Origin of the sequence: Paenibacillus sp. FSL W7-1332, from assembly GCF_037969785.1 — a bacterium.
GTDB lineage: Bacteria > Bacillota > Bacilli > Paenibacillales > Paenibacillaceae > Paenibacillus_AQ.
The window spans coordinates 6,385,001-6,615,686 of record NZ_CP150209.1; the positions used below are offsets into that span (position 1 = coordinate 6,385,001).

The following is a 230,686-nucleotide window of genomic DNA, read 5'->3' on the forward strand; positions in this document are numbered from 1 at the left end:
TCCGGATGAATTCCCCGCTCGATCAGTTCAAGCTGCCCCCAATGATGCAGACCTTCTAATAGAGTATGGTAAGCATCCAGGCCCCGCTCTTCCTTCAAGAGCATCTTGGCATCCATATACTTTTGTAAGAAGTGGGCAAATCCAATAAACAATTTTTGCTCCCGGAACGGTTCAGCAAACCTGAGGAAATCACGGCGCAGATTGGACAGGCGATCTTGGTCGTCTTTTATGATATCTCCTTCTAGGAAGCATTTGATCAATACTTTATGTGTGCCGCTCAGGAGTTCCCGATGCAAATCGTCCAGCCCGATGCTTATCACCTGGCAGCGTTCCCCGCCTACAATAGAATGCTGGATGGGAGGCTCATCAGGTGTTCCGTCATACACGACAACAATATTGACCTCAAAATCGTAAACAAGCAATCCTTGCTGCCTTTTGTCCGAATTACGGTATGCTATCGCCCCTACAGCATCCTCATCAACCGTATTTCCATAGTAAAAAGAAAAGTTGGTTAATTCCACGTTTCCCTCCATACATTCCTTGGCGAATTTCAGCCATTTCAGTTATAATGTAATTCTACATGTCCATGTAAGTTCCTTCTTTTAGGAGATAAGATCTTATGAAGGCGATAAACGAATATATAAGATTTCATTTCTCGGTCACGTTATTTCATAAACAACTATTTGAATGACAGGAGTTTTCGAGCCATGATCTTTAAGAACGCAAAAATCAACGCCTTCCGCACTTGGGGATTGCTGCTGACGATGCTGGGTATGGGCCTTATGGTGCTTGGTACAGCCGGAATCGTATTCTTCGGCCAAGCAGGCAAAATATTTGCCGGAATCGGATTGGTGTTTGGCCTGATTATGATGCTGGGGAGTCTCGGCATTTACTTTTGGGCGGGTATGCTATCCACGAGTGCGGTCCAAATTCAGTGTCCGGAATGCAATAAATTGACCAAGATGTTGGGTAAAACCGACCGCTGCATGTTCTGCCATACGATTTTGACACTGGATCCAAGTCAGGCCAACATCACAGCAGAAGAGCTTGAAGCCCAGCAGACCAGATCCTAAAGTGATTTGCAGAAACTTGCTATCTCAATAGGATTTGCAACCTGTAAGACGATTAAACATAAAGAACCCGGTTATCCTCGTGATAACCGGGTTCTTTATTATGATATGAAAATAAGTCCTACTAATCTTTATTCATGTATCGTCTTCAGAACATGCCAGGTTTCCGGAATGGCAAAACTTCGGTTCCACGAAGCAATGCCGCCAAGCTTCAGCTTTTTGGCCATATTCACTCGGGATTGCAGAGAAGTGCCGTCCTCCATCCATATTTTCTTGATGGATTCTCCCTCCGTGAATTGGACATAATTCTGTCCTGTACCGGCATCAAGCGTACCTTTCACCTTCTGTTCCTTAAGCAAGGCCTGCAGCTTCTCCATTCCAATCGCTTTGGAGGACACCTTCGTCTCTCCCGCTTCGCTTGTTTCCGTCCAGACCCGTGTATATAGCGGTACGCCCAACACCAGCTTGGATGACGGTACCGCGTCCTCTTCCATGATTCGCCTTACCGACTGCTCGGCCCATGGCAGCGAGGATACGGATCCCGCTTTCGGACTCGCGGCCCAGTGCTCGTCATAAGCCATCACCATCATGTAATCAACCGTCTCTCCGAGTCGTTTCCGATCGAGAAAGAGCGACCACATCTCGCTGTTCGATTTTGGCGTAACATCAATGGAAACGATAAGCCCTCTGGCTTTGGCCAGCGGCTTCATCTCCCTCACGAACTGAACGACATGATCCTTATCTTTGGTATGAACATTTTCAAAGTCGATATTGATTCCGTCGAGTTTATATTGTTTGGCATAAGCCAGCATCTGCTTGATAATATGCGATCTTCTATCAAAAGTAGACAGCGCCTCGGTTGTCATATCCGGATCGAAGCTGTTGTCCATCAGACCCCAAACCTCCATGTTCCTGTTATGGGCCCAGCTTACATACTGCTTAACGGCTTTAGATTTGACCGTGCCTTCACCATCCACAATGCTAAACCAGGTCGGGCTGACCACATTGACACCGGGCAGTTCGCCAATGCTATCCGTGCTTGGATTTTTGTTATAAACAGCTTCCCATGCCAGATTGACCGACTTGTTCTTCCATTCCAGCTCTGCCCGCGAAGGAGTCTGCGCAAGCATCGGAATTTCCTTTACGTCCCCAAGTTTAACCTGCTCTTTAGGAACATATCCCGTATACCCGTTATCTGCCTGAACGAATAACCGCCCCTCTTCTTCAAGCCATACGCGAAGCCGCTCACCGGCCGGCATGTCAAATACAATCGGAGACTTCTTCTCCCCGCTCTCACGTAGAGCCACGGTTTCCTCAGGATTACCGGGTGCTGCTTCGGCAAGCTGAATCGAATCCCCCGCACGCATCAGAATAATGGCGCCTGTCGCCGAGTCCTCGTGAACACTCACGCCATAATGCTGTTTGAGCGGCTTAATCGGAACATAGGCAATGCCGTCAATCAGCTTAGGTGCGTAGGGAATGGTAACCGCCTTGCCATTCAGCTCGCCCTTCGTGCTCTCCATCTTCATGCGTAATACGGATTCCGAAGTCGTTACAAGGACGGATTCTGTTTCTTCCTCATAACGAATGTTGGCATCCACGCTCTCCTGAATAACCGTTATCGGCAGCAGCAGCTCTTCGCCGGAGCCCCGGGCAGGCTGTTCCTTTAGCTCTCCCTGAACAAAAATCGGCTTGTCCATTCCACGCCAATCCGGCACGGTATAGGTCTGGTTCGGAAATAATGTGGTGACAACCCACCAAGCGCCAGCCGCGACCAACAACAACCCCAGAAAGAAAGAGCCCCCTCTCGTGCGCCTCTTCTTTCCCCGATATCTTCTTCTTTCCAAACTACTCCCCCATTTCACTCTCGCTCATTACTAACTCCTTGACGCCAAATAGCGCCCTTAAAAATAAAAACGTGTGGAATGGTTCATTCCGCACGTTTATTTATAACAACCGGCGTCTATTGGCAGGACTTGCAGAGCCCATACAGCTCCATTCGTAGTCCCTTTACTTCAAACCCGGTGCTTTTCTCCGCTTGTATTCCAACATCTTCAAGGGACGGATAGCTGAAATCTTCAATTTTACCGCAACTCTGGCATATGACATGATGATGGTCCGATACGTTAGCGTCGAAACGACTCGAGTTGTCCCCGTACGTCAGCTCTCGCACCATGCCGGCTTCAATAAACATTTTTAGATTGTTGTATACTGTGGCTACGCTCATACTAGGAAAATTAGGTTCCAGAGCCCGATAAATATCATCCGCTGTCGGATGGCCCATAGATTCCACCAGATACGTTAAAATTGCATGACGTTGCGGCGTGATACGGACACCGGTCGTTTTCAGTTGTTCCAGCGCATGCTGTACGGAAGTTCCCATGGTTGCCCACCGCCTTCAAGTTTTAACTGGGGTTACAAAACTTATATCGTTCTTAGCCTTCATTGTACGGCGTTTCTTGGATTGTTGTCAATCCGGGAGAGGCGTCCACCCCCCGCTGTTCCGGCCTTCCTCCTGTTCCGGATAGCTTCGGTAGATGTTCAGATTGCTGTTTCCCTCTATATGAATGGAATGTTCGCCTGTACCGGATTCGCCGGAAATGGTTTTCTGTTCAATCAGAAGATTGGGCAGCGTCGTCAGAATGCTGCCGTAGCTAATCGTCCCTTCAAGCTTGTAATCACCCTCGAGCGGAACGTGAAGATTCATCTCTCCAACCGCACTATACACATTCCAATCGCCACCAATACGGGTTGAACGTATAGCCACTCCACCATTGAGGGATTCAGCGCTTAATTGCGACTCTACCCCGCTGATCAGAATGTTGCCGTTTCTCGTCTGAACCCGGATATGATCGGTCGTTCGCTTTACCGTCATATTCCCCACTTGCGTGGTCAAATCCGTTTCGCCCGTAATGTCGACAGCCAGCATATTCCCCCGGTTAGTGGACATTTTAATATGACCGGTAACGCCGCGCGCCGTAATATCGCCATTTAAGGTCTTGCCCGTAACATTTCCATAAATCCGATCCATCGTAATCGGTCCATTACCGCTCTCCAGCAAAATATTCTCAATCGCTTCCACGCGGTTTAAGGTTATGGCTCCGTTCATCGTCCGTATCTCAAAATTGAATCGTCGATCATCCGGAACCGCGATGTTCACATTCATACGGGGCTGCCGTTTGCCCGATTCTCCATAGGCCTTCCCCTTGGACCGAATCGTAATCGTCTTGCCTTCCCCCACTTCGATCGTCGACTGCTCGGCGATCGCTTCGGCTAAACCGGGCTGCTCCTGATCGACCCATACTTCCGTCTCCACCTTGATATCGTCTACATCCAGTCGTGTGATGGAGATGTCCCCGTTTAAGTGATCGACGATGATTTTCTCGGTTTCAAGCTCAACGGGAATCTCCAATATCGGCTTCTCGAACCGGTTACCTTCAGCTTCGCTGTAATCCACTCCCGCTGCCGTCAAATTCAGGCTCACCCGATTCCAGAGATGGAGAAAATGCTCCTGCTGGGAAATGACGAATACGGAGGCCGTAACAGCCACTGCCAGCAGAATCCCCCTCAAGTCAGGCCGAAACCGAAATTCTTTGCGTCTGCCCAAGAGACGCGACAGCGTGTACCTGACTATATATTCAACGCCGAACAGGATAAACAACAACGGCCACCAGCGCTGGAGCATAAATATATAATCCGTGCCTCTCCACTCGTCCAACAGCAATAATATGCCCGTGCATACAAGCAGCAAGGCGGCTGTATATCGTCCCACTCTAATTTTATGTTTCATCCGTCTCCTCCCCTCATCGGTTATCACCGTACCACTGTATGCGTTACAAGGATTTGCCCTTGTCTCTTCGGTGGCGGAGAGCTTCCCGGATCCCCGCCCATATCCCGATAACGATCAGCATGATAGCAGAGGCTTCCGCACCATAATCGCGGATTCCTGCCTGCAGCCAAGGCGGCTTCTGGTGAAACAAAATGAGCAGCGTCCCGGTAACAACCAACATGAGGCCAAAAGCGATTCCCCGCTCACCCCGGAACGGATGATTCCGTCCTGATCCGTCCTCGGAAGCAGCAGCCGCTGCCTCACCGCGTCTTTTTCGGGAAATAATATATTCCGCTGCCTGCAGCACGTCATACACGTTATAAAAATACCCCACCGGTATCAGAAGACCCAGAACGACAAGCAGCGGTACATTGATCTGCATTCCAATGGAAGAAAAATATAAAAGCGCCGATATGTCCAGCAGCAGCAACATTATAAATGTAATCCCCTTACGGTACATACCGAGGTACACATGACCCAGACCCGGAATGAGAGCGGCTAATAGAAGTGCATATAATTTCCGCTTTTTTCGCTGCAGCCCCGGGTGTCGCTTAACCTGGACCTGATGCCGTTTCTTCTTGCTGACTTGGGTTTGTGGTTCGGGTGTTAAATTCATAACCTTCTCGCCTCCTTCCAAACATCCTGGGACAGGCGCTGTTTTACGATGTTTTTCTTTGATAGTACCCCAACAAGGAGCTGAAGTAACTGGCAAAAAACTGGATAGACCGTCCGCAGAAAGCTGGCAAACCTACAAAAAAACGGCACCGCCGGTGGCTCAGCAGTAGCCGTTTGTTATGCTTCATTCCTATCCTATTCAGCCGTTACCATCGTTACATGGCCGATTCCCCGCAACTGCCGGGTGATCTCCATCGGTTCGAATTTGCGATCGGTCAAGACCTGCAGCGAGATTTCGAGCCCTAATACCGCAGGCTGCAGCTCCCCGTATGCCGCACCGCTTCGTTCGTTAACGATAAGCTTCTTGATCACGAATTCCTGTTCCTCCAGAACAGCGGATATGTCATCCAAAATATTCGGCGTATTTGCTGCGTGGACAGTAATCAGATGCAGTTTGCTGCCGCGGATGTAACGCTGCTCCAGCTTATTGAAGACAACCAGATTAAGAAGAATTAGCACCGTCGATACGATAGAGGCAAAATAAAAGCCGGCCCCAATCGCTAACCCCACGGCCCCCACAACCCAGATGGACGCAGCAGTGGTTAGTCCGGTAATGGATTTACCTGTAAACAGAATGGTACCGGCACCCAAGAAACCGATCCCTGTAATGACGGCCGTTGCCAAGCGCGCTGGATCAATCCGAACGTTAATCTCGTCTACAAAATCGGAGAAACCGTAAATGGATAACAGCATAATAAGCGTAGAACCCAAACATACCAATATATGCGTGCGCAGTCCTGCAGCATGGTTCGAACGTTCCCGTTCAAAACCGATCAAGCCGCCAAGCAGCATAGCCAGCAGCAATCTTAATAAAATGGATACATTATCTATCACCCAAGGATTATTCAAAAGAACGATACTCCCCTCACGTCTGCTTCAGTCGCTTATGCTTTATCATTCATTGTATATGAAGATGGAACTCGGTCAATTCCACACCCGGAGCAACCTCAAAAGCGTGATTTTTAACAAACCCGAATTTCTCATACAAGGTTACCGCAGGCGTATTGCGCGTCCCTGTTGAGACCACGAACATGGGCGCCTCCTTATAGGATTCCAACACGTGGCGAATTAATGTCCCCGCGATCCCTTTGCGAAAATGACCCGGATGGACCATCATTCGTGATATGGTGACCTGCTCCTGTTCCGGCTCGACTGCGATTGCTCCGATAAGATCTCCTTCTTCATTAATATAACCAAAAAAGGTTTCCCCGCTCGAACGGATCGTATCGAAGGTATCCTGCAGCGGAGGGATTTCCGAGAATCCGATTAATTCAGCTTCCAAAGGGTACGCCATGTGCTGCAGACTCCATATCTGCTGGACGGTATCCCTATCCTCCAAAGATAATGCTCTTATCATATATTCATCCCCTGACCAAGTTATTATAAGAAAAGCGTCTATCGACGTGCTCTCAAAAGAAGAAAGACCGCGTTTAGCGGAAGTTTTTCTTGCGATATCAGGCAGCAGACCCTCCGAAAGTTTATACTTTCCGATATCTTAAAAAGGAACTTGCCCCTGATGCGGGGCAAGCTCCCATTACCTAAAAAACAATTCGAAGAACATGACGGATACACGTTGATTATCCGTTCAGCACCTCAACCAGCAGTTTGTTGGCCAGCGCAGGATTGGCTTTTCCCTTGCTCTCTTTCATCACTTGACCCACCAGGAAGCCGATCGCTTTCTGTTTACCTGCTTTGTAGTCCTCCACGGATTGCGGATTGTTTGCAACCACCTGCTCGACAATGCTCTTGATCGCACCTTCATCGCTGATTTGGACAAGGCCCTTCTCCTCAACGATTTGCGCAGGCAGCTTGCCGCTCTCCAGCATCTCTTTGAAGACGGTTTTGGCGATTTTGCTGCTGATGGTTCCCTTCTCGATCAATCCGATCATCTCGCCCAGGCCCTGGCCCGTGATCTTCACTTCAGACAGCTCCAGATTGTTCGAATTCAAATAACCCAGCAAATCTCCCATGATCCAGTTCGATACGGATTTAGCATCCTTCGTATAGTTCAAGCTGTCCTCGAAGAAGTCGGCGAGCAGCTTGGACGACGTGATGACCGCGGCATCATAATCCGGCAATCCATACTCCGATGCATAACGTGCCTTACGGGCATCCGGAAGCTCCGGAATCGTCGCACGAACGGCCTCTTTCCACTCTTCGCTAATATGCACCGATACCAAATCCGGGTCCGGGAAATAACGGTAGTCGTGCGCCTGCTCCTTCCCGCGCATGGAGAAGGTTTTTGCCTGCGCTTCGTCCCAGCGGCGGGTTTCCTGTACGATCACGCCGCCCTCATCGAGAATTTCCGTTTGCCGGTACTGCTCATATTCCAAGCCGCGCTGTACGCCGCGGAAGGAGTTCATATTCTTCAGCTCGGCCTTCGTGCCGAGTTCCTTCTGTCCCCATGGACGAAGACTGATGTTAGCGTCGCAGCGAAGCGACCCTTCTTCCATCTTCACGTCCGATACGTCGCAGTATTGCATAATCGCACGCATTTTCTCCAGATAAGCTTTGGCTTCCTCCGGCGTTGAGATCTCAGGCTCAGACACGATCTCAACCAGCGGCGTTCCAACGCGGTTAAAGTCAACCAGCGAGGCATAACCGCCATCCACGTGCGTGAGTTTACCTGCATCCTCCTCCAGATGAAGCCGGGTAATCCCGATTCGCTTCGTCTTTCCGTCCACCTCAATATCGATCCAGCCGTTCTCACCGATCGGCTGATCGTACTGGGAAATCTGGTATGCTTTCGGGGAATCCGGGTAGAAGTAATTCTTGCGGTCAAATTTGCTGACATCGCCGATGGTGCAGTTCAGCGCCATCGCAGCCTTCATGGCATATTCCACAGCCTGGCGGTTTAATACGGGCAGCACGCCGGGATGGCCAAGACAGATGGGACATGTATGTGTGTTCGGCGGGGCTCCAAACGCAGTGGAGCAGCCGCAAAATATTTTGGAATTCGTATGCAGCTCTACGTGCACTTCCAATCCGATAACCGTTTCATATTTTGATGTAGACATCGATTGTTTCCCTCCTTCTCTGCCGCCGGTTTACAGTTCAGGCCGCCGTTTGTGGTGTTCAGTATTTTGCTCATAGGCATGCGCGACGCGCAGTACGGTCGACTCATCAAAGGCTTTGCCGATGATTTGCATACCTACAGGCAGTCCGTCCGCGAATCCGCAAGGAATACTGACTGCCGGCACACCTGCCAAGCTGACAGGAATCGTCAGGATATCATTCAAATACATCGTCAGCGGATCGTCGACCTGAGCTCCGAGCTTGAAAGCCGTAGTCGGAGCCGTAGGTCCGATGATGACATCATATTGCTCGAATACTTTATCGAAGTCCTGCTTGATAAGTGTACGGGCTTTCTGTGCCTTCAAATAATAGGCGTCGTAATAACCCGAGCTAAGCGCATAGGTACCCAGCATGATGCGGCGTTTCACCTCATCGCCGAAGCCTTGGCTGCGGGACTCATGATACAAGTCGATCAGGCTGCCTGCATTGTCGGAACGAACGCCATAGCGCACGCCGTCAAAGCGGGCCAGGTTCGACGAGGCTTCCGAAGAAGCGAGCAAATAATATGTTGCTACCGCATAGTCGGTATGCGGGAGGGAAACTTCATCCCAGGTAGCGCCCATCGCTTCGAGCACCTTCAGTGCGTTCAGGACAGTTTCCTTCACTTCAGCGTCAACGCCCTCGCCCAGGTATTCCTTAGGCACAGCAATGCGAAGACCGGTAACGTCTCCGGATAATGCGCTCAGATAGTCGGGCACGTCCACTTTGGCAGATGTCGAATCCATCGGATCGTAACCGGCAATGGCTTGCAGGACATAAGCGGAATCTTCCACATTTTTCGTCAAAGGCCCGATCTGATCCAGCGATGATGCAAAGGCAACAAGGCCGAAACGGGATACGAGGCCATAGGTTGGCTTCAGTCCCACGACACCGCAATAAGAGGCAGGCTGCCTGATGGAGCCGCCTGTATCCGACCCCAACGCAAAGTAGGCTTCACCTGCAGCTACGGCCGCAGCCGAGCCGCCGCTTGACCCGCCGGGTACCCGCTCTAAATCCCATGGGTTGCGCACGGGATAGAAGCTGGAATTCTCATTGGAGCCTCCCATTGCAAACTCGTCCATGTTCAGCTTGCCGATTGTCACCGTATCCGCTGCACGCAATTTACCGACAACCGTTGCATCATAAACCGGCGTGAAATTGGACAAAAACTGACTAGCGCATGTGGTGCGAAGTCCTTCTGTCACGATATTATCCTTGATTCCGACAGGAAGCCCGAACAACAGTCCACGCGTTCCCTCTGAAGCCAGCCTCTCATCCAAAGCCTTGGCGGATGAACGAGCGCCTTCTTCGTCCAAAGTAATAAATGCCTTCACCCGATCCTCACGTTCGGAAATACGGGTAAAAGCTTGGTCAACCAGATCGGTTACGGAAAGCTCCTTATTCTGCAGCTTATTATGTATCTCCGTTAACTTGTAATCAAACAGACTCAAGTGTGTATCCTCCCTTCAGGCTATTCCAAAACAGCAGGTACTTTAATTTGATCGTCTTCTTCATCCGGTGCGTTAAGCAGCACCTTCTCAATAGGTAAACTCTCGCGCACCTCGTCTTCTCTCATGACATTGCTGAGATGAAGCACGTGTGTAGTCGGCTCAACACCTTCTGTATCCAATTCATTTAACTTCTCGGCATATTGTAAAATCGCATTCAGTTGGCCGGTAAACATCTGCTCTTCTTCAGGCGTCAAATTCAAACGGGCCAACTTCGCTACATGCTGAACATCCTTATCGGTAATGCTCATGGCTTTACATCCTCCTTCATGCCCCTATCCAGTTAAAGGGGTAAAGTCTGTCACGACAACTTTTCTCATTATATTGTAGAAGCATGCAAGATTCAATCCAAACAGCTTGAAGCTTGCTGCTTCGAAGTTACTTTTCCATTCCATCAAAAAAAGAGTCGGCCTCAGCCGACTCTTCTAAATCCAAGCACGAAGATTCACTTGTTTGATGAAATCCGCCTGGGATATTGCTTCCTTGGTTTCTTCTTCCTCTTCAACACTTTCCAACTCGCCGTTCATCACTTGATGAAACAGCTTCTCATTATATGTCGACAGGGCGAAATCGATGAGCGCTTCCCGCTCGACCCGCTCAGCTTCCTGCTTCAACACGATTGATTCCAGCTCGACATCATCTGCCGGAACAAAAAAATTACGGTTGAGGCTCGGAATCCGAATGACGTAATCGAACGCATTGTCCGGATTTCGGTCATAAGCGATGATATAACCGTATTGACCGATTGGAAGATTCTGCTCAAAGGCGTCCGCAACGATTGTAATCTTTTCCCCTAAACGCAGCATCGTCTACCTCCTGAGTGTCTATCCTTTTTTAAGAGATAAGAAAATATAAACTTCAGAGGTTTATCATCCTTATCTCGCAAGAAAAACTTCCGCTAAATACGGTCTCTCTTCCGATAACGTACGTCGATGACGTTTTTCTTGTCTTCATAGTCTACTAAAAAAAGATAGAGATGTCCATGTGATTCAGATAAAACCTGAATCTCCCATGAAAACTAGGATTGCGGGGACAGCGGACTCCTTCTAAGCAGCCTCGCGGCAACGATAATCGACACCGCCATAATCAGCATGGCAACGAGTACCGGTGACCACGCGCTGCTCCCTGCGCCAAGAATTCGCTCAGCGGCCATGCTGCTTAAACGGCCCGGACTCCATAGAACGCGGGAGGGCAGCAAACCGGATAAGAGCGAAAGTACACCGGCAACTGCCAAGCTGATGAAGGCCGCAGCCGGCCCGCGAAGGACGGCACCGAGGGGCAGCACAAGCGTTACGATCCAGGCCAGCCATACAGCATATAAGCCCCCGCCGCTGGTAACCGATCCCCATTCCAAAGGACCGATGAGCTGATACGTGTAATATGCAGCACCGCCAAGTCCAATCGCAAAAGAAACGACCAGCAGCGTCATCAAGGCGGCCCATTTGGCAGACATCATGGGGATCGTGGATACCGAGCGGGCGAGAACAAGCTCAGCCGTGCCGGTGGCTCGCTCCCCTGCTACCGTGTTCATTCCCGCCAGCACAAGCACCAGCAGGCCGATGGTGCTGAATTGGCTCAAGGTTGATGCCATGACATTCTCGGCGGACGGGACGGTAAATAATGCCGCCGCTTCCGGGGGCAATTCCCCGGCCATGGTCAGGATATCCGGCAAATAATAGGTGGAAACCGGCTGCATAATGCCAAGAAGCAGAAAGACTGCAGGTACCCAAATCCATTTATAGGTCCGGCTTGCCTCGAGCATTTCTTTTTGATAATAAATCCAGAACGACTTCATGAGCCCACCACCTTCATAAACATATCCTCGAGCGAAGACGTGCCTGCTTCAAAACGAAGCAGCTCGATTTCGTCATCGGCAAGCTCCTTGATTAAAGCAGCCCGCGCAAGATCCATATCCGTCACCATCAGCTTGGCGCCGCGTTTGCCGAGTTCGATCTCATGCACATAAGGACGGTTCACAAGACTGTCGAGCCAAGCAACCTCCCGCTCCCCCGGTTCAACCTCAATCGATAGGACCGGCTGGCGATATTTCGTGCGAAGTTCGCTAAGCGCGCCTTTCTCCGCAATTTCCCCGTCTACCATCAGTACCATGTCATCGCAGATTTCCTCCGCATCGTGAAGCACATGGGTTGAGAACAGAACGGTGACTTCCCCGCGCAAGCGGCCCAGCAGGTCCATAACCTCACGACGCCCGATCGGATCAAGCGCCGATACCGGCTCGTCCAGCATGATCAGCTCAGGCTTATGCACCAGCGCTTGAGCAATGCCAAGCCGCTGCTTCATTCCGCCGGAGTAACCGGATATTCGGCGTTTGGCTGCCTGCTCCAGGCCAACCATTTCAATGACTTCCCGACTTCGCTTATTAGCCTCTCGTCCGGATATTCCCGACAGCTTGGCGCTGAAAGACAAGTACTCCATGCCCGACATCCAGCTGTAAAACTTCGGATACTGAGGCAAGTAACCGGTCCGTTGACGCCAGCCGTTCGTTTGCGTATCGGCTGAACCATATCGGATCTCACCCCGGGTTGGAGGTATTAATCCAGCCAGCATCCGCAGTGTAGTTGTTTTGCCGGCACCATTAGGACCAAGCAGGGCCGTGCAGCTTCCTCGCTGCAATTCAAATGAAATGCCCTTAACCGGCGTGATGCTTCCTATGCTTTTGGTCAATTCATGAATGCTTAAAATTTTTTCCGTCAAGCTTCTCTCCTCCCCGCAACAAAATAAGCAACGCTGCCAAGAAGGTTACCCAGCAGTATAATCAACACCCATACCCATCTCGGTCCACGTATGTTTGCCGGCTCTGCCCGAAACAAAGATATCAGCCCCGTTACTGCGAGAATGGCTTGCAGCGCAAGAATCGGCCAGATCAATCCCCAATTAATTTCCATAATAATCCCCCATGTTCCGTATATAATGAAGAAACTTAAGACTTGCGGTCATCTTTGTGGATGACGAATATCCAGTAAAAGAGCAGCGGCAGCGGCATTGTCGTAGACCCCCATATCCCCCAGAACCAAGCCATCTTGCCAAGCCCCCGCTTCCTCGCATCCAAGAAAAGCCATGTCCCTTGAATCAGCACAAGCACAACGGCAAGGATGATCACTCCCAGCGGGCTCTCGTTAACTTCATTCATCAGATCCCCTTCTTTCCGGCAGATCTCAGACTCTTGGAAAAAACAAGAACGGAAATCCCGGCAACCATGCCGAACCCGTGAATAAACAGAAGGATCTTCGGCGCCGCCAAGGCAGCCATCAATCCGCCACCAACGATAAAGAGTGAAATCAGAAGAAAGAGCAGCAATTCGTATTTCATCCGCCGCCGCTTGCGCTCCAAGGTATGAACGGCCAGCGTATGCAATCCTTCCAGGGATGGGGATGGCGCATCCTCAAACAATTGATCCACCCGCTCCATTTCTTTGGTAAATCCTTCAATCCATATTTCGTCCTCATGCTCAGGTCCTTTGACCATCGTCACCCATCTCCTTTCGCAGCTGTTTGATACCGTAGGCTGTTCGTGATTTCACCGTTCCTTCGGGAATACCGAGCATCGTTCCGATTTCATCATAGCTATAGCCGTAATAATGCTTCAGCAGGATGGCAATCCGGTGATCCTCAGATAAGCGGGATAATCCATTCAGCATATCCGTCCAATCTTCTCCCCGCCGCTCCATCTGCCAGCGCATCCGCCTTGCCGACTGAACCGCCTCCTGCTCCAGCCATTTCTTCTCCCGTTTCTTACGCCGGGTGCTATCGATGAACAACCGGGTAGCAATGGTAATCATCCAGGAGGAGAAGGACGAAGTCCCGTTATAACGGTTCATATTCTCCATGCATCGAACAATGGTATCCTGTGCAGTATCCTCTGCAACCATCGGGTCCATCGTCACTTTTAGCAAATATTTATAAAGAAAGGAATAATGCTGCTTGAACAGCAGCGCCATAGCCGCTGCATCTCCTAATTGCGCTTGTTGTATCAAGCCCTCTTCATCAGGGATCATGAAAAAATCATCACCTTCTTTCGCATTCCAACCGTAATACGATTAACAACAGCCAATCGTTCAAATGGAGTTTTATATTTATCCTGTACCGAATGATATCAATTATTAAAACCTATCATGACGGTAAGAAATTCATCGATATCTGTAAAAAACTCAAAAAAAAGCAGCCGACTAAAAATCGGCTGCCCTCTCCAATAGAAAGAATCCATTCAGTTCATGATGAGGGTGTCATGTTCGCATGTCGATCTATTGATTAAATCGTATAACCTGCAGCCGATGATGCCATGGCTGCTGCGCGATCCCTTCATCCTTCACCAGCCTGTCCCAGACAACTGAGGATATTTCCGTCTGAATCTGCCGGTGGAACTCCGGTTGACGATCAATCGCTTCGCTTCTTGTAACACTCCCGTTCAACAGCGATAGATGATCTTTCCTCACTGGCGCTTCCCCCTAATCACGTCCATGCCAAAAAACTCCCCATAAAATAAAAGAACGCAAACCGGGATGAATTCCACAGTCTGCGTGCTTCGCATGGGTAACAATTAATTAACCGTATTGTATCAATGTTGTCCAGGTTTGTCCAGACAAAGTTTCCCGATTTATGTCGGAAGCTATCTTATCGTCTGGCAGGAACGTAAGGATTCCGCTGCTTTTCATAACCGATGGTTGTTCGAGGACCATGGCCGGAATACACAACGACCTCATCCGGGAAGGTATACAGCGTATTTTGAATGGAATCAATCAAATCACGTTCACGGCCTCCAGGAAGGTCCGTTCGCCCAACCCCGAGACGGAACAGCACATCGCCGGAAAACAGATCATTTCCACACTTAAAGCTTACACTTCCGGGGGAATGTCCCGGTGTATGAAAGACGCTGAAGGTATGTCCGATGAGCTGCAGCTCAAGTCCATCCGCCAAATCGTACTCAGCCGGCTCGGTGGACAACGGTTCCGTTACCTGCGGCCACATCATCGAGCCGTTAAGCTTCGGATTGGACAGCCATTCACTCTCCAGGGTGTGCAGGTAAACAGGACAGCCCTTCAGCTTGCGGATCTCCTCAACGCCCCCCATGTGGTCGAAATGCGCATGGGTCAGCAGGATCGCTTCAATCTCCAAATCGGCTATTCGCTTCACAAGCGGCCCCGGGTTCATGCCAGGATCGATAATGATCGCTTTGCCTTCTACAGGCCCTGTCAGTAAATATGCATTCGTCTGAAGCGGTCCTAAATTAAAGGTCTCAATATGAAGTGTCATGATTAGAACCCTGACATCAGTTCACGCAATTCCTTAATGATGGCAGCGTGGAACTCATACCCTTCCCCGTAGGCTTGAATAATGCTTTGCCGCGTGACCGCAAGGTTGTCCTGATAGTCCGATGCTTCACGATCCGGATTGTTCTGCTTGAACTCAATCATAAACTTCTGAACATGCGCCGGACGCGGTCCCCACGTGCCGAGAACATGTCCCCCGGTATCCGAAATAATAACAACCGGAATGGAACGGGCACCCATGGTCAGGAACTGATCCATGACGTCCAGATTCTCTTCCATAATCAGCACTTCCGTCTCAATTCCCGCGGTCTCCATCGCGCGAAATACGACAGGGATATTGCGCGCAACATCGCCGCACCAATCCGCTGCCAGAATGAGGACCCGCAGATCATCCCTGAAATTGAGGCTTTCAAAAAACTCTTTATCCTCTTCATTCTCCCAGACAAACTGTTCATATCCTGCCTTGAACGTCTCCTGGTTCTTCTGCATGCCGTCCATAAATTGCTGTGGAGATATGCCTGTCCCCAAATGATTTGCCATATTCATACTCATTCGTTATTTCGACCTCGCCTTCGATGATTTTATCCATTTTATCAGAAAATAAAGAATCATGACGGCCAATGCCCCCAGCAGAATTTCCTGCACGTACGGACCTGCCTTCTCGTCAATATGCTCCCATTGATCGCCTAGAAGCAATCCGAGGTATAAGAATAATGCCGTCCATGGAATAACGGCTAGGGTGGTCAGCAGCGTAAACCTTCCCACAGGCATCTTGGATATGCCTGCCGGTATGGAAATCGCATGCCGTACCACCGGTACAAACCGTGCCGTAAATATAACGCCGGTACCATACTTGCCGAACCATTCTTCAGCGTAATCGATATGCTTCTTCTTAATCAATATGTACTTCCCGTACTTCTCCAAAAAGGGCCTGCCTCCGTAACGGCCGATCCAATAGATAAACAACTGTGCGAGCACGCCGCCAACGGTCCCAAAAATCATGGCTCCGATAAAGTTAACTTCACCTAGGGATACCAGATAACCGCCATAGGCAAGTACAATCTCGCTTGGAATGACCTCCACCATTAAACCTATCATGATTCCAAAATAGCCCAGCTGCTGGATCCATTCAAACAATCGGCCTACAGCCTCGTATAAGAATTCCACGCTTGTCCCCCGCTTTCTTCCTGCGTTGATTTCTTATACTAGCCTATTCTAACACAGCTCAGGACATGCCTTCTACTGCGCCCAATTATAGGCGGCACAGTGACTTTCGCCCGTTTCGGGACATATGGTGAAGCAAAGGAGTGAGTTACGCATGCATTCTCCCCATGCCAAACAACCGGGCAGCAAGCCCCCCTCCCCGCGCGGTATACGGCGGGCCTGCAGCAAAGAATTATACCGCACGACCAAACGTCTCAAGCTGTACCTTCCTCCGGAATCCTTGAAGCAAGGCGAAGAATTGTATTACCGGAAGGTGATAGGCAATTTGATCTGGATCCACGAAAACTACAGCAATAAGAAGCTTTTGTGCGACTGGTGGGAAAAGGAAGTCTGCGGCGAACTGGCCGAGCTATGGGAGGTTCCGGAACGTCAGTTGGCCTCGGCCTTCCGGGATGCCTTCGGCGGATAACATTGCCCTTCCTTGTACTAGCAACTATCCTGAACGGGCAGGCACGCGATAAGCTGCTATAGATTGCGACACACGATTCAAGTTAGCGGCGGGCGGGGATATCTGCCTGTTCAGGCTGCCTTGCCGCATGCTTTCGTGCTCCTCCCCCATTCAACGTTTTTTCCAATCGGGTGGTTTGCCTTACCGCAAGTATAGACAGATCGAATTCCCGGTCATTCCGATGAGAATCCATCTCACGAAGATTTGCCGCAAGGGAACGATAGCGCTTCAAGATATTTAACCCGGTCCGGGCCGCTTCAACCGCTCTGACGGATTCTCCTGCCGTCCGGTGCCAATCTGCGAGGGAAGCCAGCTTCAGCACGGCTCGGGTTTGTTTGACATCATTGAACCGATCCCGATTGATGGCCGCTAGATACCAAGCTGCCGCCTCTTCCGATTGGCCTCGGAGCGAGTAAGCCTCTGCCAGCTTCCAGCTCAGCTCCGGGTGATTCGGTGCATACACCAAACTTCGCTTCAGCAGCGGGATTCGCTGGCTTGGGGGAAGCCAATCCGCCAGGCTCAATGTTGCCTCCGTGTTGGCGGGGTTCCACTTTAACGAGGATTGAAGGAGCGCTGTTTGCGCTCCGGGCGGTTCCGAAGCGGCCCATCGCTCTTTGACCTCGCTGATGCCCAGCGCAGCAGCGAGAAGAACCCAGACCGCGAGCAGAATGATCGCCGTAACCCGGAGCAGTGACAGCGACTGTAACGGCGGATATTCCCGCTTCGTTTTATAAACAGCTAGCCGCTTCCTCCCTATTTTGAACCGTTTGCGTCTTTGAGTTGTATGAGGTCCGTTTTGCACTTCCCGACCAGAAGGAGTCGTAGCGAAGCCCATTACCGTAAGCCACAACAGCAGCAGCCATACCAGCCCAAAGCTCCAGTCAAAATCCACAGCCGCGTGCACGATCAGCACGAGGACAGCGGGCATGAGCCGAGAGCTCACAGCAATAAGCCTTGCCACCATAAAGCTAACCAGAACAAGGACAAGCAGCAGCCCGATCACTCCCGTATTCAGCAGGATATCCATATATCCGCTGTGCACCTCGGCACCCACGTAGGGCTGGGACTGCATGGCAAGGTAGGACTGCCGCCACGTCTCCCCTCCACGTCCCAGCCACAGCGACGACCGGGCCAGCTGCCACGCGTCGCTGTATAGGAGGCGGCGCGCGCTCAGCGTTGCCGCGCCGCCGAGGGTCCGATCCTGCACCTGATGCAGGATCACCGCTCCGGCTGCGGCAGCCAGCAGCGCCGCAGCTCCCAGGGCCCCTGGCGCGGCATACCGCCGCCGCGGGCCCCCGCTGTGCCGCCAGCGGCACAGCAGCTGGCCGGCGAGGACACCGCCGGCCCAAAGCCCGGCCAGCCACAGCAGGCCGGGCAGCACGGCTGGAGCCAGCTTGGCATCAGCCAGCTGGCGGTACAGCAGCGCCGCGCTCGCCAATGGCGCGGCGGCAGCCACCAGGAGCGGCGCGAAGGCACGCCGCTCCTTAGCGAAGCCGGCCGCGCACGCGAGTGCGGCCGCGAGCCAGGCGCCGCGCGACTCCGTCAGGAGCAGCGCGGCAGTGTAGGGCAGCAGCGGCAGCAGGGCAGCCGCTGCGCGGAGCGTGCCCGTCCGGGACCGCAGGACGGGCGGCAGCGCGAACAGCCGCTCCAGCAGGAAGGCGGCCATCACGGCCCCGAACGTGTTCGGGTACTGAAGCAGGCCGCCAAGCCTCGCGCCGGACGCGCTGATGTTCACATCCGCCGTATGATAGATCCCATACGGCAGCTCCAAAAGCCCATACACGGCAAGCAAAGCGCTGCCGCACAGCACAGCGCCCAACAGATGCCAGCCTATTTGCATCAAACGTAAGCCGTCACCTGTACGGCTTATACGCCAGGCAACAGCTGTAAAAGAGGCATAACTTCCCCACAGGATGATCTCCTTCATCGTGCCTTCCAGTGAGAGCGGTCGCCCGATCCCATGAAGCACATACATGAGAATCATTCCGCAGATGCACCCCAATACCACTCGCAACCCTTTATCTAAATTAACCAAGCCAGAAGATATCATGCCAGTGCCAGGAATTCCCCGGCCTTGGATTCCATCATGCCGTTTAGCTGCCATCATAAGCAGCAGAAGCATCCCAAACCCTGCTCCGACCCCATAGACATCCCCGTCAAAAAACATTCCGCTCCGGATACCTGCCACAAAGACAAGTGCAATCAGCATCATCCCGCAAATACGATGCAGGGTCCTCCATGCCATGAACCAGCGCCCCCGTTCCGATGCATAACCATTCCCCCGGCTGCTCCTTGCAAGGCATCCGTCCTTCGTGGCCAAACCATCTATTAGCATTGTGGGCAAGGACATACGTTGTTATTCTTGAAGCAGCGTCGGGGAACTCATCAGCGCTATAAGGCCGCTTGCCCCCCGAAGTTTATACTTTCTGACTATCTAAAAAAGCGATGAAAATGCAGTCGCACTTTCATCGCTTTTTCCGGAATCGGCATGATGTATTTTACGTATCCGGCAGCAAGTCCTTGCACGCCCGTTCAAGATATGGAGAGGCGCTTAAAAAATCGCGGAACGCGGTATATTCCTGCCACAGCTTATCCCGATCTCCCGCAGAACCGCTAACCGCCCGGATCAATATATTCTTCGGAGTATGTTCCATATCAATAAACTCCAGCAGCTGCGTCTTGTAACCCATCAGATCGAGGAGCTTGGCTCGAATGGCGTCCGTGGCAAGGGCCGAGAAGCGTTCCTTCAATATACCGTGGGACAGCAGCGGCTCCATAACGGGGCTTTGGACTTGGGAGAACAGCTCATGCTGGCAGCAAGGCACCGACAGAATGACTGAAGCGCCCCAACGAACCGCTTTTTCCAGTGCAGCGTCTGTTGCCGTATCGCATGCATGCAGCGTGACCACCATATCCACCTGCTCCAGTTCGTCATATTCCGCAATGTCCCCGACAAGAAACTGCAATTGGGTGTAGTTCAGTTTTTTCGCCAGCATACTGCAGTGTTCGATGACATCCGCCTTGAGATCCAAACCGACAATATTCAGCTTTCTGCGCGCGGTTACCGCCAAATAGTGATATAAAGCGAAGGTCAGATAGGATTTGCCGCAGCCAAAATCAACGATCGTCAGTGGACGGTCCTCCGGCAGGTGGGGAAGCACATCCTCAACCATCTCCAAAAATCGGTTGATCTGTTTGAACTTATCGTATCGGCGGGCAAATACTTTGCCCTCTTCACTCATGATGCCGAGTTCCACCAGAAACGGAACAGGCTCTCCCTCTTCAAGGATATATGTCTTTTTCCGGTTATGGGACAAATCCGTTTTTGTCTTGGAGGGGGATTTGGTCAGAATCGAAACCTTGTATTTCTTCGAGATTAGAACCTGATAGTCCGCTTCCGGCGTATACATCATCGCTTGCCGGAATACATTCTCGAACATGTCAACCAGCACGGCCTCCGCCTCATCGGCCGGCACGTTCTGATGGGTGACTTTGGTTCCGGAATAATAGGCAAACTGATAGTGCAGCTTGTTCTTGAGCTCTACGGGCTTAACCGTTACTTTACTGTAGGTCATGCCTTCCCGCTTGCGGAGCTGGCTTAGCGTAGCTGTGATCAATGATCCTTCTTCCATGATGTTGTGAATCAATTTTCTTAATGCATCCAAAAGGTACATCTCGCTTTCTTTATATGATAGACAGGTTAATCCCGCTTAGGTCAACGACTTGTCGCCGTTCACCGCTTCATGCGGAAAACGACGCTTAAGCTCATCCATTCCTTCGTGGACTTCCTCCAGCGGAAGCCCGCCCTTCGCCAAATCCTCAGGCAGCTTCAGCTGCAATCTTTGATAGAACTGCACAGCTTCGCCATATTCCATCTTGCCATTATCCAGCAGTTGGTAGAGGATGTTCTCCGCTTCTGCGTACATCCCCTGCTGCTCCATATACGCATAGTAATCCCGCATCGCTGTTTCTGGCCATGCATACGACCTTAAACGTTCTCTCACCATACCGATCCGTTCCGTCAACCCGATCAGCTTCAAATCCGCTCCTTGCAGGGCCGACTTCAAATATAGCTGAAAGACCTTGGTATAGAGCATAACGGCTTCTTCTTCACGCTCCAGCTCAAGCAGCAGGGACGCTTCCTCTTCCATTAGCCTGGCGGCGCTTTGCAGCTTGTCCGCTTCCAGATAACCGTGACTGCGAAATAGCTGCTCAATATCGGCAGCGGACAATGAGCGAAGCAGCTCTGAATTCAACCGGAACTGTCGTTTGAAGAGCTCATCCAGCTCCCATAGCGCTTCTGTGTGCTTGCGCTCCTGCTTAAGCGAAAACACCTTGGCAATCATCTGTGTCATATCCTCAATTAGCCGCACGAGATAATCCCTGCGAAACATACGCGCACCCCCAACCTGCATCCATGTCAGATGCAGCGTATTCCTGATCTTCATCTTTACTATACTGCGTTCAACTGCCAAGAAACCAAGAAGGAATGCCGGGGCAGCCTTTAGCGAATCATCCTTTACAAGGGAGAAATTTGCCGGTTCAAACTCAAGCCGGATCACGATTAAATTGTAGGCTATCCGGGGCCAGAATTCCAGTTCCCGACCTCCCCCTCCCATTCTCGCTCTACTTCGGCCGGCCAAGCATACGAGGTATGGCGCGTCTGGGCACAAAATAAATGAACGGATATCCCGCTAGGGGGTATCCGTTCATTATAAACTATTGAAAGATTCTCATGCGTTATTCATTCGTAAGCCGTCCCATGAAAGAAGTGATGACCTCGCCGAGCTTCTCCGGCGTCTCCATCATACTCATATGTCCTGCGCCCTCGATTACATATTGAGTCACGTTGTCATGGTCTGTCGTAAAGGTACGCTCTGCCGGAATCAATCCGTCCTTCTCCCCTGCTACCAGCAGGATAGGCAGCGTGGACGCGGAGAGCACATCGCGTCGGTCCGGACGCTCACGCATCGCCAGCGCCGCTCCGATTGCTCCCTGAGGTGGCGTTAGATAGCCTATCTCCTTCGCCCGCTGAATACATTCCGGTTTGTTATCCTTCGTATCCGGAGCGAATAAGCCGGGCACCAATCCGTCAACAAAAGCCGTAATGCCCTCCCCTTGGATGGTGCTGACCGCCTGCACCCTCTTCTCCTTCGCTTCGTCCGAATCCGGGTAGCCTGTGGAATGAATCAGGCCAAAGGCGTTCAAACGAGAAGCGTAACGCTGGGCAAAGGAGAGCGTGATATATCCTCCAAGGGAATGACCGAGTAACGCTGCCTTCGGAATGTCGAGCTCATCCATCAATAGCAGTACATCGTCTGCCATCTGTTCAATGGTATACGATCCCATCGGTGCATCAGACCGCCCGTGACCACGGAGATCCGGTACAATGACTCTGAAGCCTTGAAGAAATGGCAGTACCTGTTCCCAGTAGGCGGAGCTTCCACAGAAACCGTGAAGCAGAATGATCGGCTCACCTTGTCCCTGATCAACATAACAAATCGTGCTGCCGTTGCATTGTACTTTTTCCATAGCGATACCCTTCTTTCTATTCAGCGGATGCCATGTGATAGACACCCATTATTTTATAAAGAATGATCTATTATTAAACAAAAACAACCCCGGCTGAAACGCCATGTCTTACGCCCTAAGGCCAAAGGCAATAGCGGCTTGCTTCGCTATCTGCTCCGCCATCCCCATGACTTGGTATAAGGACGTCACTTGAAGAGTCCAATACGGCTTCGGTCCATGGACGTTCACAACCGCTGCCACGCTATAATCCCCCACTGCCGGAAGCCTCCCGCCGACGGACTGGGCAGGCGTCAGTGGACCCTCGCATGTAAAGAAATATCCGACTGACGAGGATTGTCCCAAGCATGCATCAATGGCAATAATCGACTTATCCTCAGGTATGCCTTGAAGTCTTGCCTCAAGATTAAAAGCGTCACACGGTTCGGGCAGCGTCCCGATCACATGCGGGAAACCGTATTCCGAGAGCCGGCTTCCTGTTAGCGGTCCGAGTGCATCTCCTGTGGAACGGTCAGTGCCAATACATAAAAATACGATGCTATCCAGCGCATGCCGCTGCGAAATCGTCCGAAAAAAATCCGCCAGTTCATGCCCCGACATTTTAGCTTTTACAGCCTGTACGCCTGGCGTCTTGCCGGCTTGTTCGCTCATGACGGACCTCCTCCTTGATTACATCGCTTAAAACCTTGCTTTTTACAGCCTAAAAAACCTTTTTTTCCTGATTTTAACCTATCTCTGTCTCCGATGGCAAAAACATTGGTCGAGCCGCACGGTAACATGGTACAATACAGGGATGAAAATCGTAAATCCGCCTATGAGAGGATGGTGTTAATCCATGGATTTGAGTGAAAAATCACAAGCTAATGTCGAGTATATGATTGAACAGATTAAAACCAAGCTTCGGATGGCTACAGGTGCTGCCATGCAAGCATCCGCCTTCTCGGTTAACCAATATGATGATATTTATGATTTGTACGATATGGTCATGAATAAGCAAAACCTGAGTATATCGGAAGTGGAAGCAGTTGTATCGGAGCTCGGGCAGCTGCGCGGGAACCAGTAGATCATCATCAGCCCTTTTATAGCAAAGCCCCCGGAACTTCGCTGATCCAAGCGATGTTCCGGGGGCTTTGCTGTCCTTCTCTACGGCATATCGATCATCACCACTTCCGAGATCCCCTTACTTGAGTTCCCTCGAAATGTCAGCTCATGACGCCGCTGTATCCTGGCGGCATCACCCGCAGTAATATCAAACTTGCCGTCTTCCGACGATATTTCGACTTGACCGCTAATGACGTACAGGTGCATTCTCCGATCCCCTGCCAGGCTGTACGTCAGTTCTTGTCCTGTCTCCAGTATGGTACTGTATATCACAACATCCAGCGATTGGGGCAAGCTGGATTCACCATGGCCCGACCCGATGATCGGAAGCATCTGGTTCAACCGCTCTTCCTGTGTAAAATCGCTTTGATGGTGACTGGTCTCAAGGTCCGGCTCCGCAGGTAGAAACCACATTTCCAGGTAGCGTACGTCCTCGGACGAGGCATTTTTCTCTGCATGGTACACGCCAGTGCCTGTATTCACGACATGAATCGAACCGGGAGTCAGCTCGATTTCTTTCCCTGTATCATCTTCATACGTTAACGAGCCTTCCAGCACCAAATGGACAATGATCAAATCATGATGAAACCTTCGATCAAAACCCTCCATCGGTTTAAGCATATATTCATTATGCGCCAGTAAGCTTCCAAAATGCTCGTTATGCGGATCCGTATAATCCTCGAATGAAAAGCTGAATTCACTATGAATACCGTCTTTATGGGTAGTATGTCTTTCCGCTGCCGTCATGATCTTAATCATGGCCGGTCACCTCCGCCTTTTTTACTAATCAATACCCCGGCGGTTTCCGGTCTAATCAGTCATGCTTAAGCACCGTTCAGCATAAACGCGGTTTCCACCCTGCCTACTTTCAGGCCCTCATCGTTGCATAAATCTTTGGGATACGCGGATTTCAAGCGGTCGATGGTTATTTTGTTGCTATACCCGATTTGCTCCAATATGGACTCCGCTACCCAGCCCCATTCTTCTTCTGATCCATCTGAAATTTTGAACGAAATGCCGAGCCGCTCCTTCTTCAGACCTAAGCAGTACACGCCTTTAAATCCTCCTTTGGCCACAATATTATCGTCTTCCAAGAGAAGGGTGTCCACCTTTTGATTTCCTGCCACCATATAGGGAGATGCGTGCATGGCCTCCGTGATTCGGATGACCGCCCTTTTTGTTGGCTCATCCTCGATAAGGTCCGGGGATGCAAGCTTCATATAGGCTGTAGCCAAAGCGCGAAGCGGCATGGCGAATACCGGCAGGCCGCAACCGTCCGTTCCCAATCGGATATCAGAGGGAGCCAGTCCCGACAAATAGGAGACCGTCTTAAGGATCTCCTGCTGCAGTGGATGTTCCGGCTGATCGTATCCGAGCAGCGGGTACCCTTTCATCTGACAATAGGCCAACATGCCATAATGCTTCCCGGAGCAATTATGGAACCATTTGCTCTTGTTTCTCTGGTCTCGCAGAAGAGCCTCTTTATTTTTCTCATCCAGCGGCCAGCTCGATGCGCAAACCATGTAAGCTTCACTAATATTGACCTTGCGGGCAAAGCCTTCCAATACTTCGGTATGAGCCGGCTCCGCCCGATGCGAAGCCGTCATGATCGCGATTTCCTTATCCGTCAGCCCATAATGGTCAGCAAGCCCGCCACGGATGGAGGGGATTGCCTGCATCGGCTTGGCCGAAGAACGCGTAAATGCGACATATTCCGGATCTCCCGCGTATGCCTGTATGCTTCCTTGTTCATTAACAATACATATATGTCCATTGTGGACGCACTCCAATATGTCCGCCCGATATTCCTTCACTAATACAGTATCCATGTTAAATAACTCCTTCTATAACCGTCTGTGACCGTATTCCTGCCTTAAAAACCTGTGTATATCTGGTACCTATAATCCTCGATAATTCGGGGATTGTTGCAAATCTGTATTCAGTATAGTACAAAAATCTGCAAATAACAGCAGGCGATCATTCCGTAGGGGACGGACACTTCATTTTATCTCCCGTTTAACGTTGTCCTGTTTCACGATGTGGCCTTAGGTTTAATTACGAGATAAGCAAGCCCACTCGAAAAACATTGCTCTTTAAAAAGGAGGCGATCGTATGTGGGGAATCATCATCAGCATCGTAATGGCAATCATCATCGGGATCATCGGGGATGCGCTGGCTGGTCATGAAATGCCGGGCGGAATTATCGGGTCCATGATCGCTGGTTTCGTAGGCGCATGGCTCGGACCATGGCTCTTCGGAGCATGGGGGCCTGTCATCGGCGGATTTGCCATTGTGCCCGCTATCATCGGTACAGCTATCTTCGTATTCTTGCTCGGTCTTGCTGCCAAGCTATTTAGACGTACAGCCTGATTCTCGTGTCTATATTCTTTTTATATTAACTAAAAGGAGTGAAAGTTATGAATCACACAGAACAAGAACATCCAGTACAAAGCGGTTCCACATTTTTCAAAGGTGCTTTCATCGGCGCCCTGGTCGGAGCGGCGGCAGCTCTGTTGTTCGCTCCAAAGCCAGGCCGCGAACTGCGCGGGGATTTGTCCGAGAAACTGAGCGTGGTAACGGATAAAACGAAGGAAGTTGCTTACACCGTAGGCGATAAAGCTTCTGAGCTTGCAAAAACCGTGGGCACCAAAGCCTCCGATGTGATGGCCACCGTGAATGAAGGCCGCCAAAGCATTATGTCCAGCGTCAAGGAAGCATCGGCAGACGTGTCCAGCGAGGTTTCAAATGCTTCCAAAGACGTAAAGGATAAAGCGATGGACACCTCTTCCGATGTCAGCCGTGAAATGAAATCGACAACGAATGTTTAATTCGTGAGGTCACGAATAGCCAGCTGACACAGCTGGCTATTTTTGTGCCAGATCGTGACAGTCAGCTTGTAAAGCATCATATGGATTGATAAGTGAAATGAAACGGCGTTTCTGCCTGGAAAGCGGGGATATCTTATGAGTAAAGCGAACCCATATCATAGCGGCTCCAGCTTCTCGACCCGGAGCGGCGATCGTTCGAGACAACGCGATGAGCCACGAAAGGAATCCGAAATAAGCAAGGAAAGACGCTCCCGGGAAGCGGATGATATCCAGGAGCATCCCTTTGAACTGCGTCACGAAGTGAAGAAACTAAACACCCGTCTGGACAAAATTGCCACCACACTGGAGAAATCCGAAATGAAGGACATGATCGAGAATTACATGAATCCCAAGAAACGCATCATTGCCAACCTCACAGCCGGACTATCCCGGGGACTTGGCTTAACCCTTGGCACGGCACTTGTGCTGGGTCTTCTGGGTTACATTCTCAGCTTCTTTGTCAACGTACCGATGATCGGGGATTTCATCTCGGATTTGCAAGGATATATTGATCAATCCCGATCCTAGTGTATCTTTAACGCATGCAAACGCCCGGTGCCTATAATGGTCACCGGGCGTTGTGATCATTGTTGCCGCCATTCATGGATCACCATTATGCCTCAAAGATTTTTATTGCTGGACTTTACTTGAAGCAGGTCTCCCGTCCATCCCTTCGCACGCATCCAAAGATACATGCCTCCCGTCCACAGTAGGGTAAAACCGCTGATTACCGTAAATCCCCAGAACGTCTTAATGGCGGGCAAATTTTCAAAGTTCATCCCCCAGATGGCTCCGACCACGGTTGCGGGTGTGAGCACAACCGTAAAAATCGTCAGTGTCTTCATAATTTCATTGCCGCGGAACGCGGAGATTGCATCGTCTATCGAAACCAGCGTATCGATTTCGCGCTCATAATGATGAATCAGCTTCTCCATTCTTTCCACTCGATGTAGGAGCTGTTGAAACGAGCGACTGCTATCCAGCTCGCCATGATACCCTTCTTTTGCTGCAGCGATCAGCTCCTGAAAAGGAATAAACAAATTGCTCCACTCCAACAGCTCAAACCGGGACGTTAGAATGCTGTCCATTAAGGACTTCCGGTTGCGCGTACGCATATCACTTTCGACAAGACGCAGGTTATGCTCGAATTGATCCATTCCCGCATGGTAATAATGCAAAATGGTCCGAGCCAGCACAAACATGCCGTCGACGGGCTTATGGCATTGATGAAGCATGGAAGCTCTTTCGGACTTAGCCATCATGCTCCGGGTATGGTCATCCAAATTGATGGTGATCAGCACTTGGTCGTCCGTATAGAAATAGAACTGTTCCGACTTGTAATGATCGGCATCATCCGTAACCTTATAAAGCATGGTTCCCATAATAACCGGCTCCACCCCATCCTTGAATCGGACGGATAAGTAGTTTCGTTCCTTTAACGTCGACGCCTGATCGAACCATTCGGCTGTATAAGGATAGCGCGTCCGAAGTTCACCGATCCAGGAGGATTGCCAGTTATCCGTTCGAACATCGTACCACTTCCATCCCCCTGCAAAAGAATAAATATCCTGACCTTCCATCCTATCCGGCCCCAGCATGTTTTACTGACACTCCCTTCTGTAAATACAAATCGCAAGGTTTCAAAAAGGCACGCTTTCCCGTAATGAGGAAGCGTGCCTTATGTTGCTATACGTCTGTTACTGTTACTACGAGGCTTGTCCATATCAGTAAGAAGAATTAGACATGATCTGCTTCAGTTTTTCCGTTGCACGCTTCTGTATACGTGAGACACTCATTTGCGACACGCCTAACCTCTGAGCGATAGCTCTCTGGGACTGTCCCTCCTGAAATGCCAGCAATAGCACCTTCTGCTCTTGCTCCTTCAACTGGCTCATCGCCTGCTGAAGATCCATGCGCTTCTCAACGGAATCAAAATCATTCACATCCGAACTGATTAGCTCTCCAAGCGTCGCTCCGGTTTCTTCCTGGGATAAAGGGGAATCCAATGATACATAATGATAGCATTCACGTCCGGCCAACACTTCGACCGTTTCCTCAACGGAAAGATCCAAGTAGGATGCGATCTCATTCACATCGGGAGATCTCTCCAGCTTCACCATTAATTCATCTATCGCCTGCTGAACCAAGGCACCCTTTTCCTTGATCCGCCTTGGCACTTGAATGTACCATGATTTATCGCGGAGAAAGTTTTTCATATGACCGATCATGCTTTTCATGGCATAGGGCTCAAACGGAATCCCCAGGCTGATGTCATATTGCTGCAGAAGACGAATTAATGCCATTTGGCCAACCTGATACAAATCCTCGTACAGGTCGGGCCGATTCCGGGCAATCTTGCCTGCCGCCATTTTGACCATCGGTTCATATTTCTTAATCAGCACCGTTGCGATATCGTTATCTTTCGTTTGCTGATATTGTTCAATTAAATGAACTGCTTCATCTCTGGACTCTTGGGGAGTCGCTTTATCACTCATACGGGCTCCTCGCTTCTTGCGAGACGCTTCGTCAGCGTGACCTCGGTTCCCTTTCCAGCCTGGTTTGTCACGCTTACCTCATCCATAAGCGCCTCCATCAGGTAGAAGCCTAGTCCTCCGATTTGGACCTCGCTGAGATCTTTATCATGAAGTGTACGGTTGCCAACCGCTCCCATACTGTCGAAACTCTCCCCTTCGTCTCGGACCGTGATGGATAGCGAATCGCTGGTCACTTGAAATAAAACCTCTACCATTCCGCCTTCCTGACTATAAGCATACAAGACCGAGTTATTACAGGCCTCCGACACCGCAACCTTCATATCTTCAATCTCTTCATAGGAAAAGCCCATCTTAGAAGCTATTCCATACAGATTCAGTCTTACAATATCCACGTATTCAGCACTGGCAGGCAAATTAAGCGTTACTCTTTGAACATCTGAATTCATTCTTTTCGATCCTTTCCTATTGGGAATTCTTCTTACGACTGAAAGAACTTCGCAATACCCGTCATATCGAACAGCTTTTGAATTTGCGGCGGAACTTCCTCGACTGCAAAGCGTGCTTCCATGCCATGTCTGGCTTTCAGTATCGACAGAAGAATACCAATACCCGTACTATCAATATATGTCATGTCCTTCATGTTGACGATCAAGTCTACTTCGGAATTGCCGACAAGAGGCTCCATCACTAATCGAAAATCAGGAGCGACGGACAGATCAAGTTCACCGCTCAGAAATACCGTGCATACGCCCTCGTTCATCTGGGTCTTAGCATTGAACTTATCATTCGTTTTTGTATTCATAGACACTCTCTCCCAATCATTTGTTTTCCCTTTACATAACCCGTTATCTGGCTTGTTGAAACAGGTTAAAGAGGGTTATGGGCACGCTAATATATGGAAATCGGTTTCTGTACTAACCGTTGATGATGCGAACAGGGCTTGCGGGCATATCCCATCCTTCCGGTTCTACCGGTACATACCGGGATATCAGGTGCTTCACACAGCTGATTTTTACCGGCTTGCTGATATATTCATTCATACCCGCGTCAAAGCAGCGCTTCTGAATCCCGTCCATCACATTCGCCGTCATCGCAACCAGAACGGGAGCCTCAGCTTCCGGCTTCATCTGGCGGATCAGTCGCGCCGCCTCAAGACCATCCATTACAGGCATCTGCAAATCCATGAAGATCATGTCGTAGACTTTAGGACCTGCAACCATCTCAACTGCCTGTCTGCCGTCCTCCGCCATATCCGCTTTCATTCCCATCTTTTCCAGCATACTGTCCATCAGTTTTCGATTAATCGGATGATCGTCCACAATCAGGATGTTCGGTTGCCTCTCCCCATGCACACGATATTTTGCCGAACGCTCCTCTTCCCGGAGTCGTTGATGCTCTTCCTCATGTGTATGAACGCAGATCGTAAATACGAAAGTGGCTCCCTTGCCTTCCTTGGACTCCACCGCGATCTCTCCGCCCATCATCTGTACGAGCGATTTACAGATTGCCAGCCCCAGTCCTGTTCCACCGTACCGCCTTGTCATTGAGGAATCCAACTGAGAGAACGGCTTGAACAAGCGATCGATTTTTTCGGATGAGATACCAATTCCCGTATCTCTCACAGTGAATTCAAGGGTTAATCGGTCTTCTTCAGCTTGGGCAAGCGAGACAACCAAATACACACCACCCTCATTGGTAAACTTCACGGCATTGGATACCAGATTCACCAATACTTGACGAAGGCGTCCCATATCCCCGAATACGATTGCAGGAATTTGATCCTCAATGTAATACGTGAGCTCCAGATTCTTCTTGGAGGCTTCTCCGGAGAACAAACCAAACACTTCCTGAACGCAGGACTTGAGATCAAACGGATATTCCTCCAGCTCCATTTTGCCTGATTCCATCTTGGAGAAATCCAGAATGTCATTAATGATGTTAACCAAGGCATCCGCACTGTTTCGGATAATGGCTGCATATTCCCGCTGCTCATCCTGAAGATCGCTGTCCATCAGCAAATCAATCATCCCGATGACGCCATTCATCGGCGTACGGATCTCATGACTCATCATCGCCAGAAATTCCGTTTTGGCTTTGGCGGCAATCTCCGCTTCTTCCTTGGCCAGCACAAGCTCTTGATTAATTTTTTCAAGCTCCTGGGTCTTCTGATGCAATTGCATGGACTGAATCTTCAGCCTGTTATTGGTCCGGTACATATCGACAAAACCCTCGATCTTGGATTTCAAGATTTGAGGGATAAAGGGTTTAACCATATAGTCGATTGCTCCTGCGGAATATCCTGCAAAAAGATGCTCCGCGTCCTTGCTGTTTGCAGAAATGAATATAATCGGAATATCCTTCGTCTTGTCTCTCGCCTTGATCAGCCTTGCTGTTTCGATACCGTCCATGCCGGGCATTTGTACATCAAGAACAATCACGGCAAAATCATACTTCAAGAGATATCGTAAAGCCTCTTCCCCCGAAGTAGCTTTTATTAGCGTGTATTGTTCGCTGTCCAGAACAGCTTCGAGCGCAAGTAAGTTTTCAGGGCGGTCATCTACCAACAGAATATGAATCGGTTCGTGAAACCCCATGAGATCCTCCTACAAAACTCTATTTAATCTTCCGGTATATTTTCTCCACCCGGTCCAGCGTCTCATAAGCTTCACTATAATTCGTAAAGTGTATGGACTCTTTAGAACCCAGTACGAGAATACCAAAATGGCTTAGACTCTCGTGAAATAATCCGTGTACGTGATCCCTCAGCTGATCATTAAAATAAATCATGACATTCCGGCAAAAAATCACATTAAACTCGTTAAAGGAACGGTCTGTTGCCAGATTATGCTCGGCAAATATCATGTTTTTCTTCAAAAACGGTTGGAAAATAACCGAATTGTACTTCGCTGTATAATATTCGGAGAACGAGCGGGTACCGCCCGCCTCCATATAATTCTTGGTATATTGCTTCATGCGTTTGATGTCGAATACGCCTTCCTTGGCCTGCTGGAGCGAACGCGAATTCATGTCCGTCGCATAAATCCGGGACTTCTCATACAATCCCTCTTCATGAAGCAAAATGGCCATGGAATACACTTCTTCTCCGGTCGAACAGCCTGCATGCCAAATCCGTATATAAGGATACGTACGAAGCAATGGAACTACAGACTGCCTGAATGTCAGGAATAGCTTCGGATCCCTGAACATTTCCGTAACCGGAATCGATAGATTATATATAAGCCGCTCAAAACAAGAACGGTCGTGAAGCACTTTATCCTGTAGGGCTGATATGGTGGACACGCCCTCGGCATGAACATGATGCCAGATTCTCCGCCTCAATGAGGGAATGGCGTAATTGCGAAAATCGTAACCATAGAATCGATGAATACCTTCCAAAAGAAGCTCAATCTCGATCTGTTCCAGCTCACGTTCGCTTTCCTCTGTCAACAACAGTTGTTCTGATTCCATATGGTCACTAGATGACATCACGCTTGCACCGCTTTCCCCGTGTTTATTTGCTACTTGTACTTTACCCACAAAAGCGGCTTACGAATACAACCAAACCCTCATAAGCGAAAGAAGTTGCTCCGTTTGTATCGGTTTCTTCATATAATCGGAAGCTCCCGCTTCAATACATTTTGCACGATCCTCTTTCATGGCTTTGGCTGTCAGGGCAATAATCGGCAGTTTCTCGAATTCCGGCATTTCGCGTAAACGTCGCATCGCCTCATATCCGTCCATCTCCGGCATCATCATATCCATTAACACCAGATCAAATTCCGGATGATCCTGAAGCAGCTCAATGGCTTCCTTGCCGTTTTCCGCAAAGGTGACTTCCATATTGTAGCCCTCCAGCACGCTGGAGAGAGCAAACACGTTGCGGATATCATCGTCCACCAGCAGAATCTTCTTGCCTTCAAACAGCTCTTCCTTATTGTGCAGCTTCTGCAGGATTTTGCGTTTATCTTCCGGCAAATCAGCCTCGACCCGATGGAGGAACAGCGTCGTTTCATCCAGAAGCCGCTCTGGCGATTTCACGTCTTTGATGATGATCGACTCCGCATATTTGCGAAGCTGCATCTCTTCCTTCGAATCAAGATCCTTGCCTGTATAAATAATGATCGGCAGATCCACCAGGTTCTCGTCATCGCGGATCTGATCCAGCAGCTCAAAGCCTGTCATGTCCGTTAGCATCAGATCAAGCACCATACAATCATAGCGCTGTTTGCGAAGCTCACTGAGCGCTTCGGCGCCTGTGGATGCCGCCGTAATCGATACATCGTCATGACCAATCAGTTCAATGATCGAATTCCGCTGAATGTCGTCATCCTCAACAATCAGGAGATGTTTCATCGATTTTTCCGCATAGGATTCGATATGCGTAAACGCGTCCTCCAGCGCTTCTCTCGATGACGGCTTCTTCAAGTAAGCGATCGCACCCATCATTAATCCTTGCTTCACTTCATCCACGACGGAAATGACATGCACTGGAATGTGGCGCGTAACCGCAGAGCTCTTCAGTTCGCCCATGACAGACCAGCCGTCAATAACCGGAAGCTGGATATCCAGGATAATGGCATCCGGTTTGTACGACTTGGCCATCTCCAGACCGATATCCCCCTGCAATGCAACCAAGGCCTTGAAGCCGCGGCCTCTGGCCATATCCAGAAGAATTCTGGCAAACTTCACATCATCCTCAATGATAAGCAAGACTTTATCTGTCGGTCCGAGCTGATTGCGATCGTCATCCACCTGTATGGATGGCTGAACCTCTTTTGTAATCATCTTCGCTTTCGGTACGATCAGATTACTCTCCGTTGGGGCCTCAATTGCTGCAGCTGCTTCCTGATTACTCTCTACCAAATCCGGATGGCTGGATGGCAGGAAGAGCGTAAAGCAGCTTCCCTTACCTTCTTCCGATTCAACCAGAATGCCCCCGCCCAGCAGACGGGAAAGCTCGCGGCTGATAGATAAACCAAGCCCGGTTCCCCCGTATTTACGACTGGTTGTGCCGTCTACCTGCTGGAAGGCTTCAAAGATCAGATCCGTTTTATCCGCCGGGATACCGATTCCGGTATCTCTGACAGCAAAGGCCACATAATCCGCTTCGGCATTCAGGTAAAGCGGAAGCTTCTCCTTGTCGGCCTTTTCCACATGCAGCTCGACGGAGCCGCTATTGGTAAACTTGAAGGCATTCGACAACAGATTGCGAAGAATTTGCTTCACGCGATGGCTGTCCGTGACAATGCTCTGCGGAATATCTTCACTGATATGCACACCCAGGTCAATATGCTTGCGTGATGCCACGGCGGCAAAGTTCTGCTCCACGAAGGCTTCAATATCCGGAAGCTGAACGTCCTCATAATGGATCTCCATCTTCCCGGCATCCACTTTGGACAGATCTAGAATCTCATCGATCATTTTGAGCAGATCGGAGCCCGACATGTATATGGTCTGTGCATATTCAATCTGTTTATTGCTCAGATTTCCATCCTTATTCTCCGACAACAGCTGTGATAAAATCAGCAGACTGTTAAGCGGGGTCCGCAGCTCGTGAGACATATTAGCCATGAATTCCGACTTATACTTCGTTGTAATGGAAAGCTGCTTCGCTTGCTGCTCAAGCTGCATTCTCGCCTTCTCGATCTCATCGTTCTTCTCTTCCACTTCCTGCACCTGTTCCTCAAGCGCACGCGTCTTGGCAACAAGCTCGGTATTGTAATGCTCCAACTCTTCCTGCTGGCGCTGCAGCAAGTCCTCGGAACGCTTGAGGGCATTAGTTTGCTCCTCCAGATTTTCGTTGGTGCGGCGAAGCTCTTCTTGCTGGGTCTGCAGCTCTTCCGATTGAACCTGAAGTTCTTCGGTCATGGCCTGCGATTCGCGCAGCAGCTGCTCTACCCGCAGACGGCCTGTAATATTGTTCAGAATGATGCCAAGCGATTGACTCAGCTGAGATAAAAGCTGCTCCTGCAGTGATGTTGTTTCTTCAAAGGCTGCCAACTCAACAACACCCAACACTTCATTCTCAAACAGAATCGGATAGATCACGACGGATACCGGCTTCGATGATCCCCAAGCGGATTCCACATTCATGAAATCTTCCGGCGCGCTTTTCAGCACGATCGGTTTCTTGTCGAGCGCAGCTTGACCTACAAGCCCTTCCCCGATCATGAAGGAAATCTTCGGCTCTTCGCCGCCTTCATGGGCGTAAGAACCTTTCATCTCCAACTTATTCGGATGTTTGTCTTCTTGACGAATATAGATAGCTCCATAATGAGCACCCAAAATCGGCGTAAATTCGCTGATAAACCGCTGACCGACTTCCTCCAAGGAATTGATCCCCTCCAGCAGCTCCGTGATTCTGGCCATATTCGAGTTGAGCCAGGACTGATCACGCTGGGCCTGGAGATAGGTTTCCTCGATGCGCTGCTTCTCGATAATATCTTCGGACAGGTCTTTAAATACCCGGGCCACATCGCCAAACTCATCCTTGGACGTAACTTTAATACGACGGATCGCCTTCAATCTGCCTTCTCCAAAGCTCTTCAACATCATGGAGACTACGTTGATGCCCCGGGTAATGCTTGGAAGAATCCATAGAATGACCAGCATTCCTAATAACAAACCGCCAGCCATGAGATAGATAAACATTTGGACAGAGCGGTCATATGCTGCTTTCGCTGCTGTTATATCATCATTGATCTTCTGGTTCTCGTAGCTGCTAAGCTCGTTCAAACTCATCAGCATCTCTTCCTGGACAGATTGTCCGGTCGAATTACGAAGCAGGTTAGCTTCCGTTGCGTTGCTCTTTGCCAGCAGCTCCAGTGTCTTATTTTGATAAACGATATATTGATTCACCGCACGCTCAATCCGGACTAACAATTGCTGCTCTTCCGCAGCATTTGCACTTTCTTTGATCGCTTGAAAATACGTTTGAGCTCGTGCTGTCATCGTTTCCAGTTCCTGTTCGGACACAGCAAAAGTAGACTGGTCATTGCTCAAGATCATGTTCGTAAGCTCTCGTGCCATATCGTTGACTTCTCCGCGCATTGCGCTGGAGTTTCGTACCTTTTGGTAGCGATCCTGATAGATCTGGTTCAATTGGTCGTTCATATAACTGATTCGGTCATAACCAATCAAGGTCAGAACCAGCATGAGCGCCAACAAAGTCGTAAAACCAATGACTAACTTGCTCCTAAGCTTCATTGATTGGTTTCCTCTCCTTTTTTAAGAGATATCCAAACCAGGCATTTATCGTCCTCTCGCTCCTGCGATGGATCATCCACAAAATATTGCTTCTTCATCTCATCTTCTCTCCAATGATGAGGGCCTCCCAAATGCTCCTTCAGATAATCCAGCTTCTCGTCATGACCGCCCTCCACCAGTTCGAGCAGGCCGTCCGTATACATAACCAAATGTCCTTCGCCTTCATATTGAAAGCTTCTTGGCTCCATGTCTTCGATCCGGTCAAACAATCCCACCGGGCAGCAGCCTTGATCCAGGGTCATCACATCCCCGCTCTCCTGAAAGAAGAGAGCCGGCGGATGCCCTGCGTTGACGTAGTCCACCCGCTTTAAACGGGTATCCACAACAAGATAGATCGCTGTAAAATAGTACTGTATCAGCTGTTCGCCGAGGTTTAACTGATTGAACCTGCGGTTCAATTCCTGAACCACCTTCTCCGGTTCGACATAAGTCGTCACCGTGTCCTTCAGAACCGAAGCGATGAACATACAAAATAGGGACGAAGTAATCCCGTGTCCCATCATATCCAGCAGAATCACGCCATAACGACCATCACCAAGCGGGTACCATGCGTACAAATCTCCCGCAAGCTCCGCCGAGGGCTGGTACAGCGCATGAATTTCAAGCTGATCATCTTCAATTGGTAAGCTCAATACGGCATTCTGTACCATGGCCGCAAGCTTCAATTCAGCCTGGACCCGCTGTTCTCTCTCAATATGCCAGTCTTTCTCATGCTTCAACCGGAGCGCCAGGCGTATGCGTGCCATCAGCTCTACCTTGTTGATCGGTTTCGTTACGTAATCGGCGGCACCGGCATCCAGCGCTTCGGCCAGCTTCTTGGAATCCCCAACGGCGGTAACCATAATGATCGGTATATCTTTCAAATGTTCGTACTGCTGAACTATACGGCATGCTTCTATTCCATCCATCTCGGGCATCATCATATCAAGCAGGATCAGATCGATGTCCGATCTCCGGGGATGGAGTTCTTGGCTGCGATCGCCGATCCCCAAATGCTCCAGCATTTCCAGGGCTGAAGATGCAGATAGAGTGTTCTGGTAATTTTCCTTTTTTAAGATTTCTCGGATAATAATGACGTTAGTCGGATTGTCATCTACGATTAATATTCTCATTGCCCTCTCCCTTAACGTTTCGGATTATACGATAGAAATCCTTTTCCTACTATTATACTATAATAGTCCTCTAATCAATTGCCATAGAAAAAGGTTCTAAATCTTGAATCTTCCACTTTTACTAGGTATATGGAACATTCTTTTAAAACATAGATAAGGAATGAGACGTCTATGGTCTCATTCCTTATCTATGTTTTAAGTCCTATAACGCCTACCATCGATGCTGTCATAAAGCTGAACTTCGTTGCTATATCATCAATCTTTTTTAGCGATAACAAGTACTTTCCCTAGATCCAGCTGTTTCTCATAGAATCCAGCCTCGGCCTCCGTGAAGCCAAGCGATACGATTTTGGCGCGGAGCTCATCGCCGCGGGACCGGAACAAATTCGCAAAGGCGTCAAACACGCCTTCTTCCTTGATGCCTACGTTATTCGCATCGGATGCATCCACGATCCGGCTTGTCTTATCCGAATCATGAGCCAATACATAAATCCGATCCTGATCGTAACCGGACTGCCGCAGGTTCTGCACCTCCTGAACCGCTTGTGTACCATTCTCAACGACTTTGGCATATGACTTCGTATTGGTAAATTCCATTGTGAAAACCTCCCCTAATAGTGTAAAACCTCGATTTAGGTTATAGTCCATTTGTTATTAACCTTATTTCTTAAGGTTGAAACAAATTCAGTCGCTATAATCGAAAAATAAATCAATCCCTGCAATTTCGCCGGAGTCCCGGTCAATAAATACCTTAAGCGCTTGATGGTTCTCAAGGTACACATCCCCGTCCTCCGCTTTGAAATACGGCTTACCCAGTGATGCCCTAATTTGATCGGTTGTCATACCAATACGCTGGTCTTCAACCTGAAAGGATACGGCAGAGGGCTTCACACGAACATATTCCGTGTAGCCGTTGCGGACCCCAATCTCCATATCTTTGTAATCCAGCTTGGTAATTCCGGTCAGCTCTTCATGCTCAATTCGAGCCGGCGTTCCCAGCTTCCGAATGACATCGTGCTTGTTATCCGTTAGCGAAATCCCGTTTAAAGTTCCATAGCTCTCCGTAGAGTTGTCGCTGGTTTGTGCTTGTCCAACATCCGAAGCGGCATGAATTATAGGCGGTGGCGACATCCCGGCAGAAGGCTGCGGCTCTGCCACAGCACCCCCACCTCCGGAGTAAATCAAAAGCCCTACCATCAACAGTGCGACATTCCACATGCGACCTCCTCCTTTCTTCAGCTGTCGGAGCTATACCCGGGTTTAGCTTTCTTACGTTTATCTGGCTTTTTGGCGACGGAAGCTGTTCCACAGACCAACCGCTGTATCCACGTAGGCTAACCAGTTCCGACCGCGTGACTTTTCTTGCGCTTCCGTGTTCTGATATACCGCATCATAGGACTGGAACGTACGATCCTGAGCCGTCAAAGGCACTTCCATACGGGCAGGCTGCTCTTTCTTCTGCTCCATCCGGGATTGCTTAAAGCGGCTAACCATGCCGGAGGATACCTGCTTCACCGCATAGGTGACCTCGCTTAAAGCTTCTCCCAGATTCTTGACGGTATCCAGTACCGGATCGATCTGTCTCATCTTATGCTGAACGTCCACCGTAATATCGTTCGTATTCCGGATGGTCTGCTTCACTTCATAAGTCAATTCGTCCACCGTCTTTTGAACATCCTGAAGGGTTTCGGTTACCTTTTCGAGCGATTGTGTCGCAGCCTTTAATGTCTTGATTAAAAAGAAAACCAGAACCGCAAATGCTACGGCAATAATGGCAACACTGATTTGGGTTAGCATGCGTTGTCCCTCACTTTCAAGTATGTTGGTTTCGGATACGCAATAGTTACCCTATCCCCCAGTCCACGAAACAAAGAGATCCCTGCCAATAATGCCATTGTCCTACAGCTTGTTTCATCCCCTGCCACCCCGGTTAAAGAACACTACGAAGGGCGCTGTTGGCAACGGCTAATCGGCTCCCTACCGAGCTTCAAATTGGATATGTGCCGCTTCTTGGAGCATCATGAGACTACATGCCTATGTCCAATAAAATCGATGAAGAAAGCAGGGTGAATAGGATGTTAAAATGGTCCGTAATTTTTCTAGTTGTTGCACTGATTGCAGGGATCTTTGGCTTCTTCGGCATCGTTGAGGCTGCAGCCAGCATTGCGAAGGTGCTGTTCTTCATCTTCGTTGTCCTGTTTGTGATCTCTCTCTTTACCGGACGCAGACGAAGTATGTGACGCTGTCGCATACTAAAGCCCATGCATTGAATATACACATAGGAAATGAAAAAAAGGGTGTCCTCCGTTTGATCAACGGTTAGGACACCCTTTTTTGCGCTGCGCAAAATCGGATCAGATTATACGTTCGTTGCTGCAGCCTCCTGATTTCCTGCGGTTTTCGGCTCTTCCGCCGGCTTGGTCTTCTTGATAAAGAAAGCCAGGATGAAGGAAGCGACGCTGATCCATGTCGCAATAACAAAGGCATAGTTAATGCCATAAATGGTTGCTTCATTCCCCAGCTTAAGCAGGTCGGTCTGATTCTTCGGATCAAATAGCCCCGATTGCATCAGAGCTTCCCCTTTGCTCTCTGCCTGGGTGGACATGACGGTAACTAGAATTGCCGTTCCGATTGAGCCGGAAACCATGCGCAGTGTATTGGACATGGCCGTACCATGAGCGTTCAAGCTCCGTGGGAGCTGATTAAGCCCCGCCGTCTGGATCGGCATCATGAGCATCGACATCCCGAACATCCGGGCCGTATAGATGATCATCATGTGGCTGTAGGACATGGTTTCGGTCAAATTACTGAACTCCCACGTCGTAATGACCGTAATCGCCAGACCGATAACAGCCAGCCATCTTGCGCCTACCTTATCGAAGATCGCCCCCGTGATCGGTGACATGATCCCCATCAGAATAGCGCCGGGAAGCATAAGAAGGCCTGATTCCACCGGCGTGAATCCACGAATCTGCTGCAGATAAATGGGAAGCAGAATCATGCCGGCATACATCGCCATCGTGACAATGACATTGATAAGCGTGGTCAACGTAAACATATTGTATTTGAATATTCGGAATTCCAGCATCGGATTGTCGGTCTTCATCTCCCGCCAAACAAACAGGATAAGGGCAATCGCTCCGACCACCAGGGTCGTAACAACCGGCGTGCTGGACCAACCGTCATTCCCGGCATCACTGAAGCCGTACAGCAAACCGCCAAAGCCCAGGGTGGACAAAATGATGGCGATCATGTCCAGCTTCGGCCGGCTGACCTCGGTCACATTTTTCAGGAAGAATACCCCGATTAGCGTAGCAATGATCGAGAAAGGCAGGATCATGTAGAACAGGACACGCCAATCGTAGTGCTCCACAATATATCCGGAAAGCGTAGGTCCGATGGCAGGAGCAAATATCATGGCAATCCCCATCATTCCCATTGCCTTCCCGCGATTCTCAATAGGGAATATGTTCAGAAATACAACGGTCATAAGCGGCATCAAAATACCTGCACCGGCAGCCTGAACGAGGCGTCCGGTAAGCAGTAACGCGAAGTTGGGGCTGACCGCGCACAGCAAGGTGCCTATCGTAAACAGCGTCATCGCACTAATGAACAGCTGCCTTGTCGAGAAACGCGCGATCAGATAAGCGGTAACGGGAATTAAGACCCCGTTCACCAGCATAAAGCCAGTGGTCAGCCACTGGGCTACGGTCGGTTTAATGTTCAAATTCTCCATGATGCTCGGCAGAGCAACATTCATCAATGTCTGGTTAAGAATGGCGACAAAAGCGCCAATCATAAGTGCAGCAATGATAGGTCCTTTCTTAACAGGCTCGCCGGGGCGAGCAATGGTATGGGTACTCATGTGCAGCCTTCACTCTCTTTCTAAGTAAAATCATACATTTAGCATGTTTGTTCTATGTGGACATCTGACCTTGGATGTGCTCAACATTCGTCAAAATTTTACGGTACAGGACACTCAACTGCTTAACCTCTTCGTCCGTTAGAAAGCCATATAACAAATCGCTTAACTCGGCACGTTTATTGGCCAGCTGCTCGATCAGATTACTCCCGAGCGGCGTAATCTCCAAATGAATGACCCTTCGGTCGGCTGTATCCCTTGTTCGGCGCGCGAATCCGCCCTCGATCAATTTATCGGATATGCCCGTAACCGCCCCGCATGTCACATGAATGGAATCGGCCAAGTCCGACAATCTCAATGCTCCCTGTTCGTGAAGCATCTCCAAGGCGGTATACTGCGTTCTGCCTAGTTTAGGAAACCCTTCCTTCTGCCACTCATGGTGCACAGTTCGAACCATCTTCTTAAATAGCATCTCCAACTCCAGAATTTCATTCCGCATGGACATGTATTTTTTACACTCCTTTAAAAGGTCCAGCACTTCTTCAATAGAGACCAACCTACTTCGTCTCTATATACTTTAGTACTAAAACATTTATTTCTAAACAATTACTGATTATAGTGGGGGATAATTATAGTGTCAATGTTTACATATATATTTTTTTCATAGTTTTTTTCTGAAAATAACGACTTTTCTCTTGAAAAACACAAAAAAGACCCAGACTTGGTGTCCTTGTCTGAGTCTTTAGCCGATTCCCTTGCTTTACTTAAACAGCGACGGAATGGACATCCAATCCATCGTAAAGTTCAATTCCAAGCCGTCGGACAGAAACTTCACATTTTTCACAGTTACCAGATCCGGTAAATAGTCCTTGAGCGAAATTTGTATCGGCTCCAGCTGGAACATATTCAAAGGGATCTGGGCTCCCCGGATCGTTGTTGATTCATGCGTCAGGTGAAGATAGCTTCCCTCGGCAGACATCTGAAAACGCAGCACTGCACCAAAGGGAAGAATCCCCCATTGCCCATTCATATGGGCTGTCATCGTGGTGCCATTCATCACGAAATCGGCACCTGTAATATCGACGCCCAAGTCATGGGTGCTCATATATTTTACCATGTTCTTCTTGCTGAGTTCCCCGACTTCTTCCGTGCTCAGCAGCATGCGGGTATCCCGATTTGACACCATGGTCATCAACTTGTCCTTGAAATCAACGGAGCGGTAGCGCATATCCAGAGATTGCGTAGGATAAACAAACCAGACCAACGCACCGACAATCACAAGCAGAAGGACAAATATACCCAGCAGGAAACGTCCGGCTCTTTTTTTTCGACGTACCATCCAAAGCCCCTCCTCCCATAGGATATCCCTGCGGCAACAAGGCTTTTCCCATCTCCAAAGTATATAGGAATCCTTAAAACTTGTCACGAATTGCGAAATGTAACCAATTTTCTTGATTCAAAACATCCAAATCGTGGTTATTACGATAGTGTGTTAAAATAGCGAGATAAAATCATACTTCGGTCCCAAGGAGGAATTATTCCATGAAAAAAACTCTAAGCATTACTGCAGCCCTAGCACTCACCCTGTCTCTGACCGCCGTAGCAAGCGCAGACCCGATTAACGGGACGGTATCCGAAACTTCTGGGACGGTAACTGAAACTTCAGGACCGGCTCCAATCTCGACGACAGACCCTATTATCAAACCGGAAGAAGTCGTGTTGGTGCCTACACCTATGATCGAGATTGCGGAAAGAACTTACTTCTATAACGCTCCAAACGGCGAAAAGCTTGGTGCCTTGGCTCCGCAAAAAATCGACACAACCGGTAATCGAACAGGTGTCGTGCTTGGCGGGGAATGGGTTGAAGTTTATACATGGCTCGGTAAAGCTTGGATTTATGTAAAGTAATCAGGTATGACTGCCGGACTTCATGATCCTTCATGTCTCCTTGCAGGTTAAATGGCAGGTCAAGATGAACTTGGCCTGCCATTTGTATTCGTACCGATCGATTTTCCCTAGGACGATTCCTTAGGCTCCACGTGAATATGGACGCTCATAATATTGTGAATCCTCTCCATCTGTTCTTCGATACGGTCACTGATCTGATGCCCCTCCAGAACAGTGATATCCGGGTCCACCTCGATGACAACATCCACCAGCACATGATTGCCGTGAATTCGGGCCTTCATGTCCTTAATCCCCTCGACGCCGGGCGTACGGGCAATCGTACTGCGCAAGTCCGACAAACGATTTTCATCAAAACCGTCCGTCAGACTATAGGTGCAATCCCTGAATATATCCCAAGCCGTTTTGCAAATAATGACACCAACCGCTACCGCCGCTACGGTATCCAGCCAGGGCAGGCCGAATTGTGCGCCAATAATACCTACAGCTGCTCCCACACTGACGAGTGCATCCGATAAATTATCCTTGGCTGCGGCCATAAGTGCCTGGTTATCGATTCGCCGTGCGAGATTCCGGTTGTACCGGTATACGCCAAGCATCGCAACGGCACACACACCGGCTACGCCGGCAGACCATAAATTCGGGATTTCCTTGGAACCTTCAAAAAATGAACGAACGGCTTCAACCAGCACTTGGATACCAACGACCGCCATGATAAATGAAGCAACCAAAGCCGCAATCGTCTCCGCCCTTAAGTGTCCGTACGCATGATCGGAATCCGGCGGTTTCTGGGAAATTCGCAGTCCGATCAATACGGCGAGCGATGCCACGATATCCGTCAGGTTGTTAAAACCGTCGGCAAGCAAAGCACTGGATGCAAATAAGTATCCACAAAATATTTTAAACGAGGACAACACGAGGTAGGCGGCAATGCTGATCCAGGCCCCGCGTTCCCCCTGCTTGATGTTATCATAGGCATTCACTTTATAACGTCTCTCCTTTGCTTGTCTTTCGCTGCCGTCAAGCGATATCCATCATTATCCATATTTAATCCTAGCAAAGGTCATTCGTGTGGGTCTAGAGAAACATAATTGCTTCGGTCAAAGAACCATGGACGTAGAAAATGGTATTAATCATTGTTACCCTTGCCGGGCGATTTAAAAACGAATAAAATGAGGACAAGCGAACACGAAGAGGAGGGTGATACTATGCCCGAGAATAATGAATCACGTAAAGTGAATTTAGCCGATGCAATCCGGCAAAAGCTGGAACAGAAAAAACAGCAGAATGCGTCCGCGAATAAGCCCGGACAATTCCAAGCCGGTTCAGCGCAAAAAATGAAAAGCCAAAACAACAAAAAACCAAACAACCAGCGTCGTCGTACCGGCGGTTCGTAGAAGAGCCCGTTTCGTGCATAACGCAAAAAATGCTGCACCTCCCATACTTGGAAGGTGCAGCATTTTTTAATAGATCGGCGAGGTGAAAGCTCACGCCCTCATTCTTCGCCATATCCTATTTTCTTAAGCTTCAACCGGGTACATGCTATCGCGAAGTCCCTTGATCTCTTCACTCTCAAGATACTCGTCATAACTCATGCTGCGGTCGATGATGCCATTAGGCGTAATCTCGATAATTCGGTTGGCAATCGTCTGAATGAACTGATGGTCATGCGAGGTGAATAGAATCGTTCCGTCGAAATCGATCAGGCCATTGTTGAGTGCCGTAATGGATTCGAGATCCAAGTGGTTCGTCGGCTCATCGAAGATCAGCACGTTCGCGCCGTTCAGCATCATTTTGGCCAGCATGCAGCGAACCTTCTCGCCCCCGGACAGTACGCTTGCTTTCTTCAGCGCTTCCTCGCCCGAGAACAGCATGCGGCCAAGGAATCCGCGCAAGAATGTCTCATCTTGATCCTTGGAATATTGGCGCAGCCATTCCACGAGGTTGATATCAACACCGTCAAAATAGGCAGAGTTGTCTTTTGGGAAATACGCCTGGGTTGTTGTTACCCCCCAGCTGTATTCACCGGCATCCGCCTCGGTTTCACCGGTTATGATCTGGAACAGCGTCGTTTTCGGCATCCCATTCGGACCAACAAACGCGATTTTGTCGCCTTTGTTTACAACAAAGCTGACATTATCCAGCACTTTTTCTCCATCCATCGACTTGGTGATCCCATCAATCGTAAGCAGCTGCTTGCCCGCCTCGCGTTCAGGTTTGAAATGAAGAAACGGATATTTACGGTTCGAAGGACGAAGATCCTCCAACGTAATTTTGTCGAGCTGTTTCTTACGGGAAGTCGCCTGCTTCGATTTGGAAGCATTCGCCGAGAAGCGCTGAATAAATGCCTGCAATTCCTTGATCTTCTCTTCCTTCTTCTTGTTGGCATCCCGCTGAAGTTCAAGCGCCAGCTTGCTGGATTCATACCAGAAGTCGTAGTTGCCGACATACAGCTGAATTTTACCGAAATCGATATCCGCAATATGCGTACACACCTTGTTCAGGAAGTGACGGTCATGGGATACCACAATAACGGTGCCTTCATAATCCATAAGGAAGTTCTCAAGCCACTGAATCGATTCCAAGTCCAAGTGGTTGGTAGGCTCATCCAGCAGCAGGTTATGCGGACGGCCAAACAAGGCCTGCGCCAAGAGAACGCGTACCTTCTCGTTACCGCTCAGCTCAGACATCTTCTTATCGTGCAGCTCACGTGGAATGCCGAGACCGATCAGGAGCGCTGCCGCATCCGGCTCTGCATCCCATCCGTTCAGCTCTGCGAATTCGCCTTCCAGCTCACCCGCACGCATGCCGTCTTCTTCGGAGAAATCGGATTTCGCATACAGCGCATCCTTCTCTTTCATGATGTTGTACAGCCGGGCATGACCCATTATAACCGTCTCCAGGACGGGATACTGATCGTATTCATAGTGGTTCTGCTTCAGAACCGCCATCCGCTCATTCGGTGTCATATGAACCTCGCCTTGGTTCGGTTCAATCTCACCGGAGAGGATTTTCAGAAATGTAGACTTACCCGCCCCGTTGGCGCCGATGAGACCGTAGCAGTTGCCCGGGGTGAATTTTATATTGACATCTTCAAATAGTGCTCGTTTGCCATAGCGGAGCGTTACGCCGCTTGTACTGATCATTAAGCATTACCATCCTTTATCACTATTGGTTTCAGCACATTATAGCATAAGTACGACGGTTATCGAAGCTTCTGGATGATATAAAACGGTTTTAAACAAATATCACCTCCTGCATGCACCTTTTTCTCTAGTACACGAATGCCGACGATTGAGGCCTCTTTTTCTAGTTTAATAGAAAAAGAGGCTTTTCTATTAATGAAAGAAACCAATCGGATCAGTTCCCCTCTCATACTGCTGCCGCAAGAGCGGTTGGCATTCTGCCAAAACGCTAAACGTTTAGAAGCAACTGAAAATGGGCCCGTAAGGTTATGAAAAACCTTTCGGGCCTCTTTTGGCAGTCTATGGTGTATGGTGCATGTAATCCGAATCGCTTGCACATTTCGGTTATGATGTCACGCTTCTTCGCTCAGGCTGAACCTTAAAGGTTTCTCCGTACTTTAATACGCGAATTCGCTCCTTGGCGATCCCCAGCCGCTCACGTTCCGCTTCCATTCGATCCAGCGCTTCTCTGGCCGTATCGTCTGCCAGCTTGAAGGTGCCGTAATGCATCGGAATCATCGTCTCGGCCTTCACATCCTGGAACGCCTGCAGTGCCTCTTCCGGATTGACGTGCTGCGACGTCATGAACCATTCCGGCTCATATGCCCCGATGGGCATCAGCGCAAGGTGAATGTTGAAGCGTTCTCCGATCAGCTTAAAGCCCTCGAAATAACCGCTGTCTCCGGCAAAATACAAATTCGGCGGAAGCAGGCGGGTACCATCCTCCGATACAGGTTCGTTATTGCATGATGATTCATCGGAAGAAGCCGAATCCACCTTCGCATCCTGCAGGACAGGCTCCATCACGAACCCTCCCCAATGGGATGTATTCGTGTCAAACGGCGTGCGCCGAGTCCAATGCTGTGTCGGCACGAAGGAGAATTTCACGCCCTTGATGGTCGTGGATTCCCACCACTGCAGTTCAATCACGCGGCGAAAGCCTTTGTTGATCATTTTGCGACGCAGACCAACGGGTACAATGATCGTGGTGTCCGCACGGTACAGCTTACGGATCGAGGCAACATGCATATGGTCATAATGGGAATGCGAGATCAGAATGACATCGATCGGAGGGATCTCATGAATGGGAAGCCCAGGTTCTCCAAGACGCTTATTAAATCCCATTCTCCGCGCCCATACGGGATCAGTCACGATGTTCAAGCCTTCATATTGGATGAAGAACGTAGCGTGCCCGATCCAGGTAACGGAGGTTTCGTGCCGGTTGCTATGCAAATACTGAAGATCCGGCGTCAGGTTCGGAATGCAGTAAGAATAATCCTTCTTCTTCTGACGACGTTCGTCGCGCCACTGCTTGAATTGTTTAAGTGTTTTATCCGTGCTGACGTTATCGATATTGTTATAGCGAATTTTTGGCATGCAGCCTCCTCCTTCCATTACCCTGTATTTTACCCCGTATTGACCTCTCCGCTCAACTTTGCGCTTGTTGTTCTTTTTACACCGAACGTTTCGTGGCGAAACAACCCGGAATTGCCTTTATCCAGAATCAATCCGATGGATCCTTATACTTGACGACGTAGATCGCCATAAAGGCTACAGCAGCCAGTACGGTGAGCAGCGGTGCTATGAAAATGGCGAAGTCCTCCACTTGCCTCACCCCTTCTTCGCGGATTTGCCGCGAATGTAGTTTGCATCGAACAGAAACAATCGCATCAGCAGGATCAGGGAAGGAACCAATACGCAGAAACCCAGGATAAATGCGGTAATCAATGCGATCGCCATCGTATCGTTGGTTATGCTCTCATGAATATGGATGTAATCATAGAGAATATACGGCAGATGCGAGCGTCCATACCCGTACCAAGCAAAGGCAAATTGGAGCATGACCATAATAAAAGCGATGCCGAGCCGGATTCGCTTCCATACGAGGTACACCGCAATGACAAAGCAGATGAACGACGCGATAAACATCCATGCGATATCCAGCATCTGCCCAAAATGCACCGGATTCTGATGGTTAATCTGGAAAAACGCGAACACCGAAGCCAGGATCGTCGGAGCGCTCCATCCCAGCGCATAACCCCGGACCACGCCGAACGCTACCTCATCCCCCGCACGATGCGCGTAATAGGACAGGAACATCGCCGAGATGTACAGAACGCTCACAAGCGCAAGCAGGATGACCGACCACGTGTACGGATTCGTGAAGAACGTATACCAATGAAGCTCTACCTTCCCGTTGTCCATATAGATAATGCCGCCTTCCGAGATGGCCAATATCGTCGACAACGCTGCAGGGATGAGCAGTCCCGTGGCCCCGTAGAGCCCCATATACACGATATTGTTCCCGGTCTGGCTGCCATACGTGTGATAGGCGTAGTAAGCGCCGCGGATCGCCAGCAGCACAAGGGCCAAGCTGCCCGGCACAAGCAAGGCGGTGCCATAATAATACGCAGCATCCGGAAAAAATCCGACAAGTCCGACCACAAAAAAGATCAGGAATACGTTGGTTACTTCCCAGACGGGAGATAAATACCGCTGGATGATGTTATGAATCTTGTTCTCGTGTCCGGTGAGCACGCTGTAATAGCTGAAAAATCCGGCACCAAAATCAATCGAGGCCACCAGCAAATAGCCAAACAGAAATGTCCACAGCACGGTTATTGCCACCATTGCATAGCTCATTTGCGGTCTCCCCCTTCGATTTCGAGTCCCAGTAGCCGGATTTCCTCTTCCGCGCTTTTATTCCGGAACAATTGGCTTAACACGCGAATCGCGGATACGGATAGCACCAGATACAGGATTATAAACAGCACCAGCATCCAGCCGACGCTTGTTGAAGTGGTTGCCGCATCCGATACCTTCATGTATCCCCGCACAATCCACGGCTGCCTTCCGATCTCGGCAAGGAACCAGCCCAGCCATATGGCTGACATCGATAGAGGCCCCAAAGCCAATATACTGAGCAGCAGCCATTTTGGATAAGGCCTTTTGCCAGGAAGTTTCTTTCGGAACATATACAGGAGCGGAATCAGTACGATCACGGCGCCGCTGGTCACCTTTAGATCGAAAAAATAATGCACCGACATCGGCGGTCTCTCATTCTCCGGAAACTCATTCAGTCCAATGACCTCCGTGCTGGGACTGTTTCCCGCCAATATGCTTAGCGCATACGGAATCTTCAATGCATACTTAATCTCGTTATTCTCATCCAGAAAGCCGCCGTAAATGAGCGGGGCTTGCCTCATCGTTTCAAAATGCCACTCGGCCGCCGCCAGCTTCTCGGGCTGGTATTTAGCCAGAAATTTGCCGGAGAAATCTCCAATCATCACGGTGGCCACAGCAAAAACAAAGGTCGACACGACGGTGAGCTTCAGCGCTTTCTTAAAGTAGATGTGCTTGCTTCCCCGCAAAATACTGAAGGCGGCTATGCTGGCAAGCGCAGCGGCACTGGTCGTAAACGCTGACGCCAGTACATGGCTCACCTTGGTCGGCGTCGCCGGATTGAACATGGCCACGAACGGATTCACATTCGTAAATACCCCATCCACCAGCTCGAAGCCCTGAGGCTGATTCATAAACGCATTCATGCTCGTGATAAAAAACGCTGACGCGGAGGAGCCGATCGCCACGGGAATAAGCAGCAGCAGATGGGTCCATTTATTTTTGAATCGATCCCATGTATAAAGATAAATGCCTAAAAAGATCGCCTCCACAAAAAAAGCAAAGGTTTCCATGAACAGCGGCAGCGCAATGGCTTTACCAGCGACGCGCATAAAGGTGGGCCATAACAAGCTGAGCTGCAGGCCGATGGCGGTACCTGTCACGACGCCGACGGCCACCGTAATCACATATCCCCGCGCCCATCGCCGGGCAAGCAGCGTATAATGGTTGTCCCCTGTCCGAATCCCCCTCCATTCCGCCAGAGCCAGCATAATCGGAATCCCAACGCCGATGGTTGCCAGAACAATATGCACAAACAGGGTCAAGCCGGTCAGGATCCGGCTCATCAGTACGGGATCCAGTGAAGACATCAGGTTCACTCCTCGGTTTCGTTATCCAAAATGTTCCATATATCGCAGATACCCTTTTACGGCGCCATAAAGCATAATGGCCGCAACAATAAAGCATAGAATCGCAAGCTTTCGCTCCTGCTTCCTGTGCATCCGTTAGCCTAGCCTCCTTTAAGTATTTCAGTCCATCTGCAAGAGTGCGGCCATCTAACATGTGATTCTTTGAAAACCCAAATGCTTTACAATCCCATCATTATCAGTTTTACAAACCTTTCCTCTTTTTATCCAAAGTCCGGTCATTTTGTTTGAATCCTTGCCATGATGTTTTTTCCGGCATGGAAAAGAGGTACAATAAGAGGATAAGGAGGCGAGATAAACCCATGAAAATTACATTTATTGAACCAACCCCGAGCCCGAACTCCATGATGCTTCGACTTGACGAAACGCTGGAGCCCGGGATTCGAAGAACATATACACTGGATAACGAACGGTCTGCTCCCCCCTGGATCAGGCAGCTGCTCCATATCCCGGGCGTAAAGAGCGTTTTTCATACCCTTGATTTCATCGCGCTCGACCGCAAAGGCAACGCCGATTGGCCTTCCATTCTGGGCGCCGTTCAGGAAATATTCGGTCAGGAGGGGCTTGCCGCCGGACTCCAAGAGAATGCGGAAGATTTTGCTTTTGGTGAGGCTCAAGTGTTCGTCCAGTATTTTCGAAATATACCGATGCAAATCCGTGTCAAAAGCGGGAATCAGGAAGAACGCATCGGTCTGTCGGAGCGCTTCGCCAAAGCGGTGGCCGCCGTCGGAACCACAACACTCATCAAGGAGCGCAAGCTCAAGGAGTACGGCGTGCGCTACGGCCAGCTGGAAGGCATCGCCCGTGACGTAGAGCAGGAGCTTGAAGCTGCCTTCCCGCAGGAGCGCCTCGATAAAGTCGTTGCCCAAGCGATTGCCCACGGCGCCAGCGACGAGGATTTCGTCGAGCAGCGCCGGAAGCTGACAGACGAGGAAACCGAAGCCGCGCTGCAGGATGAGGACTGGCGCGTCCGTTATGCCGCGCTGGATGCACTGGAGCCAACGGAGAAACACATTCCGCTTCTCCGCCAAGCCCTTCGGGATCCGAAGATGCAGATCCGCCGGCTCGTCGTTGTGTACTTGGGCGATCTGCGCACCCCTGAAGCGATGGAACTCCTGTATGAAGCCATGCGCGACGAAACACCGGCCGTTCGCCGTACCGCAGGCGATACACTGTCCGATATCGGCGATGCTGCCGCTACCCCGGTCATGATCGAATCGCTCAAAGACAGCAGCAAGATCGTACGCTGGCGTGCAGCCCGCTTCCTGTATGAAGTAGGCACCGAGGAAGCTCGCTCCGCTCTGGAGGAGGCTGCCAATGATCCGGAATTCGAGGTTAGTCTGCAGGCACGAATGGCACTGGAGCGCATCGAATCCGGCGAAGAAGCAGCCGGAACCGTATGGCAGCAAATGGCCAAACGGAATCAATCGTAATTGCATCTTCGGAACTGCCTTAGAACCGTAAAATTTAACCATTGCTTCTTACATGGAATGTGATTTATACTAGGACTCTCTTGTTAGAATTGAATATACAGATAGCCTCATCATTCCAAGATGAGGTAGAGGTTGCAGACATGATCAGTAGTTGTGCCGAGGCGAAGAGAAGCCGGTGAAGCACAGTGAAAGGCATGAATGCCGAAGTGCAGGGTATACTCTTGTATCCTGTGCTGGGGCCGTTGTCGAAAGAAACGGAACTGTCACGGGGATTTCCCCGTGTTGTGCTATCTTCATGGAGGGTATGATGCGGATACGATAATGACCGCAGGTATAGGACCTGCGGTCTTTTTGTTCTAACAGGGTATATTTTAAATATCATTTCTTAATGTATAGAAGGAGTGTTCGATCTTGAATCGCAAAAAAGCACCGGCTGCTTCGCTCAAGCAGAGCTTTAAAGCCCGTCATATGACAATGATCGCCCTTGGCGGATCGATCGGTACCGGCCTCTTCCTGGCAAGCGGAACGGCCATCGCCTCTGCCGGCCCAGGCGGAGCGCTTATCGCCTATGCCGCGGTTGGCCTCATGGTTTACTTTCTGATGACCAGCCTCGGCGAACTCGCTACGTATCTTCCGGATTCCGGCTCATTCAGCACCTACGCCTCCCGGTTTGTCAGCCCCGCCTTCGGATTTGCCGTCGGCTGGAATTTCTGGTACAACTGGGCCGTTACCATCGCCGCCGAACTCGCAGCGGCGACGGTTATTATTAAATTCTGGTTCCCGGACAGCCCGTCATTTCTGTGGAGTCTTCTGTTCCTGGCGATTATGTTCGGCTTAAACTTTCTATCTGCCAAAGGATACGGCGAATCGGAATATTGGTTTGCTATCATTAAGGTGGCAACCGTCATTATCTTCCTCATCATCGGAGTCATGATGATCTTCGGTATTCTTGGCGGTGAAGCCGTGGGATTCACTAACTTTAGTCTCGGCGACGGGCCGGTACACGGCGGGTTCTTCGCGCTGGTCGGTGTGTTTATGGCTGCAGGCTTCTCCTTCCAGGGAACCGAGCTGATCGGGGTCGCGGCCGGCGAGAGCGAAAATCCGAGAAAACACGTCCCTAAAGCCATCCGTCAGGTGTTCTGGCGCATCCTGATCTTCTATATTTTCGCTATTTTTGTCATCGGCATGCTGATCCCTTACACCCATCCGAGCTTGCTTCAATCCGGGGTCGACAATATCGGTGTCAGCCCATTCACCTTGGTGTTTGAGAAAGCCGGCCTTGCGTTTGCGGCTTCCGTAATGAATGCGGTCATTCTCAGCTCCGTGCTGTCGGCAGGAAACTCGGGGATGTATGCCTCAACCCGTGTCCTATATGCCATGGCGAAGCAAGGAATGGCTCCGAGATGGCTGAGCCGGCTGAACAGCCGCGGCGTACCGGTTGCGGCTCTAATCGTAACCTCTGCCGTAGGCATGCTGGCCTTCCTGGCCTCCTTCTTCGGCGATGGCGTAGTCTACGTGTGGCTTCTGAATGCCTCCGGAATGTGCGGATTCATTAACTGGCTGGCCATTGCCGTGAGTCATTATCGCTTCCGCAAAGCTTATGTCGCCCAAGGTAAAGACCTGAAGGAGCTGCCGTTCCGTGCACACTGGTTCCCCTTCGGTCCCATCTTCGCCTTCCTGCTCTGTCTTGTTGCCATTATCGGTCAAGGCAATTTCAGCGGGGAGATCGATTGGTTAACGATCATTGCCACTTATGTCAGCATTCCGTTGTTCCTCTCCATCTGGTTCGGCTACCGCTTGATTAAGAAGAGCCGCATCGTACCATTGGACGAGTGCGATTTGAGCACGAACGTTAAATAAGTTAAACCGGACATACCAAAAGCAGCTTCCCTCCCATACTTGGGAACGGAAGCTGCTTTTTTGGGATACGGACACATTACCAAATGATCTGCACTCTAAGATCACCTGTGTTCTCAAACGCATGATGATAATATTTGATAGAGCCGAGATTGCTCTTCATCTGCACTTGCTGGAGCACATTTACAAGCTCTCGCTCGCTGCCGTCAAACCTGAACACCAGCTTCCGGCTGCCTTCAGCCTTAGCAGCTTTAACCAGTGGTTGGAGCTGTGTGTAGGAGCTGACGATGGAACGGGCATCATAGAGCTGATATTCCAAATCCCGCTTCAATTGTTCGTATACTTCAGCTCTCGAACGATCCTTCGCAGCTAGCCCGGCCAGCGTGTTGCGGTAAAGCGTGCTCGCCTTCGGATAGGATTTCACCCAGGTATGATCGCGGCCCATCTGTTCATCCGTCCGGAGATAGTACGTATAGGATACCTCGTTGTCGCGATCCGGCACGGGATCGTTCCACGTCGTGTCCAGATGGTACCATTTGCCGTCCAGAAGAACCAGATTCCAAGCATGAAGCTGGCCCTTTGGATTATCGGAGGCATAAGCCGTGCCCTCTACGATTTTGTTCTGGATCCCTGCTCCCTTCAGCAGTTTATGCGTTAACAGGGAATAGCCCTGGCATACCGTGCTTCCGGTGTAGAGTCCGTCATAGGCCGTATATTTCGTAAGCGTGGTATCATACTTCAAGTTCCGGACAACCCAATCGTGGATGGCTTTCACCTTCTCATGATCATTCATACCCGGCTTGATGATTCGCTTCAAAATGCTGTCGGCATTCTGGTTCACGTAGTTCGTCTGCTCCGCAGTCTCGCGGTAACTCAACCGAACGGTAACATTGGCGGAACTGGATGTCCCACGATAGTCGTAGCTATAGCTAGCGATGGTGTAGTGAATATAAGGATCACTGGCCATCGCCTGATCAAGTGCATCTTTAAGCTGCGATTTCAGCGATTGGGTCTCTCCCTGGTAAACAAAACGCACCGTCGATTGCCTGTCGCTCATCGCTGTCAGCAGCTTCTGTTGAATCCCATCGACCGACTTCACGACCGCTTTGTTGGAGGTGGCATAGACATCACTGAGATTAGCTGGTTCAGGTACTGCTGCAACGGTTACCGCCAAAGACCCTATGAACAGTAATTTAACGATTGTTCCTCGGCTTCGTTTCATCGGTACACCCGCCCTTCATCTTCCTCATCCGTATGCACCATTATTGTAACACATAACATCAGGGCTTATGGGTTCTAGTTTTGTCGACAGGGCACGAATATCAAATGCTACCAATAAAATGAGGACAGGAAAGAATCGCTGCGTCCCGCCAGCTTCGACATGCGGACCAGTACCTCCGCAGCTTCCGCTCGCGTCACCTCACGCTCCGGCAAGAACTTGCCATCGACCGCCGGGAGAAGCCCCAGCTTGAGGGCGATCAGGGCTGCGCCTTTGTTAGTAATGGAGTCGGCATCCGATATTCCCTGCACATCGGTTGGCAGGATAAAGGCTTTGGACAGCTTCTCGTAATTCAGAATACGGGTCAGCGAGCTTGCCAATTCATCCCTTGTCAGCTTGCGGTCCAGCTGCAGCGTGCTGTCCGGATCATAAGGAATCCAGTTCTGCCCGATCAGCACCTGAATGGCCTGATAATACGGATGATCCGGCTGCAGACCCGCGTATGGATCCATGGTAGATCTTCCATACACCTGCTCGTAGGACGGACTCACCGAAGCCGCCACCAGCTGATACCATTCGCCAAGGGTAATTTGGCGATCCGGGTATACCTTTCCGTCCTTGTCCGGAACCAACACCCGATATTTCACCAGCTCCTTGAGAGCCGCTTCCGCATCATGCCCCGCCGCATCGGTAACCGCCGGAATATCCTTGCGGCTCATTTCAGGCGTAATATCGCGCCATTCTCCGTTCTTGGCATCAAGCGGTACCGCAATGCCGCCATAAGCCGCCTTTTTGTGTGTCGGATAATAAATCAGCTTAATGAACGGCTTCATAATCTCACTACCGTTCGTTGCGTAACCGCCGTAGTAACCGTACTTCAGCTTCAGCTCAATTTCTTCCAGATACTTAGCTTTTGCCTGCTCCGCACTGACGGCCGGCTTTGCATCCGTTGGCAGCTTGGACAGGACAGCTTCGGAATTCACACTAAAGCCCTGGATTTGCCCGTCGGCCTCAATCGTGAGGTTCAGGGAATCGCCCATGACGCGAATATTACCGATATAGCGTTGAAATGAAAATTGATAGTTAAGGGTTTTAGTGTCTTTGCCCATTTTATCAACGGATGTCAGCTTCCATTCCTCGGCAGCATTCGGCACCAGCCTGCTTACCGTCTCGAATGCGAGATCCTGCGCAGCCTGCTGCGAAATCGGGCTCTTCACTTCTGGAGCACCGGTCCGGTCAAAACGATATCGGTTGTAGGAGTAGATTTGTCCGGTCTTGGCGTCCACCTCTGCGGATACCATCTCTCCTCCGCCCATGGCGGAAAGATGGTTCTCGCCCCATCTTATATTCCACGTCTTGATCTCATTATTGTTCCATCTGGTACCCAGCGACTTGGATTCTGTCTTCAAGCCGGTCGGGAGTTTGATCTGCGATTCCACCCATCTGGCTGCTGCATCTCCGCCAGCGAATGGAGCCGTGATTGGCTTGAAGATCTCTTTGGACGCCGGAATCGTGCCGTTCTCAATCGAGGTGAACTCACTTTCTTCCCCAGTAAAACTAATGAACTTGCCTGTATTGGCATCCATTGAATTCGCTGATTGATCATTAGGTATGTAACCTAAGAAATAATTGCCTTTGGCGTTGTTATATAAATGATCAGGTACATAAGCCAAGGAGACCTGGAACTGATCCTCAAACAATTTACGAATGGAGGCCTCATTCAATTTCGGTGTGGATGATGGAAACTCTTCATTGACTTGATTGCGGGAATAGTTAATGGTATTGCCCTGTCCGTCCAGCGTGATCGAAATGCTGTTCACATCCGATTCAATTCCGTTCACCGAGGTCTGGAAATAAAAATCAAACCGCGGCGGACTGAACAGCGCCGTCTGCATCCCGAGATAAGCCTCATTCTCCTTAAGCTCGCTGGCCTTCAGATCCGATACATGGCTGCCGATCCATTTCAGCGCCTTCTCCTTGGCTGCTCCACGGGTTATCACCGGTTTGTCGCTACCTTGGTTCAACAAGGAACGAGGGATATAAATGTTAATAAGTTCACCCGTGACCGCATTGACCTGGGCATTGAAGCCGGAGCTTGAGTTCCCTTTAGTCAACACCATTTGCAGATCCCAAGCAAGCGCGCTCGATCTCATGCCATCATTCTGCAAGAACTGCACATTCGATACATTCACGTTCTTTAGCTCCGGGAAAGCCTTCTTGATGATGTCTTCCGCCTGCTTGGACGAAATTTTTGCACCCTTCGGTATTTCGTTATCCGTTACGCTTTCCGAACTGGCGTTATCGCTGCTAGTCACGGCAGTTACCGTATCAGATACAGCGACTCCGCTGCCCGGAACGGAATTGTCTCCCCATACCGGCTGCGCCAAACATAACATAGCCGTAGCCGTAACCGCACACACGGTCTTTTTTACCCTTACCTTCTTCTTACCTGATGGATTCAACTTGATTCGCTCCCTTCCATTACTTGAACCTAACCATGCCTTACTTACACATGATGATATCCTTAACAAGTGACTGTACACGGCAGCAATGACATAACCAAGCTACCTAAATAATACCATAACTTGTCTATATATTCCTTATGTAGCAAGCTTCCAAAACATAACCAACATGTATAAGGATGAACGAAGTGTAACTATTTCGATCCCGCTTCTTACGAAGGGGAACACCCTATTGAACACACGCTAGCCAAGCTGGGCAGCTTCAACAAAAGCCGCGGTACGACGCCTGATCTCCTCCATATTTCCGGACGCGAGCGCATCCTTCGGGAGCAGCGCGCTGCCTAAACCTACCGCAACTGCACCTGCATTAAAATAATCCGCAAGATTATCCAGCGTAACGCCGCCCGTGGCAAGCAGCGGAATGTGACTTAGCGGGCCCTGAAGCTCCCGGATAAATGACAAGCCCAGGCTGGCCATGGGAAACAGCTTCACGATCTCGGCGCCGGCTGCGTACGCCGCAACGATCTCCGTCGGCGTCATCGCCCCAGGCCATACATCAATTCCTTGCTCCAAAGCATATTCGATAACGGAAAGATCCGTGTTCGGCGAGATCAGAAATTGCGCTCCGGCGGAGACCGCCTCCTTCGCCATCTCCACATCAAGCACGGTTCCCGCCCCTATATATACGGCGCCATCATACCGAGTACGCCAACCCTGGATCATATGTAAAGCGTCTTTCGTATTCATCGTCACTTCCATGAACCGAATTCCGCCTTGGGTCAACCCTTCTCCTACGAAGTCCGCCTGTTCTCTCGTAATGCCCCGCACGATGGCAACGATTTTCTCGCGTTTGAGCTCAGGTGTCAGTTTCATTGTCTTCCCCCCATTTCTATTTACACTTCCGGCACGTTCCTAAATCGCATGGCTGCAATTTCAACCTGCTTCAAGTATATGCGGTCCACCGCGTTCACGCAAAAAAAGCAGGCCGGGAAACCTGTATTCCCGACCTGCTCTTCTATAGGGTTATCCCCCGGAATTCGGACAGCTCAGCGCCTAGTTCACGCGTTGCTCCATATACGCTTTGATAGAGTCCAAACAATTGGTCATAAGCTTGAACTGCCTGCGGATTGGGAGAATACGAGCGTGCCGGCCGCAAAAACGCCTTGGCGCAGTCCTGAAGGCTTGGGAACCAGCCGCAGCCGTAGGCTGCGAGCATCGCCGCGCCCATAGCCGGGCCCTGTTCACTTTCCAGCTTCACGATTTCAGCGTTGAACACGTCCGCCTGCATTTGCAGCCACGTTTCGTTCTTGGCGCCGCCCCCGATGGAAATGACGCGGTCGATCCGCTTGCCGGATGAGCGAAGGATATCGATGGATTCACGGAGAGAGAACGTGATTCCCTCGAGTACCGAACGTGCAAAGTGAGGCAGCTTATGTCCCGCGTCCATTCCGATAAAACTGCCGCGAATGGTAGCATCCGGATGCGGCGTGCGTTCACCAACGATATACGGCGTGAACAGCAGACCTCCGCTGCCAACCGGGATGCTTCCGATATCGCTTAACAGCGCGTCAAAGGAGACATCCGGCGCAAAGGTATCCTTGAACCAGGTCAGGCTGTATCCCGCAGCCAGGGTCACGCCCATGATATAGTAAGCATCTTTCTCGCCATGATTAAAGAAATGGACCTTGCCTTCAAAATCCACCTCGCGACGCTCCTCATAGGAGAGTACCACGCCCGATGTACCAATGCTGCACATCGTCTGCCCTTCTTCGAGAATACCTGCGCCGATGGCGCCGCAGGCGTTGTCCGCACCGCCAGCAAATACCTTCGTATTTGGCAGCAGAGCGGCTTGCTCGGCGATCTCAGGGAGCAAGGTGCCGCACTGATCGAAGGATTCGACCAGCGGCGGGCATAGGGTGTGCGGCAGCTGGAAGGCATCCAAAATGTCGATGCTCCAAGACTTGCCCGCCACATCCAGCAGCAGCGTTCCGGCTGCATCGGAATAGTCCATTGCGTATTGCCCGGTCAGGCGGAAACGCACATAATCCTTAGGCAGCAGGAACAAGGCAGCCTGTTCGAGCAGCTCCGGTTCAAACTCCTGCACCCATAGAATCTTGGGTAGAGTGAACCCTTCCAGCGCGCGATTGCGTGCAATCCCTAGCAGCTTCTCCTGCAGAGTCTCCTTGATTCGACGGCATTGCACCGTTGTGCGCGTGTCATTCCATAGGATGGCCGGCCGCAGCACTGCACCCTCACCGTCTACCAAGACAAGACCATGCATCTGGCCGGAGAAACTTAACCCCTCAACCTCGGATGGGTCAATGTTGTTTCTGCTCATTAATTCCCGTAACGACAATACCGTTTTGTCGACCCAATCCTCCGGTCGCTGCTCGCTGTAACCCGGCTTCGGCTGGCTCAGCGGATACGACTCCGAATGCTCGGCGACAACCTTGCCGCTTGGGTCCACCAGCACGGTCTTCACAGCACTGGTCCCCAAATCAACTCCGATAACGTAACTCATCTATATCCTCCTTCGTCTCCTCATGAACCGAACATGAAAACATCGTTGGCACTTCCCCCGGCGCACGATGCGTGATCCGAGGTATGCTTGGATGGCTGTCGACCATAGCTCGCTATAGTTTCCTGATTGAAATAAGTACACCGGCTTCCCTGGAGGGAGCCGGTGAAGGTTTGGATTTCATGGTACAAGCGCTAAAGAGAGTATCGATTAATTTGCAAGAATGTACTGATTCAGAATCGCTTTCAGCATTTCTTGACGTCCGGATTCGTTCTTGCGCGGGGACTCGTTGTTCAGGGCGTACTCTGCAAGGGAAGCCAGTGTAGCCTTGCCGGATACGACGTCTGCGCCGATGCCTTCGTTAAAGCTGCTGTAGCGCTTCGCGATGAAGTCCTCGAATACGCGGTCTTCGATCAGCTTCGCTGCCACTTTCAAGCCTTTTGCGTAAGTGTCCATACCCGCAATGTGCGCATGGAACAAATCTTCCGGCTCGAAGGACGGGCGGCGAACCTTCGCATCGAAGTTCACGCCGCCGCGGCCGAGACCGCCGTTCATCAGCACTTCGTACAGCGTCAATGTCGCATCGTAGATGTTAACCGGGAATTCGTCCGTATCCCATCCGATGAGCATATCGCCTTGGTTCGCATCGAGGGAACCGAGCATGCCGTTGATGCGTGCTACGCGAAGCTCGTGTTCAAAGGTATGACCGGCGAGCGTGGCATGGTTGGCTTCGAGGTTCAGTTTAAAGTGCTTGTCGAGGCCGTACTTCTGCAGGAATGCAATTGTTGTAGCCGCATCAAAGTCATATTGGTGCTTGGTTGGCTCCTTCGGTTTAGGCTCGATCAGGAATTGGGCGTCAAAGCCGATTTCCTTCGCATAATCAACCGCCATATGGAACAGGCGTGCCAGGTTATCCAGTTCAAGGCCCATATCCGTGTTGAGCAGGGTCTCATAACCTTCGCGGCCTCCCCAGAACACGTAGTTCTCTGCGCCGAGGCGTTTGCCGACTTCAAGGCCTTTCTTCACTTGGGCTGCCGCATGAGCGTATACGTCCGCGTTGCATGTAGTGCCCGCACCATGCATGAAGCGTGGGTTCGTGAACATGTTCGCCGTGTTCCAGAGCAATTTCTTGCCAGTGGATTTCATGTGGTCTTCAATCGAATCCACGATCGTATCGATGTTGCTGTAGAACTCGCGCAGGCTGCTGCCCTCAGGCGCAATGTCCACATCGTGGAAGCAGAAATACGGAAGATTCATTTTCTCCATGAACTCAAAGCCTGCCTCAACGCGTGCTTTGGCGAGGTCCATGCCGGAGTAGTTGCCCCAAGGGCGAACCGCAGTGTCAGCGCCGAACGGATCCGAACCGCCTGCAGTCAATGTATGCCAGTAAGCCATGGCGAAACGGAGATGCTCTTCCATCGTTTTGCCGGCTACTACTTCTGTCGGATTATAAAATTTAAAAGCATAAGGGTTGGTTGATTGGCTGCCTTCGTACTCGACTTTGCTAATGTTGTTAAAATAGGCCATGAATAAATCCTCCTATACCTTGTTAAGGTGTGGTTAACGCTTACAAGGTTATCCTAACACAGGATTTCTACTTTGTCTATTGGTTAAACAAAGTTATTGCTTTACAACTTTTTCAAATCCGGTGACACCTGCTTTTAGGACTATTTCTACAAAAGATCAACACATCTCTGTTTAGCTCACTGCCTAGAATTCCTGCAATTTCATATTTAAATGTTATGACGATGGAAACCACCGAACAAAAGATTAACGCGCACCCGGGCAGCGTTACGGGCTGTTGCAATTTCCGGACTTTGCCCCTAGACTATGAGCATATCAAGTCTCCAAAACTTATCATGATCAGGAAGCAAGACTAAAAGGATGAATACACATGGCGAATATTACCGGTGACCAGGCTCTGGTCAAAAAAATAAATACTTCGATTATCCTCGATACGATACGTCAGCACGCCCCTGTCTCCCGAGCGAAAGTCTCCAAGCTAACCGGACTGAACAAGGCTACCGTCTCCAATCTCGTACAGGAGTTGTGCAGCAACCACCTGGTCCAGGAGATCGGACCCGGCGAATCCAGCGGCGGCAGGAAGCCGCAGCTGCTGCTGTTTAACGGACAAGCCGGTTATGCCGTCGGCGTTGAGCTGCGCGTCAAGCAAATGACCGCCGTGCTTACAGATCTGGAAGGCAAGATCCTTGCCGAAGAAGATACCGCCCTTGTAGGGCATGACGTGGAATCGGTGACGCGGCTGATGGTTGGTCTGATTCATGGCCTGATGCGGCAGACCCCTCCCTCCCCGTACGGGATCATCGGGATCGGCGTAGGCGTCCCTGGAATGGTGGACGGTGACGGCACCGTCCTCTTCGCTCCCAACCTGGGATGGGACATGGTGCCGCTGCAGAAGCAGCTAGAGGACGAGCTCGGACTTCCCGTAACCATCGACAATGAAGCAAACGCGGGTGCCCAGGGCGAGCTGCGCTTCGGAGCTGGCCGGGACGCCCGCCATCTCCTCTATATCAGTGCCGGCAGCGGTATCGGCTCCGGCATCATCATCAATGGCGAGCTCTATAAGGGGGCCCGCGGATACGCCGGCGAGAGCGGCCATATGTCCATCGATGCCGATGGACTGGAATGCACCTGCGGCAACCGCGGCTGCTGGGAGCTGTATGCCTCGGAGAAATCCTACGACAGCAAAGGCGCCGCTCTCCCGTCCAGGCGGACATCCGAGCTGATTCACCACGCAGAGCGAGGCCATGAGGAGACTATCCGGCATTTTGAAGAGCTTGGACGTTATCTCGGTATCGGCGTTACCAATCTTGTCAACGGATTCAATCCGCAATCGGTCATTATCGGCGGTCCGCTGTCCGACGCACGGGCTTGGATTGAGGATACGCTGCGACAGGTCGTTGCCCAGCGCACGCTTCCTTACCACCGTGAGCTGATGGAGATTCGGTTTGCCGAGCTGGGCAGCCGCTCCACCCTGATCGGCGCGGCTTACTCCGCCATCTCGCAGTTTCTGGGGCCAGTGCGAGTCTCCATGCCGATTCATTAAAATTGACGATATTTTGTCGTAATTAACACCCTGCATATTAAGGAAAATCCCGCGATTTTCCGCTATAATTAATCTCGTCCTGCAATTTAAATCACGCTTCTCCTCGTGGAGATACCGTGTGATCGTTATACTAAAGGGAGAGGAAACGCTCAAATGACCTATGTAAGCACTGCGGAAATATCGGCGGAAATGTTTGTGACCGTATTGCTGTGTCTCCTAGTTATCGCACCTTTGTTCAGTCTCGCCATCATGCGTTTTTTTCAAGGCAAGAAAAAAGCCGGCTTCATTCTCCTCGGCTCCGGCGTGGCATCTTACGTCGTATTCCAGATCATCATGACTCTGTTTTTTGGCAAGTGAACACGATCTGAGCGGACGTCGGCAGCATATCTCGGCAACAAAAAAAAGCTCCTTCCCGGAAATCGGGAAAGGAGCTTTTTATCATAAGCAAGCAATAGGCTTGCCAGAATGCTGATTAGATTACGCTTCGGGGTTCAACGCTTTGTTGAACTGGAGCTTATTCATGCCAAGAATGCGGTGCTCGCCGATGATCGTGAGCGGTACTGCGCGAACGCCCATATCCCATACTTGCTGCGCGAATTCGTCGTTTTGCTCGATGTTGCGCTCTTCAAATTCGATGCCTTGATCGGACAAGAAGCCTTTTACTTGTTTGCAGTGCGGGCAGTTGTTCGAAGTATATACAATCACATTTTCCATGGTTGATCAGTCTCCTCTACTCATGATTAGGCTCTGATTAAAGCCCGTTCGATCTCTATCTATCAGTTTACAACACAACAGCGTTGTGTTCCAAGCTCTCGATATATTTCTCCGCATCCATAGCTGCCATACAGCCGCTTCCTGCCGCGGTGATCGCTTGTCTGTAACGGGTATCCTGCACGTCGCCGCAAGCAAATACCCCTTGGATATTCGTCTCGGATGTTCCCGGGGTCGTTACGATATAACCGTTCGGATCCGTTGTAATGTTTCCGCCGAGGAAACCAGTGTTCGGATGATGACCGATCGCCACGAATACGCCGCTGACTGTAATCGTCTCCTCTTCGCCAGTTTCATTATTGAGTACTTTGATCCCTTTGACGCCTGTCTCGTCCGCGATGACTTCCTGCGGCGTGCGGTTCAGGGCCCATTCGATTTTCTCGTTAGCGCGGGCGCGGTCCTGCATGATTTTCGATGCACGAAGCTCCTCCCGACGGTGTACCAGTGTTACTTTGGATGCAAAGCGGGTCAGGAAGTTCGCTTCCTCCAGCGCGGAATCGCCGCCGCCGACAACAACGATCTCTTTTCCGCGGAAGAAGAATCCGTCGCATGTTGCGCAGGTACTTACACCGCGTCCTACATTATCCTGTTCTCCAGGAATGCCGAGATATTTGGCCGTTGCGCCCGTAGAGATAATCAACGTTTCGGCAACTACCTCACCCATACCGTCTACGTCCAGCTTGAACGGACGCTCTCCGAATTCCACGCTGTTCACCCAGCCTGTACGAAATTCTGCGCCAAAACGTTCAGCCTGCTGACGCATATTGTCCATCAGCTCAGGACCCATGATGCCTTCGGGAAAGCCCGGAAAATTCTCAACTTCGGTTGTGGTGGTCAGCTGTCCGCCAGGTTGCGGACCTTCAATGACGAGCGGGCTCAGGTTTGCGCGAGCCAGATAGATTGCAGCCGTAAGGCCGGCAGGGCCTGTGCCTATAATAACGGATTTGTACATATCGTTTCCCTCCTATATATGGAACGCTTAATTATAATCATTATAAATTAATATTAATTATGGTTATATCGGAGCCGTCTGTCAATATGTCACATCACACCCCCTCCGAAAATATTGTTAATCCATTCTTCATAATTCGAAATGTAATCCAATATTTTGGGGAAATGAACTTCTTTCTCCCAAGAAGGCGGCGATCTTTTGGGCCCGGAAGCGTTTACTTCGCAAACAATCGTACGCGGAGAGAGGGTTATATGAATTTAAGGGCACCACAAGACTCCCCCGCTCATTTAACGAAAGGAAGATGAATGTTTGATGAAAAAAAGGACAACCCTTGGCAGCGAGTCCTTGCATGTCGAACCTAGCAGCGTAGGGAGAAATCGAGATCGTCCACGGCCATTGAGAGCCAACAAACAAGAATCCCCTTCTTCTCACGAACGAAAAGAAGGGGACTTTTAACACAAGATACAGATTCGATTAACGGTTAGTGCGCAGCAGACGAAGCCCGTTCAGTATAACCAGAATGGTGCTTCCTTCGTGACCGATGACGCCCAGCGGCAGCGCCACGCCTTGAATGAAATTGGCTGCAATCAGCGTCAAAATCACGGTGATGGCAAAGATCATATTTTGCTTCACGATACGCTGTACCCGGCGTGCAACCTTGACGGTGCCGGCAATTTCATCGATATTGTCATTCATAAGCACCGCATCCGCTACCTCCAGCGCCGTTCCGCTTCCCGAAACGCCCATGCCGATGCCGACGGTCGCAGTAGCCAGTGCCGGTGCATCGTTCACTCCGTCCCCAACCATGACCACATGGCCGTAACGGGCCCGAAGCTCCTTAATATGTGTAACTTTATCTTCCGGCAGCAAATCGGAGAACACCATGTCTACGCCGCTCTGCTTCGCAATCACGTCGGCCGTCGCCTTGCGGTCCCCCGTCAGCATTGCTACCTTGATGCCCAGTTGCTGCAGCCGTTTAACGGCCATTGCCGCTTGAGGCCGGACCGCATCCTGCAGAGCGATCATGCCCGCGATACGGTCTCCCTTCAGAATAACGGAAACCGTCTTGCCTTCGGATTCCAGCATGTTCCGGATGGACAGCCAGTGCTGGCGATTCTCTTCAAGCGCGCTCAACTCCTTTTGCGCGGAAGCTGCACCGGAATGCTGATCAATAGTCGGATGATCCAAAATATCGCTTTTCCCTATTTTCCAAGTGATTCCTTCCACTTCCGCCTGCATACCCCATCCAGTTATGGACTGTCCGTTCTCTACCTGCTGCAGCGCGGCCCCCTCTTTCTCAGCCGATTGGACAATCGCCAAGGCCAGAGGATGCTTCGACATTCTTTCGATAGAAGCACTGATGCCAAGCAGTTCATGCCGATCCCACCCTTCGCCAGCGATAAAATCCGTAACTACCGGCGTACCGAGCGTCAAGGTACCTGTCTTATCAAAAGCAACAACCGCCGTGCGTGCCATATTCTCGATATGGGCGCCGCCCTTGAACAATACGCCTTTTCTGGCGCGATTGGAAATCGCCGACAGCATCGCAGGCATGATGGAGGATACCAGCGCACAAGGGGAGGCAACTACGAGAAACACCATCGCTTTATAGAAGGTCGTATCCCAATCCCATCCCAGAACGGGAGTAGCCAGAACAATCAGCGCCACGGTCGCAATGACAACGACACGGGCATAAATCGATTCGAACCGCTTGATGAACCGCTGCGATTCCGGTACTTCGTTCTCCGCTTCTTCCACCAGCTTGATAATCTTGGCAAACAACGTGGATTCCGCCGACTGGGTAACCTCAATGTACAATACGCCTTCCCCGTTTAAGGTGCCTGTGAACACTTCATCGCCTACGGACTTATCGACCGGTACGGATTCCCCGGTAATCGAAGCCTGGTTGACGGAGGAGCTGCCGCGATAAATTTTGCCGTCTGCCGGAATAAGCTCGCCCGGCTTTACCAGAATCAGATCGCCGATCTCCAGCTTGTTGATGGATACCGATACCATCTCTCCCTTCTCAATGCGAAGGGCCGTTTCCGGCTGCAGCTCCATCAAGGACGAGATATCCTTGCGGCTTCTCTCCATGGTATAACTCTCAAGCGCGCCGCTGAGGGCAAAGATGAAGATCAGCATCGCGCCTTCATTCCAGTACCCGATCGCTGCAGCTCCCATAGCAGCAGCAATCATCAGCAGATTCACATCCAGATCGCGCTCCTTCAGAAGGGTCTCCACACCTTCTTTCGCTTTCACCCATCCGCCGACGGCATAGGATATCACATACAACACAACGGAGAGCGGCTCAGACCATTGGCTGGTCAGCCAAGCGATCAGCATCAACAGGCCGCTGCCCAGCGCAGCCACGACCTCCGCGTTGCTCAGCAGACTGCGTATATCCCACTTCCCAGGCTGCCGCGGCTCACGAGGATCAGCTCCATTTTCTATTGTCGATATGCGTCCAGTCGTCGTTTGACTTTGTATCCATTGCATAACCAATCACCTTCCTAGTTGAGAATGAGATCCATTATTACTACCCTTAAAATGACACATGCTGCCCCGGCTTCGCCGGAGCAGCATGCTAAATGAGAATGAGAATCATTTTTGAACTTATACAATTTATTTTCCTTCGTACAACTTTATAAGTATCATACTCACTTCATCCTCATTTGTAAACCATATTTTTCACATTTTTTAAATACTGAAGAGTACCTATTGGCGTCCCCTGTTATTGAAGATGAACCTCTATACGTAAAAAAAGCCCTTGCGTTCTCTCCGCAAGGACTTCTCTTTAATCCTTCACCTAGTTTGTTAAGCGCTCACATTCCATCACTCGACAATCGTCGAACATCTGCGGCGCATCTCCAGCCTCGCACCGGTTATTCGAATGGCTGCAATCTCTGAGGACTGACAGCACACCTCGTGTATGCCCTGTCGGTAAACCATCCGCAAATCCGTGGTAGCCACCCCATTGATCCGGAGCGTTAATTGCGGCTTCGTTCGCTTAATTCGATGGATCATCTCGGAGAAAGCCGTGACCCTGTGCCCTGCCTCATCCGACGATCCGGAATTCTCCGTCCCCTCCGAGTCGAATACAATCACATCGGCCAAACGGGCAATTTCCGCTGCCGTCGCTGGATTCATCCCTTCTCTGAGAAGCGCCCCATAACGAATACGCACAAAACGTCTTTGATCCATAAGGGTCTGCTCTGCCACTTCTTCGATAAAATTATGAATCGATATAAAGTCATCCGCGTGTGCCGGACGTACAGCCAGGAGCTCTAATTGGCAATCCACGCCTTCCTCGCTGCACTGCTCCATAGCCCGGAACAAGGACTCCAGCTGAGCATCCTGCGCTTCACGCAACTCCATCGTGTTGGAAAGCCGGGCATCGTGCAGCAAGCTGACCGCACACCTAGCTCCAGCCGCCGCCTGAAACACCGATACCCAATAGGTCATCCACAGCATGATAAGTCTCCGCCTCAACAGGACGCTCTTCTCTGCGCTCCGCGAATTCAACCACGCCGTGTAAACCTCCTGCAGCAGGCCATGCTGCACAGCATCCTCCCCGCGTATCAGCCCGATTCCCTGAGCACCTTGACTGATATCTCGTGCAATGGATTCAGGGTCTGCGGATCGGCTCATGACTTTCAGTCTTCGGTTCCTGTCACTCCACCCCAGCAGTCGGGTCAAGGAAGGTCTGTCCGTGCCGTTATGCCGAATCCCGGAAACCCTGAGGGCTTCTTCAATATCGTCAGGCGATGCCAATAACAGCAATACCTCCTCATGGGTGACTCCTCCTGCCATTGCAAAATGCTTCAGCAGATCCGTCTCGGGAGAAATCTCGTTTGCCCCAATCTCTTCAACTCCGATGAACTCTTGATCTTCAAATCGACGCTCTCCCAATTCACTGCGTGCTCCCCATTGCCTTTCCGTCATGGTTATCCTTCTACTCCCTTTCACCTTGAATTGGATAAACGCCTCCTTACAGATTATTATGAAACATTTGGAAATATACAGCCCACGGAATAAACACCGGCTGAAAAATAACAAGACGGAACAAACCAAGCACCCTGCTCTCCTTATACCGGATAACTGCGCAAGGGTGCGGATGCCTGACTCTATCTGTTTATCCTCATTTCAAGGACTGGATAAAACCTATACAATGGAGGAATGAATCCATCCCGGAAAAAGGAGAGTAGCACATGAGAACCGATTATGACCATTGGGAACCAATCAGCGTATCGGATGCCGCTGGAATTTTTGCTGAAATCCCTGCTCGTTGGTATATCGCCGGAGGTTGGGCTTTGGATTTATATTTGGGGGAGCAGACCAGGGAACACGGCGATATCGATATCCTGATCCTGCGCGAAGAGCAGGCCGCCATTTACGCGGCATTAGCCAAAGAATGGACGCTGTACAAAGCGGATCAAGGAACCTTATCCCTCTGGGAGGAAGGCGAATATTTGCACTCGGTTGGCGATGTATGGGTAAGCCGGAATGAGGAAGCCCCCTTCTCATTCCAGATCATGCTGGTGGAGGTCGAACTGGACAGCTGGGTTTATCGCAGAGAACCATCCGTTCGAAGACCGCTCCAAGATATATCCTTAATAACAGACCAAGGAATTCCTTATCTAAAACCAGAGATACAGCTCCTGTATAAAGGAGGAAGCAAGAACATCCGTGAAAAAGACGAACGGGATTTCAGGAAGGTCCTGCCTTTCCTCGATCGACAGGCTGCAGGGTGGCTTGCCCAAGCGCTGCGGACGCAGTTTCCATCGGGTCATCCATGGCTCGACAGCATGGATACAACCCCGTAGCGGCCTTGCGACAACAAAAAAGAGCACCTTCCTCCATATACAGGAAAGTGCTCTGAGATTTATTTGAAATCCATCAGTCAGCCTTTACTCCTGACTTGCCGCGATAGCTTGACCCAGATCATACAGGATATCATCGATAGACTCGGTCCCGATCGACAGACGCAGCAATTCCGGATTTACGCCCGCTGTAAGCTGTTCGTCTTCCGTCAGCTGCTGATGCGTCGTGCTCGCCGGATGAATGATAAGCGACTTGGAATCCCCGACGTTGGCCAAGTGGGAGAACAGCTTCACATTCTCGATCACCTTCTGACCTGCCGCTGCCCCGCCTTTGATGCCGAAGGTCAGGATAGCGCCTTGTCCTTTCGGCAGGTACTTCTTCGCCAACTCATACGAAGGGTGACTCGGCAGCCCTGCATAGCTCACCCATTCCACCGCCTCATGACTCTCCAAGTACTGGGCAACCTTCAGCGCATTCTCGCTATGGCGCTCCACCCGGAGATGCAGCGTTTCCAGTCCCTGCAGCAGCAGCCAGGAATTGAACGGGGACAGCGATGCGCCGATATCCCGCAGCAGCTGCACGCGCGCTTTGATGATATAAGCGATCGGGCCTACTGCCTCTGTATATACAACGCCATGATAGCTTGGATCCGGCTGCGTCAATCCTGGGAACTTGTCATTAGCCGTCCAGTCGAATTTACCGCTATCGACAATGACCCCGCCGATGGAGGTACCGTGGCCGCCGATGAATTTGGTCGCGGAATGAACGACGATATCCGCTCCATATTCAATCGGGCGCAGCAGATACGGGCTAGGGAACGTATTGTCGACGATAAGCGGAATACCGCTCTCGTGCGCGATGGCCGCAACGGCTTCCACATCCAGCACATTCCCCTGCGGATTGCCGATCGTTTCGGCAAACACGGCCTTCGTTTTGTCATTGATCGCTTTACGGAAATTCTCAGGATCCGTGGAATCCACGAAATGCACCTTGATCCCCAGCTTCGCGAGCGTATTGGAAAATAAATTATAAGTACCGCCATACAAACTCGAGGAAGAAACAATTTCATCACCTGCGCCTGCAATGTTCAGAATGGAGAAGGTGATGGCTGCCTGCCCGGAAGATGTCGCCAGTGCGCCGGCACCGCCCTCGAGCGCTGCAATCCGCTTCTCAAACACATCCGTGGTCGGGTTCATAATACGCGTGTAGATGTTGCCGAATTCTTTAAGCGCAAACAGATTCGCCGCATGTTCGCTGTCTTTGAACCCGTAGGAAGTCGTCTGATACAGAGGGACAGCGCGGGATAATGTGGTCGGATCAAGCTCCTGACCGGCATGAACCGCTAAGGTTTCAATGGAAAATTGGCGTTCTTCTGACATGGGTGTTTCCTCCCTTTTCTTCATATGGAAAGTATGATGATTTCATAATTTCTCCCATTCTCTCATACTTTCTCTCGTTTGAAAAGAGAGATAACCCACTAAATTTATCGGAATATTTATTATACATTCTTCTGCATGCACCCGTAAGTCCCCTTACTCCTTGTCCTCCTTATACACTCTACCCCATCCATATCCGGCTTCCGGGGACGTATCCTCCGGCATGCCCGGCAAGATTAAACCGCCGTCTATACGGAGGTTGATGCCGGTAATGTAGGATGCTGCATCCGAGCAGAGCCAGGCAATCGCTTCCCCGATGTCCGACGGCGTGCCGAGCCTTCCCAGCGGAATCTTTCTGCCAAGCGGCTCGTCCTCTGCCGATTGGTCCGGCTTGTGAACGGTTGCCCCCGGTGCCACGCAGTTTACGCGGATGCCATGTGGAGCCCACTCAAGCGCCAGGGATTGTGCGGCACGTATAAGCGCTGCCTTCATGCCGCCGTAAATGCTGTCCTTGGGATAGGCTCTCTCTCCCCGTGAAGACGTGATGAAGATGATATTGCCCGGAATTCCCTGGGCGATCATCTCCCGAACAGCATATTTGCTAAGCAGCATCGGCGCTCGAAAATCGAGATGAACCGTCATGTCCAGCGCGTCCTCTTCAATCTCCGTGAGCTCGTCATATAGGCCGATCCCCGCATTGTTCACCAACAGATCGATCCGGCCAAACTCCTCTATCGTCTTTCGTATCGTATTCTCCGCTTCACTGCGAACGGTCAGATCGCTTTGGATAATAAGAGGCGTCTTGCCATAGATATGGCAAATATCCTCTGCCATGTCCAATATTCCATCTTTACTCGAATTGTAGGTCATCGCCAGCCGATATCCTTTTTCAGCCAGAACCTTGGCAATCCCTCGTCCGATACCGGCGCCTGCACCCGTTACCAGAGCCACCTTCTCCATTCCTTGATTACTTACGGTTCCCATTCAACTCGCTCCCTTCTCCATCATTCATGCATGCCACGATTACGCCGCTGTTCAGCGAATACGCGCACCGTGCCTACCCTTCCTTACCCTGTTCTGAAACGGATGATTGGCTTTCGATAGATAAAGTCGGCATGACGCGTTCATATTGTAAATATTTGAATCCATGCCGAGCTTTAATACGTAGTGTATATTAATATGGCTTTCCATATACGATAAACCAAAGGAGCGTGTACGAATGAGTTCTGAGATGTGGATTATTGCGAGCGTTCTGGTCGCCGCATTCCTGATCATGATTCCCGTACAGTACCGGTATATTGCAGCGTTAAAGGAAGATCCCCGAAGGCAAGGTGTCGATCAGGAAACGTATTACAATAAGATGTCGTTTCAAGAAGAACAGCTCCACTACAATACGCAGGTCTTGTTTTTACCTTCCACCATGGTTGCTTCGTGGATATATAATTGGAGGCATAAGAGCGGAAAAATGACCAAGTAAGCGGCTTTAAACGGATGAAAACGCAAAAATCATCGCCCGAATGAAGGCGATGATTTTTCATGATCCAAGCTATACTCAGCCGCGTCTGGCTAAGGCGTTCATATGTAGGAAAAAGGTATCCTCCAGCGTAGGCGCCTTCTCCACAAATTCGGGACCCGGCTGCTTTTTCCCCATCAGCCTTACTCTCATGTGATGTTCCGTCATTTGAAAATGAATCAGCAGCTCCTGCGGTATCCGCTCGAAGGCTTCCAGATCGATCTCGCCTTCCCAGACGCTGGAGGCCACATTCAGCTTCCACTGGGTCGGTGAACCGATATACCGGATGCGACCGCGGTGTATCCATATCACGGTATCCGCCGCCTCTTCCCATTCGTTCAGCTCGTGGGCGGCCACGATCACCATTCTGCCTCTGGCGTACTTGGTCAGGTACGTGATAAGGAATTTGCGTTCCTCGGCGTCCATACCGTTTAACGGCTCATCGAGGAATAGAAAAGAAGGAGAAGCCAGCAGCGCCTGTACGACGGCAATGCGCCGCTGCACCCCTTGCGACAAATTCTTGACCTTGCTCTTGCGAAAAGGCTCCAGCCGAAAGTCCGCCATCAGCCTGTCAATGGCCTCCGGGTTATAGACGCCCTTTAATTCCGCCATATAGGTCAGCAGCTTGCCGACCTTCATATCTCCATACAGCTCGATATCCGCCGGGACATAACCGATTTGGCTGCGGATTAGCGGCAAATGATCCCCTGCCCTGCGCCCGCTGTACAAGATCTCGCCTGCATCGGGCGCCTGCAGCGTGGTCAGCAGCTCGATTAGGGTGGTTTTTCCGGCGCCGTTCGCCCCGACGATGAGGTTCAGGCCGGATTGAATCTCCGCTTTGTCGATTTCAAGCCGGTACGTACCCGCCTGTCGTTCCAGTCCTTCCAGCCTAATCATTGGCCATTCTCCAGGCTCCGTTCAGCTTCAAACTGCGTCCGTAGGAAGAGACGAGCAGAATCACTCCGATAACAAGCAATGCCATGTCCGTCATCATTTTACCGCTCATCGAAACGCCGTGATCCACGATTTGTCCTTGAATCACGATCCACATGCCGTAGACCAGGACGGCCGAGATCAGTGAGACGACCATGCCTTTGCGAAACAGCATATACATCGCAGCTCCTCCCGTCACCAGCAGAATCCCCATCCACTCCAGGATAAAGGGTCCGAATAAAAAGCGGGAGGTTTCCGCCTGGATGGATCGCAGCCCGAGCGCGAGGGTACTCAGCAAGGCCATTCCGATGACGATACCGGTCACTAGCAGCAGGCGGGTATACAACACAAGAGCCGGCGGGTATGGGGTCAAGGTCTCCACGGCCCGCATCCCTTTATCCCAGGTTCGGCTGCTGAACAGCATCGATACAATCAGCAGCAGCGGGGTAATCAACGGAAAAATGCCGCCGGGCAATCCGGCAAACTGATCCAATGGATACTCCGGATCGATCAGCAGAACCAACATGCAGAATACCGCGCCTGCTGTGAGCAGAATGGATCTTTGATTCAATCGGATCTGGCTCCGGAGAATCTGTTTTAATGAGGGCGGGTCGACCTGCGGATTAAAATCCAGCTTGGGGGACTCGGGCTCAATCCTGAGCTGATTGAACTCTCCCTGAAGAGACGCAATGAGCTGCGCCGTCTCATCCGGTGACGGCGATGGAAGAGCAGCGCGTCTAAGCGGGCCGCGAAGCTCGTCTTCGAGTCTTCTCAATTCATTATCGAATGGATGATCCATGGAGATACACCTCACTTTCTTTTACTTTGCTCTGCGAATCCGGCTCTTCCGACTTGGAGCGGTTCCGTACCTGTTCCTGGGGACTCCTCTCCCGCGTCCTTCGGGACGAATGAACGGGTACCAAATCGGAATGCTCCATGGACAATGTTTTCTTCAGCTTTCTCAAGCCGTTATATAAATGCGTTTTCACCGTGCTTAAGGGGAGGTCGACCAGGTCGGCGATTTCCTGCAGCTTCAGATCATGAAAGAATCGAAGAGATATGACTTCCTGTTGTATATCGGGCAGGCTCTCCAGAGATGCTGCAATCTCAAGCGAGGTTTCCTGCCTTTCCACGAGTTCCTCCGCGCCGGGTGCAGGGTCGTATGCATCCGGCATCTCCTCACCCGCCAGACCTTCCGACCTGTAGGATGCGCTTTTCCAATAATCCTTGCACATATTCAGAGCCACGCGATAAAGCCAGGAGCGAACATGTTCCAGCGTGCCGTGCTGCTTCAGATGCCGAATGAGCCGGATAAACGTTTCCTGAACGATATCCTGGGCTTTTTGCCTGTCGGCCAGCCTCTGGGTCGTATAACTGAGCAGCGGACCATGGTACCTCGTCACCAGCATTTCAAAAGCTTCCTGGTCGCCGGCAGCCATGCGTTCGGACAGTTGCTGATCGGAAATCATGCCTTCCCCCCCCCTTTCTATGTGCATTCTAATCTTCCCATTATATCTATTTCTCAATTATAACCGACCGTGTGCATGTGCATAGTCGTCATTATTTGACATTCAACATGGCATCCCATTTCTGCTGCCACTCTTTGTACGTAATCGGGCTCTCCGGATTTAAGTACGAATTCCGTTCGGTGCTCGGGAGCATCAGCCCTTGCTGGTAAAAATGAACCAGCAGCTCTTTGACCCGCTCCCCTCTGCCTTCTTCCAACGCCCTTCTGACTTGCTGAGCCATACTTATCCCTATTTTGTTTTGAGGATCATCGCCGTCCCCATTCCGGTAAAGGAGCTGCTGTACCGATCTAAGGCTTCCATAATCCTCTCTCAGCTGTTTATCGCTAAGCCCTTTCTCTTCCACATAATACACATACCAGAAAAGACTGCTGATCTTTCCGCGCACATCTCGTTCCGGATGTTCAAAATAATAATTAAGCCCATCCTGGTTGCCAAACAGAATCGAGTTCATCCATTCGCCCGACAAGTTTGAGTAGTTATATGTGTACTGGTTCGAGGACAGAATCAGACGATGGTCCACCCGGGGATAATCAAAACCTTGACCTAAATATAAGATCTTGTCGACGTTGCTGTTGAACGCGGGTACCCACTTGGAGAAATAGTCATATTTTTTTTGCATATCCCGAAGCATCAACACGGATGCCTTCTCCAAATATGGCGTTGTCACGATGGTAATCGGGAGATCATTCCGGCGGATTTCCTTCCAGAACCGACCTCCGTACAGGGAGATGTTCTGCTCGATCCCCCTATCCTCAAACCGCTGGTAGCCGGGCCTCCGTTCCAGCTCCTGCATCCCCGTATACAAGGGAACCGGATACCCTTCCACCTCCAGCTTCATCTCACCGAAAGAATAACGCATCCGGCCAAATTCCCAGCCCAAATAAACATATTTCGGAGGACGGTCTTCGTTATCACTCTTTAAATATACATGCTGATGACCCGGAAGCGGATACCACGCGATAAATCCATCCAGTTTAACTTCGGGACCCACACTGTAAACCGAAAATTCCTCACGGGAGTACCCGGACATAAAATCCATGACCTTGCCTCTATATTCCAGCTCGGCTTGAATGTCGCCTCTCTTGGCATCGCCGACCATCCTAACCGATAGCCGATCTCCCTGTCTGCGATAAGGAGCGTCAATACCTTGAAGTTGGACACGCTCAAGCTTGAACATCCGGTTCAGGGTTAACGGAAGCTGCCTCATGCCCGATAATTCGGAGGCGGGTATCGTTAGCTTTGCCATCACGCGAAGTTCATCGTTTGGCAGCCGCTTCAGTTTGATATCATAAGAAGAAACATGATAAAAGGATCCAGCTTCAGGATCATCGATATAAGAAACCGTAGGGTCTTCAAGCTTCGCATCAATTTGGGCATATCGTTCCGCCCATAGCGTGCCGTAAGGTACCGCTGCAGCTGCCGTCAATACGACAGCCCCGAGCACCGCGAGCCATCCCGCTTTCAGCAGCATCGTAGGGCGTTTGCGGTTTAACAAGAACAAACACACCGTTAGCAGCAGGAACGTGAAGGCAAGCACGAACCACCGGGAACTCATTAAATCTTCGCCAAACAGGTCGTACCCCCAATTCTCATATTCAAACCGATTGGATTGAAGGAAGAATTGATTGAGGTGAAACACTTGGGCCGGCATCCATCTTAATTCGCTGATAATATAAATTTCCATGAAAAACGTTCCGAACATCCATGCACAGAAACCAATCAAATAAACGATCCGATTCGGAATGCTTGCCCCGAGAAGCATGGCGAGCGCGAGTGTCACCATGTAGGAAACCTCATACTGGACAGCAAATTGCATGGTATGCATCATCGCAATATGACCGGCGATTCCTTGGCTAACCGACAGGATATAAAATATAACCGACGTCGACAATGTGAACAGGGAAAAGTACAACAAACTGACCACATATTTCGACGACAACAAGGTAAAGAAAGATACAGGCAAGCTGTGATTCCATTCAAAGGATCGACGGCGGACATCCCGGCGAATGGACAAGATGCCAATTAACATAGCCGGACCCAGGGTCATCGTATGACCCAGCATGTGGAAGGAGTAAGCCGCCGTGTACAGATTATGGTTCGGCCCGTTGCCGCTCGCCGCCTGCAGCATCATAATGATGAACAGAATCGCATAGATGATCGGAAGCGAGGCAAACAAAGGATTGCCGAACAAAAGCCGAAGCTCAAGAAGACTGTGCCTCCACCATTTATGCATGGCGATCCCTCCGCAGCAGGCTCAGATACCCATCCTCCAGAGTCGGATCCGCGGGAAACGCCCCTGCAACCGGAGGCGCTTGGCCGATAAACCGGCAGAGAACGCCTTCCGGGACGGTTCGGGTAGACACGACGGACATGGGATCAATCAAGGCAAATTCATCCGGACTCATCACCGCTTCCCATACTTGTCCCTTCCCGCAAGCCTGCAGTTCAGTCAGGCTGCCATTCATGGCCAACCTCCCCTTGTTCATGACTGCGATACGACGACAGTTGCTCTCGATATCGGCGACGATATGGGTGGATAACAGGACTGTCCGGTCGATGCTAAAGCGGGTTAACACATTCCGGAACCTGACACGCTCCTGGGGATCCAGCCCGGATGTCGGTTCGTCAACGATCAAGATATCAGGCGATCCCAATAATGCTTGGGCAATACCCAACCGCTGCTTCATTCCCCCGGAATAAGTGCGAACTTTTTTATCAGCCTTTCCCTGGAGATTCACCATCTCGAGCAGCCTGGAGATTTCCTTCTGCCTGGCACTCCGTTCCGTGATCCCTTTCATAGCGGCCACATAATCCAGATAATCTCGGCCGGTCAGCTGCGGATAAATGTGAAAATGCTGGGGTAAATACCCGATCATCTGCCGGATCTCCTCCGGCCGTCCAATCGATATCCCGTTCACTCTTACCTGCCCGGAAGTCGGCGTCAATAAGGTTGCCAGAATGCGCATCAGCGTGGTTTTGCCGGCGCCGTTGGGGCCTAGCAGACCCGTCATACCTTTATCCAATTGTAGAGAAACATCCAAGAGCGCCCAAGCGCCCTTGCGATAGGTTTTTGATAGATGCTCAATGGTAATCATTCTAGAATCCTTTCACCATTAACGATTATGGCATAAGCCGCGCGGTTTACGTTACTTGGAACGAACCATCGTCTCAAAAAGTTTGGCATTTCCAATCTTTTGACGCCAATTCATATATAAGGTACAAAAAAGCCCGTGATCCTTAAAGCGGATTGCGGGCATGATCTATATTCACCTAACGTCAGGCTCTTATTCAGTTATTATAACATGCAAAGATGGGGTTCATCCGTAAACCTTCAGGCCGTAAATATTTCATGTCCCGAAAGATTAACGGGATGGATCATTCACAGGCTTATTTCACCGATCATTACCGATGAGCCTCATATTGGTTGGCACGACTGATCGCCTGGATCGATTGGATGTCCTGCGGCGATAACTCTTCTCTTTTTCCCGCCGCCAAGTTATGCCGCAGCTGTTCAAGCGAGCTTGCACCAGGGATGGTGCAGGCAACTGCGGCATGGGCCAAAGCATAACGAATAGCCAGATGGGAAAGATCCGTGTCACCGCCAACCTCTTCAAGCTCCTTGAGTACAGCGAGCAGCTCATTTTTGCTGTAATCCAGATAGCCCTTCTCGGCTTTGGCTTGTCCACGGTCCGTTAAGATGCCGCGGGCAACGGGTCCCCGTGCAATGACGGATATTCCGTTCTCAGCAAGCAGGTCGAGCACCGCTTCCTCCGGTCGCCGGTCCAGAATGCTGTACTGGCTCATGACGCTGACGATATTGGATTTCGCAACATACTCGCGGATGACGTTCGGCCGGATGGACGAAATGCCATAGTATCGAATCCACCCTTCCCGCTTCAGCTCTTCAAAAGCTTCAATCGTCTCGTCAATAGGATCATCTAACGTCCCCCCATGAAGCTGATACAGATCGATATAATCCGTACCCAATCTGCGGAGGCTGTCCTTAACGGCGGATTTGATGTATTCCTTGGAAGGATCCCATACCCAGCCTTCCTGTCCCGGTACACGACGGTTGCCGACTTTGGTAGCGATGATCACATCCTCGCGCCGGCCTTGAACCGCTTGGCCTACCAGTTCCTCGTTACGGCCTTCGTCGTACAGATCCGCTGTGTCCAGAAAATTCACGCCCCGGTCCAGCGCTTCATGGATAAGCTTCACGGCTTGTCCCTCATCCGTACCCAGTGACATACAGCCCAGCCCGATTTCGCTTACATACAATTCCGAAGATCCCAGCTGATTGGTTCTCATGCTTGATCCCCTCCTCTTCCCTATAATGAATAAGGTTCTACTTCTTTACTTACCCTAAAATATCGATCCAGATCTTCACGGCCGTAACCGCAATGAGAAGTGCCAAGGCGTATCGCAGCAGTCGGACATTCATCTTGCGACTGATGATGGCGCCGAAGGGGGCACCCATCAAGCTTCCAGCAACCGCGAACAAGGACGGCCAGATCGGAATGTCGCCAGAGGCGATTTTGCCGACAACGCCCCCGACCGCGGACAGAAAGACGATCGCGAGTGATGATGCGATGGTGATCCGCGTCGGTATCTTAAGGATCGTCAGCATGATGGGGATCAGGATAAAGGCGCCTCCAGCGCCGACAATCCCCGCAATACCGCCAACGATAAAGGCGGCTCCCATTGCAATCCCCGAGTGATAAGTCACCTCGCTAACCGACCTGTTTTCCATGGTTGCCCGGGTCGGCACAATCATCAATAACACGGCGATAACCGCCAGAAAACCGTAGATCACGTTAATCGTACCGCTGGTCATCAGCATCGAGGACAGACTCCCGATCAGACTGCCAACCAAGGTACTGATCCCCATCTGAATGACCAATGGCTTGTGAAAGTACGACTCACCGCCGCGCGAACTCATCCGGTTGGTGATCATGCCTGACAATGAGGCGAAAAATACCTGCAGCATGCTGATGGACGCCACTTCCTTGGAGGTAAAGGCCTCCAGTCCAAACCAGGAAGGAACGTAAAGCAGCAAGGGAAAGTTAATGATCGCTCCGCCAATTCCCAGCAGTCCTGAGAAAAAAGAACCGATGATACCTATAAAGATCATGACTACAAGCTGCACTATCAAGGTGATCGATCTCCAATTCAATTTAATATCGTGACGGCGCACATTGCTATTGAATGTGCCCCGTTGTTGATTTATAATAAACCCAAGTATTTATATCGGAAATAAAGGAGGTGTATGGTGACCATGTTGAATAAGCTGAAATTCCTTTTTCAGGACCGTTGCCCCGACTGCGAGCAGAAGCTGATTTCCAGGCAGGAAGACATGGCTACGATCAAGCATTGCCCGGATCACCACTACACCGAAGAAATATATAATCAGCTGGGAGTTACGATTGTCTATCATCCCAGCAAAGATAACAGTTAAACTTGGTTTAAACTCTTATTAGCAATTACGGGCAGAAGTCTTTGCGCTTTATTCCTTTCCCTCTGCCCATTCCCGTCCGGCCATCCTGACGAGAAGCAGAACCGCGATCTCGGCAATCATCACAACGAGCGAGCATACAAAAATCACAGGGATCATATCGCCTGAATCCAGATTTAAGATGAACGGGTAGGCGATAAGCCAAAGCAGCTGCGCTGCCATAAACAAGTGCCCACGGAAGCGCGCCTTATGATCCAATCCGGATTCGGCGTCTGTGAAATTGGCTTGGATGCCTCGGCAGATTCCGAAAATCAATACCATATGCAAGCAGACGGCAGGCAGTTGAATCAGCAGCCCCTTCACCGATTGCATAGGCACGCTCCCTGTCCCCACCTCAGGAAACCAGAATAATGAAAGAACCGACCAGATCAGCAGCAGCCAGGCTGACAGATGACCTGCCCTAAAATATCCGTTTAATGCCTGAAGCCGCCATAATCCCGAAGCCATCAGCAGGTATCCCAGCATGTCCGGCAATACATCCACAAATTCGATCTTAAGGTCGACCAGTACAAAGAGCAGCCCCCACACGATGCGATAACAAGTGCTCCTCATGACCCCTTCCTGCTTTCCCGGACAAATTTCGCCATTTCTTGTTCCGTCGGACTTGGTTGATAAGGAATCAGCGTGTCTTCATAACATCTCCGCCCGCGTTCCTCTATAAAGGTGCTTCTCAATATCAACTGATATACCTGCATACTCTTCTTAAGCGATGGCATATCAAATTGATGGCTGATTCTAATGGAATCCCCTTTATTAATCTTAAGTGGAAGCTGAATCTCGTCGATAGGTTCACCTCTTAACTCGATGTGCGCTTCCGAAGGCTGCGACTGGTAACTAGTACCCGGTATTAGTCCGGAAATGTCGGCATGGATTCGAAGATCCCCCTCTTCTGCGATATCCAGCAATTTAGAAGAGAACGCCGTTAACTGAAGGTTCCGCTTCACGACGGCAGATTCGTAGCCCGAGTTATCGGAAGAGGATCCGCCGGACGTCCACGATACCGGATGTTGTTCTTCCTGATCATATACGCCAGGCCATATGTAAATCTCCCCGATATCCACTTGTTCCGAGGTTCCATCGGAATATAGGGCGGTAATCTCTCGAACGAGAACCGGTTCCTTAAGCTGCTCTTCTTCTGGGGCTTCTTCCTCAGGAGCGGGTTTATTCAAGTTCACCATCATTTTGCCTAAGTATTGCCTCTGATACTCTGCATATTTGGGGTATGGCGTTACGATCTGTTCGGGATAACCTTCGATCCGGATGGAGCTTAACGTCTTGTCTGATCGTTTGTCCTCTACATAATACAAGTCAAATACGCTGCCTCCCCCTTCCCTCGTCTCCACATGATGCTCAAGGAATACGGTTCTTCCCAGTTGGTTGGCTTCATAATACCAGACATTCCCGACCCAGCTGCAGGCTACGAACAGGATGGCGAGAACATAATACCATTTCTTGCTCATGGCCCCTCCTTATGTATCATGCGATTGTTCCATATTATTTAACTATATTAACACGTAAATAGATGAAGAGGGTTTGATCAGCGTTAATTTTCATATGCTTCTGGCGGAGAAAGCCCATGAATTTGAAATAAGGTTACGCCATCATGGACAGACTAGTTGAAGCCACCCTAAAATCAAGGAAGGTGTTCATGATGAATCCATCGATCGAAGAGGTCACCCATTGGCTTCAATCCAAAAGCAATCACACTCTGCACATATCCAAGCAAGAAGAGAAGGATCAGGATCAGATTAAAATACAGCTGGAGCGTTTTGAACACCAGCAGCATCAAGAGCAGTCCATCGACGGTTATGGAGACCGCCATGCGCTCCTGCTGCACGGCCCCGGCGTTGTCATCACGGCCGGCCATGAAGCGCCCCTGCCAAGTGATGCCTTCGTCATTGGACTGGACGGGTTAACGGCTGCGGACATCCAGGACCATCAAGTGGTGCTCACTACGGATCGGAGTACCTATTCCATCACGACAACCTAAAGAGCAGCCGGAATGAAACAGCAAGAACCGCCAGAGTTGTTGAGCTCTGACGGTTCTTTTGGCTTTATTTGCTTATTCTGAATCTATACTATACATAACGCTTGCGCTCGGGGCGCGTTTGGCCCCCCTTGGCTTGAGTCAACAGCTTACACTCGCTCGAATCTCCACATGAAGCTCTGGAAATCGCCATGCATCGCGGGAATGGCCAATCCGGCGTTCATCAGTCGGTCCCCGCCGTAGATGTTCCCATCCTCCACGCACCGATAATCCCCTTCCGGATCCAGCCCTGCCGTGCGCAGCCACACAATCGGCTCATTCGCCTCGCTTAAGATGCGGAAGTAATACAGCACCGCTTCCGAGCGATCCTCGGAGACGATGGTCCAGGCTGCTTCGTTCCCTTCGAACGGATTCCGAAGGCGATAGAAATCCCCGAACTGCACCAGATGCCGAATCTCCTTGTACAGTTTCACCTGCTCGCGGACCTCTTCCTTTTCCTGCTCACTGAAGGCCGTCAGGTCAAGCTCATATCCGAAATTGCCCGACATCGCTGCATGGCCTCTCGTACGCAGCGAAGTATTCCGAAACACCTGATGATTCGGAACGGCGGACACATGGGCTCCCATGGAGCTTAGAGGATACACAAGGCTCGTTCCGTATTGAATCTTCAATCGGCTGACGGCATCGGAGTTATCGCTTGTCCACGTCTGCGGCATGTAATACAGCATCCCCGGATCATAACGTCCGCCGCCGCCGGAGCAGCTCTCAAACAAAATATGCGGGAACTCGGTCGTCAGCTGCTCCATCACCCGATACAACCCCAGCATATAACGATGGGCCGTTTCCCGCTGGCGCTCAGGCGGCAGCGCAGCCGATCCGATTTCCGTCATATTCCGGTTCATGTCCCACTTCACATAGGTAATCGGCGCACTTTGCAGGATGCTCCGAACCATATCGGCCACCGCATCGCCTACTTCCTCACGGGAGAAGTCCAGGATCAGCTGCTGTCTTCCTTCCGTTCGCCGGCGTCCCTCCACATGCAGGCACCAGTCCGGATGCTGACGGTACAGATCGCTATCCGGCGAAATCATCTCCGGCTCAAACCACAAGCCGAACTGCATATCCAGATTGCGGACCCGCTTCACGAGATCCTCCAGGCCCTCCGGCAGCTTGTTCTTGTCAACGACCCAATCCCCAAGGGAAGTCGTATCATCATTTCGCTTGCCGAACCATCCGTCATCCAGCACGAACAGCTCGATACCGAGATCCCTTCCGGCGCTGGCGATCTGCTCGATTTTATCCGCATTAAAGTTAAAGTAGGTCGCTTCCCAGTTGTTAACCAGCACCGGGCGCGTGGCATCCCGGAATTGCCCCCGGCTCAGCCTTGTACGGTACATCTTATGATAGCGTCTGGACATGCCGCCGAGGCCCTCCGCCGAGAAGACCATTACCGCTTCCGGCGTCTGGAACGATTGTCCCGGCTCCAGCAGCCAGGAAAAATCGAATGGATTCAATCCCATCGTGACCCGGGCTGTTTCGTATTGATCCACCTCAACCTGCGCGGAGAAGCTGCCGCTGTATACAAGGCTGAAGCCGTACACCTCACCGTGCTCTTCGCCGGCGCCTTCGGACAGCAGCGCAAGGAACGGATTATGGTTATGGCTGCTTGAACCCCTGCGGCTCTCAATTCCCTGCATGCCGGGAGATAATCTCCTGCGCTGCACATGGCGCTCTCTCGCCCATGCCCCATGAAGATGCAAAAGATCATAACGGCTATGATTCATATCCACGCTGGCGCTCATGGCCCGCAGCAGGGTGATGTTCTCCTTGCTGTCATTACGGAAGGACACGGAACGCGTGATGGCGTCGAACGCATTCATGACCGTATAAGACAAATAAATCGTCAAGCCGCTTGCCCGATCAAAAAGTTCCAGCTCCAGCGTATCCGCCTCGGCATCCTGTTCCGTGTATACGGCAGGCAAGCCTTCCAGCTTCGGTTTGCCGCTGTATATCCGGTGACGGACATATTCCGCTTCGGTGACCGTAGTCCCGTTTGCCAGCTGTACCTGATACGCAGGCTGCCGGAAATCGCCGCTGCCGTAGCCCGGATATTCCTGAGGCAAGCTGTCCAGGGAAAAGGAAGCATCCTCGCGAAACGGCGTTGGCGAAAAGGATGCTCTTCCCCGGCGTTCCAGCAAATTGCCGACGCGGTTATCGCGAATCCGGCGCCCCCAATAGGCATGCGCCGGATAAACGCCCCGCACAAGCTCAATCACGTAACTTGACCGATCGCTTTGGAGATGGAACACTCCCAGATCTTCATGAAAATGTATACTCACTGCTTTTTGCCCCCTAACAAGGTCCGAGTTAAATCTCCATGGTCCTTCTTAAGACCTTACGGCGGCCGTCCTTTCCAGAATCATGACGTCCCTTCCCGGAATCGTGACATGGCCTGAAATCTGCCGGCTGCCCAGGAGATCGAATTGATTGGCAGAACCTGCATCAAACGTCATCTCTTCGGCATTGTGGTTCATGATGAACAAGTAGGAGTTCCCATCCTTCACCCGCTCTACCACCTCTACTCCGGCTGGTGTTTCCAGCAGCGGCTTCACGCCCTGTTCTTCGCACAGATTGGCGAGAAATCCCTGCAGGAACTGCGAATCCGGACTGCTCGCCACATAATAGGCCTGACCTTCGCCAAAGACATTCTTCGTGAGAACAGGCGTGCCTTTATAGAAGTCCGATCCGTACTCCGCCAGAACCTCCGCTGTCTCCGCATGGATGACGTCACACAAAATTCCACATGGATAACTTCCACGCAGCGACCCCCAATCCTGCTTCATGTTGATCTGATTTTGCTGCCCGGGAAGCAGGGCATCGATCTCCTCGGCCCAGATGCCAGTCACCTTGCGCAGCTCGCCGGGATGACCTCCCAGGGTCACCAGATCGTTCTCATTGACGATGCCGCTGAAGAAGGTCGTCACAAAGGTTCCGCCCCTGGACACAAACCGCTCCACGCGCTGGGCAACGCCAGGCTTAACCATATACATCACCGGGGCAATGACCACATCGTACTTGCTCAGGTCCTCCTCAACGCTGATGATATCCGTCTGGATATTCAGCTGATACAGCGCATCATAATACTTATGAACCTCATCCACGTAGTTCAGCGCTTTGGAAGGTCCGCTTGACAGCTCCAGCGCCCAACGATTCTCCCAATCATACATAATCGCTACCTTGGCGTCCGAACGGGAGTCGAGCAGCTTGTCTCCGAGCTGCTGCAGCTCTTGCCCCAGCTCCGCACATTCCCGGAAGACCCGGGTATGCTCATGTCCGACGTGCTCGATCAATGCGCCATGGAATTTCTCGCATGCCCCGACGGAACGGCGGAGCTGGAAGAACATGACCGTATCCGCGCCATGCGCTACGGCCTGATAACTCCACAGCCTCATTACGCCGGGACGCTTAGCGGAATTGTAGGGCGACCAGTTCTGAACGCTCGGAGTCTGCTCCATCAGCATGAACGGCTGTCCGCTTTTCAGCCCGCGCATCAGATTATGCGCCATCGCCGTAAAGCTTACCGGCGTATCGATCGCGGGATAATTGTCCCAGGATACCACATCCATGTACTTCGCCCACTCGAAGTAATCCAGCTCCGGATAAAAACCCATCAGATTAGTCGTGACCGGAATATCCGGCGTAATTTTCTTCAGCTCATCTCGTTCCAGTCGGTAACATTGCAGCAGGCTGTCGGACTGGAAACGGCGGTAATCCAGCGATATCCCTTGGAAGAAGGTTCGGTTTCCGGCGAATTCCTCGCTGAGCGCATTCGGTACCACAATCTCGTCCCACTCGTAAAAGGTATGGCCCCAGAAGCCGGTATTCCATGCGGCATTCAGCTTGTCGAGCGACCCGTAGCGCTCTTTCAGCCAGACGCGGAACTGCAACTCGCAGTTGTCGCAATAACAATACCCGCCGTACTCATTCGAGACGTGCCAGATGACCAGTGCCGGATGATCTTTGTAGCGCTCAGCCAGCTTACGCGCCATCAGCACCGAATATTTGCGATATGTCGGGCTGTTCGGACATGAATTATGGCGACCGCCGAATTTGCGTTTGCGCCCGTCGTAGTCAACACGCAGGATGTCCGGGTATTTCTTGGCCATCCAGGCCGGATGCGCCCCCGTGCTTGTTGCCAAGCAGACATGAACCTGCTCCTCTGCCAAGCGGTCCATAATTTCGTCAAGCCACGTGAAATCATAGCTGTCCTCATCGCGCTGCGTTTTAGCCCAGGAGAATACATTGAGGGTCGCCACGTCAACACCGGCCAGTTCGAACATGCGCAGGTCCTCTTCCATCGTTGCCTTATCCCATTGCTCGGGATTATAGTCCCCGCCATACCATATCTTGGGAAAACGTTGATTAATCATCAAATTGCCTCCTTCATCGTTCTTCTAGTTAGGAAAATCGTAACGATCGACGTGATTTGAATCTTAAAGAAAAGAGGCACCATCCCAAGTCTTGTCGGACAGGGATCATACCTCTTATGATGATTCGCTAACTCGGGTTAGAGTGCTGCTCCTTACTTTTTCAGACTATCCCAGGATGTCTGCATATCCTCAAGCATCTTGTTCGCATCGGATTTGCCGGCGAAGAAGGCCTGCATCGCACCGGAGAATTCCTGTGCTACACCGTCAGGGAACTTCGCGGATTGTCTTGGCAGTACTTTTCCAGCCTGCACATACTCCCACACAGCGGAGCCGAGATCACCCATATCCTCAGGCGTTGCTTCGATGGTTTTCAAGGCCGGAATGAATTTGAATTTTTTGACGATGTACTCTTTACCGATATCGGATGTGACAAACCAGTTCAGGAAGATCTTCGCTTCTTCCTTCGACGCGGAATCCTTGTTGATGACCAGGTTCGCAGGTACGCCTACGTTCAGCTTGTCATTCAGCTCCGCATTGTCGCCAAGCGGCATCGGCAGGTAGCCAAGATTCAGGTCCGGATTGATGGCATCAATCTCGGTTTGGGCCCAGTTGCCGTTCTGCATCATGGCTGTTTTGCCGGTAGCCAGCAGGGAAATGGCCGTATTGTAATCGGTGGTCAGCGGGTTTTTGTTCCCGTGATCCAGTGTCAGCTGCATCAGCTTGGCCCACTCTTCGAACTTCGCATTGCCCGCGAATTTTTGCGTTCCGTCGTTCAAGCCCTGGATAAAGGCATTCGGATCCTCCTGCTGGGCAAACGCCGGGTTAATGCCTTGGTTACCGATCAACCACCATTCCTGATAAGCATTAGCAAAAGGTGTTATGCCTGCCGCTTCCAGCTTCTTCGCGGCATCTTCCAGTTGGGCATAGGTTTTAGGAAGCTCGGTAATGCCCGCCTGCTCAAACAAATCTTTATTGTAGATGTAACCCCATCCTTCAAGGTTCATCGGCATGCCGTATACTTTACCGTCTTTGGTCATCGGCTCTTTCGCCATGTCCACCAGATCGTTCACCCAAGGCTGATCGGACAGATCCTCCAGGCGGTCAATCCACATCTCCATCTCGGCGTCGCCGCCATTGGAGAAAATATCAGGCGCATCGTTGGATGCAAACTTCGTTTTCAGAGCAGCACCATAGTCGGCACCTCCGCCCACGGTTTGAATATCCAGCTTGATGTTCGGATACTCCTTCTCGAATTCAACCTTGAGTTCATTCAAGCCGTCTACGATCTCGGTTTTGAATTGGAAAATCTTAACGGTCTTCACTTCGCCGGAAGCTCCATCTGAGCTTCCGCCCTGGCCTTCCTCCGACTTGCCGCCGCAGGCCGCAAGCAGCAGCGAGAAAGCCAGCAGCATCACGAGTGATAATTTCATTTTGTTCATCTTTACTACCCCCTAGAATTGTTTATATATAAAGATGGAATAACCGATTTGGGAGAAGCCAGGCTGCCTTTACCCCTTAACGGAGCCGGCAGCAACGCCTTCAACAATGTACTTCTGTAACGACAGGAAGAAGATGATGATCGGCGTAATGCCCAGCACGAGCGCCGGCAGCGCCATATCCCATTGCTTCGAATACTGCCCGAAGAAGGCAAAGGTCGCAAGCGGAATCGTCCGCAGTTCCGGACTTTGCAGAATCAAGGACGGCAGCAGGTAATCGTTCCAGACCCACAGACAGTTCAAGATGATGACCGTCACCATCATAGGTTTCAGCATCGGCAAAACGATCCGGGCAAATACTCTGAACGGAGAAGCTCCGTCGACCGTGGCGGCTTCTTCGATTTCAAGCGGAATGCCTTTCACGAATCCGTGGAACAGGAAGACCGACAACGGGATGCCGAGCCCCAGATAACTGAGAATCAAGCCCACGATACTGTTGTTAACGCCCAGGAAGTTAATGACCTGCAGCAATGGAATCATAATGGATTGGAACGGAATGACCATGGCCGATACGAACAGCATGAACACGATTTGATTGAATCTCGTATTGGACCGAACCATTCGGTAAGCCGCCATCGCACTCAGCATGGCGATGATTAAATTACTGATAACCGTAATGATGACGGAATTCGCGAATGCTTCCGGGAAGCGGGTCATTTCCCAAGCCTTGCTGTAGTTGTCAAAATGAAAGGCGGTTGGCCAGTTGGCCGCGTCGACCATAATATCGCCCAGCGATTTGACCGAGTTCACCAGCAGGAAGTAAAAGGGCGCCAGGAAGATCAGCGCAATAATGACCATCACAATCTGCAATACGATCGTGGAAGCCGACATAGGAGGTTTCTTCGATCTCATTTAAGCTTCAACCTCCTTCTGCTTCGTTAATCGGACTTGAATGAGCGTGATGACGGCAACGACCAGGAAGAAGATCAGGGACTTGGCCGTCCCGAGTCCATACCGGTTGTTCAGGAATGCCTCATTGTACACGTTCATGGCCAGTGACTCCGTGGAGCGGTATGGCCCGCCCTTCGTGAGGGACAGGTTCAGGTCGAACATTTTGAATGACCAGGATATCGCCAGGAATAAACATACGGTGACCGCCGGCATGATAAGCGGAACGATGATGCTCTTAAGCACTTGAAACCGGTTCGCTCCATCAATCTCGGCAGCTTCCATGACTTCCTTGGACACATTCGTAATGGACGCGATGTAGATGACCATCAGATAGCCTGACGATTGCCATACAAAGACCATGACAATGCCCCAGAAGCCGGTCACTTCGTCTCCCAGCCACGGAAGATTAAAGAACGGAATCCCCGTAGCCTCGCCAACGGTGGCAAAGCCCTTTATGAAGATAAACTGCCAGATGAAGCCCAGCAGCAATCCGCCGATCACGTTCGGCATGAAGAAGATCGTCCGCAGCCAGTTGCGCGCCCTAATATTTTTCGTTAAGAAGTAGGCCAGGAAAAAACCGACCAGATTCGTTAGAAGCACGCCAACGATCGTAAACTTGGTGGTAAACCAGAAGGACTGTGCGAATGCGCTGTCATTTGTGAAAATCTGTTTGAAATTGTCCAGCCCGACCCATTCGACATTCCCCGAGACACCATTCCAGTTGGTAAACGAGTAATACATCCCCATCACAAATGGGATAATGATCGTAATACCGAAAAACAGCAGCGCGGGTCCGATATAAACCAACTGCTGCGTCAAGGCAGCCGTTCTCTTGCTGTTCATGTAAATCCCCCTCCGCTTGTCCTATCGTTTCTCTATCCATTTCTCTATGATTTAATTATGCTAAGATGAAGACCCTGGGACTACCACAGGATGTGAACTAAATGGTATAGAAAATTGATCGGCGGTGAATTTATTGAACTGGAATTGGAACAGCATTCGCACAAAATTGATTACCTTTATGATCATGGCCACCATCATTCCGACCACCATCTCCATGATCATCAGCTATGTCATGACCACCAACTCGCTCAAGGAACGGGCCGTTGTTGAAAATATGAACCTCCTCTATCAGGGACGGTTGAATTTGGAGAGCTATTTAGAAGACATGAACCGTAATTCCCTTACGGTTTATTCGGATCCGGATTTTTTCCGCAGCCTTTATTATAGTCATGAGAACATCAATGCCAGCGGCAGGCAGTCCGCCACGCTGCAGTCCATTCAAAAAGCCATCAGCGGCTCCAGACAGGTCTACCTTTATGTCGACGGCAAAAGAGAGGCCACATTGTTCGCCCAGGATATCGCCAGAAAAACAAGTGACGTCAACCTCTATCCCGAAATTCCCGATCTTAGCAACGATACGGTGGTCTTGCAGCCGCCCCATCCCCTGCACACGTATGGCTTTCAGTTAGCTTATCCCTACGAGGCCGATAAACAAGTATTCACGATGTACCGGGTCATAGAACGCGTCCCTTCTACCGAGCGATTAGGCATTCTCGCCATCGATCTGGATATGAACTTCCTGAGCTGGATCAGCAATCAGCTGTTCCAGCCCGAACATGAGCAGCTTTATATTACGAATGAAGCCGGCTATATCATGTATGCCGGCCATGACGAGAGGCTTGGACAGCAGATTCAAACGGAATGGTACGACACCATCAAGCAGTCCGGCAAGAAGGAAGGCCATTTTGAGTATAACAACAAAATCTATCTGTATAACAATATCAAGACGTCGATCAGCGACTGGACGATGATTAAGGAGATTCCTTCCTCCTATATTCTGAGCAGCGCGGACAAAGCAGCCTTCGTCAATATTTTGCTGATCGGCGTATCCCTTATTCTCATCATCGCTGCCACGATCTGGATTTCGGTCTATGTTACGGCGCCGATCCGGGAATTGGTGGGCCTTATGAGCCAAGTCAAAAGCGGACGAATGAGCGTGGATATCTCCTCTAACCGCAAAGACGAAATCGGAACCCTCCACCGCAGGTTCGGCAGCATGATGGATACGATCAACAACCTCATCTTGCAGGAATACAAGCTGAAGCTGGCGAACCGGACCAACCAGCTCCGGGCGCTGCAGGCTCAGGTGAACCCGCATTTTATGAACAATGCACTGCAAACCATCGGCACCCTTGCGCTTGAGCATGGCATGAAGAGGATTTACTCCCTGATCTCCGCTCTTGCCCGGATGATGAGATACAGCATGTACAATACGGACAAGCCGGTCACGCTGGCCACGGAGCTCGATCATATCAAGGATTACGCGGAGCTGCAGAAGGAACGATTTGAGAATCAGTTCGACTTCCGTTACGATGTGGATGAGTCGACTTTGCAGGTGTTGATCCCGAAAATGCTGGTTCAGCCGCTGATCGAGAACTTTTTCAAGCATGGCATGAACCCCTTGGCGGAAAACAATTACATCGCGTTAAAAAGTAAGCGCCTGTCGGCCTCCATCGTGCAGATCACGGTTGAGGACAACGGAAACGGAATGCAGGATGAGCCGTTTCAAACCCTGCAGGAGCAATTGCTTCGGATGGAAGAGATGGATCTGGAACAGCTTCAGGTTCATTCCGAAATGGAAACGGAAGACAGCAGCGGGATCGGACTCATCAACATCATGACAAGGCTGAGACTGTATTATCGCGGAAAATCCAAGTTCAGCATCGAAAACAACAAGCCGCATGGCTTTCGAGTTGTACTGACTATAAATGTGGAAGGTGAAACGGATGAAGGCATTGATCGTAGATGACGAGTCTCGCGTGCGTAAAGCCATACGACTGCTGGTCCAATGGGAGACGCACGGGATTACCGATATTGAGGAAGCCGCCAATGGCCTTGAGGCGATGGAGCTGATTCCGGCGTTCCGACCGAGCCTCGTGCTCATGGATATGCTGATGCCGCTCAAAAACGGCGTGGATCTCATGGAATGGATTCATAAAAATTACCCGGATATTAAATTCATTGTTATCAGCGGGCATGACGACTTCGAATTCGTACGCAACACCATCTGGTACAGCGGCACGGATTATATCCTGAAGCCCATAGAGGAAACCGTTATCAACCAAGCGGTAGCCAAGGCGACTGCCGCCTGGAAAGCCGAGGAACGGGAGCGCCTTGCGGCGCGGCAGCAGCATGTTCAGGTGAACGAGTACCGGCCGGTCTATTCCGAGAAGCTGTTATCCAGCCTTATCGATGACAAAAGCGCCCATTCCCAGGTGGTCCATCGCCTCAAGGATGAAGGCATCGTACCGGAGCATGCGCAGACGATACGTCTGGCCGTCATGCAAATGGACAAGTCTGACCACGCGCTTTATAGCCGCTTTGGCCATCATCAGGACTTGCTTATGTTTGCCCTGCTCAATATTTGCAATGAATTTCTGCAAAAGGACCGGATCGGGATCGCTTTCCGTCACTTTGGTTCACCTCACCAGCTGGTTATTTTGCTGTGGGATCAGCTTGCCACACTTGCCACGCTGCTACAAGAGATCAACAACGGGATGCACCGCACCTTGTCGCGCCACATGCATTTTGGCGTGAGTCCCGACGGTCAATACCCGGCAGACATTCCGGAATTGTATGCCCGAAGCTCGTCCGCCCTGCATCAGCGCGATTTAACGGTGCTTAATCACTTTATCCATGATACAGAGGAGCAGCGCCGATCGGGGGTTGACCATCATAGAGGCTTGCAGTTCAGCGGATTTGAGGATACCTGGAAGCTCGCCATACTTAGCGGCCAGCCCGCTCCCATAACCGAAGCCGTAGAGTCATTCATCGCAGCTATTCGGAAAAGCGGCGTTCTCACGCCGGAACTTCTGGAGCGCTGGGACCGCGATATCGAAAGATTCGCCAATCACGTCATTCATGAAACGGCTAACCCGTCGTCTGAAGCTTTGTTGAAATTGTACAAAGAGGAAAGCGCCACCATCGAGCGGCCAAGCCCCGACAAGTATGTGTGCTCGCTGTCCGAGTGGCAGCAGTATTGGATTGAATTAATGAGCCTGCTGGCCTCGGCTGTCCAGTCTCAGAAGCAAACGGGTCAGGACCTGATCCATGACATTACGGCGTTTATCGAGCAAAATTATCAGAACGATGTCTCGCTGTATGATATTGCAAATCGATTTCACGTAAGCCGTGAGTACATTTCCCGCAAATTCAAGCAAAGGCACGGCATTAACATCCCGGAACATCTGAACCGCATCCGCATCTCCAAGGCCAAAATCCTGCTGCAAAACCCGGGCTTGAAAATGGCAGCGATTTCCGAAATGATCGGCTTCAAGAACGAGAAATATTTCAGTCTTGTCTTTAAGAAGCAAGAGGGCATTTCGCCGAAGGAATTCCGCAAGCTGCATGAGCAGGAAGCATAGACTGGGCAGCGGTTTGCCGCTAAAGGCAAGCAGTCTGAGTTGGGCATATAAAATAAAGCAGAGAGAGCATGGGAATCCCCCGCTTTCTCTGCTTTTTTATGTGAACCCTTAGATTAATGCCTTCGCAGTTAATGCCTTCGCAGAAACTTCATGCACTCCTTCTACCCCTGCTGCTTCTCCAAGATCATGACTCCGCGTGCCGGCACTTCGCAGGAATCTCGATGCTCCTCTCCTGTCAGCAGGTCAACGTAGGTCTCCCCTGCCAATGGCACGAGTTTGCTCTCCGGCATGTGATTAAGTACAAAGGTGAACTCCACGCCCTCCTTCACGCGTTTTGTCACCTCAACGCCTTCCGGAGCCTTCAGGACAGGCTCAATGCCATGGTCATTGCATATCGTTTGCATCAGGTCCTTCAGGAATTTAGGCTCCGGACTTGTGGCCACATACCAGGCCTTCCCCTGCCCGAAGGAATTCACGGTTAACGATGGCATCCCCTGATAGTAATCGGAGCCGTATTCGGCAACGACTTCCGCTCCTTCAGCATGGATCACGTCGCATAGAATGCCGCAGTCGTAGGTGCCCTCCAGTTGTCCCTTCCGGCCTCGCAGCACCATCTGATTCTGCTGGCCCGGAAGCAGCGCATCAATCTCCTCGGCCCAAACTCCCATCACCTTGCGCAGCTCGCCCGGATAACCGCCCAGCGTCACCAGATCATTCTCGTTCACGATCCCGCTAAAGAAGGTCGTCACAAAGGTTCCGCCTCGCGATACAAAGGCCTCAACGCGCTCTGCAAATCCCTGCTTTGCCATATACATCACAGGCGCGATGACAACGTCATACTTCCGGAAGTCCTCTTCCACGCTGATCATATCGGTCTGAATATGCAGCTGGTGCAGAGCATCATAATATTTATGGACCTCATTCACGTAATTAAGGGCAACGGTCGGACCGCTCGACAGGTCAATGCCCCATCGATTCTCCCAATCGTAGATGATCGCGACTTTGGCGTCGGAACGGGCATCCAGGATTCGGTCCCCCAGCTGCTGCAGCTCCTTGCCCAGCTCCGCGCACTCGCGGAATACGCGGGTATGTTCATGTCCTACATGTTCGATGACCGCTCCGTGATATTTCTCGCAGGCTCCGATCGAACGGCGCAGCTGGAAGAACATCACCGTATCCGCGCCATGGGCGACCGCTTGGTAGCTCCACAACCGCATAACCCCAGGTCGCTTGGCCGAGTTGTACGGCTGCCAGTTCTGGACGCTCGGCGTCTGCTCCATGAGCATAAAAGGCTGTCCTCCCTTAAGTCCCCGCATCAAGGCATGCGCCATGGCCGTATAGCTATATGGCGTATCCAGAGACGGGTAGTTGTCCCAGGATACAACATCCATCTCTTTGGCCCATTTGAAGTAATCCAGCTCGGGATAGAAGCCCATCAGATTCGTGGTCACCGGAATATCTGGTGTGATTCGCTTCAATTCATCCCGCTCCAGCTTATAGCAGTCCAGCAGGCTGTCCGACTGGAAACGGCGGTAATCCAGGGATATGCCTTGGAAATTGGTTCGATTACCGGACCACTCCTCGCTTAATGCGTTAGGTACGACAATGTCTTCCCAGTCGTAGAAGGTATGTCCCCAGAAGCGGGTATTCCATGCCTTGTTCACGGCATCCAGCGTGCCGTAGCGCTGCTCGAGCCAAGTCCGGAATGCCGCGGCGCAATTATCGCAGTAACAGTATCCGCCGTATTCGTTCGATACGTGCCAGATCAGGACGGCAGGATGATCCTTATAACGTTCCGCCAGCTTGCCGGCCATGATTTTGGCGTATTTACGGTAAGTGGGGCTGTTTGGGCAGGAGTTATGGCGACCTCCGAATTTGCGTTTACGTCCCTCGTAGTCGACGCGCAGCACATCCGGGTATTTACGGGCCATCCAAGCCGGATGGGCCCCTGTGCTGGTTGCCAGACAGATATATACCCCGTTCCGGTACAGCCGTTCGATCGTCTCGTCCAGCCAGGCAAAATCGTACGTATCCTCATTCGGCTGACTCAAAGCCCAGGAGAATACATTGATGGTGGCCACATCGATGCCCGCCAGCTTAAACATGCGGTCATCTTCCTTCCACGCTTCTGCATCCCATTGCTCGGGGTTATAATCGCCGCCATACCACATTTTGGGTAATTTTTCGTTAATCATTTAGGGTTCAGCTCCTTTAGCTTCTTAATTCCGAATCCAGTTCGCCATCAACAAAGCGTTCTACGTTGTACGATCAATCGTGTTCGCGGCTGCCTTCGAAAGTCGCTGGCGTGATCAGGTATATCGCCCCGCTGACCGTTTCAAATGAGCCCTGCTCATCCATCGTCACCGCACTTCCGTCTTCCCTTTTAACGGCGAGAGGCACGGAACAGCTAATTCTACAGACTCGGCCATGCGTAGAGATTACGCGCGCAGACGTTAGGATGCCTTCGCTCCATTCCATGTCCACAATAAACCCGCCGCGAGCCTTTAATCCTCTTACGGATCCTGCTGCCCACGCTTTCGGCAGTGCCGGCAGCAGCTGAATAGTGCCCAAGTGGCTCTGGAGCAGCATTTCCACAAGTCCGGCCGTGCCTCCAAAATTCGCATCGATCTGGAAGGGAGGATGGTCTCCAAACAGATTAGGATGCATGGAACGGGAAATCAGCGTCCGGACGTAATCATACGCCTTGTCTGGCTGCTGTAGCCGGGCAAACAGGTTGATCAGCCATACGCAGCTCCACCCCGTATGCCCTCCTCCATGGTCGATCCGCGACATCAGCGTACGATAAGCGGCTTCCGCAAGCTGCGGCGTATCCTGAAGGGTAATGTCGGAGCCGGGGTACAGCCCATACAAATGCGATACGTGCCGATGTCCGGGCTCCGCTTCCGGGTAAGGCTCGCTCCATTCCATGAGTTTGCCCTCGGCATCAATGGCGTAAGGCAGCAGCCTCGCTGCCGCTGCCCTCCACTCCTCCCGCAGCTCAGCATCCTGGTCCAGCAGCTGCGATGCTTCAATACAATTCTGGAATATATCCCGGATGATGGCCATGTCCATAGTGGAGCCTGCCGACACGCTGCAAGGCAGGCCTTCCTCGGTAAGGAACTGATTCTCGGGCGATGTCGACGGGCTGGTCACGAGATGCCCCTTCCCGTCTTCAATAAGCCAATCCAGGCAAAACAATGCCGCATCCCTCATCAGCGGATAAGCCGTTTCTCGCAAGTATTCAAGATTCGGCTGGAATTGGTAATGCTCCCATAGATGCCGGCACAGCCATGCGCCGCCCATTGGCCAGAAAGCCCACATGGCCCTGCCATCGCTCGGGCTGGCCATTCGCCATAGATCCACGTTATGGTGGGCAGCCCATCCACGGGCGCCGTAATGAATTTTCGCCGTCCGGGCACCGCTTACGCTAAGCTCCCTGATCATCTGGATCAGCGGCTCATGACACTCGCTCAGATGCGTCGTCTCTGCGGGCCAGTAGTTCATCTCCGTATTGATATTCGTTGTATAATCGCTGTTCCATGGCGGCTGTACATGCGGATTCCATATGCCCTGCAGATGTGCTGGCTGTGTACCTGGCCGAGAGCTGGCAATGAGCAAATACCTTCCGAATTGAAACATCAGCGCCTCTAGAGCAGCATCCTCCCGTCCTTCCCGGTACGCTTCCATCCGCTCATCGGTGGCTAAAGCTTCTATGGAACGTCCATTCTCTGAACGGCCAAGCTGAAGGTCCACGCGTCTGAACAAGGCTTGATGGTCTTGGACATGCCGTGAGCGCAATTCTTCAAAGCCACGCCCCATCGCGTCCTGAAGCCTTCTCCTGCATATACCGGACGGATCGGTTCCTCCAGAACCCGGAGAGCGATCGAAGCCTTCAAAATTCGTGGCAGCCGCAATCAGCAGCGTGACCGAGCCTGCGCCGTGAATACGTATACCGCTGTCATCCACCGTAACCTGCCCGCTATCCGTTAAGGCCAGCAGCCTCATTTCATACCGTATGCCAAGCCCGTCTTCATAGAGCACCGCCCCGGGGTGATCACCTCTGTAATTCTCAGCGATATGGGTGGGAGCGTGTCCATACAACACCAAGGATCCGTCTTCTGCGCTGCAGGTACCATGCTGCAGCGGTGAACGAAGCCCGATCTCCAATTGGATGGTTCCAGCGTTCGTGGTCGTATAACGAATAACCGCTACCTGATCAGGCGCACTGATGAATACTTCCCTGCTGAAGCGACCATCGGAGCCACCGGCTCGAAAGTGAGTGGATGCAATTCCTGTATCCAAATCCAGTTCGCGCCTATAGTCCGTCCAATCATCCCCAACACCGCTCTGTCTGATAACCAAATCTCCTAAAGGTAAAAAGGACTCCGTGCTTCTGCCGACCATCTTGCCCTCAATCAACTGTTCGGCTTCGGCATACTTTCCGGACGCAATCAGCTCTCTTGCCGATGCCAAATGCCGGAGAGCCTCATAATTATTCGTGTCCCGGGGAAACCCGGACCAAAGTGTATCTTCATTCCATTGAATGCGTTCTTCCTGTACGCCCCCGAACACCATGGCGCCAAGACGGCCGTTTCCAAGCGGAAGCGCTTCTTCCCACTTGGCCGCGGGCTTCCGATACCACAATGTTGAGGCCTGCTGCTGTACTGAATTCAGTGTAATCCCCCCCTTATTCCAATTTGATAAAGGTCTTCTCGAAAAACACCTTAAATCCTTCATCTTAGGTTGTATTTATTCGAATAACTTAAGGCCCGCCGCTAGCAGCAACTGCCTTGAATAGCGGTAAAAGGGGCCGCATACAGCCGGCCCCTTCTATTCGCCTCTATCTTAATTATTCCAGAGTTCCACGCGTTCGCGTACCAATTGGGTGTATTCCTGCTCCATCTTCTCGGCGCCGGCATCATTCAGTTCTTTGATGAACTGATCATACAGCGCATCGAATTTCGCCGGATCGGCAAGAATGACTTCCGGAATCCGCTTCCGGGTAATCTCTTCCACCTTTTTGTACGTGATATTGATATTGGAGTCGCTCGGTACCGGAATGTTGTAAGCAACGCCCCACGGCTTCACTTCAAATTCTTCTTGTTTCGGCCACAGGTCTTTCCACATTTCCGCGCCGTACGCTTTCAGCGTTTCCTTCGCGGATGGCGTATAGTTCTCTATGATCGTCTCCGGGAAGTTCGTTGTGTAATAATTGTCCGTCGAATCCTTCACGCCGTCGCCGTAACGAGGGAACATGGCGTTGTACAAGCCGATTCCTGTTTCCTTGGTGAAGTTGGCGTTGTCATAGGTTTTGCGCTCTTGGACATCTTCCGGAATGACGCGCTTGCCGTCCACCACGTTGTAATGCTCGCCTTCGATTCCCCAATTCATCAAAACTTGCCCTTCTTCGGAAGCCAGATAATCCAGGAACTTGATGATTCGAACCGGATCCTTCGCGGATGTCGTAATGCCTACGCCCCATCCGGCGACGTAACCCGTGTCTTGGAATGTTGCATCCTTGGTCGATTCATCCAGTTGGATCGGGAATCTCGCATAGGTGCGGTTTTCCTTACCGGAAGATCTTAGCGCGTTGGTTGCATTGCCGAAGCCCCACTCCTGATCGATGACGCCAAGAACACGGCCAGAGGAGATTTTAGCTTCGTATTGGTCCGTCTTCTGCACGAACGTTTCTTTATCCAACAAGCCCTCGGCGTTCATATGATTCAGCCAGCGGAAGTATTCCTTCTCTTCCGGCCGCTTGTAATGAAGCTTCGCCTCGGTTGTTTCCGGGTCGATATAGTACTCGCCGTCATCCGATACGCCTGTCGCGATAAACGCCGGGTTTGTTACCGAGATCATGATTCTCCATCCGTCCGCATTCAACGTCAGCGGAATCGTCGGCTGGCCGTCAATGGTCGGGTGTTTCTCGGCATACTCTTTCAGTGCGTTCTCATAATCCTTCACCGTTTTCAGTTCAGGGTAACCGAGTTCTTTCAGCACTTCATGCTGGATCTGGAACGTGCCGCCAGCATCAAGGGCCTGATGGTCCACCGCTGCAAGTGTCGGGAGGACATAGATGGCCTCATCCTCATTGCTCCATTTCAGACGGCTCATATATTCTCCATACACCTTCTTGATATTCGGCGCATGCTCTTCGATCAGATCTGTCAGATCAATAAACGCTCCGGAATCCACAAACAGATTGGCGTCACCCTTGGCAAATACCAAGTCCGGATATTCCCCGCTCGCCACCATCAGCGGGAGCTTCTGATTGGAGCCGTCCACCGCGTATTCGGCCTGGATCGTAATGCCGGTTTTCTCGGTCAGCTTCTTGCCGACCGCATCCTGCATGTTGGCCCAGTTTGCATTGGAATCCGCGCTGTAATACGTCATGGTCATCGGCTCGAGCTTCTCTTCCTGCTGCGTATCGTTGCCGCTGCTTCCTTCTTCGCCGCCGTTTGCGCTATTGTTGCTGTCGCCGTTGCCGCATGCCGCCAGAACGAATGTGGCCATCATCATGATCGCGAGCAGCAGCGACAATCTCTTCTTATGTTTCATTGCTATACCCCCTAAATCGATTTTTGATCATCTATCGTATAACAGGACATGTTGCCTGCTGATACCATACTTGCGCTTAGCTTTTTACGGCTCCAAGCGTCATGCCTTTCACAAAATACCGCTGCAGGAACGGATAGACGAGCAATATGGGAACCGTAACCACAATCGTGATCGCCATTTTGATCGATTCCGGCGACACCTGCTTCACGATATCGGCCATGTTCTGCCCCGACATCATGCCGCTGGTTTGTCCCTGCGTGCTCTGAAGCACCTTCATCAGCTCGAATTGAAGCGTCGTGAGATGGGGTGCGTTGCCGTTATAGAGATACGTATCGAACCATGAGTTCCACTGCCCGACGGCCAGGAACAAGGCGATGGTAGCCAGTACGGGCTTACAGAGCGGAAGAATGATTTTGTAATAGATCGTGAAATCGTTGGCCCCGTCAAGCTTAGCCGATTCCTGCAGCGAATAAGGCAGGCTGTCGATGAAAGACCGGATAACGAATACGTTGAACGCGCTTACCATTCCCGGAATGATGTAGACCAGAAACGAATTCATCATGTTCAGGTCGCGGATCAGAATGAACACTGGAATCATTCCGCCGGAGAAGTACATCGTCAGCGCAAGAAAGGTCGACATGAACTTTCTTCCCTGAAAGTCCACCCTGCTGAGGACGTAACCCAGCATTGTGCCGCTTAACAAGCCCAAGAATGTTCCTGCCAGCGTACGGAGAATCGTAATTTTGGCCCCTGTAATCAAACCGTCGTATTTGAAGATCTGCACGTAATTCTCAAGCGTAAACTCCCGCGGCCAGAGATAGATCCCCCCACGTACTGTATCTACGGAATCGTTCAATGATATCGCAAGAACATTCAGGAACGGATACAGAGTAACGATCATGACCAGTGTCATAAAAGTAAAGTTAACAATATCAAACACGCGGTCGGAGAGCGTGGGCTTGAATGCTGTTTTAGTTCGTGCCATGCTGCTTCCCTCCCCTACATAATCGATTGCTTCGTGAATTTTTTGAATACGCCGTTAGCGATCAGCAACAAGAGGATACTCACAATGGAGTTGAACATCCCGATGGCCGTACCGAATGAGAAACGCCCCATCCCAAGGCCATAATTCAGCGCATACAGATCCAGCACCTGGGAATAATCCACCACCAGCGGGTTACCCAGCAGGAACTGCTTCTCGAAGCCGATGCTGATCAGATGTCCGATGGACATGATCATTAGAATTGCAATCGTAGGGGCGATGCTTGGCAGCGTAATATGCCATATTTGGCGAAGTCGGCTCGCGCCGTCAACCTTGGCTGCTTCGAATTGCTCCTGATCAATGCCTGAAATCGCTGCCAAATAAATGATCGCGCTCCAGCCCATTTCCTTCCATATATCGGAGCCCGTTACGATGTACCAGAACAGGTTCCCCTGAGCCATGAACTGTATGGGCTGATCAATCAACCCCAGCCACATCAGCAGCTGATTGACAGCGCCTCCATCTGTGGACAGCATTTTGGTCACGATACCGGCAACAACGACCCAGGACACAAAATGAGGCAGATAAGATATCGTCTGTACGGTCCTCTTGAATACGCTTCCACGAAGCTCATTCAACAAGACTGCGAATAGGATCGGAATCGTGAACCCAACGATCAATCCCATGAAACTCATGGCGAGTGTATTCCGCAACACCAGATAAAACTTATCGTCCGCGAAAAGTGCTGCGAAATGGTCCAGGCCCACCCATTTTTGCTCGAATATCCCTTTGCCTGGCTTGTAATTCTGGAATGCCATCAACCAGCCCCACACCGGCAAGTAGCTGAAAATGAATACAATGACGATGAATGGAAGCGACATTCCGTACAGTACTTTCTGCTCTTTGAAAGTGGCCCAAAAGCCTTTCTTTTTCTTTGCGGCAGGTTGGATGCTACCTTCTGTCTTTGTTACCGCTTTCAAACCAACCCCTCCTCTCTTGTATATCCTGATGATAAACCAAGCTGGGGCAGGGAAGTACCCGAAGGATTGGCTTAAAAATCATATAAAAATTAGACATTAACGGGGAGAGAAATGCAGAAGAGCTATGTGCCGCTCCGTGTCCGGATCGTATCTCCGATACGATTCCGGCCCCTCCGCTCTATGCTTCGCAGCATTTGAATTCCCCGATAATGCCTTGGGGAAGGAAAGGGGGAAAACAAAAAGACGCGTACCTTAGTCGCGTCTAAAGGGCACGATATGAAAGTACTTATGTTTAGTCTGGTTGTAGGTGAGAATGTGACGACTGATTACAGGTCCAGCTCCTTACGGAAATTGGATGGAGAGGTACCGACGTATTTTTTAAACTTGCTATGAAAATAGTCGACATTCGTATACCCGACCTTCTCCGCAACCTGATACACCTTCATGCCCTGCTTCAAATAATCCTTGGCTTTGTCGATCCGGACCTTATCGAGGTACGTATTGAAGTATTCTCCGGTTGTATTTTTGAACATCTTCCCCAGGTAGGCGCTGTTGTAATTAAATACGGAGGCTAGTGTTTCCAGTTTAAGATTCTCATTATAATTACGCTGGATCAGATCCATGATCCGCTTCATCTCCTGATCCCGTCCGCCATTGCCCGCCTGCCAGATCAGCTCCTCCAGGAATTGGGACGAATGGCGGCACAAATCATAGGCCGTGCGCTGGCGGAATATCGCCGCAATCCGATCCGAGTATTCCTTCGTGCGGGACTGCAGCTCGGCGTGATGCTGCATCAGCTTGTTGTGCACCCCGGTCAGAAGCTCCACGAAGGCGCTTTTCATCCTTTCCTCCGTGTAATCTTCATTCACCATGGCATACGCTGCAGCATGCAGCAGCTTCCGCTGCACCTCCACATTGCCCACATCCACGGCGTAATAGAGCTGTTCCATCAGCCGCTCCGGATCATAGGGCTGCCGTTCTTCATCCGTTATGCTGCCGGCAAACCGCTCGGATTCAGGGAATAACAACTCGCCGGGAGCATAGAAGAAGCGTTCGCGAATCCGTTCCTTGGCACAACGGTACGAATCCGCCACATCTTCCAAACGGTGGACCTGACGGCCCAAAGAGGCCGTTATCGACGTGCCAGCCCGACTTGCGGCTTCCTCCACCAACTGCAGCAATTCTTTACGCCCACCTGCCGTCAAGACCGGCGTATGCATTAGGACTCCGAGCTGTCCATGCATGGAAAAGACCGCGCCGTGGCCGTTCTCTTCAAAAGCTTTAATCAGCTGATTTTTCAACCGATCGTCGGCCCCCTCAACGGATTCGTCGTAGCCGTTACGATGAACAAGCAGCACTTGGTAATGGTTCCATAACAGTCCCGACCGCTCGGCCATATTCCGTAAAGCTGACGGATCGGGATTGCCCTCCGGGCTGAACCATGTCTGAATGAACTGCTCGCGGTTCATATCCGAGGCTGCTCTATTCAGTGCCTTCCTCTCCTGTTCCTGCTCGACGGCTTCTTTAATCTGAAGCAAATACATGCTCAGCTCGTCCTCATCCACCGGCTTCAAAAGGTATCCGTCCACGCGGTGGGACATCGCCCGCTTGGCATAATCAAAATCGGCATATCCGCTCAGGATGAGCAGATGGATCTCGGAATCCAGGCTTCGGATGGCTTCGATCAGCTGCAATCCGTCCATTCCCGGCATTCGGATATCAATCAACATCAAATCCAGGTCGTACATCCCGTGCTTCTCCAGCGCTTCGCTCCCGTTCGCTGCGGTTCCAACAACCTGATACCCAAGCTCGGTCCATGGCACAATGCTCTTCAGCCCTTCGCGCAGCTTGGGTTCGTCATCCACGATTAACACTTTCATCATCGCTCTCTCCTCCTGTCGGGATACTGAATTCAATACGTGTTCCTATGCCCGGTTCGCTGTAAATGATCAGACCTGCATCAGGGCCGTAGGTAAGCTGCAGGCGGACATGAACATTCCGAAGCCCGATCCGTCCTCCGTCCTTCTCATCGGTATCGTTCAAATAACCGTAGATCATCTGCAATCTCTCCAGGGTTATACCCGCCCCATTATCCTCGGTAATCACGTGCAGTTTTCCTTCACTTGCCGTGACCCTCACCCTGATGAAAGTGCCCTCTTCCTTGTGATCCATCCCATGTATGACCGCATTCTCCACAAGCGGCTGTATGATCAGCGGCGGGATTCTTACCCGATCGGCTTCGGGATCCACCAGCAGTTCATATTTCAGACGATCCTCATAGCGGAACCTTTGAATATCCAGATAACACTGCACCATCTCGATCTCGTCTTTTATCGTTGTTTTTCCGCTCCCGATCTCAAGATTGCTTCGCATCATTTTACCGAGCAGCCGCACAATCCGGGCGATTTCGTCTTCACCCTTGAGATGTGCTTCCATGCGAATAGACTCTAAGGCATTAAACAAAAAGTGCGGATTGATCTGACTGGCCATCATTTTGAATTTAATTTCGTTCTGCTTTTGCTCCATTAACCTTTTCTGTTCATTGGACTCCTGCACTTCGTTCATCAGGTCGTTAATGTTACCCACCATGGAGTTGAATTGGCGGGATAACTGACCGATCTCATCCTTACCGTCAATTTCCATGGCAACGCCGAGGTTACCGGTACCCACCTTCGTAATATGCTTGCTGAGGCGCAGCAGCCGGTTAGAGATCAATGAAGAGAAGCTATAGATCAGAAGAACGGCCAGCAGCAGGCTGATGATGATGACTGTCATCGCCAGCTTGCTGATTCGATTGGCTTCCGCCACAATGCTATCAATTGAAAATATGGAAATAATGCGCAGACCGTTAACCCCGGATTCCGTATTCAACGGTTCAATCAGCACCTTGGAGGCTTCCTCATGTATGACGGATTCATAGCTTCCGCTCGCATTGTAGACAACCCCGCTGGTATCTTGAATCTCGGCTAGCGTTTTCCCGTACAGCTCCGGACGGTTAGCGGCGACAATATTGTTATTGCTGTCCACAATAATGGTGTCAAACGTTTCCTGGCTCAGGATCGTGTTCAGCATGCCCGTATTGACATTGATTACAAGCACGCCACGGTTGTCCTTGCTTCCAAGATCAACCCCCTTGATTAAGCTGAGGTACACTTTCTGATCGCGTTCATCCGTTATATAGTCCCAGTAGATGACGCCGATATCATCCTCGGCTCGCTGATACCATTCCGTTCTCTTGATGTCATCCTCGGGATAAAGGAATTCCCAATTGTTCAGCATGGTGGGGTTCTCGCTGTAGAAACGGATATTTGAAATTTCCTTGTACATCAGAATCGCCTGCTGTAAATCGGGATACTCCCTGTATGCTACGAACACATCGTATACGCTTTCATATTGTCGGTTGGCCAGATTTCTCAGACGCTCGTCGTAGGATAGCCGATAGGATAAATCGTCTGCCACGTTGATGACTTCGGTTGACCGTTTCTTGACCCGGTCCACGTTCTGGTAAGCTTGCTCCAACGCATTGTTGAAAGCAAATTTGCGGAGCTCGCCCGTAAGGAATATCCCCACGATGGCTACCGGGACAAAGACCACGACAACAAAAGACAATATCAATTTGTTGCGGATTTTCATGTCATTCACAAGTTGAATGAAATAAGATAACATCGGACCGTCTTCGCTCCTGTCCTTTAATCTTCGGCAAGCCCTTTAAAGGAAAACGGTTACAACCATTTGTGAATAAACCTGCCGCAGGCCTATTATATCAGCATTGCCTTTAGTCCAGGGCCAGCTAAAATATGGAAGAAGCCCGACTCCAGCATAAGGCTGGTCCGGGCTCAACTTCGCTATGCTTTTTTTCCTTATATCGAGCAGGCGTTCCCAGAGCTTACCCTTCCAGAGTTGCTGTGAAATTCACCGCTTGTTGTCCGGCTTCCACTTGAATGCTGCCTTCTTGCAGGCTCACTCCCGAGCCCTCTACAGATGAAACGGCCCCGGTGTCATGCAGCTTCACGGAGAATGGCTTGCCGCTGCCTTCCACCGTAAAGTCGATCCGGCTGCCTGCACGGACCGCCCGCACAACCAGCTCGCTCTCCCCGTTCATGTTGCGAACGGTGACCGAAGCTTCGCTGCCGTCCTCCAATGCATACAAGCCAAGCTCAACTCCGTCGGCATAATCATATTCCGGACGGGTGTCGTTTGCGCCCAAAGCCAGGAACGAGTTGCCGCGTACAAACAACGGCAGCCCGAGGAAATCGTACGTTTCCTTGCGCCAAGTTCCGCCATCCACCGTTTCTCCGGTTAACAGATGCGTCCAGCGGCCCTTCGGCAGATAGTACTTCACGTCGCCCTTCTCGCTGAACACCGGTGCCACAAGCAGGGAATCTCCCAGCATGTATTGACGATCCAGCATTTCAACGGCCGGGTCTTCGGGGAATTCCAGGAACATGGCGCGCATGCTTGGCACCCCTTGCTCCGATGCCTGTACGGCGGTATGGAACAGATAAGGCATCAGACGGCTCTTCAGCTTCGTGAAGAAGCGCGTAACGTCCACAGCCTCCTCGTCGTAAGACCACGGCACCCGGTAAGAGCTGCTGCCGTGCAGACGGCTGTGGCTGGACAGCAAGCCAAATGCCAGCCAGCGTTTGAATACATGCGCCGGAGCCGTATTCTCGAAACCGCCAATATCATGGCTCCAGAAGCCGAAGCCGCCGAGACCGAGGGACAAGCCGCCGCGCAGACTCTCCGCCATCGATTCATAATCCGCATAGCAATCGCCGCCCCAGTGAACAGGGAACTGCTGTCCGCCTACGGTTGCGGAGCGTGCGAATACCGCCGCCTGATTCTTGCCAAATTTCTCCACCAGCACATCAAAGACCACTTTGTTATAGAGCTGGGTGTAGTAGTTATGCATTTTATGAGGATCGGAACCGTCAAAATACACAACGTCCGTCGGAATGCGCTCGCCGAAATCCGTCTTGAAGCTATCAACGCCCATATCTGCCAGCTCGCGCAGGTATCCTGCATACCATTCGCATGCGTCCGGATTCGTGAAGTCCACCAGCGCCATACCCGGCTGCCATAGATTCCACTGCCACACATCGCCATTCGCTTTCTTCACCAGGTAGCCTTTTTCACGGCCTTCCTCAAAGAGGCGCGAGCGCTGCGCGATATATGGATTGATCCACACGCAGATTTTCAAGCCTTTTTCTTTCAAACGCTTCAGCATGCCTTCAGGATCCGGGAACACCTCTTCATCCCATTGGAAGTCCGTCCAGTTGAGCCCCTTCATCCAGAAGCAGTCAAAGTGGAACACTTCCAGCGGGATATCGCGTTCCAGCATACCGTCGACAAAGGAGTTGACGGTCGCTTCATCATACTGGGTTGTAAAGGAGGTTGAAAGCCACAATCCGAAGGTCCATGCCGGCGGCAGTGCCGGTTTGCCTGTCAGGTTCGTGTATTTGTCCAACACGCCTTTCGGATCAGGCCCGTCAATAACAAAGTACTCCAGTGACTCGCCTGGCACGCTGAACTGCACCTTCTTCACTTTCTCCGAAGCCACTTCAAAGGATACGAGGTCCGGTTGGTTGACAAACACGCCATAGCCTTTGTTCGTCAGATAGAACGGAATATTTTTATAGGCTTGCTCGGAGCTTGTTCCGCCATCCTGATTCCAAATATCCACGACCTGGCCGTTCTTCACAAACGAAGTGAATCGTTCGCCAAGCCCGTATACCCACTCGCCTACGCCAAGATCCAGCTCTTCGCGCATGTAGGTCTGTCCGCCATCTTCCATGATATGTGCCATGGATTTGGCTCTGCTGCCGGTTATGCGTTCTTCTCCTCTATAGAAGTGAACCGACCACTCCGGACCTTTCTTGATCACGACGCTCAAATTGCCGCTGCGAAGAACCGCTTCCTGATCGTTCTCTTCAATGACCGTATGGTCACCTTCCTGTTTGTACAACTCGAATGCAGGTCCTCTATCTCTTACGCCCGCATAGTGAACCAGCTTTACGCCGATGACGCCGGGTGCCGGAGAATGAAATTGCACGGTGATCAGCTGGGCGTTAATCGTTGCTCCTCTGCCCGGAATCGGGGCCGTGGAGGCATAGGCTGTCAACGTATCTCCTTTTACCGCAAAATCATAAGCCTGAACCGCTCCCGAAACGGAATATCCTTCCCGGATAAGCCAGTTGCCGTCTGTAAATTTCATTTTTTAATCCGCCTTTCTATATTATGAAAATTGAACTTTAAGATGAAAGCGTTATAATATCATTATACTGATCTATTTTAAGCAAATCTAACAGTATTCCATTGTTTTATAGCACAATTTTGATATAAGATGACATCGTTCAAGCGGCAATTCATTCCAAGGAGGTACATCATGGATCAATCCTTTCGCCAGTCCTTAAAAGAAAGCACCGTTCACGGGAATGAACGCTTCCCGTTTGGTGCCTACTGGTATCAATTTGCCCCCGGGGCCCATGTGGTAGACTCCCATTGGCATAAGGAAGCGGAAATTTTCCACGTGCTGGAAGGCGAGGTTCTGTTTCAGATCGACTCGGAATACATCCCAGTCCGGGCGGGTGAAGCGATATTTATCGATGGAGGAGATCTCCATACCGGTCATGCCCGGGGCGATCAAGGGTGCAGCTTCTGCGCCATGGTGTTCGATCCCGGCATGCTTGCCAGCAGCAGCTACGATCTTGTACAGGAAGGAATGATTGTTCCCTTTCAGGAGCGAAGAGCCACCTTTCCGAGATGGATGACATCTGAAACCGATGAGCAGCTGCTTCAGCATATAAAGGAAATGACGCGGCTGTCGAAGCATAAACCTGCCGGTTATGAGGTCGCTATTAAGGGACATCTGTTTCTCATGTTGTTTCAGGCCGCATCCTCTGGCCGACTGGTCAACAGGAGCCGGAGCGAAGCAGCAGATATGGTGAGAACGGAACGATTGAAGAAAGTCATTCTCTACATCCAGAATCATTATCACCGTCCTATCCGGCTGAGTGAGTTGGCTGATCTGATCCCGATGAGCGAAGGCCAGTTCTGCCGTTTCTTCAAATCCATGACCGGGCAAACGCCCGTGGATTATATGAATTCCTATCGCGTTCGCCAGGCTGCTGAACTCCTTCGTCAGCCAGACAATAAAATATCCGACATCGCACTCGATGTCGGATTCGGGCATATCAGTTATTTTGTTCGGGTCTTCCGTAAGATCATGGACTGCACGCCTTCGGAGTATCGGAGAAAATTATAATTTCGGCAGGCTCGGTATGGTCTGATTGCAATCTCCCGGTAGCGGCAGGTTTCGGCATACGTACTGGCCCGCACTGTTCTCATTCGCTGCACCTGACGGAGCGGGCTGATGAACGCGCTGTTTCCAGAGCTGCCACAGCATGAATCCATCATTCGCCCTTCCCTTATTTTTCATATAGTTCACCATTGTTTCTACATTATAATAAGGTGTTGCGATATTATTCTGACCGTTCATCATGTCGGCATCGTATACCGTGCCCGGTGCGGCATTCAATTGCAGGACGGCCCCGCCGGATCCCTCCGGCGCAATTTGCATGCCCATGTTGATAGGTCCATTGTATATTGCCTTATACGATTCATAACCTTCACGCGGATCGTAATAAATACCGCCATCGTAGGACATCAGATTGATGAAGTCGATCTTGCCGCCATGATCCTTAACTACGCGGTACATGGTACCGCCAAAAGGAGATCCCCATTGAACCTTGCCTTCCTCAAACGGCGTTCCTTTTACGTAATAAGCGCCCGTAGACCAACCGGCGATGGAAATCTGCAGATTCGCGTTTCTTGCATGGATTTCATTATAGAGACTCGTAATAATACCCGCGATCTCTCCATCCTTGGTGCAGCTGAACTGGGAGGCTGTTCCTTTGTTGCAGCTGCTGCCGCTGGATTCCCAGTCAATATCGACTCCTGCAGCGCCAAGATCGAGAGCCAAATCCACAATGTTCTTGGCATTGAATCCGGACCACTGTGAACCTTGGCTGTATGACCAGCCTCCTACCGATAGGAACGCTTTCGTTCCGCGGGCTCTGAGAGATGCGATATGGTTACGCAGATCCTGAGACTGCTGGGCTGTAAATTTACGTTGACCGTTCGGGGTGGTCGCCCCTTCCACAAATTCCAAGCCCGCAACGGCTTGATCAAACGCGTAGGACCCTTGAATATACGTGGTATCCGGCCTTACGAATGCAAGATTGAGATGGGTGATGTAATTGGGAATGCTCGCGGTCGTCAGATCGTAAATACTGGTGTTCCAAGAACTCGCATAAGCGACATACATACGGTCACCAGGCAGCGGAGGATCTACAGGAGGGTCTACTGGCGGATCCACCGGGGGATCGACGGGCGGTGTCCCGGGAGTGCAATTTCCAAGGTCCTCCCATACACCCCATGGTCCGGTCGTTCCAGGCACCTCGCCCTGTGTCCACCATTTCGCTTTCCAGGCATGACCGTTGAAGGATACGATATTTCCCCCGCCATATACGGCAGAACTGCTCCATGCAGGCTCCGTACAGGCCTCAGCGGCTTGAGCCTTGTGCACAGGGAACATACCAAGCACCAGCACGGCGATGAATCCGAGAATCCATCCTCTCATCGTTCTGGACAACCTTGTCATTCATCAAACAACTCCTTCGCCAATGGATTTTGTTCATTAAAGCGGTTTCAAAGCTGGTGAAAGCCTCGTACCTTGCACACCTCCTAACACATATAGATGAAATGATATGACGCACTTTAAGTGTAACTTGGTCATTTTTTGTACAACAAGGATAAGATTTACTTATTCAGGGGCAAAATCCTATACCATGGCCACTCAGCACTTTTACGCAAAAAAAAGCTGTCACACTGCGGATTACCGCGAATGAGGCAGCTCTTAAATAGAAAGCATGGTTAACCCTGACTCCAATTTAGGGTATGATGATAGCAACGTGTTATTTCTTATCGTTGATTGATCTCTTTGTGCCGCCTTGCAAACGGACATTTCGATAGTGACTCCGTGTTATCTCGCAAAAAATATTGTTTCCATTCATAGTTATCCTCCGCCCCGTAGAGCTTTAAGTCAGGGTGCGGTGGTACGGGATCATATTGGGCCAATCGCTGACGAATCAATCCCTTGGTGTGTTCTGCTTGCCTTGTTCGGGCATTGAACTGCTTCAGAACCCAACGAGGCGTAAAAGCAAGCATCATGTAGGGAAAGTATCTGCTCTGGCGAAGTTCATGTGCCGGTGTAGCGCAATAAACAAAATAAGGCTCGCCTGCAAAACAAAATTCCCATAGATGATTCGTCGGTTCCTCCGGCAGATCCGCCGGCCAAGGTTCCGTATCATATTCGGTTGTTCGGCTTAAAAGCTGCCAGAACAAGCGCTCATAATACTGGACGCCTTCCAGGCTATCGCGGCCATGCTCCGTATAAATCATGACGACAAGTGAAGTATAGGGCCCAAAGTCCCTGGAGCCGAGCCCGAACTCGCGCAGCAGAGCAGCCAGCTGTTCCGCCGCAGCCTGTGATTCACCCTGATGAATAAAGCCGTATCTAAAATGATTCAGTGCATGTCCTTGCACAGCCGGAATACAGGGGAATTTGGCGTAACGGTCCGTCATTTTCTCGGTCAGCTTGGTTATCGCTTTCCGCTGCCATTCCTCATGCAATCCATGGACAGCATCCATATGATCCAACCTCAATAAACCGCTCATTACCAGTCCTCCTCTACTACAGCATATAAGAGTGAGTAAAAATAGGTGACTGTCACGAGCGAAAAGCACATGAATTTCGAAAAGCGTTTCCCAAAAGCTTGAACTTTCTGATATCTTAAGTAGAGAAGAAATTAAAATGACCAGGCTTATGCCTTAATTACCATAGAGAGGATTCTTTCACATTATGTCTAAACCCCTGCTAACAGATAAGATTCAAACTGCCAAGCCCGCCAAAAAACCGAGGCCTTCCGCTCCACCTGTGCGCATCTTTGCGCTGGGGGGGCTTGGCGAGATCGGCAAGAACATGTACGGTGTGGAATTCAAAAATGAGATCATTATCATCGATGCCGGCCTGAAATTCCCGGATGCCGAAATGAGCGGCGTCGATTACATTATTCCGGACATTCGTTATTTACTTGATAACAAACATAAAGTAAAAGGTATGTTCCTGACCCATGGTCATGAAGATCATATTGGGGCTATTCCCTATGTGCTTCGTCAAATCCAGATGCCGATCTATGGCGGGGCCCTGACCATCGGCCTGGTTCGTGCGAAGCTGGAAGAGCATCGGCTGCTGGATCAGAGTGATCTACGAATCTTCCATGAAGACGAAACAATTGCATTCCGTCATCTTTCCGTTCATTTCTTCAGAACCACCCACAGCATTCCGGATGCCTTTGGGGTCGTAGTGGAAACACCGTACGGGCCGATCGTACATACCGGAGACTTTAAATTTGATTTTACGCCGGAGGACAAGCCCGCCAATCTGCATAAAATTCTGCATATCGGCGCACGGGGCGTCCTGGCCCTGATGGCTGACAGCACCAATAGCGAGCGGGACGGGTTTACCCCTTCGGAACGCACCGTCGGCGATTCCATCCTGCGTCTGTTCCGGGAATGTCCCGGACGGATCCTGTTTGCTACTTTTGCATCGAACGTTCATCGTTTGCAGCAGGTTGTTGAAGCTGCCATCCGGACAGGCCGCAAAATCGCCATCGTCGGCCGCAGCATGGAGAAGGTGTTTGTGATCGGTCAGGAGCTTGGTTATATTCGCGTACCGGACGGCATGATGATTGATGTAAAAGCCGTTAACCGTTATCGCGACGACCAGGTGCTGATTATTTGTACAGGCAGTCAGGGCGAACCTAATGCGGCGCTGACACGCATCGCTTCGGGTGCCCACCGTTCGATCCAGATTCATCCGGAGGACACCGTTATTTTCTCGTCTTCACCGATTCCTGGGAATACCCAGAACGTCAACCGCAGCATCGATCTCTTGATGCGGGCAGGAGCGGAGGTTAAATACGGCTCCATTCTCGATATCCACACTTCGGGTCACGGCTGCCGCGAAGATTTGAAGCTTATGATCAGCAGCTTGCGTCCCAAATATTTTGTACCGATCCATGGGGAATACCGGATGATGCTGAATCATCGTCACCTCGCCGTGCAGGTTGGGGTTCCCGACAGCAACGTTTACTTGATGAACATCGGGAATACACTGTCCCTATTCCGCAACTATGCGCGTAAAGGGCGGAACATCCCCTCCGGAGATGTCTATATCAACAATGGTGAGCTGCGTACCCATGAGAAGGAATTGCTCGAGGAACGAGTACAACTCGCTCACGATGGCGTTGTCATTGTCGCTATCACCATTAATCGCGAGACCCGCAAGCTGCTCTCCGGGCCTGAGCTGATTACCCGCGGATTTGTGTATATGCAGGACTCCAAGCCTCTTCTGCGCCGGGCTGAAGCGATGCTGCGCAAGCAGCTGAACAAAGCCGGTGAACAGCGTGAATACAACCGCGCTGCCTGGGAACAGATGACGAATAACACACTCAATCGTTATTTTAAAAGGGAACTGGGCCGGAGCCCGTACATTATGCCTTCCATTATGGAAGTATAAGTCTCATTGACTTTGAGCCTTAACTGTATCTCAAACATAAAAAGGGTGGATCCAAGGTAATTTGAACCTTTGGATCCACCCTTTTCTTCAGATATCAGAAAGCATACACTTCGAAGCATGTCCTGCTTGATTCGCAAGAAAAACGCCATCTAAACGGGGCTCTTTAGCCTTAGTCCGCAAGCTCCAGCCCTTTCGTTTCCTTGCCAAGTACCAGTACGCCGAGCGCACCGATCAGGATGGTCACAAAAAACATCACGAAAATGAATTCGATAGGGGTGCCATTTTGCTTCAGCACACCCACGAGCAGCGGCGCAATAACGCCGCCGATCCGTCCGAACGAAGTGGCAAGCCCTACCCCCGTTGAACGAACCTTCGTCGGATAGAGTTCCGGACTGTAGGCATATAAACCTCCCCATGCTCCCAGATTGAAGAATGACAAGGAAATGCCTGCTGCGAGCAGCGAACCTTCCGTGTTGGCGTAGCCAAACCAGATTGCGCTAAAGGCCGTTAGCACCAAATAGGTAACGAGCACGAATTTCCGCCCGAACTTTTCTATAAAATACGCGGCTGTAAAATAGCCCGGCAACTGGGCAAGCGTCATAATCAGCACATATTGAAAGCTCCTGACCAGACTGAACCCTTTATCGACCATGACGGTCGGAAGCCACAGGAACATGCCGTAATATGAAAATACGACCGTAAACCACAGCACCCAGAGCATAATGCTCGTACGCCGATGTTCCACCGACCAGACCGAAGCCACTCGCTGCCCGAAGGTCAGCTTACGGGTAACCTTGGCTTTCTGCTCGATATACCTTGGCGAATCCTCGATGGCACGCCGTAGATAGAGCGCATAAAAAGCAGGCAGAGCTCCAATAACAAAGGCTGTCCGCCAGCCGTAATCCGGGATGACGAAGTAAGCAATGAGTGCGGATAGTATCCAGCCTGCCGCCCAGAAGCTTTCCAGCAGCACAACCGCTCTTCCCCGTTCATGAACCGGCATGCTTTCCGATACCAGCGTGGATGCAACCGGAAGCTCTCCTCCGAGTCCGAAGCCGGCAATAAAGCGCATCAGACACAGCATAATAAAACCGGTAGCCAGCGCGGATAGACCACTCGCAATCGAGAATATGAGCAGCGTCCACAGCAGAACATTTTTCCGTCCATATTTATCGGCCAGGAATCCTGCCATAGCCGCGCCGAATACCATTCCGATCGATGTGGTGCTTGTCAGAATACCAACCTGCTGTGAGCTCAACGACCATTCTGCTGCCAGTGCCGCAACAACAAACGAAATCATGCCGACATCCATCGCATCGAACATCCAGCTGGCACCCGCACTGAACAGCAGCTTGCGCCGCTTCGGTTCTTTTAACAATTGCATATTGCCCATATTAGCCGCCCCCTCTCCTATATCTTTCTATAATGTAGAGCGAACCATACGTCTGGTCAAGCTAGATTATGCTGAGCGGCAGGATAACCTTTATGGTCGTTCCCTCCTGAAGCTTGCTGGACACGTGAACCTGCCCCTTGTGGTCCTCGATCATTTTTTTGCTGATCATAAATCCCAGGCCATTCCCTTTCTCCTTCGTCGTGAAGAACGGTTCCCCTAGACGGGAGAGGATCGCTTCCGGAATCCCGCAGCCATTATCCATGAAGTAGATGGCCACGGTGTGGTCATCGCCTCTCTCCAGCCGAATGGTCAATTCCCCGCCACCCGGCATGGATTCCACCGCGTTTTTAATAAAATTGATGAACACCTGCTTCAGATGATTCACATCACCCTCCACATTGGCCTCTCGCTCTCCGAAATCCGTTATAATCTCGACGTTATGTATGATGGCCTGCGTATTTAGTAGCGTAATCACTTGGTCCAGGAGCTGCCGGATATCGGCACGCTCGAATTTCACGCTTTGCGGTTTCGCCAAAAACAGAAGCTCACTGACGATCAGCTCGATCCGTTCGATCTCCGAGGAGATAATATCGAAATATTCATCCTTCCGGCCAGCGCCGGAGCGAATGAGCTGCACGAACCCTTTAATGGAAGTCATAGGGTTACGAATTTCATGGGCGATCCCTGCCGCAAGTTGACCGGCCATGGACAGCTTATCGGACTGGATCAGCCGCTCCTCTTCTTGATGGGCCGCCTTTTTCATGTCGGTAATATCCGTAAAATGCGCCACATAGCCGAGTGTAGTTCCTTCCCTGCTGCGAGCTGTGCTTAGCATACAAGATACCCACCTGATATCGCCTTGTTTATGTATCAGTCTCTTCTCCAATTGCAAAGAAGCGGTCTTACCCGACTTTAGCTTCTCCATTCTATCTTTGTCCTTATTCACATCCTCCGGATAAATCCAATTGTAATAGGGATGATGCAGACACTCTTCCGCCTCATACCCCAGCATGACGCAGGCAGCGGGATTAATTTTGATAATGCTCCCCTCTGAATCGATGAATACCGTTCCAATCGGCGCTACTTCAATCGCTTGGACCATAAAATCATAGCTGAGACTTTCACTATTCATCATCGTTTGGAGATCCTCCTGTCTTTCATTGTTCCATCGTTTTACCTATTTCGAGATATCGGATTGCTTCTCCTTTCCTATCGCCTATTGAAAAATATAAATAAAGCAAACCAAAGGATAATTTGGACATGAAGCGAATATATTGTTATGAGGTTTCTAATTTTTGGCGGCAATCCCAGCGCTATTCTAGTGAAATTGAGAGAAAATGGTTTTTTTTGACTTGAACGCTATGGCTTTTTCGTTTATTGTGAAAGAAAGCAAGTCATTTACAATTGCTAGTCGTTAGGACCGTTAACAAAGGAGTTTGCGAGTATGTACACGGAACAAGATATTTGGATTGTGCTTACAGGCACGGGCACCTGGTTCAGCAGAATGATCCAATATTTCACGAAGGCCCCACTCAACCATGCATCCATCGCGTTTGATTCCGAATTACGCGAAGTGTACAGCTTTGGGCGAAAGAAGGCGAACAATCCGTTTGACGGCGGTTTAGTTCGCGAAAATCTGCGCGACCCCTTCTTCTACACTTCGGAATGCGCGGTTTATCACTTCCGCGTTAGTAAGGAAGACTATCAACGCATGCACAACCTTGTCAAAGAGATGATGCGTGATCAGGACCGCTACAAATATAATCTGCTAGGGCTGCTGGGTATATTGTTTCGGATTCATATTGATCGTGACGATGCTTTCTTCTGCTCCCACTTTGTTGCTACGGTGCTGGAGCAAGCAGGCCTGCGGCCTGTAAACAAGCCTTGTCATCTCGTAACGCCGGAGGATTTCTCCCATTCACCGCAGTTGAATGAAGTCTACCGTGGACCTCTCCACGGGTATCTTGCTCAAGACATGACATCCCCGCTATCCCCATCACCGACGTTTACTCCTGTGACAACGAAAGGCCGAGGCAAGTTCTTCAGATTCGGAAAAACGGGTTAATACCGAAATAGCTATTATATAAATATGTTTCTCTGATACCTTGGAAAAAAGCAGCCGGGCTCTCACCCGGCTGCTTTTTTATATGATTCTCGCGGGAGGGTAGCCCCCACGTCAATGTTCAGCGTTAAGCCGATGGAGTCTGGTCCGACGTTTGCTCCAGTACCGTCTTTTCGACCACAACAGAACTAGGTTCACCAGCAGTTTCAGCGAGCTTTTCCTGCTCCATCTTCTTGCGCTTGCGTTTGCGGTTAAAGTACACACCGATCAACAGAAGCGGAACGGCAATAAGCGCAATATATAACGATACGTCCTTAACCATGCCTTCAGCGGCGTTACCGTACAGGTAAAACAAGGTACCTACAACGTAAAACTTGGTGGCTCTGCCTAAAGCGGCATAAGCCAGAAGTCTCCACAACGGGAAGTTCAAGCACCCCGATAGAATCGTGAACACCTTAAAGGGTACCGGCGTGAAGGAACCAATCAATATCGCGGCCTCGCCGTTTTTCTGAAACATGTTCGTTGCAGCGTCAATCCACTCTTTTTTCAAGATCTTGTATAGTACCGACTTCCCAAGCAGCTTTCCGATTAAATAACCCAGCGGCGTCCCCAGCAAGCACCCGATAAAACCGTACGTTGCGAGCCATAGCGCATCCTGCGGATGCATGATGCTAAGCGAAACCTGCAGAAAAAAAGCGGGAACCGGAAAAATTACAGCATCAGCAAACGAATGAATAAACAATCCCCATGGACCAAAATTTTTCAAAAATTCCAAAATGTCCTGAAACATGTCTCAACCCCTAAACATTTTCTTCCTTCTACTATCAGACCCTTTATAAATTATAGCACATAATTATACTGGAAAGGACCTAAGCGGCTCTATCCCTGTGTAAAAACCGCGTAAAACGAAGCATGCCTTAGCTCCTATACACTATATGCAGCGAGTTCAACTAACAACAAAAAAACCTTTCTTCTTGGAAGAAAGGTTTTCGTTCACTCCCTGCAAGCCGAATTCGATGCATGAATAAGCTTGCAAAAAAGTGCATTTGGTTTAATTTGCAGATAAACTGCGGTGCGCGGAATGTCTTGTCGGACCTACGAATTCATTCAGCGGGAAGCCATTGGAAATGGCTTGGGTAATGAATGCCTTCGCTTGCTGTACCGACTCGCGGACGGTCAAGCCTTTGGCAAGATTAGCTGTAATGGAAGCGGATGACGTGCAGCCCGCACCATGGGTGTACTTCGTTACAATGGTGTCGGCCTCGAACCATTCAAAGCTGTTTCCGTTATAGAGCAGGTCCATCGCTTTGCCTTCGCGGATCTTGCCTCTGTCTTTAATCAGCACATTCTTCGCGCCGCGCTCGTGAATGATGGCCGCCGCCTCCTGCATTTGATCCAGGGTTGTGATCGGGCCGGACTTCGCCAGCTGGGACGCCTCGAACAGGTTTGGCGTTACCAGATCGGCGCGCGGGAGAAGGAACTCCAGCATCGCTTCCGTATTTTCCGGCTGCAGCACTTCATCCGTGCCTTTGCAGACCATCACCGGATCGATGACGATCCGCTCCAAATTATAGCGGTCGATATACTGGGACACGAGCTCGATGATCTCTACGGATCCGAGCATGCCGGTCTTCATGGCGTCGATGCCAATGCCCTCAAGCACGGTTTTCAACTGGGTTTCTACAATATCAAGCGCCACCGGGAAAACTTGATGATCCCATGTCTTTGGTTCCATGCAGACAATCGTGGTCAGTGCGGTCATACCGTATACGTCAAATTCCTGAAACGTCTTCAGATCAGCCTGGATGCCAGCGCCCCCGCTCGTGTCCGAGCCGGCTACGGTTAGTGCTTTTCGTATCGTCATGTTCCATGTTCCCTTCGCTTGTAAAATGATTACTCTATTATAAGAAAAACTCAGAGTGGCGTCTATTCGTAGATGTCGCATCCTTCTTTAGCGGAAGTTTTTCTTGCGAGATCAGGAGGGACAGCACTTGAGCAATTACTTCCTGATCTCTAAAGAAAAACTGGGAGTGGCGTCTATTCATTGATGGCGTATTCGCAGATGTCGAATCGTTGTCTATTCAAAGACGAATTCTGAGAGCTACCACATCACTACGCATGCGGTTTGTTCTTCCGATCGCTGTTGCCCCCAGATTTCCCTTGAATCACGATATATATCGTTGAAATCCGGGGGCAGCTTATGCTTTCGATGCCAGCTTTCCTCAGGAAAGCTTTCAGGCGAACGCTGCGCTTTTACAGAACAATTCCGCCTGCTCCATTGGAGCATTTCTTTTAAGCCATGAGCTTTATAGCTTGTACCGTCCGACGGCTCCAATAGGAGCAACGCCCCTACGGAGTCGCATCTTATTGTTCTGTCAAGATCACCGGGCCATCCTTGGTAATGGCAAGCGTATGCTCATACTGCGCGGACCATTTGCCGTCCACCGTTCTTGCGGTCCATCCGTCCGAATCGATCTTGCATTGATACGTGCCAAGATTCAGCATCGGTTCAATGGTAATGACCATGCCTTCTTTAAGACGCGTCCCGCGGTGGGGCGGGCCGTAATGCGGCACTTGGGGCTCCTCATGCATATTTTCGCCGATGGCATGCCCTACGAAGTGGCGGACGACCGATAAATTTTGGGATTCCGCATAGGTTTGAATCGCATGGGAGATGTCTCCGATTCGATTGCCGATCACCGCTTGCTCAATGCCAAGATACAGGGATTTCTTCGTTACATCCAGCAAATGCTGCGCTTCCTCGGACACGTTTCCGACCGGATAAGACCACGCGGAATCAGCGAGCCAGCCATCATACTTCACCACCATATCAATGGTAACGATATCCCCGTCCTTCAATGGCTCCTTGCTCGGAAAACCATGGCAAATCACATCATTAACCGACGCGCAAGTGGCATATGGATATCCGTGATACCCCTTCTGCTCCGGTGTAGCGCCGCACTCTGCCAGAAACCGCTCGACAAATTGATCAATCTCCCATGTCGTCACGCCCGGTTTAATCATCTTGGCAATCTGCCGGTGGCATTCGGCGAGAATGTCCCCTGCCTTATTCATCTTGGCGATTTGTTCTGGTGTTTTAAGGATTATCAATCCTGCTCACTCCTTCTCATATGGCTGTTATCTCCTATTCAAATCAAAAAGCCTTAGCTGACCGAAGATTCTGAAGGACAGGCATCTGCCTCTCCCCACTCCCCGGCCAATAAGGCTGATTCACAATCACAAGGTGTATCTGCTTTCTTCTGGTCTGTATCCAAAAAAAGAAAAGCGAAAAGCGCCCTACCTCATCTTATTCTACTCCTAAGCCAAAGGAACCTCAATCATTTCCATTAGGAATGTCTGCCTTTCGGTTTTACACGCGGGCAGGCGCGGAAATGGAGGCGTATGCTTGTTGCATCCTCGGAGGCAGCTTCAACTCGGCTGTAACCCAGAAAGTCATATGACTCTCAATGACCATGAACAGAATCAGGGCACGCAGCATTTTATCTAACTTCGAACTTCATTTATCCAATGACAATCGTTTCTCCTCAAATCATAGATATAATGTAAGGTTGCGCAGAAACGATAATTTTACACGCGAGATCACAATTCCTTTCTTTTTTCCTATGTTCATTATATCAAACGGGCCGTTTCTTTAGCTTTCCACTTGTTTCCGGCAGCGTCAGCGTAGGGCAACGGCAGCCAAAACCACATCAACTGCAAATGTAATATTGCAAGCTCTACCTTTAATACGAATCCAAAGGCAGAAGGAAACAAAAAAAACCTTTACCCGTTTATCGGCGATAAAGGTTCTATCTTATCAGAAATAGCCGAAAGACATGTTCGTGCGACGAAATGACGACTGTGCTGCATCTGCTGCTCCCCCTCACTTGAATTACAAGAGTTCCAGCATAGCTGTTTAGCTGCGCCAATAGACTCGCAGAAATTTTTACATTCCCTATATATTTCTCTTATTCTTCCTCCAAAAATAGAGCCGTCCCCCCGCTGCCAGCAGCACTGCTGCCGCTATCCACAAGACGGGCTTCAGTAAGAATGAAGATTGACCTGCACCCTGACCTGCACCTGGAGGGCCACCCTCAGCGAGTTGATCGGGCCCTGATTCACTCTGAGCAGATGTATCTTCTGGAGGATATCCATCTCCAAGCTCAGTTAGCTCTTGGCCTGCGGTGGAGAGGAGCTTCGTGCCATCGCACATCCCTGTTCTCAGCTGACCCGATTCGGCAGACGCGAACACCATGAATTCGCTTCCTACGGCAAACTGATCATAACCGCAGCTGGCTGATGACACCGCCGTTGTAAGCTGCGTCATTCCAGCTAATTCGCCCTTCCATACTTCCGTTACCTCTAACATAACATGAACCGGATCTGCGGATGACATCACCAGCTTCGCCTTCGGGCCAACCAGCTTGGTCACTTTGCCTGCAAATACTGCTGCACTCCGTTCCAAGCCCTCCTCAACCGTAGGCGGCCCCGCACAGGAGCAAGCAAATACGTTGGCTGGTTTGACCGTGTACAGGCTCATGAGCAGAAACAAGCAGCTTAGTATGATAGCCATGGATTTTCTCATCAATGAATCACCTCAACCCTTAGACGGCCCCCTCCCCCAAAATGTTCCAGCTGGCTACCATAAATACACCCAATCTGCGATCTACCTCCGCAGATCACGGTGAGTGGCGGCGCTGGACGGCAAGATCTAAAGGGGAGAGGGCATCCAGCAAAGGGCTCCATCGTCATTGGCTATTTACTGGAAATGATCAAATAATGACGCTCCGTAGGATACTCGATGCCTTGCACATGCAGCCCTGCTTGCTCCAACAAAGCCTTCATCACATATGGATCAACCCGGTTCGGACGGGGAACCCGCTTCTCGGCTGGGTCCTCCTGCCACTCCAGACACAAGCATCGTCCTCCTGGCCGCAGCACCCTTGCCATCTGGCGGATGGATTGCTCCAGCTGATCGGTGATATGAAGGATCAGGGAGGCAATGACTCGATCCACAGCTTCATGCTCGAAAGGAAGGTTTTCCAGCATCCCTTCCATCACCTTAATATTCGTAAGTCCCTGTTCCAGTGCACGCCCCCGCATCATGTCCAGCATGGCTGGCTCGGTATCCAGCGCGTAAACCGTCCCTGTCGTTAACGAGGCTGCCGGTATGGAAAAATAACCGGTACCTGCCCCGATGTCAAGGACATCCACCTCGCCGCTCACTTGGAGCTTCTCCAGCAGCGAAGATGCCGGTAACTCCTTCTTCCTTTCCGGACTTTCCAATCGGTCTATGAGTGACGGATCAAAGCTCTCTTTCATGGTATCGCTCTCCTCCTCGCATGATTGCATGTTGCTCATATGTACGTTTATGAACCCTGTGAGGGGAAATATCCCCCTGTCGATCTACCATACCGTTGATAGGAAACGATGTAAACCTGTTTGTCGCCTTACACGGTATTGATACAATTTTAAAGTGGTTTCGGAATCAATATACACAATTAATGATCGTAACCCGTAATAAACACACTCAGATATGAACGACGAAATAAAAAAAGGCAATGCCCACGATCATCATGACCATGAGATTGCCCAGGTTTGGACAAATGTTTATGCCTCCTCCGCTATGGCAGTGCCAGCTTCCCCATAACGGTCGGTCTGTTCGCTCCGGTAGCTGCCGGCAAATTGTTAGGAACGCCTAGCATGAAGTCATTGCCCAGCAGCGCAAAAATCACGGCTTCCTTGGCATCGTCATCGAAGCCCAGCGCCTTGGAGGTCAGGACCTTCTGCTCCGGCAGCAGTTCCCCTATCATCGAAAGCAGCGTCTTGTTATGGGCCCCTCCGCCGGTTACGATCACTTCATCGATTGTGTGTCGTGGAAACACGTATTTCACATAGCTATCCGCAATGGAATATGCCGTAAACGCCGTGGCCGTGGCCATCGTATCCTCATCCGAGAGGTTCCTGAGCCTGGCTTGCTCCAGAAACGAAACCGCATAGTTGTGACCGAACCGTTCCCTGCCCGTTGATTTCGGCGGCTCTGCATGAAAATAGGGATGCGTCATCATCTCCTTTAACAAAGCCTGATCCGGGTTGCCTCGGGCAGCCCATTGTCCGCTGTCGTCATACGAAAGCTGCCCTCCGGACAGCATATGAGCTGCGGCATCCATGATCATATTGCCGGGTCCGGTATCAAAGGCCAGCACATCCGAAGGATCCGCCCCTGCGGGCAGCGCCGTGCAATTACCGATCCCGCCGATGTTCTGCAGCAGTCTTCCCCGCTCCGGGTGCCGGAACAGGATCAAATCTCCGTAAGGCGCAAACGGGGCCCCTTGCCCCCCAACCGCCATATCCGCCGGCCGGAAGTCTCCTGCCGTAAGTTTGCCGGTATGCTTGGCGATAACGGAAATATCGCCGATCTGCAGAGTGGAAGCGACAGCATAAGGTTCCCCTTGTTCGGGTATAGGCTGATGCCAAATCGTCTGTCCATGAGAGCTTACCAAATCCACCTCATCGATTCGCATGCCGGCATCGGCAACCGCTTCCAGGACTGTCGCTCCAAACTGATACCCCAAGTATGCATTCATACTGCAAACAGCAGCGCTGTTGGAATTCTCCTCACTGCACAAATCGCGCAGCCGCTGACGGAGTTCCGGTTCGTAAGGCTTGTTATAGTAATGCAGCAGCTCAACCGATGCTTCGAAACCGCTGCCGTGTATGCGGACGATGGCCGCATCGATGCCGTCAAGCGAAGTGCCCGACATCAAGCCGACCACAACGGTAGGCCTTCCATCCTTCCATGGCGAGAACAGCATGTTTTACGCCTCCCCGTACAGCAGATAAGGAGCCCGCATCGTTCTCCACTGCTCCGCATCCTTGCCCCACTCGGCAATCATGCGCTGAAGTCCGGCTTCTTCGTGGGTATGCCGTCGAACTTCCTCGCTGCCCGTCAGCAAATCAATAAAGTACCGATTACGTCCTTCCGGTGGGCTAAGCCACTGGAACTGATCCGGGTACATCCGGCTGACCAGGTGCAGCAGCACAAGCCCTGTGCGCACAGCCTCCACTTCTGCCGGATGAGTGACAAAGAGCATCACCCCGCCGCAGCCTTCGCCCTGATGCTTCGAGAAGGTAGGCGTCATGTACATGGAATGGGCATGAACGCCTGTCAGTCCGTACGCGTTGAACGCCTTCGCCAGCTCTTCGCCATTGACCCATGGAGCGCCGATCCATTCAAACGGCCGGGTCGTCCCCCTGCCTTCCGAAAGATTGGTCCCTTCGAAGAAGCAGGTCCCGCTGTACAGCCGTACCGTATCCATCGTGGGTATGTTCGGCGACGGCAGTACCCACGGCAGGCCCGTGTCGGTATATTCCATACCGCGCGTCCAGCCTTCGAGCCCAATAACATCCAGATCGCAGCCTGTTCCCCGCATGTCATTGGCCATGCACGCGAATTCGCCGATGGTCATCCCGGTGCTAATCGGAATCTGCCATCCGCCCACCATGGATTCATATCCCTGCTTAAGGAAACCTCCTTCAACTCGCTTGCCGCCCAGCGGATTCGGCCGATCCAGGACAAGCAGGCTCTTTCCATGCTCGGCGCAGGCCTCCATGACGTACAGCAGCGTTGTCATATACGTATAAAAACGCACCCCAAGGTCTTGTATATCGAAGATGACCGTATCCACGTCCTTCAGCATGTCGGCGTCCGGTTTACGCCGTGAGCCATACAGGCTGTACACCGGCACGCCGAATACCGGGTCCACTTCATCATCGACGTGCTTTCCTGCCTGCAGCTGGCCGCGCAGCCCGTGCTCGCAAGCGAATAAAGCCGTCAATTCCGATTCGGGCAAACCTGCAATCACCTCGATAGATGAACGAAAATCCGACGTGAGCCCCGTCGGATTCGTAATGACGCCAAGGCGACGACCCGTGATTTTCTCATGCTTGATGTCCGGCAGCACATCAATTCCGCTTCGTACGTTACCTCTTGTCATATGCTTACACCTCCTGCTTTCGAGGCTACGACACCGTCCTCCGCCGGTTTGGCCTCTTCCGGATTCAGTACATTATACGTAACCTTATGCTGGTATATGGCCCACATGCCGTTAAACAAAAATCCGAAGCCAACGACCGTAACCATCAGAGGAATCGCAACGCAGAAGGCTTGAAAGCATGCGCCCAGCGTATATGCCGGAAACTTCAGGAACAGCTTCACGCTGTGGGCCATAGCCTTGAAGATGCCCATCCCTTCCTGAATGACAAGCTGAAAGGTGTAGAATTGGGAGATGAGCGCCATGATAACAAAATAGGTCTGGAACACGCCAATCGCAAGATAGCCGATTCCCTCTTTGCCCCCGTAGTACCACCAGGTGGACCACAAGATGAGCACCATCACCACGAAGAAGAAACCCATGACTACCGCAGGTCCAAATCCCTTAAGCGCACCTTGAAACACATCCTTGAGTCTCGACTTGCCCTGTTCCGTTCTGCGGTGATATGCATAACAAACCCCGTAAAACAACGGCATGTACAGAACCGGCAGCAGCACCAGCGCCGTCCATAGCGGAACGAACATAACCACCGTAACGAGCACCAGCGAGGTAATCATGCTGTATAAGGCCACCGCCGTAATCTCACGGTAAATCTCAACCCCGGTCTTCTTCAACACATCATTCAGCTTGCGCATAGCTTTCCTCTCCTCTTCGTGGTTGTTTACCAATCGATACGCTGCTCCGTCTCAGGATCGAAGAAATGCACTTTATCGAAATTGAAAATGAAGGTTTTGTCCATGCCCGGATAACCCGTCGTTTCCGGGTGAACCTTCGCCGTAACCGTCCGGTTCCCTACGCGGAAGTACACCAGATTCTCCGAACCCAAATGTTCGACGACCTGGACCTTCGTGGAGTACTTGTAATCCAGATTGGTTGTGCCCGGCATATCCTCACCCGTAATATGCTCAGGGCGGATCCCCAGGATAAGGTGCCCGTTATCGTATTTGCTCAGCGCACCCGCCATCGAATCCGGGATGGCAAATGTGCCGCCTTCCATACGGAGCACGTTCCCTTCCTTCTGCACATCGATGAAGTTCATCGGCGGGGAGCCGATAAAGCCAGCTACGAACATGTTTTGCGGATTCGCATACAGCTCGGTAGGAGATGCGATCTGCTGGATAATTCCGTTGTTCATCACGACGATCCGCTCACCGAGCGTCATCGCTTCAACCTGATCATGCGTGACGTATACAATGGTGGCTTCCAGGCGCTTGTGCAGCTCGGACAGTTCCACCCGCATCTGCACGCGAAGCTTCGCATCCAGGTTCGACAGCGGCTCGTCAAACAGGAACACCTGCGGATCGCGCACGATGGCCCGCCCTACCGCAACGCGCTGACGCTGTCCGCCGGACAGCTCGCGCGGCTTTCGATCAATCATCGACTCCAGTCCGAGAATGGCGGCTGCCTGCGATACCTTTTGCTCAATATAAGCCTTGGGCTTCTTCAGGTTCTTTAAGCCGAAGGAGAGATTCTCGCGAATGGTCATATGGGGATACAGCGCATAGTCCTGAAACACCATCGCGATATCACGATCTTTCGGGTGAAGATTGTTTACCACTCTGTCGCCGATGATGATATCCCCGGACGTTTGGCGCTCCAGCCCGGCAATCATGCGCAGGGAAGTGGTTTTGCCGCAGCCGGAAGGACCGACGAAAACAACGAACTCTTTATCATGGATCACAAAGTCCGACCCCGCTACAGCGGTAAACGTCCCTTTGTTGTCGTCTACAAATTCTTTTCGTATATTACGGAATTCTACGCGTGCCATAACTTTGCCTCCTTCTAGCCTTTAACGGCTCCAATGGTGATGCCTTGCAGGAAATAGCGCTGAAGCGAGAAGAACAGGATCATCATCGGCAGTGCCGCGACGGTTGCTCCAGCCATAAGTGCGCCGAAATCGGTCGTGTCCGCATAAACGAAGGAAGCAAGACCGACCTGAATCGTCCTCATTTCCGTCGAGTTGGTCACGAGGAAGGGCCAGAAGAAATCGTTCCATGATGCAACGAACGTGAATATCGCAAGCACGGCGAGACCCGGTTTTGCCATCGGAAGAATAACCTTCCAGAAGATGCCGAATTCGCCGCAAGCGTCGATGCGCGCCGCATGAATCAAAGAGGTAGGCAGCGATGACATGTACTGCTTCATCAAGAAGATGTTGCCCACGCTTACAATGCCGGGAAGAAGAATAGCCGTATATGTATTCCCGAGATCAAACACGTCAATCATCAAAATATAGAGCGGAATCAGCGTCACCTGCGCCGGGATCATCATCGTACTGAGCAAAATCCAGAATACCGCTTTGTTCCCCGGAAACTTCAGCTTCGCAAAAGCATAACCTGCGAGCGAAGCCAGGAATACGTTGGTCACCGTCAGGATGGATGAGATCAATAAGGAGTTAAAGAGCCACCTCATGACGTCGGTTTTGCCAAAAAAACGCTCGTACGGGGCTACGGAGAATACCTCCGGTATCATTTTCGGGATAAACGATGCCGCTGACTTGGTGTCCTGCACAGAACCGATCAGCATCCAGTACATCGGAATGATCGTCAGAACGCTCCATACCACCAGGATGACCGAAGCCACAATCAGCATGATCACTTTTGATCTTGATTTCATAGGTGCACCCCCTTTTAGCTTCAGAAATAAACGTTAGTACTCCACGTCGGACGAGAAGTACTTGAACTGAATGATGGAAATGACAATAATCAATGCAGCGAGTACAAAAGATTGCGCTGCCGCGAGTCCAAACTCGTAGAAGTTGAACGCCGTGCTGTAAATCAGATAGGCGATCGTTGTCGTCGCGAAATTCGGTCCGCCCTGCGTCATCAGGTACACCGAGATAAACACCTGGAAGGATGTTATGACGCCCGTCACCAGGAGGTATAATGTGGTTGGTTTCATCAGCGGCCACGTAATGCGCCAGAATTTGGACCAGCCGCTGGCATGGTCGATGTCCGCGGCTTCATAGAGCGATTTGGGAATCCCGCCCATGGCGGCCAGATAGAGAATAATACCTGCACCATGCGAACCGAGCCAGTTCATCAAAATGAGTGAGAAGAGCGCGGTGTTCGATTTACCGAGCCATATGACCGGGTCCAATCCGAACAAACCGATAAAACGATTCAACAGCCCGGCATGCGTCGGGTCGTAAATCGCAAGCCACACAACCGAAATGGTGACGCCGGAAGCAACGGCCGGCAGGTACATTGTAGCCTTGAAGAACGTTTGCCATTTGTTCTTCATCTGAAAAATAAAAAAGGATAACGCATACGTAATGACAATGTTGACCGGAACCGTGCCGATCGTGAATATGACTGTATTCTTCATGGATTTCCAGAACACTTCATCCTGTACCATCCGTGTGTAGTTGTCCGTTCCAATCCATTCGGAGCCCATTACGCTGTATTCCTGGAAGCTCATCAGAAAAGCCGAGGCGACAGGGTAAAGCGTAAATATCAAGAACAACAAGACTGGGGCCAGAATGAATAAATACGCCCATCCATATTCGCGTAGGTACCCCTTCATGGGGGGACGTGATGGCCGGGCTTGCGCCGGGGCAGTCTGCATTTGATTTCCTCCTTTGCGCACAGGTGAAGTATTTTCATGAAGCCCTTATAGAGCCTTTAGCGATTGGTTTAAAAAGGGAGTGCCCCGATCGTTCCTGCTAAGGACAACGGGACACCCCCTTATAACTTCAATTACTGTCCTAAAATTTGTTTGCCTTTGTCCTTGAAGTCTTGTGCGATCTGCTCCGGCGTCTTCTCACCCGAGAACAGCGCTTGGATATTCGGCTTCACCACTTGCTCCTTAAACTTCTTCTGATTACCTGAAGCTTCTGCATCAAGGTTCAGAGTCACCGGAATTTCCTTGAAGTTTGCGAAAATTTCCGCTGCCTTAATTGTAGATTCCGTACCGAGTCCTTTACCTTCATAAAACTCCGCCTGGGATTTACGTACGAAAGGCAATACCAATTCGTTGGCGGAATTACCGGCTTTCGCCCCGCTCAATCCTTCCATGATCAGGAATGTGTTCTTTGCATGCTCTTCGCCTTTATCCTTCTTCTGCTTGAACGCTACATAACCTTCACCAAACATGGATGTCTTCCGCTCAGCCCCGTCATTATGCGGAACCGGCAGCAGAACGAAGTCGATTTTCGCGCCTTGGACCGTACCGCTGTCAATATCCTTCGCACGGTTCTGCAGCATCACGTCATAGTAAGGGATCGCCTTGGACACGATCGCGGCTTCCTCGGCGTAGAACAGGTCCATCCGTTTTGCCGGCGTAATCGCGGCAGTCTCGGCAGGCAGATGACCGGCTTTCATCAGATCCGACACGAAGGTCATCGTATCCAGAATCCGTTCGTCGTTCCATTGGAACTCGCCTTTATCGTTCAATACGTCCGGCATGCCGTTGCTGCGCGTCAGCATTTCCATGAAGTCCAGCGAAGTGCCGTCCGTTACGAGCGCATATTGCGTATTGCCATTAGGAAGCTTCTTGGTCAACTTCTCGGCAGCTGCCTTGAACTCGGTCCAGGTCCAGCCGTTCTCTTGAATGGCCTTCCAGTCGATTCCCGCTTCTTCGAGGATCTTCTTGTTGCCGCCCCAAGCCCAAAGGGATTGGTACAGCGGAAGCCCATACTGCTTGCCCTGGATTTGACCCAGCTCAAGCGTTCCCGGCAGGTAGTCGTTTTTGATCTCGTCCGTAATATAAGGGGTCAGTTCCAGTGCCAGGCCTGTATCTACATAAGCGCCATCCACCGCGTGGAAGTAAAGATCAGGCGGGTTACCGGCATTCAGGGCCACGTCGAACTTCTTCGGACCTTCAGCCCAGGAGAGCACTTCGGTTTGGACCGTAATATGCGGATATTTTTCTTTCAGATCCGCTACATGCTCTTTCAACTCATCTTCGTATTTACCATGTACCGGATAAGTCCAGACGACAACCGTATCCTGCTTCGGTGCGGCTTCACCATTTCCTTCCGAAGTGGTTCCTGTTCCGCCTTCCGGAGTCTTCGCCCCGCCGGAACCGCCGCAAGCTGCGGTAAACACGAGCATTAAAGAAGCCAACAATGTAAGCCAACCTTTTTTCTTCATGTACTACTCCCCTTATCATTTATATATTTGTGGTTTTCGCTATGAACTACAACCGCTTGATCGCTTGCCGGCTCTCATCCAGGTATTTCACTGAATTCTCGTAATTCCGGCTGGCGACGCCAAGATATAAAATATCGATAAGATTAAGCTGCGTAATACGAGAGGACATCGCGCCACTGCGAATCTCGTTCTCCGTGGAGGAAGTGTACAAGGGAATGTCCACCGATCGGCTCAGGGTAGAATCGCCGTATTTGGTAATGCCAATCGTCTTGCATCCCTTCTCCTTCGCAATCGCTGCTGCGCGGATTACTTCATCCGTTTCACCGGAGTAGGAAATGCATACGGCCGCATCATCTGGAGTCAGCAGCACCGCCGAGGTGAGCTGAACATGAGGGTCCGGAAAAGATATGCATACCTTATTAATCCGCAAAAATTTCTGTTGGGCATCCATCCCGATCAGATTTGAAGCCCCTACCCCGAACATAAAAATTCGCTTCGACTGATCGAGGGCCAGAACGGCCTCTTCCACCTTCCCTTCCTCCATAATCTTCATCGTATCCCGAATCGATTGAATGTTGTTGTTCGAGACGTTCTGTATAATTGCAGAAATGCTGTCATTGGGCCGGATATCCTGATACCCGGTGGCTAATGGCTCCTGCAAGTCTCCGGCTACCTTCAGCTTCAGATCCTGATAGCCTTTGAAACCCATCGTTTTGCACAGGCGTACAATGGCAGCCTGACTGGAACCGCTTCGGACTGCAAGATCCGCGACCGACATCTGTATCATCTCTGCCGGTTCCTGCAAAATGAAGGCTGCAACTTTGCGCTCGGACGGATTTAATGAATCATACACCTCACGCAATCGAACCAATCCGCCGTTCATTTCTTGCCCCCCTTTACAAATCATCCTCTGACGGTCACTACTATGTAATATTACTTTACACATCTTGAATGAAAGCATGACTGGTATCGCTTTCAACATCAGTGGATTGAGTTCATTATAAATTGTATGAAATTATATTTCAATACTTAATTAATGATTTAAAATTTTATTTTACAACACTTCGGTTTTCTCCTATACTGGATATAGAAAGCGAAGTGGTTCAATATGGAAATTTTTATCGGTGTTGATGGTGGCGGTACCAAGACTGAAGCAACCGTTATCAATAGCGCTGGAGAAGTGTTGTCCCGGTATACCGGAGGTTCCACCAATCCTTATATTGTAACCTTTAATAAAGCGATGGAGGAACTCCGAACGGTGTTGGATGGGCTTCTGGCACCTCTTTTTGATAAGTCATTATTATTCACATCAATATGTCTTGGAATGTCAGGTGTGAGCTCTGCAGATGAACGACGCCAAGTTCAGTCTTTCCTTCATTCCTATCTCCAGCAGCGGCAGCTCTCGATGCATATTTACATGCGCTCGGAAGCCGAAATTTCATTAATGGCCGTACTGGAACGACAGTATGGAATCCTTGCGATCTCGGGAACCGGATCCAATACCTACGCTATAACCAAATCGGGAGACATTCACCGCGTCGGTGGCTGGGGACATCTTCTTGGAGACGAAGGCAGCGGTTATCAGATCGGACTTCAAACTCTGAAAACCGTCATTAAGAGCCATGAGGGCATTTTGCCACCCACCATCATGAGCAGCCTGATTGTTGCAGCCTATCCTCTCCAGCATATTACCGATCTCAAATCTTACATTTACCAGCCCGCTATAACGAAACAGGATATCGCTTCCTTCGCCCGCTGCTGCATAGAAGCAGCCGAAGCCGGTGATGAAGCGGCAGACCGTATCCTCCGGCAGCAGGCAGCAGAACTGGCCGATACAACAAGCGCTCTCATCAGGCAGCAAGCTGAATTCGCTGAGAGTGAACTCGTGCGGATCGGCTCGATCTTCAAACATTCGCCATTGTTTCGGGAAACGTACGCCGGCATTCTGCTATCGCGTTATCCCCGCCTCCGGTTCCCTGAAGGAAATCGTGAACGTACACCCGCCCATGGTGCGGCTCTGTTAGCCTGCAAGCTATTTACAGACGGCGTCTCTGACTTGCTGTAGCTTTACATCAGTGCCCGTCCATATTCCAAGGCAAAAAAGGAGACCTGTCTCATGACGAATATTCTAAGTCAATTGACAACCGAACAGCCTCATGAAAATACGCAGAACATTGATCAGTTGAGCTCAGAACAAATTATGATCCTCATCAATAGCGAGGATAGCCTGATCACTGATGCGATCCGCGAGCTTATTCCTCTTATAGCCAGAGCTGCAGATCTCGTCGTGGAAGCTTTCCAGAAGGGCGGCAGATTGTTCTATATAGGTGCCGGAACCAGCGGCCGAATCGGGATTCTGGACGCCTCCGAGTGTCCGCCTACCTACGGAACAGACCCTTCCATGGTGCAGGGATTGATCGCAGGTGGTTTCAGAGCCGTGAAGGAAGCTATCGAAGGTGCCGAGGATAGCGAAGAGTTAGGTGAACAGGATATCAATGAAAACGGTATCAACGAAAAGGATGTTGTCATCGGCATCGCTGCAAGCGGCCGAACACCCTACGTTCTTGGGGCGATGAGACGCGCCAAGGAGCGTGGAGCCGTTGTCATCGGACTCTGTAATAACTACGAATCGCCGATGCATCAGTACGCGGATTTTGTAATTGAAGCTGTTGTCGGACCCGAAGTAATTATGGGCTCCACGCGCATGAAGGCCGGTACTTCGCAAAAGCTGATTCTGAACATGCTGACAACGACCGCCATGATTCGAATCGGCAAGGTGTACAAAAACCTGATGGTCGACCTCAACCCGTCCAATAACAAGCTTGTGCACCGCGCCAAACGCATCATTACCCTGGCAACCGGAGCATCAGAGGATGCTGTGGAGAAGGCGTACCATGAAGCCGGCGCCCACGTCAAAACCGCTATCGTGATGCTGCTGGCTAATGTCAGTGCCGCGGAAGCGTCCAAACTGCTTGACGGTACCAGCGGATTTGTGCGCAGCGCCATCGATATGAAAACGACGAAGTAATTTCAGGTGTGAGCTTCTACGGCCTATGATGAACATCTAACGTAAAATGAAACGGGATATCCTCAGATCATGTTGATCTGGAGATATCCCGTTTATTCGTTCGCCACTATACTTGTAGTCGTCACCATACTGTAGGCCGATTGGTCTCGTCGTTCCTCATTGTCCGTTCATGCCCTTATCGGATCATTTCAGTTATAACCTCAACTCGTGGAGCCGGACCTTTTGGAACGCGTAAATTCATCGACCCTGGTCCGACTTCCATCCTACCTGTTGTTCACTCCACTCCCACAGACGAGCGGCCAGCTTCGGATCCCTTGCCTTCTCGGTGATTTTGGCCGGTTTGCATTTGACGTAGTATTCCCCCGTCACATGCTCCACTTCAGGACTTGAAGCCAAGTATATCGTTGTCCGAGCTCCTTCAAGGGGCGTTAAGAAGAACGGGCGAAGCATCTTGTGAACCGCATTGCCAAAGCCTGTATCCCTGTTTACGCCAATGCTGGTGCTGACGGCGCCAGGATGGAGCGTATTGACCGTGACCCTTGTCGGCTGCAGCCGACGCGCCAGCTCCTTCGTGAATAGAATATTCGCCAATTTGGACTGCGCGTACCCTTTGGCCACATTAAATCCCTTATCGAGATTAGGGTCATCAAAATGGATGCTGCCCACTTTATGCGCGCCAGAGGATACGTTCACGATCCTCCCCTGCCGGGCATGCTGAAGAGGCTCCAGCAGTTCGTTCGTCAGCAAAAAATGCCCCAGATGATTGACCCCCATCATGGCCTCATATCCGTCCTGCGTCATTTCCCGCTTGATGGTGACCACACCCGCGTTGTTCACCAATACATCGAGTCTGTCATATTTGGCCTTAAAGTCGGAAGCAAACGCTCTGATGCTATCAAAAGACCCCAAATCCAGCGTCATCAGCTCGATGTTCGAGCTGCCGCTCTCCTGCAACGCTTGCCGAAGAGCCGCTTCGCCCCTCGATTGACTACGACAAGCCATGATCACATGCGCTCCGCTTTTTGCCAGCTCCACTGTCGCAGCCAAACCCATGCCGGAGTTCGCCCCTGTTATCATGACGATTTTGCCTGTCATATCATTCATGCGCAACCTCCTGTTCGTACCCTTCTACCATTGTAATAAGAAAAACGACTATCGACGTACTTTCTCAGGAGACAGACCGCTTTTAGCGGAAGTTTTTCTTGCGATATCAGGAAGGTCCATGCTTCGAAGTTTATACTTTCTGATATCTAAAGAAAAACGACTATCGACGTACTTTCTCAGGAGACAGACCGCTTTTAGCGGAAGTTTTTCTTGCGATATCAGGAAGGTCCATGCTTCGAAGTTTATACTTTCTGATATCTAAAGAAAAACGAATATCGACGTACTTTCTCAGGAGACAGACCGCTTTTAGCGGAAGTTTTTCTTGCGATATCAGGAAGGTCCATGCTTCGAAGTTTATACTTTCTGATATCTAAAGAAAAACGACTATCGACGTACTTTCTCGGAAGACAGACCGCATTTAGCGGAAGTTTTTCTTGCGATATCAGGAAGGTCCATGCTTCGAATTTTATACTTTCTGATATCTAAAGAAAAACGAATATCGACGTACTTTCTCAGAAGACTGACCACATTTAGCGGAAGTTTTTCTTGCGAGATAAGGAGGGTAAGCCTCTGAAGTTTATACTTTCTTATCTCTAAAAAAAAGCCCCGCCACCAACATCCATTTGGAGACGAGACTTCAATAACGCACCGGAAAAAGCTTATGTCAGGCTTATACGCCTCAGGCGGCGCCATTCATGGCAAGTATGATGGCAGCCAGACCGAAACAGAGATTCAGCAAGCACAGAAATACCAATGTCTGCTTCTGATTGAGCCCTGTTGCCAGCAAACGATAATGCGCCTGCGATGCATCGGCCTGATAGATCGGCTTGGACTGAAGCATTCTTCGGATGACCACAATGATATTATCGAAGATCGGTACGCCCAGTGCGAAGATCGGAACGAATAAGGACGCCAGAGTTGCACCTTTAAACGCACCATCCAGGGCAATGATCCCGAGTATGAACCCGAGGAAGGTTGCACCGGCATCCCCCATAAACACTCGGGCCGGCGGCTTATTATATCGTAAATATCCCAGCGCAGCACCTACAAGAATGACGGCCAGCAGCGCGGATTCGCCTCTGCCCAGCGTAATCGCAACAACAAACAGCGTGCCTCCGGATATGGCGGAGAGCCCTCCAGCAAGACCGTCGATGCCATCCGAGAAATTAATAACTGTCGTTACACCAAAAATCCACAAAATCGTTAAGATGAGCTGCAGCCATTCCGGCAGGTTAATATACTGACCCGTAAACGGATTGTTGAATCCTTCAAACGCGATGCCATAGCTGTATACAACAACGGCTGCGCTGACCTGTACAATGAGCTTCGGCAGCGAAGCCAGCTCCTTGCCCTGGGACTTATACCAATCATCCACAAGTCCGATGCCAAGAATAAGAGCACTACCGATAAAGATGCCTACCGCTTCCCTTGAAATGGCGCCGGTAAGCGCAAAATAGGTGATAAAAAACCCGATAAATATGGCGACCCCCGCTGTCAGCGGTATCGGCTCGCGGTGTATTTTCCGCTCGCTGTCCGGTCTTGGCTTGTCCACGAAATCAAGCTTGATCGCAAGTTTACGAAATGGCGGAATCAGTACCAATACCAGCACAATGGATATGACAAACGCTGCAAAATAGAGCATGGTTTCCTCCCAATAAATGATGAATAATGGAGAACATTGCATTCTAAGTATATGACTTATATCGAACTCTATCAACCTATCAAAAGAAAAAGACTGCCGCATCAGTAGAATTTCTACTTAGCAGCAGCCCTCCCGGACTCACAGGTTATGACTCCTTCTTCACCGCAAGTCCAATGATCATAACGATAAGTGCCAGCAAAGCAATCAACTGATCGATGGTCATGGCCAAAAGCCTCCTTCAAGCAGGATGGCTCTTGCCCGGGCTACACATCTCCCTCTCCCGTTAAATGCCTTACGTTTTCCCCACTACCATCTTATGAGGACTCCCACCCGTTTTATGACGGGGACCGCCAAAAGAACCTGCCCCCGTTCATAAAACGCGGGAAGGCAGGTTGTATCGGCATAGCTTGAAAAATGACCACGGATATGGTGATGAGATGAGCTATTCGCACGGAGCAGCAGCGCTCATCCCGATGCTCCCCGTGTTCCGAATAGGACTCGCTACGTATTAGGCTTCCCTTATTCCGTCACGATGTCATAAATCAATACAGGCGCATCCGCATGATCTGCAATCCGAATGCTTTCATACAGCTTCTGCTTCACGTCATCCACGTTCTCGCGGTTAGCATGAATGGTTACAAGGGAATCACCCTTCTTCACGGCATCGCCGACCTTCTTGTTCAGCATCAGGCCTACAGCCAGATCAATCTCGGATTCCTTCGTCGCGCGGCCGGCTCCAAGCAGCATCGCTGCGGTACCGATCTCATCCGCTACCAGCTCGGCGACAACGCCGTCCTGCCGTGCAGGAAGCTCAATGAGATATTGTGCCTTCGGCAAACGGTCCGGATGATCCACCACGGACGGGTCTCCGCCCTGGTTCTGAATGAATTCCTTGAACTTCTCCAGTGCCTTGCCGTTGCGGATAACCTCTCTGAGCTTCTCTTCGGCATCTTCAAGCGAATCTGCCTTCTGCGCAAGGTAAACCATCTGCCGGCCCAGAGCCAGGCACAGCTCCTCCAGATCCTTTGGTCCCTCGCCGCGAAGTGCATCAATCGCTTCCTGCACCTCCAGCGAGTTGCCAATCGCGGCGCCAAGCGGCTGGCTCATATCGGAGATGACTGCCATCGTTTTGCGGCCTACGTTGTTGCCGATGCTGACCATGGCGTGTGCCAATTCCTTGGCATCCTCCACCGTTTTCATGAACGCGCCTGCGCCGGTTTTAACGTCCAACACAATCGCATCCGAGCCAGCGGCGATCTTCTTGCTCATGATGGAGCTGGCAATCAGCGGAATGGAGTTGACGGTAGCCGTCACATCCCGGAGTGCGTACAGTTTTTTGTCCGCCGGCGTGAGGTTTCCGGTTTGGCCGATGACGGCGATTTTATGTTGATTCACAAGGTTCACAAATTCGTCTTTGCTGATCTCCACATGGAATCCTTCGATGGACTCCAGCTTGTCGATCGTTCCTCCGGTATGACCGAGGCCGCGTCCGGACATCTTCGCTACCGGAATATCCAGAGCCGCTACGAGCGGAGCCAGTACAAGCGTCGTCGTGTCGCCTACGCCCCCGGTGGAATGCTTATCGACCTTGATCCCCTCAATTGCGGACAGATCAATCGTTTCGCCGGAGTTTACCATCGCCATCGTCAAGTCCGCCCGCTCCCGGTCGGACATGTCCTGGAAATATATCGCCATGTTCATGGCGCTCACCTGATAGTCGGGAATGTCTCCCTTGGTATATCCGTCGATAAAGAAATTGATCTCTTCTGTTGTCAGTTCCTTGCCGTCGCGTTTCTTCGCAATTAAATCAACCATTCTCATCGTACATTCTCCTTACTGTTTGCGATGATTGTATTCCTTCCACGGGCATCACTACGAATGCGGATCCGATCGCTGTTGCCCTCAGATTCCTTATATTGTTAATATTGTTGGAATCCCTGGGGCAAAGGCGACCGCTTCGCTTCTCCAAAACAAACCCGCTTTCTTCGTCGGGGCAGTTTCCTTACAGCGAAATCGCCGTATCCAGAGCCACTTCCATCATCTCGTTAAACGTCGTTTGCCGCTCCTCGGAAGAAGTCTCTTCCCCTGTGAGCAAATGATCGCTTACGGTCAGGATCGTCAGGGCGTTCACGCCGAAACGTGCGGCAATCGTGTAGAGCGCCGTTGTCTCCATTTCCACGCCGAGCACGCCATGCTGCATCAGCTTCTCCACCACGGATTTGTCCTCGCGGTAGAACACATCGGACGTGAACACGTTGCCGACATGCATCTTCAGGCCTTTCTCCTTGCCGCGCTCATACGCGCCCAGCAGCAGCGGGAAGCTGGCGATCGGGGAGAAATCATAACCGTTAAAGTGGTGACGGTTCATGCCGGAATCCGAGCACGCCGCCTGTGCCAGAATGACGTCGCGTACATGAACATGCTCCTGCATCGCGCCGCAGGTTCCGACACGGAACAAGTTTTTCACGCCATAATCCCGAATGAGTTCATTGACATAAATCCCGATGGAAGGCACGCCCATGCCCGAACCTTGCACGGAGATGCGTTTTCCTTTGTAGGTTCCCGTAAATCCGAGCATGCCCCGCACTTCGTTGTAGCAGGTCACATCCTCCAAATACGTCTCGGCAATAAATTTAGCCCGCAGCGGGTCGCCTGGCAGCAGAATCGACTCGGCGATATCTCCCGGTTTCGCTCCAATATGTGTACTCATGTCCCATTCCTCCACTTATTCGATTATTTCAAATCATTCAAAAAGCTGGTTCCGTGCTCCGGCAGCTTCACGCCGAAGTTGTCGGCAACCGTGGCGCCAATGTCGGCAAAGGTTTTGCGAAGCGGCAGCTCCTTGCCTTCCGTAAAGCGAGGAGAATATACGAGCAGCGGCACGTATTCACGCGTATGGTCCGTGCCCTTGTAGGTAGGATCATTCCCGTGGTCGGCTGTGATGATCAGAAGATCATTCTCCGTCATTTTCTCAAATACCTCGGGGAGGCGCTGATCGTAATCCTCCAACGCTTGGCCATATCCTTGCGGATCGCGCCGATGTCCGTACACGGCATCGAAATCCACGAGGTTCAGGAAGCTCAGACCCTTGAAGGATTCACCCAGGGTTTGAACCATTTTATCCATGCCGTCCATATTCGATACGGTTCTGACCGCCTTCGTAATGCCTTCGCCATCATAAATGTCGGAGATTTTTCCGAGGGCGATGACGTCAAGACCAGCATCTTTCATCTCGTTCATCGTGGTACGTCCGAAAGGCTTCAAGGCATAGTCATGCCGATTCGCCGTACGCTTGAAGCTCCCCACCTCGCCTATGAAAGGACGGGCGATGATCCGGCCAAGCATGTAAGGATCCTCCAGCGTGATTTCGCGGCAGAACTCGCAGATTTCGTACAGCTCTTTCAGTGGAACGATATCCTCATGCGCAGCGATTTGAAGCACGGAATCCGCAGAGGTATAAATGATCAGCGCTCCCGTTTTTACATGCTCTTCGCCAAGCTCTTCGATAATCTCCGTTCCGCTGGCCGGCTTGTTGCCGATGACCTTGCGTCCGGTCTTCTCTTCAATGCGCTGGATCAGCTCGTCCGGAAACCCGTCCGGGAATACGCGGAATGGCGTATCAATATACAAGCCCATGATCTCCCAGTGGCCTGTCATGGTGTCTTTGCCATTCGAAGCTTCCTGCATCTTCGTATAGTAAGCCCGAGGTTGATCCGCAGCAGGGATTCCCTCGATTTCCCGAATGTTGGACAGACCGAGCGCAGCCATATTCGGCATGTTGAGCCCGCCGCATTCGCGGGCAATATGACCCAGCGTGTCGGATCCGATATCGTCAAAATCAGCCGCATCCGGTGCTTCGCCGATACCTACAGAGTCCAATACAATTAAATGAATTCGATCAAAACGTTCCATATCCAAGTGATCCCCCTCATATAATGAGTTTTTACATCAAAACTATCCATAAGGCTCGCTTGTTGTTATCCTTCCATGCCTTGCTTACAGGAACAGTCCCGCAATCGTTGCCGACAGCACGCTCACCAGCGTTGCGCCGTACAGCAGCTTGAGGCCGAAACGGGCAACCACGTTCCCCTGCTTCTCGTTCAGGCCTTTGACCGCGCCGGCAATGATGCCGATTGAGGAGAAGTTGGCAAAGGACACCAGGAATACCGATACGATTCCCACAGTGCGTTCGGACATATCCGTGAAGTTGGCCAGGTCTAGCATCGCTACGAACTCGTTCGATACCAGCTTCGTAGCCATGATGCTGCCTGCATCCACTGCCTCTTTCCAAGGTACGCCCATGACAAAAGCAAATGGGGCAAAAATGAATCCCAACAGCTCTTGGAAGGTAATCCCGAAAATGATATCAAAGATGCCGTTGATCATCGCAATCAACGCAACGAAACCGAGGAGCATCGCAGCAACGGTAATCGCTACCTTGAAGCCGTCCATGATGTATTCACCCAGCATCTCGAAGAAGGATTGCTTCTCTTCCTCCTGCACCTCCAGGATATCCTCTTCCTTCTCTACCTTGTAAGGGTTGACGATGGAAGCGATGATAAATCCGCCAAACAGGTTAAGCACAAGCGCGGTCACCACATACCGCGGCTCGATCATGGTCATGTATGCCCCGACGATCGACATCGATACGGTGGACATGGCGGAAGCACACAATGTATACATCCGATGCTTCGGAATGAGGGCAATCTGTTTTTTTACCGAAATAAACACCTCGGATTGCCCCAGAATCGCGGAAGCTACCGCATTGTAAGACTCCAGCTTGCCCATGCCGTTGACTTTACTCAAGACGAGACCGATATATCTTACGATAAACGGCAGTACCTTAATATATTGAAGTATACCAATCAATGCGGAAATAAACACGATCGGCAGCAGGACGTTCAAGAAGAACGGACCATCACCTTCAATGGCAAAGCCGCCAAATACAAACCCGATTCCTGCTCCGGCGTAATCAAGCAACGCTTTAAACGTATTCGCTATCCCCTTAACAAGATACTCGCCGACATTGGTGTTCAGCAGGATAAACCCAAGGATCAGCTGCAGCACAACCATGACAGCCAGCGGGCGATAACGAATGTTGCGCTTATCATTGCTGATAAGGAACGCAAGACCGAATACGACCAGCAAACCTAGTATGGCGATTATAAATTTCATCGTCGTTGTTCCCCCATAGATGATTTTTTGATATGAGTCGGCTACCGAATCATCGAAAACCGGATATTTGCAACATCATTTAGTAGGAAGAGCTGGATTGACCGCCCTCCATAATTTTCACGCCGGAGCTGGCACCGATACGCGTTGCGCCCGCTTCGATCATGCGGTCCATATCTTCCTTGCTGCGCACGCCGCCGGAAGCCTTCACGCCGGTGTTCTCGCCAACGGTTTTGCGCATCAAGGCTACGTCTTCCGGTGTGGCTCCGCCCGTGGAGAACCCTGTTGACGTCTTCACAAAATCCGCTCCCGCTTTCACGGACAGCTGGCACGCACGTACCTTCTCTTCTTCTGTCAGAAGGCTTGTCTCAATAATAACCTTGACCAGGGCTTTGCCCTTTGCTGCATCCACTACAGCCTGAATATCGTTCAGCACAAGCTCATCGTTACGATCTTTGAGCGCACCGATGTTAATGACCATATCAACCTCCGTTGCCCCGTTAGCGATTGCATCCTTCGCTTCAAAAGCCTTTACTGCGGATGTCGTAGCTCCCAGAGGGAAACCGATGACCGTGCATACTTTGACGTTGGTGTCCGCTAGCTGCTCAGCACAGTAGGATACCCAAGTCGGGTTCACGCAAACCGAAGCAAATCCGTACTTTTTGGCCTCTTCCGTAATTTTCGCAATCTCGGCTTGGGTTGCATCCGCCTTCAAGAGCGTGTGGTCGATCATTCCTGCTATATTCATCTGGTTAAAACACTCCTTAATCTGTTTTTTTAGTGATTTGTAAAAGCGCTATCATAACACTTAATCCTTTAGACGGGACCATCATATCACAGCCTTGAACACATGTAAAACACATATTGAAAATATGTTCATTCCGATTTATGGCAATGATATTTATCATTGTTAACTAAAACGACAAGCCCTCATTCAGGAATAATCTAACAATTCCCTCCGTTTACTATGCTCTATACCCGATCAGGGTAAACAGAAACAAAGAATCGGCCTCCTATTAAGCAAGGGTCATCAATTATCTGCGCACAAAAAACACCCCGTCCAGGTAAGTTTGAAGCCGTAACCGGTTCGAATCTCCCTGAACGAGGTGCTGTAAATTTTGACAATATGTCAAACTTTTTATGATAACAAAGCTTGCGCCGTAAACTGGTCCGTCACCAGGATGTTTGCATATTTGCCGATTAGCGCGGCTCGAATGGCATCTACCTTACGCTGCCCGCCTGCCACGAGAATGGATTGCTCCTTGTGGCGCAAATCTTCCAAATCGATGCCCACTGTACGGTTGTTAATATCCTCGCTGCACACCGTGCCCTCCGCATCAAAAAACCGGGAGCAAATATCGCCCGCGCCGATCCGCTGCAGCAGCTTCTGTTCCTCCTTGCTAAGATAGCCAAGTCTGAACAGGAGCGCATCCTCATGAACGGTACCCACCGTGAACATGGCGATGTTCGCTTGTTTGCCTAATTGGATAATCCGCTGGATATGCCGGTCCCTCTCCACCATCTCTTTCAGCTCGGTGGTGTCAAAGATGACGGGCAGCGGCAAATATCTCGCCATCGTGTGGTACGCCTCGGCAAACAGATTGACGATCTCTGCGGCATACGTGTTCACATGCGAATGACTGACGCCGCCCTTCAACTGCACGACCTCGACGCCCCGAACGGGCTTCTGCTGCAGCTGAAGCGCAACGGCATGCATGGTCGTTCCCCAGGTCACGCCGATGATGTCGGCATCCTGGACCGTTTCATGCAGGTAATCGGCTGCCCTTTTGCTGATATGCTTCTGGATTTCACGGTATTCATTAATGGGAGAATAACTCACCAGCACCTGTTCCAGGCCGTACTTCTTCTTTACTCCTTCGCCCAAAGCGTCCAGGTCCTCAAGAGGGTCCACGATGCTGATCTGCACGTAGCCCTGCTCCTTGGCATGCTGAAGAAGCCTGGAGACCGTAGGCCGTGAAACGCCGAGCCTTGTCGCGATATCCTGCTGGCTGTAATCCGACATATAATACAATCTTGCCGCCTCAATGCTAAGGCGCTGTTTATCCTGATCCATGATCCAACCCACTTTTATTATGTCGTAATCGAATTGGGTTCATTATAACTTGATCTGACACAAAATTCGATAGCGTGTTGGAGCTGGCGTATATCTTTAATTAAGGTGATCCTTTACGGTAGTTCAATCCTGCCCACACTTTCATCCCAGTCTGATCAAAACAGCCGATTTATCGTCGGACAATTTAAATCGTGGATAGGTAACACATTCCGGATCGCTATGTTCCAGCGCCACCAGCCAATCGGCATACTCTTTCAGTCCCCGCGACTTAATATTGCGGAACAAAATTTCCTCGGAGGTCCGTCTGCCCCCATTCACCAATTTTTCGGGATAATAGAGTCCATCGGTATGCAGCAGCAGCTCCTCAAGCTGAATCCGGTTAATCTTGCCGTATTCAATAAAATCCTCCGCGTCCGAGCGTCCGTTCAGAACGGAGTAGCCTCTGGCCGTATTCATTTTTTCTTTATTTTTGAGAATCCGGGGCTTCACCAACTCCCATAACTGATCCTTCGACTGGACTCCGGCCAGGATAGCCTGTTCCCAGATTAGCTTGGATTCATAATCTATATGCGCCACATGGTCCCGGGTCACCATGCGAACGGACCCGTCAGCATAGGCACCCATAATCATACAGTCGCCTGATTGAGCATATTCGATATAGTGGTCGGTAATCCGGATCACTGCAATTCCCGCCGTCCATAACTGATCCTTGGAATCGGTCGGTATGCCGTGCGCCTGCATTTCCACTCCCAATATGCGATTGGCCTCACGGGTCAACTGCTCCAGATCACGCTTTTCTTCCGGTGAAATCTGCTCAAAGTATCGCTTTAACAACTGCGAGGCAATCCGTCCGCCAGTCTCCCCTTGTGAGCCTCGAAACGGCATCAATGAAGTGGCCCCGTCTATAACGCCGTATATCTGCAACTGATCGTTGTTAACAAGCGCATCCTCGTTCCAGATACCGCTCCCCTGTATCGACAAATTTTGCACTTTCATCATGTTTCCATATCCCTCCTACGGAACTCCCCCGCATATGATCTCGTTCTCCAATCTCTGTATGACAGGTCAGGGAAGAAGGGGCAGCAGATCGGCCGCCTTCCGCTCCAGATCCGGCCTAAGCTCTATCTCCAAGGCTTTCAGTGTTTCATCGATTCGGTTCCAACGTCTGTAATCGTCAGACGAAGGAGCAATCCCGTAGTAATTTCCGACCAACCGTAACAACATGTTATAATGGGTCCCCTCCGCTGTTTGCCGCGCCAGCGAATCCAGGCTATCTTGACGGATCGGCATATAGCCTGTCGCATCCAGCAAAGTGTCCTGTATATAAGGGGAAGCGATGTGGTTAACAAGCTCCTGCGCCAGTTCTATGTTGCCTCCCCCGGCAAGCACGGCGAAAGCGCTAAAGCCCGGCGAGACTCCTTTGTCCACTGCTCCCGGCAGAGGAACTGCGCCATAATTGAACTTGCCTGCAATATACTTATCCATCCAATGCATATGTTGCGAGCTTGATATCAAAAGCAGAATCTGTCCGTCCATGAATTCACTCAGAGCCAGTCGGTGCTCCAGAGGAAACATCATACCGGAATCAAACACCAGCCTGTTCCATGCCCTGAGAAGCTCAAGCAGCCGCTCTTCCCTCTCCTCTTCTGCCGGATGGCCCCACATATTCAAAAAAACAAAGGCCAAATTTTCATCCACCGCCATTACCTGTTTCCATTTGATGGACGCATTGCGATGGTTCAGACCTCTCACCCAACCTGAAATCTCTGCATTTAATTGCTCGAGATCCGCAAATTCCAGTTCTCTCTGAAAACTCGCGTTCCGGAGCTTGTCTTGATTATAGTAAAGTACCGGAATCGATGCACCAGCAGGCATCGCCCACAGCTTACCTTGAAACGTGAACGCATTGCGGGCCGAAGCCGTTAGGTCCCTTGTCTCGCCGAGCAGTTCGATGGTCTCCAACGCTCCGCCTTCTACCCATTCCGCCAGACCGTAGGCATTGTTCAATTCCGCAATTTGCGGAGCCCGTCCTGCCGAGATGGCAGCCGACAATTCCGAATGCAGCGCCTCATACGATTGGAAGGTGCGAACATTCATCTCCACTTCATGATTACGAGCCTGCAAGGACTTGAATATCGGTTCCCATTCACTGCTGTAAATCCAGCATTCCATTCGCTCGATTTCCTTGATCCTCTGCTCCGGCGGATGCCCGAGCCGCTGGAAATAAGTCGAGTAGACGACCAGACTTCCGACAATAATCAGTACAAAGGCAATCCAGATCAGCCCATTCTTGCTCCAAATCCGATTTTTCCGCTCCAGCATGAACCCCTCCCTTTTTTACATTATAAAAGGAAGCAAGATTGAAGGAGAACTACCAATTGAGCATCGCAAGCCATTAGTTACAAGGACAAACCCTTGCTGCCCGACAACTTATTCGCAATCAGCAGCGATATAAACGTAGTGACCGTAAGAATAGAAGCAAGTGCGGCCCCGGTGCCATAATTGGAGGTGAAAACCTCACTGTAGATCGTGACGGATATGGTGGCCGTTGCTCCATAATACAGAACAAGCGTGGAACTTAATTCATTAATCGTTGTAATCCAGCTGAGGATAGCTCCGGATATAACGCCTGGTGCCATCAGCCGACCCGTCGTTTTGAAGAAAGTATTCATCGGCGGTACGCCAAGGCTGATCGAAGCCTCTTCAACGCTTCGGTCCAGCTGGTGAAGAACCGCCGTACTCGACCTGATGGTGTACGGGATTTTGCGTACCACGTAGGCAATGACAAGGATGATCCATGTTCCGGTCAGCACTATCGGCGGCTTGTTAAAGGCAATGATCATACTTATACCGAGCACGGTGCCCGGCATGATATAGGGAATCATGATGATGCCGTCGATAAAAGCCGTGAATTTGGACCTTCGGCGTACGAGAATATAGGCGATGAGCATGCCCGCAATAACCATGACGATGATGGACAACACAGAATAAGAGTACGTATTCATGATCGCTTTGGGCACACGGAAGAACACTTCTTTATAGCTGTCTAGACTGAATCCGCTATGGAATACCGGTCCCTTTTTCGCAAGGAAGGAGGTCACAAGTACGGTCAGCTGGGGTAAAATGGATATACAGGCTGGAATAAATGCCAGTACGGTCAATAGAACCTTCGGCATCCGCTTCAGCTTCTTCACCGTCGGCGTTCGCATGCCGGTCATGGAATAATTTTTGCGGGATACAAAATACCGCTGACCAAATAAAACGGCCGTTGAGAAAAAGATCATGACCACACTCAGCGTGCTGGCCATTGCGGGATTGCCGCCCATCTCACTGATAAACTGCTCATAGGCCAGAATCGGCAGCACTTTGTAGCCCTGCCCAAGCAGCATTGGCGTGCCGAAATCGGCAAATGAAGCCATAAACACCATCAGTGCCCCTGCCGACAGAGTAGGAAATATGAGCGGCAGCGTCACGGTTCGTAAACGATTCCATGCTGTCATTCCCAGACTCTCGGATGCTTCTTCCAACGAAGTATCGATCGTCTTGAGCGCACCGGATACATACAGGAAAATATGAGGGTAGAATTGCAGAGCAAATACGATGACAATCCCGTGCCAGCCGTAGATAGAAGGAATATCAATCCCCAACTCCCGGATGAACCTCGTAACAAATCCGTTATTTCCCATCAACAAAATCCAGGAATACGCTCCGATAAATGGCGGAGATAGCAGAGACATAATAACCATCATCTGCATCAAGCCTTTGCATTTGATGTCGTACCTTGTTGCGATGTAGGCTAGTGGGGTGCCGATCAGGATCGCCAGCACTGTAGCCAACGCGGATACAAGAAAGCTGTTCAGCAGAGCCTGATGGTAATACTTGAGCTGAAAGAAATCCAGGTAGTTCTGCAGGGTTATGCTCCCGTCCTTGCCGATAAAGCTATTTAACAGCAGGGACACCAACGGGTAAACAATGAACACCAGCATGAAGATATACACACATACGGTTACAAACGTCCAGAAATCCCATCTTCTGAGCAGAAGGCGCTGTCGAACGGTCGGAGACCCGACGGGCTTAAGCTTCGCCTGCACGATAGATCACCTCCAGGCCAACGCTGTCATACATAACGGACCGTTGAAGCTGAAAATCCAGAAACAACCGTTGCTTCTCCTGAAACAGACTTAGTGTTTTGCCCGGATAATCATATACATCGATAAAAATTCCGTTCTCAAGCTTCATTAAGTAACTCACCTTATCGCCCAAGAAACTGACAGCTTGAACGGTTCCTTCAAAGGCAAATGAGGGGGATGGTTCCGCGCTGATCTGCACCTGGTCAGGACGAACTAAAAAAATCACTTTGCCTGAGTAAGATTGTTTGAGTGGCAGCCGCGTCTCTTTGCCGAGCAACCGTATTGTTCCGATTCCGTCGTCTCCTCCCGATTCAGAAGTGCAGGTTCCTTGCAAAAAGTTGGAAGTACCGATAAAATTGGCCACAAACTGATTCTGGGGGTATTGATAGATGTCCCTCGGAGAAGCGATCTGCTGAATGACTCCCTCGCTCAGCACTGCGATCCGGTCCGAAACGGCGAGCGCCTCTTCCTGATCATGCGTCACATAAATGGTGGTGATATTAAGCTCCTTTTGCAATTTACGGATATCGGTCCGCATTTTCACCCGGAGCTTGGCATCCAGATTGGACAGCGGCTCGTCCATTAGCAGCAGTGCGGGACGGATGACAATTGCTCTTGCCAGAGCAATCCGCTGCTGCTGTCCCCCGCTCATGTAACTGGGTATCCGGTCGCGAAGATGGGCTAGCTCCACCAGTTCCAGCGCTTCCATCACCCGGCTCTCGATGTCCCGTTTCGAAATTTTCCGGGCGCGGAGCCCGTAAGCCACATTGTCAAACACACTCAAATGGGGGAAGATCGCGTAATTCTGAAACACCATCCCGATATTGCGCTCATGGGTAGGCACATCATTAATGACTCGGCTGCCAAAATAGATATCCCCTTCCTCCTGTTTATAGAAGCCAGCAATCGTTCGGAGAAGAGTGGTTTTTCCACAGCCGCTCGGTCCCAGCAGTGTAAAAAACTCCCCTTCGTTTATTGAAAAATGCGCATCATTAACCGCCTTATTCTCTCCAAAGTATTTTGTAACATGATCGAATACCACTTGACTCATGAATGCCTCCATATCCGAGAGGACGACTGCCCACGGATCAGCCAGTCATCCCCCCTTGTGCTCTATTCCTTGCCCATCATAATATCGTTGAATCTGCTGATAACGGTTTCTTTGTTATCTGAAGCCCAGCTAAAGTCATAATCAACCAGTTCGATGTCCGCGGTCTGAGGCAGGCCTTCCACCGGGTCTACGTCATCGCGAACCGAGCGGCGCTTAAATTCCTTTTGCACCAGTTTCTGCACATCCTTGCTGACAATAAAATCAATAAACTGCTTCGCTTCATCCGGATTTTTGGTTCCTTTGATGATTGCAGCCCCATCAGGTACAGCCGAAGTGCCTTCGCTCGGATAAATAATGCCGATCTGCGATCCGCCTTCCATGTAACGCAGCGCAGCATCTTCCAGTGTGATGCCGAGAGCAAACTCACCGTCAGGTACGGCGCGTTGGACCAGACTGGAGCCCGACAAAATTTTGCCGTCCATATTGGCCACAAGCTTCTTGACATACTCCCACCCCTGCTCGTCGTCCTTACCGAAAGCCGTCAGCATGGTCACCAATTGCGTATAGGATGAGCCCGACTTGCCCGGATCGGCAAATGCAATCTGCCCTTTCCACTTCGGATCCAGCAGGTCCTCCCAAGATGCAGGCAGCTCATCCTCGGACACCAGCTCTTTGTTGTAAGTGATTACCATCGGGAGAGCGTTAAACGGTGTCCAATGGTTAGCCGGATCCAGATAGCCCGGGAAAATATCCCCCTTCTGGTTTGTTTGGTACGGCTCGAAATATTCACTAAATGACGCCAAGGAATCAGCTCCTCCTGCCCAAAAAATATCCCCGAGCGGATTGCCTGCCTCAGCCTGCACCCGCTTCAGCAATTCCCCTGTACCGCCGGAGATCAGATCGACGGATATACCTGTCCGATCCTGAAACTCTTTGATAATCGGGTTGTTGATTTCGGCTGCATTCGGCGAATAAATGGTCAGCTTTCCCTTACCCGCGCTGGAATTCGAATTGGAATTCGAGGAATCCGACTCCCCCTTGCCTTCGGTTGCAGGAGAGCCACAAGCTGTAATGATACCTAACAAAATGATCACACTGACGATTGCGGTAAGCCATCTTTTCACCATTATTTGTATCCCCCTTATTTGTGTGTTATTTTCCCTTCCACGACTTTACTATACCTGTCAGGCCTCCACCTCTCAACGAGACAAAATTGCATAAATGTTTAATTTTTTGCTTAATTGCGTGAATGTAAGCGTTCAAAAAAAGAAGGCCTTTAGCTTTCAAAGGCCTTCTATATCTGAGACTCTCACATAAATATTACATTCCATGTGATACCATCATCCTTTTACGGTATTCCGTCGGCGTTTCTCCAGTATATTTACGGAAAATTTGACTAAAATAACGGGAATCCTGATACCCCACGGCAAGCGAAACCTCATAAATCCTCACATTCTCGTCCCCCAGCAATCTTTTTGCCTGCTCCATTCTTAACCGAGTTAAATATTCTATAAAGCTAACGCCAAGCCGTTTGCGGAACAGGCGGCTGAAATGGGCCTCGCTCAAGTGAAACCGGGCAGCCAGCTGTTGCAGGCTGATATCTTCGTTAAAATGATGCTGGACATACGCCTCCACTTGCCTGAATCCTTCCGAAAAATGCACGGCAGCATCATCCAGATGTTCGATGTCACCGTATACGGACACCCCGCTCTGTTTACCTGCGGCTCTATGCCTGACAACCTCTAACGCTTCCCGATATGCTCGGTCCAACTGCTCAAGCCCTCCATACGATAGACTTACCCCGACATAGACTGGCGCTTTGCCAAATCCGGTGACGATTTCCTTCAACATATCCACTGCCTCTTCTTCAGCCGGAATAATGCACGCTCTTTGCAGCTCATCTATCATAATCAAGGGACCGTAAATGCGGGTATACAACCGTTCCTTTAAATGTTGCCGCCGCTCCTCGCCGTCTTCCTCCATCTGTACCACGACAACCCGTATCTTCTGTGCGCCAGCGGTCTCATCCAGCCATTCCTTCAGCATCTCCAAGGAAGTCGTATCCGTGATTCCGAGCATGCTGTCATGAATCAGCTTCTGAACAACGAGCGATTCCCTGTCCCTTTTCCAACTCTGCAGCTGCTCCATGACGCTGGCATGCTGCCTCGTCCGGACAAGATCCTTACATACCTTGTCGATTGCCTTTACCAATGTATCGGGATCTGTCGGCTTCAACACAAAATCGGAGGCTTTGAGTTTGATCGCCTGCTGGGCATAAACAAAATCGTCAAATCCGGTAAGAAAAATCACCTTCAGCTCCGGACAGAACTCCTGGGCCGACCATGCCAACTGAAGACCGTTCATGCCAGGCATTCGAATGTCAGAGATGAGAATATCCGGCTGATGCGCCTGAATTTGCTGCACAGCCTGTTCTCCATCCGCCGCTTCACCGACCAGAACACAATTCAGCGCCTCCCAATCGATCGTATGCTTTAATCCTTCGCGGATCATCCACTCATCATCGGCAATCAGAATTTTAAACATCCCTTACCGCCTCCCGTATAATCGGTATACTCAGACTGACTTTGGTCCCTTGACCCGGCAAGCTATCAATATGCAGAACATAGGCATGTCCAAAATGCAGTTCCAGCCTCCGCAAGAGATTATGAAGTCCGATTCCGGTCGTGCTGGTCCCCTCACCGGAAACGTACTCTCCCCGCAGGATTCGCTGCAGTTTATCCGGAGCTATCCCGAGTCCGTTATCCTCCACCACGAACTGCACCCGCTCTCCCGTCAACCGGCCGGAGATAAGCAGACTGCCCTGACCGGATTTCATCTCGAGTCCGTGGTTGATCGCATTCTCCACCAGCGGCTGAATCAGCAATTTGGGGATGCATAAATCCAGAATGCCTTCATCGATCTCCACCGAAATCGTAATTTTATCCCGATAACGAATTTCTTGGATTGTCAGATAATTGCGAATTTGCTGCATATCCTCACGAATGGGGATAACGGTATTTCCTCGCCGAATGCTGAAGCGCAGCAGGCTGCCCAGTGAAACCGCGATGCTGCTGATCACCTCAATCCTGTGAATCCGCGCCATCCAATTGATGGAATCCAGCGCATTGTATAAAAAATGGGGGGTGAACTGGGCATGAATCGCTTTGATCTCCGCCTCCTGCACCTTTAGCTGCTTCTCGTACACCTGGTTAATCAATTCCTTGATCCTCTGAAGCATCCGGTTAAAGCTTCCGCCCAGATGACCAACCTCATCCCGGTACTTGGAATCGAAAGTGACCTCAAGGTCCCCCTTCTCAACCTGCCTCATCAGTCGACGCAGCTTGTGGAGCGGTCGGGTAATATAATCGGACAACAAGAAGGCCGTGCAGTAGGAGATCAGCACTCCGAATATGACAATGAATATCGTGAAATTACGAATGCTGGCGCTCTCACCGGTTAAAGCGCTGACAGGAACCACATTGATCAATTTAAAACCATGGGTATCGGATGTATCGTAAATGACCATGTGTTCAACAGCCTGTTCTTTTATTCGGAAGAATCCCTTTCTTTCTTGCAGAATGGTGGAAAGGTAAGGTTTCTGGAGGCGCGTACCGACCTCCAGTTTGGAGAGATGGCTGGAAATGATATATCCTTTGTCATCCAAAAGATACACTTCTCCCCCGTCATACCTGTAAGCCTTTTCATATTTATCCGCGAGGGCAGGCTCCATAATGTCCACGATGAAATACCCCAGTGGTTTGCCAGTATCAATCTGCTTAAGCAATCGGCCCGAGCTAAGGACCGCCCCGTAATCCTCGAATTTTTTCAAGGAGTAATGGCTATCCCAGACCACATCGCCGCCGGCCAGCCTTGCTTTACGAAAAAGCCCCCAATCCGCGTTATAACGTAGATAGGAGCTTGGTATAAATTTCCCCGTAAAGTAACGGTCGCCGTTCTCTCCGAGCACATACAGCTGGATATCCCATGATTTAAAGCCGAGGAAACTGTTCAAAATGGTAGCGACCGTCTGCTGGTCGCGGTATTTCTCTTCCACGCTTCGAGCTGCCGGCTTGGACAGAATCTCCTGAATATCTTTATTGCTGTACAGATACATGGACAGCTGTTCAATATCTTCGACGAAGTAATTAAGACTGTAGTTGATTTGAGAAAGGTTCTCCAGAATGATTTCATTGGCTTTGGTCTGGATTTCACTGGAGGCTTTACGAATGGAGAAAATGCCTAGCATTGCGAGAGGGATGATCGCAATCAGTAGAAACAGCAGCAACAGCTTAGTCTTCAGCTCCATGGCATGCAAACGATCCATCCAATAGTTCATGACTGGCTCACCCATTTTCACTCGAATTTCAGATTAATATAGCATAAAATATCGAATGCACCAATCCTCTGGCATCAATATACTGATTTATCTCAGAGAGGAGCCCTGATTCCGCAGCTTTACCGTTTATGGCTAGCATGCCCGTTGAATCGGAGAAGCTCTATGTCTTCAGCCAATAAAAATACACCCCTAAGAATTTCATCGGTTAAACCCAAGGTTTAATCCAATCTCCATTTCAAGGGGTGCACTTCAACCCATATACGGATGTCGTCTAGCGAGGCTAAACTTTAGATCAATGCTTTGTACTCCAGCGGAGATACCCGGCCATAGGAGCTCTTCGCGCCTTGGATCGGCGCCGCCCAGGCCACGGCGTTGGCAATTACCTGTTGAATTTCAGGTTGATGGTAAGTAGGGAATGCTTCATGACCCGGTCTGAAATAGAACAACTTGCCGCGTCCGCGCTTGTAGCAGCAGCCGCTGCGGAACACCTCGCCGCCTTCGAACCAGGAGACAAACACCAGTTCATCCGGTGCCGGGATTTCAAAGCGCTCACCGTACATTTCCTCCTGCGGAACCTCGATATATTCTCCAAGTCCGCTTACGATCGGATGGCTGGGATCGATGACCCACAACCGTTCCTTCTCGCCGTCATCGCGCCATTTCAGGGCGCCTGTGTTCGTGCCGAGGAGGCGCTGAAAAATCTTCGAGCCGTGACCGGAATGCAGGACGATGATTCCCATGCCGTCCAATACGCGCTGACGCACTTTTTCCACGATATCATCCCGGACTTCACCGTGAGCCACATGCCCCCACCAGATCAGAACATCCGTTGAAGCGAGCACCTCATCCGTCAAGCCGTGTTCCGGATCATCCAATACGGCGGTGCGTACGACGAACTGTGCATCCTTTCCCAGAAAATCGGCAATCGTACGGTGGATGCCTTCAGGGTAAATCTTAGCGATCTGTTCATTATGTCTCTCGTGCCGGTATTCATTCCATACCGTTACATTGATATTAGCCAAGGGTAGTGGCCTCCTTTAATATTGAAATCCAGCGACCTCTTATACATTCATCCTAAGTATAGGCTGTGTTACAATGAACGGGAATGTGTGAAAGTTACTCTTTTTGTACAAAAACGACTTCGCGTTTTTTTGGGAGAGAGGGTGGAATGCGTGCTATCGATGAACGCTGACTATGTGCCGAGAATCAAACTGATGGGATTTGTCTCCTACAAGAACCCCTGGATTCATTTTAAGCGGAACACACACGAGTATATTCTGTATTTCGTGAAGAGCGGCGAGCTTCATATGCGGGAGAACGGCGTTTCCCATGTGCTCAAAAAAGGCGACTTACTGGTCCTTGAACCGCATTTGGACCACGAGGGAACCCAAAAGCATTCCTGCGACTACTACTATATTCATTTTGAACACCCCGATATTCGTCAAGCGCCCGAGCGTCCCTTACCCTTGCTGGCCAAGCAGTGGATCATGGGCGAGAACGAGACGGCAGGCAAGAACGACAGCAGGCAGCTATATTTCCCCAAGACCTGCACGCTAACCCAGAAAAAAAGCCTTCATCATATGTACCATGTCCTCGGCGAAATGCTGCAGCTATATAGGCGGAAGCACTTTAACCGCAGTTTGACCGCGCTCAAATTCATGGAAATGCTGATCGAGCTGTCCCGGGAGAGCCTGTTCGATGAGCTGGAGAAGAGCAGCCCGCATACCAAGTCCTATATGAAGGTGCATGCACTGCTCGACTACATCCATGAACATTACGCCGAGAAAATCATCAGCTCGGATATCGAACAGCGCTTCGAATGCAATTATGATTACATCAATCGGGTATTCGCCAAGCTTACCGGTCATACGATCATGCGATATGTGAATCAGGTACGAATCAATCATGCAAAGGAATTAATCGAGGCCACGCACCTTAGCTTCGGTGAGATCGGGTATCTGACCGGCCTGGAGGATCCATTCTATTTCAGCAAGATCTTCAAAAAATACGTCGGCATGTCCCCGAATCAATACTATAAGCAGGTCCGCGAGAAGGAATAAGCTTGGCTTACCCGTTGCTGGCTCCCTGCGTTATGGTCGTCGTATCGTCGTGGATAGAACCAAGGAAGCGTTTAACGGTTGACCTTCGGCGTTGGGGATAACCCGCCACCCCTCCAAGTTAATAGGGAGTTATCCTTGCACTTCTCCACATTTGTTCACAAACGCTGGATAACTTCCCTGAAATAAAATATCGGAAATTCAGTTTGTGTGGAACGAACGGGGATAATGTTCATAACTCTGTGTATAACGAACTTATTCAAGATGTTATGCACAGTTCTTCCGGTGTGAGGTAAGTCTTTTGTGTTAATTATCCACATGCGTTGATTTGGATTTTTCCGCATGAACCCGGAATCATGGCATATAAAAAAAAGCGAGAACAGGGAAGCCTCCTCCCTGTCTTCGCTTTTTAATAGTAAGGTGCCCGTCCGCTCATAAAGACGTCGATATCTAAAACCACCCTTTACATAGCTTCGAACGGCTCCCTTCTGCTCTCCCTCGTTACTTGCGCCCGTAATCGGCCTTAATCTCGCCCCAGCTCTTCGTTTGCCATTTCAGCACCTTGTTCTCATATGTATTGGTTCGAAGCCAGTGCTCGGCCCGGTCCACCAGATCCCAGATCTCTTGGGTTGACTCATCGCGCGGAAGCGTGGAGACCACCTTCTTCTGCTTCAGCCATTTGAGCGCATTCATGGAATCGCTGTACACCGTCTTGGTGCTGCCGATTTTCTTCAAATAAGCCAGTGCGTGGACGATGGCCAGAAACTCGCCGAGATTGTTCGTTCCCTTCGAAATCGGTCCGCATGAGAACAGAATATCTCCCGTCTGCGTATCCACGCCTTTGTACTCGACGGGTCCCGGGTTTCCTCGCGTCCCCACATCTACGGAAATGCTGTCATAATCGATCTCACCCGGTTCTTCGGCAGCAGATGCGCTGCTTCGCTTGTAGTTTTTGGAGCCTGAGCTGCCCGATTTGCCTCCGGACTGCTGCCCCCAGTAATTTTTATAACCGGCCGCATAGGCCTGTTCCGCTTCGCTCCGGGATTCAAACGCCTTGAACTTCGCACCTGTAAACTGATTGACCTGCTGCTGGCAGTCGCCCCAGCTTGTATAAATTCCGGGCACTTTACCTACCCAGACTACATAATATTTTTGCTTCGCCATCCTAAACCTCCATCCTGAACTAACCTCTCTAGCGTACTATATCACATCCTCCGAAACCAACAAAAAAAGCGCCATCGTCTCCGATCCGCTTTCTGTGTTTGATCTTATTCAATTGTTCCTGTTTCGTCGGCTTTACTCTCACATGCTGTGACAGCGCACTATAATCTTCGTTGGTCTTTCTCATTGAGACGGCTGACCATGTTCCGGCACGTTCCGCTTTGCGGAGCGCTTTTTGCGTTTTGGTACGGGCCATAAGGCTCACACTCCTTGTATTATAGAATTCCCTTATATTGTACGGCAAAATGGATGGGAATGGAACAAAAGGCAGTCTGGGATTTCCTCTCCTTCTTCAGAAAACCTATGATATAATACGGAATCATTGGAGATTAGGCCAATTAAGATAAGAGGGGTTGAAGCGATATGAAACTAGAGCGGCTCATATCCATGATTTACATGCTGCTGAACAACGAGATCCTGTCCGCGTCTGCCCTGGCAGAGAAATATAACGTGTCCCAGCGAACCATATACCGCGACATTGATGCAATCTGCGCAGCCGGCATTCCCGTTGTATCGTATCAGGGAGTGAACGGCGGTTATGGCATTATGGAGCAATACAAGATGGACAAAAGCTTGCTTGGCTCCTACGATGTCAGCGCCTTGATCACCATCCTGCACAGCATGTCCACGGTGTTTGAGGATGAACGGGCCATGGATACCATTCAGCGTTTGCAGACCATTGATCGTTCCGCCAATTCGGCATCGCAGGGATTGTCCATGGATATCGGGAGCTGGCGCTCTTACAACGAAAGCCTCCGACTTCTTCGCCGCGCCATTACCGACAAGCATGTGATCTCCTTTCAATACATAAGCGCCAAGAATGAACGCATTCACCGTAAAGTCGAGCCCCTGCGACTCATGTATAAATTCGGCTCCTGGTATTTGTACGGTTTCTGCAGAACAAGGGCCGATTACCGCGAATTTCGAATTTCGAGAATATCAGAGCTGTCTCCCTCCGCCGAGCCCTTTTTGCACCAGCATTCGGAGGAGCACACGCACGGTCCTCATCTTCAAGAGCAAAATCCGCACGACCGAGGGGAGCAGCATCCCTGGGAGCCTTCATCCGATGCGATGGAAGTCATCATTCACGTATCCCCCCGGGCCTTGGCCAGAGCGATGGATCAATTCTATGATGTACAGCGGGAATTTTTTGAAGACGGCTCGCTCCGTCTCACGTTCAAGGTCCAAGATCCGGATTCCTGGTGGTTCTGGTCGACCCTGCTAAGCTTTGGTGAGGATATCGAGATCCTTGAGCCGGCTTGCTTAAGGACGCTCATGCAATCCAAATTAGAAAAAATGCTGCAGGTATACACAAAAGTATGACAGTCCGCTGTCATACTTTTTTATTTACAATGTTCCCAAGAAAGCAATAACGAAGAAGCCAAAGGGGACGATCACGATGAATTATCCTGTAAAAATGTATGAGTACCATGTATGGGCCAACCAAGCGATATTCAACCGTCTGCTGGAGCTGCCGGGGGAATTGCACAATCAGAAAATAACGAGCATTTTCCCAACCGTATCCGAGGCGTTGATTCACATTTACACGGCGGATCTTGGATGGATCAACATTTTGTCCGGGATGGATATGCAGCAGGCTTTAACAGAGACCTTCCAGCTTCGGGAAGAGCTTGAGTCCATTTCACTGGAGGACCTAAACCTCCGGTTTATCGAACTATCCGAACGATTCACGGCCTTTCTGGGCCAAAATCCTGACCTGGAACGGATGATCCGATTGGATAATCCTTATGCCGGGATCCGGGACACCCGCCTCTCCGAGATCATGCTTCATGTCGTGAACCACGGCACCTATCATCGTGGAAATATTGCTGCCATGATGCGCCAGCTCGGAAGCTCCTCCGCGATGACCGACTACGCTTTTTTTTGGTACCAGAGTGAACCGGAGTTGGTGCTTGCCTAAATAACTCGCAGCAATATCGGCAATCCCCTGATCCGAATTCCATACCGGTTCAGGCCGGCAAAAGCCGCAGCCAAAAAGCCTGCTCCGAACGGTCCGAAGCAGGCTTTCCTGTTTCTAGTTAAAAGCGTGCTACAATTTGCGCCCCTCCGTCAATCGTACCCAGAAGCCGCCTTTAAAGCTCTTCGGTTCATGAGAGATAATGAACGCCTGCGGCGACATTTTGGATAGTGACTCCATCAACCGCCGCTCATTCTTCCGTTTCACGAGAACTTGAAGCACGAGCCGTTTGCCATCCTTACCGTCCGCTTCCCAGGCAGTCACGCCATACCCCTTCTCCCGCAGGTTCATCGCCAGGTTCGTCTCAACGGAATTCACGATAACCTGTACCACGATGTACCCGAGTGCCAGATACTCTTCGATCCGACTGCCGGCATATACGCCAAGGCCGAAGCCCAGGCAATAGGCCGCCATATTAAAGGGATTGTCCAGATTTTGCAGGACGAGATTAAGGCCGAGCAAGTAAACGAATACCTCCAGCATGGCCAGGAGAGAGGCGATCCCTCTCCTGCCTTTGATCATCAGAATCAGACGCAGCGAAAAGATCGAGACATAAACCACGTTGATGCCGATGATGGAGCCGATAAGTGACAGCGAGATCATAAAGAATCGCGGGTGGCGATGTACTCTGGTCTTGGCTTCTGGCCCGAATACGGCTGCTTGACCTTATTCTCCACGCTGTTGTAAACCATAAAGATATTGCTGCGCGGCATCGGCGTAATATTGCTGTTCGAACCGTGCATAATATTGCAGTCAAAAATCACGATTGAACCGGCTTTACCGACAGGCGTGTCGATACCGCTTTTCTGCACCATGCGTGTCAGGCTGTCATGATCCGGAACGCCGTATTCCTGTTTGCGCAGGGAATCCTTGAAGTGATTCTCCGGCGTTTGGCCGATGCAGGCCACGAATTCCTTATGCGATCCAGGCACAACCATAAGCGGTCCGTTATAAGAGTAGTTATCCTCCAGAGCAATGGAGCAGCTCAAAGCTCTCATACGAGGCATGCCATCCTCAACATGCCATGTTTCGAAATCAGAGTGCCAATAGAACTCTTTGCCCGTGAAGCCCGGCTTGTAATTAATCCGCGATTGATGGATATACGTCTCGCTTCCCAAGAGATACTCCATGATCGCCAAGAGTCTCGGATGCCGGGACAGCTTCTTGAACACTTCATGGCTCTCGTGCACCGCAAAGACCGATCGAACTTCGTTCCCACCCGGCTCCCGGATCACTTCATCCTTATCCAGCTCTCTTGCCGATACCTGCAAACTGCGGGCTTCCGCCTGATATACCGACAGCTCCTCTCGACCAAAGAAGTCTTCCAGGAATAAATATCCGTTGCGCTCATAGAAGTCGGATTGCTCCTGCGTTAACGCAGCATCCGGCGTCCATTCCGAATGAACGACAGGATCCTGTCTCTTTAGGATCCGGGGTTCCGAATGCACTCTTGAAGGATAAACGTCCAGTTCTTTTTCCTGAAGGGCCGACACATGATTATTACTCATCGCATATCATCTCCTTAGTCCAAAATTGGGGCAAGCAGCGGGTAGGTTCCTTCCTCGTCATGAACTTCAGCGCCTGTAAGCGGCGGATTAAATACGCAAACCATCCGCATCTGCGAACGAGCTCTCAAATAATGCTTCTCGTGACCGTCCAGCGCATACATCATGCCTGGGGAAATAGGGTACGTTTCACCCCCGACAATCTCGATTTCCCCCTCGCCTTCGATGCAGTACACGGCTTCGACGTGGTTTTTGTACCAGATCAGCGTCTCCGTTCCCGCCTTGATGAGGGTATCATTGAGCGAGAAGCCCATGCCGTCTTTTGTAAGCAGAAGCCTCCTCGAGTTCCATGTCTGGGTATCGATATCGTCTTTGGTATCCACGATCTCTTCCAAATGTTTAACAATCATGACAACCTCTCCTCTGCTGCTAATTGTTTCATACTGTTCTCAAATATCCCCAATCCCTCTGCCAATGTGTTCATTTCAATCGTAAGCGGCGGCATTAGCTTTGCCACTTCGCTATACGGACCGGACGTTTCCATAATCAGTCCATGCTCGAAGGCCATCTCGGACAGCCTGCCTGCGAGCTCCGGCTTATCGAAAGCAACCCCCTGAATCATGCCTCTGCCGCGGATTTCGCCGCCGAGCTGAGGATAATACTTCACAACGCCTTCCAATGATTGGCGAATCCGATTTTCCCTGATGCCGATATCAAGCTGAAAATCTTTCGTTTTCCAATAATTCAGCGCTTCGGCTGCGGCAACGAATCCGAGATTATTGCCCCGGAAGGTACCGTTATGCTCCCCCGGCTCCCAAATATCAATCTCCGGTTTGATCAGCGTAATCGCCATCGGCAAGCCAAAGCCGCCAATCGATTTCGAGAGGCATATGATATCCGGTTCAATACCGGCATCATCAAAACTAAAGAACGGACCGGTTCGGCCGCAGCCCATCTGGATATCATCCAAAATCAGCAGCATTCCCTTATCCTTGCAGATGCGCGCAAGCTTCTGCAGCCATTCCCGGCTGGCAGCGTTCAATCCGCCTTCCCCCTGCACCGCCTCGACGATCACTGCGGCCGGCAGCGGAATTCCGCTTCCCGGATCATCCAGAAGTTTCTCCATATATGCCATCGTATCCACGTCGTCACCAAAGTAACCGTCATACGGCATAAACACGGAGTGACTTAGATCCACGCCGGCACCCTGGCGCTTGAAGGAGTTGCCGGTTACCGCCAGCGATCCGAGCGACATGCCATGAAAGGCATTCGTGAAGCACAGAACGGTGCTGCGCCCTGTCACTTTACGGGCGATTTTGAGCGCGGCCTCTACGGCATTCGTTCCGGTCGGACCGGGAAACATCACTTTGTGATCCCACCCGCGCGGCTTCAGGATGACCTCCTGAAATCGGGTCAGAAACGTTTCCTTCGCACCCGTAGCCATATCCAGGCTATGCGTGACGCCATCCTTCAGGATGTAGTCGACTACCTTCTCGCGAATCTTCTCACTGTTATGTCCGTAATTCAAAGCCCCGGCTCCCGCAAAAAAATCAATGTATTCATTCCCCTGCGTATCCCACAGCTTCGCATTTCGGGCCTTGTCAAAAACCGTCTGAAAGCTCCGGCAATAACTTCTTACTTCCGATTCCAGCTTGTTAAACACAGTAAGCTTCGGTTTCTCCATGACTTGGTTGTCCATAGTTCCCTCCAATTGTTTAAATGTCATTGAAAAAGGGGCCAATCACGAATAACGGCTCATCTTCATGGGACGTTCCATCGGGGAACATCTCTGCTCCATAACCTACGGTTACGGTGCTGGGAATGGATTTCTCCTCGGCATAACCGAGAAACAAACGACGGGACGCCATGTTACTCGGCGATACCGTAGCTTCAATGTAACGGACGCCATGGCATGCCTTCTGATTCATCAGATTTGTCAGCATTGCCTTTGCAACGCCTTGCCTCCGATGCGAATTAGCAACGGCCACTTGCCATACGAACAGCGTCTCCGGATTGCGAGGAGAACGGAAGGCGGAAATAAAACCGATGATATCTCCTTCATGCTCGGCAATCATGCAGGTATCATGGAAGTAATCTCCAAGCAGCATGTAGCAATAGGGAGAGTTCAGATCAAGCGATCCGGTGTCGCGTATAAGCTCCCACACCCGGGTACCATCCCGGGCTTTCGGTCTTCGGTAAACAATTTCGGTATCGGTATCCACAGCCATTCTATACAATCACCTCTTTCCAGAACTAATTTCCGTTGGAACGGAATCGCTGCAGGAAGCTCTGCAGCCGCTCGCTCTGGGGATTATCGAATATCTCCTCCGGCGTGCCCTGCTCAACGATCCTTCCCTCGGCTCCGAAGATGACGCGGTCCGCGATTTCCTTCGCAAAATCCATCTCATGCGTAATCAGCATCATGGCCATTTCGCCTTCCTCCGCGATTTCCCGGATGACCTCCAGCACTTCGCCGACCAGCTCGGGATCAAGCGCCGAGGTCACCTCGTCAAACACCATAACCTTTGGCCGCATGACCAGCGCTCTGGCGATGGCAACCCGCTGCTTCTGGCCCCCGGACAGATTGGACGGGTACATCTTCAATTTGTCGGCCAAACCGACCTTACTGAGCATGGAGACGGCCCGCTCCTCCGCCTCCTCCTTGGATAAACCCAGCACTTTGCGCGGGGCCTCCGTCACATTCCGAAGCACGTTCATGTGCGGGAACAGATTGAAATGCTGAAAGACCATGCCGACATTGCAGCGCATCCGTTGCAAATGCTTTTCATTGGCCCGAACCAGCTTGCCCTTCTCTTCCATATGCCAGAGCAGCTCACCATCAACCTCGATGGTTCCCTCGGTGGGTTCTTCCAGCGTCATCAGCATCCGGCCCATCGTTGTTTTGCCCGATCCGCTTGGACCGATCACAGCCACCTTTTCTCCAGGCTGCATCTCCAGATCGATGCCTTTAAGCACCTGTAGATCACCAAACGACTTGGTCACGCCGGTATATTTCACAATCGGCTTTGTACCCGTAGCGGTAACGGGATTTCCCTCCTGCTGCGGCACCTTCGACGCTTCCGCCTGCTCATCGATCACAACGGCATTCAATTGATTCCCTCCTTTTATTTTCCACGCTGCAGATTCATGCGTTTTTCCAGCCTTTGCACAAGCAATGAGGCGATATAACTGATGACCAGGAACAGAATCCCGACCATCGTATACGGTTCAAATGCACGGAACGACTGCGACACGATATTTTTGGCCGTCAGCATCATCTCCACAAGCGTTATGGCGCATAGAATCGGCGTCTCTTTAAACATAACAATCAAATAATTACCCAGTACCGGAATGATCGGCGGCACCGCTTGCGGCAGGATAATACTTCGCCAGGTTTGGGCTTTCGTGTAATTCAGTGCTGTGGCAGCCTCCCATTGTCCCTTCGGCACTCCCTCGATTCCGGATCGGTACACCTCGGACAGATATGTGCTGTAATGCAGCCCGAGACCGATCACCCCGGCATAGAAGGCCGGAATGGAGATTCCGGTAAGAAGCGGCAGGCTGTAATACAGGAAGAAGACCTGCACCAGCAGCGGTGTATTGCGAATGAATTCGATCATTCCTTTGGTTATTAGTGACAGCACCTTAAACCGACTCCGCGCTGCAAAAGCAAGCAGCAATCCGATGATCAATGCCACCGCGAAAGCGCAGATCGTCACCCATACCGTCATTTTTAATGCACTCAAGAGCTGGGGCAGGATATCCCATACATAGTTCCAATCCCACATGACTATAACCTCCCCGCTGTCCATTTACGCTCCAGCAGTCGAACTGCCAGCGAAACGAGCGTAGCAATGACAAAATACATGAGGAGCAGCAGCACCAGAATCTCGGTCGTCCAGGAGATGTAATTATTGCGGAGCACCATCGCCTGATACGTTAAATCCGCCATCGTGATGAAATAAACCAGTGAGGTGGATTTGATGAGCTCCACAAGCTGATTCCCGAAAGGGGGAAGCATTCGCAGGGACGCTTGAGGCAATATGACATTCCACAGTCTTTGCCAAGGCTTCAGATTAAGCGCTACAGCGGCTTCCCATTGTCCTTTCGGAACGGCCAACACGGCGCTGCGAACGATTTCCGAGCCGTATGCGCCGAAGTTCAGCCCGATCGCGAGGATCGCAGCCAGCATTTTCGGAAGCTCGACGCCGATGAACGGAAGGGCGAAATACAACCAGAACAGCTGCACCAGCAAGGAGGTCCCCCGAAAGACTTCCACGTACCCGGCTGTCAACGTGCGAATGATCCACAGCTTCGACAGTCGGCATAACCCGGCTGCAAAGGACATCACGACCGCAAGAATGGCTGAAAAGAAAGCAACTACAATCGTGATCTCCGCCCCTTTCAACAGCGTAGGGAGAAAATCAATCCACGAATTCGGCATGCTATTCCCCGCAAAGGGCAGCGGCCGTCATCTCGCCCGGGAGCTCTTCTTCTGTGAACCCGAACTTCTGCAAAATTTCCAGCAGCTCGCCCGACTCCTTCATTTTTTGAAGCTCCGCATTATAAGCCTCCTGGAACTCGGTATCCGCTTGGCGGAAAGCCGTAGCTCCATAACCGCGAACGCTTTCGCCGTCGATGATCGGCTGCTCGAAATCAGCCACGCGTTCGATGCTGTCGTCGCTGGCCGAATCCAGCATCGCCTGCAGGGACGGCCCCGTCATGGTAATTGCATGCACCCGGTCTGCCTGAAGGGCGCTAATGGCCGAGGCTTGATCGGGGACCTGCACAATCCGGTCCGTAGGAATACCGGACTTTTCCATGTAGCCGATTTCGACCGCACCGGTCATAACGGCGACTTTAGCTTGGTCATGATTGGCAATATCCTCATAACTTCCGAGTCCCAGCGGATTCCCTTGCTTCACCGCAATGGCTTCCCCGATGCTGTACTCCGGATTAGCAAACAATACGGCAGAGCAGCGATCCGGATTAATGAACATGCCTGCGGTAATTAGATCAAACCGCTCGGCCTGCAGTCCGGCAACCAGCGATCCGAATTCCGTAAGCTCTCCCCTCATTTCCTTGATGCCAAGCCGCTCCAAAATAACCCTCGCAATCTCAACCGCTTCTCCTGTCAGCTCCCCGTTGGCCTCTTTATAGGCATAAGGCTTCTCATTCGCAAATCCCACGGTGATATACCCCTGCTCAATGGCTTGCTCCAATGTACTCCCTTTGTCGCCGCAAGCCGCAAGCGACACCCCCATAATCAATGACAACATCAGTACAACCACTCTCTTCAAAACTTCCCACAACCTTTCATTATGACTTTGGTATTCTTAAAAATGGCATGTTGAAATTATCCATGTTAACACATATGTTAACTAGGATTTAAGCATATTCAGATACCTTGCATGGGTCGGACCTTCAGGGAAGATGATTCATCCATCTCCTTCCACGCTTAAACCCAATGCCATCTGACCGATTTAATTGGTTTTGGTTAAACATTTGCAGGCCTTGCCCCTCCTCTTTAGCAGAATACAAAAAGACCACCAAACAGGGGATCTAGACATAGCTCCGCCAGCAGGGGGTCAAAAAATAGAGAAAAGGCCCCTAAAGAGAATTAAGGGCCTTTGTTATGAACATCCATTATGTATGCAAGACCCATCCACTGCTGACGAGGTTAGCTGACGGACTCGGGTAAGATGGTACCCTACACTCGTGATTCCAAGTGACTCGCCCCTGATGAAACTGGTTCCCCCGCTTTCCGGAAAATGTATGCCGGAAACTAAGCGTGTGTCCATGATAAAGGGAACTTCAGGAAAAGTCAAACCCCTTTAACCGCTTTTTCTGGAAATTCAGAGGCGGAAGTTCCGCTCTTCCAGGGCCTATGACAAGCATGAAAAATGCCTCATTCAAGCCTCTCCCCCAACGATGTAGTAATTTTATTCCAGTCTCATTTTTCGCTATATAGCAGGCATTTGCCATGCCTCCCTTACTCATTCATGTGGTGGATCGTTTATGCCATGAATTACATTCGGATTGTGAAAGCTTTCCCCACACATTTACGGCGTAAATACAGCGCAAATTTTTTTTTGAACCGCTGCGTACCGAGCCTATGAATATCGTAGGGAAATCCGAAATTCATCCTATAGTTTTGCTATTCGTCAATAGATGAATGCCTCCGAGGCTAGCGTACATTCTGGAAATTATAGGTGTTTATCTATCATTTATGCGCTATTAACCCATGCCGTACCGAGAGTATTTGCGTAGTATAGAACAAATCTAAAGGAGGTGCTTCATTTGGAACGTTCTTCTAGAAAGAGAAAATTGTGTGCTCTTAAAAAAATAGAGAAAAAAGTCATTCATGCGAAGAAAAAGCATTGCCCGTCTCATGGTCATGGTGATCATAAAGGCCACGGAGGTCGTAAAGACCATGCTTGTATTGTTAAAAAGCGTCGATGCCCAAAAGCTATCCGTGGACCTGTAGGTCCTCAGGGTCCTATCGGACCGGTTGGACCGGTCGGACCTATCGGGCCTGTGGGACCTGCCGGACCGACAACTGGTATTGCAGGACCTGCTGGACCTGCTGGACCTGTCGGGCCTGTCGGACCTGCGGGACCTACTGGAGCTACTGGAGCTACTGGGGCAACAGGGGCTACAGGAGCAGCCGCCGGAGGAGCCATCATCCCATTCGCATCCGGCATACCGCTTGCTCTGACCACCGTTTTAGGCGGATTAGTCGGATCCGTTGGTCTCGTAGGATTTGGTAACTCGGCCAATACGTTTACGCTGGCTGGCGGTACGATTGACCTCACTGGAGCCGCTGGAACTCTGCTTAACATGGCGTTTAACACGCCACGAGCCGGTACCATCACTGGCATCTCCGCTACCTTTAGCACTACTGTGGCGCTTTCCCTGCTGGGAACTACCGTTACAATTACAGCACAACTGTACAGTGCGCCGGCTACAAGCAACATTTTCGCACCGGTACCAGGCGCTCTTGTTACGCTTGCTCCGCCTCTTACGGGCGTTCTCGCTCTCGGTACGGTAAGCAACGGCTTCGTAGAAGGCCTGGCTATTCCGGTGCCGGCCAATACACGCCTGTTAATGGTATTCTCGGCAACCGCAGCTGGCGCAACACTTGTCACTGCAGTGGCAGGTTACGGCAGCGCTGGTGTCAGCATTATATAAGTTTCGTTTTCCACCTGCAACAAAAAGCCCCGATTTTATATCGGGGCTTTGCTTTATTTACACGGCTGTATATCCGCCATCCACCAGCAAGCTCGTGCCTGTAATGAAGGACGCATCTTCACTGGCGAGGAACAACACGGCTTTGGCTACTTCTTCCGGCTGTCCCAAGCGGCCCATCGGATGAAGGCCGACCAGGTGCTGGGTGATCGCTTCCGTTCTTCCCTGAATAAGAGGAGTATCGATATATCCCGGACATACGGCATTAACCCGGATCCCTTTAGGAGCATAATCTGCGCTCATCGACTGGGTTAACAGCTTAACGCCTCCCTTAGCGGAAGCATAGGCGGTAACGCCCGCTTTTCCGACATGGCTATGGATTGAGCCGCAGTTTACGATCGCCCCTCCGGTTCCTTGGGATAACATTTGCTGGATTACATATTTATCGCACAGGAACACTCCTGTCAGATTAATATCAATCGTTCTTTGCCAGTTGTCCATCGACAACTGATCGGCAGGAGCATCATGAGCAATGCCTGCATTGGCGAACAATACATCGACACGGCCAAAATGCTCAACCGTCTGCTTCACCATATTTGCAACTTCCTGTTCTTGGGTTACATCCGTTTTAACGAACAGCGTTTCAAAGCCTGCCCCTCTTAATTCATCGGAAACTGCTTGTCCCCGGTCCGAATAATCCGCGATAACAACCTTGGCTCCCTCTTCCACAAAAAGCCTTACCGCTGCTTCGCCGATCCCGCTGGCGCCTCCCGTTACAATGACAACCTTGGATTCAAACTTCATTTGTCGACCACTCCTATTTTGTGAATTCATCATATCAGCCCCACATTCATGTAGAGTTTGCATACTTCAGGCATGATATTCCACAAGCCCCTTTTCTTTCTTAAACCTACGTAGTATCGAATGACGGCATATGAATTCATAACTTGATATTCGCTGCGTCCTAACCTTTTTATCCGCCCGTCCGTTGTTATACCGGCCACTCGATCGTAAACATCTCTCCCAGTGCAGAATAGATGTTTCCCGCCATACGGCTGACAGGCTTCAACTTGGCAGCGTCAATCCGGCCTTGCTCGTATAGCTCCTCCGAAACATGAAAGCGGACTACGCGGGCAATCAGCAGATCGGCAGCAGGCAGCTGATCCGCGCCATTCAACGTGACCACCTGCTCCAGCACGCATTCCATGCGAATCTTGGATTCCAGAACGCCGGGAACCTTAACAACCTCGCTTACGACGGGGGTTAGTTTGGTTCGGTCAAGCTCACTCTCGTCCGGAGGCAGGTTCGCCGCCGTTTCATTCACGGCCTCAACGTTGTCTTCGTCCACGATGTGGATGACAAGCTCGCCGCTTTGCATGGCATTTCTCGCTGTATCCTTCGCCGTGCCGTTCTTCCGTTGAACGGAAACGGACAGCATGGGCGGATTGCTCGTCAGAATGGAGAAATAACTGAACGGCGCGGCATTCAGCACACCTTCCTCCGATAATGTCGTAACAAAAGCGATCGGCCGCGGAACAACGCTCCCGATCAGCAGCTTGTAGATGTCCCGTTCGCTTTGAGTATTCGGGTCTATGGATATCACTTGAGTTGCCCCTCTCCTGTATTTTTGACTTCTATAGGCTCCAGACCTTCCTCAATACGGGATCGCTCCGGTTCAAACCAGGCAGGAAGTTTCAATTGCTCCCCCAGCGAGTCCAGATCTTCATCCACCGTAAAACCGGGCGGATCGGTTGCGATCTCAAACAAGATTCCCCCTCGTTCCCTGAAATATAACGATCTGAAAAAGTTGCGATTCTTAATCTCTGTTGGCAAAAAGCCAAGTTGTTTCACCCATTCAAGCCAATTGCCGTGCTCCTCATCATCTTGAGCACGCCATGCAATATGATGGGTCGTTCCAGCGCCTCCGGCTCCCAAAGGGATATCCCGCATCGGCAAATCAATCACGTTGCCGAAGGGCCCGGCTGACTGAAACCGTGCATAATTAACGTCCTCTCCCATGAAGGTCAGTCCCATGACCTGCTCCAGCGCCTTCTTCGTTTCCTCCCATTTGCTGCTGAACAGGACCGCGCCGCCAAACCCTTTGATCGCCGTATCCGGAGTAATACCGTCCACAGACCAGCCGTTATTCGGCCCTTCCTCCCTCTCAACCAGCTCAAGAGAAAGTCCATCGCGATCGGAGAACTGAAGATAATGCTCGTTAAACCGAAATGCTTTCATGACAGAAACGCCAAAGCTCCGCAGCCGCTGTTCCCAATAAGGCAGGGCACCTTCAGGGACAACAAATGTTGTATACCCAACCTGCCCTCCTCCACGTATCCCTCTTCGTGAAGCAGAAGACGGAAAGAAGGTGATAATGGTCCCCGGATGCCCCTCCTCATCCCCGAAATACAAATGGTAAACCTCAGGCGTATCGAAATTGACCGTCTTCTTGACCATTCTGAGCCCAAGCACACCCGTATAAAAATCAACATTTTTCTGCGGATCCTGCGCATAAGCGGTAATATGATGAATGCCTGCCGTTTGTAATGCCATATCCATCAACTCCTCATCGTTTCGTGTCCATACCGAGGTTTCCCTACATGATTTTCGGTTCGTATGATATACATAATCTTTAATTTTAATATCTTTAATTAAAGATTATATTTTTTTCATACCATTGTCAAGCGGCCCTTCACATCCAGGACAGACAAAAAGCCGCCAAGAACGATTCCACGCTCTTAGGCGGCTCCAGTATGCAGCTTCGGCCACATGTCTATCCCGCGTTTATGCTTTTTGCCATTTTTCCTTAAAGAACAGCTGATACACTCTGGTTACGATAATCTTAATGATCATGTAAATCGGTACCACCAGCAGAATCCCTATAATTCCGCCCAGATCCTGTCCCACCAGAACCAGGATAATGATCGTAATAGGGTGAATTGCCAGTTGTTTGCCGAAGATATACGGACCGATCAAGTTATCCTGAATCTGCTGGGCTGCCAGAATGACAACAAGCGACCAGATCGCCGTCCCCGGGGATTGGATGAACCCGATGATCACAATCGGGATCGAGGAAAGAATAGCTCCAATAAACGGTATGAAATTCGCAATGACAGCGACAACCGTCAGCAGCAGCGCATAAGGCAAACCAATAATCAGGAACCCGATATACATCAAGACGCCCAGTGCCAGATTGATGAGGACCCGGCCCACGATAAACCCTTTGAGCGCGTTATTGATTTCATCCAGCACCGACGCGCCCACTTCCTTGAAGCGGTCAGGCAAAAAGCTGACAATCATCTCCCCGAACTTTCCGCCTTCCTTCAGCATGTAGTACAGCATGATCGGGAACGTAAATAAAACGATGGCAAAACTCGAAACAAACGAAAACAGGTTCATAATATAATTCGTGAGGAACGTGAAGCCTTGGTTCAAATAATCGGTTAGCTGTGTAAGCGGATTGGAGTTCTCCGGGAATATATCCTTGAAGAAGCCGTTATTCTCCCATTCCTGCAGCTGCTCGCCAAGCTTTGCAAACAAAGCGGGGGCATTCTGTACAAGAGCCACGATCTGATCCCGCAGGGATGGCCATACTCCAATAATAAAACCTGTAAGGATACCTGCAAACACGACATATAAGAGCAGAATGGCCAGCGAGCGATTTAGCTTGCGCTTTTCGAGATAATCAACCAGCGGCCTGAGCAGGTAATAGAAGAATCCGGACAGCATCAGCGGCACGAGGATGATCGAGAAGAACGAAAGTACCGGTCTGAATATAAAATCCACCAGCGACCCCAAATAAATAATAATGAGAACCAGGATCACGGCAAGACATAATTTGAAAAACTTGTTCATTTTCAGCAAAAAGCATGCCCCTTCTCCTATTTTTTTCACCATCGTATCATGACCATGTATCCATATACAAATCGCTCCCATCTGCACTGTTCAGAGTGTCGCATCCTAAGGTGCTATCGCTTTTATAACCATTCCGTTCACTTCATCCTGGAGATATATACTTCTCCTAACGCCTCACGTATAATATGTAGGATTGCAAGGGTAAGGCTATAGTGTAGGAGGATATTATAAAACATGCATGTTACATCCATCATTCTTGGTCTGATCATCGTACTGAATATCGTGTTCTCCATGTTCGTCGTGTTCAGGGAACGGCGGGATGCCGGCTCCACCTGGGCATGGCTGCTGGTGCTGTCCTTTATCCCGATTCTGGGCTTTGCGCTGTACCTGTTGTTCGCCCAAAATTTAAGAAGAATCCGTCTCTTTCATTGGGATGATCTGCAGAAAACCGGAATCGAGAAGGTATTGCTGTCTCAAATGGAAGGAATGAATAAGGGAGAATACCCGTTCAGCAATCAAGCGGCTGCGGATAGCAGCGATTTGATCCATATGCATATCAACGAGAATCAAGCGATCCTTACGGACGACAACCACGTTGAAATTTTCACGGATGGACGCAAGAAATTTGAACGGTTGTTTCAGGATATTGAGGAAGCCAAAGTCTACATACATATTCAATACTACATCATCCGTCGCGACGAGCTGGGCAAGAAGCTGATATCCCTGTTGACCAAAAAAGCAAAAGAAGGCGTGAAAGTCCGGGTTCTGTACGACGAGCTGGGCTCGCGTCAATTAACCAAGGGCTTCTTCAAAGCATTTCGCGAAGCCGGCGGAGAAGCCGAGGCCTTCTTCCCGTCCAAGCTGCGCTTCATTAATTTGCGTTTGAATTACCGGAATCACCGGAAGCTGGCTATCATTGATGGCGATATCGGGTATGTCGGCGGTTTTAATGTAGGGGATGAGTACCTGGGTCTCAACTCCAGGTTCGGGTATTGGCGGGACACCCATCTGCGCATTCAAGGTGAAGCGGTCTATGCGATGCAGGTTCGCTTCATTCTCGATTGGAATCAGGCTTCGCACCATCACGATATTTATTATGAATCGAATCTGTTCCCCAAGATCGATTCGCCTGGCAATGTCGGGATTCAGATTGTGACCAGCGGTCCGGATTCCAGGTATGAGCACATCAAGAATGGTTATATCAAGATGATTTCGTCCGCCAAGAAATCCATTCATATTCAGACGCCGTATTTTATCCCTGATGCCAGCCTTCTGGATGCGCTCCGCATTGCTGCGCTGTCCGGCGTCAAGGTTCACCTGATGATTCCCGATAAACCGGATCATCCCTTTGTCTACTGGGCGACCTTATCCTATATCGGGGAAATGCTGAGAACCGGGGCTAACGTGTATCTCTACAATAATGGCTTCATTCATGCCAAGACGATTATCATTGACGAGAAGATTTCTTCCGTCGGCACGGCGAATATCGATGTTCGAAGCTTCAAGCTGAATTTTGAAGTGAATGCGTTCCTGTACGATGAGCATTTATCACAACAGTTGACTCACATCTTCCACCAGGATCTGCAGGTATCCAGCCAGCTTACAATGAAGCAGTATCTGGAGCGATCAAAGTGGATCAAGTTCAAGGAATCCATCTCGCGCTTGCTGTCCCCTATTCTGTAAAAACAAACCTTTAGCGCTGCCTCAACATTTAGCAATCCAGAAGAAATACGGGAGACTCGGACCGTTTATACTAAAGCCAAGGAAAACAAATCCATCATTTTAAAACTGGGAAGGATGTTGAACGTGGCTAAACTGACACCGTATATTTTCTCTGAGGATGCAAAAGCGCAGGCTGAGTTTTATACCCAAGCACTAGGCGGGGAGATCCTGTCCGTACAAACGCATGGTGAGATTCCCGGAACCAAGGAAGAGCTTAAAGACAAGGTCATGCATCTTAGTCTGGTAGCCGGAGGCATTCCAATCTTTATGTCGGACTCCATATTCCAAACCCTGGAGCGCGGGAACGGGATTCACCTGAGCCTGTCGTTTGAGAGCGATGCTGAAGCGCATGAAGCTTTTGACCGCTTGGCCCAAGGCGGTAAGGTGCTTGATCCGCTGAAGACTCAATTCTGGGGAGCGCTGTTCGGGTTGCTGGAAGACAAGTTCGGCGTATTGTGGCAGGTAACGACCGAAGTCCAAGGCAATTAATGTTAGAAGGCCCTTCAAGTTTCACTTGGAGGGCCTTTTTTGCGTTATTTATTCGGAACTCCAACGATCCACGACTTCCGCAGCGGCCAATCGGCTTGTGTACAGAATATTTTTAACATCCAGCGTGGCGCGGCCTTGTGCACGAATGATCTCATAATCCGTAATACCGAGGAATTCGAACATGGATTTCAAATACTTGTGCGAATATTCAATCTCACGGTACCCATCATTCTCTGTATATATGCCGTCGCTGCCCTGTATGACCACAACGCTTCTTCCGTCGGTAAGGAGTCCTTCGGACCCGCTTTCCGTATATCTGAACGTTTCCTTCGGGATGATGATATTGTCCATATAATCTTTCAACTTGGAAGGGATGTTAAAATTGTGAAGCGGCATGGCGATTACATACTTGGATGCCCCCTTGAACTGCTGCAGGATCTCAGCCATCCGCCCCATCATTTTCCCTTCATCCTCGGATAACGGCTCCCCGCTCTCAAGCTTTTCCCACCCGTTCAGCAGATTCGTGTCAATGGCGGGAATGAATTCCCGATATAGGTCGATCTGTTCGATAAGGCTGGCCGGATTCTGCGCTGCATACTTGCTTACGAAAAACTCAAGCACCTGCAAGCTCAAGGACTTCTCGCTTCTTACCCTCGGATGTGCATTAATTACGAGTAGGCGTTCCATATAGGCAACACTCCTTTTATTTTGTGGTCAACCAAAATCACCAGCTAGCTTGCAGTCTGACTCACCTCCCGATTAGAATGAACGCTTAACACGCATCATCTCAAGTGATCTTCCTATATCAATTTGTTTGTACATACAATTATAATTCCGCGAAGATAAAGACCTCAGTCCTTATTCTCCAATTGATCACTCACCTCGTATAGATGCAATGATAATTCATCACCTTCGGCATGACCTAAAATAGCGCCATAACGACTGCGCAAATTCATCCAGCACTCGTGAATCACTTTCTCCAAAGCCTTTCCTTTATCGGTTGTATAGATCAATGACATCCTTCCTTCTACCCGATTATAAACCAGCCCTTTAACGGCCAGTTTCTCAACCAGACGGGTTACGGTAGAAGGCTGAAGGTGAAGAATTTCGCCTAATTCCTTCTGCGAGATCCCTTCCTTCTCATATACAGCCATAAGCAAATAAGCATATGTGGGTGACAATCCGCTTGCTGCAAACTCGTCTTCGGCCATCTTGGTAATGACCCGGCTAAGACGATTGGCTGTGAAGTAAAGGCATTCCTTAATATACGTATTTAGCATAACGGTTACCTCTTTCGCTGAGTTCATCCTGTTGAATCACCTTTTATTGTTTGCACATACAAATATAACGGATTTCCAAATAAAAGTAAAGAGGCAGATTTCCCCCATAACCTCGGAGACCTCTGCCGCTTCATTTTACGGGATGTATGCTGCTTCATGTTGAAGATACACCTGCTTGCTGCAATGCTTCTATTCGACCTGGCTCTGATCCATATACATGACTTCCCACAGGTGGCCGTCCGGATCCTGGAAGCTCCATCCGTACATAAAGCCATGATCCACCGGATCATTGGAAGGCGACCCTCCTGCGGAAAGTGCGGCATTAACGATTTCGTCCACCTGCTCCCGGCTTTCGGCGGATAGTGCCAGAATTACTTCCGTTGTGTTCGCGGCATTCGACAGATCTTTCTTGGTGAACGTCTTGAAATAATCCTCGGTGAGCAGCATGGCAAAGATGTTATCGCCGATGACCAGGCAAGCCGCGTTTTTGTCCGTAAATTGCGCGTTAAATTCAAAACCGATTTTCGAGAAAAAGTCCTTCGTTTTCTCCAAGTCCTTCACGGGTAGGTTTACAAAAATATTATCGCTTTTCAATGCCATTTCGAATCACCTCGTCGATTTGATAGATTCATCATAGCATGAGCAGCAGAGCGGCATTTCTCTTCAATTGCTATATTCAATAAACACAGCAGCGATTCAGCCAGGCTATAGCTTAATACTCCTTTCGAAAAAAAGGATGCCTCCAGGCAGCGTTAAAACTCGCCTGCGAGACATCCCATTTGTATTACGAATCCATGTTAGTTAGATAAACCCACTGCCCGCAGCAATCTCATGACGGTTACCACCGTCTGAGCTCTGGTTACATGGGATTGCGGATCCAGCTTGGAGCCGGATACGCCTTGCATAATCTTCTGCTCCACAACGAAGACGACGGACGACTTCGCATAGGATGAAACCTTGGAGTGGTCTTTAAATTTGTTTAACAATCCTTGGTTCGCTTCGTTCTTCTTGCCGGCATAATTCAGCACATTACTTAGCATAACGGCCAATTCCTCACGCGTAATCAAGCTGTTCGGATCAAAGATATCGCCTGAGCGTCCCTTCACTAACCCTGCCGCTTTCGCAGCTGCAATCTCTCTGGCATATCCGGATTTCGGATCTACATCCTTGAAGTTGGAGTAACTGTCGTCAGGCAGAATACCCAGCGCTTTCACCACAATGGATATAATTTCGGCACGGGTAATGGGTTGATTACCGCCAAAAGATCCGTTACTTTCACCAGATACGATCAGCTTGGCAGCAGCCTGCGCAACGTCTTCTCGTGCCCATGAAGGGATCGCGTCACTAAACCGGATATCTTGCTGAAGCAGGGCATAAACACCGCTGCCGGTTTTCTTGATTTCAACCGTTACCGTACGATCGGCGTTAACTTTAAATAAAGTCGGAACGGATCGAAGCTCATGGGTACCTGGTATATAAACCACTCCGGCGGCACGTTTTATATTTATCTTTTTCGCATCTACAGTAACAAATTGGCTGACATGGGTTTTGCCGAAATGCTTCAGTTCGGTCGTTGTCTTATCCGCGTTGATTTGCTCAAGCTTGAACAACAGCGGGTCGGCTAGTACTTCTCTTCCCTTCATCAGTTTCTCAACGCCCGTTGCATCGGCAGCCTCAGGAGAAATAATCGAGACTTTCACAGGACCTGGAACCGTAATCAGCGAAGCCGGAATCCGGTATTCTGTCCCGTTCACGATAATGGAGAGACTGGCCTTGGCTCCTTTTTTCGCAACGGCAGCGATAACTTCTTGTGGAATCTCAACCTCAGCCTGCTTCGCACCTGCACCCGCATGGATCTGAAAGTTGGAGGAATCCGAAAGGTTAATGCTGTTAACAGCTGCAGCTGTAGGTAGGGTCACCATAGCCTTATCGCCATGAAGCGTGACTTTTGCCTCTAGCTGATCTTTGGCTTTAGGAGGTTGTGGCGTCGAAGGCGTTGGTGAACCAGATCCTCCAGCGCCTCCTGATCCGCCGGAACCGTCAGATCCACCGGAACCGCTGCTTGAAGTTGTTACGCTAAGCAGATTCGAAGCGCTGGAGACGCGGTTAATCTCATTCCCCATTCGATCTACCGCAAGCACATGAATCTTGTAGTTTGTCAGAGAGCTAAGGCCATTCATGGTGTAACTATTTTCTGTAACCGAGCCTGACAAAGCATTATTCACATATACTTCGTATCCCGTTGCACCTGCCACAGCATCCCATTTCACCTGAATGGAGCTTGCGCCGACACTTACCTTTGAGAGATTCGCCGGAGCCGGAAGTGCTGAAGCATTGATTTTGCCGTCGATCGGCAAGTCGGTAATGAGTTGAGTCGTCAGCGTCTTATTGCGGTCGCCACTGATATCCCAGCTCATGACGCCGGCAATATCCAGCGACTTCACGATAGAAGCGGTGTACTTCATGGTGTTCTTATCGTTGTAGGTGATGAACACTTTATTTTGATCGTTGTACAGGTAAGGTACCTTGGCGGATTCGTTCCAATATCTTTTATAGCCGTTCTTGTCGATGTAGTTATTCTCGAGGTCGCTGAAGTCGAAAACTCCCGCTTCCCAAGTTTTTAATGAGGAGCCACCCTTACAAGTTTGATATTGACCCGTTGGCGGACACTCATCCCATCCCTTACCGTAGTAGGGAACACCGGCGATCAACTTGTGCTTCGGCACCCCACCGTTCAGATGTCCTAACAAACCGCCAAGCACATGATTTCTTGGAGCGGATGATGCTGCTTTTGGATGCTCTCTGTCATAGAACAGCGGTGCATTATGATGACCCAGCGTCTCCCAGCTTCCGCTGAAATCGTAAGTCATGATATTGATGAAATCAAGATATTGCACGGAATTTGCAAGATCTGCATTTTTAACAAAATTGTCTCCCTGCCCTGAAGCAATCGTCAGGAGATAATACTTCCCGTCCTCGGAACCAGCTGCATCCAATGCCTCGCGAACGGTTTTCATTAACAATGTGAAGTTTTCCGTATCTTCCGGCCCTCTGGAGTTATCATCTTCCCCGCCTTCAACCGGGTATTCCCAGTCAATGTCCAAACCATCGAATTGGTATTCACGAAGGAAACCAACTGCAGAGTTCGCAAAGGCTCGGCGAGTTTCTTCTGTCTTCGCCATATTAGAGAAGTTGTTGGACCAAGACCAGCCGCCTACCGAAATCATGAGCTTCAAGTGGGGGTTAGATGCCTTGATGCCATCAAAGGCTTGGAAGTTCTTGAAATCATTCTCTGGGTCTCCAATAATCATCTCACCATCATAAACATATCTATTTTGTAAAGGAACATTCGGGTCTTCGCATGCTCTTACAGTACTTCCAAACTTTTTCCAACACAGATCAGCAAACGCGTAATTAATATGGGTTATCTGAGAAACATCGATATCAGTAGGATAGAAATTTCTTTCGGATGGTAGTGCTGACCATGATGTGTAGTAAGTGATATTGTTATAATTGCTTCCGGGTACAACCGTAACTTCTTCACTTATAGGTGATGTCCACAGCCTGTTGAAGGCTTCAATCTGGTATGAATAAGACTTGCCTTCTTGCAGTCCAGCAGCCAAATACCGACTCTCATTGCTCGTTTGTATCTTCGTGCCATCTTGATAAATATGATAGCCTGTAGCCCCTGGAACTGGCGCCCACCCCAATGCTGCCGTAGATCTCGTGGATGAAACAACCTGCAGCCCCTCAGGTTTAGCAAGCTCTCCCCATTTCAGTTTGACGGCATTACTCTTCGCAGAGGTTTCCGAAGGCTTGACGGCAGTAACCTCAAAAGTATAATTGCGATTTGCTGTTGGATCGAGGGAGTATGTGACCGACGTCACCGTGTCCAATGTCTCGACTTTGTTATCGTCTATATACAATTCATATCCAGTGGCACCCGAGCTTTCTCCCCAATGGAGAGTTACAGCTTCCTCTGAAATATCCGTAACTTTCAAATAACTTGGCGGCGCTATCGGCGCTTGTTCATATACGGTTTGATCCGCAGTGGTCGTGAATTCAAGAATATTACTTTTCATGTCTTTGGACGGCCTATGATCATACCAAGTAATATATATGCGATAGGTTGTTTCAGGACTTAGCCCTGTAACGGCATGGGTGGTTAAATTTCCCCATGTGATATAAGCACCCGTGTCTGCATTCCAGACATCGATATCATTCTTGTCCCCCTTAAGGAAATCCCACTCAAAGGTTGCCTGGTTATGCGTAACCTCAACTAATCGGAGATTCTGAGGAGCAGACGTCTTCGGAGGTTTAACATCACCATCCAGCGTAGTGAATTCGACTACATTACTCTTATGCCTTTGGTCTGGTCCTTGAGAAGGCCTCTCATACCAGGTAATGTAAAGTTTATAAGTTGTATTGGGTTTTAAGTTATCAAGAGTTCGGCTTCCGCCATTCCCCCATGTATACCATGCATCGTCAACGGCATTCCACACATCAATTTCAAACGTGTGTTGAGGATTATTCTTGTCATAATCCCATTGAATCATTGCTCCAGTGGCTGTGATTGTGTCTTGAACTACGCGCAGATTCTGCGGCGCCAGCGGATCTTGAGCTCCATAGGTCGAGCTTGTTACCGTTGCCGGGTCGATTTCGGAGCTAATGGTAGGAATCTCTGAGGAAGGAGTACCCTCTGCCGCATAGGATGCAGGCGCATTAAGCAGTGGCGTAAAAATGAGAATAAGGGCCAAGAAACACATCACCCATTTCGGGTGCTTTTTCGTTAGAAAGGCTGTCACCGTTTTCACCTCTGTTGATTAAATTTCGATTGCAAATGATACAGCATTTCGATGGATGTCTGTCCCTCGGTGTCATCGGGTGGTTCTTTGATGACTTGCCTAATTTCGCAGATCGCTCAAATCAAACTTCTATTGAAAGCGGTTACTAATTTTTCCAGCTCAACTATGTAGAGTTCAGTCCCCCCCTTTCTACTCATGATGGAATCACGGTCCGAGCGCTCTACTACAGCCTCCTTTCATGAATTCATTCGAGTTCAATAAATATTCATATATTTGTATCATGGAACCTACACTATCGATTGAGAAGGGATACATTTCCATAACCATGGGATAAATTCTTTTAATTTTATATTCTGTTAATAAATTCAACCTGGATTGGATCTGTCAGGGCCTGCAATCTTTACAAATGGAAAAAGAGCCCTCCAAGGACTCTTTTTCTTTTATTTATGCAATGATATCCAACCGATTCATCGAATCGAACTTAAATGCTCGTGCTTTAATTTCCATATACTATCGGCATTACGAACGAACACATTCGTTGCTCTCCCGCTTCCGGACGTAAATGTCCCCTGATGATAACCCTCGAAGTGGTAGGTATAGACGCATACCGCCGTATGAGTATCACTCGCGATCCACTCTACATCCTCCGCCCGGTACACCTCATCCTGAATAACATGCCAAGCATGTTCGAAATAGGCCCGAATCTCATCCAACGTATGACAGCTCCGGTCCGAAAACCAATAGACCGCTTCTCCGTCGAGCAGCCGGGCTACATTGTCAAAATCATGCGTATTCGTGGCCGCTATGTATGCCTCAAGTGCCTTTTGATATGACATTGTTCCACACCTCCCATCTCTCAACTATTGCATGCCCAACAATCCAGTTCCATTGTTATCACAATTCCACTCATTCACATCCAGAATACCTTATTGTAAAGCCTGCATTCCATAAAAATTCTCCATTCTATGGTGTGACTCTACTTCTCACTTTATTTCAATTCTCATGTTGTATCTTCCTTACAAAACTACATTAACACCGATTTCGCCTTTGTTTATGATATTATATGGAGCAGCAGAATCTGGTACATTCAATATGCAGTGCTCTTTTGAAACTTATTTAAAAATAGTAGGTGAACGCCAATGATGAGTATCGCGCAATTCGCTGCACGCACGGGCATGGTTCCCAGTGCGCTTCGCTTCTATGAGTCCAAAGGCATTCTAGTTCCGGCTGAACGGCACGATAACGGTTACCGGTTCTATGGATACCATCAAATTCAGACCGCCAAACTGGTAAACAGTCTCCGTCAATCGGGAATCAGTCTAGGGGATATTCGCTGTTTCCTGGAGGCCGAGGAAAGTACGCGTTTCCAGCTTCTTGAACGCTGGCGGCGGGAGGCTGAAGCACGTCTACTTTCGGTTCAGATTGCGAGTCAATATCTAAATGGAATGGAATCGGATCATGGCAGTCTGCATCTCATCAATTGGGAAGAACCCTTAACCGTGATATGGCAGCCGTTTTTGGTAGACAAGCCAGTGAGCTCCTACTCTCGAGAAATGAAACAAGCGGCTGCCAAACTCCGTGACCTCAACATTCGCACCCAAGGCTCCAGCTTGATCAAGGTGATAGATTCCCTCCCGCACGCGGTCCAGATTGAAGTCGGATATCAAGTCATAACGGAGTCCTCCCGGAAGCCAACACCTCTCCCGACTTCTTCGGAAGCCTATCTGGAGACCATCCCTCCTACCTTGTTCATATCGGTGGATAGTTCATGGGAGGATACCTTCATCTGCATGCGAACGATCCGCTTTCTCCAGAAGTTCGGTTTCGAACCTGCGGGCAAGCGGCTGGAACGGCATTTTCCCGATTCTCCTCTATTCGAAATCATGATTCCTGTAATGCAAACTCGCTTCACTTGACCTTCAAGTTACTTGAAGGTTTATACTAGGATTGTTCCGTTTCCAAAACTTTCTTGTAGGAGGATCAAACGAATGGTTGGATTAAGGCTGGATGATTTTGATGGAGGTTTTATCGTGGCCCCCTGGGATCGATTCAAGGAACTCATCGATTGGTATAGCACACATTTGGATCTGAAAGTGACATACGAAGAGGATTACCCGGTCGAAAAGATGGCTACCCTTACTTTCCCGGCACTGGGATGCATACATATCAAGTCGGTGGAACATGATCACCCGCATTTTGCAGTAGACTGGGGCAAGAACGGGAATGTTCGCTTCTGCTTCACCACAACGAATCTTGAAGCTGCACACGCCTATTTTCGCGAACAGAATATTCAAGTAACCGATGTGACCCAAGGCGCCTTTGACCGTTCCTTCGATTTCTTCGATCCGGTAGGCAACCGCTTAACGGCAATCGAACCGGAACCAGGTACGGAGGCATTGGTTGCTAAAGCACCGGACGCACGCTTTCCCTTCCAAGCGATCCCCCGCTTTGGCGTAGACCGACTGGATGAAGCCATCGCTTGGTATGAGACTAATCTGGGCGGCAGGGTCGAACGGATCAGCGAGGACGGAACCTCAGCAACCGTTATCATCACTAACGAAGGTGCACCGGTCTATCTGGAAACCGTTCGGATGGACCGAACGAAGAGCGCGCTCACTGTAGCTGCAAGGCCTTATTGGGTAATCCGGAAGAAGGCCGACTTTTTCGAGACCCATAAACGTTTGCAGGAACAAGGATGGAAGGTAACCGATTTTGCCGGAAATCCCAAGTTTCTTGTCATGTTCCATACCTATGATCCATACGGCAACCAGATCAATGTCTGGTGTTACGAGGACTGTTAGTCATAAAATTTGACATATCCACGGGAATCCTCATTAATGACCATGACAGTTGAATGATCCAACAAGTTCTGACCGATCTTCATAATCGGATCCATTCATGAAAGGGCTGCGAGCATTCCAGCAGTTGATCGCAGCCCTTATATTGCAGTCGGGATTAATAGATCATTAGATTGTCCTTAACACTTGGTTTGAAAACTTGCCTTTCCTTCCAAAACGGCATTCAAGAACTTCTTCGATTTTTTCAATCGCTTCTGGATCTCTTCAATTTCTTTGATTTTTTGTTCAATCATTGCCGTCTTAGCCTCGTATGATAAGTTAAGTTCTTGATCTACCAACAAACTTAATTCTTCTATAGAAAAGTCTACGGATAAAAGTGCCTTCACATCATCTAGAAACTCCACAATCTCTTCAGAATAAACACGGTAATTATTTGCATCTCTTTTAACATAGCTGTCCGGAATCAGATTCTTACGTTCATAGAATCTTAATGTTGATATGGGCAGACCCGTTAATTTTGAAACATCGTTTATTTTCATAATAGGACCTCTTTTATTTCTTGCTATGAACCTAGGTTCATAGTTCATAATACGAAATATGATAACGAATGACATCTACAAAGTCAAAAAATCTATGTTATCAAAAGGAGAGGTTCTATGTTTAACCATATTCAAAACAACGATTTCGCCAATATCGTTATGGGCCGACGTTCTGTCCGTAATTATGATGAGAGCATTAAAATATCGAAAGAAGAGATAAGCGATATGATTTCGGAAGCCAGTTTGGCTCCTTCCTCTGCAAATATGCAGCCTTGGCGTGTAATTGTGGTCGATACTCCAGAAGGAAAAGAAAAGCTACGACCTCTTGTGAGGTTCAATACGTTACAGAATGATACTTCATCAGCCATGTTATTAATTTTTGGCGATACCCAAAGCTATTTATATACTGAAGAAATTTACAATACAGCTGTGGAACAAGGAAAAATGCCAGCTGAAGTACGTGATCGTCAACTCGAAACCATTCTATCCTACTTTCCGACTCTATCCAAAGAAATGAAAGTTGAAATTGCAAAAGTCGATAGCAGCCTCTTTGCCATGCAGTTCATGTTAGTAGCTCGTGCACATGGGTATGATACGAATCCAATGGCAGGCTTTGAAGCTGATCAGTTAGCAAAAGCATTCGATTTAGATGAAGAACGCTATGCTCCAGTCATGATCATCTCATTAGGAAAAGCCAAAGAAAACGGGCATGAGTCCGTTCGATTAAGCTCTGACAAGATTACATTTTGGAGGTAACCATTATCCGTAATCGCTTCACCATCAATCAATAAGAAAAAGGCAGCCGATCATTGTGATCGGCTGCTTTGGCTTCACATAACTAATGTTTCATTCCATGAATTATATTTTATTTGTATAAATAACTTTGTCCACATCGTGTCTAACGGTTTTATGACCTTGTTTAATTCCTTTCCCAATGGCTATAAGCATCACATCTTCATACCTGTCGGAAATCCGTAAGGCCGACTTTAATTGTTCGGAATCATACCCGGACATGGTAATCGTATGAAGACCCGCCTCGTTCGCCAGTAAGACTAACGACATGGACGCCAGGCTTGCGTCTCTTACTAATTCGAGCTTTAAATCTTCTTTTGATTTATTTAAATAATATTGGATAGCCGCGTTGGCTAAATAGTCTCTTAATGATGCGTCAAAATAACCCCTTTGGAATCCATCTTCATGGATATCTATAATGTTTTCTTTTTCAAATGCTTGATAATCGCCCAGTACAACGATTAGTACGGATGCTTCTACTACCTGTTGCTGATGAAAGGCAATGGGGAGTAACAAGCTTTTTAACTTCGGGTCGTCTATAACCAGGTACCGTGTCGCTTGAATATTGTTTCCGTTGGGCGATTGGCTGGCTCCTTCAATCAAAGCAGCCAACGTTTCCGATTCCACTGTATAATGGGGATCATAATGTCTGACAGAACGTCTTTGTTCCAATATCTCTCTCACACTCATTGTGCTCACTCACTCCAAATGTTTTATTTGCTTCACATTCCGATTATAATGGACCGTACAGTGGCAGAAAATAACGCACAATAAAGTGGGTTAGCCACCTTTATGTGCCTATTTAGGAGGAATCCATCATGAACGGTCTCAATACGGGAATCAATATTTTTATGAATACGGTAGGAGGAAAGTGGAAATGTTTAATCCTCTTTTTTCTGAGTCAAAAACCAAGGAGAACCAAGGATTTCTATCTGCTCATGCCAACCATAACGCAGAAAGTTTTAACCGAGCAATTAAAGCAGCTGGAACGAGATGAGCTTGTCCGAAGAGAAGTATTTAAAGAAGTGCCGCCTAAGGTAGAATACAGTTTAACTGAGCTGGGCCAATCCTTCGTGCCTGTATTAAATACAATGTGTGAATGGGGCAACACCTACGCAACCGTACAAAACCTCGAAACAGAAGAACAAATCTGCTGCCAGCATAAGTAGGCGGTCGTGCATATAAAGAGGCGTCGAAAAAAACGAGCAGACGAATGATCGTCTGCTCGTTTTCTATATTAAACTCCTTCATCCGTCTCATTCTCCGGCGTCTGCTCGGGCTCTTCCGAAAGCGCGCTTTCGTCGGACAGCTCATACGAGACGCCATCCACAACAACCTTTTCGACTAGGGACACGTCAAGCGGCTTATCCAGCTTCACGGTAACCTGACTTGAGTAAGTCTGGTTTTCCTGAGCGTCACCAACGCTTTCCGATGACTGCACAGCTTCACCTTCAGCAGGATCAGACGAGTCTTCCCCTTCTGCTGTCCCAGTATTCGGGTCCGTTTGATTTTCCGTTGATTCAATCTCTGTTCCTGATGGATCGGCTTTTGCTTCGCCTGTAGTTTCATCCGCGCATACCCGCGTTAATTCAGGGCTGGCAGCTTCAAACAACATGCTTGCATCCTTGCCTACAATCTGTAGCTCGTCCACATTGAAATCTCGGCAAGCTGCCGGCTGTTTAAAATGGAAACTCAGCTCGGTCTTGCCCTCCTGCTCGCCTTCCTCCACCACCGTCGCCGTCAATAACGGCTTTTCAGGGACGGTATCGGAAGAAGTCGGAGGTGCGGTAACCGGAGGGGTAGTGAGCGGATTCGGATCGGCACTGCCATCCGCAGGTCCCTTGCCGTTTTGGATCATCATGAAGACAGCGCCAGTAATAACGATCACCGCAAGCAAAGACGAGGTGATTTTTACGAACCGCGAATGCTGTCGAATCCATCGCACCAACGGCGAAGCTAATTCAGCCCTAACCTTCGTATACACCGGTTTAAGGATTGGAGCGGGAGAATTGAAATACGTTTTCGCATATTCCTTATTCTTGAAGGCTTCACGGTCATAGGTTTTGAAATAATCGACGATGGCGGTGGCATAAGCCGGAACAAGTCCCCGCGGTCTAACGAATACAGGTTGCTCGGCAGACCACATAATATACTGGTATACCACTTCTGCACTGTTGCCGTATCTGTGCAAATAATCAAGCAGGCCCCGATAGTCTACGGCACTGGAACGAATCTCCGTGCAAAAGGCTAGGGTAATGCTATCGAATCGGGATGGCACCACATGGTTCTGCAGCCATTTCCGCATGATTTGCTGGGTTCGTTCCCGCTCCTCGGCTGACAGATCCTCCAGCACCTCCACTCTTGCTTCTTCTCGGCTGGACCATTGGTGAAGGGCCAGCATGACCGCGGCTTTGGACCGAATCCGGGAATCAAACCGCTCTACCCAGCCCTTGAACTCCTTCGGCATTTGCAGAAAGCCGATATCCAGCAGCTGTTTCTGGCTTAATTGCTCGGGCTCCACCTCACGCAAGAGGAAAAGGTTTGCCGCATATATCAACCGGTCTGCAAATGATGTTCCGCCTTGGTAACGACCGATTCCCTTCTGAGGATGGTGCTCCAGCGAATCCAATTGGTCCAGTACGGCGTTGACCGCTCTCACTGGATCCGAATCCTGCTTAAGCTTATCGACAAGCTGGGCTTCGGCTAACCTGATGTAATTCTCCTGTTCCAGCAGGAGTGGGTGGTTCCGAACCCACAAGCCGATCAGGTCTACCAAGTCTGTAGGCGACGCCGCTTGCTGCATGCGTTTTTTCATGTACGGATCAAACATCAACGCCGGCAGTCCCGGACTGGTCAGCACCCTGGCGTAGAAGGCTCGGCTTAAGGCCGGGCTGCCCTCCAGCAGGTCGTAAATCGCCTCGGTCACATCCTGACGCCGCTTCGATAAGGCGTTATTTAATGAGCGGATAAAATATTCCACAATCAGATCATGATGCTGCCGGGGATTGATGCCGTGATAATCCCTAACAAAACCGGCAATGGCTGCATCCGGAACATGTCCGCCTTTGACAAGCTCGAATTCCTGGGCAAACAGGGTGTGGAACAGCTGATCCAGCCGTCCCTTAGAAGCAAGGGCACCTGCCGGCTTCAAATAAAGCAGAATTGCACGCAGAACGGCATGTTGATGTTCATGGTACAAGCCCTCTTGGCCTTCTTCAATCTGGAACAGCACACATAAATCATCGTAGCTGTCCAGCAAGATCCCCAGACCCGGCTCCATATCGGCAAGCATCTGCTCGGCGAAGGCAAAAAAGCGCTCGGAGCGATCCGGGTTCAAAAGCGTTTCCCATGCAAAATCAAGATAAGGCTGCTCGGACCATTTCAGATCGGCATTGATGACCCTGCCGGCAGCGAGCTCAAACAAATAATCCTTCTCGATGCTGCGGTCGCTTAGACGCAGGCTGCCCTTCTCCACGAACATAAGGTGAAGCCCCTTCTTGCTCTGCGGCTCCTTGGCATAGGTTACGAATCCAAGCACCTGGCGCAGCGCATAGGGCAATCGGCCAAACAACACAAAGAGCAGCTGCTCCGCCTTCGCGGACAACTGTTCCACCGGCACATCCAGAACGATATATACCTTTTTCTTCCCGGCAGCCGCGGATATGCATGCATAGAGCAGCTGCTTGAATACCTTCTCGTCGATCCCAAGCTCCTGCAATAAGGCTGGCGCCCTCTTATAGGAAATGGCGGCTTGAGATTCGGCCTGAACCGGAATGGCAGAAAGCTGCGGCAGATCAACGCCTTCTTCAATATCGTAGTGATCGGCAAAGGAAGCCTGCAGCCAGGACTGGTAAGCCGAATGCTCATCTTCAAGGAAACCGTCGGGAATGACATAGTGATGCGTAAAAAAGGCACTGCGAAGTCCCGTAAAATCCGCAGGCTGAAACACGCTTCGCCCCAGCACCGTTTCTCCTGTTTCCGTATGGAACAGATGAAGGGCGGCCGGATAAGCCGCCGCTTCCCTCTCGCTTCGTGCCGTCAGCTCGGCAGGAGCCTCGTATTGGCAAAAGGGATGCAGCACCTTTTTGATAAAGGAGGCCTCCAAGCCGGACGAACGGGCCACCGTATCAAAGCCTTCGGCTGAACGGAATATGCCCCGCCGCTCCCGCGTGTACATTTGCTGCTGTATGGTTCGGGATGGGAAATCCGGCACTAGTCTTCCCTCCCCTGAATATACTTCAGCTTGTACAGAAGCCAGATGAACGGTTCATCCACCCGAATCGGGCTAACGACGCTTTGCAGCTTCTGGTCGACAGGGTTGCTGCCGAGAGCCGACACGGCAAAGTATGCAGTATTCGAAAAGTATACATCCATCGTTCCCTTGAACGGACGGTCAACCTTCTCGATAAAACGGCGGATCTCGCCGTCAATATTTTCAAACTCGGTCAAATTCAAAAACTTGCGGTGTACCACATTGTTAAAAATGTTGCTGTTCAGCTTCACATATTCGCCATCCTCATCTTTAAGGGCATGAAGCATATCGCTCTTGGTTAAGACAACCGCTGTCGGAATATCCGTCTTGCCCTTGTCCTCATAAGCGATGAAATCGCCGAACATCGTCAGTACGACGTCACGCGGCTCATCATACTGGGATACCCATTCACCGGGCTGGTCACCGAATTTCAGACGGATTTTCTCTCGAATGGAGCGGATTTGGAGCGGATCCACCATAAACAGAATACCTGCGGAATTCTTGATATGCTGTCCATGGAGACCCAAATAATCCTCGTCCACCATGCCCTCGCCCGCCACGTCAAAAAACACGAGCGTTAACGGCGGCTTGGACTCGTCCTTGAACACGAATTGGAAAATGAAAGGCTCCTGCATCTTCTCCTTCTGCGTAGACGCCAGCAAATCTCCCCGCTCAAATAACGGCTCCTCATAGCCGGTACGGAACTTGCGGCTGATCTCGGCATTCAGCGGCATGCAGGCCGCATCGAAATGATCCGCCGTCGTATGCTGCAGCGTATGAATGAGCGAAGTCATATAGACCGACTTGCCCACTTGCGAAGCACCGATAATCGAGATAATGTTGCTTGGAACCTTCCCGGCGGTTACCGGAAGCTCATTGTGGCATTTCGGGCACAACCGTCTGCGCGTGACGACGCCGTAACGGTCATTCAATCCAACCAGTACGTGATCCGAATAAATGTGCTGCTCCTCCGGTATGTCGCTCGGACGGATAATCGCTTCGATATCATACACCGAATCCAGCCCAAAGCGTTCACGGTACCGATTCAGCTCATCATCTTCCCCAAGCGCATAGTCCTCGTCATCCTCTCGGTCGTGGGCAGCCCGGAAGACAACCTCTTTCGGAGCAAACTTACTGAAACAGTAAGGGCACACAATGTCATAGAACAGCGGCCTTGGCTCCGGCTCCGGTTTTTTCTTGAATATATCAAAAATGCCCATCTTTCGTACCTCCCTCTGAACCCTATGAATTACACACTGACGCGTTCAACGTGGTTGCTGTGTGTTCGATTTCTCTATCTATAAACGAGCTCATACCGTTGTCCATACTTCTTGCCATCCGTAAAAAACAAGCGAATATAATCGTTCTTGCCCACCTCGATCGCAGGCAATTCGTTGCGCCCTGCCGCAAAATCCGTAACGAAAGGGTACAAGATGCCGTCTTCCTTGTTAACCGGATAAGCCCCCTGCTTCTTTACGTAACATAAAACGTCCTTGGGTACCGGCACTTCCGCCGTCACCTGAATTTCAATCGTCTTATAGGGCTGCAGCCAGCGGCTCTTTTCGCGGATGGAGTATGTCAGCATGGCTTTGCCGGTGCTGAACTGAATGCTGTTCGCTTCATCCGGCTGCCTGATTAAGGCCATCTCTCCGTCTTCGGAAGACATGGCATACACCGTGTACATAATCTGACCAATTCCGTCCACCCGATCCCGATACCCATTGTTCGCCTTGTACTCGTCTCGGGTATACAGACGCAGGCTGCCAGGCTCCAAAGCTCCAGCGGGCGGACCAAATCCATCATCCATCTCGCGGTGAATGTATACCGCCTGAAGATCTGGCGGCCAGTTCCAGCGGAGCGTACAGAAACCATCTTCCAACTGATAGCTTAATCCCTGAATGACCCATTCTCCGGGCTCCGCATTTTTAAAACGCATATCGAACGCCCCCTGCTTTAAAATCCTCGGCTTGTTGAATCATTCGGCCGTTGTCCTCGTCCCGTTCTGCCCGGCCGCTGCTCATTGCGAATGATCCTGCTGTTCTCCTTAACCGGGATCACCAACGTAAACAAGGCGATGACTCCTGCGAGAATGAAGCAGGCCAGCATACGAATGGAGGCATCCCCCACTTCTACCCCGGATAGGCCATATTCCAGAACAACGCCTGCGAGCACGCCGGATACCGCTCCGCCGATGCTGAAGCTGAGCGCGAGATGGCGGTTATCAAACACGATCCCGAGGGCAAGGCCCATGGCAGCGCCAATAAGCAGCATCGCAGCGATTCTTACAATCTGATAATAAACGCTATCTTCCATAACGCCCGTACGTTTCGTCAACAGGGAACGATCCCCGACATCGTCATAGATTTTCTGGAAAACAAAAGACAAATCTGCCGCGTTCTGCACGTCGTAATATTGCCCGCCCGTTTCGGCGGCAATCGTCTGAAGCAGTTGGGCACCGTCCGGGTTAACAAGGCTGAGGCCAATCGTATTCACCGCGATTTGCTGCTGCTTGTAGTCCGCAAGCACACGCGCATGATCCGTTTCGCTAAAGCCGTCCGACAGCATAATGACCATGGCGCTTCGAGCGGCATCATGGCTCTCTTGGATATGCGTCATGGTATCCTCCAGCGCGAGACTGATGTCCGTGCCACCGTCGGTCGTTGTCAAACCGTCGATTTCCGCGATGATCTCATCCTTGGCTTCTTGGTTCTTCACACGCGTAAACGGCTGCAGTAACGTTGTCGCATGATCAAACACCATCACGGATACACGGTTATCCTCGTCCATGCGGTTGATCAGATTTTTGGCCGCCGTATATCGGTCCTGATTCGGGTCCGTATCTTTCATGCTGCCTGAATTATCAATGATCAGCACGATGTCCTTCACGGGCTTGGCGCTGCCCGGGTTCAACTGATACACCCACTCAAACAGCATACCTAGCAGGAACAGCGCCACCAAAGTGGATGGAATCAGCAGCTTCCATGATGTGCCTGTATATCGCTGTCTCCATGAGCTCCCATTCAAACGAGGGGAGATCAGTTCTGCGATTAAGCAGGCCAATCCGATGCACAAGGCCAAAATTCCGAAATAGATCCCTGTAACCACGATGACGGGAAGCCCTGTCCCCCACTGGCGAAGCAAAAATTCCCCAATGGCAAATCCGATTCCCCCACCGACTAGACTAAACAGCAGCAGGAGAGGGTTTATTTTTCGTTGCACAATACACGCCTACTCTCTGTATCAGAATCTAAGAACGCTAGCGCAGCTCTGGAAGTTGCGCCGGTTCCATTCCATGAAATTCATAACCGTTTGCCGTATAGGTCTCGTAGTAGGTTCTGCCATTCCGGTAGTACATCAGATCCTCCAAGTGGAAACCTCCCATCAGGTTCAGCTTCTCAACCCCGCTTGAGCGCTTCTCATGCACGATGCCAAGCTTGTACACCCGTAAAGCTTCATCGGCGTGAATCGCGTAACGGACGAATTCGCTGTCGGCATCGCCGAAGAAATATTTCTCCTCGTATCGATGCTCCTGCGTATAGTCAAGCAGTCTGACCAACGTAACGGAGTTCTCCTCCAGCATCCGGTATAGCACCTTAAACAGATCTTCCTTGGCAAGCACCTGCTTGTTATTGTAGTCGATGGTTACGTTCGCCCGCCGCAGCAGTTCTTCCTCGAAGGTCTGCACGAACGGCTCTGCCGTCAATAGATCCCTCAAACAGACCCGGATCATGTTCGACAGGATCGGTTCGATCCCTTCATGCGTAACGATGGAGAGATTGCCGACATACCGTTCCTCGAAGAATACGCCCTGGCCGCGCTTGCTCTCCAATTCCAGCATCAGCTCTTCCGTGATCAGGCCATAATACTCCATCAGGTTCTGGCCGATATAATCATCTGCGGTACGGATGCTCGACTTGGCCGCTTCCAGCAACTCCGCTTCGAGCTGGTCCAGCATGTTCGCCTGCTGCTTGTACTGACGGTAAATCCGTTCGAGCTCCGTCTCATACAATCTGTAAAGCTCTAGCTCCGTTTCCAGCTGCAAAAGCTCATATTTGCGTCGATAAACCTCGCCCACGAAATATCGAATGAAATGGCGCACATTCTGTTTATCCCGAAAAGGAAGCTTCTTGAATGGCTGACTTTCCACGCTTTCCTCATAATAGCGGTTGAGTCCGTCCTGCTCGCTCTTCAGGAGGCTGCCGAGATCCCGGATTCGGGAACGAACCGCTTCCAGCAGTATCCCCTCTCCCGCCTTGTCGCTCGTCCACTTCACGATTTGATAACAACCGATTTGCGGGTGATCCACCAAGGTTCGACGAAGCGCACGATGAAGCTCCTCAGAAGTACTCATATCTCTAAGTCTCTTTTGGACCTCCAGCTCATAATTGCTGTGAAAAAATTGCCGGCAGCCATCCCCGAACAATGCCTCTTCTGCTTCACGAATGTTCATCCGCTTCAGCCCGGCATAACTGACGGGGTGTGACATCATACCCTTTAGCCCGTCCAGATGCTCCGGGTTTGGCAGCATCCGGTCCGCTCTTGCCGATACGGCCTCCGGATTTAGACCAAAGTAGGTCAGGCATTCATGAACCTCCGGTTCGGGCCCGCCCTTCATGCGAAGGAGAAGTCCGCGGCACAGATGATAGAGCACCGTTAGCGCAATCGGCTCGTTCGGCCTCTTTACTCGGGCAAAACCTGCGGAGACAAAGCCTTGGCGGCCGGATTCGGTCATGATATTGCTTTTGAACGACGTATTGTTGTATATGCCCCGGACTCCGTCATAGGTTTCATCCTTCTGCTTCCGGTTCTTAAGCAAACCCAGATGGCAGATGATATCGTAGATATCCTGCATCCCGGCGTAACCCGATATGCCGCGTTCATTCTTGTCGGATAGTACATAAACGAGATCAAACAACGGCGAGGCCGGGTGGACGACCGGAATGGTCAGCCCATCCTCCGTGACCTGCAGCGGCGCGGAGAAGCTGTATTCCCGGCTCTGCATCAGCTCCAGCTCCCGCAGGAAGGCAACACCCACAGAGCTCGCATAACCATAGGAATCAATCTGATCCCTTTCATTAATGAGCGCATACATATCCATTTGCACCGACTTGAATGACTGCTGGAAGATGGATGCGGCCAGTAATGAAATTTCCGGTATAAACACATTGAACGGGTCATCGACCCGTGTAATGACAGACAGATGAATCCGGTCAAAGGATGAATAGCTGCGTCCATAATCTGAAATATGGTGGCTCAGCTTCCGAATCGCTTTATTCAACCCGGCCAGGTGATGCGGGTCCCGATAGAAGTCTTGGTACAGCTCCTTGCGTGCGGACTTGGATGAGCCGTCTGACGCTGGCAATTGCAGATGATACCGATGAAGGCGACCGGAGGATTCGGAGCCTTTCGGCTCCCGATTCCCGCTCCGGTCCGTTCCCACATGAAAATAAACGACGCTTGCGCTGTTATCCCATTTGCGGTCATGGATTTCCATGATCGGTTCGATGGCGGACGCTGTCTTGTCGCCAATGAACAAGTATACCTCCGGGTAGTGGATGCTGCTCTGATCATCCTCCATCAAGGTAAGCTGCTCTTCCGACTTGGCATAGCCGGCAGCATACTGGCGAAGAATCTCCCTCATCGTCTATTTCAACCTTCTTCGGATGTCGTTTAATTTCGAAGATACCTGTCTGTAGAACTGGTATCGCTCCTCACCGTCCGCAAGCTCCACCTTCTCGTATTCGAGCCGGTCGCGCGTTTCCAGGAACCGCTCGGCCAATTCCTCCAGCTTCGTGAGCAGCGGCGTAATGTCCTCGGAAGCGGTCAGCTCCTGATCGCGGCGGGAGGATTTGCGAAGCAGCGTGCTTCGGCTTTTCTCATCCAGCTGACGGAAGTGCTTGTAAACTTCATACTCCACGTCGTTCACGCTTTTCAGCAGGTTGGCAAACGGCTCCCAGGAATCTTCCTCCGGATCGCGATCATAAACGAAGAGCGCACCCTTCTTGGTGATCGTCCCGGTGTACAACGCCTCGATGAATTGATCAAGCCATTTCTCTTCATTCTGATTGTCGCTGATCAAGAGCTCGAATTCCGTGATTTTGGCCGCGATGGCAGCATATTTCTTCAGCTCTTCCCGCACGATGCGGATCATTTCCGGCGAACGGATCAGATTCTCCTTGGCCATATCCTCGTTGATGCTGTTGAAAATATCCTTAGAGCCAACCCGTTCCAGCCCCTCATTCAAGAGCCGCTTCAGCTCGGTCCATGCCCGCTTCACTTCCCCAAGATTAGGCTTGGGACTATCCAACTGCAAATCATAAGCGCGAAGCAGCTCGTTCAGATCAAATGGCTTCGTAAACACGACCGCATAGCGGCTGCTCGTATTCTGGTCAACGTCCTTCTGGATAATGACCTTAAACTCAAGCGCCTGATTAAATTCAGCGCGTACCCTGGCGTTGTAATCCTGAACCCGCGGGTTGACGTAGGTATCCCCCCAGGATTTTTCAGGAATCGGTGACGGCAGATACGTCCAATTGTTGCGGTCCGTCTGCACCAAGTGACGCCCGACGCCTTCCTTGTCCATGATCGTGCGTTCGTAGCTTTCCTCATAAACCTTAAGCGGCGTATAGACGAACAGCGGCACGCCGTTTTTCGTATTCAGCCAGAAAATCCGGTTCTTCACTTCGCTCTCCTTCACGGTGAAGTGAGACTTCCCGACCGAATTGTTCTGATAATTGCGAATCCCCTTCAGGATGCTCGGAGCCTGTACAGGAACGGACACGAAGCCCCAGGAAGGGAAGTACAGATTGCCTGCGCTGTTGCTCAGATGGAAGACCGGCACGGCTTCGTCATCCAGCTTGCTGGCGATGTTGCGCTCGACGAATTTTTCGATGGAATCCTCCTGCCCGAATTTCATGACGAGGAAATCCTCCATCGAGCGGGTGATGAGATCGCCGAATTTATCGGTAAGAAACTCCGAAATGGATCTGACGATATCGATCTCCTGCTCCCGCGTCCAACGATTGGCATGGCTCAGCAGCTCCTGCGCGAAATCGCGGATGAGATCATCCACATCCTTCTGATCCATGATTTTGTTGATCACGTCGGAAATGTCGGGCACGCTGACCAGGTTCCAGTAATACGTTTTATTCCCTTTATGGTCCTGCTGCTCTTCCCCGTTGACGAGAATGTCGCCGTTCTTGGCGAAAATCGAATTCAATGCATTCAGAATTTCCGTATACACGCTGTAAATCCGGTTATTCTCCTGATTCAGCAGATCGTATAAATCCTCATAGAATTCAATCATCTGCTCGGTGCGTTCCACATCGGCTTCCAGCCAATATTCGTTGATTTTGGCTTCAATATAGATATTCTTCTTCTTATCCTTGGAGACAAAAGCGCTCTTCGCATCGCCCAGGCGTTCGATGGCCTGTTCCCTGGCCGACTCGATGTCACGGGGAATGCGGGTCAGATTCTCGCGCAGCGCCTCGATGTAGGACAGCAGCATCTTCAGCAGGCTGAAGCCCTTCTCCGTATAGATCAACCGGGACACATAGAACGGTCCTTGCTGCGGATGCAGGAACATGCGGCGGATTTGATCGCTGAACTGAGCCACGATCTCGCCCGGCAGCTGCTTCTTCGCTTTGATATACTCCTCGCGGGCTCTCGCCAGGAAATTCTGCTCCAGCTCCGTGTCCATATTGATGACCTGGTTCTTCACCACGTTCGCGTAGCTGAGCCGTTCGCTATTCTGGTACCCGGGGAGCGGCTCCGGCACGCGGGACTCGAAGTTCTTCGTCATCGAGTCCAGGTCGATGCCCAGCTTGCTTGCGAATTTCTCGACGTCCTCCTGGCTTGGCGCCTTCTCGAACATGGTTTGCATTTTGCCGAAAACGCGGTACGCGAGATAAGTGGTCATCTCTTCTATCGGTAGAACAGCCGAAGATGCGCCGATAATGTTGTAGTCGTAATTGGCAGGGTACGCCTTGTTCATCTGCGCGATATTGGTGCGGATGTTGCTAATGTAGTCATGGATCGCAAACTCTTCGCCGGACTGTTTTTCCTCGCTGGCCATGAAGTTTGTGATGTTCTCAGCGGTAACGTTCATGCAATAATCATAGGCGTTCTCCAGCAGCTTGCCTTCCGTATTCGTAGCGGAAATCAGATGGCACAGATTAAACGGAGGCAATGGAGAGTTCACGTTCAGAATATTGCCGTACTGCTGCTTGAACCGCTCGCCTCTGGCATCCACGTTCATCCAGTAATCGAGCTCTTTGAGTGCGGCGTAACCGTTCTTCTTGATGTATTCGCGCGTATGCTCGCTCAAGCTTTTGTTCGCCAGATTAATATCCGGCGTAAACAGATAGCCAAGGGTGTTCACGCGGTCAATGCCGGCAGAGCCGTGGTCGCGTTCGATAATGCCGCGGACGATATAGGCGATGTCCAAGAAGCAGCCGCTGCCCGTACCGCCGGACAGCCCCGTCAGCAGGAAAACCATCAGCTTTTTGTTCGTGCCGACCGACAGCGTCTTGATCTTCTTGTCGATCGCCTGCACCACTTGCGTAATCTTCGTGAACAGGAGCAAACGGCCCGCTTGGCGTACGCCTGCTGCCCCGTTCATGCCATCGGTAATGCTCAGTTCTGGCGACAGCCAATCTGTAATGTACGGCTCCAGGATGCTGCGGTTTTGGAGGAGGCCTCCAATCTCGGCATTGGAGAGAAGCACAAATTCATTGATCGGATCAAGCCCGATACCTTTATAACGTTTATTCTTATCCTGCTCGTTGGTCTCAAAAGCCAGAAACTCCACATTATCCGGCTTGTCCATTCTCTTCTTGGACAACGGATCCTCCGGCAGCTTGAAACGCCGGTTAATCTGATATTTCAAGCGCAGCAGCGCATCGATCCCCGTCCCTCCAAGTCCAATGATAAGGATCGGATTGTCGATGGTATCGACCCGTATTTTCTCGCTGACAATCCCGCCTCCAAGTGAAACGTCAAGCTGTTGTATATGTTCTCTTACTACCGGTTTCATAACTTCCCCTCCTGATAGGTCATGGCTTTAAGAGGTTGTTCAAAAAGTCCGCTTTTGATAAGAAGTGAGTCAGTCAGGAAGCAGCCATTTTTGAACACGCGCACTTTAAGCCAAATATTCAAATAGTATCGTTTTGTCCGCCTGCTGCAGGGAAACTCTCAGCCGGTCTCCGTTCTTAAGCTCCGTGCCATTCGATGCATCCAGCGCGCGGCCGGATTTCTCAACCACGGCTGAAGAATTGTTTTTAAGTATAATGCGGTCGTTCTTGCCCGGCATGAATAAGATCTTCTCGGTCTCCTTCAGCTCGGGAGCAAGCTGCAGAAGCTGATGCAGATTGAACTTCCCTTTGAACGAAGTCAGCTTCTTGTATTGCGGAAACGTCTTCTCGCCCGTGTTCTCGTCTCTGATCTCGATCACGATCTGGCCGACAAAGCCTTTGTTCGCTTTCTTAATCGCGCCGAGTATGAAATATGCAGCCGCTCCAACCATGAGCAGCGCCGCGATGCCAATGATTACGGGCCATAATGGAAAAGGTTTCGCATCCTCGCCCGCAGTCATCTCCTTCCCGCCGCTTCCTGAGCCCGCGGCTGCCGCTTTTGCGCTAATCTTCACAGGCACGCTTTCGCGGTAGAAGCTCTGCTCCTCCGCCCGTACCTTCAGCTCGTAGTCGTGCTTTTGCGGAATCTTGTAACTCCCTTCAAAGCTGCCGCCTTTATTCTCAAGCTCGACCTCTGACTCGTCCCCGGTGTCCAGATCCTTAACCAACAGCTTGGCCGTCATATTGCCATACTGCTCCTGGTCCTGCAGCTTCTGTCCATTGCTGACGAGATATGCCTTAATATCGATCGTGTCTCCTGCCTTTACCTTTGAAGGTGGCGGAGGATCCATGGTCAGCTCCAGGTCGTAGTTGAATACGAGGTTAATGTCGATTTTGTCTTTCGATACGCCTTTCACCTGCAGCTTCCAATCGCCTTGCTGCGGCTTCAGCAGCTTGAGCAGCGAGTAGGAATTGGAAGTAGATCGCAGGACATTGCCCGAAGGAATAGTCTGCTCAGCGCCGGCAGGATCGACCAGCTTCACGTCGACCGGGCTTGAGGACATAATGGAAATGTTCGCCTCCAGCACGTTCGCATTCGGCACACGAACCGTAACTTCCTGATAGCTTCCGTTGCCGGTAATGGATTGTACCGGAACGATTTTAAGCTGCTGGTGGCTGGCAAAAATCTCGCTTAATATTTGCGGAAGGTCATCCGCCGAACTGGTAGTAAAGGACTTGCCACCCGTTTGGTTTGCCAATTCATCCAACGTTTCTTTATTCAGCTTCCCGTCGGCATTCAGCCCGATCGTATAAATCGGGATGCCGCTCCCCTTGGCCTCCTTGACGGCTTGCTCTAACTGATCTGACGCTTCTTGGCTCGTCTTGCCTGTGTTTGGATCCAGGTCATTGTTACCGTCGGCCAAAACAACGATCATCGGCGCATGCGCCGGGTCCATTCCCTGCTTCAGCACTTTCACGGCTTCATCAAGGCCTACGGACATATCCGTGTACGGACCGCGATCCAGCTGATCGATAAACTCCTTCAGCGCGGTCTTGTCCGCCTCCGACTGAATTTCAAGCAGCGCTTTCTCCCGCTGAATCCGGTCAGTATAGGATACGACGCCGACCTTGTCGCCGGTGGTGGCCAGCATGTCGATAAACATCTTCATCGCTTCGCTGCTGATCCTCTCCGGATCACTGTTTTTCATGGAGTTGCTGGCATCCATCACCAGTACGGCATCAATCTTGGAGCCTTGCGAGGCAGCCATTGCCTGAGGCATGGTTCCTCCGCTCCAGGTCAGGGTCAGCAGCACCGCTGCCATCAAAGAGAGAAGCCATTTATTTTTACGTAACATCGAATTACTCCTTCATCCATTTAGTCTAGCATCAGGTGGATGCCTCGGTTCGTTTGTCAGACCGTTAGTCTAACTGTAGGCAATAAGTCTTAAAATTACATGAAAGAAAGCTTAAAAACATACCGGGAACATCCATTTCTCTGGTGTATTTATATAGAAAATACCATGCTAATCACTAAAATATACCAGCACTATGTCCATATGATATAATTATACCTGCCAAAGTTCAACATAATCAGTCGTACCACCCGAACTTAGGACACAAGCCTCACCCGCCATTTTCGAACAAATACGATGCCGAAAGGAATAGATATATGATTACATACGGATGTCTCGGGATTTTGTTTCTTTTTGTCATCATCAAGATCACGGCCTACTTCAAGCGTAAGAAGAACGCCCCGACACCGGAGCAGCTGCATCAGACTCTGCTTGAAGTTGCCAACTCACAGAGGGAACAGCATGGATAAGAAAAAACCCGTACAACTTCGCCCCTATAGTAAAACGAGATATGTCTACCAAAAGTTAAGGGTTTGCAAACATTGCCACCATTTCACGATTCTTTGGGAAGACAGCTGCGCTCACTGTAAACGCAACGCCCTTGTTCCCGTTATGGAACTTGCAGAGAAAATGGCCAAGCGTTCCATGCAGAGTGACCGACTTCTCTTCTATATAATAGGGCTCTCTGCCGTGCTTCTTAGTCAGACCTTCTTGCAGATCGTGATCTCCTTTGCTTGTATGGTGGTCCTGCTTGTATGGTTATGGCTGATCCAGCGGCGAGTGCTGCATTCCGAGACCCTGCACGCTCTGGACAAGCTTATAAGAAGTCAGCGAAAACAGATTCTTGAAGGCCTTGACCTGAACAAAGCGACGGCTTCTGCCGCCATCAAGGAAGATGCCCAGCTAGGGTATGAAATCGTCAGGGAAATTGCCTTTTTGGTCCGAAATGACCGCATCCGTCTGCAGCAGATCGTTCTCCTTCAAAGCTTCAGCCTGCGCAAGGATATGGAGCTTGAGCTTGAGCCGCTGCTGCTGGATGATTTTGATCCGGACTTAGCCGCCTATATCGGTGAAATCGCCAAAATTAAACGCGAGTTGATTAACAGCAAAGCCATCCAATACCTGCTCGACCATGAATCCAACATTTTGCGGATGGAGCAAGGCAGGCAGATTATGATCGACGCCGCCGGGGCAGCGGTACGGAAGAAAAAATACATCGATACCTTCCCTGATTTCATTAGCCGCTATGCGGATGGATTGCCGAGATATCGCTTCCTCCGCTTGTATCAGATCGTACGGCGCAATCCCGGCTTGTCGTGGAACGGCCTGCGGGACCGGGTGTCGGCCATTTATAATGAACACTACCGCTCGGACCCTGATTTTCAAAAATGGGATTAGAGGGGCTATACCGTTATGACGATGAAAAACACGCTAACCCTGCGTAATTTGTATCTTTTTTTATGTATAGTCCTTCTGCTGCTGATCGGATATAAGGGAATTCATATCTATCAGAAAATCGAATCGATGGCGCAAGCAGAGCTATTGTATGCTCAGAAGAAGCTCGTTCAGGCAGAAGAATGGTATCAAAAAGCGCGAAATAATCGCTCCCTTCTATATAAAGAAGAGCTGCTTGCCTCAAGACTGCAAGAGCTTGAACCCATTACTTCCATGAAGCAGAGCCTTTCCTCGCTTGATCATCGATTGAGCCGGGTCGGGGAAGCAGGCGATTTTTCCGGCTTTATGAACGTGTATGCCGAATTGCTTGACGCGGAGCTGAAACTTGCCGGGCAACAAGGGGCTTATGCTTCCTACTACGATGAAATTGCTGCGTTCTACGGAATCCCCGACGATGTGAAACGGATATTCCTGCAGTTCATTGGTTTGTTTACCCGTCAGGCCGATGAACTGGTTGAAGAGCAAAAGTATGACGACAACAGCTTCAAATGGAATTTGCTCCGTATTCCCGATTCATTCTACGGCGGGGAGAAGCAGAAGAATGACAAGCTGCTCCGTCTGTTCCAGCGTTATGACGAAATGATTCTAACCCGTCTGGCAGGAGCCGGACAGTATACCGACATGTTGAATTGGTCGCAGTCTATGAGCTCCGAATATGCCAGCCGATCACTGCCGGCTGCCTGGTTGAACGGCAAGACCGATGAACTTGTGTATACCATGCTGCAAAGGGATGTCCAGCGAGAGCGGCCCTCCGATTTTGCTTCGCACGCCATGGGGTACAGTGAGTACCTGGAACGAAACGAGCGGAAGAACGCGGAAATCATGGACTATATTCAGAATCAGATCAATCGGTGGATTGCAGCTGCTGATGGAATGGTGCAAGATCAGAACTACGAGGAAGCGATAGCTCTTTATGATGCGTTGTCGGGATACCAGGATATGAGCGGTAAACAACAAGCTGCCGAATTGGCCTGGACGATCCACGATCCGATTCGTTTGTTTCAAGCGGCGGGTCTCAAAGGAAGCTTCAGCTACGTAAGCGGAGGCGGGAATCGCTTTGGAGGATTGGCCTATGCCATTGGAGTCGATGAGGGAAGTATCATCTATTTAGCGGTCTTGAAAGCCGATGAAACGGTGCAATTATTCCAAAACCATGATTACCCGTCCGACATCGCCATCCAACAGGTTTCAGTTGAGGAATCGCTTAGCACCGCTAAGAATCCGGTCATCCTTGTGGAGGGCGATGTAGGAACCGGACTGGTATTGTATTCAGGGTATGAAGCCAGAGATGCCAATCTGACGCTGCTGTTCCAGTTCACGGCCGAAGGCTACCAGGCCCAGCCGGATAAGTCTTTGCTGGTCACCAATCTGGAAGGAGCAAGCCCCGACGAGATCGCTATCTTCGAGCGTCAGGGAGACCAATACGGATTCACAGGATATCAGGTTCATTTTACCGACATCGATATCGCTAATATCGAGAAGTATCCGAATGAGAAGGTTCGCTTCTCTGTCCATATCCTGGAGGGTGGCTATGGCGAAGTCGTTGCTGAACGCGATGGATACCATGTCATTTTAAGAGGGGATCTGAATTTCCCAGCAGGGAGCACAACCCTAATCGGAACATTCATCGGCGAGTATCAGCAGCTGGAGATCCCGGGAAGCCAGAGTTCCACTACTTCAAATCCCGTTGAACCGGGGACCGAGCAGGCTGACGGACACAATGGAGACACTATAGATGAAACCGAGAATCCAAGTGACGCCGTCACTACAGAGGAGATCAATCCGGATGATGTTCAACAAGAACATAACGGAAGTAGTGACAGCACCGTATCCGGTCAGATCACGCAGGTACCTGTCATTCAGGTGGAATCGATTGAGTAAGTATAGCAAAGAGGCTGTGTCCCTTAATCTTCAGGGGCGCAGCCTCTTTGCTATACTTATCGATATCAATCGTTATAGGATAATCCTTCCTTAAATTTTGAATGAATCCAAATGCGAGAAACCCTGTGCCTTTGAACAAGTACAGGGTTTCTGATTATCGAACGGCGTAACTCTATAGTTCAATTTTAATTACATACATGTTACTCAGGTCTCGTGTCTGTCAGTAGTTCTGCCCATTCAAGAAGTTGATCCAGCTTATTTTGGGTACCCTGTTGCGCAGCCATCAGGGTGTATCTCAGACCTTCCTCATCCCAGCTGATGACTTCGATTTCTTTTAAATAGTCCCCCTTGTGACCTCTGACCATCACCGGTTCTCCAAACTCTTCTTCCTGATCCTCGTTCTCGGGAGATTTGAACACGGACAGACTTAAAGCCGTCTTCCCTTCCTCCAGGTAATTTATCATCACTTCGGTTCGATCCAACTCTCCGCTACCTTCAAACATTTCCACAGATATTTGATTGAAACTTTCGGCAGGGAACTGCAAGAACGAGTGGCCTAGAGCTGCCTCTGCCTCTTCAAGCGTCACGGATTTCGGACCGAAGTCCTCCATTGAGATCATTTCAACATTCTCCGGGACCTCCAGTTTAAATGTATCAGTAGTAATTTCCGGAGATTCATCCAACAGCTTATATGCGAACTCAGATGTGATATCTCCTGTTGTGACTTTGGATTTAACAACCATCCAGTTTTTGGCATTGACCCAGTACTCCTGAGAACCAATCAACGTGCTTTTACCCTCTTCAAGCGGAGTCGCCTTGATATGATATACGTCATTCCCAAGCCATTTCTCTTTCGCCACTGTTTCAATGGAATGGGTACTCCGCATGCGTTCAAGCTGGCTCAGCATTTTCTCTTTTGGAGAGCTTTTAAGGGGTCCAACCACCTCGGCATCCATAATATAAGCTGTATCTCTGGCTTTCTCATAGACAATGATCTGTTTACCATCATTCACGGACACGCTTTGATCGTTTCCCTGTGTAGCGATCTCGTTACGCATATTGCCGTTCTCTGCGTTATACCATTCTTTAATCGACATAGATTCCGTTCTCTTATCTCCTTCGATAAGGTTCATCTCAGCTTCGGCATAGTAAGAGAAGGGCTTGTTATTCTCTTCAATGGCTTTTTCCACCATTTCTTCACCCGTATAAGCCAATGCTTCTCCTGTCTGACAGCCTGTCATCAGTGCACCTGACAGTAGAGATGTCCCTAGAAGGAAAATCAATTGTTTTCTTTTTAATATGTTTCTAACCCTTTTCTTTGTCTGTATCATATCTCAACTCTCCTTATCTGAAATAGGCAATCCGCATATGACGAGCGTTCCGTACGGCGCCTCTGATAAAAGCATAATCGTTCCTTGGTGTTGTTCAATCGCCATTTTAGCAATGGTTAAACCAAGCCCGAAGCTGCCTGAACCCGCTTGATTTCTAGAAGTTTCCCCTTGATAGAAAGGTTCGTACAGCATCGCCTGAATTTCCATGGGGATGTGCTCTCCATCGTTCTGAATCAACAACAGAATTTTCGCTTTTTCTTGATTGAAGTGCTGATGCACAACAGATTTAAAAGGTGGGAATACCCACTCCGGAATCTCAAAACAAGTGGATACTGCGCCAAGGTAAAGCTTTCCTCCCTCTGGCGTATACCGGATAGCATTGGAGATCAGGTTATCCATCATCCGCATCATCAGTTGAGGATTTATTTCCAATTCGCCGCTAACTGTAAGAGTTGATTCCAAATGTATGTTTTTAACCGATGCGAGAGGTTCATACCCCTCCAGCAGCATTTCCATGAATTCCGCACTGTCCACCTTAACGTGCATTTCCTTTGTTATTTTGGATTCCAAGGAAGCATATAAATTCAAATCATCCAGCATATGCCTCATCCTGTCGGCCTGTCCGATCATGAGTGCAAGGTATTCCTGACTTTCCTCTCTTGTTAACTTTAAATTACCGAGCTCTTCAGCATAGGCCCGAATGGAAGTGAGCGGTGTTTTTAAATCATGGGACAGAGCAGCTGTCATGAAAGCTTTCTCTTCCTGCTGCTTTGATAGCTTTTCACGCGAAGCTTCGATTGTCTTTCTCATTTCCACAAAGTGATTCATAAGCTCTTCCATCTCACCACCGCCTCGGTATACAGACTCAGGCACCGGTTCCCCTAAGGCAAAAGCTCTCATTTGTTTTGTCAGCATACGCATCGGTAAGATCAACTTACGCCGGGTGAGCAACAGAACGATGATAAACAAAGCCGTTATAAACAGGCACAGTAAACCAGCTACCCATAGACTCCGATGTCTTACTCCTTCTTTCCACTCATTCCTGGCCAGCGTGATCCGGTATATTCCTGCGATTTCACCATCTACGAACACGGGTTTTTTCATCACATAACTTCGCGGATTGATTTGCGTCTGGTACAATTTTGCGTACAGACTCTCAGTGGTTTGAACAAATTCCGTATATTGACTGTCAATCATCGATGAGTAAATAAGCACGCCGTTTGGGCTAAATAATTCAATCTTTAAAGCATCACTCGTCAATGCGTTCAATTCGCGCTCGTCCCGGGTAGAATTGAAATGATAGAGTTCAGGTTTTTGCAAATATGTCTCTGCTGCAGATATCTCCTTCGAGGCTGACATATAATCGGCGAACGAGCGTTGCTCATCCAGTTTCCCAATAAGCTGGTACAGCATGATTCCGGCTGCGAGAGGGAGCAGCATGAGCACTAGAAAAGCAATAAGCAACCATGTCCTAAGCTTCATTATAAGAACTCACCGATAAAACGATAACCGCTGCCCCACACCGTTTGAATATATCGGGGTGTTCGAATATTTTCTTTAAGCTTCGCCCGCAGGCTCTTAATATGCACAGTGACCGTATTCCCGCCGTCCACCACTTTTTGCTGCCAAACATGTTCATATAGCTCGCTTTTACTAAAATGACGCCCTGGATGGGTGGAAAGCAACAGCAGGAGTGACCACTCCTTACTCGTAAGTGCCAGCAATTCATTTCCATACATAGCCTGTTTCAAAACCGGATCAACGGTAAGTCCACCCCGATAGCACAACAGGTGAGATTTCCCTTCCTCGCTCCCTTGGTATTTCCGGAATTTCTTCAGGTGGGCCTCCACCCTTAAAGTAAGCTCAGTCAGGCTAAAGGGCTTGGTGATATAATCATCCGCTCCGAGTCCAAATGCTTGGATTTTGCTCTCGTCTTCACTCCTCGCACTCATGATCAGCAAGGGAACTTCGCTCTTCAACCGAATGTTTTTGCTCAGTGTAAAGCCGTCCATTTCCGGCAGCATCAGATCTACCAAGACGAGATCATATTCTCCATTGCAGAAATCCTCCCAGCATTCCAGCCCTGTTGTTGCCCACGTTACCGCATAATTCTCACGGCGCAAATGATCTCTCACGACCCTACCAATTCCGGAATCATCCTCAACGATTAACAGTTTGCCCTTATGTTCTTGATATTCATGGCTGTTCTTCTGCTCCATGCTTTATCCTCCCCTTGCTATCCATTCTAGTTCGATTTACTGATGGGTTTGAAAAGTTAATAAATTCTTTATAAATCGAATCATTGATTTATAAATAACTTGATCAAATCAAAAAACCGCTTTTTCGCGGCTTTGGAAGACAGTATTGTTATTTAAGTATACTGGGCCAACCTGCAGTTTCGCCAGCGAAGCTGCAGGTTGGAGTTAGAAAGGAACAAAATCTACTATACATCCTTGATATCACTATATTCGTATCGGATGGCCCATTTTGTAGGAATTTCAACGAATACATAGATTTACAAGGCAATGTTTTCCGGCATCTTCCCTTCTCCATTTTGGTTTCCATAAGACGCCTATAGCGAGCCGTCCGGTAAATCCCTAAAAACGACTAATGGCTTCGCTCTCTAAAATAAAGGGCGAAGCCATTAGTTATTAATGTTTTGATGTAATTCTAGGTGATCCTAATTTCATTTTAAAACAAAGTAGCCGTTTGACATTTATATCTTCTGATACCAGGACAGAGGATCAGTAATTTAGATGGAATCGGCCCATTATGGAGTTCACGCGGACACAGGATCTGCTATTGGACCATAATCACGGGTTAATCCACCAAATAACTCGTAATAGCGGATCTCTTGTCCGCATGTTGCTGCGAAATGCTAAGAACAAGGAAATATAGCGGAACCAGTGTCCTCAAATATCTTATCTCGATAGACAATAACAATGCCGGGGCGTTATCAAACTTAGGGATTCTGTACACTCCCCTCTATAAGAAAAGCCGAGCAAATGTCAGGAAATAACCTGCATCTGCTCGACTCTGATATGACTTTCCATTGCTCAATACAACTTTAATTTGCTATAACTTTATTTGCATTCTACAAGGGTCGTCGTGTTATTTGGTATTAAAGTTGTGTTCTGAAGTTATTGATTTTTCTGAGTTTATCATAATTCAGTTATAATACTGATATATAGTTGTGTGCTAGAATTCTGAGGATTCTGACTTAGACTACTGGTAGTTTTAAGCTTATCTCATATTTTTTCAACTGAATACTCTTTAAGTTCTATCGATTTCTTACTATCAAAAAAAACACTGATGGAAACTGAGTATTTATGATTAGGGTCTCCCCCAATGATGAATAATATTGGTTCTGGGCAATTCATCGATTGATTAGCGGATATTGCATTCATCTGTTTCGAATCAATTGAACTCCTTTGGCTTGTAGCAAAAGGATGAAAGTGCCATTCTCCTAAATAAAAAGCCTTCTCTTTTTTCCAAAGTTTATTTAACCATTCCTTAAGGCCTTTTACACCTCTGTAGAATCTAGTTCTACTATGTTTTGAGTCAGTAGGAGCAGCACTGCTTCCCAGAATAACGGCCTTCTTATATGTGTCGTCATAATAACCTGCTAAAATGCCGCCTGTTTCCAAATTACCATAAGAAGTACATTGTGCTAACATAAACGCTAAAATATCTTCGCTAAATTCAACTTCCAAGCCACTTTCATGATCTCTGTATCTATAAACAAGCATTATTGAAACACCTCTCGTTGTTTCAGTATTACCCCTGCTGATACCCCGTTTAATTGCTGTTGTTCATATACAGCAAATATATTAGATCCCAACGGGTCTAGCCACCATGTTTCCATTTCTTTTATTGCTAATCCTGCCATTATCCAAATATCATCAAGTCTAGCCGGAAATAACGGATGATAACAGCCAATTCCATCTCTTGGAAGGACTGTTTTCTTATTTTCTTCTCGTTCTAATTCGATCCATGGTTTAAGAAAATCATAAAATACCTGACGGGGAAAGGGATGCTTGTTTGATTGTAAGATAAACATTCTTTTGGCTCCGAAGCCAAGCGATATAGACACAAATCTTTTAGGAAGTGTCCAGTCGAAAGAATATAAATGGTCAATGACTGCATCGCTACCCGTAGTATCAATAATGACGTCATGTTCTTCTAAAATCTCGACCTCATCTTCACTCAGATTTGGGAAAGATTTATTTATATGTGATGACCAAATGTGTAAATTGTTCTGATTTATTCGTCTAGATAAAGATTCTGCTTTTTCTCTGGATATTTTATCCACACCGAGAATATGTCGTGAAAGATTCCCTATTTTTAAAATATCATCGTCACAAACAGTGATTTTTGATATGCCTGTGCGTGATAGTAATTCACCGATAGCTGAACCAAGCGTTCCAGCACCTATCAAAAATGCACTATCCTGATGGATTTTTTTATCTAAACTCCCGCGGCTAAGAATCGCTTCCTTGCTCCAGTTCTCAGTACGGATATAATTTAATTCTTTTTCTGGTTTTAGCTCATTCAATCGATCTCGATGAAAATAATAGTCACGTGCTTTTCTAAATCCTTTAATCCTTTTGACTTTCCTAGTCAACTTCGCAATTTCAATACTGATCCAATGAACCACCTGATCTTCTTCCCCAACGATTTGAGGAATTTGAAAGCCAATCATAATAAAATTACGATTATACTCACGGAATGTATGCATTAAATCATATATCTCATTCCAGATATCAAAATGGTGTTCTTTACACACCATTTCTAAATCGCTGACTGTCTTGGGGTATGACCAAGGTTGTTGTATAGGTTTAAAGGGTAGCAATACCCATACTCCATATTGTATCTTAGTTTGGGTATTAAGCTCTACAACTTTTCCCCAATCATAGGTTTGCAATACTTCTGACTCTCTATCAAAGAAGCGTGATATATAAATAGTATCCGAATTCTCCTTAACCTCCCTTAGAGATACCAAACCAGACCGAGTATAGATTTCACTCCACTTTATAAGATCCTTTCGCTCTTCCGCAAAAACAATGGATAACTCTGATTTGAAATGTGTATGAGGTAATTCGAAATAATCTCCAGGTACAGCCAAAGAATCGTTAGAGGCAGCGATCAGCCATAATTTCAATCTCTGTACATGCCAAGAGATTCGCTTGTCAGAATCTAAAAGTTCATCACTGTCCGATAACAATTCCAGTTGACCGCTATCCCAATCGGTACAAATCTTTCCTAATCTCCAAGGAACATAGTCAACATTTATATTTTCAGTCATGTGTTGATACGTAAGAGTGATACTTCTAATTTTATCGGGAAATATGCTAATAGATCCTCTTGGATAAAGAGGATCTATTAGCATATACCACTGGGTAGTTTGAGGTACAGAAGAGAGTTGGTTTAATTCAGGCACATTTAAACTAAAATGCAGGACCCAACTATCTAACTTTTCAAACCAATAAAGCTCTTCTAATTGTTCGTATCCCTTAACAATATCAAGTTGAATACAACCAGAGTATATATTTTCAGATACTGCGATATTTATCATCCAAAACGTCCACCCATAACATTTTGAGTTGTTGGATTTTCTCTCTTTGAAAATCCAACAGAGCTGTTCTCACTCTTGCTGGTTGCCTCAGAGGTTGGGAACTTAGAACCAAAAAGCTTATTCCATTCCTCTGCGCTTTCTTTTACAGTAGTAGCATCTGTAGCCCTTCTAGCAATTACAGCTGCTTCTTTAATTAGCTGGTAAAACTCTTCATATTCTTCATTTGTCACTCTGCCCATTACATCGTGATCTGGTACACCATGATCCGGCATAACTGGCTTCGTAGGATGGTTATTTACAATCTCTTCCAAAACTTCGGTCACCCCTTGACCAACACTTTGGATATCATCCGGGCAGCATAAGCCTATCAAGTGCTCAAAAGGATAGCCCTTTGGATATTTAGGCACATCATTTGATCTTCTCCACCATTTCAGAGCCTTAACGACGTTAACATAGTGGCGATTACAAGATTTATTTTTTTCTTGAGTCCATTTAATTTGAGCTAGAGGATCAGTTTGTTTCCATTCTTTTGCCTCTCTATCGGGAATCCACAGGGGAACCGATTTCCACTCAGGTTCATTCGCATTAGAATACGTTCTTAAAACAGAGCTCGTATCCAATGTTTCTTCAAGAACTTCCCAAGACTTCTTCAATGACCATGTTTCAATATCCTCCAAAGCCCGCATGTCGGTTACACTATTAGATTCCAAAATTCCCTCTTCACTTTCCGAGGGGGCGGCCGTGATAACAACATCTAAATCTACATAGCTTAATGAAATTCCGATTGAACGTCCCTGAATCTCGTATTTACCTGCATAGTGTTTATCCATGAATGGAACAAATACTTGAAGTGCATCTTCTGGATTGCTATATTCCTCCATACTCAATTTAGTCACTACAATTACATCGACATCCGATCGACTGTCTCCTTTTGGACGAACAGCGGTAGACCTTCGATAACTCCCCTGAAGAAATGTACTTACAATAATTTTAGATAGATCCTCGTCTTCTTCTAATCTATTTCTCAAAGTAGTATGTCCTTTGATAAGATCATTCACTTGATTCTCTGTTAGACGAATTTCTTTAAGGAATCTTGCAAAATAGGTGGGAATATTCATAATGAGACCTCCAAATTATTAAAGTGGGAGTATAAATGAAGGAGAATATGATCCATCTCCAGAGAAATTATGCTCATATAGTATAATTTCTGGTATATTTGATGCTTGTTGACCAAGAAAGAAAACAAAGCCACCAGGCGCTGCAATAAAAAGGTGAACTTTTCCTTTTCTTTGACTTGGATTGCGTCTATCTAGTGCCTTAATGATTTGCTCAGCTAGTAGCCAAGCATGCGTGCCATCTTTTATTGCCTTAAATCCCTCTGACGGCAGGCAAAAATGATAGAAAGCTTGTACTTTTAGCTTGTTATTTTCTATGTGCCATTCTACGTGAGGTTTAACATTTCGAGTTACACTAATAGCAACTACTGTATCACCTTGATCTAATTGGTCAGATGAAAACTCTTCTATGAATGTCGTGTAATTCTGGTCTTCTTCAAAATGTACATCAGGAATCCAAGCCATCAATCCATCTCCTCGCTGTACAGGAAATGCTTTTACTCCTGATTTTGGATTCAGTATCATTCCTGAAACAAATGTTATAGAAAGGTGTGTATTAAATTGGATCAAGTAGGCATTGCCTAGAGAAAAGACATCCTGTATAAATCCCTTTAATTTTGGTGCAACGTCACCGTTCCAACTTTGATCTGTTTTAATTAGGCGTTGATCAAAGTGGTCACTAAGACACAGAAGATGGTTAGTCTCTTCTTCTAATGTTTCAGTATAGGGAAGAAAGCTCCGGATTCCTACAGGGATTTCATCCTTTAGAATTAAAGGTTGACCCGAGTATAGTCGCTCTTTTCGACATAACTTCAGAAGATTAACTTTATTAAAGCTTTTACTTCCTTTACTTGCACAATTCACAATTAGATCATTATAAGGGTTGACGAGAACCTTTGAATCAATCGGTTTAAGCCCAGCAAGCATTAGTTTTGGATTAAGCTGTTCTTTAATCAAAAGTGAAATACCTGGCTTGCTATGATGAATCCGAATACTTCTTAGGATTTGCCGTAGTTCAGCCTCATAATGTAGTTCAAGTTGTTTCATCATCGATTTTCGAGCGAGTGCGATTTTTGTTCTCTGTCTTCCGTCAAAAAAAGAATCTAAGTTCAACTTGTTGTGATGATTATCCAATAAATTTTCTAAAAGGTCGCCTTTTTGAATATTCCATGGAGTTATCAAATGGAATCGGGCATTTGTATATCCTTGCTTTATGGCATCCCTTACTCGGTGTAAAAAAGAGTGCGTTGAAGCATTAATAAATGAAGGATCAATGAGGTCTAGCAATTCAATCTGATGCGTATTTTTAACATGATATTTAACCTGGTAGAAATCCATAGTGATTTCATCATCAATACCATAGTCCCCTGTAACAGGTTCTATATATTCAACAACAACATCATCCAAAGATTTAACTCGATCATCTTCGTAAGATACCTCTTTGATATTCGAATCTTTATGTAGCAATTCAGAAGCAAACAACCAAAAGTATAAATTCTGATAAGTCAAACCAGCGTTTATTGCATCAATCGCTTTGCCCATTTACCACAGTCCTATTATCAAATTAAAGAACTTACGTTCCCCTATTGTATTATCCCACACACATTCTTCTTATTCAATTATGAATGATATAACTCTTAAATATTATTTGAATCATATTCTCCCTCCCTCAATGAAACCCTTCCTTTCCTTTTTTATGTGCTGATTAAATGTTTCCACTATTATCAGTACACACGTTTCTACTATATTATCACTCTCCCTTCCATTTTATATAACGATTTTGAACGAATCACGACCGTACCAGCCGAAGCAAAAAAACATCTGTACTCAGTAATCAGAGGGAATGAAAAGGCCCATTTTGACAAGCTTTCTGATACTCATTTGTTGTCCTGATCTCTACCATGCCTCCAATATTTTGACAATATTCCCCAAACGTCTTATTCTGGGAAGTGAGAAGCCATATGATTGGGGAGTTATTGTTGGAAAAGTCGAATAAATTAGCAAGCACTATCTCTGCTGCAGTCATAATATTATTTGTATCAGCATTAGCAAGCATTATCGCTGCAGTAGTCATACTCTTATTTGTATGATACACCATTTCTATAAGTTTGGTTCCTTCGCTAAGGATCCCATCGTAGTCCTGACGTAGACGATCCAACGCGTCTAAATATACAGACCCTCTTCACGGATCATCATACCATGCCTGATAGCGCAGTCGATCAAAATCCTTGCCGCTTTGCTTAGTATTGAAATCTCAAAAGATGTCGGTTGATTAAGCTGCCCCTCCGGATATTAATGGACCGCTTAGAGATCCATACCAAAATAGTTAATATACTTCAATCGTTGGTCCGTAACCATGACAAAAACATTGATAACTCTTTAAAAAAGGAGAACTTTATGTATATCGAACAGATAAAGATTAAGGGGTTTAAGAAATTCAAAAATTTTGATATTGAATTCAAAGAAGGGATTAATGTACTGATCGGTGAGAATGAGGCTGGTAAAAGCACCATTTTAGAAGCTATCGATGTTGCACTGAATCAAAAAATATTCAATACTACCAATAACTTCGAAAAGTATTTTAATAATGATGTTGTGAATCAATATAAAAATTCCCCTTCCATCGATGCTCTTCCTAAAATTGAAATTGAGTTATTTATTAGTGGTGAAAATGCTTTGAATTCTGAGTACTTTAATGGACTCCATTCTTCATCGTCTCCTATACCCAAGAGCGGCATTAATTTCATGTACAAATTTGATGAAAATTATCGCGAACTTTTAGAGACAATGTACGATGGGAGTTATGATGGAAAATTCATACCAACAGATTACTACATAGCGGAATGGATCACTTTTGCCGGAAGAAAATATATTTATAGTAAGTCACCAATTAAAAACGTATTAATTGATAATTCTATTCGAAAAAACAATCTCTTTGATTCCTACTCAAAAAGAATTTTTAATAATAACTTTGAAATATCGGATAGGCAAAATCTTTCTTATCAATTAAGGAAAAACATCCAGAACTTTGCTGACGAGAATACCGAACGTTTAACTATAAAAGAATATAATTTGGGAATTGACGAAAATAAAACAATTTTAGAGAATTTACTGGATTTAAAAAGTAACGGGATCTCCATTCAAAATAAAGGAAAAGGAAAAGAAAATTTAATTAAAACGGAAATTGCCTTAGAGGTCGAGAGTGATCTAATTCTATTAGAAGAACCAGAAAATCATTTGAGTTATGTCAGTACTCGAAAACTAATAAAAGATATCCAAAATATGTGTGATGGTGCTCAGTTGATAATTACTACACATAATCCACTCATAGTCAGTAGATTGAATTTGCAAAATACAATATGGATTAGCAATGAAAACTACCATTCTCTAAGTAAAGTGCCTGATGAAACTGCAGATTATTTTATGAAAACAGATAATATGCAGTTATTGAATTTTATATTAGCTCAGAAGATAATTCTTGTAGAGGGAAATAGTGAATACATATTGTTGCCACAACTTGTAAAGAATTCTTTGGCTTATACTTTAGAAGAAAAATACATTGAAATCCTATCGGGCGGGGGAATTACCTATAAACACTATATCGAACTTTCAAAAGTAATTAATAACTCTTTATTAGTTATTACTGATAATGATGGAGACCAAGAAACTATTGAATCTATTCATGAATTAAATAAAAACCATACCAATATTTATGTTAAATGTTCCGATTTAGTTAGTGAGTTTACTTTTGAGGTTTGCCTCTTTAATAAAAACGCTGCTAATCTTAAAACTATTTCAAATACTAAGCCTGGTACAAAAGCAGAATATCGCGAAATACCCATGGATAAAAACCTTGCATATATGCTAAAAAATAAAACAGAAGCAGCTTTACGGATATCTGAAGAGAATACTTTTAAAAATATTATTGTTTTACCCGAGTACATTCAGGAGGGGATAGAATGGCTCGTTCAACGATAATGCTTGCTGTAGCTGGTTCGGGGAAAACACGCTATATAGCTAATCATTTAAACCCGACTTCTAAAAATCTGGTCATTACGTATACTAGACAGAATGTATCTAATCTAAAAAAAGAGATCCATAATATTCATGGAGAGATACCAAAAAACACACAGGTATTAACATTTGCTAGTTTTGTTTATCGATGGCTGCTGAAACCCTTTGAACCCATCTTAATCATTGGAGGCAGTAAAGGTCTTATAACGACTGGAGTGGAAATTAACAAAGAGCCCGAACCACAGAGAATAAACGGAGAACCAAATTATAAGTATTATAAACAAAATGACTATAGGCACTATATCTATAATCGAAAATATTATTCATCTAGAATGTCTGGTTTAGTATTAGCACAATCAAAAGAAGTCAAAAAAATCATATTAGGACGTATGCTCAAATTTTGCGACCAGCTTTATATTGATGAACTCCAGGATTTCATGGGGAAGGACTTTGATTTATTGTCCCTGATTATTAAAGAAAAAAATATAAACGTATTTGCTGTAGGGGACTTTCATCAACATTCGGTTAGCAAATCAAACTTTTCAACGAATAAACCTTTTTCGAAGAAAGGCAAAACATTTATCTCAAGGGATGAATATAAAGCACTTTTTAAAGGTGCTGTAGACATAGATGAAAGTACTTTAATAAACAGTAGACGAGTTCCGGAGGAAATATGCAGTTTCATTAGAAATAAGTTGGAAATTATTTTACATTCATCAAGCACAATCAAAGGGCGCTACGAGTTGTTGGAAGATGATTCTAGAATTTCAGAGGTAATGGAAGATACTAGTATTATAAAATTATTCTATAATGATAGCCGTAAATATAATTGCTTGCCCACTATAAATTGGGGTTATTCTAAAGGCGACACCTACGAGAAAGCTTGTATTATTCTTACTAAAACTTTTGCGGCACTGTTTAAGGAAGATTTCTCAAGCACTCATTTATCACCTACTCAAATAAACCCACTCTATGTAGCAATGACTAGGGTTACAAACGAGCTTTATTTCGTTAAAGAGAACGACTTTAAAAGACATAAGAAAAAATATATGCGGCTATGAATGAGGCTGCGCAACTGCGCAGCCTCATAACTTTAACTTCTATGACTCAGGCGGATCTTCCAACGAACAATTTGTGATACTTTAGAGGTTGTATTTCTCTTCATACAACTGTAAGTTTGTTTTTTAGGTTACCCTCTTTTCACTCACCAGAAAATCATTTCATCAGGTTCAGAATTTTCAATAGAGCGAGTTTCCTTTCTCCACTCATCAGAAAATAAAATATATTCATCAGGTTCTGTTTGCTCAATTGTTGCAGTTTGTTTTCTGTAATCATCGTTTTGACATAAGAGAATTTCATCAGGTTCTGATTGCTCAATCGTTTCTGTAATAATACGCTCTGAACTTGAACTAGACCTAATTACATAATTTGCTATGTAAGGTTTCTTCATATCCTTCACCTCCTTTCTACTATAATTTGTAAATGTCCTGAGGCGGACATGTCATTGGGTTTATCCTGTATTTGTATAATTTCTGCCTTATTTATGTTATATGAAGTAATTATTTGAACAATCCGGTTATAATTATCTGATTCCGCATCACCAGTTCTGATAAGTGTTATCCTTGTTACTTTATTTAAAACCAGATCTTCTCCAAATTTTTTTATAACATCAAATTGATCGGTGAAAAGCATTTTTGAGGACTGGGATAAATCTAAATGAAAGACTTTACTTATTGGGCTTACCGGCGGTTTTATTTTCTCTTCGGCTTGTACTGAGCCAAAGATAATGTCAAAAACAAGTAAAAAACTGCTTATCAATAAGATACTTTTCATATACCCGTCTATGTTTTTAATGAAGGATACTTCCTCAACACTTTCATTGTCGCGCAGTTGATATTCAATGTATAGTGCTGTAAGCAGGTCAATGTTTGGTTTGCTTGAATTCTTTATCATTGAATACTTAAATTGAGCATACGGCTTCACTTGAACGAACCTAAAAAACAATTTAACAAAATTAATGAGGTTATAAGCTAAGTAACCAGCCAGGTAGATATATGCAATAACTAACCACATAGGCTTATCAAAAACTTCGCCAATTCGAAGAGCACCAGGAATATAAAGTGGAATTAGAAATGCAATGATTGCTAAGTAGGCAAGAAATTTATTGGTGGTCTTTGTGCTCTTCTCTTTAATTTGATCCAATTTGTATAACAAAGTTTCTTTATATACACTAAGTTCTTCTGAGTCCTTAGTTCGAAGAAAAGCAATATGTTTGGTCTTTAAATCATTAATTTTTTCAGTATTATATTCTCGCTTATATTGCGAAACTCGAAGTGAATACATAAACCGAAATCCTTTTGGAAATTTGGCTTTCTCATTATGATCTCCATACCAGAAGCCTATTGAGAGAAAATAATAAATGACGTCACCAAACTTTATGGTTAAAAATGAAAATCGGAGTTCTCTTGACTCTTCTTCTAACGTCCCAAAATTGTCATCATCTGAGATAACAAAGAAGGGGAAGACCCAGGCCATAAAATTCATTAATTTATAGAATTTTAAAAAGCTAATCTTCAAGTTAAGTGCACGTCCTTTATTAATTGATTGATAATAGATTGAGAGATGGGGATACCAACCTTTTCCTCTAACCATAGCCATTGGCCGTTTGGGTTTACTTCAAGAAAATAATATTCATCTCCCATTTTTATAAAATCAAAGGCACCAAATGTTATTTTTAATTCATCCATAAGTCTGTAGCACAATTCTATTATATGAATTGGTATCTCTACTGTTTGATAAAAGTTCTCTGCGTTCTTTCTTCTCCAATCGATTGTATTGCTGGAGTCAATTCGAACAGCATATACCGTTCTTCCAACAATTGTAACGCGATACTCACCTTCCGACTTCTCTACGTAAGTCTGGAAATAAGAAGGTGCATGAGAAAGCCCGCTCACAGCATGTTCTCTATTCACCACATTAGTCTGGATTATTTCCCATCCTCCAGGTACTTTAACTCGACCAGTTGATAAAGGTTTTACAATGGATGTTTTCTCTTGACAAAATTGATAAGCAGATACCTCATCGTTTGTAATTAAGCTTTGAGGGATTTGAAACCCCAATGAAGAAGCAATGTTAAGTTGTACAATTTTGTTTTCTGCCTTACGCAGAATGGAGGGTTTTGTTATACACGGCTTATCAAATGTCTCAACAATACCTTCAATAAAATTCATAATATCTCTTTGCATCATTGGAATATAATGACTCTCATAAGATGAAAGATCAGGGAGTGAAATTTTACGATAATAAACGGCATCAATACAGGAACTGGATATACTCCAAATGTTGCCTTTTGCAAGTATGACCCCTTCATTGGTAACCTGAATTTGATAGTCATCAAGTTGGTCAACATTTATTCTAAACCAATAAATGTAATCGCTGTATGTAGAAATAAGATAGTCAACTGTTACGTCTTTTGATTGAGTTACAACTAGGATTTTAAACAACATCCCCATCCTTCCTTGTGATCAATCTGCTATGCATTTAACATAAGGTTCATGCCCCAATTCACGCAACTCACTTCTCAGTCTACTGCCTATTGTACTAGCTGTCCAGGTAACAAGTACTAGGGATTGACTGCCATGCCATTACACATTATAGAAAAGCAAAATTGTTATCCACCATCTCACCTTTCCGTACATTGAACTAAATGCTTTCAAACAATCTTATGTAATTCCTCTTCCACTAACTCCCCTTGGATGGCTTTAAGAGCAAGACTCAGTATTGTTTTTTAGTTTGCTTGGATGGGTCTAATTTTGTATCCGTATCTGCTGCTGAAGCTAATAGTTTATTTATTGGCCTATAAGTGTCCAATTTTTTTAATAAAACAGTTGGTTACTCTCAACTTCCCGGTCCCAAGCCTAACCACCGAATATTCAAATTAGCTTTGCCGCTATCGAATTTCCAGTCTAAAAAGAAGCGTTAATACCACCGATAATAAATAATATGGGAGGGTGATAAATATAGTACTTTTAGTCGCAATATGTCTATTTCTGGTGCTAATAATTATAAGCATCTATGTTGAAAGGAAAAAATATATAAAATTGAAAAATCAGATCGAAAAACCAATTGTAAAAATATTCCATACCCAATATCTTATACATGAAGAAGAGACGATGAAACTTATTAAAGCTTATTCTCATCTCCTCAGCGAGTCGGACCATATTTTTAAGAGAGCACTTCTAGAGTTGAAAATTCAAAAAAAGAAACTATCCTCAGATAGCCCTTTCGAAGATATACTAAAAATGGTTTCTACTATCGTACCTCTCATGGCTATAATAGCCACTCTGTTCATTGCCACTTTTAAAGAAGTAGATATCCTGCTGACTTTTAGTAAGGCAGCTCTAGATTCTGTTACGATAATATTTTTAGCAATTATATTCACTGTGTTTTGCATGCGCATATTTAGTGTTTCTTTATCAAAATCAAACATGCTAATAGACACTCACTTATTAATTGCTGAAGATATTTACGAAGAACTATCACAAAGTCAACGAAAAACTTCAGATTCTGATGAAATAATTAAGCGGTAAGGCCAATAATAATATTAGTTTCCTTTTCGTGAAGCAAATGATCGAACTCGGTTAGAGTTAATGTTCCAAGATGAAAGTACTTTTACGCTTTCTATTCCAGGTTTTAATACAGTGCATATTATATCGCCTGTTCTGATTGCATTGTAAGCTTCCTATTATTATGTAAGTTCTCAGAAACCTACAAAGCGACCCTAGCTGGCTCATAAGTCATCAAAAGTGTATCGGCTACCACCAATAGCTTAAGCTCCTATTAGAATCCAAATCCTCCCACTTCGGGTACCAGCTAGAAGTGGGAGATTATTCAACTACGTTATGAAGCAATAATTAAAACAAGGCATTAGTAAAAAAATCATCGTTCCATGGAGGTCTAGTCTAACAAAAGTAATTATTTGTAATAGTGATTAATATCAGAAAATCAAGTCATACACTTGAGTACATATAGAGAGAAATAGAAGGTTGTGTAAAATAGCACATTTTATAAAATCTTTATCCTACTTTAAAGATGCACAGCAATCATCAAATAAGCAAATTAATTCAACCAGTCTTCTGTAAGATCTAATTTTCTATTACAGATATCGCAATGAACTTGAACAACAACTCCTAGACTTGTTGGTGTAAAAATATAAGAAAACTTCCCACCTGTTACATCTAGTGACTCACAAGAATCCCAATTCTTTATCTTCTTTTTCATTTCAGCTGTGATTTCAAATATCATTCGTATTCTCCTTTGTTTAAAGATAATAGCCCATATTGTAATTCATCCATTTTAAAGTACCTTGCCCGAACCCTTCAAAAACAGTTTCGACAGGTGAAACACACTTCTTCTCGCTTCGATTCAAAGTGAAACCGGGTTCAATAATCCCAAGCTCCACGTTATAGTTGTTAAAACTTCGGCTCTTGTCTCAAAAGAAATTTTTTCGATTAGGAACTGCATGGAAGTTATGCCGCATTTGACTATGAATCCTGCATCATGCAGCCATTCGACTTTAGACTGGATTTTCATTTTTTCTAACCCCATTCAGATAATTCTACATACCATTCTTCTGGTTTTCCAGGCGGGTATCCCCGTTTCAGATAATCGCGGCCACCGTCTACAGAAATGTTACGACAACGGCATGTTTGTACATCATATCTGTGACAAGATTCAATCACATCATTACAGGATAAACATCGGACTGCATTTTTGATGATTTTAGCCATAGGATTACCTCCTTTCTCTACTACAACTCCTTACTTCGTAAATATTCCTGAATAGAGAGTTGTACCTGTTGAGAGCAATTTTTATATCTGCATGAACTAAGTATCATAGGCAACGTAGTATTTCCATAATGCTTCTTGTGCAAAGCAACCGTATGAGGAATCATTCTGAGCTGATAATGTTCGGTTGATTCCAAATACTGATCTAACATATTAGTAGATCGCGGTAACTTCTCACTGTAACGTATGATTCGAGCCTTATCTTTAGTAGATAATAAGTTCAGAATCGTATACCGTTTTATTTGCTTGTTAGGAGGGTTCTTATATAATTGCTGACAAACTTCTTTAATCACTAACATTAATTTTGTATCTTCTTCTTCCCAAAGAGGGCTTTTAAATGGGTGATCTGTCAGAGGCAAAATGTTCTCTAACCCGTTACCCTCTTCCTTCATAAGTTTAGATAGGATTTTACTCCCCATGATTTTCCGTAGATCGGATCTGCTGAGCCCTGGGAATCGTTCTAATAATTCCATCAGCTTCGCCCTTGGTTCTACCTCTACTTCGGACGTCACAGCAGCTTCTTTCATAGCTGGAAGGATTTCTTTCTCATACTTCTCTCTTTCATTTATATAGCGGGTCACGACGCTCTTGCTTGTATGGAGTAATATACTGGTTTCATTGATACTCTGCGTCTGATCATAGGTGAGATAGAGCTTATGAATCCAATTCAAACTTCCTTTAGTGAGAGGATGTTCTTGGTTAACTTTCTTCCCCATATAAAGAAGCAGGTATTTTTTTATGGTGCTTCGATTAGCTCCTAGGGAGGCAGCTATGTTATTCATGCTCTTCCCTTTATTATATTCAATGACAAGTTGTTCGTGCCATAACGGCCCATATTCAACCACCTTTACAGTAGCGAAATCAAATTCTAATTGTCCGTCTACGCAGCTGGACCGATATTCCATTTTACAGTGTTTACATAGAAATCTGCCCCTGATTCTTTTAGTAGAATAACAATAATGCTGCTTATTGGAGGTAATCACATATTGGGCATACTTCGCACAAACCTTATTTATACATGGCCAAGGCCCGTTACCAAATGGAATGGGCGTTTTTTTATGTGCACTTTCATACTTATGGAGTTGTCCATAACCTCCAATTAACCAGTCCAACACCAACATATGAACAATTGGATTTCGGATGGCATTCTTTTCGCTGAAAATTTGTAGTGCACTTCGTTTTTCTAGTAAGTCTGGTATTAACCCTAGTTCTTCTAGTGTTCGAGGTGAATATCTTTGGAGGAATTTTTCATGGAATTTTTGATTCATGTACCTACCATCTGGATGCTGATAACCCATTTCTCTTGCTAACAAGTTGTAAATGTAAAACAGGTCACCAATCTTAATTTCACCATTTAGTATTTGATAGACATCTTTAGAAATCCGAAGTTTTAACTGCATAATTTCATCTTGGTGTAACGTGTCTATTGTGCCACTTAGTTCGTGCCCATTCGGGCAGTGGGTAGATCCTAGAAATATTGTGCCATATAGCTGCCCCAATGACACTTCACACTCCGGACACTGACTAATTAAAACACATCGATGCTTATGACATACGTCTATACTACCAATTTGATGAGAACGATGAATGTATACTTCCCCAAAACGCTCCTCATCTTCTGTAATACATTGAGTACAGTAGCGAACATCTTTCGAAATAATAGGAGGAATTAAAACAGTTGCATATTTTTCACCTTGTCGATAAACGATCATCCTTGACCGTAATTCGTCACGATTGACGTCAGACAAAAAGGCAGCGAAAAAGGGGTAAAATGTATGTTGGAGGAGAAGTGTATCACTATCGGGGAATAAAGATGGCACTTTTCTCTGAAGCACCTCCAAATTATGAGGCAGGAAGGGCACCCTTCTAGAATTTATTCCCATTAATTCCTGAATCCCTTCTATATAGGAGCACCCTTTACGGAGAACATATCGGTAAATTAAACTTCTTAATTCCTCATCTGGGTAAGGAGATGGAAACATTTGAATTCGGCTCAAAAGTATCACCTACTCTGCTCGTTTTTCAATCGGTTCTGCCTTCAACTCCATTGTAGTAACTGATCACACTATTAATTACGTTGTCTAACTGGACAGCAGCGTCTTTACGCAAACCCGCATTTCGGATTAATTTCCATTTGACTACGCTTTGTTCTTCTTCAAATAATTTTTGCGCAGCCACTTCAATTCGTCTGATTTGGAACTGATGGATAGTCTCTACTTCCCTGTCGATCAAAGCTTTACATCTGGGTAAAGCTACGAGCTTCTTTTCTAATAATGAAAGCTTCCCAATCCTTCTTCCAATTTCTGAGATGGTGACTCGAATCGGTTTACCCGAGGTTGATCTAATTTCTCTAACTGCCTGAGAAATAATCGGTAGAAGCTCTCGATCCCTTTTCTCCCAATCGACTCGAATTTGAAGTATGTCCTCTTTAGCCGTGCTATAACAAGTGGCATTTGTTTGGTTCGACAAGTCTTCGGAAAGCAGATCTAGGTCGATTGTTCTTACATTTTCACCAAATGATTCATACTTATCCATGGATCTAGGCTGCTCCTTCATTTTTAAATAAAGGGTAGAGCGATGAACCCCTAAACACTCGGCTTTCTGCCTAAGTGAAAGATTTGAGTTAACTCGGAGTTCGTCAAATTTTTGTTCCCAAACGATGCCGAACTGCTTGATTCTACCGATTTTCACTCGATCGCACTCACTTGTGTCCGGCCCTCTTCTGGAGTACACAAAACCGCAATTACACTTGAACGTACCCACAGGTCGCCCTGTATCCGAACATCTCGTGACTATACAACTCGGAATAGTGTTTTCTTTAAAATGATCTGCCACTTTATTCAAGCACGGCCATGGACCTGTACCAAAGGGATGATAGGTCTCCTTCTGCATTTCGCAGATCGAATCTATAGTTTCAGCAAGAAATTGCATCACTAGCAAATGCCGCAGGCTATGGATATAATCATGGCCGCGCAGTAATTTATGCAACCAGGTATCCTCCGAATGTTTATTGATTTCGGAGTGACACATGTGGAGTAGGTCCTTTCCCAGTGTTTGATATAGGTTTGAACGAAGATTTTGAAAACGTATATTTCCATTCGGGGTGATGAAGCCGCGCTTCGATAACTTTGCCCTATACATGGGGATATTGTTCAGGTATTCGTCGTCATACGGCATATTAAGTAGCGCATGTGATTGTTTTGCAAGGAAAATCAAATGTTTTTTTTGAACGTTACACGAATGAGGCGCAGCCATTTTTTTACGAATGAGATCACGTTTCAGACTTACATATTCGTGCCTGTTTCGTCTTAAAGTGTAAGGAATCACTGAGTCTTCTAATATGCATTCATGTTTATAACAAACAAGAACGCCTGGTAATTGATGTGACCGATGCCAATATGGAAGCCCGTACGTTATCTCATCCTCTATGATGCATTGAGGGCACACTCTAAGAAAAGGAGGATTTTTCACCGTCGAAGCTAGTAAACCTAACCGAGCATTCACGGCTCTGCCTAGTTCCCCCGTCATGGCTGATTTTACGAAATGAGTTCGGTCTTCGGGAAGAAAAGCAGCAAAATACGGTAACAGGGTGTGAGACTGGATGATCTCTGAAGGGCTCATATTATGCCTCATAAGATGGCTAATTTGATCTATGTGTGCTGGCAAACCTGTAGCAGCACAGAAGACAGAACCATTATATAACTCAGTCATAGTCGCTTTGCTGCTATGATTCCCCGCATATAAATGGTATCTCGCTAGGGCGCTATACAGTAATTCATCTGGAAATAAGGAAGGGAAGAAACCAGTCAGTATAACCACGTCCTATCTTGGTTTATACTTCTAGTTTTCCCCTTTTCATAGAAACTAAACTTTTGCACTCTCGATTACGAGACATCTTCATCTGGGAACAACACATCTTGAGATCCGGTATATCCAGCCTCGGTCAAGGATTTGTATAACTCTTCTGGCGTTGTCTTTCCCTTTTTGGGTACATGGTTTCGAATATCGTTCGGGTCAGCTTCGTCAAAGCCGCTTAAGATATGCTTAGCCACCTCCATCCGTAAAGCAGTAACATCTGCGTGCGGCTCATGATTTTTTATATAATGCAGAGCAATTTCCTCTGCTTGTTCAATTGTGGTACCTAAACTTACAGCCAGTTTGACCAGTTCCATGTATGTTTTACGGTCGTGGTCTATTTTTTCTGTCGGCATTTCTTTCTCTCGAAGATTACCGTGAATACTTACCTTTTCTTCTGATTGAGCGAGATAGTGAGAGAAGTCATTCCATTTCGGATACAAATCATCTATATCATATAAGGCTGATTTATTTTGAGTTTTTAATGCCTTGATCATCGGCTGAACCAATTGAAGGTGTTCGGAAACAACTTTCTTAAGCCTGGCAACTGTAATGCGTTCCTTTCCCCCCTCCGTTTCTCCAAGAGCGATAGCATCCCACTGGGCAAGCATATAGAGTTTTACCGCTATATCAATAATGCCTTGGGTTAACTCATAAATTGTTTTTTTCATCGGTTCCGTTAATTTTGTTGGGGTGGCCGTCCATTGGTATCTCCACAAACTGGATATGAAATAATCCCAGTCTTCACTATCCGACATGCGGTCAATAATCATATCTCCTTGTCCGCATCCCCTTCTTGCCTGACTAAATGATCCGCCGAACAACCGAAGTGCTTTGTAGGTACCAACGAGAACCACCGGAACACCTATCGTATTGATAAGTTGCGTAAAGAAATTCAGCATTTTCTCAGAACCGCCGCTCTTTGCTAGACTTAAGTTCTGAATCTCATCAATCACTAACGTCCCCAAGCAATGAAGGGAAGCGATGTGGGCCATTTGTGGGATTAATGTGTCCGTGGTCGAGCCATTCGTAACAATTTTTTTGAAATAAGAGGTACCCAGTACCGCATCAACGGCTTGAAAAAAGTTGATACAAAGTCCTTTGATCGAGCCATCATAGGGACAGTTTAATTTAAGCCACACCAACTGATCCAAAACGAGTGGTTGATTATGATAAGCCGTATGCTGAATTACTTGAGGATACAGGAGCAAATTAAGATCCACCGCCGTTGACTTCCCTTGGCCGCTAACACCAATGATATTAAATCCAGCTGCAGTTGATCGTATGCCTGCTGCGTTCTCGCCTTTCTCATTCACTCCTGCTTTCAGAATCTTATCGAATCCGACATGAAATTGTCTTGCATACTCCCTTTGCAGAGGATTACGTGCTACATAGCCATGCCGAATCATCCGTGAAAATCGCTGTTCTATGGACAAATGGATAGGGAGAATTTCCACATAATCACTTAGCTGTTGCACACAATGCAGCCTGAGCCTTCTACTGAGATCCCGCTGTGAGTGATCGTAATCAGGATAGTGGGGTATCGCATCCAGTAATTCATCTTCGTCCAAAATTCTAGGAAGTGATTCGATCATGGGATTTCCAATGTAACCCTTGATTACCTGATCGGAATGATACTGAGCCTCTATAACAACACCTTTCAAAATCGGATTGCGTGTGTACTGCTCAATGGTTTTAACCATTTAACCCCTCCTCTCTTTACTTTTATTCCATGAGAATAATTTCATTCGGTTTTACTGGATTAAGAGAAATCTATAGTCCATTAGTTATGTTTGTCTCAAGCTCTACAGCTAGATACAAATGCGGGTGATCAAAAACTTCCTGACTTTGATGCGTTAATTTTTATATCTTGTGAGGAACATTCCCATACCTTTCTCATTGTTTAGTATGGAGCTATTATTCGTTATCATTTTCATTTTTTCGCCTCTTCAATTTCTCGATTAGAGTTAAGCCTCGTACCTCTGTAAACATTTCGTCCTCTATTAATTCGTCGTTTATATTTATTTTTGGCACTTCATCAGAAACACCTAAACGATAAGCTTCCTTGGTTTGTATCTTCTTTCGGTCTGTCGCCCTATTTTCTTGAATATTCGATTTAAACTCTGCATTGCTGATACTTGCTTCACTTCGTGCTTGTTCCGTTAACGAGATTTCCTCCTGCTTGATTTGCTCAAATCTTTCATTCATCTTAAATTTGGCGTGATTTTGAGTGTCTTTATGATAAACGAGCGCAAGTTTCTCCTCCTGTTGTATCATCTTTATCTCCTCCAGACTCAGGTCCTTGAATCGATCCGATTTCTCCTGTAAACGGCAGGTGAAATAATGGAGACCATCTGGAGATTTCACATAAATCGAATTCATGCATCTTCTGTCATACGCTATCGTGACTGAACGGGAATCACCCTTTACAAACCACCCGACCTCCGTCAACTCGTCACATTTGTAATGAATTCCCTCAAAGGCTATACCTAGCCTTGTAGCTGTTACCTCTTTACAAGGAAGCAAATTTAATCGAATAATGTCTCTGGGAAATGCCTTAAGATGGCCTGACCGATTCTGTATCCCCCAATTCCATAAGTGAATCGGAACTGGCAGAATGGAATCAGGAATCATGCTGGTCTCAAGCGGATAATGCCTAATCGCTTTACTATTATTGTGATACATGATCAGTTCAATCATCAATTTAATAAAGCCCCGTAACGACAGCTTAGCATCGAGAATATAGTCTTTTCCGCCACGTTCCTTAAAGTCAGGCTTCACTGCTCCAGGAATCCATTGTTTAATCGTGGTATTCACCGTTTTAAAATTAGACTCTACTATTCCTTTCCAATCCGCCCGATACGGTGGTTCATTTTTGATTGTGACTCCAAGGCTTTCTGAAAGAGAATCTGCTTTTTTGCTTTCCATTTCACCTCGATCCCCCACAATGACTTCAGGCATATACTGACATGGCCACTGCTCATCGTTAATGTGGATATCGTATTCCGCACAAAAATCTACCTTATTCGTGGTCGCATTCTCGATAGCCATCATGGCACCCTGCCAAGATGGGCCTTCTAGTCCCACGTAGAATCCAACAATCATCCTGCTGAATACGTCTATAACAAGATAGATAACAGGTCTTCCGATAACCTTGGTTCGATTAGCATGGCTGACGAGATAGATGTCTCCTATCGTTGCATCAATCTCGAAAATACTGCCTGGTCCAACCGCTCTTCGTGTAGCATTACCAAGAACAGGTCTGAATTTTAATTGGTATTTCCGAACTCCCTCACGTGCCATTACAACCTTACGGTAGTCTTCCGTTTGTCTGTAAAAATACCGTAATTGATCAATCGTAGGGACTTTGTGACTGGGCAATGGAATCTCGTTTAGTTCTCCATTCACCATAACTTTTTCAAGAAAGTACGTGTGCCACATACGCTCGTGAACAAATTCCATACTATTTGCATCCGTTGTTTTATACCATTGGGCAAGGGCTGCTCCCAAGATCTTTCTCATTTCTTTTGTGATGATAACGCCTTGATATTCTGGAGATTCCGGATGCATTTGCGCGAGCAGACTTCGCTTACCGACCTTTTTTGTGAAAGTCTTCTTCTCCCCCTTCTTATTTGGCCGGCCACAATTAAAATAGTGCGCTACTAGTGCGTTTTTCATCTTTCCACCGGTCCAATAATATCGTATATACCGGTAAATTAAGGTCTTGCTTTTGCCTGTTTGTTGAGATCGTTCCCTTATCAGTTCCCCCCGGTGTGTCCGGTTATAGATAGCAGGTTCGTTATCCACCAAGTCTTTGATTAATTCCCACCTTTCTTCAATGCTAGAACTGTGTTCTTTTACATACTTCGAATGGGGATCCATAAGGTTTGCGAAGGGATCCACCTCAGCAATGGTATATAAACCTTTACTTAGAGCCTTTTCAATTTCGGTAAACTCCCTCTTTACCGGAATGGGTCTATCTTCAAAGATAGATATGGTATACAAAAACCGTCTATCCGGGGTGATATATAAAATTCGTTCTTGAGCCCTCTCACTTTGCAGGATGACATTCACTTGTATCTCCATTTGTCTCCTCCCACTATGCCCGCTTGATATCAATCGGATCCATCGCTGGTTGAATGATTCGATTCATATTTACAAGCCACCGTTTATTTGCAATAAGATGGCGGACAATAAACAAACTTGTACCTATAGGAAATCCAAATCTCAGATCACACTCTGCAGCGTATTTGGAACAAGACATACTCCTGCTCTGCAGCAAATTAAACAATTCGGGCTCAACGGAGTCGATGATGGATTCATTCAAATGACTCATCCCCTCCAACCCTCGTGCGGAGTGAACCCAGGACACATTTTTAACTAGATTGTATGAGATATCTTTATCTGTAATGAGTCTCCATTGAACCCCTTCATCTGCAAAAAAACGTCTTTCAATTTCAAATTTCTCTATGGTTCTAGGGGTTAGATTATCTCGCGGTTTGACCGTATGTGCCCAATATTCCAAACCGTGTTCGGTTTGAACCGTAAGCATAAAATCCGTGGTTATCACAATGGGTTCTTTTGTTTTCGGATCACAGGGATACCTAATTTTTAAAGTATCCGCAATAAACATCGTCTTTTCTTGGGGTAAAAGCGGAAATTGCTCCCGAATATCCACAATACGGGGGGACCACTCACACATATAAAAATAGGCTGTTTCAAGATGCTCCGATAACAAGTGATGGATTCTTCCCGTTTTCCAACCCTTTATGCGACTTACAACCCCTATGGATGGAACATCGTGAATCGTCAGCCAAGGTTTATACGTCGCTCCTTGCCCTTGTCCTCTTTTTTCCTTTATTCGTCTTGCAATGACGCTTCGTGTAGTGCTACGTTTTCGTTTCGCCATAATTGAGTTAACCTCCTTTATGATTAAGAAATGGAAAGGCAGCCTGCATGAGGTATGGTTGCATGAAGAGGTAGGTTGAACGAGTTGAATATTATTGTGGGGGATAGGATTTTTGATTCCTATTTGTAACAAAAAAGCGCACAACTTGAGATCTCGTTGTGCGCTCCTGCTGAATATTGCATCCATTATACCATATATTGTTTTTTTCATGACTTTACATCAGAATTACTTTAGTGCTAACCTGGCACTTAGTAGATTTGCACGCTATACATTCATATTCTGCTGGTTATACTAAAGGTTCATCAGATATTCGTGATAGTATTGATTTCGAAGTTCTTCTTTACGGGTCTGCATTAAGGTATATCTTAGATTCACATCAACAACCTTTCGATATGTATCCACGTCCGATTTTTTCAAGATCCCCCTACCTGTATAAAGCATTACTTTCTTCATGTCGACCCGACCAAATGTCATAAGGGCTTCGGTCCCTATATGTTGAAATACATCGACACCCAAAACCTCCCGTTTTGAAGGAACACATGCTACGGATCCGCACGAAAGTTTGAATCTCTGTAATGGCTTGATATCAATGACTAGGAGTCTTTTTAAATGCATCCATTCATTAGATAAAACCTCATATTTATCTTTTTCATGCGTCCAGGCCTTTACTTGATCATTAACGTCCATATTCCCTACCCATTCCCTATAACCATGTAACCTCGTAGGATCGATTCTCACGGTTTTATTTGGTGAAAAACGAATCGTGGGGCGTTTGGGAATCGTCCATGATTTCATGCTTTCTTGAAGATCTACTGGCAACGATTCCAAATCTATTTTTGTTACAACGGGAAGTACCCCAAGCTGTAGTAAGTGGTCTTTGAGCGCTTCGATATCATCCTCAAAAACACGGATGCCCTGAAAAAAGCCAACAACGCCTAGTTCTGTCCACTCTAGGCGTTTCTCTCCTGTGCTTGTTTGATATTCACGGATGTTTTCGCGTAAACAAGAAAGCTTCTTCTCACTCTCTATCATCCTGTGGTAATGACCCTTCGAAATGAAACTTTGAAAACGATCTACGTATTTCAAACGCAAGCCTCCTTAGTTTCTAGACGTTAACCGTTTCTTATCTTTCCGTGCTTCCTTCAGTTGTTGTATCTTTGTTTGATAACTTTCGATCTCCGGCATAACAATCCGTCTTGTCAGCATCAGGCAAGGTATATATTGTTCCTGACTAGGCAGCAGGATCATCAAACGTTCTTCCTCGTTCATGTACGCTGAAAGTGTCCAGTGGCTGGTTTTCGCAGCTTGTTCAAACCACTTCTCTTTGATCGCTAGTGAACATGTGTAATATTTTCCGTTAAACAGAACTCCATTTACAGTTACCTCGGCAAAACCTTCCAAACCCCTCACCTCTTGATTTTTCATATATTCACCTTTTTTTCCCATTTCATCGAAAGCTAAACTTGTACTTTTTGAAAAGTTGAAATCCAAAAAGTTTAGGGTTTTTAAGTTTGAATTTTTTCATCCGGGAAATAACTGATAGAAGAGGTGATAGAATCGTGGAAGAAGACATTGTAGAACAGGAACTCCCAGATCTGGGCTATGCGGAAGGCTTTGATTACTTATATCAACTACTGAGCCATTTAACGAGCTCCAAACAATGGTTCGGGCATAAGGTCTCCCTCATGGTTCGTTTATCACGAGAAACACAGCAAAGTCACGTTTCTCGGGCAGATATTGAGGCGATGTTCCCCCAATATACTGCAAAAGAACTTGATACCATTCTGAATAGCCTTATTGAGGGAACATGGTTAGTTCGACAAGAAGGTACACTCCAATATTCACTATCCAAAAGTGGTTTGTTGTTTCTACGTTTCCTCCCATTTCTTTATCGGGGCGATGAAATGGATGAAATGTCCTTCCAGCTTGCAGTAACCGAAATTTTAAAGGTTGCTGATCTGATGGGCTTAAGTTTATCGTCCATGGAGCTGTTGCGGGATCAAATCTTGTACTCGGTAAGACGTCACATTTCGGAACTCGCCAATGCGTTAGTATCCAGAAATGATGAGCGAATACGAAAACTTATCCACAAAATCAGTGAATTTGTCGGAAATATTGATGAATTAATTAAACGCATGTCGGACATCACGAATTACAAGATTTCAAAGGGATTAGAACTTACAGAAGCAGATAAGCACGGCATCGAAATACTCCTCACCTTCCATCAACGAGTCATGAGTTTATATGATGAGCGTAAACAATACTATCTTGATCATCAAGTACTGGGCTCTGCACCATTCACCAAAAGTGATATTGACCGTTTATTGTCAGGCTCTTCTT

204 protein-coding genes and 2 riboswitches (2 of these 206 cut by a window edge) are annotated in these 230,686 nt (G+C 49.0%); of the genes, 42 read left to right on the plus strand and 162 right to left on the minus strand.

Annotated features, from left to right (window positions below; translation table 11 throughout):
• On the minus strand, window positions 1–521 hold the 5' portion of the coding sequence (locus tag MKX98_RS29090) for a nucleotidyltransferase-like protein (RefSeq protein WP_220683897.1). It extends 358 nt beyond the left edge of the window; the window shows 521 of its 879 coding nt (coding positions 1–521); the start codon lies at window positions 519–521; its stop codon lies off the left edge, out of view.
• A gap of 186 nt (window positions 522–707) precedes the next feature.
• On the opposite strand from MKX98_RS29090, the gene MKX98_RS29095 reads away from it, so the two are divergent.
• Window positions 708–1,073: a YgzB family protein gene (locus MKX98_RS29095; RefSeq protein WP_071219578.1), complete on the plus strand. Its 366-nt coding sequence runs from the start codon at window positions 708–710 to the stop codon at window positions 1,071–1,073.
• A gap of 128 nt (window positions 1,074–1,201) precedes the next feature.
• Here MKX98_RS29095 and MKX98_RS29100 read toward each other — a convergent pair whose 3' ends face one another.
• The 20 genes from MKX98_RS29100 to MKX98_RS29195 form a co-directional block, all read right to left on the minus strand.
• On the minus strand, window positions 1,202–2,917 hold the full coding sequence (locus MKX98_RS29100; RefSeq protein ID WP_339219854.1) for a glycosyl hydrolase family 18 protein: 1,716 nt from the start codon (window positions 2,915–2,917) through the stop codon (window positions 1,202–1,204).
• Window positions 2,918–3,033: 116 nt separating this feature from the next.
• A complete protein-coding gene (perR, locus tag MKX98_RS29105) occupies window positions 3,034–3,453 on the minus strand; it encodes a peroxide-responsive transcriptional repressor PerR (protein ID WP_071219580.1) in 420 nt (139 codons plus the stop codon).
• Between the two features lie 87 nt (window positions 3,454–3,540).
• The gene (locus MKX98_RS29110; protein WP_220683895.1) at window positions 3,541–4,860 is read right to left on the minus strand and encodes a DUF4097 family beta strand repeat-containing protein; all 1,320 of its coding nucleotides are present in this window, start codon (window positions 4,858–4,860) and stop codon (window positions 3,541–3,543) included.
• Window positions 4,861–4,903: 43 nt separating this feature from the next.
• Window positions 4,904–5,515 carry a hypothetical protein gene (locus MKX98_RS29115; protein WP_194544572.1) on the minus strand — a complete coding sequence of 204 codons (612 nt, stop codon included), beginning with the start codon at window positions 5,513–5,515 and terminating at the stop codon, window positions 4,904–4,906.
• Between the two features lie 194 nt (window positions 5,516–5,709).
• On the minus strand, window positions 5,710–6,423 hold the full coding sequence (locus tag MKX98_RS29120; RefSeq protein ID WP_071219583.1) for an MgtC/SapB family protein: 714 nt from the start codon (window positions 6,421–6,423) through the stop codon (window positions 5,710–5,712).
• Window positions 6,424–6,472: 49 nt separating this feature from the next.
• Complete coding sequence (locus MKX98_RS29125; protein ID WP_071219584.1) at window positions 6,473–6,931, minus strand: GNAT family N-acetyltransferase; 459 nt, start codon at window positions 6,929–6,931, stop codon at window positions 6,473–6,475.
• A 220-nt stretch (window positions 6,932–7,151) separates the two neighbouring features.
• Window positions 7,152–8,591, minus strand: coding sequence for an Asp-tRNA(Asn)/Glu-tRNA(Gln) amidotransferase subunit GatB (gene gatB, locus MKX98_RS29130; protein ID WP_071219585.1), 1,440 nt, complete (start codon window positions 8,589–8,591; stop codon window positions 7,152–7,154).
• Between the two features lie 30 nt (window positions 8,592–8,621).
• Window positions 8,622–10,079 (minus strand): Asp-tRNA(Asn)/Glu-tRNA(Gln) amidotransferase subunit GatA, encoded by a 1,458-nt coding sequence (gene gatA, locus MKX98_RS29135; RefSeq protein ID WP_194544573.1) that lies wholly within the window; start codon window positions 10,077–10,079, stop codon window positions 8,622–8,624.
• A 20-nt stretch (window positions 10,080–10,099) separates the two neighbouring features.
• Window positions 10,100–10,387 carry an Asp-tRNA(Asn)/Glu-tRNA(Gln) amidotransferase subunit GatC gene (gene gatC / locus MKX98_RS29140; protein ID WP_071219587.1) on the minus strand — a complete coding sequence of 96 codons (288 nt, stop codon included), beginning with the start codon at window positions 10,385–10,387 and terminating at the stop codon, window positions 10,100–10,102.
• A 174-nt stretch (window positions 10,388–10,561) separates the two neighbouring features.
• Window positions 10,562–10,942, minus strand: a complete 381-nt coding sequence (locus MKX98_RS29145; RefSeq protein WP_071219588.1) for an ATPase — start codon at window positions 10,940–10,942, stop codon at window positions 10,562–10,564.
• A gap of 212 nt (window positions 10,943–11,154) precedes the next feature.
• Window positions 11,155–11,931, minus strand: a complete 777-nt coding sequence (locus MKX98_RS29150) for an ABC transporter permease subunit (protein ID WP_220683892.1) — start codon at window positions 11,929–11,931, stop codon at window positions 11,155–11,157.
• Entirely contained in the window at window positions 11,928–12,851 is a 924-nt protein-coding gene (locus MKX98_RS29155) for an ABC transporter ATP-binding protein (RefSeq protein WP_194544575.1), read from the minus strand. Before MKX98_RS29155 ends, MKX98_RS29150 begins: the two co-directional genes overlap by 4 nt.
• Window positions 12,848–13,042, minus strand: a complete 195-nt coding sequence (locus MKX98_RS29160; RefSeq protein WP_071219591.1) for a PLDc N-terminal domain-containing protein — start codon at window positions 13,040–13,042, stop codon at window positions 12,848–12,850. Before MKX98_RS29160 ends, MKX98_RS29155 begins: the two co-directional genes overlap by 4 nt.
• A gap of 35 nt (window positions 13,043–13,077) precedes the next feature.
• Complete coding sequence (locus MKX98_RS29165) at window positions 13,078–13,287, minus strand: hypothetical protein (protein WP_220683890.1); 210 nt, start codon at window positions 13,285–13,287, stop codon at window positions 13,078–13,080.
• On the minus strand, window positions 13,287–13,622 hold the full coding sequence (locus MKX98_RS29170) for a YxlC family protein (protein ID WP_071219593.1): 336 nt from the start codon (window positions 13,620–13,622) through the stop codon (window positions 13,287–13,289). Before MKX98_RS29170 ends, MKX98_RS29165 begins: the two co-directional genes overlap by 1 nt.
• On the minus strand, window positions 13,606–14,151 hold the full coding sequence (gene sigY / locus MKX98_RS29175) for an RNA polymerase sigma factor SigY (protein WP_194544576.1): 546 nt from the start codon (window positions 14,149–14,151) through the stop codon (window positions 13,606–13,608). Before sigY ends, MKX98_RS29170 begins: the two co-directional genes overlap by 17 nt.
• A gap of 246 nt (window positions 14,152–14,397) precedes the next feature.
• Window positions 14,398–14,589 carry a hypothetical protein gene (locus tag MKX98_RS29180; protein ID WP_071219595.1) on the minus strand — a complete coding sequence of 64 codons (192 nt, stop codon included), beginning with the start codon at window positions 14,587–14,589 and terminating at the stop codon, window positions 14,398–14,400.
• A 178-nt stretch (window positions 14,590–14,767) separates the two neighbouring features.
• The gene (locus MKX98_RS29185) at window positions 14,768–15,406 is read right to left on the minus strand and encodes an MBL fold metallo-hydrolase (RefSeq protein WP_194544577.1); all 639 of its coding nucleotides are present in this window, start codon (window positions 15,404–15,406) and stop codon (window positions 14,768–14,770) included.
• Window positions 15,407–15,408: 2 nt separating this feature from the next.
• Window positions 15,409–15,975 (minus strand): thioredoxin family protein, encoded by a 567-nt coding sequence (locus MKX98_RS29190; protein ID WP_220683887.1) that lies wholly within the window; start codon window positions 15,973–15,975, stop codon window positions 15,409–15,411.
• A 3-nt stretch (window positions 15,976–15,978) separates the two neighbouring features.
• Complete coding sequence (locus tag MKX98_RS29195; RefSeq protein WP_194544579.1) at window positions 15,979–16,590, minus strand: DedA family protein; 612 nt, start codon at window positions 16,588–16,590, stop codon at window positions 15,979–15,981.
• A 151-nt stretch (window positions 16,591–16,741) separates the two neighbouring features.
• Between MKX98_RS29195 and MKX98_RS29200 the strand changes: the two genes are divergently transcribed.
• Window positions 16,742–17,056: a hypothetical protein gene (locus tag MKX98_RS29200; RefSeq protein ID WP_071219599.1), complete on the plus strand. Its 315-nt coding sequence runs from the start codon at window positions 16,742–16,744 to the stop codon at window positions 17,054–17,056.
• An 82-nt stretch (window positions 17,057–17,138) separates the two neighbouring features.
• Here the strand turns inward: MKX98_RS29200 and MKX98_RS29205 are convergent, their stop codons facing one another.
• The 5 genes from MKX98_RS29205 to yyaC all read right to left on the minus strand — a co-directional run bounded on the left by MKX98_RS29205 (window position 17,139) and on the right by yyaC (window position 23,275).
• Window positions 17,139–19,340 carry an O-antigen ligase family protein gene (locus MKX98_RS29205; RefSeq protein ID WP_339219863.1) on the minus strand — a complete coding sequence of 734 codons (2,202 nt, stop codon included), beginning with the start codon at window positions 19,338–19,340 and terminating at the stop codon, window positions 17,139–17,141.
• A 253-nt stretch (window positions 19,341–19,593) separates the two neighbouring features.
• Entirely contained in the window at window positions 19,594–20,769 is a 1,176-nt protein-coding gene (locus tag MKX98_RS29210) for an SAM-dependent methyltransferase (protein ID WP_194544580.1), read from the minus strand.
• Window positions 20,770–20,805: 36 nt separating this feature from the next.
• Window positions 20,806–21,657: a DUF6483 family protein gene (locus tag MKX98_RS29215; protein ID WP_339219865.1), complete on the minus strand. Its 852-nt coding sequence runs from the start codon at window positions 21,655–21,657 to the stop codon at window positions 20,806–20,808.
• Between the two features lie 178 nt (window positions 21,658–21,835).
• Window positions 21,836–22,627: an alpha/beta hydrolase gene (locus tag MKX98_RS29220; protein ID WP_194544581.1), complete on the minus strand. Its 792-nt coding sequence runs from the start codon at window positions 22,625–22,627 to the stop codon at window positions 21,836–21,838.
• Window positions 22,628–22,735: 108 nt separating this feature from the next.
• Window positions 22,736–23,275: a spore protease YyaC gene (gene yyaC / locus MKX98_RS29225; RefSeq protein WP_220683886.1), complete on the minus strand. Its 540-nt coding sequence runs from the start codon at window positions 23,273–23,275 to the stop codon at window positions 22,736–22,738.
• Window positions 23,276–23,459: 184 nt separating this feature from the next.
• Here yyaC and MKX98_RS29230 point away from each other — a divergent pair, with 184 nt between their 5' ends.
• Entirely contained in the window at window positions 23,460–23,687 is a 228-nt protein-coding gene (locus tag MKX98_RS29230; protein WP_015737472.1) for a DUF1128 domain-containing protein, read from the plus strand.
• An 80-nt stretch (window positions 23,688–23,767) separates the two neighbouring features.
• On the opposite strand, the gene MKX98_RS29235 is transcribed toward MKX98_RS29230, so the two are convergent.
• Both MKX98_RS29235 and MKX98_RS29240 read right to left on the minus strand, forming a co-directional pair.
• The gene (locus MKX98_RS29235) at window positions 23,768–24,484 is read right to left on the minus strand and encodes a pirin family protein (protein ID WP_194544583.1); all 717 of its coding nucleotides are present in this window, start codon (window positions 24,482–24,484) and stop codon (window positions 23,768–23,770) included.
• Window positions 24,485–24,549: 65 nt separating this feature from the next.
• The gene (locus tag MKX98_RS29240) at window positions 24,550–25,554 is read right to left on the minus strand and encodes an asparaginase (protein WP_220683885.1); all 1,005 of its coding nucleotides are present in this window, start codon (window positions 25,552–25,554) and stop codon (window positions 24,550–24,552) included.
• Window positions 25,555–25,837: 283 nt separating this feature from the next.
• On the opposite strand from MKX98_RS29240, the gene MKX98_RS29245 reads away from it, so the two are divergent.
• The 3 genes from MKX98_RS29245 (at window position 25,838) to MKX98_RS29255 (ending at window position 27,120) form a co-directional block, all read left to right on the plus strand.
• Window positions 25,838–26,095, plus strand: coding sequence for a GlsB/YeaQ/YmgE family stress response membrane protein (locus MKX98_RS29245; protein ID WP_194544585.1), 258 nt, complete (start codon window positions 25,838–25,840; stop codon window positions 26,093–26,095).
• A gap of 47 nt (window positions 26,096–26,142) precedes the next feature.
• Window positions 26,143–26,553: a YtxH domain-containing protein gene (locus MKX98_RS29250; RefSeq protein ID WP_194544586.1), complete on the plus strand. Its 411-nt coding sequence runs from the start codon at window positions 26,143–26,145 to the stop codon at window positions 26,551–26,553.
• Between the two features lie 135 nt (window positions 26,554–26,688).
• The gene (locus tag MKX98_RS29255; RefSeq protein ID WP_216534041.1) at window positions 26,689–27,120 is read left to right on the plus strand and encodes a DUF5665 domain-containing protein; all 432 of its coding nucleotides are present in this window, start codon (window positions 26,689–26,691) and stop codon (window positions 27,118–27,120) included.
• 92 nt (window positions 27,121–27,212) lie between these two features.
• Here MKX98_RS29255 and MKX98_RS29260 read toward each other — a convergent pair whose 3' ends face one another.
• The 11 genes from MKX98_RS29260 to MKX98_RS29310 form a co-directional block, all read right to left on the minus strand.
• The gene (locus MKX98_RS29260) at window positions 27,213–28,190 is read right to left on the minus strand and encodes a magnesium transporter CorA family protein (protein WP_339219871.1); all 978 of its coding nucleotides are present in this window, start codon (window positions 28,188–28,190) and stop codon (window positions 27,213–27,215) included.
• A gap of 126 nt (window positions 28,191–28,316) precedes the next feature.
• Window positions 28,317–29,087 (minus strand): sigma-70 family RNA polymerase sigma factor, encoded by a 771-nt coding sequence (locus MKX98_RS29265; protein WP_009594120.1) that lies wholly within the window; start codon window positions 29,085–29,087, stop codon window positions 28,317–28,319.
• On the minus strand, window positions 29,084–29,533 hold the full coding sequence (gene rsbW / locus MKX98_RS29270) for an anti-sigma B factor RsbW (protein WP_071219608.1): 450 nt from the start codon (window positions 29,531–29,533) through the stop codon (window positions 29,084–29,086). Before rsbW ends, MKX98_RS29265 begins: the two co-directional genes overlap by 4 nt.
• A 32-nt stretch (window positions 29,534–29,565) precedes the next feature.
• Window positions 29,566–29,889: an STAS domain-containing protein gene (locus MKX98_RS29275; RefSeq protein ID WP_009594079.1), complete on the minus strand. Its 324-nt coding sequence runs from the start codon at window positions 29,887–29,889 to the stop codon at window positions 29,566–29,568.
• A 112-nt stretch (window positions 29,890–30,001) separates the two neighbouring features.
• Window positions 30,002–31,681 (minus strand): response regulator, encoded by a 1,680-nt coding sequence (locus MKX98_RS29280; RefSeq protein WP_220683883.1) that lies wholly within the window; start codon window positions 31,679–31,681, stop codon window positions 30,002–30,004.
• Window positions 31,682–31,700: 19 nt separating this feature from the next.
• Window positions 31,701–32,573, minus strand: a complete 873-nt coding sequence (locus tag MKX98_RS29285) for a protein-glutamate O-methyltransferase CheR (RefSeq protein WP_076325426.1) — start codon at window positions 32,571–32,573, stop codon at window positions 31,701–31,703.
• 60 nt (window positions 32,574–32,633) lie between these two features.
• Window positions 32,634–36,293: a response regulator gene (locus tag MKX98_RS29290; protein ID WP_220683882.1), complete on the minus strand. Its 3,660-nt coding sequence runs from the start codon at window positions 36,291–36,293 to the stop codon at window positions 32,634–32,636.
• Window positions 36,290–37,465 carry a SpoIIE family protein phosphatase gene (locus MKX98_RS29295; RefSeq protein WP_194544591.1) on the minus strand — a complete coding sequence of 392 codons (1,176 nt, stop codon included), beginning with the start codon at window positions 37,463–37,465 and terminating at the stop codon, window positions 36,290–36,292. Before MKX98_RS29295 ends, MKX98_RS29290 begins: the two co-directional genes overlap by 4 nt.
• A 255-nt stretch (window positions 37,466–37,720) precedes the next feature.
• A complete protein-coding gene (locus tag MKX98_RS29300) occupies window positions 37,721–38,062 on the minus strand; it encodes a general stress protein (protein ID WP_194544592.1) in 342 nt (113 codons plus the stop codon).
• A gap of 87 nt (window positions 38,063–38,149) precedes the next feature.
• Window positions 38,150–38,683 (minus strand): hypothetical protein, encoded by a 534-nt coding sequence (locus tag MKX98_RS29305; RefSeq protein ID WP_339219875.1) that lies wholly within the window; start codon window positions 38,681–38,683, stop codon window positions 38,150–38,152.
• 57 nt (window positions 38,684–38,740) lie between these two features.
• Window positions 38,741–39,262 carry a DUF948 domain-containing protein gene (locus MKX98_RS29310; protein ID WP_220683880.1) on the minus strand — a complete coding sequence of 174 codons (522 nt, stop codon included), beginning with the start codon at window positions 39,260–39,262 and terminating at the stop codon, window positions 38,741–38,743.
• Window positions 39,263–39,540: 278 nt separating this feature from the next.
• Here MKX98_RS29310 and MKX98_RS29315 point away from each other — a divergent pair, with 278 nt between their 5' ends.
• Window positions 39,541–39,705 carry a DUF1328 domain-containing protein gene (locus tag MKX98_RS29315; RefSeq protein WP_006212708.1) on the plus strand — a complete coding sequence of 55 codons (165 nt, stop codon included), beginning with the start codon at window positions 39,541–39,543 and terminating at the stop codon, window positions 39,703–39,705.
• A 119-nt stretch (window positions 39,706–39,824) separates the two neighbouring features.
• Here MKX98_RS29315 and MKX98_RS29320 read toward each other — a convergent pair whose 3' ends face one another.
• The 3 genes from MKX98_RS29320 to MKX98_RS29330 all read right to left on the minus strand — a co-directional run bounded on the left by MKX98_RS29320 (window position 39,825) and on the right by MKX98_RS29330 (window position 42,666).
• On the minus strand, window positions 39,825–41,330 hold the full coding sequence (locus MKX98_RS29320) for a DHA2 family efflux MFS transporter permease subunit (protein WP_339219877.1): 1,506 nt from the start codon (window positions 41,328–41,330) through the stop codon (window positions 39,825–39,827).
• Between the two features lie 52 nt (window positions 41,331–41,382).
• On the minus strand, window positions 41,383–41,832 hold the full coding sequence (locus MKX98_RS29325) for a MarR family transcriptional regulator (RefSeq protein ID WP_194544596.1): 450 nt from the start codon (window positions 41,830–41,832) through the stop codon (window positions 41,383–41,385).
• Window positions 41,833–42,087: 255 nt separating this feature from the next.
• Window positions 42,088–42,666: a hypothetical protein gene (locus MKX98_RS29330; protein WP_194544597.1), complete on the minus strand. Its 579-nt coding sequence runs from the start codon at window positions 42,664–42,666 to the stop codon at window positions 42,088–42,090.
• Window positions 42,667–42,869: 203 nt separating this feature from the next.
• On the opposite strand from MKX98_RS29330, the gene MKX98_RS29335 reads away from it, so the two are divergent.
• Complete coding sequence (locus tag MKX98_RS29335) at window positions 42,870–43,235, plus strand: hypothetical protein (RefSeq protein ID WP_194544598.1); 366 nt, start codon at window positions 42,870–42,872, stop codon at window positions 43,233–43,235.
• Between the two features lie 107 nt (window positions 43,236–43,342).
• Here MKX98_RS29335 and MKX98_RS29340 read toward each other — a convergent pair whose 3' ends face one another.
• Window positions 43,343–44,215 carry a cation diffusion facilitator family transporter gene (locus MKX98_RS29340; RefSeq protein WP_339219881.1) on the minus strand — a complete coding sequence of 291 codons (873 nt, stop codon included), beginning with the start codon at window positions 44,213–44,215 and terminating at the stop codon, window positions 43,343–43,345.
• Between the two features lie 225 nt (window positions 44,216–44,440).
• Between MKX98_RS29340 and MKX98_RS29345 the strand changes: the two genes are divergently transcribed.
• Window positions 44,441–44,629 (plus strand): hypothetical protein, encoded by a 189-nt coding sequence (locus MKX98_RS29345; RefSeq protein ID WP_071219622.1) that lies wholly within the window; start codon window positions 44,441–44,443, stop codon window positions 44,627–44,629.
• A gap of 123 nt (window positions 44,630–44,752) precedes the next feature.
• On the opposite strand, the gene MKX98_RS29350 is transcribed toward MKX98_RS29345, so the two are convergent.
• From MKX98_RS29350 to MKX98_RS29365, 4 genes are all read right to left on the minus strand, one after another.
• The gene (locus tag MKX98_RS29350; RefSeq protein ID WP_194544600.1) at window positions 44,753–46,378 is read right to left on the minus strand and encodes an ATP-binding cassette domain-containing protein; all 1,626 of its coding nucleotides are present in this window, start codon (window positions 46,376–46,378) and stop codon (window positions 44,753–44,755) included.
• Window positions 46,379–46,762: 384 nt separating this feature from the next.
• The gene (locus MKX98_RS29355) at window positions 46,763–47,794 is read right to left on the minus strand and encodes an MBL fold metallo-hydrolase (RefSeq protein ID WP_071219625.1); all 1,032 of its coding nucleotides are present in this window, start codon (window positions 47,792–47,794) and stop codon (window positions 46,763–46,765) included.
• 234 nt (window positions 47,795–48,028) lie between these two features.
• On the minus strand, window positions 48,029–49,060 hold the full coding sequence (locus MKX98_RS29360; RefSeq protein ID WP_220683877.1) for a cytochrome d ubiquinol oxidase subunit II: 1,032 nt from the start codon (window positions 49,058–49,060) through the stop codon (window positions 48,029–48,031).
• Window positions 49,057–50,409 (minus strand): cytochrome ubiquinol oxidase subunit I, encoded by a 1,353-nt coding sequence (locus MKX98_RS29365; protein WP_194544603.1) that lies wholly within the window; start codon window positions 50,407–50,409, stop codon window positions 49,057–49,059. Before MKX98_RS29365 ends, MKX98_RS29360 begins: the two co-directional genes overlap by 4 nt.
• A 359-nt stretch (window positions 50,410–50,768) precedes the next feature.
• Between MKX98_RS29365 and MKX98_RS29370 the strand changes: the two genes are divergently transcribed.
• Together MKX98_RS29370 and MKX98_RS29375 are read left to right on the plus strand one after the other, a co-directional pair.
• Window positions 50,769–51,899 (plus strand): virulence factor, encoded by a 1,131-nt coding sequence (locus tag MKX98_RS29370; protein ID WP_339219884.1) that lies wholly within the window; start codon window positions 50,769–50,771, stop codon window positions 51,897–51,899.
• Between the two features lie 118 nt (window positions 51,900–52,017).
• Window positions 52,018–52,197: riboswitch (Lysine riboswitch) on the plus strand.
• A 170-nt stretch (window positions 52,198–52,367) separates the two neighbouring features.
• Complete coding sequence (locus tag MKX98_RS29375) at window positions 52,368–53,759, plus strand: amino acid permease (RefSeq protein ID WP_339224605.1); 1,392 nt, start codon at window positions 52,368–52,370, stop codon at window positions 53,757–53,759.
• Between the two features lie 76 nt (window positions 53,760–53,835).
• Here the strand turns inward: MKX98_RS29375 and MKX98_RS29380 are convergent, their stop codons facing one another.
• From MKX98_RS29380 to xylA, 5 genes are all read right to left on the minus strand, one after another.
• Window positions 53,836–54,978, minus strand: a complete 1,143-nt coding sequence (locus MKX98_RS29380) for a transglutaminase domain-containing protein (RefSeq protein WP_339219886.1) — start codon at window positions 54,976–54,978, stop codon at window positions 53,836–53,838.
• Between the two features lie 107 nt (window positions 54,979–55,085).
• Window positions 55,086–57,437: a YcdB/YcdC domain-containing protein gene (locus tag MKX98_RS29385; protein ID WP_339219888.1), complete on the minus strand. Its 2,352-nt coding sequence runs from the start codon at window positions 57,435–57,437 to the stop codon at window positions 55,086–55,088.
• A gap of 243 nt (window positions 57,438–57,680) precedes the next feature.
• Window positions 57,681–58,310, minus strand: a complete 630-nt coding sequence (locus MKX98_RS29390) for a bifunctional 4-hydroxy-2-oxoglutarate aldolase/2-dehydro-3-deoxy-phosphogluconate aldolase (protein ID WP_339219890.1) — start codon at window positions 58,308–58,310, stop codon at window positions 57,681–57,683.
• Window positions 58,311–58,452: 142 nt separating this feature from the next.
• Window positions 58,453–59,958: a xylulokinase gene (xylB, locus tag MKX98_RS29395; protein ID WP_339219893.1), complete on the minus strand. Its 1,506-nt coding sequence runs from the start codon at window positions 59,956–59,958 to the stop codon at window positions 58,453–58,455.
• 207 nt (window positions 59,959–60,165) lie between these two features.
• Complete coding sequence (xylA, locus tag MKX98_RS29400) at window positions 60,166–61,482, minus strand: xylose isomerase (protein ID WP_071219634.1); 1,317 nt, start codon at window positions 61,480–61,482, stop codon at window positions 60,166–60,168.
• Window positions 61,483–61,849: 367 nt separating this feature from the next.
• Here xylA and MKX98_RS29405 point away from each other — a divergent pair, with 367 nt between their 5' ends.
• Both MKX98_RS29405 and MKX98_RS29410 read left to right on the plus strand, forming a co-directional pair.
• The gene (locus MKX98_RS29405) at window positions 61,850–63,022 is read left to right on the plus strand and encodes an ROK family protein (protein WP_339219896.1); all 1,173 of its coding nucleotides are present in this window, start codon (window positions 61,850–61,852) and stop codon (window positions 63,020–63,022) included.
• Between the two features lie 153 nt (window positions 63,023–63,175).
• On the plus strand, window positions 63,176–63,379 hold the full coding sequence (locus MKX98_RS29410; protein ID WP_339219898.1) for a hypothetical protein: 204 nt from the start codon (window positions 63,176–63,178) through the stop codon (window positions 63,377–63,379).
• A 120-nt stretch (window positions 63,380–63,499) separates the two neighbouring features.
• Here the strand turns inward: MKX98_RS29410 and MKX98_RS29415 are convergent, their stop codons facing one another.
• From MKX98_RS29415 to MKX98_RS29430, 4 genes are all read right to left on the minus strand, one after another.
• The gene (locus MKX98_RS29415) at window positions 63,500–63,736 is read right to left on the minus strand and encodes a glutaredoxin family protein (protein WP_006212730.1); all 237 of its coding nucleotides are present in this window, start codon (window positions 63,734–63,736) and stop codon (window positions 63,500–63,502) included.
• 67 nt (window positions 63,737–63,803) lie between these two features.
• Complete coding sequence (gene trxB, locus MKX98_RS29420) at window positions 63,804–64,745, minus strand: thioredoxin-disulfide reductase (protein WP_071219637.1); 942 nt, start codon at window positions 64,743–64,745, stop codon at window positions 63,804–63,806.
• Between the two features lie 474 nt (window positions 64,746–65,219).
• Entirely contained in the window at window positions 65,220–67,241 is a 2,022-nt protein-coding gene (locus MKX98_RS29425; protein ID WP_339219902.1) for a heavy metal translocating P-type ATPase, read from the minus strand.
• 336 nt (window positions 67,242–67,577) lie between these two features.
• Window positions 67,578–68,687: a PEP-utilizing enzyme, TIM barrel domain protein gene (locus MKX98_RS29430; RefSeq protein WP_194544612.1), complete on the minus strand. Its 1,110-nt coding sequence runs from the start codon at window positions 68,685–68,687 to the stop codon at window positions 67,578–67,580.
• A 266-nt stretch (window positions 68,688–68,953) separates the two neighbouring features.
• Here MKX98_RS29430 and MKX98_RS29435 point away from each other — a divergent pair, with 266 nt between their 5' ends.
• Window positions 68,954–69,568, plus strand: coding sequence for a hypothetical protein (locus MKX98_RS29435; RefSeq protein ID WP_194544613.1), 615 nt, complete (start codon window positions 68,954–68,956; stop codon window positions 69,566–69,568).
• An 84-nt stretch (window positions 69,569–69,652) separates the two neighbouring features.
• Here MKX98_RS29435 and MKX98_RS29440 read toward each other — a convergent pair whose 3' ends face one another.
• Together MKX98_RS29440 and MKX98_RS29445 are read right to left on the minus strand one after the other, a co-directional pair.
• Window positions 69,653–70,945, minus strand: a complete 1,293-nt coding sequence (locus MKX98_RS29440; protein ID WP_220683868.1) for a homocysteine synthase — start codon at window positions 70,943–70,945, stop codon at window positions 69,653–69,655.
• A 153-nt stretch (window positions 70,946–71,098) separates the two neighbouring features.
• Window positions 71,099–71,926 (minus strand): SDR family oxidoreductase, encoded by an 828-nt coding sequence (locus MKX98_RS29445; RefSeq protein ID WP_339219908.1) that lies wholly within the window; start codon window positions 71,924–71,926, stop codon window positions 71,099–71,101.
• A gap of 235 nt (window positions 71,927–72,161) precedes the next feature.
• Between MKX98_RS29445 and MKX98_RS29450 the strand changes: the two genes are divergently transcribed.
• Window positions 72,162–72,419 carry a DUF3949 domain-containing protein gene (locus tag MKX98_RS29450; protein ID WP_071219645.1) on the plus strand — a complete coding sequence of 86 codons (258 nt, stop codon included), beginning with the start codon at window positions 72,162–72,164 and terminating at the stop codon, window positions 72,417–72,419.
• Between the two features lie 75 nt (window positions 72,420–72,494).
• Here the strand turns inward: MKX98_RS29450 and MKX98_RS29455 are convergent, their stop codons facing one another.
• The 7 genes from MKX98_RS29455 to MKX98_RS29485 form a co-directional block, all read right to left on the minus strand.
• Complete coding sequence (locus tag MKX98_RS29455; protein ID WP_071219646.1) at window positions 72,495–73,352, minus strand: ABC transporter ATP-binding protein; 858 nt, start codon at window positions 73,350–73,352, stop codon at window positions 72,495–72,497.
• Window positions 73,345–74,187, minus strand: a complete 843-nt coding sequence (locus MKX98_RS29460; RefSeq protein WP_071219647.1) for a hypothetical protein — start codon at window positions 74,185–74,187, stop codon at window positions 73,345–73,347. Before MKX98_RS29460 ends, MKX98_RS29455 begins: the two co-directional genes overlap by 8 nt.
• Complete coding sequence (locus tag MKX98_RS29465) at window positions 74,168–74,857, minus strand: RNA polymerase sigma factor (protein WP_071219648.1); 690 nt, start codon at window positions 74,855–74,857, stop codon at window positions 74,168–74,170. The genes MKX98_RS29460 and MKX98_RS29465 overlap by 20 nt, the downstream gene beginning before the upstream one ends.
• Window positions 74,858–74,948: 91 nt before the next feature.
• Entirely contained in the window at window positions 74,949–77,150 is a 2,202-nt protein-coding gene (locus tag MKX98_RS29470; RefSeq protein ID WP_339219916.1) for an ABC transporter permease, read from the minus strand.
• Window positions 77,143–78,012, minus strand: coding sequence for an ABC transporter ATP-binding protein (locus MKX98_RS29475; protein WP_194544618.1), 870 nt, complete (start codon window positions 78,010–78,012; stop codon window positions 77,143–77,145). The genes MKX98_RS29470 and MKX98_RS29475 overlap by 8 nt, the downstream gene beginning before the upstream one ends.
• 307 nt (window positions 78,013–78,319) lie before the next feature.
• On the minus strand, window positions 78,320–79,225 hold the full coding sequence (locus MKX98_RS29480) for an aldo/keto reductase (RefSeq protein WP_194544619.1): 906 nt from the start codon (window positions 79,223–79,225) through the stop codon (window positions 78,320–78,322).
• A gap of 49 nt (window positions 79,226–79,274) precedes the next feature.
• Complete coding sequence (locus MKX98_RS29485; RefSeq protein WP_194544620.1) at window positions 79,275–80,069, minus strand: sulfite exporter TauE/SafE family protein; 795 nt, start codon at window positions 80,067–80,069, stop codon at window positions 79,275–79,277.
• Window positions 80,070–80,192: 123 nt separating this feature from the next.
• Here MKX98_RS29485 and MKX98_RS29490 point away from each other — a divergent pair, with 123 nt between their 5' ends.
• Window positions 80,193–80,372 carry a hypothetical protein gene (locus tag MKX98_RS29490; RefSeq protein ID WP_071219655.1) on the plus strand — a complete coding sequence of 60 codons (180 nt, stop codon included), beginning with the start codon at window positions 80,193–80,195 and terminating at the stop codon, window positions 80,370–80,372.
• A gap of 48 nt (window positions 80,373–80,420) precedes the next feature.
• On the opposite strand, the gene MKX98_RS29495 is transcribed toward MKX98_RS29490, so the two are convergent.
• Window positions 80,421–80,957 carry a hypothetical protein gene (locus MKX98_RS29495; protein ID WP_339219923.1) on the minus strand — a complete coding sequence of 179 codons (537 nt, stop codon included), beginning with the start codon at window positions 80,955–80,957 and terminating at the stop codon, window positions 80,421–80,423.
• A gap of 20 nt (window positions 80,958–80,977) precedes the next feature.
• Entirely contained in the window at window positions 80,978–81,889 is a 912-nt protein-coding gene (locus tag MKX98_RS29500) for a hypothetical protein (RefSeq protein ID WP_339219926.1), read from the minus strand.
• A 143-nt stretch (window positions 81,890–82,032) separates the two neighbouring features.
• Between MKX98_RS29500 and MKX98_RS29505 the strand changes: the two genes are divergently transcribed.
• Window positions 82,033–82,419 carry a hypothetical protein gene (locus MKX98_RS29505; RefSeq protein ID WP_233355087.1) on the plus strand — a complete coding sequence of 129 codons (387 nt, stop codon included), beginning with the start codon at window positions 82,033–82,035 and terminating at the stop codon, window positions 82,417–82,419.
• Between the two features lie 146 nt (window positions 82,420–82,565).
• Here the strand turns inward: MKX98_RS29505 and MKX98_RS29510 are convergent, their stop codons facing one another.
• The 5 genes from MKX98_RS29510 to MKX98_RS29530 form a co-directional block, all read right to left on the minus strand.
• Window positions 82,566–84,755: an alpha-galactosidase gene (locus MKX98_RS29510; protein ID WP_339219929.1), complete on the minus strand. Its 2,190-nt coding sequence runs from the start codon at window positions 84,753–84,755 to the stop codon at window positions 82,566–82,568.
• 48 nt (window positions 84,756–84,803) lie between these two features.
• On the minus strand, window positions 84,804–86,846 hold the full coding sequence (locus MKX98_RS29515) for a beta-galactosidase (RefSeq protein ID WP_339219932.1): 2,043 nt from the start codon (window positions 86,844–86,846) through the stop codon (window positions 84,804–84,806).
• A gap of 152 nt (window positions 86,847–86,998) precedes the next feature.
• The gene (locus MKX98_RS29520) at window positions 86,999–88,285 is read right to left on the minus strand and encodes an ABC transporter substrate-binding protein (protein ID WP_194544625.1); all 1,287 of its coding nucleotides are present in this window, start codon (window positions 88,283–88,285) and stop codon (window positions 86,999–87,001) included.
• A gap of 69 nt (window positions 88,286–88,354) precedes the next feature.
• On the minus strand, window positions 88,355–89,194 hold the full coding sequence (locus tag MKX98_RS29525; RefSeq protein WP_071219665.1) for a carbohydrate ABC transporter permease: 840 nt from the start codon (window positions 89,192–89,194) through the stop codon (window positions 88,355–88,357).
• The gene (locus tag MKX98_RS29530) at window positions 89,195–90,076 is read right to left on the minus strand and encodes a sugar ABC transporter permease (protein WP_071219666.1); all 882 of its coding nucleotides are present in this window, start codon (window positions 90,074–90,076) and stop codon (window positions 89,195–89,197) included.
• A gap of 124 nt (window positions 90,077–90,200) precedes the next feature.
• Between MKX98_RS29530 and MKX98_RS29535 the strand changes: the two genes are divergently transcribed.
• On the plus strand, window positions 90,201–92,045 hold the full coding sequence (locus MKX98_RS29535) for a histidine kinase (RefSeq protein ID WP_339219937.1): 1,845 nt from the start codon (window positions 90,201–90,203) through the stop codon (window positions 92,043–92,045).
• Window positions 92,005–93,660, plus strand: coding sequence for a response regulator (locus MKX98_RS29540; protein ID WP_339219939.1), 1,656 nt, complete (start codon window positions 92,005–92,007; stop codon window positions 93,658–93,660). The genes MKX98_RS29535 and MKX98_RS29540 overlap by 41 nt, the downstream gene beginning before the upstream one ends.
• Window positions 93,661–93,821: 161 nt before the next feature.
• On the opposite strand, the gene MKX98_RS29545 is transcribed toward MKX98_RS29540, so the two are convergent.
• The 8 genes from MKX98_RS29545 to yicI form a co-directional block, all read right to left on the minus strand.
• On the minus strand, window positions 93,822–95,855 hold the full coding sequence (locus tag MKX98_RS29545; protein WP_339219942.1) for a beta-galactosidase: 2,034 nt from the start codon (window positions 95,853–95,855) through the stop codon (window positions 93,822–93,824).
• A 73-nt stretch (window positions 95,856–95,928) separates the two neighbouring features.
• Window positions 95,929–98,397 carry a glycoside hydrolase family 95 protein gene (locus MKX98_RS29550; RefSeq protein WP_339219944.1) on the minus strand — a complete coding sequence of 823 codons (2,469 nt, stop codon included), beginning with the start codon at window positions 98,395–98,397 and terminating at the stop codon, window positions 95,929–95,931.
• Window positions 98,398–98,505: 108 nt separating this feature from the next.
• Window positions 98,506–100,218, minus strand: coding sequence for an ABC transporter substrate-binding protein (locus MKX98_RS29555; RefSeq protein WP_220683859.1), 1,713 nt, complete (start codon window positions 100,216–100,218; stop codon window positions 98,506–98,508).
• A gap of 76 nt (window positions 100,219–100,294) precedes the next feature.
• Complete coding sequence (locus tag MKX98_RS29560; protein WP_194544629.1) at window positions 100,295–101,203, minus strand: carbohydrate ABC transporter permease; 909 nt, start codon at window positions 101,201–101,203, stop codon at window positions 100,295–100,297.
• Window positions 101,204–101,217: 14 nt separating this feature from the next.
• The gene (locus tag MKX98_RS29565) at window positions 101,218–102,180 is read right to left on the minus strand and encodes an ABC transporter permease subunit (protein ID WP_194544630.1); all 963 of its coding nucleotides are present in this window, start codon (window positions 102,178–102,180) and stop codon (window positions 101,218–101,220) included.
• A 326-nt stretch (window positions 102,181–102,506) separates the two neighbouring features.
• Window positions 102,507–104,063, minus strand: a complete 1,557-nt coding sequence (locus tag MKX98_RS29570; protein ID WP_220683858.1) for a response regulator transcription factor — start codon at window positions 104,061–104,063, stop codon at window positions 102,507–102,509.
• Window positions 104,038–105,846, minus strand: a complete 1,809-nt coding sequence (locus MKX98_RS29575; protein ID WP_220683857.1) for a sensor histidine kinase — start codon at window positions 105,844–105,846, stop codon at window positions 104,038–104,040. Before MKX98_RS29575 ends, MKX98_RS29570 begins: the two co-directional genes overlap by 26 nt.
• Window positions 105,847–106,066: 220 nt before the next feature.
• Complete coding sequence (gene yicI / locus MKX98_RS29580; RefSeq protein ID WP_220683856.1) at window positions 106,067–108,394, minus strand: alpha-xylosidase; 2,328 nt, start codon at window positions 108,392–108,394, stop codon at window positions 106,067–106,069.
• A 171-nt stretch (window positions 108,395–108,565) separates the two neighbouring features.
• Between yicI and MKX98_RS29585 the strand changes: the two genes are divergently transcribed.
• Window positions 108,566–109,444 (plus strand): AraC family transcriptional regulator, encoded by an 879-nt coding sequence (locus MKX98_RS29585; protein WP_194544634.1) that lies wholly within the window; start codon window positions 108,566–108,568, stop codon window positions 109,442–109,444.
• Here MKX98_RS29585 and MKX98_RS29590 read toward each other — a convergent pair.
• Together MKX98_RS29590 and MKX98_RS29595 are read right to left on the minus strand one after the other, a co-directional pair.
• Window positions 109,439–110,842: a glycosyl hydrolase family 18 protein gene (locus MKX98_RS29590; RefSeq protein WP_194544635.1), complete on the minus strand. Its 1,404-nt coding sequence runs from the start codon at window positions 110,840–110,842 to the stop codon at window positions 109,439–109,441. The genes MKX98_RS29585 and MKX98_RS29590 overlap by 6 nt on opposite strands.
• A gap of 320 nt (window positions 110,843–111,162) precedes the next feature.
• Window positions 111,163–111,918 carry a YqcI/YcgG family protein gene (locus MKX98_RS29595; protein ID WP_194544636.1) on the minus strand — a complete coding sequence of 252 codons (756 nt, stop codon included), beginning with the start codon at window positions 111,916–111,918 and terminating at the stop codon, window positions 111,163–111,165.
• A 184-nt stretch (window positions 111,919–112,102) separates the two neighbouring features.
• Here MKX98_RS29595 and MKX98_RS29600 point away from each other — a divergent pair, with 184 nt between their 5' ends.
• Window positions 112,103–113,821: a ribonuclease J gene (locus MKX98_RS29600; protein ID WP_220683855.1), complete on the plus strand. Its 1,719-nt coding sequence runs from the start codon at window positions 112,103–112,105 to the stop codon at window positions 113,819–113,821.
• Between the two features lie 169 nt (window positions 113,822–113,990).
• On the opposite strand, the gene MKX98_RS29605 is transcribed toward MKX98_RS29600, so the two are convergent.
• On the minus strand, window positions 113,991–115,214 hold the full coding sequence (locus MKX98_RS29605) for an MFS transporter (protein WP_194544638.1): 1,224 nt from the start codon (window positions 115,212–115,214) through the stop codon (window positions 113,991–113,993).
• A gap of 61 nt (window positions 115,215–115,275) precedes the next feature.
• Complete coding sequence (locus tag MKX98_RS29610) at window positions 115,276–116,349, minus strand: ATP-binding protein (RefSeq protein WP_194544639.1); 1,074 nt, start codon at window positions 116,347–116,349, stop codon at window positions 115,276–115,278.
• 309 nt (window positions 116,350–116,658) lie between these two features.
• Here MKX98_RS29610 and MKX98_RS29615 point away from each other — a divergent pair, with 309 nt between their 5' ends.
• Window positions 116,659–117,279: a hypothetical protein gene (locus MKX98_RS29615; RefSeq protein WP_071219685.1), complete on the plus strand. Its 621-nt coding sequence runs from the start codon at window positions 116,659–116,661 to the stop codon at window positions 117,277–117,279.
• A gap of 124 nt (window positions 117,280–117,403) precedes the next feature.
• On the opposite strand, the gene MKX98_RS29620 is transcribed toward MKX98_RS29615, so the two are convergent.
• The 14 genes from MKX98_RS29620 to MKX98_RS29685 all read right to left on the minus strand — a co-directional run bounded on the left by MKX98_RS29620 (window position 117,404) and on the right by MKX98_RS29685 (window position 131,306).
• The gene (locus MKX98_RS29620; RefSeq protein WP_194544640.1) at window positions 117,404–118,066 is read right to left on the minus strand and encodes a VTT domain-containing protein; all 663 of its coding nucleotides are present in this window, start codon (window positions 118,064–118,066) and stop codon (window positions 117,404–117,406) included.
• 261 nt (window positions 118,067–118,327) lie between these two features.
• A complete protein-coding gene (gene pdxK / locus MKX98_RS29625) occupies window positions 118,328–119,140 on the minus strand; it encodes a pyridoxine/pyridoxal/pyridoxamine kinase (protein ID WP_339219960.1) in 813 nt (270 codons plus the stop codon).
• A 500-nt stretch (window positions 119,141–119,640) separates the two neighbouring features.
• Window positions 119,641–120,387: a type I methionyl aminopeptidase gene (map, locus tag MKX98_RS29630; RefSeq protein WP_220683853.1), complete on the minus strand. Its 747-nt coding sequence runs from the start codon at window positions 120,385–120,387 to the stop codon at window positions 119,641–119,643.
• 259 nt (window positions 120,388–120,646) lie between these two features.
• Window positions 120,647–120,775 (minus strand): hypothetical protein, encoded by a 129-nt coding sequence (locus MKX98_RS29635; RefSeq protein ID WP_339219963.1) that lies wholly within the window; start codon window positions 120,773–120,775, stop codon window positions 120,647–120,649.
• A gap of 456 nt (window positions 120,776–121,231) precedes the next feature.
• A complete protein-coding gene (locus tag MKX98_RS29640) occupies window positions 121,232–121,861 on the minus strand; it encodes a hypothetical protein (protein WP_259445145.1) in 630 nt (209 codons plus the stop codon).
• Window positions 121,862–122,031: 170 nt separating this feature from the next.
• Window positions 122,032–122,598 carry a class I SAM-dependent methyltransferase gene (locus tag MKX98_RS29645; protein WP_220683851.1) on the minus strand — a complete coding sequence of 189 codons (567 nt, stop codon included), beginning with the start codon at window positions 122,596–122,598 and terminating at the stop codon, window positions 122,032–122,034.
• Window positions 122,599–122,900: 302 nt separating this feature from the next.
• The gene (locus MKX98_RS29650; protein WP_339219968.1) at window positions 122,901–124,091 is read right to left on the minus strand and encodes an anhydro-N-acetylmuramic acid kinase; all 1,191 of its coding nucleotides are present in this window, start codon (window positions 124,089–124,091) and stop codon (window positions 122,901–122,903) included.
• Window positions 124,092–124,094: 3 nt separating this feature from the next.
• Entirely contained in the window at window positions 124,095–125,273 is a 1,179-nt protein-coding gene (locus tag MKX98_RS29655) for a DUF1343 domain-containing protein (protein ID WP_339219971.1), read from the minus strand.
• On the minus strand, window positions 125,270–125,965 hold the full coding sequence (locus MKX98_RS29660; RefSeq protein ID WP_339219974.1) for a hypothetical protein: 696 nt from the start codon (window positions 125,963–125,965) through the stop codon (window positions 125,270–125,272). The genes MKX98_RS29655 and MKX98_RS29660 overlap by 4 nt, the downstream gene beginning before the upstream one ends.
• A gap of 26 nt (window positions 125,966–125,991) precedes the next feature.
• Window positions 125,992–127,098, minus strand: coding sequence for a sn-glycerol-3-phosphate ABC transporter ATP-binding protein UgpC (gene ugpC, locus MKX98_RS29665; RefSeq protein ID WP_339219976.1), 1,107 nt, complete (start codon window positions 127,096–127,098; stop codon window positions 125,992–125,994).
• 14 nt (window positions 127,099–127,112) lie between these two features.
• Complete coding sequence (locus MKX98_RS29670; protein WP_009590118.1) at window positions 127,113–127,946, minus strand: carbohydrate ABC transporter permease; 834 nt, start codon at window positions 127,944–127,946, stop codon at window positions 127,113–127,115.
• 33 nt (window positions 127,947–127,979) lie between these two features.
• The gene (locus tag MKX98_RS29675; protein ID WP_071219698.1) at window positions 127,980–128,897 is read right to left on the minus strand and encodes a sugar ABC transporter permease; all 918 of its coding nucleotides are present in this window, start codon (window positions 128,895–128,897) and stop codon (window positions 127,980–127,982) included.
• Window positions 128,898–129,028: 131 nt separating this feature from the next.
• Window positions 129,029–130,423, minus strand: a complete 1,395-nt coding sequence (locus MKX98_RS29680) for an extracellular solute-binding protein (protein ID WP_100541423.1) — start codon at window positions 130,421–130,423, stop codon at window positions 129,029–129,031.
• Window positions 130,424–130,469: 46 nt separating this feature from the next.
• A complete protein-coding gene (locus MKX98_RS29685; protein ID WP_036643553.1) occupies window positions 130,470–131,306 on the minus strand; it encodes a MurR/RpiR family transcriptional regulator in 837 nt (278 codons plus the stop codon).
• Window positions 131,307–131,531: 225 nt separating this feature from the next.
• Here MKX98_RS29685 and MKX98_RS29690 point away from each other — a divergent pair, with 225 nt between their 5' ends.
• Together MKX98_RS29690 and murQ are read left to right on the plus strand one after the other, a co-directional pair.
• Window positions 131,532–132,488 carry a BadF/BadG/BcrA/BcrD ATPase family protein gene (locus MKX98_RS29690; RefSeq protein WP_194544648.1) on the plus strand — a complete coding sequence of 319 codons (957 nt, stop codon included), beginning with the start codon at window positions 131,532–131,534 and terminating at the stop codon, window positions 132,486–132,488.
• Between the two features lie 51 nt (window positions 132,489–132,539).
• Window positions 132,540–133,451, plus strand: a complete 912-nt coding sequence (gene murQ / locus MKX98_RS29695; protein ID WP_339219982.1) for an N-acetylmuramic acid 6-phosphate etherase — start codon at window positions 132,540–132,542, stop codon at window positions 133,449–133,451.
• Window positions 133,452–133,688: 237 nt separating this feature from the next.
• Here murQ and MKX98_RS29700 read toward each other — a convergent pair whose 3' ends face one another.
• From MKX98_RS29700 to MKX98_RS29775, 16 genes are all read right to left on the minus strand, one after another.
• Window positions 133,689–134,555, minus strand: coding sequence for an SDR family oxidoreductase (locus MKX98_RS29700; protein WP_339219984.1), 867 nt, complete (start codon window positions 134,553–134,555; stop codon window positions 133,689–133,691).
• 679 nt (window positions 134,556–135,234) lie between these two features.
• Window positions 135,235–136,197: an MraY family glycosyltransferase gene (locus MKX98_RS29705; RefSeq protein WP_339219986.1), complete on the minus strand. Its 963-nt coding sequence runs from the start codon at window positions 136,195–136,197 to the stop codon at window positions 135,235–135,237.
• Between the two features lie 519 nt (window positions 136,198–136,716).
• Window positions 136,717–138,018, minus strand: a complete 1,302-nt coding sequence (locus MKX98_RS29710; RefSeq protein ID WP_339219989.1) for a pyrimidine-nucleoside phosphorylase — start codon at window positions 138,016–138,018, stop codon at window positions 136,717–136,719.
• Between the two features lie 181 nt (window positions 138,019–138,199).
• Window positions 138,200–138,907, minus strand: coding sequence for a purine-nucleoside phosphorylase (gene deoD, locus MKX98_RS29715; protein WP_194544652.1), 708 nt, complete (start codon window positions 138,905–138,907; stop codon window positions 138,200–138,202).
• 23 nt (window positions 138,908–138,930) lie between these two features.
• Window positions 138,931–140,109, minus strand: coding sequence for a phosphopentomutase (gene deoB, locus MKX98_RS29720; protein WP_339219991.1), 1,179 nt, complete (start codon window positions 140,107–140,109; stop codon window positions 138,931–138,933).
• Window positions 140,110–140,193: 84 nt separating this feature from the next.
• A complete protein-coding gene (locus tag MKX98_RS29725; RefSeq protein ID WP_339219994.1) occupies window positions 140,194–141,372 on the minus strand; it encodes a NupC/NupG family nucleoside CNT transporter in 1,179 nt (392 codons plus the stop codon).
• Between the two features lie 79 nt (window positions 141,373–141,451).
• Entirely contained in the window at window positions 141,452–142,117 is a 666-nt protein-coding gene (gene deoC, locus MKX98_RS29730; RefSeq protein ID WP_071219707.1) for a deoxyribose-phosphate aldolase, read from the minus strand.
• Window positions 142,118–142,507: 390 nt separating this feature from the next.
• Window positions 142,508–143,443 (minus strand): sugar-binding transcriptional regulator, encoded by a 936-nt coding sequence (locus MKX98_RS29735; RefSeq protein WP_113059480.1) that lies wholly within the window; start codon window positions 143,441–143,443, stop codon window positions 142,508–142,510.
• Window positions 143,444–143,584: 141 nt separating this feature from the next.
• Complete coding sequence (locus MKX98_RS29740; protein ID WP_339219997.1) at window positions 143,585–144,442, minus strand: protein phosphatase 2C domain-containing protein; 858 nt, start codon at window positions 144,440–144,442, stop codon at window positions 143,585–143,587.
• A 66-nt stretch (window positions 144,443–144,508) separates the two neighbouring features.
• Window positions 144,509–145,765: an extracellular solute-binding protein gene (locus tag MKX98_RS29745; protein ID WP_339219999.1), complete on the minus strand. Its 1,257-nt coding sequence runs from the start codon at window positions 145,763–145,765 to the stop codon at window positions 144,509–144,511.
• A 77-nt stretch (window positions 145,766–145,842) separates the two neighbouring features.
• The gene (locus MKX98_RS29750; protein ID WP_339220000.1) at window positions 145,843–147,534 is read right to left on the minus strand and encodes an iron ABC transporter permease; all 1,692 of its coding nucleotides are present in this window, start codon (window positions 147,532–147,534) and stop codon (window positions 145,843–145,845) included.
• Window positions 147,518–148,624 carry an ABC transporter ATP-binding protein gene (locus MKX98_RS29755; protein ID WP_339220001.1) on the minus strand — a complete coding sequence of 369 codons (1,107 nt, stop codon included), beginning with the start codon at window positions 148,622–148,624 and terminating at the stop codon, window positions 147,518–147,520. Before MKX98_RS29755 ends, MKX98_RS29750 begins: the two co-directional genes overlap by 17 nt.
• A 62-nt stretch (window positions 148,625–148,686) precedes the next feature.
• Window positions 148,687–149,751 carry an ABC transporter substrate-binding protein gene (locus tag MKX98_RS29760; protein WP_339220003.1) on the minus strand — a complete coding sequence of 355 codons (1,065 nt, stop codon included), beginning with the start codon at window positions 149,749–149,751 and terminating at the stop codon, window positions 148,687–148,689.
• A gap of 193 nt (window positions 149,752–149,944) precedes the next feature.
• Window positions 149,945–151,168, minus strand: coding sequence for a response regulator (locus tag MKX98_RS29765; protein WP_339220006.1), 1,224 nt, complete (start codon window positions 151,166–151,168; stop codon window positions 149,945–149,947).
• Complete coding sequence (locus MKX98_RS29770) at window positions 151,161–152,960, minus strand: sensor histidine kinase (protein ID WP_339220008.1); 1,800 nt, start codon at window positions 152,958–152,960, stop codon at window positions 151,161–151,163. Before MKX98_RS29770 ends, MKX98_RS29765 begins: the two co-directional genes overlap by 8 nt.
• Before the next feature lie 287 nt (window positions 152,961–153,247).
• Window positions 153,248–153,982 (minus strand): ThuA domain-containing protein, encoded by a 735-nt coding sequence (locus tag MKX98_RS29775; protein WP_339220011.1) that lies wholly within the window; start codon window positions 153,980–153,982, stop codon window positions 153,248–153,250.
• Between the two features lie 159 nt (window positions 153,983–154,141).
• Between MKX98_RS29775 and MKX98_RS29780 the strand changes: the two genes are divergently transcribed.
• Window positions 154,142–155,020 carry an AraC family transcriptional regulator gene (locus MKX98_RS29780; RefSeq protein ID WP_339220013.1) on the plus strand — a complete coding sequence of 293 codons (879 nt, stop codon included), beginning with the start codon at window positions 154,142–154,144 and terminating at the stop codon, window positions 155,018–155,020.
• Window positions 155,021–155,518: 498 nt separating this feature from the next.
• Here MKX98_RS29780 and MKX98_RS29785 read toward each other — a convergent pair whose 3' ends face one another.
• Both MKX98_RS29785 and MKX98_RS29790 read right to left on the minus strand, forming a co-directional pair.
• Entirely contained in the window at window positions 155,519–156,181 is a 663-nt protein-coding gene (locus tag MKX98_RS29785; protein ID WP_339220016.1) for a ribonuclease H family protein, read from the minus strand.
• Between the two features lie 28 nt (window positions 156,182–156,209).
• Window positions 156,210–156,434 carry a hypothetical protein gene (locus MKX98_RS29790; RefSeq protein WP_054404324.1) on the minus strand — a complete coding sequence of 75 codons (225 nt, stop codon included), beginning with the start codon at window positions 156,432–156,434 and terminating at the stop codon, window positions 156,210–156,212.
• A 167-nt stretch (window positions 156,435–156,601) separates the two neighbouring features.
• Here MKX98_RS29790 and MKX98_RS29795 point away from each other — a divergent pair, with 167 nt between their 5' ends.
• A complete protein-coding gene (locus MKX98_RS29795; protein WP_339220018.1) occupies window positions 156,602–157,561 on the plus strand; it encodes a YafY family protein in 960 nt (319 codons plus the stop codon).
• A 76-nt stretch (window positions 157,562–157,637) separates the two neighbouring features.
• The gene (locus MKX98_RS29800; protein WP_339220020.1) at window positions 157,638–158,159 is read left to right on the plus strand and encodes a DinB family protein; all 522 of its coding nucleotides are present in this window, start codon (window positions 157,638–157,640) and stop codon (window positions 158,157–158,159) included.
• Between the two features lie 129 nt (window positions 158,160–158,288).
• Here MKX98_RS29800 and MKX98_RS29805 read toward each other — a convergent pair whose 3' ends face one another.
• Genes MKX98_RS29805 through ehuB form a run of 9 tightly spaced genes read right to left on the minus strand, consistent with a single transcriptional unit; the run spans window position 158,289 to window position 165,000 of the window.
• Window positions 158,289–158,819, minus strand: coding sequence for a DUF2179 domain-containing protein (locus MKX98_RS29805; protein WP_015737571.1), 531 nt, complete (start codon window positions 158,817–158,819; stop codon window positions 158,289–158,291).
• Window positions 158,816–159,724, minus strand: a complete 909-nt coding sequence (gene thpD / locus MKX98_RS29810) for an ectoine hydroxylase (protein WP_194544659.1) — start codon at window positions 159,722–159,724, stop codon at window positions 158,816–158,818. The genes MKX98_RS29805 and thpD overlap by 4 nt, the downstream gene beginning before the upstream one ends.
• 14 nt (window positions 159,725–159,738) lie before the next feature.
• The gene (locus MKX98_RS29815; protein WP_339220023.1) at window positions 159,739–160,131 is read right to left on the minus strand and encodes an ectoine synthase; all 393 of its coding nucleotides are present in this window, start codon (window positions 160,129–160,131) and stop codon (window positions 159,739–159,741) included.
• Window positions 160,128–161,420, minus strand: coding sequence for a diaminobutyrate--2-oxoglutarate transaminase (gene ectB / locus MKX98_RS29820; protein ID WP_339220024.1), 1,293 nt, complete (start codon window positions 161,418–161,420; stop codon window positions 160,128–160,130). The genes MKX98_RS29815 and ectB overlap by 4 nt, the downstream gene beginning before the upstream one ends.
• Before the next feature lie 16 nt (window positions 161,421–161,436).
• The gene (gene ectA / locus MKX98_RS29825) at window positions 161,437–161,949 is read right to left on the minus strand and encodes a diaminobutyrate acetyltransferase (RefSeq protein ID WP_071219716.1); all 513 of its coding nucleotides are present in this window, start codon (window positions 161,947–161,949) and stop codon (window positions 161,437–161,439) included.
• Window positions 161,950–161,974: 25 nt separating this feature from the next.
• Window positions 161,975–162,832 carry an ectoine/hydroxyectoine ABC transporter ATP-binding protein EhuA gene (gene ehuA / locus MKX98_RS29830; RefSeq protein ID WP_339220026.1) on the minus strand — a complete coding sequence of 286 codons (858 nt, stop codon included), beginning with the start codon at window positions 162,830–162,832 and terminating at the stop codon, window positions 161,975–161,977.
• A 14-nt stretch (window positions 162,833–162,846) separates the two neighbouring features.
• On the minus strand, window positions 162,847–163,509 hold the full coding sequence (gene ehuD / locus MKX98_RS29835) for an ectoine/hydroxyectoine ABC transporter permease subunit EhuD (RefSeq protein ID WP_220683839.1): 663 nt from the start codon (window positions 163,507–163,509) through the stop codon (window positions 162,847–162,849).
• Between the two features lie 2 nt (window positions 163,510–163,511).
• Window positions 163,512–164,165 (minus strand): ectoine/hydroxyectoine ABC transporter permease subunit EhuC, encoded by a 654-nt coding sequence (gene ehuC / locus MKX98_RS29840; RefSeq protein ID WP_339220028.1) that lies wholly within the window; start codon window positions 164,163–164,165, stop codon window positions 163,512–163,514.
• A 1-nt stretch (window position 164,166) separates the two neighbouring features.
• Window positions 164,167–165,000: an ectoine/hydroxyectoine ABC transporter substrate-binding protein EhuB gene (gene ehuB, locus MKX98_RS29845; RefSeq protein WP_339220029.1), complete on the minus strand. Its 834-nt coding sequence runs from the start codon at window positions 164,998–165,000 to the stop codon at window positions 164,167–164,169.
• A 377-nt stretch (window positions 165,001–165,377) separates the two neighbouring features.
• Window positions 165,378–165,523, minus strand: a riboswitch (cyclic di-AMP (ydaO/yuaA leader).
• A 562-nt stretch (window positions 165,524–166,085) separates the two neighbouring features.
• Between ehuB and MKX98_RS29850 the strand changes: the two genes are divergently transcribed.
• Together MKX98_RS29850 and MKX98_RS29855 are read left to right on the plus strand one after the other, a co-directional pair.
• A complete protein-coding gene (locus MKX98_RS29850) occupies window positions 166,086–166,208 on the plus strand; it encodes a hypothetical protein (protein ID WP_339220030.1) in 123 nt (40 codons plus the stop codon).
• A 50-nt stretch (window positions 166,209–166,258) separates the two neighbouring features.
• Window positions 166,259–166,912, plus strand: a complete 654-nt coding sequence (locus tag MKX98_RS29855) for an exosporium glycoprotein BclB-related protein (RefSeq protein ID WP_339220032.1) — start codon at window positions 166,259–166,261, stop codon at window positions 166,910–166,912.
• 57 nt (window positions 166,913–166,969) lie between these two features.
• Here the strand turns inward: MKX98_RS29855 and MKX98_RS29860 are convergent, their stop codons facing one another.
• From MKX98_RS29860 to MKX98_RS29875, 4 genes are all read right to left on the minus strand, one after another.
• The gene (locus MKX98_RS29860) at window positions 166,970–167,713 is read right to left on the minus strand and encodes an SDR family NAD(P)-dependent oxidoreductase (RefSeq protein ID WP_127593874.1); all 744 of its coding nucleotides are present in this window, start codon (window positions 167,711–167,713) and stop codon (window positions 166,970–166,972) included.
• A gap of 187 nt (window positions 167,714–167,900) precedes the next feature.
• Complete coding sequence (locus MKX98_RS29865; protein WP_339220036.1) at window positions 167,901–168,512, minus strand: flavin reductase family protein; 612 nt, start codon at window positions 168,510–168,512, stop codon at window positions 167,901–167,903.
• Window positions 168,509–169,462, minus strand: coding sequence for a ring-cleaving dioxygenase (locus MKX98_RS29870; protein WP_339220038.1), 954 nt, complete (start codon window positions 169,460–169,462; stop codon window positions 168,509–168,511). Before MKX98_RS29870 ends, MKX98_RS29865 begins: the two co-directional genes overlap by 4 nt.
• A 231-nt stretch (window positions 169,463–169,693) precedes the next feature.
• Window positions 169,694–170,773, minus strand: a complete 1,080-nt coding sequence (locus MKX98_RS29875; RefSeq protein WP_339224607.1) for an AI-2E family transporter — start codon at window positions 170,771–170,773, stop codon at window positions 169,694–169,696.
• Between the two features lie 225 nt (window positions 170,774–170,998).
• Here MKX98_RS29875 and cls point away from each other — a divergent pair, with 225 nt between their 5' ends.
• Together cls and MKX98_RS29885 are read left to right on the plus strand one after the other, a co-directional pair.
• Complete coding sequence (gene cls, locus MKX98_RS29880; RefSeq protein WP_194544670.1) at window positions 170,999–172,447, plus strand: cardiolipin synthase; 1,449 nt, start codon at window positions 170,999–171,001, stop codon at window positions 172,445–172,447.
• 123 nt (window positions 172,448–172,570) lie between these two features.
• Window positions 172,571–172,975, plus strand: a complete 405-nt coding sequence (locus tag MKX98_RS29885; RefSeq protein ID WP_194544671.1) for a VOC family protein — start codon at window positions 172,571–172,573, stop codon at window positions 172,973–172,975.
• 48 nt (window positions 172,976–173,023) lie between these two features.
• On the opposite strand, the gene MKX98_RS29890 is transcribed toward MKX98_RS29885, so the two are convergent.
• The 5 genes from MKX98_RS29890 to MKX98_RS29910 form a co-directional block, all read right to left on the minus strand.
• Window positions 173,024–173,662: an NAD(P)H-dependent oxidoreductase gene (locus tag MKX98_RS29890; RefSeq protein WP_194544672.1), complete on the minus strand. Its 639-nt coding sequence runs from the start codon at window positions 173,660–173,662 to the stop codon at window positions 173,024–173,026.
• Between the two features lie 164 nt (window positions 173,663–173,826).
• Window positions 173,827–174,255, minus strand: coding sequence for a MarR family transcriptional regulator (locus MKX98_RS29895; protein ID WP_194544956.1), 429 nt, complete (start codon window positions 174,253–174,255; stop codon window positions 173,827–173,829).
• 189 nt (window positions 174,256–174,444) lie between these two features.
• On the minus strand, window positions 174,445–174,855 hold the full coding sequence (locus tag MKX98_RS29900) for a VOC family protein (protein WP_071220907.1): 411 nt from the start codon (window positions 174,853–174,855) through the stop codon (window positions 174,445–174,447).
• Between the two features lie 197 nt (window positions 174,856–175,052).
• Window positions 175,053–179,021 carry a glycosyl hydrolase family 18 protein gene (locus tag MKX98_RS29905; protein WP_339224610.1) on the minus strand — a complete coding sequence of 1,323 codons (3,969 nt, stop codon included), beginning with the start codon at window positions 179,019–179,021 and terminating at the stop codon, window positions 175,053–175,055.
• A gap of 506 nt (window positions 179,022–179,527) precedes the next feature.
• Window positions 179,528–179,896 carry a nuclear transport factor 2 family protein gene (locus MKX98_RS29910; protein ID WP_339220041.1) on the minus strand — a complete coding sequence of 123 codons (369 nt, stop codon included), beginning with the start codon at window positions 179,894–179,896 and terminating at the stop codon, window positions 179,528–179,530.
• 303 nt (window positions 179,897–180,199) lie between these two features.
• Here MKX98_RS29910 and MKX98_RS29915 point away from each other — a divergent pair, with 303 nt between their 5' ends.
• Both MKX98_RS29915 and MKX98_RS29920 read left to right on the plus strand, forming a co-directional pair.
• Window positions 180,200–180,976, plus strand: coding sequence for a MerR family transcriptional regulator (locus tag MKX98_RS29915; protein ID WP_339220043.1), 777 nt, complete (start codon window positions 180,200–180,202; stop codon window positions 180,974–180,976).
• Window positions 180,977–181,048: 72 nt separating this feature from the next.
• Window positions 181,049–181,861, plus strand: a complete 813-nt coding sequence (locus MKX98_RS29920) for a VOC family protein (RefSeq protein WP_339220045.1) — start codon at window positions 181,049–181,051, stop codon at window positions 181,859–181,861.
• A gap of 176 nt (window positions 181,862–182,037) precedes the next feature.
• Here the strand turns inward: MKX98_RS29920 and MKX98_RS29925 are convergent, their stop codons facing one another.
• Window positions 182,038–182,397: a MerR family transcriptional regulator gene (locus MKX98_RS29925; protein WP_194544957.1), complete on the minus strand. Its 360-nt coding sequence runs from the start codon at window positions 182,395–182,397 to the stop codon at window positions 182,038–182,040.
• Window positions 182,398–182,514: 117 nt separating this feature from the next.
• Between MKX98_RS29925 and MKX98_RS29930 the strand changes: the two genes are divergently transcribed.
• On the plus strand, window positions 182,515–183,153 hold the full coding sequence (locus tag MKX98_RS29930) for a nitroreductase family protein (protein WP_194544676.1): 639 nt from the start codon (window positions 182,515–182,517) through the stop codon (window positions 183,151–183,153).
• A gap of 102 nt (window positions 183,154–183,255) precedes the next feature.
• Here MKX98_RS29930 and MKX98_RS29935 read toward each other — a convergent pair whose 3' ends face one another.
• Window positions 183,256–183,879, minus strand: a complete 624-nt coding sequence (locus MKX98_RS29935) for a nitroreductase family protein (RefSeq protein WP_339220047.1) — start codon at window positions 183,877–183,879, stop codon at window positions 183,256–183,258.
• A 128-nt stretch (window positions 183,880–184,007) separates the two neighbouring features.
• On the opposite strand from MKX98_RS29935, the gene MKX98_RS29940 reads away from it, so the two are divergent.
• Window positions 184,008–184,358, plus strand: coding sequence for a winged helix-turn-helix transcriptional regulator (locus tag MKX98_RS29940; RefSeq protein WP_071220915.1), 351 nt, complete (start codon window positions 184,008–184,010; stop codon window positions 184,356–184,358).
• Window positions 184,359–184,426: 68 nt separating this feature from the next.
• Here the strand turns inward: MKX98_RS29940 and MKX98_RS29945 are convergent, their stop codons facing one another.
• The 7 genes from MKX98_RS29945 to MKX98_RS29975 all read right to left on the minus strand — a co-directional run bounded on the left by MKX98_RS29945 (window position 184,427) and on the right by MKX98_RS29975 (window position 198,368).
• The gene (locus tag MKX98_RS29945) at window positions 184,427–187,402 is read right to left on the minus strand and encodes a hypothetical protein (protein WP_339220049.1); all 2,976 of its coding nucleotides are present in this window, start codon (window positions 187,400–187,402) and stop codon (window positions 184,427–184,429) included.
• Entirely contained in the window at window positions 187,402–188,661 is a 1,260-nt protein-coding gene (locus MKX98_RS29950; protein ID WP_100541387.1) for a hypothetical protein, read from the minus strand. Before MKX98_RS29950 ends, MKX98_RS29945 begins: the two co-directional genes overlap by 1 nt.
• A 74-nt stretch (window positions 188,662–188,735) precedes the next feature.
• The gene (locus tag MKX98_RS29955) at window positions 188,736–189,377 is read right to left on the minus strand and encodes a beta-mannanase (protein WP_339220052.1); all 642 of its coding nucleotides are present in this window, start codon (window positions 189,375–189,377) and stop codon (window positions 188,736–188,738) included.
• A gap of 17 nt (window positions 189,378–189,394) precedes the next feature.
• Window positions 189,395–190,660, minus strand: coding sequence for a vWA domain-containing protein (locus tag MKX98_RS29960; protein ID WP_339220054.1), 1,266 nt, complete (start codon window positions 190,658–190,660; stop codon window positions 189,395–189,397).
• 37 nt (window positions 190,661–190,697) lie between these two features.
• Complete coding sequence (locus tag MKX98_RS29965) at window positions 190,698–193,082, minus strand: transcription initiation factor TFIID (RefSeq protein WP_339220056.1); 2,385 nt, start codon at window positions 193,080–193,082, stop codon at window positions 190,698–190,700.
• 3 nt (window positions 193,083–193,085) lie between these two features.
• Entirely contained in the window at window positions 193,086–196,475 is a 3,390-nt protein-coding gene (locus tag MKX98_RS29970) for a tubulin-like doman-containing protein (RefSeq protein ID WP_339220058.1), read from the minus strand.
• Window positions 196,476–196,580: 105 nt separating this feature from the next.
• The gene (locus MKX98_RS29975; RefSeq protein ID WP_339220060.1) at window positions 196,581–198,368 is read right to left on the minus strand and encodes a vWA domain-containing protein; all 1,788 of its coding nucleotides are present in this window, start codon (window positions 198,366–198,368) and stop codon (window positions 196,581–196,583) included.
• 314 nt (window positions 198,369–198,682) lie between these two features.
• On the opposite strand from MKX98_RS29975, the gene MKX98_RS29980 reads away from it, so the two are divergent.
• The 3 genes from MKX98_RS29980 (at window position 198,683) to MKX98_RS29990 (ending at window position 201,701) form a co-directional block, all read left to right on the plus strand.
• Window positions 198,683–198,835, plus strand: a complete 153-nt coding sequence (locus MKX98_RS29980; RefSeq protein ID WP_164817485.1) for a hypothetical protein — start codon at window positions 198,683–198,685, stop codon at window positions 198,833–198,835.
• Between the two features lie 142 nt (window positions 198,836–198,977).
• Window positions 198,978–199,763, plus strand: coding sequence for a hypothetical protein (locus MKX98_RS29985; RefSeq protein ID WP_339220061.1), 786 nt, complete (start codon window positions 198,978–198,980; stop codon window positions 199,761–199,763).
• A gap of 15 nt (window positions 199,764–199,778) precedes the next feature.
• Complete coding sequence (locus tag MKX98_RS29990; RefSeq protein WP_339220063.1) at window positions 199,779–201,701, plus strand: hypothetical protein; 1,923 nt, start codon at window positions 199,779–199,781, stop codon at window positions 201,699–201,701.
• Between the two features lie 200 nt (window positions 201,702–201,901).
• On the opposite strand, the gene MKX98_RS29995 is transcribed toward MKX98_RS29990, so the two are convergent.
• From MKX98_RS29995 to MKX98_RS30025, 7 genes are all read right to left on the minus strand, one after another.
• A complete protein-coding gene (locus tag MKX98_RS29995) occupies window positions 201,902–203,032 on the minus strand; it encodes an outer membrane lipoprotein carrier protein LolA (RefSeq protein WP_339220065.1) in 1,131 nt (376 codons plus the stop codon).
• 3 nt (window positions 203,033–203,035) lie between these two features.
• Window positions 203,036–204,001, minus strand: a complete 966-nt coding sequence (locus MKX98_RS30000) for a HAMP domain-containing sensor histidine kinase (protein WP_339220067.1) — start codon at window positions 203,999–204,001, stop codon at window positions 203,036–203,038.
• Between the two features lie 512 nt (window positions 204,002–204,513).
• Entirely contained in the window at window positions 204,514–205,251 is a 738-nt protein-coding gene (locus tag MKX98_RS30005) for a response regulator transcription factor (protein ID WP_339220069.1), read from the minus strand.
• Window positions 205,252–206,280: 1,029 nt separating this feature from the next.
• The gene (locus MKX98_RS30010; RefSeq protein ID WP_071220927.1) at window positions 206,281–206,781 is read right to left on the minus strand and encodes a Mov34/MPN/PAD-1 family protein; all 501 of its coding nucleotides are present in this window, start codon (window positions 206,779–206,781) and stop codon (window positions 206,281–206,283) included.
• On the minus strand, window positions 206,781–208,607 hold the full coding sequence (locus tag MKX98_RS30015; protein ID WP_071220928.1) for a ThiF family adenylyltransferase: 1,827 nt from the start codon (window positions 208,605–208,607) through the stop codon (window positions 206,781–206,783). Before MKX98_RS30015 ends, MKX98_RS30010 begins: the two co-directional genes overlap by 1 nt.
• Window positions 208,604–209,725, minus strand: coding sequence for a nucleotidyltransferase (locus MKX98_RS30020; RefSeq protein WP_071220929.1), 1,122 nt, complete (start codon window positions 209,723–209,725; stop codon window positions 208,604–208,606). The genes MKX98_RS30015 and MKX98_RS30020 overlap by 4 nt, the downstream gene beginning before the upstream one ends.
• A gap of 18 nt (window positions 209,726–209,743) precedes the next feature.
• Window positions 209,744–211,264, minus strand: a complete 1,521-nt coding sequence (locus MKX98_RS30025) for an SAVED domain-containing protein (protein ID WP_063477417.1) — start codon at window positions 211,262–211,264, stop codon at window positions 209,744–209,746.
• A gap of 855 nt (window positions 211,265–212,119) precedes the next feature.
• On the opposite strand from MKX98_RS30025, the gene MKX98_RS30030 reads away from it, so the two are divergent.
• Window positions 212,120–213,700, plus strand: a complete 1,581-nt coding sequence (locus tag MKX98_RS30030; protein ID WP_063477419.1) for an AAA family ATPase — start codon at window positions 212,120–212,122, stop codon at window positions 213,698–213,700.
• Complete coding sequence (locus MKX98_RS30035; RefSeq protein WP_063477420.1) at window positions 213,682–214,797, plus strand: AAA family ATPase; 1,116 nt, start codon at window positions 213,682–213,684, stop codon at window positions 214,795–214,797. Before MKX98_RS30030 ends, MKX98_RS30035 begins: the two co-directional genes overlap by 19 nt.
• A gap of 143 nt (window positions 214,798–214,940) precedes the next feature.
• Here MKX98_RS30035 and MKX98_RS30040 read toward each other — a convergent pair whose 3' ends face one another.
• From MKX98_RS30040 to MKX98_RS30050, 3 genes are read right to left on the minus strand one after another with little or no spacing between them, the layout of a single operon-like run.
• Window positions 214,941–215,186, minus strand: a complete 246-nt coding sequence (locus tag MKX98_RS30040) for a hypothetical protein (protein WP_063477421.1) — start codon at window positions 215,184–215,186, stop codon at window positions 214,941–214,943.
• A 5-nt stretch (window positions 215,187–215,191) separates the two neighbouring features.
• A complete protein-coding gene (locus tag MKX98_RS30045) occupies window positions 215,192–216,394 on the minus strand; it encodes a hypothetical protein (RefSeq protein WP_197477052.1) in 1,203 nt (400 codons plus the stop codon).
• Window positions 216,310–217,242: a hypothetical protein gene (locus tag MKX98_RS30050; RefSeq protein WP_082834224.1), complete on the minus strand. Its 933-nt coding sequence runs from the start codon at window positions 217,240–217,242 to the stop codon at window positions 216,310–216,312. Before MKX98_RS30050 ends, MKX98_RS30045 begins: the two co-directional genes overlap by 85 nt.
• A 666-nt stretch (window positions 217,243–217,908) precedes the next feature.
• Between MKX98_RS30050 and MKX98_RS30055 the strand changes: the two genes are divergently transcribed.
• Complete coding sequence (locus tag MKX98_RS30055) at window positions 217,909–218,325, plus strand: hypothetical protein (protein ID WP_143767934.1); 417 nt, start codon at window positions 217,909–217,911, stop codon at window positions 218,323–218,325.
• Window positions 218,326–218,854: 529 nt separating this feature from the next.
• Here the strand turns inward: MKX98_RS30055 and MKX98_RS30060 are convergent.
• The 9 genes from MKX98_RS30060 to MKX98_RS30100 form a co-directional block, all read right to left on the minus strand.
• Window positions 218,855–219,040, minus strand: a complete 186-nt coding sequence (locus MKX98_RS30060; RefSeq protein ID WP_063477424.1) for a hypothetical protein — start codon at window positions 219,038–219,040, stop codon at window positions 218,855–218,857.
• A gap of 293 nt (window positions 219,041–219,333) precedes the next feature.
• Complete coding sequence (locus MKX98_RS30065; protein WP_074961871.1) at window positions 219,334–219,525, minus strand: hypothetical protein; 192 nt, start codon at window positions 219,523–219,525, stop codon at window positions 219,334–219,336.
• 20 nt (window positions 219,526–219,545) lie between these two features.
• On the minus strand, window positions 219,546–221,579 hold the full coding sequence (locus tag MKX98_RS30070) for a TnsD family Tn7-like transposition protein (RefSeq protein ID WP_339220072.1): 2,034 nt from the start codon (window positions 221,577–221,579) through the stop codon (window positions 219,546–219,548).
• A gap of 25 nt (window positions 221,580–221,604) precedes the next feature.
• Entirely contained in the window at window positions 221,605–223,293 is a 1,689-nt protein-coding gene (locus MKX98_RS30075; RefSeq protein WP_306085057.1) for a TnsD family Tn7-like transposition protein, read from the minus strand.
• Between the two features lie 173 nt (window positions 223,294–223,466).
• Window positions 223,467–225,140 carry an ATP-binding protein gene (locus tag MKX98_RS30080; RefSeq protein ID WP_071220930.1) on the minus strand — a complete coding sequence of 558 codons (1,674 nt, stop codon included), beginning with the start codon at window positions 225,138–225,140 and terminating at the stop codon, window positions 223,467–223,469.
• Between the two features lie 214 nt (window positions 225,141–225,354).
• The gene (locus MKX98_RS30085) at window positions 225,355–227,523 is read right to left on the minus strand and encodes a Mu transposase C-terminal domain-containing protein (RefSeq protein ID WP_339220073.1); all 2,169 of its coding nucleotides are present in this window, start codon (window positions 227,521–227,523) and stop codon (window positions 225,355–225,357) included.
• Window positions 227,524–227,536: 13 nt separating this feature from the next.
• On the minus strand, window positions 227,537–228,346 hold the full coding sequence (locus MKX98_RS30090; protein ID WP_063477430.1) for a heteromeric transposase endonuclease subunit TnsA: 810 nt from the start codon (window positions 228,344–228,346) through the stop codon (window positions 227,537–227,539).
• A 291-nt stretch (window positions 228,347–228,637) separates the two neighbouring features.
• Window positions 228,638–229,432 carry a hypothetical protein gene (locus tag MKX98_RS30095; protein ID WP_063477431.1) on the minus strand — a complete coding sequence of 265 codons (795 nt, stop codon included), beginning with the start codon at window positions 229,430–229,432 and terminating at the stop codon, window positions 228,638–228,640.
• A 12-nt stretch (window positions 229,433–229,444) separates the two neighbouring features.
• Complete coding sequence (locus MKX98_RS30100) at window positions 229,445–229,771, minus strand: hypothetical protein (RefSeq protein WP_063477432.1); 327 nt, start codon at window positions 229,769–229,771, stop codon at window positions 229,445–229,447.
• A gap of 134 nt (window positions 229,772–229,905) precedes the next feature.
• On the opposite strand from MKX98_RS30100, the gene MKX98_RS30105 reads away from it, so the two are divergent.
• On the plus strand, window positions 229,906–230,686 hold the 5' portion of the coding sequence (locus MKX98_RS30105; RefSeq protein WP_063477433.1) for a hypothetical protein. 464 nt of this gene lie beyond the right edge of the window; 781 of the gene's 1,245 nt are visible here — the first part of the coding sequence; it begins with the start codon at window positions 229,906–229,908; its stop codon lies off the right edge, out of view.

Coding starts and splice junctions, on each gene's coding strand:
- MKX98_RS29095 (WP_071219578.1), top strand. CDS start 708: ATGATCTTTAAGAACGCAAAAATCAACGCCTTCCGCACTTGGGGATTG.
- perR (WP_071219580.1), bottom strand. CDS start 3,453: ATGGGAACTTCCGTACAGCATGCGCTGGAACAACTGAAAACGACCGGT.
- MKX98_RS29110 (WP_220683895.1), bottom strand. CDS start 4,860: ATGAAACATAAAATTAGAGTGGGACGATATACAGCCGCCTTGCTGCTT.
- MKX98_RS29115 (WP_194544572.1), bottom strand. CDS start 5,515: ATGAATTTAACACCCGAACCACAAACCCAAGTCAGCAAGAAGAAACGG.
- MKX98_RS29125 (WP_071219584.1), bottom strand. CDS start 6,931: ATGATAAGAGCATTATCTTTGGAGGATAGGGATACCGTCCAGCAGATA.
- gatB (WP_071219585.1), bottom strand. CDS start 8,591: ATGTCTACATCAAAATATGAAACGGTTATCGGATTGGAAGTGCACGTA.
- gatC (WP_071219587.1), bottom strand. CDS start 10,387: ATGAGCATTACCGATAAGGATGTTCAGCATGTAGCGAAGTTGGCCCGT.
- MKX98_RS29145 (WP_071219588.1), bottom strand. CDS start 10,942: ATGCTGCGTTTAGGGGAAAAGATTACAATCGTTGCGGACGCCTTTGAG.
- MKX98_RS29150 (WP_220683892.1), bottom strand. CDS start 11,931: ATGAAGTCGTTCTGGATTTATTATCAAAAAGAAATGCTCGAGGCAAGC.
- MKX98_RS29160 (WP_071219591.1), bottom strand. CDS start 13,042: ATGGAAATTAATTGGGGATTGATCTGGCCGATTCTTGCGCTGCAAGCC.
- MKX98_RS29165 (WP_220683890.1), bottom strand. CDS start 13,287: ATGAATGAAGTTAACGAGAGCCCGCTGGGAGTGATCATCCTTGCCGTT.
- MKX98_RS29170 (WP_071219593.1), bottom strand. CDS start 13,622: ATGGTCAAAGGACCTGAGCATGAGGACGAAATATGGATTGAAGGATTT.
- sigY (WP_194544576.1), bottom strand. CDS start 14,151: ATGATCCCTGATGAAGAGGGCTTGATACAACAAGCGCAATTAGGAGAT.
- MKX98_RS29185 (WP_194544577.1), bottom strand. CDS start 15,406: ATGACACTTCATATTGAGACCTTTAATTTAGGACCGCTTCAGACGAAT.
- MKX98_RS29190 (WP_220683887.1), bottom strand. CDS start 15,975: ATGAGTATGAATATGGCAAATCATTTGGGGACAGGCATATCTCCACAG.
- MKX98_RS29200 (WP_071219599.1), top strand. CDS start 16,742: ATGCATTCTCCCCATGCCAAACAACCGGGCAGCAAGCCCCCCTCCCCG.
- MKX98_RS29205 (WP_339219863.1), bottom strand. CDS start 19,340: ATGGCATGGAGGACCCTGCATCGTATTTGCGGGATGATGCTGATTGCA.
- MKX98_RS29210 (WP_194544580.1), bottom strand. CDS start 20,769: ATGTACCTTTTGGATGCATTAAGAAAATTGATTCACAACATCATGGAA.
- MKX98_RS29220 (WP_194544581.1), bottom strand. CDS start 22,627: ATGGAAAAAGTACAATGCAACGGCAGCACGATTTGTTATGTTGATCAG.
- yyaC (WP_220683886.1), bottom strand. CDS start 23,275: ATGAGCGAACAAGCCGGCAAGACGCCAGGCGTACAGGCTGTAAAAGCT.
- MKX98_RS29230 (WP_015737472.1), top strand. CDS start 23,460: ATGGATTTGAGTGAAAAATCACAAGCTAATGTCGAGTATATGATTGAA.
- MKX98_RS29235 (WP_194544583.1), bottom strand. CDS start 24,484: ATGATTAAGATCATGACGGCAGCGGAAAGACATACTACCCATAAAGAC.
- MKX98_RS29240 (WP_220683885.1), bottom strand. CDS start 25,554: ATGGATACTGTATTAGTGAAGGAATATCGGGCGGACATATTGGAGTGC.
- MKX98_RS29245 (WP_194544585.1), top strand. CDS start 25,838: ATGTGGGGAATCATCATCAGCATCGTAATGGCAATCATCATCGGGATC.
- MKX98_RS29250 (WP_194544586.1), top strand. CDS start 26,143: ATGAATCACACAGAACAAGAACATCCAGTACAAAGCGGTTCCACATTT.
- MKX98_RS29255 (WP_216534041.1), top strand. CDS start 26,689: ATGAGTAAAGCGAACCCATATCATAGCGGCTCCAGCTTCTCGACCCGG.
- MKX98_RS29260 (WP_339219871.1), bottom strand. CDS start 28,190: ATGCTGGGGCCGGATAGGATGGAAGGTCAGGATATTTATTCTTTTGCA.
- MKX98_RS29265 (WP_009594120.1), bottom strand. CDS start 29,087: ATGAGTGATAAAGCGACTCCCCAAGAGTCCAGAGATGAAGCAGTTCAT.
- rsbW (WP_071219608.1), bottom strand. CDS start 29,533: ATGAATTCAGATGTTCAAAGAGTAACGCTTAATTTGCCTGCCAGTGCT.
- MKX98_RS29275 (WP_009594079.1), bottom strand. CDS start 29,889: ATGAATACAAAAACGAATGATAAGTTCAATGCTAAGACCCAGATGAAC.
- MKX98_RS29280 (WP_220683883.1), bottom strand. CDS start 31,681: ATGGGGTTTCACGAACCGATTCATATTCTGTTGGTAGATGACCGCCCT.
- MKX98_RS29285 (WP_076325426.1), bottom strand. CDS start 32,573: ATGTCATCTAGTGACCATATGGAATCAGAACAACTGTTGTTGACAGAG.
- MKX98_RS29290 (WP_220683882.1), bottom strand. CDS start 36,293: ATGAAGCTTAGGAGCAAGTTAGTCATTGGTTTTACGACTTTGTTGGCG.
- MKX98_RS29295 (WP_194544591.1), bottom strand. CDS start 37,465: ATGAGAATATTAATCGTAGATGACAATCCGACTAACGTCATTATTATC.
- MKX98_RS29300 (WP_194544592.1), bottom strand. CDS start 38,062: ATGGAATTTACCAATACGAAGTCATATGCCAAAGTCGTTGAGAATGGT.
- MKX98_RS29305 (WP_339219875.1), bottom strand. CDS start 38,683: ATGTGGAATGTCGCACTGTTGATGGTAGGGCTTTTGATTTACTCCGGA.
- MKX98_RS29310 (WP_220683880.1), bottom strand. CDS start 39,262: ATGCTAACCCAAATCAGTGTTGCCATTATTGCCGTAGCATTTGCGGTT.
- MKX98_RS29315 (WP_006212708.1), top strand. CDS start 39,541: ATGTTAAAATGGTCCGTAATTTTTCTAGTTGTTGCACTGATTGCAGGG.
- MKX98_RS29320 (WP_339219877.1), bottom strand. CDS start 41,330: ATGAGTACCCATACCATTGCTCGCCCCGGCGAGCCTGTTAAGAAAGGA.
- MKX98_RS29325 (WP_194544596.1), bottom strand. CDS start 41,832: ATGTCCATGCGGAATGAAATTCTGGAGTTGGAGATGCTATTTAAGAAG.
- MKX98_RS29330 (WP_194544597.1), bottom strand. CDS start 42,666: ATGGTACGTCGAAAAAAAAGAGCCGGACGTTTCCTGCTGGGTATATTT.
- MKX98_RS29335 (WP_194544598.1), top strand. CDS start 42,870: ATGAAAAAAACTCTAAGCATTACTGCAGCCCTAGCACTCACCCTGTCT.
- MKX98_RS29345 (WP_071219622.1), top strand. CDS start 44,441: ATGCCCGAGAATAATGAATCACGTAAAGTGAATTTAGCCGATGCAATC.
- MKX98_RS29350 (WP_194544600.1), bottom strand. CDS start 46,378: ATGATCAGTACAAGCGGCGTAACGCTCCGCTATGGCAAACGAGCACTA.
- MKX98_RS29355 (WP_071219625.1), bottom strand. CDS start 47,794: ATGCCAAAAATTCGCTATAACAATATCGATAACGTCAGCACGGATAAA.
- MKX98_RS29360 (WP_220683877.1), bottom strand. CDS start 49,060: ATGAGCTATGCAATGGTGGCAATAACCGTGCTGTGGACATTTCTGTTT.
- MKX98_RS29365 (WP_194544603.1), bottom strand. CDS start 50,409: ATGTCTTCACTGGATCCCGTACTGATGAGCCGGATCCTGACCGGCTTG.
- MKX98_RS29370 (WP_339219884.1), top strand. CDS start 50,769: ATGAAAATTACATTTATTGAACCAACCCCGAGCCCGAACTCCATGATG.
- MKX98_RS29375 (WP_339224605.1), top strand. CDS start 52,368: ATGACAATGATCGCCCTTGGCGGATCGATCGGTACCGGCCTCTTCCTG.
- MKX98_RS29380 (WP_339219886.1), bottom strand. CDS start 54,978: ATGAAACGAAGCCGAGGAACAATCGTTAAATTACTGTTCATAGGGTCT.
- MKX98_RS29390 (WP_339219890.1), bottom strand. CDS start 58,310: ATGAAACTGACACCTGAGCTCAAACGCGAGAAAATCGTTGCCATCGTG.
- xylB (WP_339219893.1), bottom strand. CDS start 59,958: ATGAGTTACGTTATCGGAGTTGATTTGGGGACCAGTGCTGTGAAGACC.
- xylA (WP_071219634.1), bottom strand. CDS start 61,482: ATGGCCTATTTTAACAACATTAGCAAAGTCGAGTACGAAGGCAGCCAA.
- MKX98_RS29405 (WP_339219896.1), top strand. CDS start 61,850: ATGGCGAATATTACCGGTGACCAGGCTCTGGTCAAAAAAATAAATACT.
- MKX98_RS29410 (WP_339219898.1), top strand. CDS start 63,176: ATGACCTATGTAAGCACTGCGGAAATATCGGCGGAAATGTTTGTGACC.
- MKX98_RS29415 (WP_006212730.1), bottom strand. CDS start 63,736: ATGGAAAATGTGATTGTATATACTTCGAACAACTGCCCGCACTGCAAA.
- trxB (WP_071219637.1), bottom strand. CDS start 64,745: ATGTACAAATCCGTTATTATAGGCACAGGCCCTGCCGGCCTTACGGCT.
- MKX98_RS29425 (WP_339219902.1), bottom strand. CDS start 67,241: ATGCAATGGATACAAAGTCAAACGACGACTGGACGCATATCGACAATA.
- MKX98_RS29430 (WP_194544612.1), bottom strand. CDS start 68,687: ATGACGGAAAGGCAATGGGGAGCACGCAGTGAATTGGGAGAGCGTCGA.
- MKX98_RS29435 (WP_194544613.1), top strand. CDS start 68,954: ATGAGAACCGATTATGACCATTGGGAACCAATCAGCGTATCGGATGCC.
- MKX98_RS29440 (WP_220683868.1), bottom strand. CDS start 70,945: ATGTCAGAAGAACGCCAATTTTCCATTGAAACCTTAGCGGTTCATGCC.
- MKX98_RS29445 (WP_339219908.1), bottom strand. CDS start 71,926: ATGGGAACCGTAAGTAATCAAGGAATGGAGAAGGTGGCTCTGGTAACG.
- MKX98_RS29450 (WP_071219645.1), top strand. CDS start 72,162: ATGAGTTCTGAGATGTGGATTATTGCGAGCGTTCTGGTCGCCGCATTC.
- MKX98_RS29455 (WP_071219646.1), bottom strand. CDS start 73,352: ATGATTAGGCTGGAAGGACTGGAACGACAGGCGGGTACGTACCGGCTT.
- MKX98_RS29460 (WP_071219647.1), bottom strand. CDS start 74,187: ATGGATCATCCATTCGATAATGAATTGAGAAGACTCGAAGACGAGCTT.
- MKX98_RS29465 (WP_071219648.1), bottom strand. CDS start 74,857: ATGATTTCCGATCAGCAACTGTCCGAACGCATGGCTGCCGGCGACCAG.
- MKX98_RS29470 (WP_339219916.1), bottom strand. CDS start 77,150: ATGCATAAATGGTGGAGGCACAGTCTTCTTGAGCTTCGGCTTTTGTTC.
- MKX98_RS29475 (WP_194544618.1), bottom strand. CDS start 78,012: ATGATTACCATTGAGCATCTATCAAAAACCTATCGCAAGGGCGCTTGG.
- MKX98_RS29480 (WP_194544619.1), bottom strand. CDS start 79,225: ATGAGAACCAATCAGCTGGGATCTTCGGAATTGTATGTAAGCGAAATC.
- MKX98_RS29490 (WP_071219655.1), top strand. CDS start 80,193: ATGTTGAATAAGCTGAAATTCCTTTTTCAGGACCGTTGCCCCGACTGC.
- MKX98_RS29500 (WP_339219926.1), bottom strand. CDS start 81,889: ATGAGCAAGAAATGGTATTATGTTCTCGCCATCCTGTTCGTAGCCTGC.
- MKX98_RS29505 (WP_233355087.1), top strand. CDS start 82,033: ATGGACAGACTAGTTGAAGCCACCCTAAAATCAAGGAAGGTGTTCATG.
- MKX98_RS29515 (WP_339219932.1), bottom strand. CDS start 86,846: ATGATTAATCAACGTTTTCCCAAGATATGGTATGGCGGGGACTATAAT.
- MKX98_RS29520 (WP_194544625.1), bottom strand. CDS start 88,285: ATGAACAAAATGAAATTATCACTCGTGATGCTGCTGGCTTTCTCGCTG.
- MKX98_RS29525 (WP_071219665.1), bottom strand. CDS start 89,194: ATGAGATCGAAGAAACCTCCTATGTCGGCTTCCACGATCGTATTGCAG.
- MKX98_RS29530 (WP_071219666.1), bottom strand. CDS start 90,076: ATGAACAGCAAGAGAACGGCTGCCTTGACGCAGCAGTTGGTTTATATC.
- MKX98_RS29540 (WP_339219939.1), top strand. CDS start 92,005: ATGTGGAAGGTGAAACGGATGAAGGCATTGATCGTAGATGACGAGTCT.
- MKX98_RS29545 (WP_339219942.1), bottom strand. CDS start 95,855: ATGATTAACGAAAAATTACCCAAAATGTGGTATGGCGGCGATTATAAC.
- MKX98_RS29550 (WP_339219944.1), bottom strand. CDS start 98,397: ATGAAGGATTTAAGGTGTTTTTCGAGAAGACCTTTATCAAATTGGAAT.
- MKX98_RS29555 (WP_220683859.1), bottom strand. CDS start 100,218: ATGAAACATAAGAAGAGATTGTCGCTGCTGCTCGCGATCATGATGATG.
- MKX98_RS29560 (WP_194544629.1), bottom strand. CDS start 101,203: ATGGCACGAACTAAAACAGCATTCAAGCCCACGCTCTCCGACCGCGTG.
- MKX98_RS29570 (WP_220683858.1), bottom strand. CDS start 104,063: ATGATGAAAGTGTTAATCGTGGATGACGAACCCAAGCTGCGCGAAGGG.
- MKX98_RS29575 (WP_220683857.1), bottom strand. CDS start 105,846: ATGTTATCTTATTTCATTCAACTTGTGAATGACATGAAAATCCGCAAC.
- yicI (WP_220683856.1), bottom strand. CDS start 108,394: ATGAAATTTACAGACGGCAACTGGCTTATCCGGGAAGGATATTCCGTT.
- MKX98_RS29585 (WP_194544634.1), top strand. CDS start 108,566: ATGGATCAATCCTTTCGCCAGTCCTTAAAAGAAAGCACCGTTCACGGG.
- MKX98_RS29590 (WP_194544635.1), bottom strand. CDS start 110,842: ATGACAAGGTTGTCCAGAACGATGAGAGGATGGATTCTCGGATTCATC.
- MKX98_RS29595 (WP_194544636.1), bottom strand. CDS start 111,918: ATGAGCGGTTTATTGAGGTTGGATCATATGGATGCTGTCCATGGATTG.
- MKX98_RS29600 (WP_220683855.1), top strand. CDS start 112,103: ATGTCTAAACCCCTGCTAACAGATAAGATTCAAACTGCCAAGCCCGCC.
- MKX98_RS29605 (WP_194544638.1), bottom strand. CDS start 115,214: ATGGGCAATATGCAATTGTTAAAAGAACCGAAGCGGCGCAAGCTGCTG.
- MKX98_RS29610 (WP_194544639.1), bottom strand. CDS start 116,349: ATGATGAATAGTGAAAGTCTCAGCTATGATTTTATGGTCCAAGCGATT.
- MKX98_RS29615 (WP_071219685.1), top strand. CDS start 116,659: ATGTACACGGAACAAGATATTTGGATTGTGCTTACAGGCACGGGCACC.
- MKX98_RS29620 (WP_194544640.1), bottom strand. CDS start 118,066: ATGTTTCAGGACATTTTGGAATTTTTGAAAAATTTTGGTCCATGGGGA.
- pdxK (WP_339219960.1), bottom strand. CDS start 119,140: ATGACGATACGAAAAGCACTAACCGTAGCCGGCTCGGACACGAGCGGG.
- MKX98_RS29635 (WP_339219963.1), bottom strand. CDS start 120,775: ATGCTGCGTGCCCTGATTCTGTTCATGGTCATTGAGAGTCATATGACT.
- MKX98_RS29640 (WP_259445145.1), bottom strand. CDS start 121,861: ATGAGAAAATCCATGGCTATCATACTAAGCTGCTTGTTTCTGCTCATG.
- MKX98_RS29645 (WP_220683851.1), bottom strand. CDS start 122,598: ATGAAAGAGAGCTTTGATCCGTCACTCATAGACCGATTGGAAAGTCCG.
- MKX98_RS29650 (WP_339219968.1), bottom strand. CDS start 124,091: ATGCTGTTCTCGCCATGGAAGGATGGAAGGCCTACCGTTGTGGTCGGC.
- MKX98_RS29655 (WP_339219971.1), bottom strand. CDS start 125,273: ATGACAAGAGGTAACGTACGAAGCGGAATTGATGTGCTGCCGGACATC.
- MKX98_RS29660 (WP_339219974.1), bottom strand. CDS start 125,965: ATGCGCAAGCTGAATGATGTGTTGAAGAAGACCGGGGTTGAGATTTAC.
- ugpC (WP_339219976.1), bottom strand. CDS start 127,098: ATGGCACGCGTAGAATTCCGTAATATACGAAAAGAATTTGTAGACGAC.
- MKX98_RS29670 (WP_009590118.1), bottom strand. CDS start 127,946: ATGAAATCAAGATCAAAAGTGATCATGCTGATTGTGGCTTCGGTCATC.
- MKX98_RS29675 (WP_071219698.1), bottom strand. CDS start 128,897: ATGCAGACTGCCCCGGCGCAAGCCCGGCCATCACGTCCCCCCATGAAG.
- MKX98_RS29680 (WP_100541423.1), bottom strand. CDS start 130,423: ATGAAGAAAAAAGGTTGGCTTACATTGTTGGCTTCTTTAATGCTCGTG.
- MKX98_RS29685 (WP_036643553.1), bottom strand. CDS start 131,306: ATGAACGGCGGATTGGTTCGATTGCGTGAGGTGTATGATTCATTAAAT.
- MKX98_RS29690 (WP_194544648.1), top strand. CDS start 131,532: ATGGAAATTTTTATCGGTGTTGATGGTGGCGGTACCAAGACTGAAGCA.
- murQ (WP_339219982.1), top strand. CDS start 132,540: ATGACGAATATTCTAAGTCAATTGACAACCGAACAGCCTCATGAAAAT.
- MKX98_RS29700 (WP_339219984.1), bottom strand. CDS start 134,555: ATGAATGATATGACAGGCAAAATCGTCATGATAACAGGGGCGAACTCC.
- MKX98_RS29705 (WP_339219986.1), bottom strand. CDS start 136,197: ATGCTCTATTTTGCAGCGTTTGTCATATCCATTGTGCTGGTATTGGTA.
- MKX98_RS29710 (WP_339219989.1), bottom strand. CDS start 138,018: ATGAGAATGGTTGATTTAATTGCGAAGAAACGCGACGGCAAGGAACTG.
- deoD (WP_194544652.1), bottom strand. CDS start 138,907: ATGAGTACACATATTGGAGCGAAACCGGGAGATATCGCCGAGTCGATT.
- deoB (WP_339219991.1), bottom strand. CDS start 140,109: ATGGAACGTTTTGATCGAATTCATTTAATTGTATTGGACTCTGTAGGT.
- MKX98_RS29725 (WP_339219994.1), bottom strand. CDS start 141,372: ATGAAATTTATAATCGCCATACTAGGTTTGCTGGTCGTATTCGGTCTT.
- deoC (WP_071219707.1), bottom strand. CDS start 142,117: ATGAATATAGCAGGAATGATCGACCACACGCTCTTGAAGGCGGATGCA.
- MKX98_RS29735 (WP_113059480.1), bottom strand. CDS start 143,443: ATGGATCAGGATAAACAGCGCCTTAGCATTGAGGCGGCAAGATTGTAT.
- MKX98_RS29740 (WP_339219997.1), bottom strand. CDS start 144,442: ATGATGAAAGTGCAAAATTTGTCGATACAGGGGAGCGGTATCTGGAAC.
- MKX98_RS29745 (WP_339219999.1), bottom strand. CDS start 145,765: ATGCTGGAGCGGAAAAATCGGATTTGGAGCAAGAATGGGCTGATCTGG.
- MKX98_RS29755 (WP_339220001.1), bottom strand. CDS start 148,624: ATGAGTCAAGTGGTATTCGATCATGTTACAAAATACTTTGGAGAGAAT.
- MKX98_RS29760 (WP_339220003.1), bottom strand. CDS start 149,751: ATGGTGAAAAGATGGCTTACCGCAATCGTCAGTGTGATCATTTTGTTA.
- MKX98_RS29765 (WP_339220006.1), bottom strand. CDS start 151,168: ATGTTTAAAATTCTGATTGCCGATGATGAGTGGATGATCCGCGAAGGA.
- MKX98_RS29770 (WP_339220008.1), bottom strand. CDS start 152,960: ATGAACTATTGGATGGATCGTTTGCATGCCATGGAGCTGAAGACTAAG.
- MKX98_RS29780 (WP_339220013.1), top strand. CDS start 154,142: ATGAACGCTGACTATGTGCCGAGAATCAAACTGATGGGATTTGTCTCC.
- MKX98_RS29785 (WP_339220016.1), bottom strand. CDS start 156,181: ATGGCGAAGCAAAAATATTATGTAGTCTGGGTAGGTAAAGTGCCCGGA.
- MKX98_RS29790 (WP_054404324.1), bottom strand. CDS start 156,434: ATGGCCCGTACCAAAACGCAAAAAGCGCTCCGCAAAGCGGAACGTGCC.
- MKX98_RS29795 (WP_339220018.1), top strand. CDS start 156,602: ATGAAACTAGAGCGGCTCATATCCATGATTTACATGCTGCTGAACAAC.
- MKX98_RS29800 (WP_339220020.1), top strand. CDS start 157,638: ATGAATTATCCTGTAAAAATGTATGAGTACCATGTATGGGCCAACCAA.
- MKX98_RS29805 (WP_015737571.1), bottom strand. CDS start 158,819: ATGATCTCGCTGTCACTTATCGGCTCCATCATCGGCATCAACGTGGTT.
- thpD (WP_194544659.1), bottom strand. CDS start 159,724: ATGAGTAATAATCATGTGTCGGCCCTTCAGGAAAAAGAACTGGACGTT.
- MKX98_RS29815 (WP_339220023.1), bottom strand. CDS start 160,131: ATGATTGTTAAACATTTGGAAGAGATCGTGGATACCAAAGACGATATC.
- ectB (WP_339220024.1), bottom strand. CDS start 161,420: ATGGACAACCAAGTCATGGAGAAACCGAAGCTTACTGTGTTTAACAAG.
- ectA (WP_071219716.1), bottom strand. CDS start 161,949: ATGGCTGTGGATACCGATACCGAAATTGTTTACCGAAGACCGAAAGCC.
- ehuD (WP_220683839.1), bottom strand. CDS start 163,509: ATGTGGGATTGGAACTATGTATGGGATATCCTGCCCCAGCTCTTGAGT.
- ehuC (WP_339220028.1), bottom strand. CDS start 164,165: ATGCCGAATTCGTGGATTGATTTTCTCCCTACGCTGTTGAAAGGGGCG.
- ehuB (WP_339220029.1), bottom strand. CDS start 165,000: ATGTTGTCATTGATTATGGGGGTGTCGCTTGCGGCTTGCGGCGACAAA.
- MKX98_RS29850 (WP_339220030.1), top strand. CDS start 166,086: ATGCGAAGAAAAAGCATTGCCCGTCTCATGGTCATGGTGATCATAAAG.
- MKX98_RS29860 (WP_127593874.1), bottom strand. CDS start 167,713: ATGAAGTTTGAATCCAAGGTTGTCATTGTAACGGGAGGCGCCAGCGGG.
- MKX98_RS29870 (WP_339220038.1), bottom strand. CDS start 169,462: ATGGCATTACAAACGGCAGGCATTCATCATATTACCGCTTATGCGCAG.
- cls (WP_194544670.1), top strand. CDS start 170,999: ATGCATGTTACATCCATCATTCTTGGTCTGATCATCGTACTGAATATC.
- MKX98_RS29890 (WP_194544672.1), bottom strand. CDS start 173,662: ATGGAACGCCTACTCGTAATTAATGCACATCCGAGGGTAAGAAGCGAG.
- MKX98_RS29895 (WP_194544956.1), bottom strand. CDS start 174,255: ATGCTAAATACGTATATTAAGGAATGCCTTTACTTCACAGCCAATCGT.
- MKX98_RS29900 (WP_071220907.1), bottom strand. CDS start 174,855: ATGGCATTGAAAAGCGATAATATTTTTGTAAACCTACCCGTGAAGGAC.
- MKX98_RS29905 (WP_339224610.1), bottom strand. CDS start 179,021: ATGTGTTTCTTGGCCCTTATTCTCATTTTTACGCCACTGCTTAATGCG.
- MKX98_RS29910 (WP_339220041.1), bottom strand. CDS start 179,896: ATGTCATATCAAAAGGCACTTGAGGCATACATAGCGGCCACGAATACG.
- MKX98_RS29915 (WP_339220043.1), top strand. CDS start 180,200: ATGATGAGTATCGCGCAATTCGCTGCACGCACGGGCATGGTTCCCAGT.
- MKX98_RS29920 (WP_339220045.1), top strand. CDS start 181,049: ATGGTTGGATTAAGGCTGGATGATTTTGATGGAGGTTTTATCGTGGCC.
- MKX98_RS29925 (WP_194544957.1), bottom strand. CDS start 182,397: ATGAAAATAAACGATGTTTCAAAATTAACGGGTCTGCCCATATCAACA.
- MKX98_RS29930 (WP_194544676.1), top strand. CDS start 182,515: ATGTTTAACCATATTCAAAACAACGATTTCGCCAATATCGTTATGGGC.
- MKX98_RS29935 (WP_339220047.1), bottom strand. CDS start 183,879: ATGAGTGTGAGAGAGATATTGGAACAAAGACGTTCTGTCAGACATTAT.
- MKX98_RS29940 (WP_071220915.1), top strand. CDS start 184,008: ATGAACGGTCTCAATACGGGAATCAATATTTTTATGAATACGGTAGGA.
- MKX98_RS29950 (WP_100541387.1), bottom strand. CDS start 188,661: ATGGGCATTTTTGATATATTCAAGAAAAAACCGGAGCCGGAGCCAAGG.
- MKX98_RS29955 (WP_339220052.1), bottom strand. CDS start 189,377: ATGCGTTTTAAAAATGCGGAGCCCGGAGAATGGGTCATTCAGGGATTA.
- MKX98_RS29965 (WP_339220056.1), bottom strand. CDS start 193,082: ATGAGGGAGATTCTTCGCCAGTATGCTGCCGGCTATGCCAAGTCGGAA.
- MKX98_RS29970 (WP_339220058.1), bottom strand. CDS start 196,475: ATGAAACCGGTAGTAAGAGAACATATACAACAGCTTGACGTTTCACTT.
- MKX98_RS29975 (WP_339220060.1), bottom strand. CDS start 198,368: ATGTTACGTAAAAATAAATGGCTTCTCTCTTTGATGGCAGCGGTGCTG.
- MKX98_RS29980 (WP_164817485.1), top strand. CDS start 198,683: ATGATTACATACGGATGTCTCGGGATTTTGTTTCTTTTTGTCATCATC.
- MKX98_RS29985 (WP_339220061.1), top strand. CDS start 198,978: ATGGAACTTGCAGAGAAAATGGCCAAGCGTTCCATGCAGAGTGACCGA.
- MKX98_RS29990 (WP_339220063.1), top strand. CDS start 199,779: ATGACGATGAAAAACACGCTAACCCTGCGTAATTTGTATCTTTTTTTA.
- MKX98_RS29995 (WP_339220065.1), bottom strand. CDS start 203,032: ATGATACAGACAAAGAAAAGGGTTAGAAACATATTAAAAAGAAAACAA.
- MKX98_RS30005 (WP_339220069.1), bottom strand. CDS start 205,251: ATGGAGCAGAAGAACAGCCATGAATATCAAGAACATAAGGGCAAACTG.
- MKX98_RS30010 (WP_071220927.1), bottom strand. CDS start 206,781: ATGCTTGTTTATAGATACAGAGATCATGAAAGTGGCTTGGAAGTTGAA.
- MKX98_RS30015 (WP_071220928.1), bottom strand. CDS start 208,607: ATGATAAATATCGCAGTATCTGAAAATATATACTCTGGTTGTATTCAA.
- MKX98_RS30020 (WP_071220929.1), bottom strand. CDS start 209,725: ATGAATATTCCCACCTATTTTGCAAGATTCCTTAAAGAAATTCGTCTA.
- MKX98_RS30025 (WP_063477417.1), bottom strand. CDS start 211,264: ATGGGCAAAGCGATTGATGCAATAAACGCTGGTTTGACTTATCAGAAT.
- MKX98_RS30030 (WP_063477419.1), top strand. CDS start 212,120: ATGTATATCGAACAGATAAAGATTAAGGGGTTTAAGAAATTCAAAAAT.
- MKX98_RS30035 (WP_063477420.1), top strand. CDS start 213,682: ATGGCTCGTTCAACGATAATGCTTGCTGTAGCTGGTTCGGGGAAAACA.
- MKX98_RS30040 (WP_063477421.1), bottom strand. CDS start 215,186: ATGAAGAAACCTTACATAGCAAATTATGTAATTAGGTCTAGTTCAAGT.
- MKX98_RS30045 (WP_197477052.1), bottom strand. CDS start 216,394: ATGGCTATGGTTAGAGGAAAAGGTTGGTATCCCCATCTCTCAATCTAT.
- MKX98_RS30050 (WP_082834224.1), bottom strand. CDS start 217,242: ATGTTGTTTAAAATCCTAGTTGTAACTCAATCAAAAGACGTAACAGTT.
- MKX98_RS30055 (WP_143767934.1), top strand. CDS start 217,909: ATGAAACTTATTAAAGCTTATTCTCATCTCCTCAGCGAGTCGGACCAT.
- MKX98_RS30060 (WP_063477424.1), bottom strand. CDS start 219,040: ATGATATTTGAAATCACAGCTGAAATGAAAAAGAAGATAAAGAATTGG.
- MKX98_RS30065 (WP_074961871.1), bottom strand. CDS start 219,525: ATGGCTAAAATCATCAAAAATGCAGTCCGATGTTTATCCTGTAATGAT.
- MKX98_RS30075 (WP_306085057.1), bottom strand. CDS start 223,293: ATGACTGAGTTATATAATGGTTCTGTCTTCTGTGCTGCTACAGGTTTG.
- MKX98_RS30080 (WP_071220930.1), bottom strand. CDS start 225,140: ATGGTTAAAACCATTGAGCAGTACACACGCAATCCGATTTTGAAAGGT.
- MKX98_RS30085 (WP_339220073.1), bottom strand. CDS start 227,523: ATGGAGATACAAGTGAATGTCATCCTGCAAAGTGAGAGGGCTCAAGAA.
- MKX98_RS30090 (WP_063477430.1), bottom strand. CDS start 228,346: ATGGCGAAACGAAAACGTAGCACTACACGAAGCGTCATTGCAAGACGA.
- MKX98_RS30100 (WP_063477432.1), bottom strand. CDS start 229,771: ATGAAAAATCAAGAGGTGAGGGGTTTGGAAGGTTTTGCCGAGGTAACT.